Source organism: uncultured Martelella sp., assembly GCF_963677965.2.
GTDB classification, from domain to species: domain Bacteria; phylum Pseudomonadota; class Alphaproteobacteria; order Rhizobiales; family Rhizobiaceae; genus Martelella; species Martelella mangrovi.
This window is the reverse complement of record NZ_CAXXFM010000001.1, coordinates 976426-1205142: the sequence shown is the minus strand read 5'-3', so window position 1 is coordinate 1205142 and position 228717 is coordinate 976426. Positions and strand designations below refer to the sequence as shown.

The 228717-nt window shown below is 61.2% G+C and carries 203 protein-coding genes, 3 tRNA genes and 2 riboswitches (2 of these 208 cut by a window edge); of the genes, 109 read left to right on the top strand and 97 right to left on the bottom strand.

The window, feature by feature from the left end:
• The 5 genes in view from ACHZCU_RS05775 to ACHZCU_RS05755 are tightly spaced (at most 8 nt apart) and all read right to left on the bottom strand, a layout consistent with a single transcriptional unit that may run on beyond the window.
• On the bottom strand, positions 1 to 346 hold the 5' end (the start) of the coding sequence (locus tag ACHZCU_RS05775) for an N-carbamoyl-D-amino-acid hydrolase (RefSeq protein WP_319518022.1). 587 nt of this gene lie to the left of the window's left edge; the window shows 346 of its 933 coding nt (coding positions 1-346); the start codon lies at positions 344 to 346; its stop codon lies off the left edge, out of view.
• Positions 343 to 1419: an ABC transporter ATP-binding protein gene (locus tag ACHZCU_RS05770; RefSeq protein WP_319518021.1), complete on the bottom strand. Its 1077-nt coding sequence runs from the start codon at positions 1417 to 1419 to the stop codon at positions 343 to 345. The genes ACHZCU_RS05775 and ACHZCU_RS05770 overlap by 4 nt, the downstream gene beginning before the upstream one ends.
• Before the next feature lie 8 nt (positions 1420 to 1427).
• The gene (locus ACHZCU_RS05765) at positions 1428 to 2219 is read right to left on the bottom strand and encodes an ABC transporter permease (RefSeq protein WP_106307465.1); all 792 of its coding nucleotides are present in this window, start codon (positions 2217 to 2219) and stop codon (positions 1428 to 1430) included.
• Positions 2216 to 3112, bottom strand: a complete 897-nt coding sequence (locus ACHZCU_RS05760; protein WP_319518020.1) for an ABC transporter permease — start codon at positions 3110 to 3112, stop codon at positions 2216 to 2218. Before ACHZCU_RS05760 ends, ACHZCU_RS05765 begins: the two co-directional genes overlap by 4 nt.
• Positions 3088 to 4125: an ABC transporter substrate-binding protein gene (locus ACHZCU_RS05755; protein WP_319518019.1), complete on the bottom strand. Its 1038-nt coding sequence runs from the start codon at positions 4123 to 4125 to the stop codon at positions 3088 to 3090. Before ACHZCU_RS05755 ends, ACHZCU_RS05760 begins: the two co-directional genes overlap by 25 nt.
• A 430-nt stretch (positions 4126 to 4555) precedes the next feature.
• Between ACHZCU_RS05755 and ACHZCU_RS05750 the strand changes: the two genes are divergently transcribed.
• The 6 genes from ACHZCU_RS05750 to ACHZCU_RS05725 all read left to right on the top strand — a co-directional run bounded on the left by ACHZCU_RS05750 (position 4556) and on the right by ACHZCU_RS05725 (position 11157).
• Positions 4556 to 6079, top strand: coding sequence for an ABC transporter substrate-binding protein (locus ACHZCU_RS05750; RefSeq protein WP_106307459.1), 1524 nt, complete (start codon positions 4556 to 4558; stop codon positions 6077 to 6079).
• Positions 6080 to 6207: 128 nt separating this feature from the next.
• Entirely contained in the window at positions 6208 to 7536 is a 1329-nt protein-coding gene (locus ACHZCU_RS05745; RefSeq protein WP_319518018.1) for a GH1 family beta-glucosidase, read from the top strand.
• 51 nt (positions 7537 to 7587) lie between these two features.
• Complete coding sequence (locus tag ACHZCU_RS05740) at positions 7588 to 8529, top strand: ABC transporter permease (RefSeq protein ID WP_181190772.1); 942 nt, start codon at positions 7588 to 7590, stop codon at positions 8527 to 8529.
• On the top strand, positions 8529 to 9401 hold the full coding sequence (locus ACHZCU_RS05735; protein ID WP_319518017.1) for an ABC transporter permease: 873 nt from the start codon (positions 8529 to 8531) through the stop codon (positions 9399 to 9401). Before ACHZCU_RS05740 ends, ACHZCU_RS05735 begins: the two co-directional genes overlap by 1 nt.
• Positions 9402 to 9404: 3 nt before the next feature.
• Positions 9405 to 10613 carry an amidohydrolase/deacetylase family metallohydrolase gene (locus ACHZCU_RS05730; protein ID WP_319518016.1) on the top strand — a complete coding sequence of 403 codons (1209 nt, stop codon included), beginning with the start codon at positions 9405 to 9407 and terminating at the stop codon, positions 10611 to 10613.
• The gene (locus ACHZCU_RS05725) at positions 10600 to 11157 is read left to right on the top strand and encodes a RidA family protein (protein ID WP_394706028.1); all 558 of its coding nucleotides are present in this window, start codon (positions 10600 to 10602) and stop codon (positions 11155 to 11157) included. Before ACHZCU_RS05730 ends, ACHZCU_RS05725 begins: the two co-directional genes overlap by 14 nt.
• A gap of 3 nt (positions 11158 to 11160) precedes the next feature.
• On the opposite strand, the gene ACHZCU_RS05720 is transcribed toward ACHZCU_RS05725, so the two are convergent.
• Positions 11161 to 11982: an IclR family transcriptional regulator gene (locus tag ACHZCU_RS05720; protein WP_319518014.1), complete on the bottom strand. Its 822-nt coding sequence runs from the start codon at positions 11980 to 11982 to the stop codon at positions 11161 to 11163.
• 91 nt (positions 11983 to 12073) lie between these two features.
• Between ACHZCU_RS05720 and ACHZCU_RS05715 the strand changes: the two genes are divergently transcribed.
• Both ACHZCU_RS05715 and ACHZCU_RS05710 read left to right on the top strand, forming a co-directional pair.
• The gene (locus ACHZCU_RS05715) at positions 12074 to 13270 is read left to right on the top strand and encodes an aminotransferase class V-fold PLP-dependent enzyme (RefSeq protein ID WP_319518013.1); all 1197 of its coding nucleotides are present in this window, start codon (positions 12074 to 12076) and stop codon (positions 13268 to 13270) included.
• A gap of 30 nt (positions 13271 to 13300) precedes the next feature.
• The gene (locus ACHZCU_RS05710; RefSeq protein WP_319518012.1) at positions 13301 to 15136 is read left to right on the top strand and encodes an ABC transporter ATP-binding protein; all 1836 of its coding nucleotides are present in this window, start codon (positions 13301 to 13303) and stop codon (positions 15134 to 15136) included.
• 110 nt (positions 15137 to 15246) lie between these two features.
• On the opposite strand, the gene ACHZCU_RS05705 is transcribed toward ACHZCU_RS05710, so the two are convergent.
• From ACHZCU_RS05705 to ACHZCU_RS05690, 4 genes are all read right to left on the bottom strand, one after another.
• The gene (locus tag ACHZCU_RS05705; RefSeq protein ID WP_319518011.1) at positions 15247 to 17133 is read right to left on the bottom strand and encodes a glycosyltransferase family 2 protein; all 1887 of its coding nucleotides are present in this window, start codon (positions 17131 to 17133) and stop codon (positions 15247 to 15249) included.
• Between the two features lie 173 nt (positions 17134 to 17306).
• Positions 17307 to 17723 carry a tellurite resistance TerB family protein gene (locus tag ACHZCU_RS05700; RefSeq protein ID WP_106307430.1) on the bottom strand — a complete coding sequence of 139 codons (417 nt, stop codon included), beginning with the start codon at positions 17721 to 17723 and terminating at the stop codon, positions 17307 to 17309.
• Between the two features lie 36 nt (positions 17724 to 17759).
• Positions 17760 to 18443, bottom strand: coding sequence for a helix-turn-helix transcriptional regulator (locus ACHZCU_RS05695; protein ID WP_106307427.1), 684 nt, complete (start codon positions 18441 to 18443; stop codon positions 17760 to 17762).
• 103 nt (positions 18444 to 18546) lie between these two features.
• On the bottom strand, positions 18547 to 19194 hold the full coding sequence (locus ACHZCU_RS05690) for a response regulator transcription factor (RefSeq protein WP_319518010.1): 648 nt from the start codon (positions 19192 to 19194) through the stop codon (positions 18547 to 18549).
• Between the two features lie 245 nt (positions 19195 to 19439).
• Between ACHZCU_RS05690 and ACHZCU_RS05685 the strand changes: the two genes are divergently transcribed.
• Together ACHZCU_RS05685 and ACHZCU_RS05680 are read left to right on the top strand one after the other, a co-directional pair.
• Positions 19440 to 19787 carry a DUF952 domain-containing protein gene (locus tag ACHZCU_RS05685; protein ID WP_319518009.1) on the top strand — a complete coding sequence of 116 codons (348 nt, stop codon included), beginning with the start codon at positions 19440 to 19442 and terminating at the stop codon, positions 19785 to 19787.
• Positions 19784 to 20875 (top strand): quinone-dependent dihydroorotate dehydrogenase, encoded by a 1092-nt coding sequence (locus ACHZCU_RS05680; RefSeq protein WP_319518008.1) that lies wholly within the window; start codon positions 19784 to 19786, stop codon positions 20873 to 20875. Before ACHZCU_RS05685 ends, ACHZCU_RS05680 begins: the two co-directional genes overlap by 4 nt.
• Here ACHZCU_RS05680 and ACHZCU_RS05675 read toward each other — a convergent pair.
• Both ACHZCU_RS05675 and ACHZCU_RS05670 read right to left on the bottom strand, forming a co-directional pair.
• Positions 20865 to 21362, bottom strand: a complete 498-nt coding sequence (locus ACHZCU_RS05675) for a CAP domain-containing protein (protein ID WP_319518007.1) — start codon at positions 21360 to 21362, stop codon at positions 20865 to 20867. The genes ACHZCU_RS05680 and ACHZCU_RS05675 overlap by 11 nt on opposite strands.
• Positions 21359 to 21625, bottom strand: a complete 267-nt coding sequence (locus ACHZCU_RS05670; protein WP_106307415.1) for a DUF6460 domain-containing protein — start codon at positions 21623 to 21625, stop codon at positions 21359 to 21361. The genes ACHZCU_RS05675 and ACHZCU_RS05670 overlap by 4 nt, the downstream gene beginning before the upstream one ends.
• A 191-nt stretch (positions 21626 to 21816) precedes the next feature.
• Between ACHZCU_RS05670 and ACHZCU_RS05665 the strand changes: the two genes are divergently transcribed.
• The 4 genes from ACHZCU_RS05665 to pdeM all read left to right on the top strand — a co-directional run bounded on the left by ACHZCU_RS05665 (position 21817) and on the right by pdeM (position 26300).
• On the top strand, positions 21817 to 22122 hold the full coding sequence (locus tag ACHZCU_RS05665; RefSeq protein ID WP_319518006.1) for an XRE family transcriptional regulator: 306 nt from the start codon (positions 21817 to 21819) through the stop codon (positions 22120 to 22122).
• 91 nt (positions 22123 to 22213) lie between these two features.
• Positions 22214 to 22849, top strand: a complete 636-nt coding sequence (locus tag ACHZCU_RS05660) for a YitT family protein (RefSeq protein ID WP_319518005.1) — start codon at positions 22214 to 22216, stop codon at positions 22847 to 22849.
• Positions 22850 to 23049: 200 nt separating this feature from the next.
• On the top strand, positions 23050 to 25590 hold the full coding sequence (locus ACHZCU_RS05655) for a ligase-associated DNA damage response DEXH box helicase (protein WP_319518004.1): 2541 nt from the start codon (positions 23050 to 23052) through the stop codon (positions 25588 to 25590).
• A complete protein-coding gene (pdeM, locus tag ACHZCU_RS05650) occupies positions 25587 to 26300 on the top strand; it encodes a ligase-associated DNA damage response endonuclease PdeM (protein WP_319518003.1) in 714 nt (237 codons plus the stop codon). The genes ACHZCU_RS05655 and pdeM overlap by 4 nt, the downstream gene beginning before the upstream one ends.
• 11 nt (positions 26301 to 26311) lie before the next feature.
• Here pdeM and ACHZCU_RS05645 read toward each other — a convergent pair whose 3' ends face one another.
• The 15 genes from ACHZCU_RS05645 to ffh all read right to left on the bottom strand — a co-directional run bounded on the left by ACHZCU_RS05645 (position 26312) and on the right by ffh (position 42483).
• Positions 26312 to 27100 carry a TIGR02186 family protein gene (locus ACHZCU_RS05645; protein WP_319518002.1) on the bottom strand — a complete coding sequence of 263 codons (789 nt, stop codon included), beginning with the start codon at positions 27098 to 27100 and terminating at the stop codon, positions 26312 to 26314.
• The gene (locus tag ACHZCU_RS05640; protein ID WP_106313185.1) at positions 27097 to 28023 is read right to left on the bottom strand and encodes a sulfite exporter TauE/SafE family protein; all 927 of its coding nucleotides are present in this window, start codon (positions 28021 to 28023) and stop codon (positions 27097 to 27099) included. Before ACHZCU_RS05640 ends, ACHZCU_RS05645 begins: the two co-directional genes overlap by 4 nt.
• A gap of 120 nt (positions 28024 to 28143) precedes the next feature.
• Positions 28144 to 32508, bottom strand: coding sequence for a peptidoglycan-binding protein (locus ACHZCU_RS05635; protein ID WP_319518001.1), 4365 nt, complete (start codon positions 32506 to 32508; stop codon positions 28144 to 28146).
• Between the two features lie 255 nt (positions 32509 to 32763).
• Positions 32764 to 33504: a DUF1223 domain-containing protein gene (locus ACHZCU_RS05630; protein ID WP_394706099.1), complete on the bottom strand. Its 741-nt coding sequence runs from the start codon at positions 33502 to 33504 to the stop codon at positions 32764 to 32766.
• 185 nt (positions 33505 to 33689) lie between these two features.
• On the bottom strand, positions 33690 to 34769 hold the full coding sequence (locus ACHZCU_RS05625; protein WP_319518000.1) for a Gfo/Idh/MocA family oxidoreductase: 1080 nt from the start codon (positions 34767 to 34769) through the stop codon (positions 33690 to 33692).
• A gap of 114 nt (positions 34770 to 34883) precedes the next feature.
• A complete protein-coding gene (gene leuC, locus ACHZCU_RS05620) occupies positions 34884 to 36293 on the bottom strand; it encodes a 3-isopropylmalate dehydratase large subunit (RefSeq protein WP_319517999.1) in 1410 nt (469 codons plus the stop codon).
• 254 nt (positions 36294 to 36547) lie between these two features.
• Entirely contained in the window at positions 36548 to 36769 is a 222-nt protein-coding gene (locus tag ACHZCU_RS05615) for a hypothetical protein (protein ID WP_319517998.1), read from the bottom strand.
• A 175-nt stretch (positions 36770 to 36944) separates the two neighbouring features.
• Positions 36945 to 37406: a 50S ribosomal protein L19 gene (gene rplS / locus ACHZCU_RS05610; RefSeq protein WP_319517997.1), complete on the bottom strand. Its 462-nt coding sequence runs from the start codon at positions 37404 to 37406 to the stop codon at positions 36945 to 36947.
• 171 nt (positions 37407 to 37577) lie between these two features.
• Positions 37578 to 38138 carry a GNAT family protein gene (locus ACHZCU_RS05605; protein WP_319517996.1) on the bottom strand — a complete coding sequence of 187 codons (561 nt, stop codon included), beginning with the start codon at positions 38136 to 38138 and terminating at the stop codon, positions 37578 to 37580.
• Positions 38131 to 38829, bottom strand: coding sequence for a tRNA (guanosine(37)-N1)-methyltransferase TrmD (gene trmD, locus ACHZCU_RS05600; protein ID WP_319517995.1), 699 nt, complete (start codon positions 38827 to 38829; stop codon positions 38131 to 38133). Before trmD ends, ACHZCU_RS05605 begins: the two co-directional genes overlap by 8 nt.
• A gap of 5 nt (positions 38830 to 38834) precedes the next feature.
• A complete protein-coding gene (gene rimM, locus ACHZCU_RS05595; RefSeq protein ID WP_319517994.1) occupies positions 38835 to 39374 on the bottom strand; it encodes a ribosome maturation factor RimM in 540 nt (179 codons plus the stop codon).
• A gap of 19 nt (positions 39375 to 39393) precedes the next feature.
• Positions 39394 to 39975, bottom strand: coding sequence for an NYN domain-containing protein (locus ACHZCU_RS05590; RefSeq protein ID WP_319517993.1), 582 nt, complete (start codon positions 39973 to 39975; stop codon positions 39394 to 39396).
• A gap of 148 nt (positions 39976 to 40123) precedes the next feature.
• On the bottom strand, positions 40124 to 40507 hold the full coding sequence (gene rpsP, locus ACHZCU_RS05585; RefSeq protein ID WP_106308540.1) for a 30S ribosomal protein S16: 384 nt from the start codon (positions 40505 to 40507) through the stop codon (positions 40124 to 40126).
• Between the two features lie 123 nt (positions 40508 to 40630).
• The gene (locus ACHZCU_RS05580) at positions 40631 to 40942 is read right to left on the bottom strand and encodes a chorismate mutase (protein ID WP_106308537.1); all 312 of its coding nucleotides are present in this window, start codon (positions 40940 to 40942) and stop codon (positions 40631 to 40633) included.
• The gene (gene ffh, locus ACHZCU_RS05575) at positions 40939 to 42483 is read right to left on the bottom strand and encodes a signal recognition particle protein (protein ID WP_106308534.1); all 1545 of its coding nucleotides are present in this window, start codon (positions 42481 to 42483) and stop codon (positions 40939 to 40941) included. Before ffh ends, ACHZCU_RS05580 begins: the two co-directional genes overlap by 4 nt.
• 346 nt (positions 42484 to 42829) lie before the next feature.
• On the opposite strand from ffh, the gene ACHZCU_RS05570 reads away from it, so the two are divergent.
• Positions 42830 to 43852 carry an MBL fold metallo-hydrolase gene (locus ACHZCU_RS05570; RefSeq protein WP_319517992.1) on the top strand — a complete coding sequence of 341 codons (1023 nt, stop codon included), beginning with the start codon at positions 42830 to 42832 and terminating at the stop codon, positions 43850 to 43852.
• Positions 43853 to 43870: 18 nt separating this feature from the next.
• Here ACHZCU_RS05570 and ACHZCU_RS05565 read toward each other — a convergent pair whose 3' ends face one another.
• On the bottom strand, positions 43871 to 44770 hold the full coding sequence (locus ACHZCU_RS05565; RefSeq protein WP_106308527.1) for a DMT family transporter: 900 nt from the start codon (positions 44768 to 44770) through the stop codon (positions 43871 to 43873).
• A gap of 386 nt (positions 44771 to 45156) precedes the next feature.
• Between ACHZCU_RS05565 and dapF the strand changes: the two genes are divergently transcribed.
• The 6 genes from dapF (at position 45157) to ACHZCU_RS05535 (ending at position 50689) form a co-directional block, all read left to right on the top strand.
• Positions 45157 to 46032: a diaminopimelate epimerase gene (dapF, locus tag ACHZCU_RS05560; RefSeq protein WP_319517991.1), complete on the top strand. Its 876-nt coding sequence runs from the start codon at positions 45157 to 45159 to the stop codon at positions 46030 to 46032.
• Between the two features lie 70 nt (positions 46033 to 46102).
• Positions 46103 to 46630, top strand: a complete 528-nt coding sequence (locus ACHZCU_RS05555; protein ID WP_319517990.1) for a hypothetical protein — start codon at positions 46103 to 46105, stop codon at positions 46628 to 46630.
• Between the two features lie 10 nt (positions 46631 to 46640).
• A complete protein-coding gene (locus ACHZCU_RS05550; protein ID WP_319517989.1) occupies positions 46641 to 47153 on the top strand; it encodes a hypothetical protein in 513 nt (170 codons plus the stop codon).
• Positions 47154 to 47219: 66 nt separating this feature from the next.
• Positions 47220 to 48488, top strand: a complete 1269-nt coding sequence (gene mtaB, locus ACHZCU_RS05545) for a tRNA (N(6)-L-threonylcarbamoyladenosine(37)-C(2))-methylthiotransferase MtaB (RefSeq protein WP_319517988.1) — start codon at positions 47220 to 47222, stop codon at positions 48486 to 48488.
• 89 nt (positions 48489 to 48577) lie between these two features.
• Complete coding sequence (ftsY, locus tag ACHZCU_RS05540) at positions 48578 to 49939, top strand: signal recognition particle-docking protein FtsY (RefSeq protein ID WP_319517987.1); 1362 nt, start codon at positions 48578 to 48580, stop codon at positions 49937 to 49939.
• Positions 49940 to 50038: 99 nt separating this feature from the next.
• Positions 50039 to 50689, top strand: coding sequence for a septation protein A (locus ACHZCU_RS05535; RefSeq protein WP_319517986.1), 651 nt, complete (start codon positions 50039 to 50041; stop codon positions 50687 to 50689).
• A gap of 111 nt (positions 50690 to 50800) precedes the next feature.
• On the opposite strand, the gene ACHZCU_RS05530 is transcribed toward ACHZCU_RS05535, so the two are convergent.
• From ACHZCU_RS05530 to ccmA, 5 genes are read right to left on the bottom strand one after another with little or no spacing between them, the layout of a single operon-like run.
• Positions 50801 to 51403 carry a DsbE family thiol:disulfide interchange protein gene (locus tag ACHZCU_RS05530; RefSeq protein ID WP_319517985.1) on the bottom strand — a complete coding sequence of 201 codons (603 nt, stop codon included), beginning with the start codon at positions 51401 to 51403 and terminating at the stop codon, positions 50801 to 50803.
• Positions 51400 to 51558 (bottom strand): heme exporter protein CcmD, encoded by a 159-nt coding sequence (gene ccmD / locus ACHZCU_RS05525; RefSeq protein ID WP_319517984.1) that lies wholly within the window; start codon positions 51556 to 51558, stop codon positions 51400 to 51402. Before ccmD ends, ACHZCU_RS05530 begins: the two co-directional genes overlap by 4 nt.
• Positions 51558 to 52343 carry a heme ABC transporter permease gene (locus ACHZCU_RS05520; RefSeq protein WP_319517983.1) on the bottom strand — a complete coding sequence of 262 codons (786 nt, stop codon included), beginning with the start codon at positions 52341 to 52343 and terminating at the stop codon, positions 51558 to 51560. The genes ccmD and ACHZCU_RS05520 overlap by 1 nt, the downstream gene beginning before the upstream one ends.
• A gap of 38 nt (positions 52344 to 52381) precedes the next feature.
• Positions 52382 to 53041, bottom strand: a complete 660-nt coding sequence (gene ccmB / locus ACHZCU_RS05515; RefSeq protein ID WP_319517982.1) for a heme exporter protein CcmB — start codon at positions 53039 to 53041, stop codon at positions 52382 to 52384.
• 3 nt (positions 53042 to 53044) lie between these two features.
• Complete coding sequence (gene ccmA / locus ACHZCU_RS05510; RefSeq protein WP_319519747.1) at positions 53045 to 53704, bottom strand: heme ABC exporter ATP-binding protein CcmA; 660 nt, start codon at positions 53702 to 53704, stop codon at positions 53045 to 53047.
• 285 nt (positions 53705 to 53989) lie between these two features.
• Here ccmA and acnA point away from each other — a divergent pair, with 285 nt between their 5' ends.
• From acnA to fdhD, 4 genes are all read left to right on the top strand, one after another.
• The gene (gene acnA, locus ACHZCU_RS05505; protein ID WP_319517981.1) at positions 53990 to 56683 is read left to right on the top strand and encodes an aconitate hydratase AcnA; all 2694 of its coding nucleotides are present in this window, start codon (positions 53990 to 53992) and stop codon (positions 56681 to 56683) included.
• Positions 56684 to 56942: 259 nt separating this feature from the next.
• Positions 56943 to 57995: a 3-carboxy-cis,cis-muconate cycloisomerase gene (locus ACHZCU_RS05500; protein WP_106308498.1), complete on the top strand. Its 1053-nt coding sequence runs from the start codon at positions 56943 to 56945 to the stop codon at positions 57993 to 57995.
• 178 nt (positions 57996 to 58173) lie between these two features.
• Positions 58174 to 59571 (top strand): PLP-dependent aminotransferase family protein, encoded by a 1398-nt coding sequence (locus ACHZCU_RS05495; protein WP_319517980.1) that lies wholly within the window; start codon positions 58174 to 58176, stop codon positions 59569 to 59571.
• On the top strand, positions 59564 to 60379 hold the full coding sequence (fdhD, locus tag ACHZCU_RS05490; protein ID WP_319517979.1) for a formate dehydrogenase accessory sulfurtransferase FdhD: 816 nt from the start codon (positions 59564 to 59566) through the stop codon (positions 60377 to 60379). Before ACHZCU_RS05495 ends, fdhD begins: the two co-directional genes overlap by 8 nt.
• Positions 60380 to 60645: 266 nt before the next feature.
• Here fdhD and ACHZCU_RS05485 read toward each other — a convergent pair whose 3' ends face one another.
• A complete protein-coding gene (locus ACHZCU_RS05485) occupies positions 60646 to 61746 on the bottom strand; it encodes a glycerol dehydrogenase (protein ID WP_319517978.1) in 1101 nt (366 codons plus the stop codon).
• Positions 61747 to 62066: 320 nt separating this feature from the next.
• Here ACHZCU_RS05485 and ACHZCU_RS05480 point away from each other — a divergent pair, with 320 nt between their 5' ends.
• Together ACHZCU_RS05480 and ACHZCU_RS05475 are read left to right on the top strand one after the other, a co-directional pair.
• Positions 62067 to 62642 (top strand): nucleotidyltransferase family protein, encoded by a 576-nt coding sequence (locus ACHZCU_RS05480; protein WP_319517977.1) that lies wholly within the window; start codon positions 62067 to 62069, stop codon positions 62640 to 62642.
• Positions 62643 to 62776: 134 nt separating this feature from the next.
• Positions 62777 to 63832 carry a lysine-2,3-aminomutase-like protein gene (locus tag ACHZCU_RS05475; protein WP_319517976.1) on the top strand — a complete coding sequence of 352 codons (1056 nt, stop codon included), beginning with the start codon at positions 62777 to 62779 and terminating at the stop codon, positions 63830 to 63832.
• Here the strand turns inward: ACHZCU_RS05475 and ACHZCU_RS05470 are convergent.
• Positions 63814 to 64716 carry a BadF/BadG/BcrA/BcrD ATPase family protein gene (locus tag ACHZCU_RS05470; protein ID WP_319517975.1) on the bottom strand — a complete coding sequence of 301 codons (903 nt, stop codon included), beginning with the start codon at positions 64714 to 64716 and terminating at the stop codon, positions 63814 to 63816. The genes ACHZCU_RS05475 and ACHZCU_RS05470 overlap by 19 nt on opposite strands.
• Positions 64717 to 64726: 10 nt before the next feature.
• Positions 64727 to 65776: a biotin/lipoate A/B protein ligase family protein gene (locus tag ACHZCU_RS05465; protein WP_319517974.1), complete on the bottom strand. Its 1050-nt coding sequence runs from the start codon at positions 65774 to 65776 to the stop codon at positions 64727 to 64729.
• 166 nt (positions 65777 to 65942) lie between these two features.
• On the opposite strand from ACHZCU_RS05465, the gene ACHZCU_RS05460 reads away from it, so the two are divergent.
• Positions 65943 to 67427 (top strand): pyruvate kinase, encoded by a 1485-nt coding sequence (locus ACHZCU_RS05460; protein ID WP_319517973.1) that lies wholly within the window; start codon positions 65943 to 65945, stop codon positions 67425 to 67427.
• Between the two features lie 6 nt (positions 67428 to 67433).
• Here ACHZCU_RS05460 and prpB read toward each other — a convergent pair whose 3' ends face one another.
• The 4 genes from prpB to ACHZCU_RS05440 form a co-directional block, all read right to left on the bottom strand.
• Positions 67434 to 68351, bottom strand: a complete 918-nt coding sequence (gene prpB / locus ACHZCU_RS05455; RefSeq protein ID WP_319517972.1) for a methylisocitrate lyase — start codon at positions 68349 to 68351, stop codon at positions 67434 to 67436.
• Positions 68352 to 68364: 13 nt separating this feature from the next.
• Positions 68365 to 69507 carry a 2-methylcitrate synthase gene (prpC, locus tag ACHZCU_RS05450; protein WP_319517971.1) on the bottom strand — a complete coding sequence of 381 codons (1143 nt, stop codon included), beginning with the start codon at positions 69505 to 69507 and terminating at the stop codon, positions 68365 to 68367.
• 66 nt (positions 69508 to 69573) lie between these two features.
• Positions 69574 to 71085 carry an MmgE/PrpD family protein gene (locus tag ACHZCU_RS05445; protein ID WP_319517970.1) on the bottom strand — a complete coding sequence of 504 codons (1512 nt, stop codon included), beginning with the start codon at positions 71083 to 71085 and terminating at the stop codon, positions 69574 to 69576.
• Between the two features lie 156 nt (positions 71086 to 71241).
• Positions 71242 to 72573, bottom strand: coding sequence for a sugar porter family MFS transporter (locus tag ACHZCU_RS05440; protein WP_319517969.1), 1332 nt, complete (start codon positions 72571 to 72573; stop codon positions 71242 to 71244).
• A gap of 505 nt (positions 72574 to 73078) precedes the next feature.
• Positions 73079 to 73186, top strand: a riboswitch (TPP riboswitch).
• 66 nt (positions 73187 to 73252) lie between these two features.
• Here ACHZCU_RS05440 and ACHZCU_RS05435 point away from each other — a divergent pair.
• The 3 genes from ACHZCU_RS05435 to ACHZCU_RS05425 all read left to right on the top strand — a co-directional run bounded on the left by ACHZCU_RS05435 (position 73253) and on the right by ACHZCU_RS05425 (position 75364).
• Positions 73253 to 74008, top strand: a complete 756-nt coding sequence (locus ACHZCU_RS05435) for an ABC transporter permease (RefSeq protein WP_319517968.1) — start codon at positions 73253 to 73255, stop codon at positions 74006 to 74008.
• Between the two features lie 31 nt (positions 74009 to 74039).
• Positions 74040 to 74981 (top strand): ABC transporter substrate-binding protein, encoded by a 942-nt coding sequence (locus ACHZCU_RS05430; protein WP_319517967.1) that lies wholly within the window; start codon positions 74040 to 74042, stop codon positions 74979 to 74981.
• 176 nt (positions 74982 to 75157) lie between these two features.
• A complete protein-coding gene (locus ACHZCU_RS05425; protein WP_106308458.1) occupies positions 75158 to 75364 on the top strand; it encodes a hypothetical protein in 207 nt (68 codons plus the stop codon).
• A gap of 48 nt (positions 75365 to 75412) precedes the next feature.
• Here ACHZCU_RS05425 and ACHZCU_RS05420 read toward each other — a convergent pair whose 3' ends face one another.
• Positions 75413 to 76783 (bottom strand): aspartate aminotransferase family protein, encoded by a 1371-nt coding sequence (locus tag ACHZCU_RS05420; protein WP_394706025.1) that lies wholly within the window; start codon positions 76781 to 76783, stop codon positions 75413 to 75415.
• Positions 76784 to 77004: 221 nt separating this feature from the next.
• Between ACHZCU_RS05420 and ACHZCU_RS05415 the strand changes: the two genes are divergently transcribed.
• The 3 genes from ACHZCU_RS05415 to ACHZCU_RS05405 are packed head-to-tail and all read left to right on the top strand — an operon-like array spanning position 77005 to position 80013.
• The gene (locus tag ACHZCU_RS05415; RefSeq protein WP_319517965.1) at positions 77005 to 78183 is read left to right on the top strand and encodes a M24 family metallopeptidase; all 1179 of its coding nucleotides are present in this window, start codon (positions 77005 to 77007) and stop codon (positions 78181 to 78183) included.
• Positions 78184 to 78190: 7 nt separating this feature from the next.
• The gene (gene argE, locus ACHZCU_RS05410) at positions 78191 to 79348 is read left to right on the top strand and encodes an acetylornithine deacetylase (protein ID WP_319517964.1); all 1158 of its coding nucleotides are present in this window, start codon (positions 78191 to 78193) and stop codon (positions 79346 to 79348) included.
• Positions 79345 to 80013 carry a GntR family transcriptional regulator gene (locus tag ACHZCU_RS05405; RefSeq protein ID WP_319517963.1) on the top strand — a complete coding sequence of 223 codons (669 nt, stop codon included), beginning with the start codon at positions 79345 to 79347 and terminating at the stop codon, positions 80011 to 80013. Before argE ends, ACHZCU_RS05405 begins: the two co-directional genes overlap by 4 nt.
• A gap of 360 nt (positions 80014 to 80373) precedes the next feature.
• On the opposite strand, the gene dgcA is transcribed toward ACHZCU_RS05405, so the two are convergent.
• From dgcA to ACHZCU_RS05385, 4 genes are all read right to left on the bottom strand, one after another.
• Positions 80374 to 81360, bottom strand: a complete 987-nt coding sequence (gene dgcA, locus ACHZCU_RS05400; protein ID WP_319517962.1) for an N-acetyl-D-Glu racemase DgcA — start codon at positions 81358 to 81360, stop codon at positions 80374 to 80376.
• A complete protein-coding gene (gene dgcN / locus ACHZCU_RS05395) occupies positions 81357 to 82358 on the bottom strand; it encodes an N-acetyltransferase DgcN (protein WP_319517961.1) in 1002 nt (333 codons plus the stop codon). The genes dgcA and dgcN overlap by 4 nt, the downstream gene beginning before the upstream one ends.
• 253 nt (positions 82359 to 82611) lie before the next feature.
• A complete protein-coding gene (locus tag ACHZCU_RS05390) occupies positions 82612 to 84045 on the bottom strand; it encodes a mannose-1-phosphate guanylyltransferase/mannose-6-phosphate isomerase (protein WP_319517960.1) in 1434 nt (477 codons plus the stop codon).
• 51 nt (positions 84046 to 84096) lie between these two features.
• Positions 84097 to 85515, bottom strand: a complete 1419-nt coding sequence (locus ACHZCU_RS05385; RefSeq protein WP_319517959.1) for a phosphomannomutase — start codon at positions 85513 to 85515, stop codon at positions 84097 to 84099.
• Positions 85516 to 85895: 380 nt separating this feature from the next.
• On the opposite strand from ACHZCU_RS05385, the gene ACHZCU_RS05380 reads away from it, so the two are divergent.
• A tRNA-Pro gene (locus ACHZCU_RS05380) sits at positions 85896 to 85972 on the top strand.
• Positions 85973 to 86024: 52 nt separating this feature from the next.
• Here the strand turns inward: ACHZCU_RS05380 and ACHZCU_RS05375 are convergent.
• Together ACHZCU_RS05375 and ACHZCU_RS05370 are read right to left on the bottom strand one after the other, a co-directional pair.
• Complete coding sequence (locus ACHZCU_RS05375; protein WP_319517958.1) at positions 86025 to 86720, bottom strand: ribonuclease HII; 696 nt, start codon at positions 86718 to 86720, stop codon at positions 86025 to 86027.
• Between the two features lie 177 nt (positions 86721 to 86897).
• Positions 86898 to 88031, bottom strand: coding sequence for a PA0069 family radical SAM protein (locus tag ACHZCU_RS05370; protein WP_319519746.1), 1134 nt, complete (start codon positions 88029 to 88031; stop codon positions 86898 to 86900).
• 147 nt (positions 88032 to 88178) lie between these two features.
• On the opposite strand from ACHZCU_RS05370, the gene ACHZCU_RS05365 reads away from it, so the two are divergent.
• On the top strand, positions 88179 to 88697 hold the full coding sequence (locus ACHZCU_RS05365; protein ID WP_106308592.1) for a glycosyltransferase: 519 nt from the start codon (positions 88179 to 88181) through the stop codon (positions 88695 to 88697).
• 15 nt (positions 88698 to 88712) lie between these two features.
• Here the strand turns inward: ACHZCU_RS05365 and moaB are convergent, their stop codons facing one another.
• From moaB to ACHZCU_RS05345, 4 genes are read right to left on the bottom strand one after another with little or no spacing between them, the layout of a single operon-like run.
• Complete coding sequence (gene moaB / locus ACHZCU_RS05360) at positions 88713 to 89243, bottom strand: molybdenum cofactor biosynthesis protein B (protein WP_106308427.1); 531 nt, start codon at positions 89241 to 89243, stop codon at positions 88713 to 88715.
• Positions 89236 to 90159: a 4-(cytidine 5'-diphospho)-2-C-methyl-D-erythritol kinase gene (locus ACHZCU_RS05355; protein WP_319517957.1), complete on the bottom strand. Its 924-nt coding sequence runs from the start codon at positions 90157 to 90159 to the stop codon at positions 89236 to 89238. The genes moaB and ACHZCU_RS05355 overlap by 8 nt, the downstream gene beginning before the upstream one ends.
• Positions 90156 to 91958 (bottom strand): tetratricopeptide repeat protein, encoded by a 1803-nt coding sequence (locus ACHZCU_RS05350; RefSeq protein WP_319517956.1) that lies wholly within the window; start codon positions 91956 to 91958, stop codon positions 90156 to 90158. Before ACHZCU_RS05350 ends, ACHZCU_RS05355 begins: the two co-directional genes overlap by 4 nt.
• A 55-nt stretch (positions 91959 to 92013) precedes the next feature.
• The gene (locus ACHZCU_RS05345) at positions 92014 to 93030 is read right to left on the bottom strand and encodes a polyprenyl synthetase family protein (protein WP_227023703.1); all 1017 of its coding nucleotides are present in this window, start codon (positions 93028 to 93030) and stop codon (positions 92014 to 92016) included.
• A 102-nt stretch (positions 93031 to 93132) separates the two neighbouring features.
• Here ACHZCU_RS05345 and ACHZCU_RS05340 point away from each other — a divergent pair, with 102 nt between their 5' ends.
• The 5 genes from ACHZCU_RS05340 (at position 93133) to putP (ending at position 97147) form a co-directional block, all read left to right on the top strand.
• The gene (locus ACHZCU_RS05340) at positions 93133 to 93363 is read left to right on the top strand and encodes a DUF2007 domain-containing protein (protein ID WP_319517955.1); all 231 of its coding nucleotides are present in this window, start codon (positions 93133 to 93135) and stop codon (positions 93361 to 93363) included.
• Complete coding sequence (locus ACHZCU_RS05335; protein WP_319517954.1) at positions 93360 to 94160, top strand: methyltransferase; 801 nt, start codon at positions 93360 to 93362, stop codon at positions 94158 to 94160. Before ACHZCU_RS05340 ends, ACHZCU_RS05335 begins: the two co-directional genes overlap by 4 nt.
• Before the next feature lie 68 nt (positions 94161 to 94228).
• Positions 94229 to 95095 carry a S49 family peptidase gene (locus ACHZCU_RS05330; protein WP_319517953.1) on the top strand — a complete coding sequence of 289 codons (867 nt, stop codon included), beginning with the start codon at positions 94229 to 94231 and terminating at the stop codon, positions 95093 to 95095.
• A gap of 10 nt (positions 95096 to 95105) precedes the next feature.
• The gene (locus ACHZCU_RS05325) at positions 95106 to 95300 is read left to right on the top strand and encodes a hypothetical protein (protein WP_106308409.1); all 195 of its coding nucleotides are present in this window, start codon (positions 95106 to 95108) and stop codon (positions 95298 to 95300) included.
• Positions 95301 to 95653: 353 nt separating this feature from the next.
• Entirely contained in the window at positions 95654 to 97147 is a 1494-nt protein-coding gene (gene putP, locus ACHZCU_RS05320) for a sodium/proline symporter PutP (RefSeq protein ID WP_319517952.1), read from the top strand.
• 159 nt (positions 97148 to 97306) lie between these two features.
• On the opposite strand, the gene ACHZCU_RS05315 is transcribed toward putP, so the two are convergent.
• From ACHZCU_RS05315 to ACHZCU_RS05300, 4 genes are read right to left on the bottom strand one after another with little or no spacing between them, the layout of a single operon-like run.
• The gene (locus ACHZCU_RS05315; protein ID WP_319517951.1) at positions 97307 to 97579 is read right to left on the bottom strand and encodes a FeoC-like transcriptional regulator; all 273 of its coding nucleotides are present in this window, start codon (positions 97577 to 97579) and stop codon (positions 97307 to 97309) included.
• Between the two features lie 17 nt (positions 97580 to 97596).
• Positions 97597 to 99930, bottom strand: coding sequence for a Fe(2+) transporter permease subunit FeoB (gene feoB, locus ACHZCU_RS05310; protein WP_319517950.1), 2334 nt, complete (start codon positions 99928 to 99930; stop codon positions 97597 to 97599).
• Positions 99927 to 100160: a ferrous iron transport protein A gene (locus ACHZCU_RS05305; RefSeq protein WP_106308397.1), complete on the bottom strand. Its 234-nt coding sequence runs from the start codon at positions 100158 to 100160 to the stop codon at positions 99927 to 99929. Before ACHZCU_RS05305 ends, feoB begins: the two co-directional genes overlap by 4 nt.
• Before the next feature lie 13 nt (positions 100161 to 100173).
• Positions 100174 to 100530, bottom strand: a complete 357-nt coding sequence (locus ACHZCU_RS05300; RefSeq protein ID WP_319517949.1) for a FeoA family protein — start codon at positions 100528 to 100530, stop codon at positions 100174 to 100176.
• A gap of 295 nt (positions 100531 to 100825) precedes the next feature.
• On the opposite strand from ACHZCU_RS05300, the gene ACHZCU_RS05295 reads away from it, so the two are divergent.
• The gene (locus tag ACHZCU_RS05295) at positions 100826 to 101032 is read left to right on the top strand and encodes a hypothetical protein (RefSeq protein WP_319517948.1); all 207 of its coding nucleotides are present in this window, start codon (positions 100826 to 100828) and stop codon (positions 101030 to 101032) included.
• Between the two features lie 279 nt (positions 101033 to 101311).
• Here ACHZCU_RS05295 and ACHZCU_RS05290 read toward each other — a convergent pair whose 3' ends face one another.
• Complete coding sequence (locus ACHZCU_RS05290) at positions 101312 to 102007, bottom strand: TetR/AcrR family transcriptional regulator (protein ID WP_319517947.1); 696 nt, start codon at positions 102005 to 102007, stop codon at positions 101312 to 101314.
• 265 nt (positions 102008 to 102272) lie between these two features.
• Between ACHZCU_RS05290 and ACHZCU_RS05285 the strand changes: the two genes are divergently transcribed.
• From ACHZCU_RS05285 to ACHZCU_RS05275, 3 genes are read left to right on the top strand one after another with little or no spacing between them, the layout of a single operon-like run.
• Complete coding sequence (locus tag ACHZCU_RS05285) at positions 102273 to 104354, top strand: TonB-dependent siderophore receptor (protein WP_319517946.1); 2082 nt, start codon at positions 102273 to 102275, stop codon at positions 104352 to 104354.
• A gap of 5 nt (positions 104355 to 104359) precedes the next feature.
• Positions 104360 to 105487 carry an ABC transporter substrate-binding protein gene (locus tag ACHZCU_RS05280; RefSeq protein ID WP_319517945.1) on the top strand — a complete coding sequence of 376 codons (1128 nt, stop codon included), beginning with the start codon at positions 104360 to 104362 and terminating at the stop codon, positions 105485 to 105487.
• A gap of 3 nt (positions 105488 to 105490) precedes the next feature.
• Positions 105491 to 106618, top strand: coding sequence for a siderophore-interacting protein (locus ACHZCU_RS05275; RefSeq protein ID WP_319517944.1), 1128 nt, complete (start codon positions 105491 to 105493; stop codon positions 106616 to 106618).
• A 25-nt stretch (positions 106619 to 106643) separates the two neighbouring features.
• Here ACHZCU_RS05275 and ACHZCU_RS05270 read toward each other — a convergent pair whose 3' ends face one another.
• The 3 genes from ACHZCU_RS05270 to ACHZCU_RS05260 form a co-directional block, all read right to left on the bottom strand.
• Complete coding sequence (locus ACHZCU_RS05270) at positions 106644 to 107600, bottom strand: cation diffusion facilitator family transporter (protein WP_319517943.1); 957 nt, start codon at positions 107598 to 107600, stop codon at positions 106644 to 106646.
• A gap of 101 nt (positions 107601 to 107701) precedes the next feature.
• Positions 107702 to 108220, bottom strand: coding sequence for a disulfide bond formation protein B (locus tag ACHZCU_RS05265; protein WP_319517942.1), 519 nt, complete (start codon positions 108218 to 108220; stop codon positions 107702 to 107704).
• Positions 108221 to 108229: 9 nt separating this feature from the next.
• Complete coding sequence (locus tag ACHZCU_RS05260; protein WP_319517941.1) at positions 108230 to 108811, bottom strand: YqaA family protein; 582 nt, start codon at positions 108809 to 108811, stop codon at positions 108230 to 108232.
• 192 nt (positions 108812 to 109003) lie between these two features.
• Here ACHZCU_RS05260 and ACHZCU_RS05255 point away from each other — a divergent pair.
• Positions 109004 to 109088: transfer RNA gene (locus ACHZCU_RS05255), tRNA-Leu, on the top strand.
• A 118-nt stretch (positions 109089 to 109206) separates the two neighbouring features.
• Here ACHZCU_RS05255 and ACHZCU_RS05250 read toward each other — a convergent pair.
• The gene (locus ACHZCU_RS05250; protein WP_319517940.1) at positions 109207 to 110238 is read right to left on the bottom strand and encodes a LacI family DNA-binding transcriptional regulator; all 1032 of its coding nucleotides are present in this window, start codon (positions 110236 to 110238) and stop codon (positions 109207 to 109209) included.
• Between the two features lie 142 nt (positions 110239 to 110380).
• Here ACHZCU_RS05250 and ACHZCU_RS05245 point away from each other — a divergent pair, with 142 nt between their 5' ends.
• The 8 genes from ACHZCU_RS05245 to galK all read left to right on the top strand — a co-directional run bounded on the left by ACHZCU_RS05245 (position 110381) and on the right by galK (position 120129).
• Positions 110381 to 111316, top strand: coding sequence for a carbohydrate ABC transporter permease (locus ACHZCU_RS05245; protein ID WP_394706023.1), 936 nt, complete (start codon positions 110381 to 110383; stop codon positions 111314 to 111316).
• A gap of 11 nt (positions 111317 to 111327) precedes the next feature.
• A complete protein-coding gene (locus tag ACHZCU_RS05240; protein WP_106308362.1) occupies positions 111328 to 112203 on the top strand; it encodes a carbohydrate ABC transporter permease in 876 nt (291 codons plus the stop codon).
• A 31-nt stretch (positions 112204 to 112234) separates the two neighbouring features.
• Positions 112235 to 113536, top strand: coding sequence for a sugar ABC transporter substrate-binding protein (locus tag ACHZCU_RS05235; protein WP_319517938.1), 1302 nt, complete (start codon positions 112235 to 112237; stop codon positions 113534 to 113536).
• 148 nt (positions 113537 to 113684) lie between these two features.
• Positions 113685 to 114767, top strand: coding sequence for a sn-glycerol-3-phosphate ABC transporter ATP-binding protein UgpC (locus tag ACHZCU_RS05230; RefSeq protein ID WP_319517937.1), 1083 nt, complete (start codon positions 113685 to 113687; stop codon positions 114765 to 114767).
• Positions 114768 to 114857: 90 nt separating this feature from the next.
• Entirely contained in the window at positions 114858 to 116933 is a 2076-nt protein-coding gene (locus ACHZCU_RS05225; RefSeq protein ID WP_319517936.1) for an alpha-galactosidase, read from the top strand.
• 23 nt (positions 116934 to 116956) lie between these two features.
• A complete protein-coding gene (galE, locus tag ACHZCU_RS05220) occupies positions 116957 to 117958 on the top strand; it encodes a UDP-glucose 4-epimerase GalE (RefSeq protein WP_319517935.1) in 1002 nt (333 codons plus the stop codon).
• 10 nt (positions 117959 to 117968) lie between these two features.
• Entirely contained in the window at positions 117969 to 119042 is a 1074-nt protein-coding gene (locus tag ACHZCU_RS05215) for a UDP-glucose--hexose-1-phosphate uridylyltransferase (RefSeq protein WP_319517934.1), read from the top strand.
• Positions 119029 to 120129 carry a galactokinase gene (gene galK, locus ACHZCU_RS05210; RefSeq protein ID WP_319517933.1) on the top strand — a complete coding sequence of 367 codons (1101 nt, stop codon included), beginning with the start codon at positions 119029 to 119031 and terminating at the stop codon, positions 120127 to 120129. The genes ACHZCU_RS05215 and galK overlap by 14 nt, the downstream gene beginning before the upstream one ends.
• 71 nt (positions 120130 to 120200) lie before the next feature.
• Here galK and ACHZCU_RS05205 read toward each other — a convergent pair whose 3' ends face one another.
• Positions 120201 to 120935, bottom strand: a complete 735-nt coding sequence (locus ACHZCU_RS05205) for a FadR/GntR family transcriptional regulator (RefSeq protein WP_319517932.1) — start codon at positions 120933 to 120935, stop codon at positions 120201 to 120203.
• Between the two features lie 215 nt (positions 120936 to 121150).
• On the opposite strand from ACHZCU_RS05205, the gene ACHZCU_RS05200 reads away from it, so the two are divergent.
• The 10 genes from ACHZCU_RS05200 (at position 121151) to ACHZCU_RS05155 (ending at position 134669) form a co-directional block, all read left to right on the top strand.
• A complete protein-coding gene (locus tag ACHZCU_RS05200) occupies positions 121151 to 122143 on the top strand; it encodes an ABC transporter permease (RefSeq protein ID WP_319517931.1) in 993 nt (330 codons plus the stop codon).
• Positions 122144 to 122271: 128 nt separating this feature from the next.
• Positions 122272 to 123291, top strand: coding sequence for a sugar ABC transporter substrate-binding protein (locus ACHZCU_RS05195; protein ID WP_319517930.1), 1020 nt, complete (start codon positions 122272 to 122274; stop codon positions 123289 to 123291).
• A gap of 75 nt (positions 123292 to 123366) precedes the next feature.
• Positions 123367 to 125487, top strand: coding sequence for an SMP-30/gluconolactonase/LRE family protein (locus ACHZCU_RS05190; RefSeq protein WP_319517929.1), 2121 nt, complete (start codon positions 123367 to 123369; stop codon positions 125485 to 125487).
• Entirely contained in the window at positions 125484 to 126569 is a 1086-nt protein-coding gene (locus tag ACHZCU_RS05185; protein WP_319517928.1) for a strictosidine synthase, read from the top strand. Before ACHZCU_RS05190 ends, ACHZCU_RS05185 begins: the two co-directional genes overlap by 4 nt.
• Positions 126570 to 126573: 4 nt before the next feature.
• The gene (locus ACHZCU_RS05180; RefSeq protein WP_319517927.1) at positions 126574 to 128076 is read left to right on the top strand and encodes a sugar ABC transporter ATP-binding protein; all 1503 of its coding nucleotides are present in this window, start codon (positions 126574 to 126576) and stop codon (positions 128074 to 128076) included.
• Positions 128077 to 128097: 21 nt separating this feature from the next.
• Positions 128098 to 128850 carry an SDR family NAD(P)-dependent oxidoreductase gene (locus ACHZCU_RS05175; protein WP_319517926.1) on the top strand — a complete coding sequence of 251 codons (753 nt, stop codon included), beginning with the start codon at positions 128098 to 128100 and terminating at the stop codon, positions 128848 to 128850.
• Positions 128851 to 128867: 17 nt separating this feature from the next.
• Positions 128868 to 129623 carry an SDR family oxidoreductase gene (locus ACHZCU_RS05170; protein ID WP_319517925.1) on the top strand — a complete coding sequence of 252 codons (756 nt, stop codon included), beginning with the start codon at positions 128868 to 128870 and terminating at the stop codon, positions 129621 to 129623.
• A gap of 53 nt (positions 129624 to 129676) precedes the next feature.
• The gene (locus ACHZCU_RS05165) at positions 129677 to 131866 is read left to right on the top strand and encodes a thiamine pyrophosphate-dependent enzyme (protein WP_319517924.1); all 2190 of its coding nucleotides are present in this window, start codon (positions 129677 to 129679) and stop codon (positions 131864 to 131866) included.
• 18 nt (positions 131867 to 131884) lie between these two features.
• Positions 131885 to 133162, top strand: coding sequence for a pyruvate dehydrogenase complex dihydrolipoamide acetyltransferase (locus tag ACHZCU_RS05160; protein ID WP_319517923.1), 1278 nt, complete (start codon positions 131885 to 131887; stop codon positions 133160 to 133162).
• Positions 133163 to 133214: 52 nt separating this feature from the next.
• Positions 133215 to 134669, top strand: coding sequence for an NAD-dependent succinate-semialdehyde dehydrogenase (locus tag ACHZCU_RS05155; RefSeq protein WP_319517922.1), 1455 nt, complete (start codon positions 133215 to 133217; stop codon positions 134667 to 134669).
• Between the two features lie 279 nt (positions 134670 to 134948).
• Here the strand turns inward: ACHZCU_RS05155 and ACHZCU_RS05150 are convergent.
• Positions 134949 to 135025: transfer RNA gene (locus tag ACHZCU_RS05150), tRNA-Met, on the bottom strand.
• A 341-nt stretch (positions 135026 to 135366) separates the two neighbouring features.
• On the opposite strand from ACHZCU_RS05150, the gene ACHZCU_RS05145 reads away from it, so the two are divergent.
• Positions 135367 to 135807, top strand: coding sequence for a metallopeptidase family protein (locus ACHZCU_RS05145; protein ID WP_106303152.1), 441 nt, complete (start codon positions 135367 to 135369; stop codon positions 135805 to 135807).
• Positions 135808 to 135878: 71 nt separating this feature from the next.
• On the opposite strand, the gene ACHZCU_RS05140 is transcribed toward ACHZCU_RS05145, so the two are convergent.
• Together ACHZCU_RS05140 and pdxY are read right to left on the bottom strand one after the other, a co-directional pair.
• Complete coding sequence (locus tag ACHZCU_RS05140) at positions 135879 to 136523, bottom strand: carbonic anhydrase (RefSeq protein WP_106303149.1); 645 nt, start codon at positions 136521 to 136523, stop codon at positions 135879 to 135881.
• 32 nt (positions 136524 to 136555) lie between these two features.
• Complete coding sequence (gene pdxY, locus ACHZCU_RS05135) at positions 136556 to 137431, bottom strand: pyridoxal kinase PdxY (RefSeq protein ID WP_319517921.1); 876 nt, start codon at positions 137429 to 137431, stop codon at positions 136556 to 136558.
• Between the two features lie 220 nt (positions 137432 to 137651).
• Between pdxY and ACHZCU_RS05130 the strand changes: the two genes are divergently transcribed.
• Both ACHZCU_RS05130 and ACHZCU_RS05125 read left to right on the top strand, forming a co-directional pair.
• The gene (locus ACHZCU_RS05130; RefSeq protein ID WP_319517920.1) at positions 137652 to 142433 is read left to right on the top strand and encodes an NAD-glutamate dehydrogenase; all 4782 of its coding nucleotides are present in this window, start codon (positions 137652 to 137654) and stop codon (positions 142431 to 142433) included.
• Positions 142434 to 142500: 67 nt separating this feature from the next.
• Positions 142501 to 143910, top strand: coding sequence for an MFS transporter (locus tag ACHZCU_RS05125; RefSeq protein ID WP_319517919.1), 1410 nt, complete (start codon positions 142501 to 142503; stop codon positions 143908 to 143910).
• A gap of 6 nt (positions 143911 to 143916) precedes the next feature.
• Here the strand turns inward: ACHZCU_RS05125 and purH are convergent, their stop codons facing one another.
• The 4 genes from purH to htpX all read right to left on the bottom strand — a co-directional run bounded on the left by purH (position 143917) and on the right by htpX (position 149837).
• Entirely contained in the window at positions 143917 to 145533 is a 1617-nt protein-coding gene (gene purH, locus ACHZCU_RS05120; RefSeq protein ID WP_319517918.1) for a bifunctional phosphoribosylaminoimidazolecarboxamide formyltransferase/IMP cyclohydrolase, read from the bottom strand.
• Positions 145534 to 145653: 120 nt separating this feature from the next.
• Positions 145654 to 147378, bottom strand: coding sequence for a heparinase II/III family protein (locus ACHZCU_RS05115; protein ID WP_319517917.1), 1725 nt, complete (start codon positions 147376 to 147378; stop codon positions 145654 to 145656).
• A 135-nt stretch (positions 147379 to 147513) separates the two neighbouring features.
• A complete protein-coding gene (locus ACHZCU_RS05110) occupies positions 147514 to 148875 on the bottom strand; it encodes an RsmB/NOP family class I SAM-dependent RNA methyltransferase (RefSeq protein ID WP_319517916.1) in 1362 nt (453 codons plus the stop codon).
• An 8-nt stretch (positions 148876 to 148883) separates the two neighbouring features.
• Positions 148884 to 149837, bottom strand: coding sequence for a zinc metalloprotease HtpX (gene htpX, locus ACHZCU_RS05105; RefSeq protein WP_319517915.1), 954 nt, complete (start codon positions 149835 to 149837; stop codon positions 148884 to 148886).
• Positions 149838 to 150054: 217 nt separating this feature from the next.
• On the opposite strand from htpX, the gene ACHZCU_RS05100 reads away from it, so the two are divergent.
• Genes ACHZCU_RS05100 through ACHZCU_RS05090 form a run of 3 tightly spaced genes read left to right on the top strand, consistent with a single transcriptional unit; the run spans position 150055 to position 151496 of the window.
• Positions 150055 to 150297: a DUF1674 domain-containing protein gene (locus tag ACHZCU_RS05100; RefSeq protein ID WP_394706098.1), complete on the top strand. Its 243-nt coding sequence runs from the start codon at positions 150055 to 150057 to the stop codon at positions 150295 to 150297.
• Between the two features lie 54 nt (positions 150298 to 150351).
• Positions 150352 to 150810 carry a thermonuclease family protein gene (locus ACHZCU_RS05095; protein WP_319517914.1) on the top strand — a complete coding sequence of 153 codons (459 nt, stop codon included), beginning with the start codon at positions 150352 to 150354 and terminating at the stop codon, positions 150808 to 150810.
• Between the two features lie 50 nt (positions 150811 to 150860).
• The gene (locus tag ACHZCU_RS05090; RefSeq protein WP_319517913.1) at positions 150861 to 151496 is read left to right on the top strand and encodes a phosphoribosyltransferase family protein; all 636 of its coding nucleotides are present in this window, start codon (positions 150861 to 150863) and stop codon (positions 151494 to 151496) included.
• A 337-nt stretch (positions 151497 to 151833) separates the two neighbouring features.
• Here ACHZCU_RS05090 and ACHZCU_RS05085 read toward each other — a convergent pair whose 3' ends face one another.
• From ACHZCU_RS05085 to ACHZCU_RS05070, 4 genes are all read right to left on the bottom strand, one after another.
• Positions 151834 to 153117 (bottom strand): TRAP transporter large permease, encoded by a 1284-nt coding sequence (locus ACHZCU_RS05085; RefSeq protein ID WP_319517912.1) that lies wholly within the window; start codon positions 153115 to 153117, stop codon positions 151834 to 151836.
• 5 nt (positions 153118 to 153122) lie between these two features.
• The gene (locus tag ACHZCU_RS05080) at positions 153123 to 153650 is read right to left on the bottom strand and encodes a TRAP transporter small permease (protein WP_319517911.1); all 528 of its coding nucleotides are present in this window, start codon (positions 153648 to 153650) and stop codon (positions 153123 to 153125) included.
• A gap of 193 nt (positions 153651 to 153843) precedes the next feature.
• Positions 153844 to 154827, bottom strand: coding sequence for a C4-dicarboxylate TRAP transporter substrate-binding protein (locus tag ACHZCU_RS05075; protein WP_319517910.1), 984 nt, complete (start codon positions 154825 to 154827; stop codon positions 153844 to 153846).
• A 13-nt stretch (positions 154828 to 154840) separates the two neighbouring features.
• Positions 154841 to 155560 (bottom strand): GntR family transcriptional regulator, encoded by a 720-nt coding sequence (locus tag ACHZCU_RS05070; protein ID WP_319517909.1) that lies wholly within the window; start codon positions 155558 to 155560, stop codon positions 154841 to 154843.
• 144 nt (positions 155561 to 155704) lie between these two features.
• Between ACHZCU_RS05070 and uxuA (ACHZCU_RS05065) the strand changes: the two genes are divergently transcribed.
• From uxuA (ACHZCU_RS05065) to ribH, 4 genes are all read left to right on the top strand, one after another.
• Complete coding sequence (uxuA, locus tag ACHZCU_RS05065; RefSeq protein WP_319517908.1) at positions 155705 to 156901, top strand: mannonate dehydratase; 1197 nt, start codon at positions 155705 to 155707, stop codon at positions 156899 to 156901.
• Between the two features lie 217 nt (positions 156902 to 157118).
• Positions 157119 to 157284: riboswitch (FMN riboswitch) on the top strand.
• Positions 157285 to 157385: 101 nt separating this feature from the next.
• Positions 157386 to 158417, top strand: coding sequence for a bifunctional diaminohydroxyphosphoribosylaminopyrimidine deaminase/5-amino-6-(5-phosphoribosylamino)uracil reductase RibD (gene ribD, locus ACHZCU_RS05060; RefSeq protein ID WP_319517907.1), 1032 nt, complete (start codon positions 157386 to 157388; stop codon positions 158415 to 158417).
• Positions 158418 to 158422: 5 nt separating this feature from the next.
• On the top strand, positions 158423 to 159628 hold the full coding sequence (ribB, locus tag ACHZCU_RS05055; RefSeq protein ID WP_394706097.1) for a 3,4-dihydroxy-2-butanone-4-phosphate synthase: 1206 nt from the start codon (positions 158423 to 158425) through the stop codon (positions 159626 to 159628).
• 52 nt (positions 159629 to 159680) lie between these two features.
• Positions 159681 to 160121: a 6,7-dimethyl-8-ribityllumazine synthase gene (gene ribH, locus ACHZCU_RS05050; protein ID WP_319517905.1), complete on the top strand. Its 441-nt coding sequence runs from the start codon at positions 159681 to 159683 to the stop codon at positions 160119 to 160121.
• 72 nt (positions 160122 to 160193) lie between these two features.
• Here ribH and ACHZCU_RS05045 read toward each other — a convergent pair whose 3' ends face one another.
• Complete coding sequence (locus tag ACHZCU_RS05045) at positions 160194 to 161315, bottom strand: alpha/beta hydrolase (protein ID WP_319517904.1); 1122 nt, start codon at positions 161313 to 161315, stop codon at positions 160194 to 160196.
• A gap of 232 nt (positions 161316 to 161547) precedes the next feature.
• Between ACHZCU_RS05045 and ACHZCU_RS05040 the strand changes: the two genes are divergently transcribed.
• Positions 161548 to 161997: a cyclophilin-like fold protein gene (locus ACHZCU_RS05040; RefSeq protein WP_319517903.1), complete on the top strand. Its 450-nt coding sequence runs from the start codon at positions 161548 to 161550 to the stop codon at positions 161995 to 161997.
• Positions 161998 to 162103: 106 nt separating this feature from the next.
• Here the strand turns inward: ACHZCU_RS05040 and ACHZCU_RS05035 are convergent, their stop codons facing one another.
• The 5 genes from ACHZCU_RS05035 to ACHZCU_RS05015 form a co-directional block, all read right to left on the bottom strand.
• Complete coding sequence (locus ACHZCU_RS05035) at positions 162104 to 162511, bottom strand: NINE protein (protein WP_319517902.1); 408 nt, start codon at positions 162509 to 162511, stop codon at positions 162104 to 162106.
• 10 nt (positions 162512 to 162521) lie between these two features.
• Entirely contained in the window at positions 162522 to 162857 is a 336-nt protein-coding gene (locus ACHZCU_RS05030) for a TM2 domain-containing protein (RefSeq protein ID WP_106303095.1), read from the bottom strand.
• A gap of 91 nt (positions 162858 to 162948) precedes the next feature.
• Positions 162949 to 166284 (bottom strand): error-prone DNA polymerase, encoded by a 3336-nt coding sequence (locus ACHZCU_RS05025; RefSeq protein WP_319517901.1) that lies wholly within the window; start codon positions 166282 to 166284, stop codon positions 162949 to 162951.
• 7 nt (positions 166285 to 166291) lie between these two features.
• Positions 166292 to 167740, bottom strand: coding sequence for a DNA polymerase Y family protein (locus ACHZCU_RS05020; protein ID WP_319517900.1), 1449 nt, complete (start codon positions 167738 to 167740; stop codon positions 166292 to 166294).
• Complete coding sequence (locus ACHZCU_RS05015) at positions 167688 to 168215, bottom strand: hypothetical protein (RefSeq protein WP_319517899.1); 528 nt, start codon at positions 168213 to 168215, stop codon at positions 167688 to 167690. Before ACHZCU_RS05015 ends, ACHZCU_RS05020 begins: the two co-directional genes overlap by 53 nt.
• Positions 168216 to 168516: 301 nt before the next feature.
• Here ACHZCU_RS05015 and ACHZCU_RS05010 point away from each other — a divergent pair, with 301 nt between their 5' ends.
• The 6 genes from ACHZCU_RS05010 to ACHZCU_RS04985 all read left to right on the top strand — a co-directional run bounded on the left by ACHZCU_RS05010 (position 168517) and on the right by ACHZCU_RS04985 (position 176059).
• Positions 168517 to 169563 carry a LacI family DNA-binding transcriptional regulator gene (locus tag ACHZCU_RS05010; RefSeq protein ID WP_319517898.1) on the top strand — a complete coding sequence of 349 codons (1047 nt, stop codon included), beginning with the start codon at positions 168517 to 168519 and terminating at the stop codon, positions 169561 to 169563.
• A 130-nt stretch (positions 169564 to 169693) separates the two neighbouring features.
• Complete coding sequence (locus ACHZCU_RS05005; RefSeq protein WP_319517897.1) at positions 169694 to 170947, top strand: sugar ABC transporter substrate-binding protein; 1254 nt, start codon at positions 169694 to 169696, stop codon at positions 170945 to 170947.
• 251 nt (positions 170948 to 171198) lie between these two features.
• A complete protein-coding gene (locus tag ACHZCU_RS05000) occupies positions 171199 to 172113 on the top strand; it encodes a carbohydrate ABC transporter permease (RefSeq protein ID WP_394706096.1) in 915 nt (304 codons plus the stop codon).
• Positions 172113 to 173006, top strand: a complete 894-nt coding sequence (locus ACHZCU_RS04995; protein ID WP_106303313.1) for a carbohydrate ABC transporter permease — start codon at positions 172113 to 172115, stop codon at positions 173004 to 173006. The genes ACHZCU_RS05000 and ACHZCU_RS04995 overlap by 1 nt, the downstream gene beginning before the upstream one ends.
• Positions 173007 to 173027: 21 nt before the next feature.
• Positions 173028 to 174956, top strand: a complete 1929-nt coding sequence (locus tag ACHZCU_RS04990; protein WP_319517896.1) for a beta-L-arabinofuranosidase domain-containing protein — start codon at positions 173028 to 173030, stop codon at positions 174954 to 174956.
• A gap of 2 nt (positions 174957 to 174958) precedes the next feature.
• Positions 174959 to 176059 (top strand): sn-glycerol-3-phosphate ABC transporter ATP-binding protein UgpC, encoded by a 1101-nt coding sequence (locus ACHZCU_RS04985; protein WP_319517895.1) that lies wholly within the window; start codon positions 174959 to 174961, stop codon positions 176057 to 176059.
• 322 nt (positions 176060 to 176381) lie between these two features.
• Here the strand turns inward: ACHZCU_RS04985 and yicI are convergent, their stop codons facing one another.
• The 5 genes from yicI to ACHZCU_RS04960 form a co-directional block, all read right to left on the bottom strand.
• On the bottom strand, positions 176382 to 178700 hold the full coding sequence (gene yicI, locus ACHZCU_RS04980; protein WP_319517894.1) for an alpha-xylosidase: 2319 nt from the start codon (positions 178698 to 178700) through the stop codon (positions 176382 to 176384).
• A gap of 73 nt (positions 178701 to 178773) precedes the next feature.
• The gene (locus tag ACHZCU_RS04975) at positions 178774 to 179841 is read right to left on the bottom strand and encodes an ABC transporter ATP-binding protein (protein ID WP_106303068.1); all 1068 of its coding nucleotides are present in this window, start codon (positions 179839 to 179841) and stop codon (positions 178774 to 178776) included.
• Positions 179838 to 180668, bottom strand: a complete 831-nt coding sequence (locus ACHZCU_RS04970) for a carbohydrate ABC transporter permease (protein ID WP_319517893.1) — start codon at positions 180666 to 180668, stop codon at positions 179838 to 179840. Before ACHZCU_RS04970 ends, ACHZCU_RS04975 begins: the two co-directional genes overlap by 4 nt.
• Positions 180665 to 181567 carry a carbohydrate ABC transporter permease gene (locus ACHZCU_RS04965; RefSeq protein WP_106303061.1) on the bottom strand — a complete coding sequence of 301 codons (903 nt, stop codon included), beginning with the start codon at positions 181565 to 181567 and terminating at the stop codon, positions 180665 to 180667. Before ACHZCU_RS04965 ends, ACHZCU_RS04970 begins: the two co-directional genes overlap by 4 nt.
• 97 nt (positions 181568 to 181664) lie before the next feature.
• Positions 181665 to 182891, bottom strand: a complete 1227-nt coding sequence (locus ACHZCU_RS04960) for an ABC transporter substrate-binding protein (RefSeq protein WP_394706021.1) — start codon at positions 182889 to 182891, stop codon at positions 181665 to 181667.
• A gap of 218 nt (positions 182892 to 183109) precedes the next feature.
• Between ACHZCU_RS04960 and ACHZCU_RS04955 the strand changes: the two genes are divergently transcribed.
• On the top strand, positions 183110 to 184153 hold the full coding sequence (locus ACHZCU_RS04955) for a LacI family DNA-binding transcriptional regulator (RefSeq protein WP_319517892.1): 1044 nt from the start codon (positions 183110 to 183112) through the stop codon (positions 184151 to 184153).
• A 144-nt stretch (positions 184154 to 184297) separates the two neighbouring features.
• Positions 184298 to 184951, top strand: coding sequence for an NAD(P)H-binding protein (locus tag ACHZCU_RS04950; protein WP_319517891.1), 654 nt, complete (start codon positions 184298 to 184300; stop codon positions 184949 to 184951).
• A gap of 73 nt (positions 184952 to 185024) precedes the next feature.
• Here the strand turns inward: ACHZCU_RS04950 and ACHZCU_RS04945 are convergent, their stop codons facing one another.
• A complete protein-coding gene (locus ACHZCU_RS04945) occupies positions 185025 to 188405 on the bottom strand; it encodes an acyl-[ACP]--phospholipid O-acyltransferase (RefSeq protein ID WP_319517890.1) in 3381 nt (1126 codons plus the stop codon).
• A 179-nt stretch (positions 188406 to 188584) separates the two neighbouring features.
• Here ACHZCU_RS04945 and ACHZCU_RS04940 point away from each other — a divergent pair, with 179 nt between their 5' ends.
• Genes ACHZCU_RS04940 through ACHZCU_RS04920 form a run of 5 tightly spaced genes read left to right on the top strand, consistent with a single transcriptional unit; the run spans position 188585 to position 194723 of the window.
• The gene (locus ACHZCU_RS04940) at positions 188585 to 189199 is read left to right on the top strand and encodes a WHG domain-containing protein (protein WP_319517889.1); all 615 of its coding nucleotides are present in this window, start codon (positions 188585 to 188587) and stop codon (positions 189197 to 189199) included.
• Positions 189200 to 189248: 49 nt separating this feature from the next.
• Entirely contained in the window at positions 189249 to 189779 is a 531-nt protein-coding gene (locus ACHZCU_RS04935) for a MarR family transcriptional regulator (RefSeq protein ID WP_319517888.1), read from the top strand.
• Positions 189780 to 189815: 36 nt separating this feature from the next.
• Positions 189816 to 190880 carry an HlyD family efflux transporter periplasmic adaptor subunit gene (locus tag ACHZCU_RS04930; protein ID WP_319517887.1) on the top strand — a complete coding sequence of 355 codons (1065 nt, stop codon included), beginning with the start codon at positions 189816 to 189818 and terminating at the stop codon, positions 190878 to 190880.
• Complete coding sequence (gene rbbA / locus ACHZCU_RS04925) at positions 190844 to 193609, top strand: ribosome-associated ATPase/putative transporter RbbA (RefSeq protein ID WP_394706020.1); 2766 nt, start codon at positions 190844 to 190846, stop codon at positions 193607 to 193609. The genes ACHZCU_RS04930 and rbbA overlap by 37 nt, the downstream gene beginning before the upstream one ends.
• Position 193610: 1 nt before the next feature.
• The gene (locus ACHZCU_RS04920) at positions 193611 to 194723 is read left to right on the top strand and encodes an ABC transporter permease (protein WP_319517885.1); all 1113 of its coding nucleotides are present in this window, start codon (positions 193611 to 193613) and stop codon (positions 194721 to 194723) included.
• 81 nt (positions 194724 to 194804) lie between these two features.
• On the opposite strand, the gene ACHZCU_RS04915 is transcribed toward ACHZCU_RS04920, so the two are convergent.
• The 4 genes from ACHZCU_RS04915 to ACHZCU_RS04900 all read right to left on the bottom strand — a co-directional run bounded on the left by ACHZCU_RS04915 (position 194805) and on the right by ACHZCU_RS04900 (position 200639).
• Positions 194805 to 196265 carry a hypothetical protein gene (locus ACHZCU_RS04915; protein WP_319517884.1) on the bottom strand — a complete coding sequence of 487 codons (1461 nt, stop codon included), beginning with the start codon at positions 196263 to 196265 and terminating at the stop codon, positions 194805 to 194807.
• Between the two features lie 98 nt (positions 196266 to 196363).
• Positions 196364 to 198739, bottom strand: a complete 2376-nt coding sequence (locus ACHZCU_RS04910) for a glycoside hydrolase family 31 protein (RefSeq protein ID WP_319517883.1) — start codon at positions 198737 to 198739, stop codon at positions 196364 to 196366.
• Positions 198740 to 198756: 17 nt separating this feature from the next.
• Positions 198757 to 200067, bottom strand: coding sequence for a TRAP transporter large permease (locus ACHZCU_RS04905; protein WP_227023564.1), 1311 nt, complete (start codon positions 200065 to 200067; stop codon positions 198757 to 198759).
• Between the two features lie 14 nt (positions 200068 to 200081).
• On the bottom strand, positions 200082 to 200639 hold the full coding sequence (locus ACHZCU_RS04900) for a TRAP transporter small permease (protein ID WP_181190679.1): 558 nt from the start codon (positions 200637 to 200639) through the stop codon (positions 200082 to 200084).
• 221 nt (positions 200640 to 200860) lie between these two features.
• On the opposite strand from ACHZCU_RS04900, the gene ACHZCU_RS04895 reads away from it, so the two are divergent.
• From ACHZCU_RS04895 to uxuA (ACHZCU_RS04880), 4 genes are all read left to right on the top strand, one after another.
• Positions 200861 to 201853: a TRAP transporter substrate-binding protein gene (locus ACHZCU_RS04895; RefSeq protein WP_319517882.1), complete on the top strand. Its 993-nt coding sequence runs from the start codon at positions 200861 to 200863 to the stop codon at positions 201851 to 201853.
• Positions 201854 to 201930: 77 nt separating this feature from the next.
• Positions 201931 to 203739, top strand: a complete 1809-nt coding sequence (locus ACHZCU_RS04890) for a glycoside hydrolase family 2 TIM barrel-domain containing protein (protein WP_319517881.1) — start codon at positions 201931 to 201933, stop codon at positions 203737 to 203739.
• Complete coding sequence (locus ACHZCU_RS04885) at positions 203724 to 204491, top strand: FCD domain-containing protein (RefSeq protein WP_319517880.1); 768 nt, start codon at positions 203724 to 203726, stop codon at positions 204489 to 204491. Before ACHZCU_RS04890 ends, ACHZCU_RS04885 begins: the two co-directional genes overlap by 16 nt.
• Before the next feature lie 117 nt (positions 204492 to 204608).
• Complete coding sequence (gene uxuA, locus ACHZCU_RS04880; RefSeq protein WP_319517879.1) at positions 204609 to 205766, top strand: mannonate dehydratase; 1158 nt, start codon at positions 204609 to 204611, stop codon at positions 205764 to 205766.
• A gap of 84 nt (positions 205767 to 205850) precedes the next feature.
• On the opposite strand, the gene ACHZCU_RS04875 is transcribed toward uxuA (ACHZCU_RS04880), so the two are convergent.
• The gene (locus ACHZCU_RS04875) at positions 205851 to 206816 is read right to left on the bottom strand and encodes a glutathione S-transferase family protein (RefSeq protein WP_319517878.1); all 966 of its coding nucleotides are present in this window, start codon (positions 206814 to 206816) and stop codon (positions 205851 to 205853) included.
• A 123-nt stretch (positions 206817 to 206939) separates the two neighbouring features.
• Positions 206940 to 207641 (bottom strand): NADPH-dependent F420 reductase, encoded by a 702-nt coding sequence (locus tag ACHZCU_RS04870; RefSeq protein WP_394706095.1) that lies wholly within the window; start codon positions 207639 to 207641, stop codon positions 206940 to 206942.
• A gap of 75 nt (positions 207642 to 207716) precedes the next feature.
• Between ACHZCU_RS04870 and ACHZCU_RS04865 the strand changes: the two genes are divergently transcribed.
• Positions 207717 to 208616, top strand: a complete 900-nt coding sequence (locus ACHZCU_RS04865; protein ID WP_319517877.1) for a LysR family transcriptional regulator — start codon at positions 207717 to 207719, stop codon at positions 208614 to 208616.
• A gap of 21 nt (positions 208617 to 208637) precedes the next feature.
• Here the strand turns inward: ACHZCU_RS04865 and ACHZCU_RS04860 are convergent, their stop codons facing one another.
• Positions 208638 to 210365, bottom strand: coding sequence for a CHASE domain-containing protein (locus tag ACHZCU_RS04860; protein WP_319517876.1), 1728 nt, complete (start codon positions 210363 to 210365; stop codon positions 208638 to 208640).
• Positions 210366 to 210679: 314 nt separating this feature from the next.
• Between ACHZCU_RS04860 and ACHZCU_RS04855 the strand changes: the two genes are divergently transcribed.
• Positions 210680 to 210880: a CsbD family protein gene (locus tag ACHZCU_RS04855; RefSeq protein ID WP_106303008.1), complete on the top strand. Its 201-nt coding sequence runs from the start codon at positions 210680 to 210682 to the stop codon at positions 210878 to 210880.
• Between the two features lie 141 nt (positions 210881 to 211021).
• Here the strand turns inward: ACHZCU_RS04855 and ACHZCU_RS04850 are convergent, their stop codons facing one another.
• Positions 211022 to 211186, bottom strand: a complete 165-nt coding sequence (locus ACHZCU_RS04850; RefSeq protein WP_024710220.1) for a DUF1328 domain-containing protein — start codon at positions 211184 to 211186, stop codon at positions 211022 to 211024.
• A 125-nt stretch (positions 211187 to 211311) separates the two neighbouring features.
• Positions 211312 to 212106 carry a response regulator gene (locus ACHZCU_RS04845; RefSeq protein WP_106303005.1) on the bottom strand — a complete coding sequence of 265 codons (795 nt, stop codon included), beginning with the start codon at positions 212104 to 212106 and terminating at the stop codon, positions 211312 to 211314.
• A 204-nt stretch (positions 212107 to 212310) separates the two neighbouring features.
• On the opposite strand from ACHZCU_RS04845, the gene ACHZCU_RS04840 reads away from it, so the two are divergent.
• The 4 genes from ACHZCU_RS04840 to ACHZCU_RS04825 all read left to right on the top strand — a co-directional run bounded on the left by ACHZCU_RS04840 (position 212311) and on the right by ACHZCU_RS04825 (position 216096).
• On the top strand, positions 212311 to 212469 hold the full coding sequence (locus tag ACHZCU_RS04840; RefSeq protein ID WP_181190682.1) for a NepR family anti-sigma factor: 159 nt from the start codon (positions 212311 to 212313) through the stop codon (positions 212467 to 212469).
• The gene (locus ACHZCU_RS04835) at positions 212466 to 213041 is read left to right on the top strand and encodes an RNA polymerase sigma factor (RefSeq protein WP_106303002.1); all 576 of its coding nucleotides are present in this window, start codon (positions 212466 to 212468) and stop codon (positions 213039 to 213041) included. The genes ACHZCU_RS04840 and ACHZCU_RS04835 overlap by 4 nt, the downstream gene beginning before the upstream one ends.
• Before the next feature lie 244 nt (positions 213042 to 213285).
• Positions 213286 to 214794 carry an HWE histidine kinase domain-containing protein gene (locus ACHZCU_RS04830; RefSeq protein WP_319517875.1) on the top strand — a complete coding sequence of 503 codons (1509 nt, stop codon included), beginning with the start codon at positions 213286 to 213288 and terminating at the stop codon, positions 214792 to 214794.
• 105 nt (positions 214795 to 214899) lie between these two features.
• Positions 214900 to 216096 (top strand): PRC-barrel domain-containing protein, encoded by a 1197-nt coding sequence (locus tag ACHZCU_RS04825; protein WP_319517874.1) that lies wholly within the window; start codon positions 214900 to 214902, stop codon positions 216094 to 216096.
• A 71-nt stretch (positions 216097 to 216167) separates the two neighbouring features.
• Here ACHZCU_RS04825 and ACHZCU_RS04820 read toward each other — a convergent pair whose 3' ends face one another.
• Positions 216168 to 216857, bottom strand: coding sequence for a phosphoribosyltransferase (locus ACHZCU_RS04820; RefSeq protein WP_319517873.1), 690 nt, complete (start codon positions 216855 to 216857; stop codon positions 216168 to 216170).
• A gap of 162 nt (positions 216858 to 217019) precedes the next feature.
• Here ACHZCU_RS04820 and ACHZCU_RS04815 point away from each other — a divergent pair, with 162 nt between their 5' ends.
• From ACHZCU_RS04815 to ACHZCU_RS04785, 7 genes are all read left to right on the top strand, one after another.
• Positions 217020 to 217997 (top strand): magnesium transporter CorA family protein, encoded by a 978-nt coding sequence (locus ACHZCU_RS04815; RefSeq protein WP_319517872.1) that lies wholly within the window; start codon positions 217020 to 217022, stop codon positions 217995 to 217997.
• A 179-nt stretch (positions 217998 to 218176) separates the two neighbouring features.
• Entirely contained in the window at positions 218177 to 218521 is a 345-nt protein-coding gene (locus ACHZCU_RS04810) for an AtpZ/AtpI family protein (RefSeq protein WP_106303292.1), read from the top strand.
• 62 nt (positions 218522 to 218583) lie between these two features.
• Positions 218584 to 219336: a F0F1 ATP synthase subunit A gene (locus tag ACHZCU_RS04805; protein WP_106302987.1), complete on the top strand. Its 753-nt coding sequence runs from the start codon at positions 218584 to 218586 to the stop codon at positions 219334 to 219336.
• Between the two features lie 88 nt (positions 219337 to 219424).
• Positions 219425 to 219652 (top strand): F0F1 ATP synthase subunit C, encoded by a 228-nt coding sequence (locus tag ACHZCU_RS04800; RefSeq protein ID WP_018063478.1) that lies wholly within the window; start codon positions 219425 to 219427, stop codon positions 219650 to 219652.
• 82 nt (positions 219653 to 219734) lie between these two features.
• A complete protein-coding gene (locus ACHZCU_RS04795; protein WP_319517871.1) occupies positions 219735 to 220316 on the top strand; it encodes a F0F1 ATP synthase subunit B in 582 nt (193 codons plus the stop codon).
• Between the two features lie 2 nt (positions 220317 to 220318).
• A complete protein-coding gene (locus ACHZCU_RS04790; RefSeq protein WP_106302981.1) occupies positions 220319 to 220804 on the top strand; it encodes a F0F1 ATP synthase subunit B in 486 nt (161 codons plus the stop codon).
• A 114-nt stretch (positions 220805 to 220918) separates the two neighbouring features.
• Positions 220919 to 221818: a bifunctional methylenetetrahydrofolate dehydrogenase/methenyltetrahydrofolate cyclohydrolase gene (locus ACHZCU_RS04785; RefSeq protein WP_319517870.1), complete on the top strand. Its 900-nt coding sequence runs from the start codon at positions 220919 to 220921 to the stop codon at positions 221816 to 221818.
• Positions 221819 to 221831: 13 nt separating this feature from the next.
• On the opposite strand, the gene ACHZCU_RS04780 is transcribed toward ACHZCU_RS04785, so the two are convergent.
• Positions 221832 to 222074, bottom strand: a complete 243-nt coding sequence (locus tag ACHZCU_RS04780; protein ID WP_106302975.1) for an Lrp/AsnC family transcriptional regulator — start codon at positions 222072 to 222074, stop codon at positions 221832 to 221834.
• A 276-nt stretch (positions 222075 to 222350) separates the two neighbouring features.
• On the opposite strand from ACHZCU_RS04780, the gene ACHZCU_RS04775 reads away from it, so the two are divergent.
• Entirely contained in the window at positions 222351 to 223835 is a 1485-nt protein-coding gene (locus ACHZCU_RS04775; protein WP_319517869.1) for an NAD-dependent succinate-semialdehyde dehydrogenase, read from the top strand.
• A gap of 269 nt (positions 223836 to 224104) precedes the next feature.
• Here ACHZCU_RS04775 and efp read toward each other — a convergent pair whose 3' ends face one another.
• Complete coding sequence (efp, locus tag ACHZCU_RS04770) at positions 224105 to 224674, bottom strand: elongation factor P (protein ID WP_106302970.1); 570 nt, start codon at positions 224672 to 224674, stop codon at positions 224105 to 224107.
• A 141-nt stretch (positions 224675 to 224815) separates the two neighbouring features.
• Here efp and epmA point away from each other — a divergent pair, with 141 nt between their 5' ends.
• Positions 224816 to 225877, top strand: coding sequence for an EF-P lysine aminoacylase EpmA (gene epmA, locus ACHZCU_RS04765; RefSeq protein WP_319517868.1), 1062 nt, complete (start codon positions 224816 to 224818; stop codon positions 225875 to 225877).
• Positions 225878 to 225886: 9 nt separating this feature from the next.
• Here the strand turns inward: epmA and ACHZCU_RS04760 are convergent, their stop codons facing one another.
• Positions 225887 to 226957, bottom strand: a complete 1071-nt coding sequence (locus tag ACHZCU_RS04760) for a glycoside hydrolase family 5 protein (RefSeq protein ID WP_319517867.1) — start codon at positions 226955 to 226957, stop codon at positions 225887 to 225889.
• A gap of 347 nt (positions 226958 to 227304) precedes the next feature.
• Here ACHZCU_RS04760 and purU point away from each other — a divergent pair, with 347 nt between their 5' ends.
• Entirely contained in the window at positions 227305 to 228189 is an 885-nt protein-coding gene (gene purU, locus ACHZCU_RS04755; RefSeq protein ID WP_319517866.1) for a formyltetrahydrofolate deformylase, read from the top strand.
• A 458-nt stretch (positions 228190 to 228647) separates the two neighbouring features.
• On the top strand, positions 228648 to 228717 hold the 5' portion of the coding sequence (locus ACHZCU_RS04750; RefSeq protein WP_319517865.1) for a hypothetical protein. Its footprint extends 143 nt past the window's final position; the window shows 70 of its 213 coding nt (coding positions 1-70); the start codon lies at positions 228648 to 228650; the stop codon falls past the right edge of the window.

Below are 228717 nucleotides of genomic sequence, written 5' to 3'. Positions count from 1 at the left end.
CAACCAGAACGGATGTGTTGTAGCGGTGCTTTACGCCATCCGCGACGGCCAGTTCCGCATAGCCGAGATAAAAGCCGATCTTCAGCCGCTTTGCCGCGTCGAAAAGCTTTTGCGTTTCCGGCCCCGGCATCTCGGTTTCATAGAAAGCGTCGATTTCCGCCGGGTCGGTCATGTGCCAGCGCGGAAAGAATGTCGTCAGCGTCAGCTCGGGAAAAACCACGAGTTCCGCCCCGCGGGAGGATGCCTCGCCTAAAAGTGCGATCAGCCGTTCGATAACGGCCTTGCGCGTGTCCGAACGGGCAATCGGCCCCATCTGTGCGGCGGCGGCGACAAGGGTCCGGCTCATGGCGTTTCCCCGGCATCCTCGAGAATGCAGCAATGGGCGAAATCGAAGGCAAGGCCGACATTCTGCCCGGCATCGATCGGGTTTTGCAGCGGGCCGTTGGCGATCAGCACGCCGGCCGAAGTTTCGATCTTGTACTGATAGGCGCGGCCGAGATAGGAACGCATATGCGTCGTTCCGGCAATGGCATTGGCGCTGCCCGCATCGGTGAGCGTCAGCCCTTCCGGGCGCGCGCCGATGGTGAAGCGCTCGGGCAGCGGCCCGGTCTGGGCCTCGTCGAGGACGATTTCGCCGCCATTTTCCAGCGCCGCCGTCACCTTTGCGCCATCCCTGCGGATCACCCGCATGGCGATCAGATTGTCGAAGCCGACGAAGCGGGCGACGAAGGCGTTGACCGGTCGCGTATAGAGCACTTCCGGCGTATCGAGTTGGACGATGTTGCCTGCATTCATGATCGCCACGCGGTCGGAAATGGAAAATGCCTCTTCCTGATCGTGGGTCACGTAGATGGCGGTGCGGTTGTTGGCCTTCTGCAGCTCGCGGATTTCCACCCGCATGTCGACGCGCAGCTTGGCGTCGAGATTGGAAAGCGGTTCGTCGAACATCAAGAGCGGCGGGTCGACGGCAAGCGCGCGGGCCACGGCAACGCGCTGGCGCTGGCCGCCGGAAAGGGCGGCGGGCAGGCGGTCGGCAAAGCCCGTCAGCCCGACGCGGGCCAGCATGTCGGCAACGCGCCTTTCCCGTTCGGCCGTGGCCACCTTGCGCTGTTTCAGCCCGAAGCCGACATTTTCGGCAACGGAAAGATGCGGGAACAGCGCATAGTTCTGGAACACGATGCCGGCATCGCGCTTGTGCGGCGGCAGGCCGGTGACATCGCGTCCGGCAACCGAAATGCTGCCGCCGGTGGGCTGCAGGAAACCGGCGAGCAGGCGCAGCGTCGTCGTCTTGCCGCAGCCGCTGGAGCCCAGAAGCGAAACCAGTTCGCCCTCGCCAACGGAAAGGTTCAGCCCATGGAGAACCTGCGTCGTGCCGTAATGGGCGGTGACATTGTTCAGAATGACGGCGTTTTCAGCCATTTGAACTCCTATTGAACGGTCTTCGACAGACCGAGACTGCGTTCGATCAGCACCATGACGAGAATGGTGACGCCCATCAGAAGCACGGAAACGGCGCTGACGGTCGGATCGAAAAACTGCTGGACATAGGTGAAGACTTCGATCGGCAACGTGGAAATGCCGGGACCGGTCAGAAACAGCGCCACCGCCATATCATTCAGCGAGGTGATGAAGGCGAGCACCATGCCGGCGATCACGCCGGAGCGGATATTCGGCAGGACAATGGTCCAGAACGCCTTTGCCGGATGCATACCCAGGCTGACGGCGGCTTCCTGAATCGAGAAGTCGAAACCGGCAAGGCTGGCGCCGATGACCCGCACCATATAGGGCAGGCACAGGATCGCATGGCCGAGGATCAGCGACGGCAGGATCGGCAGTTCGAACTGCACGATCAGGGTTTTCAGCAGCGAAAAGCCGAAGACGATTTCCGGAATGAAGAACGGCAGGAAGAACACCGAGCCATACCAGCCGGGAATTTTCATCCGGTAGCGGTTCAGCGCATAGGCGGCTGCCAGTCCGGTGACGAGCGCGATCAGCGTGCCGCCGACGGCCACCTGCATCGAGATGATGAAGGTGTCGAGAAAGCCCGAATGGTTGAACACATTGGCATACCATTTGAGCGTGAAGCCCTGCGGCGGAAACGCCAGGTAGCGGGTATCGCTGACCGATGTGCCGATGACGATAACGATCGGGCCTGCCAGAAACAGGATGACCAGCCAGCCGAAGGCCTTTGAAAGTGGATGAATGCGGCGTCCGGTCATGATGCTGCCCTCCGGGCCGTCATTCTGCCGGCGATGGTGCCGAGCACGACCACGCAGAAGATCGCGGTACCCATCATGATCGCGGCAATGGTGTTGGCCACACCCCAGTCGAACGAGATCATCGCCTTCTGGTAAAGCAGTGTCGCCAGCGTCATCTGCGGCTCGCCGCCCAGCAACGTCGGCGTGACGAAGGTGGCGAGTGACCCGGTAAAGACGAGGATCGAGCCGACGATCATGCCGGGCACGGCCAGCGGCAGGGTGACCTGGAAGAACACCGAAACCGGCGACGCGCCGAGCGAACCGGCGGCAAGGTAGAGATCGTCCTCGATATTCTCGAGAACGCCGACCAGCGACAGGATCATCAGCGGCGTGAACAGATAGGCAAGACCGGCAATCACCGCGCCCTGCGTGAACAGCATTTCAAGCGGTTCGCTGATCAGCCCCGCCTTCATCAAAAGCGTGTTGACGACGCCGTTGCGGCCGAGGATGGCCATGAAGGAGAAGGAGCGCACGACCACGCTGGTCAGCAGCGGAAACACCGACAGGATCAGCAGCACGCGCTTGAGGCCCGGTGACGCATTGGCGATCATGTAGGCGCCGGCGAAGCCGAGGATCAGCGCCGTTACCGTCGACAGAAAGGCGATGCGGAACGAACGGATCATCACCGTGCGGTTATAATCGTCGGCGAAGAAGTCGCGATAATTGGCGAACAGGCCTGCCGGGTTGGAAAAGCTCTCGGCAAGGGTTCCGGCCACCGGGATGACCAGAATGAAAACGAGCACCGCGGTTGCCGGCAGAACCAGCAACCACGGGCCAAGCGCGCTGATGCGCTGTGCGGGGGAAACGCGGGAGGTCAACTTTGCGTCCGTCAGCGTCCGAACACGTCGTTCCATCGGCGTTCCCAGTCGTCATTGACCTTCAGCAGCTTGTCATAGGGCGTCGGCTGCATGCTGAGCACGGCCTTTTCGCCATAGACGAGCTTAGAGGCTTCTTCCGGCGTCAGTTCGACGGTCTTGTTGACCGGGCCGGAGCCGCTGACCAGTTCGACGGCCGCATCCTTCTGGGCCTGCCGGGACAGCGAGAAGTCGATGAAGGCCAGCGCCAGGTCCTTGTGCTTGGCGTTTTTCGGGATGTTGTAGGTGTTCATCATCCGGAAATCGCCTTCCTTCAGCTCGGCCCAGCCGATATTCGGGTTGGCCGACTGGATGGCCGGGAAGGCATAATCCTGCGCCAGGCCGATAAAGGCTTCGCCGGTGGAAAGCAGGTTGGTCAGTTCCGAGCCGGACGAGAAGGTCTTGACGATATTCGGCTTCAGCTCCGCCATCTTGGCAAAGGCCGCATCCGGATCGTCAAAGGCATCCGTGCCGACGCATTTTGCGGCCATCATCACCGTCAGCGGACCGCCGGTGGTGTTGAAGGCGGGCATGGCGATCGAGCCCTCGAAGTCTTCACGCCACAGGTCGCACCACGAGGTGATCGGCGTATCGGTGCGGGTCTTGTCATAGACGATGCCGTAGCGGCCGAATGTATAGGCCGGGCCGTACTCGCCCTGCGGGTGCTGGGCGGCATCGTAGAGTTCATCGAGATTGGAAAGCTTCGAGGAATCGATCTTTTCGAAAGCGCCCTGATCGATGCCGATCTGGGAGAACTTGTCGGTCAAAAGAATGACATCCACACCGCCGCGGATCCGGGCCTTGTTCAGCCGCTCCGGCGCGCCGCCGGTCTCGACCACGATCCTGACGTCATGCTCCTTCTCGAAGGGTTCGAAAATGAAGGGTTCGTAGAAATCGTTGGAATAGCCCCAGTTGGAAACGACGAAGGTTTCCTCGGCATGGACGGAAAGAGCGGGCAGCGAAAACAGGGCGGCAACCGCGCCGGCCCGGAGAAAAGTCTTGATATGCGGCATGCGGGAGGTCCTTCGCTATCTCGAAAGGGAAAACTTTTTTCCAACTAGAGAAATTTTGGGAGTATGTCAATTTATTATGCACTGGTCCTTTTTGCGTAAAGAATAATCTTTGCCCTGGTCGAGGCATGCTCCCGGATGGTCGGTCATGCAGGCGTGGGCGGCATGGTTTTCCATCGTGAAAAACCCTTCTGTATCAAGCCTTATGAGCCGGTAGCGCGTCGGGGAGGCTGTGCTCGAAACCGTGCGCTGGCGCCTGTCCAGAGTCATTTCAAATGGAGCGAGATCGAGCCGTTGCGATCCATTCGGCTGCCTCTAAACGCCGTTCGCGGAAAGTTGAAGCGGGTACTTGACAGCTGCGCCGTTCTGGCCACTAATGTCATAATAATAACTGTTATGCCATTATAACGGAATAAATGAAGGGAACTTCCTCATGATGAAACGACTGCTGCTTGCAGCGACCTGCATGATTCTGCCGCTTGCACCGGCTGCCGCTCTGGCCGACGGCATCATTGATGTTGCGACCATCGGTGAGCCGCCGACACTCGACCCGATGGCCTCGACCGCCGATGTGGTCGGCATGACCACCCAGCACATTTTCGAAACGCTGTTTACCTATGACGATCAGTGGAACGTCGTTCCGCTTCTGGCCGCCACCATGCCGGAGATTTCGGAGGACGGAACGGTCTACGACATCACGCTTCGCGATGATGTGCCGTTCCATGACGGGACGATCATGGATTCCAGCGATGTCGTTGCTGCCATCGAACGCTGGATGGATATCGCCTCGCGCGGCAAACAGGCCGCCCCTTACATCAAGGAAGTGACGGCGACCGGTGACGACAGTGTGCAGATCGTGCTCAACGAGCCCTATGCGCCGCTGATGTCGCTGCTGGCCTTCAACAATTCGGCTGCTGTCATCATGCCGAAGGAAAACCTGGCCGAACCGCTGACGAAATTCATCGGTACCGGCCCCTATATGCTGAAGGAGCATCGCCCCGACCAGTATATCCAGCTTGTGCGCTTCGACGATTACGCGGCCCGTTCGGAAGCTGCCAATGGCTTCAGCGGCAAGCGCGAAGCCGTGCTGGACGAGATCCGGTTTGTTCCGGTTTCCGACCCCAACACGCGTCTTGAAGGCATCGTTTCCGGCCAGTTCGACTTTGCCGAATCGCTGCCGACCGAGAATTTCAGCCGCATTGAGGACTCCGACCAGGCCGTTCCGGTCGTGCTCGATCCTTACGGCGCGCCGGTCTTCGTGATGAACACCAAAGAAGGCATGATGACCAACAAGGGCATCCGCCATGCTGTTCAGGAAGCGCTGAACCCGGAAGACATGCTGCTTGCAGCCTTTGGTGATCCGAAGTTCTTCGCTGTCAACGGTGCGCTTTATCCCGACAATTATGTCTGGCACACCGAAGACGGGATCGAGCGCTATGGCGACGGCGATCCGATGGCCGCCAAGGAGATGCTCGAGGAAGCCGGTTATGATGGCAGCCCGCTGCGCATCCTGACCAGCCGCCAGTACGAGTTCCACTACAAGATGGCGCAGGTCGCTGCCGAATATCTGAAGATGGCGGGTTTCCCGGTCGAGCTGGAAGTCTATGACTGGGCGACGCTGACCCAGCGCCGTGCCGATCCGGCCCTTTGGGATATCTTCATCACCCATGGTCCGTTCCCGGCCGAACCGGCGCTGAACGGCTGGATGTCGGATGACTATCCGGGCTGGTGGGCGTCCGATGCCAAGCATGCTGTAACCGGGCCGTTCCTGGCGGAATCCGATCCGGAAAAACGCAAGGAACTCTTTGCCGAGGTTCAGAAGGCCTTTTACGAAGACGCGCCCGTCTTCAAGGTCGGCGATTTCAACTCGCTGAGCGCCGAAGCGGTGACGCTGGAAGACTTCCAGCCTTCGCCCTGGCCCTATTTCTGGAACGTCAGCACGGAAAACGGCAAATAAGCCGCCTTCCTTCAAGAAAAGAACGGTGTTTCCGGCAATCGCGCCGGGGACACCCCTGCCGATTATGTTGTGTCGCCGGATGCCGCGATGACCGCGCCGCTCCGGTATCCCTTTCCGAAAGCTGACTGATGGCCCGAAACTTTCCACCCGATTTTCTCTGGGGGGCTGCCGCCTCCGCCTATCAGACCGAAGGCGCGACCGAAACCGATGGTCGCGGTCCGAGCGTCTGGGACACTTACGCGAAAGTGCCGGGCAACATCGTCAACGGCGATACCGCCGATATTTCCTGCGATCACTATCACCGCTATCCCGAAGATGTCGCGCTGATGCGTGGGCTTGGCGTCAAGGCCTTCCGGCTGTCGACCGCCTGGCCGCGTATCTTCCCCGAAGGCAAGGGGCAGGTGAACCAGCTTGGCGTCGATTTCTACGACCGGCTGATCGACCTGATGCTGCATGAAGGCATCGAACCCTGGATCTGTCTGCACCACTGGGACATGCCTGTGCCGATCGAGGAAGCCGGCGGCTGGCGTTCGCGCGAGACGGCAAAAATCTTCGGTGATTATGCCGCCGAGGTCATCCGCCGCTTCGGAGACCGGGTGAAGCGCTTCGCGCCGATCAACGAGCCGAACGTCATTCCGTGGGTTGCCTATAATCTCGGTCGCCATGCGCCGGGCAAGCAGAATTACGATGCCTGCCTTCAGGCGATCCACAATCTCAATCTCGCCCACGGCAAGACGGTGTCCGCCGTGCGTGCCGAAGCGCCGGATGCCGAAATCGGCAATATTGTCTCGCTCGGACCCGTCCGCCCGCATTATGACGATGCCGCCCACGAAGAAGCGCGCATTTTCGGTGACTGCATGTGGCGCCGGGTGATGGTCGATCCGCTGTGGCTCGGCACCTATCCCGAACCGATTGCCGAAAAGATCGAACCGCTGATCCAGCCTGGTGACATGGAGGAGATCAGCCAGAAACTCGATTTCTTCGGTCTCAATCATTACAACCCGGTCTTCGTCGCGCCCAATCCGAATGCCACGCTGGGCTATTCCGAGGTCATGCCGCCGTCCGGCATGGGGCCGCTTACCGACGTCAACTGGATCGTCGATCCGGATGCCTTCCTCGAGCAGATCCGCGACACCAGCAATCGTTACGGCAAGCCGGTCATCTATATTACGGAGAATGGCGCGTCCTATCCTGATATGCTGAGATCCGACCGTACGGTGATCGACAATGACCGCATCCGCTATTTCGACAGATATCTTGGCGCGCTGCTTGATGCGATCGATGAAGGCCATGATGTGCGCGGCTATTTCGCCTGGTCGCTGATGGATAATTTCGAATGGGGGCGCGGTTATTCCAAGCGTTTCGGGCTCGTCTATGTCGACTATCCGACGCTGCAGCGCATCCCTAAGGCCTCGTATCACTGGCTGAAAGGCGTGATTGCGAACAATGCCCTTTGAAGACCGTACCGTCCCGGCCCGGCCGGGCTGCCGAAACAGGAAAACGAATTCATGATCCGGTATATTCTCAAACGCCTGTTTGGAATGATCGTCGTGATGTTTCTGGTCGTGACCATCGTGTTCGTCATCGTGCGCGTCACGCCGGGTGACCCGGCCGCCGTGATGCTCGGGCCGGATGCGACACCGCAGGACATTGCCGAACTGCGATCGCGGCTCGGTCTCGACCAGTCGATCCTCCAGCAATATGTCATCTATATCGGGCAGATGCTGCAGGGCAATCTCGGCCGCTCCATCTTCCTCAATATCCCGGTGACCACGGCGCTGGCACAGCGCGCCGAACCGACTTTCTTCCTGACGATGTTCTCGCTTCTGCTTGCCGCGGTCATCGCGCTGCCGGTCGGCATTTATGCCGCCTACCGGCGCGGTTCCTTCGTCGACCAGGCTTCGACCGTCGTGGCGATGACGGCGGCGAGCGTGCCGAGTTTCTGGCTGGGGCTTATTCTCATTCAGGTGTTTGCGGTGCGTTTCGGGGTTTTCCCCGTTTCCGGCTATGGCGGGCCCGGCGCCAGTTTCTGGGACCGGCTGCATCATCTGGTCCTGCCGGCGGTGTCGCTTGGCGTGGTGTCTTCCGCGCTGATCCTGCGGTTTACCCGCGCGGCCATGCTCGATGTCTTCAATGACGATTACATTCGCACCGCCCGCGCCAAGGGACTTGCCGAAGGCCGCGTGGTGCTGAAACACGCACTGAAGAATGCGCTGATCCCGATCCTCACGGTCCTCGGGCTGACGGCGGCCGTGCTGGTTGCCGGTGCGGTGGTGACCGAGACGGTGTTTGCGCTTCCCGGTGTCGGCAGCCTTGTGGTGTCCGCCGTGCTCCGGCGCGACTACCCCGTCATTCAGGGCGCGCTGCTGGTGATCGCCGGGCTTTATGTCCTTATCAATTTTGCAATCGACATGCTTTACCTGCTCGTCGACCCGAGGGTGCGTTACTGATGGCCGATACACAAACCGTCGCAAGCCCCGGCAGTGAACGGGCGAAATTCATCCGGCAGCTTCTGAAACGCAAGAGCGTGGCATTCGGCCTGGCCGTCTTGCTGATATTCGTTGCTCTTGCCACCCTTGCGCCGTGGATCACACCGCATTCCGCCTACAAGCTGTCGATTGCCAACCGGCTGACGCCGCCGGGCGCGGAATACTGGTTCGGCACGGATGAGTTCGGCCGCGATGTCTTCGCCCGCACGCTCTTTGCCGGACGTCTCTCGCTTCTTGTCGGCGCGGCAGTCGTTGCGCTTTCGACCATCATTGGCGTGACGCTGGGCCTGATTGCAGGCTTCTTCAAAAGCCTCGATACCCCGATTGCCCGGTTGATCGACGCCATGATGGCGTTTCCCGATATCCTGCTGGCCATCGCGCTGGTGGCCGCACTCGGCCCCTCGCTGATGACGGTGATTGTTGCGCTCTCGATCGTCTACGCACCGCGGCTTGCCCGCATCGTGCGCGCCTCGACCCTCGTTCTGCGCGAGTTGCCCTTTGTCGAGGCCGCCCGCTCGATGGGTATATCCACCGGCCACATCATGACCCGGCATGTGCTGCGCAATCTGATTTCGCCCATTCTGGTGCAGGCAACCTTTCTGTTCGCCAATGCCATTCTGGCCGAAGCCGGTCTTTCCTTCCTCGGCCTCGGCGTCAGCCCGGAAGTGCCGACCTGGGGCACGATGATTGCCGCCGGCCGTCAATATCTGGGTGCGGCCGACTGGATGACGCTGTTTCCGGGGCTGGCCATCATTCTGGCTGTTCTCTCTCTTCAGATCGTCGGCGACGGCCTGCGCGATATGCTGGACCCCCGCCTGAAAAAGGACCTTTAACAAATGCCGCTTGAAAACACTGGTTCACCCATGCTGATCCGCAATGTCCGCCCGGTTTCCTTCGGGGCCGGTACACCGGACGGCCTGATCGACATTGCCGTCGATGCAGACGGAAAGATCGCTGCCACCGGACCCGGTCTGCCGGTCGGCGAAGGCATGACGGTCATCGATGGCGCGGGCGCGTGGATTTCGCCGGGCTGGACCGATCTTCATGTCCATATCTGGCATGGCGGCACGGATATCTCGATCAGGCCGTCGCAATGCGGCGTCGAGCGCGGTGTGACCACGCTGGTCGATGCCGGCTCTGCAGGCGAGGCCAATTTCCACGGCTTCCGTGAATATATCATCGAACCGTCCGTGGAACGGGTGAAGGCATTCCTCAATCTCGGCTCGATCGGGCTGGTTGCCTGCAACCGGGTGCCGGAACTGCGTGACATCAAGGATGTCGATTTCGACCGTATCTTCCAGTGCTACGAGGAAAACCGCGAGCACATTATCGGCATCAAGGTGCGTGCCAGCCACGTCATTACCGGCTCGTGGGGCATCACGCCCGTCAAGCTCGGCAAGAAGATTGCCAAGATCCTGAAACTGCCGATGATGGTGCATGTCGGCGAGCCGCCCTCGCTTTACGAGGATGTGCTTGAAGCCCTTGGCCCCGGCGACATCATCACCCATTGCTTCAACGGCAAGCTCGGCTCGTCGATCATGGAGGATGAAGACCTCTTTAATCTGGCCGAGCGCTGCGCCGGCGAGGGTATACGGCTCGATATCGGCCATGGCGGCGCATCCTTCTCGTTCAAGGTGGCAGAGGCGGCAATCGAACGCGGCCTGATGCCGTTTTCGATTTCGACCGACCTGCATGGCCATTCGCTGAACGGCGCGGTCTGGGATATGGCGACCACCATGTCGAAACTGCTGTCGGTCGGCATGCCGTTCGACAAGATTGTCGACGCCGTCACCCACGCACCGGCCGCCGTCATCGGCCTGCCGATGGACAACCTGCTGGCGCCCGGCGCCCGCGCCGAGTTCACCATCTTCAACCTGATCGATGAAGAGCTGGACGTGGTCGATTCCAACGGCGATCCGGCGCATATGACGCGCCTGTTCGACCCCGCCTATGCGGTTATCGGCACGAAGGCCGTCAAGGCGTCGCGCCATACGCCCGGTACATGGCGTGCCGGTTACAACGGACAGAATTATGCATTTCGCTGACCGTGAAAGCGGCCAGCCACCACATTTTGAAAGTACAGGAGTTTTCGTGTCCCAGACATCCGCAATCAAGACGGGCGAAGCCGCAACCGTGGCAGAGCGCCTTGCGACACTTGGCATCGAGATCCCGCCCGCGCAGCCGCCGATCGCCAATTTCGCGGCCTTCAAGCAGGAGGGCAATATTCTCTACCTGTCAGGGCAGGGACCGAGCGAGAAGGACGGTTCGCAACATTACGGCAAGGTCGGCGGCGATGTGAGCGTCGAAGATGCCTACAAGCATGCAAGGCTGACGGGGCTGAACCTTCTGGCCGTGATGCAGGATGCACTCGGGGACCTCGACCGCATCAAGCATGTGGTGAAAATCCTCGGCATGGTCAACGCCGCGCCCGATTTCACCCGGCATCCGGCCGTTATCAACGGTTGTTCGGATCTCTTCATCGAAGTGTTCGGCGAGGCCGGCATTCACGCGCGCTCGGCGGTGGGCCTTGGTTCGCTCCCGAACAATATCACCGTTGAAATCGAAGCGATTGTCGCTCTGAAGGACTGAGACCTAGTGTTCGCGCCATCCCATCAACCGCTCGATACGTTCCGCCGAATCGCGGACATAGTCGCCGAAGGGCACATCGCCAGCGGTGGCCTTCTGCTCGGGCAGCACGATGGAGATCGTCGCGGTGCATTCCCCCGCAGCGTTACAGATCGGCGAGGCGATGCAGGCAACGGAATAGTCGGATTCGCCGACCTGAACCGAAAGCCGGTTGTTAAAGGCAATCGCCGCCGCGCTGGACAGTTCTTTCGGGTCGATGGTTGCACGCCCCGTCGGCGAGGCGCGGGCGCCGCGCTTGAACAGCTCGATGCGGTCCTTTTCCGGCATGTGGCCGACCAGAAGCCGGCCGGACGCGGTCCAGTTCAGCGGAATGCGCGAGCCGACGCGCGACATGACCTGGAAATGGCTGGGCCCGTCGGCCATAGCCATGACCAGCATGTGGTGGCCGTCGCGTCCGCAAAGCTGCACGGTCTCGCCCGCACGGCGGCAAAGGTCATGCATTTCCTGGGTGGCCACCCGCATGAAATCGACGGAGCGCGCATAGGCGATGCCGTAATTGTAAAGGCGGGGGCCGAGCCACAGCGTGCCGTCATGGGCGCGGGTCAGCACTTCCTTTTCAACAAGGTCCTCGGTGATCGTGTAGATGGTCGAAAGCGGCGCGCCGATAGCCTTGGCAATGGCGTAACCACCGGCCGGTTCACCGGTTTCATAAAGATGATCGATGATCTGAAGAACACGGTCGATGCCGCTGACACGGGTTCTTTTCTTCTTCTTTTCAGGGGCTTCCGCCGGTTGTTCAACGGCGCCGGTGTCGTTCGTCTCGGTCATGATCGTTCCTCAGTTCGGGGCGATATTGCATTATTACGATACAGTTGTCGAGTTGTGCCCGGCGCATTCGACAGACCCACGGAGACTATCAATGAGTGAAGATATCAGGCAGTCGCTCGGACTGCGGCCCGTCATCAACGTATCCGGCACAATGACCGGCCTTGGCGCGTCCATCGCGGTTCCGGAAGCCGTCGCCGCCGTTCCGAAGATCATGACACAGTTCGTCGAGATGAACGACCTGCAGCGCAAGGCCGGCGAGATCATTGCACGGCTGACCGGCGCGGAAGCCGGCTTCGTCACTGCATCCTGCTCGTCGGGCATCAGCCTTGCGGTTGCCGGCGCGATCACCGGCCCCGATCTTCTCGCCGTCGAGCGCCTGCCGGAAACCACGACTTCGAAAAAGGAAGTCATCGTGCAGGTTGGCCATATCGTCAATTACGGCGCGCCGGTGGATCAGGCCATCCGTCTCGTCGGCGGCACGGTGGTGCCGATCGGTCAGGCCACCTCGACACATCGCTTCCATCTGGAAAACGCGATCACCGAAAATACGGCCGCTGCCGTTTATGTCGTCTCCCATCACGTGGTCGATTACGGCCTGCTGCATCTGAGCGAATTCGTCGAGATCGCCCATGCCCGCGGCGTTCCGGTCATCGTTGATGCGGCTTCGGAATATGACCTCAGGGGCTTTCTGGAAACGGGTGCCGACATGGCGCTTTATTCCGGCCACAAGTTCCTTGGCGGGCCGACCTCGGGCATCGTCGCCGGCCGCAAGGACATGGTCCGCAATGCCTATATCCAGAATTACGGCATCGGCCGCGGCATGAAGGTCGGCAAGGAGAGCATTTTCGGCGTCATGGCCGCGCTTGAAGCCTGGGAAACGCGCGATCACGAGGGCATTCGCGCCCGCGAAAAGAGCTATCTCGACCTCTGGAAGGATACGCTTGACGGTCGTCCGGGCATCAACGCGGTGATCGATCCCGATCCGACCAAGAACCCGCTTGATCGCCTCAAGGTCATGATCAACCCCGCCGAGGCACGGATCACCGCATGGGATCTGGCCGCAGCGCTTGCCGCCGGCGATCCGCCGATCATCGTGCGCGATCACGAGGCCGAACATCAGTATTTCTATCTCGACCCGTGCAACCTGCATCCCGGGCAGGAGCACATCGTGGCGCGCCGTCTCGGCGAGGAACTGGACCGCGCCCAGCGCTCCAACGACATCATCGCCACGCCGATCGAAGACCTGAGCCGTCACCGGTTCGACAGCCTGCTCAAATGGCCTGACTGAGGACCGGAACACGACGAAGGGGACAGCAAAATGACACATCAGCCAAACACGAATGTCAGCCAGACGACGCCGGTTCTGTCGGTACAGAATCTGACCACCGCCTTCTATGCGGAAGGCGACTGGCGCAGCGTCGTCCGCAATGTCTCCTTCGACGTGATGCCGGGGGAAACGCTCGCGATCGTCGGCGAAAGCGGCTCGGGCAAGAGCGTGACGTCGCTTTCGATCATGGGGCTTTTGCCGCGCGACATGTCGCGCGTTGAAGGCCGCATCCTTCTGGATGGTCGCGACCTGCTGCAGGCTTCCGACAGGGATATGCGGGCAACGCGCGGGGCCGATGTCTCGATGATCTTTCAGGAGCCGATGACGAGCCTCAATCCGCTCTTCACCATCGGCGACCAGATTTCCGAGGCGATCCGCTGCCACAGCGATGTGAGCAAAAAGGAAGCCCGCGCCGAAACCATCCGGCTTCTGGAAAAGGTGCGCATTCCGTCTGCCGCATCCCGTTTCGACGAATATCCGCACCGCTTTTCCGGCGGCATGCGCCAGCGCGTGATGATTGCCATGGCGCTTGCCGCCCGCCCGAAACTGCTGATCGCCGATGAACCGACGACGGCGCTCGACGTCACCATTCAGGGCCAGATTCTCGACCTGATCAAGACCCTTCAGGAGGAGGAAGGCACCTCCGTCCTGTTCATCACCCATGATATGGGCGTGGTTGCCGAAATCGCCGACCGCACGGTGGTGATGTTCCGTGGCGAACAGGTGGAAAGCGGCAAGACCAGCGATATCTTCGCCAATAGCCGCGAGCCCTACACCCGCGCCTTGTTGTCGGCCGTGCCGGTGCTTGGCTCGATGTCCGGTACGCAGCTGCCGGAGCGCTTTCCGATTACCGACGTCCGGACCGGCGACATCACGCCTGCGGCAACGTCGAAAGATACGGTTGCGCGCACCGAAAAACCGGTGCTCGAGGCCCGGAACCTCTCCGTGCGGTTCGATATTCATTCCGGCCTGTTCTCGCGGCTTGCCGGCCGGGTTCATGCGGTGGAGAACGTGTCGTTCAAGCTCCATGCCGGTGAAACGCTCTCGCTTGTGGGGGAATCCGGTTGCGGAAAATCCACCACCGGCCGTGCGGTGATGCGTCTGCTGGAGCCGGACAGCGGCGAGGTGCTGGTCGATGGCGAGGATGTGCTTGCCTATGATGCGCGGTCGATGCGCAAGCTGCGCCAGTCGGTGCAGATGATCTTTCAGGACCCGTTTGCAAGCCTCAATCCGCGCATGACGGTCGGTGAGGCGGTTGCCGAACCCTATCTCGAACACAAGCTGGGCACACGGCAGGAAGCCCGCGACATGGTTTCCGACATTCTCGACAAGGTCGGTCTGACGCCGGATATGGCAAAACGCTATCCGCACGAGTTTTCCGGTGGTCAGCGCCAGCGCATCTGTATCGCCCGCGCGCTTGCACTCAATCCGAAGGTGATCATTGCCGATGAAAGCGTGTCGGCGCTCGATGTCTCGATCAAGGCGCAGGTGATCAACCTGATGCTCGACCTGCAGGAGAGCATGAATATCGCCTTCCTGTTCATCTCCCACGACATGGCCGTGGTCGAACGCGTCAGCCATCAGGTGGCGGTGATGTATCTCGGTGAAATCGTCGAGATCGGCCCGCGCGATGCCGTCTTCTCCAACCCGCAGCATCCCTACACGCGCAAGCTGATGCAGGCCGTGCCGATCCCCGATCCCGCCCGTCTCGGCATGAAGCGCGGCGGTCAGGTCGATGATCTGAAAAGCCCGATCCGTCCGCTCGACTATGCGGCGAAAGCGCAGGACTACAACGAGGTTTCGCCCGGCCATTTCTGCCTGAGCTGATGACGGAAAAGCCTGCCGACGAAAGACGGGATGTGTCATAGCGGCAGGCATCCATTGCGCATCGTCGGGGATGGTAACAGGCCGCGCGACCGTCTCTCACCGGACCTGTTTCAGGGCTGGCTCGGTTTATGCGCGGTCTTTCGCCACAGAAACGGTGCATGATAGAGCTCGGCCAGCGCTTTCCAGGCCGCGGCCGAAAGCATCAGCCAGTAAAATGGCAGATAGAGCGCATCGGCGCGCATCTGGCGCGCTTCTGCCGGCCGCATCCGCGACAGGCCAAGGCGCAGAAATACCCAATAGCTTGCCAGAATATTGGCCAGATCCACGCCGGACAGCAATTGATGCAGCGGCGAGGGAGTATGGCCGGGATGAATCATCATGGCGCCTGTCGAAAACAGCGCCACGAACAGGAGCGGATGCAGCAGTGCCGACAGGATTACGCCCGCGCCGTTTGTCAAAAACACCAGACAGCCGAGCGTGCCCAGTTCGCTGAACAGCCGGCCGGGTTCGCGCAGCGCCACCAGAAGCGTCTGCAGCCAGCCCTTGACCCAGCGCGACCGCTGGGCAATCCAAGGGCGAATGGAAACCGGCGCATCCTCCAGCGTCTCGCAGCTGATCACGCCGCAATGATAACCCAGCCGGTGCAGCCTGAGGCCGAGATCGGCATCTTCAGCGACATTATAGGAATCCCAGGCACGGCATTTTCTCAAGACTTCCGTCCGGAAATGGTTCGATGTCCCGCCGAGCGGCAGGGGAAAGCGGTGTCGTGCCAGAAACGGCAATATGCCCCTGAACAGTCCGGCATATTCGCAGGCAAACAGTCCCGAAATCCAGTTCTGGCCGACATTGCCGATTGTCAGCGGCGCCTGCAGGCAGCCGAGCGTGCCGGGTGCGGCGTTGAAGGTGGCCCAGGCCTCGCGCAACTGACCGGGATGCGGGCGGTCCTCGGCATCGTAGATCGTCAGGAAGGTGCCGCGGGCGCCGGAAAGCGCGTAGTTCAGGGCCTTCGGTTTGGTGCGCGGGGCAGCCGGCGGCACGACCACCAGCTCGAAATGCGGCGGCATGGGCGTGGCCCGAATGGCCGCGATGGTTTCGCTGTCATCGGCCTCGCAGACGAGCTTGATATCGAGTTTGGATGTCGGCCAGTCCAGTTTCTTCATATGGCCGACAAGCTGCGGGATCATGTCGGCTTCGCGGTAAAGCGCGATCATGACCGTATAGACCGGCAGGGGCGTATCGCTGTCGATGCTGCCACTGTGCCTGACCGGAAAGGCGGACGCCCTGACGGAAGCCAGGCGGATAAGCAGTGTGAGAGCATAAAGCGTGGTGAAAAGCAGATGGGTCAAAAGCAGCGTTTCAGTCGGAAAAAGGATCAGCCCGGCAAAGAAACTGACCACGCTGCCGCCGAGCAGAAAACCCTGCTTGCCCCAGAAGACGACGCGTGCGGAAAACCGCGGCTCCCAGATCATCAGCCGATGGATGGTTTTTGAAAGGCGTCGTCTGGCCCCCACCTCCCAGACCGTCCTGCGGATGGCGGATGGTACCGTTACCACGACAGCGCGGCGAATGGCCGGGCGGGTCGAAAGGCGCCAGTGCAGTTCGGCAAGGTTTTTCGCGCAGGGCACAATGGCAAATCTGGTGCTGCCGTCCTTGCCCTCGAGCCGCAAACCGCCGGGCTGGACCAGCAGGCGATCGATCCTGGGCCGGTCGGTCACGCAGTTGGTGTCGAGTTCGTCACAAAAGGGCAGCGCCAGATAGTGCGCCAGTCTGCGGTAATAGGTTTCCGGCGAAACCGATCCCTCGGCGAGCAGTTCCTGCTCGATGGTGGTGCCGTTGTCCTGCGCGGCGGCTTCGGCCTTTTCGATCAGCACGTCGTCGAAGCCGAGCCGCCGGAGCATGCGCCGTTCGCCGGCCAGCGGGCTCTTTGCCGCCCCGGATTTAGAGGCAGAAGTCTCCGGGCTTGTGCACCGCATGGCGTACAAGTGCGAAGCCTGCATCAAAGCCTCCTCTCCTCTAGCTATGCGCGAACTTTAGCAAGAGACCATTAAAGGCTTTGTTTTTAAGAATCACAACATGTAATTGTGATTTTTTGCTAATGCAATCATGGATTCACGTAATGTTCCGCGGGTGGAACTGGCCATTGCCCCTGTAGAGCAAGAGCATAACGCGCCTAGAGATTTCGGTAGCGTGCGATTGCACCGCGCTCGATTGCAGCGCAGGTCAGTTTGTCGAGGTGAAGACGGTCACGCAGAAGTTGCAGGAGGCGGATTTCCTCGGGCTTGACCGCCTGATCGACGGCCATGATTTCCACGGCCAGTGCATAGGCCGTATCGTGGAGCCGCGCGGGCAGCGTATCGCGGATGATCTCCAGTGCAATATCCATGCCCTCGCTTCCCGACAGGATCTCGGCACAGGCATGGGAAACGTCGGTCAGCCGGTCTTCGTCAAACCCGTCAAAGACCGGCAGCGAGCGGGTGATGTGGCCGATGCGCGACAGTTCGGCGTCGCTCATCGCGCTGTCGACGGCCGAAGCCATGACCATCACGTAAATCAGGGCATCATAATGAACAAGCGGTGTCCGGGGCATGGGGCATGTCTTTCGATTGAATGCGGGGTTGCGCTGTTACTGGCTCGCCCAGATGATGCGGGCGATCCATTCCACGGCGGAAAGATCGAAGGTGAGGTTATCGTGCGCGGGGTTGATCGACATCAGCTCGATCTGGCGACTGGTGCGGCGCACGAGCACCTTGGCCATCACCTCGCCCTCAAGGGTCTTGACGACCACACGGTCGCCCTTGCGGGTTTCGGCATTGGCCTCGACAATCAGCACATCGCCGTCGCGATAAAGCGGCAGCATGCTTTCGCCCTGCACCTCCAGCGCATAAACGCTCTGGCTGGCGCGCGCGGGGGCGGGGAAATCGACCTCGTCCCAGCCCTGGCCGACGGGAAAGCCGCCATCGTCGAAGAAACCGCCAGTGCCGGCACGGGCAAGGCCGAGCAGCGGTATGGTGGAGGGCTGTGGCGGAAATGCGCCCGTGGGCGGTGCGCCGTTATAGCCGGCATTGCCGCCGCCTTCGTCCTCACCCATAAATGCCGAGAGGTCGGTCCCGGTGGCATCCAGAACCTTGGCGATCGATTCCATCGAAGGCCAGCGTTCGCGCCCGTCCTTGCCCAGACGTTTGGATTTGTTGAAGGCGGTCGGATCGAGACCGGCTTTGCGCGCCAGTCCGGAAGGCGTCAGCTTGTGCCGGGCGGCCAGATCATCGATCGCGTCCCAGATGGCACTGTGGCGAAGCTTTCTGGACATGGTTGTTCACTCCGGCCACGAAGGCGCGTTGATAACGGGCGGACTATATCGCATCGTGCGCTGCGGCGTAAAGCTTGGACAGGAATAAAATCCTCTGTCCCGCTCAGGCGACCATCGCCATATTGACCTTGCCCAGCTGGATCACGGCCTGGGTGCGGCTGTCGACATTGAGCTTCAGCAGGATGGCCGAGACATGGGCCTTGACGGTGGCCTCGGACACGCCGAGCTCATAGGCGATCTGCTTGTTGAGCAGGCCCTCGCACAGCATGCGCAGCACGCGCGATTGCTGCGGCGTCAGCGTCTGCAGCCGCTCCAGCATGTCGGCAATGTCGGGATCGGTTTCCTCGCCGCCCTCGAAATCGTCCGGCGTATAAATTTCGCCGGAAAGCACGGTGCGGATGCCGTTGCGCAATTCGTCGATGCCGACGGATTTGGAAATGAAGCCGGATGCGCCGAGCGCCAGCGTCCGGCGGATCGTGTCATTGTCGTCGCTGGCGGAAATCACCACGATCGGCAGGCTGGAAAATTCCGCCTTGAGCGTGATCAGACCGGACAATCCGCTGACCCCGGGCATGGCAAGGTCGAGCAAAAGCAGATCGGCTTCGGGATTTTCACGGGCGGCCTGCTGAACCCCCTCGAAATCGCCGGCCTCCACCACCGCGTAATAGGTCGCCATGCCGCTGATGGCCTGTTTCAGGGCACTGCGGAACAGGGGGTGATCGTCGGCGATCAGTATTGTCTGTCCGGTCATTCGCTGCCTCCTCCCAAAGGCAATGTCACAACCCTGGCCGTCTGTCACGCGACGGCTGCAACAAAACGTCGTAAATTTTCTCCATGATCGCGTGTTTCAGCCCGAGATCAATAAAAAAAAGCCGATTGGCCGTGAAAACCCCGGATTTGCTGTTGCTTTCGCGTGGCACCCGTCAATTGTCATGGACTTTTCCACGATGCTGGTTCAAACCCGTGCCGAACATATGCCACCGGAAGCTGATGCTCATGCCGCAACCGATATTCAAGATCGTGGCGCGCCTGGAATGGCAGGCCGCACGCTCTGCCGGCGCCTATGAAGGCGCTGCCGTCGATCTTGCCGACGGGTTCATCCATTTTTCGACAGCCGGGCAGGTGGAAGAGACCGCCAGCCGTCATTTCGCCGGCCAGCGCGATCTGCTGCTGGTCGCCGTCGACCCGGACAGGCTGGGTGAGGCGCTCAAATTCGAGCCCTCGCGCGGTAGCGCCCTGTTTCCTCATCTTTATGCGGCCCTTCCCTTTTCCGCGGTGCTCTGGGAAAAAGAGCTTCCCGAAACGGCTGATGGCGGCCATGATTTCACGGGACTTCTGGTATGATCAATCTTTTCAAATGCGGTGCGCGCAATGCGGTGTTCATGCTTGAGCCGGAGGCGGCGCACGGGCTGACGATCAAGGGTATTGCGAGCGGTCTCATGCCGCGCGCGCGCCATGCTGCAGACAGCCGCCTTGCCGTCACCGCCGCCGGGCTCTCCTTTGCAAACCCGCTCGGCGTTGCCGCCGGTCTCGACAAGAACGGCGAGGCGATTGATGGTCTGATGAAGCTGGGTTTCGGCCATGTGGAGGTGGGAACCGTGACGCCGCGCCCGCAGCCCGGCAATCCAAAGCCCCGGCTTTTCAGGCTTGTGCAGGACGAAGCGGTGATCAACCGCATGGGCTTCAACAATGAGGGGCATGCCGCACTCGCCGCCCGGCTGGAAAACCGCAAGCGGCGCGGCATTGTCGGCGTCAATATCGGCGCCAACAAGACTTCGGAAGACCGGATCGCCGACTATGTCGCCGGCATCGAACGGTTTTCGGCGCTGGCCGAGTTTCTGACCATCAACATTTCCTCGCCGAACACGCCGGGCCTCAGGGACTTGCAGGCGCGCGAGCAACTGGCAAGGCTGCTCGACGCGGTCGCCGGAGCCCGGGAAAAGGCTGCGGTCCGTGTGCCGGTTTTCCTGAAGATCGCCCCCGACCTCACCGAGGCCGGGCTTGATGATATCATGATCGAAATCGCAAACAGCACGCTTGACGGCGTGATCGTCTCCAATACCACGCTGTCGCGACAGGGATTGAAGGACAAGACGCTGGCGGATGAAAGTGGCGGCCTTTCCGGGGCGCCGCTGTTCGACCGGTCGACGGCGCTTCTGGCGCGTGTGCGCCAGCGTCTCGGTCCCGACAGGGTGATCATCGGTGTGGGCGGTGTTTCGAGCGGCGCCCGGGCGCTTGAAAAGATCCGCGCCGGCGCCGATCTGGTGCAGATCTATTCCGGCATGGTCTATGAGGGCCCGCAACTGCTGAGCGACAGTTTTGCGGCCATCCTTGCAGCGCTTGAAAATGATGGTCTTTCAACCGTCCGTCAGCTGCGCGACACCGCCGTTGACGCATGGGCCGAAAAGCCGTTCATCGCGCCTACCGGCTGAGACACATCGACCAGAACGGCGTATTGCCGGAATTCGGGCTTGTCGCTTTTGCAACCCCGACATGGGAATAATTTCCCAGCATGTTGTCGAGATGTTTCGGCGAATTTACCCAGGCCTGAAACGCGCGTTCCGGCGTTTTCTGCTGCATGGCGATGTTTTCGGCCGCCGGCAGCGGCAGGTCGTTGCGCTTGAAGCGGTTATATACGCTTTCCGAACCGGTGATGTGGTTCATCCTGTCGGCAAGCGCCATGCGGCTTGCCTGGTCGACGGCCACATTCGTGCAGGCGCGCGAGGGGCTGACCGGTTCGAGCCCGCGGCTTTTTCTGAGTGCATTGACCCAGGGCAGGAAGGTTGAGGTCATGGCCGTGGCATCGACATCGCCGCGTGGCAGGCCGCTGCCGCCGAAAAGACCGATGCTGCAGGCTGAAAGCCCGATTGCGATGGTGGCGAGCGCAAACGCTCGCCGGCCTGTGCTGAATGAGGTCAACGGCGATAACTCAGAATGCGGATGATGATGAAAACAGGGATCACGATGATCGCGCCGAGCACGAAATAATGGCCGATTTCGCCCAGTGCCGCAAAGCCGCGCTGCCAGAGACCGGCAAAGAAATCGATGACGCCGTCCCAGAGATCGAGCGGATGGATGCCGAGCGCCGACAGAATAAAACCGACAATCAGCGAAACCACCAGCAGCCTGACGATCGTGCCGACCACCGTGCCGCCCAGAAACCGGTTCAGTTCATTGCTCATTCCGCTCAATCCTTCTGCTCGGCCGTCATTAAGGTGCCTTTGGGGCAGTTTCAAGGTGGAAAATACCCGATCGAACGGCAAGAGGCACGCTGTAATCCGGTTTGTCCGTGCCGCTTTTTGCGCAGGGAACATCACCGGAGGCTTCCGCGTTTTGGGTAAAGACTTTCGAAGAACGTCATATGGAGGCCGTTATGAATCTGACGCCTGAACTTTGCCATGCAGCGCGTATTCTGGCCCGCATCGACCGTGCAAGGCTTGCCGCAGAAAGTGGTCTTGCCGAAGACCGGATCGCTGCCTTTGAAGAGGGCACCGGCGAACCGGGCGACAGCATGCGCGAAAAGCTGCAGACCACGCTTGAAGCCCTCGGGGTCGTTTTCCTGCCCGAAGAAGCGGAGGGCGGTATCGGCGTGCGCCTGAAGTTTACCGAAAGCGAGACCCGCCGGATTCTCAACTGGGAAGGCGAGGGCGGTCGCGCAAACGAGGATGATGTCGTCTGAGACGTTTGACCAATCGGCGATTATAGGTGATGACGGTATCAGGGGTGTCATCGCGCACCCCTGACTTTCCTCATGACCGGAGCAGACCGTCTTGTCCGAGAACAGCTTTCTGAGAAGCATTCTCAATTCCACATCCGAAAATCACTCACTGCTGGAAGATGCTCAGGGCATCATCGCCGGCGCCATGCTCGCAGCCCTTGGCGTGACGATGCTGAAGGCGGGTGGGCTTCTGACCGGCGGCACGGCGGGGCTTGCCTTCCTCGTCACCTATGCGGGTTTCATGGGGTTTGGCCTTGCCTTCTTTCTGGTCAATCTGCCGTTTTACTATTTCGCATGGCGTCGGCTGGGGCTGAAATTCACCATCAAGACCTTTGTCGCCGTGGGTCTGACCTCGGCGCTTTCCGGCATCGTGCCGCAATTCATTTCCATCGGCGAGACCCACCCTCTGGCGGGCGCGCTTTTCGGCGGCATTCTGGTGGGCGCGGCACTGCTCATCTTCTTCCGTCATGCCGCAAGCCTTGGCGGTTTCGGCATTCTGGCGCTTTATCTGCAGGATCGTTACGGCTGGAAGGCCGGTTATATCCAGCTCGGTCTTGACGGCATGGTGCTGCTTTTGTCCTTCCTTGTCGCTTCGCCCTATATCATCGTCTGCTCGGTCATCGGCGCCGTGGTCATCAACTTCGTTCTGGCCATCAATCACCGCCGCGACCGCTATATCGCGATGTAGAAAAGAATTTTCCTGAAAGTACGGGCTGTTGATAAAATCCGAAAGTCCTTCTTGTGTCATGCTCGGGCTTGACCCGAGCATCCATAAGCCTTTGTTTTTGTGGACCCTCGGGTCAAGCCCGAGGGTGACGCCGAAGAAGATGAAGCGTTTATCAAAAAGCCGGGCTTTCCTTGATGGCATTTTATTGCCATCGTGACCTTATGAACGAAACGGAAACATCGCTGCTGCCGGAACGCTTCCACCGCTGGTTCGCCGCCAAAGGCTGGCAGCCGCGGCCGCATCAGCTGGACCTGCTGCAACGCGCCGGGGCCGGCGAGGACATGCTGTTGATCGCGCCGACCGGTGCCGGCAAGACGCTGGCCGGTTTCCTGCCTTCGCTTGCCGATCTTGACCGTCAGGGGCCGCAAAAGCCGGGCATGCGACCACGCGGGGTGCACACGCTCTATATCTCGCCGCTGAAGGCGCTGGCCGTCGATATCGCCCGCAATCTGGAACAGCCGGTTATCGAAAGCGGCCTGCCGATCACCATGGAAACCCGCACCGGCGATACGCCGCAATCCAAACGCCAGCGCCAGCGGTTGAAGCCGCCGGATATCCTGCTGACGACGCCGGAACAGCTCGCGCTCCTGCTTGCGGGCAAGGATGCCGACCGGTTCTTCGAGGATCTGCGTTTCGTGATCTTCGACGAGTTGCACTCGCTGGTCACCTCCAAGCGCGGCCATCTGCTTTCGCTGGGCCTTGCGCGGCTGAGACGTCTTCGCCCCGAGCTGACCGCCATCGGCCTGTCAGCCACGGTCTCGGACCCGATGGAATTGCAGCGCTGGCTGGTGGCGCAGACCGGCGAAGTGGCGCCGCCCCACGCCGGGCTGATCACGGTCGCCGGCGGTGCGCGGCCGGAAATCACCATCCTCGAAGCCTCGCAGCGCATTCCGTGGTCGGGCCATTCGGCGCGCTATGCCGCGCCCGATATTTACGAAGCGCTGAAACAGCGAAAGATGACGCTGATCTTCGTCAACACCCGCTCGCAGGCGGAAATCGTGTTTCAGGAACTGTGGAGCATCAATGACGACAATTTGCCGATTGCGCTGCATCACGGATCGCTTGATGTCGGCCAGCGCCGCAAGGTGGAGGCCGCGATGGCGGCGGGAAAACTGCGCGCGGTTGTCGCTACCTCGACGCTCGATCTCGGCATCGACTGGGGCGATATCGACCTTGTCATGCATATCGGCGCGCCGAAGGGCGCCAGCCGGCTTGCCCAGCGCATCGGCCGCGCCAATCACCGCATGGATGAACCGAGCCGCGCCATTCTGGTGCCGGCCAACCGGTTCGAGGTGATGGAGTGTCAGGCAGCGCTCGATGCCAATTATGTCGGCGCGCAGGATAGTCCCCCCATCGGCGACGGCGCGCTCGATGTGCTGGCCCAGCATGTGCTCGGCATGGCCTGCGCCGGACCCTTTGATGCCGATCTGCTTTATGAGGAAGTGCGCTCTGCGCTGCCCTATCACGGGCTCCCCCGCGAGACCTTCATGCGCGTGGTCGATTTCGTCGCCACCGGCGGCTATGCGCTGCGCACCTATGAGCGCTATGCAAAAATACGCAAAACCGCCGACGGGCTCTATCGTCTCACCCATCCTGACTTCGCCCGCCAGTACCGGCTGAACCTCGGGACCATTGTCGAAATGCCGATGCTGAAAATCCGGCTGGTGCGGCCGGGAAAACGCGGCGGTCCCTTGCGCGGCGGTGCGGTGCTGGGCGAGGTCGAGGAATATTTCATCGAGATGCTGCGCCCCGGCGACACATTCCTGTTTGCCGGCAAGGTGTTGCGGTTCGAGGGGCTGCGCGAGAACGAGTGCATGGCATCCACCGCCTATGACAGCGATCCGAAAATCCCGGCCTATGCCGGCGGCAAGTTTCCGCTGTCGACCTTTCTGGCCGATGGCGTGCGCGCCATGCTGGATGATGCCGAACGGCGCAAGGTGCTGCCGGCGTCCGTGCGCGAATGGCTGGCCTTGCAGGAACAGCATTCGCACCTGCCGAAACGCGGCGAGCTTCTGGTGGAAACCTTTCCGCTCGAAAACCGCTTCTACATGGTCGCCTATCCCTTCGAGGGCCGGCTTGCGCACCAGACGCTCGGCATGTTGCTGACCCGGCGGCTGGAACGCGCCGGCGCCCAGCCGACCGGCTTCGTCTCGACCGATTATTCACTCGCCGTCTGGGGGCTGAAGGATATCGGCGCCATGCTGGCATCTGGCGAGCTCGACCTGAAGGCGCTGTTCGACGAGGACATGCTGGGCGACGATCTCGAAGCATGGCTCGATGAAAGCTATATGCTCAAACGCACCTTCCGCGCCTGTGCCACCATTGCCGGGCTGATCGAGCGGCGGTTTCCCGGCAAGGAAAAGACCGGGCGTCAGATGACGGTGTCGGCCGACCTTATTTATGACGTTTTGAGAAGCCATGAGCCGGACCATATCCTGCTGCAGGCGACCCGCGCGGATGCGGCCTCCGGCTTGCTGGATATCGCCCGCCTTGGCACAATGCTGCAACGAATCAAGGGCCATCTGACCCATTACCGGCTCACGCGCATCTCGCCGCTCGCCGTGCCGGTTCTGCTGGAAATCGGCCGCGAAAGCGTCAATGGCGGGGCCGGCGATGCGGTGCTGAAGGAGGCTGTCGACGAACTGGCCGCCGCCCTTGAGGCCGCGGAAACCGAAGACGGACGGGAAGAGACCGGCGCATGAGCCTTACGACCGCGACATATGAGAGCGAGCCGCCCGGCAAGACCGCAGACAGTTTTGCCGGTCATGCGGTGACGTTCGACTGTTCCGGCGCGGCCTTTTTCCCCGGCCTTTCGCTGCTCGTCGTCTCCGACCTGCATCTGGAACGCGGCGCGGCCCATGCCCGGCGCGGCTTTTTCCTGCCGCCCTATGACACCGGACGCACGCTTTCAGCGCTTTCGGCGGTCATCGCACGCTACCGGCCTGCCTGTGTCGTTTCGCTCGGCGATAATTTTCATGACCGCACCGGCGCCCGCGAGATGGCGAGAGACCACCGCGAGAGCCTGTCCGCGCTTGCCGAAAGCTGCGACTGGGTCTGGATCAACGGCAATCACGATCCAGACGGTGTAGCCGGATTGCCGGGCCGGGTTTTCGATGAGTGGCGGTTTGAAGGGCTTAATTTCCGTCACGAACCCGCGCAAACGAGTGCGGCGGAAATCTGCGGCCATCTGCACCCCTCCGCAACCCTCCGTCGCCCGGGAAAATCGGTTCGCCGGCCTTGCTTTGCCAGGGATGAAAACCGTCTGATGCTGCCGGCCTTTGCCACTACACGCGGCGGCCTCGACCTTCGCCATGCGGCGTTCCGGGGCCTGTTCGACCGCAATGCGCTGACCGTGCATATGCTCGGCCCGGAGCGGGTCTATGCGCTGCCGTTTGCGGCACTTTCCGGGTAGCGACCGGAACCTCAGTTCTTCCTGAAGATCACGCTGGCAAACCAGCCGGAAAACAGGGCGATGAACACGGCGCTCATGCCGTAAAACAGCGGATAGTCGTGGGCAGCGGTGGTGATCTGGGCTTCAAGCCCGGTCTTGACCACCTGGAGCGGCAGGTTCTGGGTGGCGATCTGGCGACCTTCCTTGAACAGATAGGCCTGAACCGTGTGGGTGCCCTGGGGAATGTTTACCGGTAGGCGCAGGCTTGCGCGGAACAGGCTGTTGGAGACGAATTTCACCCCGTCATATTCAGCATCATAGATCCCGTCGACCGCGTTCAGTCTCAGCATCGCCTCACGGAATGTGGCAACGTCGCTGGCATCGCCGAAATAGCCGACCGGCGCGATGCGCAGATGCGAAACGCCGATGCCCTGCGAATTCAAGGTCTGCGGGGATGTCACGTCCTCAAGCGGCCGCGTGCTCGAGATCGAATAGGAGCGCGGCACATGCTCGAACGAAATCGTCTGGCGGTTGACCCATATCCCGAAGAACCGCTCCTTGCGCCGGACATCGGCCTCTGCCTTCGGGCCTTCGAGGATCACCACGATGTCATAGCGGCCCTTCGACAACAGGATCGGGTCGGCATCGTTGATGGCGCCGAAGACGGTGAGGTCGGCGCCGGAAAAGTCCGAGGTAATGGCGATCTCGTTGGTCGAGGTGCCGATTTCCAGCGTCTCCTGCTGGATCACAGGCGCCTGCTGCGCCGCGGCGATTGCGGGCAGGAAAACGAGGGCCAGGATGGGCAGGAGCCTTTTCATCATTGCGGCGCTCCCTCGAAGACGACGGAGAACAGGTCGGTCGGTGTCACCACCAGACCGAAGGCAAGGCGCACGCCGACGGCCAGGATCAGCAGCGCCAGCAGCGCGCGCAGCTGTTCGCCCTTCAGCTTCTGGCCGACACGCACGCCGTATTGGGCGCCGATCACGCTCGACATCATCAGGATCGTGGCGAGCACGATATCGACCGCATAGTTGGTCACGGCCTGCACCACGGTGGTGTAGGCTGAAACGAAGATGATCTGGAACAGCGATGTACCGACGACGATATTGGTCGGTATGCGCAGAAGATAGATCATCGCCGGCACCATGATGAAGCCGCCGCCGATACCGAGCGAGGAGGTCAGCACACCGATCGAGCCACCGAGAAGAAACACGGGAATGACGCTCAGATAGAGCTTCGATTTCTTGAACCGCATCTTGAACGGCAGGCGGTGGATCCAGTTGTGCTGGCCGGGCTTGCGCAGGGAAACGGCTTTCTGGGAGGCGCTGCGCCGGATGGCGCGAATGCTTTCGGCCAGCATCAGCCCGCCGATCGAACTCAGGAGCACCACATAGAGGATCGAGATCACCAGATCGAGCTGGCCGAGATCGCGCAACAGCGAAAACAGCCAGACACCGATCGTCGCGCCGACAAGACCGCCGGTCAGAAGCACCGTGCCGAGCTTCATGTCGAGCGTGCCGCGCCGGAAATGGGTGAGCGTACCCGAAACGGACGAAGCCACCACCTGGCTTGCCCCGGTGGCAACCGCCACGACCGGCGGAATCTGGTAGAAAATCAGAAGCGGGGTGATCAGAAAGCCGCCGCCGACGCCGAACATGCCCGAGAGAAAACCGACTGCCGCACCCATGCCGAGAATGACAAAGATATTGACCGAAAGTTCAGCAATCGGCAGATAAATCGACACGCGCTTCCCCAATAGCGGCATGGCCGGACGGGTTGCGTCCAGCCTGTTGAAAATGCTTTTTCTTTCTGCGGCCTACCGTCGCAACTGTCAATTCAAACGACCGTAAACCACCAATTCTTCTCAGGCGCTGTTGCTGCTCAGCAATGTCTCGACAAGCGCAGGCGTGATCGCGCCGTCGGCTTTCAGGCCATTCTTGCTCTGGAACGCCTTGATCGCGGCATCGGTTCTGGCGCCGAGAAGCCCGTCTTCGGGGCCGGCGTCATAGCCGCGCTCATTCAGGATCGACTGGATGTCGCGGATGATCGCCTGCTTGTCCGGCGCGCTTGCGGCGGCCTCCTGCGGCAGCCATTCGGCCGGCGGCACCACCTGGTTGGCGGCCGGCAGCGGCGTTTCGGCTTCCCAGTCAGCGGCAAGCTTGCGTCCGCGGTCGAGATCAGCCTTGGAAAGCGCCTCGGTCACCTCGTCACGCCGGTTTGCAGCTTCGGGATCACCGTTGCGTGCAGCAATCGCGAACCATTTATACGACTGTGCGAGGTCGGCATCCACGCCGGCGCCGCGCGCATGCATGATGGCAAGGTTGAACTGGCTGTCGGCAACGCCGTGATCGGCTGCCGCACGGAACCACTTTGCCGCTTCGGCAAAATCGGGCGTGCCGCCGTCGGCGCCATTGGCCAGCATTACTGCAAGATTGTGCATGGCGCTGACATTGCCGGCCCTTGCAGCCTTGCGATAAAGCGTGATCGCCTCTGCTGCGTCACGATCGACGCCGACGCCCTTTTCGTAAAGGCTGCCGAGCTGGAAAGCGGCAGGAGCGGAGCCGCGTTCGGCCGCGGCGTCAAACCAGATGGCCGCTTCGGCGGGGTCGCGCTTGAGACCGAGACCGTCCTGGTAACGCATGCCGATTTCGTAAAGCGCATCCGGATTGCCGTTTCGGGCCGCATCGGCAAGCGCTGCGGGTTTGATCGTCGCGGGGACGTCGATGTCGAGAGGGGCGGGGTCTTTCGGGCGCTGCGCGGCAAGGGCGTCGCGCGCCTGGCTGGCTTCCGGCTGCGATCCGGAATTCAGCCTGGCCAGCGGTGCTTTCGCGCCGGCTGCTTTGTCATTGCCGGAGGCGGCCTTGGGTGATGCGGAGGCCTGTCGTGTCGGCGACGGTTCCGCCAGCATGTCGAGCACATCCTTTGTGGTCACGGATGCGGTTTCTTCCGAAATTTCCGGCGGGCGCGTTGCAGGGGGCGGTTCCGGGGCGGCAACCGGCGTCTGGGCCGGTGCGGGCGCGCTGGCCCGTGCTGGCGTTGCCGGTGCATCCGGTTTGATGCTGCCGGTGACAAGGCTGTTGTCGGTGTCGAACATCTGGAATGCGCGGACAGCGGGCGCTGCAGCAATTTCCCGGGCTTCTGCGGCGAAATTGGTTTTGACGGCAGCCCGGTCAGGCGAGCGCAGCGAAGGCGCTGCGGCGACATTCTGTTTGGCTGTGCTGCCCGATATGGCTTGCTGCGGCGGGGTTGCCGGGGCAGGGGCACGCAGCGACGGCGGGGCCTTGTCGAAGGCCTTGGTGGCCTGAAGTATGGCCTCGCGGTCCTTTCCCGTATCGGAGAGGAACGGATAGGCGATGATCGCCAGCAGGATCGCGCCGGCAGCGAGGTAGACAGGCCGGCGGGAAAAACCGTCCCGAGCCTGTTTTGCGCTGTCCTCATCCTTTTCAGACGGTTTTGCGGGCGAAACGGACGGGGTCATGTCCTCGGCATTTTCAAGCGCGGAACGGGCCGCACGCCGGGCAGCGGCGATCAGGTCGCCCTGCGGGCCGCCGGCGGCAAAGCGCTGGTTGCGCATGCCGGCGGGTTGGCCGGGTTCGCGCTTCTTGTATTCGGTCTTGGCAACAGGCCGGTCGTGCACGGGCAAAACAGGCGTGTTTTGCTTTGGCGCCTGTCCGGCGCGCACACGCGAGAGAATGTCCATGACATCGTCGCTTGCGTCATCGGCCTGCGTGTCGACGGAAGACGCTGCGGAAGGCTGTGGGGCTGCAGCGGGAAACTGCATCTCGAAACGCGGCGGTTCCTGCCGCTCGGCCTCGGTTTCGGCCGCCTTGCTGGCCTCAGCCGTAGCTGCCGAGGGCGCGGGAGCGACGAAAGGGCCGGTCTCCGCGCGCCTCCCTTCGGTCTCTGTGGCGGTTTCGCCGTCTTCGGCATTCAGGGTGTCGAGCCTGTCGGAGATGGTTTTCAGGGTATCGTGCAGACCGGCTGTGCCATCACTATCGCGCCCTGCCTGCTGAAGGTTCTTAAGGTCGGCGGCGAGTGCCTTGAGGACGGCGATATGCTCGTCGGTTTCGCCCTTGCGGCGTTCCTCGAAATTCTTCAGCGCTTCCTCGGCGGCGTGCTGCGCGGCCTCGATGAGGTAATCGTCATTGCTGGCCGTCAGGTTCTCGATACGCGCGCCGATGCGCTCTTCAAGCTCGGCGAAAGGCTGCTTTGGATCCGGCCGGCCGACCAGCGTCGTCAGTTCGGCGATCTGCCGTTCCAGCTTCTGCAGCGCCGGGGCGCTCATGTCGCGCCGGCTTTCCTCGAACCGGTCGGCAAGCGCGGTCAACTGGGCGCTGATCCGCTCATCCGATCCGTTTTGCGCGAGATCGGCAATCCGGCGCGCCAGCCGCTCCTCGGTGCCGGCAAGGTCGAGCGCTTCGATGCGTGCGGCAAGGCGTTTTTCGAATGCTTCGGGATCGATGGCATTGGTGTTGTCGCGCACGGTAGGCGCCGGCATGGCGGCGATCTGCGCGGAAAGCCTGCGCTCCGCACCGGCCATGTCGATGCGCGAAACCGTGTCGTTGATTTTCGATACGGCCGCTTCAAGGGCTTCAGGCCGGAGGCCCGGCTTCTGGTTTTCGATCAGGCCGGAAAGCCGTTTGAGCTCTTCGCGCACGGCAGTGCGGCTGTCATCATCGGCCGTGCTAAGGTCCAGTGCATCCAGTCTGGCGGTAATCCGGCGCTCGCTGCCCTGAAGGTCGATCCCGCCGATGGTCTGGTTGATGCGCCTGACTGCGTCTTCGAGCGCGCGTGGGTCCAGGCTATGACCGTTTCTTTCGACAAGAGCCGAAAGCCTGTCGAACTGCTGCTGCAGGTCGCGCCGGTCCTGTTCGCTGAAACCGCTGGCCGCAGCATTGTCGATTTTGTCGGCGATCCTGCGTTCCGCCCCGGCCATGTCGATGCGCGAAACCGTGTCGCTGATTTTCGATACGGCCGCGTCCAGAGCTTCAGGCCGGAGGCCCGGCTTCTGGTTTTCGATCAGGCCGGAAAGCCGTTTGAGTTCGTCGCGCACGGCGTCGCGGCTGTCATCATCGGCCGTGCTGAGGTCCAGTGCATCCAGTCTGGCGGCAATCCGGCGTTCGCTGCCCTGAAGGTCGATCCGGCCGATTTTGTCGGAGAGCTCGGAAACGGCCTGACCGAGCGTTCTCCTGTCGATGCCGGGCGTGATGTTTTCAACGGCGGCTGTCAGCTTGTCGAGCCGTGCTTCAAGCCTGAGATGTCCGTCGTCGGCACTGTGTTCCTTGAGGCGGCTGGCCATGTCCTCGAGGCTTTCCAGCAGTGTCGTCTGCTTGGTGCCCTGATCGCGCATCTGCCAGTCGATCGCCGCAACCGCGCTGGCGAGTTCGGCAAACCGGTTTTCCAGCCGCTCTACTGTCGGGTCGTGTTGAACTTCGCCCTGTCGGCGGCCGATCAGCTCGATATTGCGGTCGATGTCTTCGATCCGACGCTCGATGGCGCTCATCTGCCCGTCAAGCTTGCGGCCGGAAGCGGGGATCCGGGTGCACAGAACCTCCATCGCCCGGGCCAGTGCCGTGAGACGGTTTTCAATGTCGTTCAGACTGGTATCCGTCTGGCTGCGATCGAGACGCTGCCTGATGTCGTCAAGACCATAGGCAAGCGCCGACAGATCGCCGTCCAGCCTGGCCGGATCGAAAGGGGCCAGATGATGTTCGAGCGTGTCGAAACGGGTCTCGAGGCGGGCCATGCTGTCAGAACTCGCAAGACCGCGTATCAAGGTCTGAAGGTGTTCGAACTCCGCCATCAGCGGATCATCGGTACTGGCGGCCGCGTTGCTCAAAAGCCAGTCGACGCCTTCGGAAATTCTCAAGAGTTCGCTGCGGGTCTGTTCGTCGCTCGCCAGCGTGTCGGTCTGCCGGTCGAGATGGGAGAGCATGTCATAAAGGCCCGCCAGTTCATCACGCAGGCTGTCGGTGAAATCCTCGCGCACGGCGGCCCTGAGGTCCTTGAGCGTCGAACTGATCTCGCGCAGTTCGGCATTCGTGCGCACAAGGTCCGGATTGGTGGAAGGGCGTTCACGGCTGGGGCGCTCGCGGGGCGGCTGCGAAGGGGCAGGCCGGCGGGCGGATGCGCGGTTTGCCATCATGTCGGCAAGGCGGGATTCCAGACCCTCGATGGTCTGGTTGAGCGCGTCCAGGGAAGGTCTTTCTCCCCGTGCGTCCTGTGTCATCCGCGTTTGCGCCATGGTTCGTGCCCGCTCCGGTTCACGGTGCCTGTGGCGTATCAAGCGAAGCTGCCTCCCTCACGCGCGCAGGACCGCATCAACAGTTCTGAACCCCAGCTTTCGCCCAACATGGTAAAGAAGTTGTTAACTCCTGCATGAAACTTCGGACAGGAGAACCGGAAAACCCGCGCTCTTCAGGGATTTTTGTCGTGCAGGAAACGGTTTGAATGCACGCGGTCGCCGCTTTGCGGCGCCGGGCATTCAGGACGGGTGAGCGGTGATCAGGGTTGCGCCGAAGATGGCGCCGGGCTGTCCCTTTTTGCCGGTCGCCTGCAGCAGGATCGCGCAGCCATCGCTTTCACGCGGATCAAGTACGCGCGCCGGCAACGTGATGCGGGCCGGGGCACCATGCCACATGCCGACGGTCTGAACGTCGGTGACGATATTGCGATAGGTGATTGTCCGGCCCTTGTTCTCGCCGTCCTTGATGGCGACCTTGTCCTCATGCTTGAAATAGACAACGAGCACATCGGCCTTGCCGGTGCCCGCGCCGATATCGATCAGCACCTCGTCGCCGTTCATCGTCGTGGAAACGGGGACATTGAGGCCATCGCCATCGGCGGCAAGGGTTTCGAACGTCTGGTTGAGGTCGGCCACGTCGGTGCCGACCATCTGGGCGCGGCCGTTCAGGATCGCCTGTGGCGTGTAGACGCCGCTGCGGCCCATCGCCTCGCCATAGGCATATTGCCGTTCGGTGTTCTGGCGGCTGCTCATCGTGTCGGTCCAGCCGAGATAGTTCCAGTAGTCGACATGGTAGCTGAGAACGACAATGTCACCCTGGTCGGCAATCGCCGCCGCCGCCTTGTCCGCGGGGGGGCAGGAAGAGCAGCCCTGAGAGGTGAAGAGTTCAAGAACGCCGAGCGGATTCCGGATCTCGTCCGCCTGCGCCGTGGACAGGGCAAATGCCGCAAGAAAGGCGGCCGATATGAATGTCTGCTTCAGCACGGCAGCAACTTTCACCAGCTTATAGGGGCTGCGTTGTGTTTTCATCCAACGCCTGAAAAACATGATTGGCAATTTACCCTTTAACGAAATCAACGGGAAGTCACGATGGGGTGAAAAAGAGCCCGTGTCATCACACGAAAATGCGCGGCAATGGTCAACGGCTGAGCGGCAGTCCGCCATCCTCATGCATGCCGGCTCCAGGGTTGTGGTGTAGTGGTCACGGCGGACTGTGCGGCTGCGGCTTCATCCATGATCCGGGCCAGATAGCAATCCTGCGCGGTTTCGGCGAAACTGTAGGAAGAAATGCCGCGTTCCACGAAAACGCGCATGTTTTCAAGGCAGTTCGCAACCGCAATTTCATCATCAAACAGATGCGGTCCCGGGAAAGGATTGCGATAGACCCAGCGACCCGCAGCCACGATCCCGGCGTGATGATAGCCCTCGAAATTGACGAAATGCCCCTTGTCCATGCGCTGAAGCTCAGCCGTCATCGGCGTGCGCTCGTCAATCAGGTAGTCGATGCGTTCCGGTGTGATCTCGCCGCATTCGCCGCGAACCGTCACCCTGGGCGCGCGAATGCGGCTGCGGTGCTGGCCGTTGGCGAAGTCATAGACGCCGACCTTGTCGCCGAAATCGAATGTGGCGATGGTCTGGGCCGCGGCGATCACCTCATAGCGCTCGGGCTGATCGTAGCGCCCCGGCCCCTTGACCACCGGCAGCGTGATGCGGCTGGCGGTGACGGTGGCGTTTTCGAAGCCGATCCCCAGAAGTTTCCGCATCATGCTGATGCTGTGATAGGTCTGCAGGACCGAGACATGGGCATAGCTCGGCGTGCCGATCAGGCCGTCTAGGATCAGGGCCCGCATGGCCGAGAGCACCGGATGCAGGAAATATTGCTCGGCCACCTCGATTTTGGCACCGGCCGTGACCAGCGCGTCCAGTGCGAGCAATTGATCGTGATCGAAGGCTGCCGTTTCGAGGAGAACCGGGACCTGATGCGCGGCAAGTTCGCCAATCCGGTCGACAATATGCTCCGGACGTATGGAGACGACGGCAAATTCGGGTCGGGTGGCGGCAAGCAGGTCATCAATCGAAGCGAAGACCGGCACGCCCCATTCCTGCTCCAGCGCTGTCCGTTCGGCTGCCGGACGGCCGGTGACGATGCCGGTGGCACGAAAATGCGCGGGCAGGGCCTTTGCCACCCTGAGGAAGAATTCAGCCCTCCAGCCGGAACCGATCACTGCAAAAGGTATGGGCGACACGCTGCTTTCCTCCCCGAAATACTGTCTCCGGCATAGACAGTATCCGGTTCGGGTACAAGCCGATATGAAGAAGGCGGCCATTGGCCGCCTTCTTCAACTGCACATAAGAGCAGATTATTTCCAGTTGCGAATATCGACGAACCGGCCTTCGATGGCGGCAGCGGCGGCCATGGCGGGGGAGACCAGATGGGTCCGGCCCTTGTAGCCCTGGCGGCCTTCGAAATTGCGGTTTGAGGTCGAGGCGCAGCGCTCTTCCGGCTTCAGTCGGTCGTCATTCATCGCCAGACACATGGAGCAACCCGGCTCGCGCCATTCGAAACCGGCCTCGATGAAGATCTTGTCGAGGCCCTCGGCTTCCGCCTGTTCCTTCACCAGACCCGAGCCCGGCACGATCATGGCATTGACCCGGTCAGCGACCTTGCGGCCCTTGGCGACGGCTGCGGCTGCCCGCAGATCCTCGATACGACCATTGGTGCATGAACCGATGAAGACGCGGTCGAGTTCGATATCGGTGATCTTCTTTCCCGGTTCGAGACCCATATATTTCAGCGCACGCCATTTGGAGGTGCGCTTGGTCTCATCGGGAATATCATCGGGGTTCGGCACTTCACCGGTCACCGCGATCACGTCTTCCGGCGAAGAACCCCAGGAGACGATCGGCGGCAGGTTGGCGGCATCGAGCGTGACCACACGGTCATATTCCGCGCCCTCGTCCGTCGTCAGCGACTTCCAGTATTCCACCGCCCGGTCCCAGGCCTCGCCCTTCGGCGCGCGCGGGCGCTCCTTGATGTAGGCGAAAGTCTTTTCATCCGGTGCGATCAGGCCGGCGCGGGCGCCGCCTTCGATGGTCATATTGCAGACGGTCATGCGGCCTTCCATGGACAGGTCCCGGATCGCCTCGCCGGCAAATTCGATGACGTGGCCGGTGCCGCCGGCGGTGCCGATTTCGCCGATGATCGCCAGAATGATGTCCTTGGCGGTCACGCCTTCCGGCGCCTTGCCGTCAACGCGCACCAGCATGTTCTTGGCTTTCGACTGGATCAGCGTCTGCGTGGCGAGCACATGCTCGACCTCGGAGGTGCCGATACCATGCGCCAGCGCGCCGAAAGCGCCATGGGTGGAGGTGTGGCTGTCGCCGCAGACGATCGTCATGCCCGGCAGCGTAAAGCCCTGCTCGGGACCGACAATGTGGACGATGCCCTGGCGCTTGTCCTTCTCCGAATAATATTCCACGCCGAAATCGAGTGCATTCTGGGCAAGGGCTGCCACCTGAATGCGGCTTTCCTCGTTCTTGATGCCGTTGACGCGGTCGGGCGTGGTCGGAACGTTGTGGTCGACCACGGCCAGCGTCTTCAGCGGTGCATGCACCGTGCGACCTGCCAGCCTCAGACCTTCGAAGGCCTGCGGGCTGGTAACTTCGTGGACCAGGTGGCGGTCGATGTAGATGAGACAGGTGCCGTCATCCTGGCTGTCCACCAGATGATCGTCCCAGATCTTGTCATAGATTGTGCGAGCCTTGCTCATGATTTCGTAACCCATTTGTCGAGGAACAGGAAAAAGGCGCGGTTGCCCGCAGCCGGCATTGCTTTTTGAAAAGCATCAGCTAAGTCGGGCGTTGAGCGCGCCGGAAATCATCGCAAAGAAGCGGCTCGGCAGGCGCTTTCTGTCCTGCAGCACGAAAGGCCTTAGGGAAACGGCCGCGCTCTTTCTGTCAATGATCCTCATGGGCCGGTCTTTACCAGCTTTCCGGGGTTTCGGCAATCATTTACGAGAATGGTTCAAAACTGGCTTTGCGCCCGGTCCGTATGCGTTCTGAGAAGCATGAAGAACGGGTCGACGCCAGCGCGCTGACTGCCGCTGCTGACGGTGTGGGCGATGACATCATCATCGAGCAGAAGGTGTTCTGCGCCTTTCGCGGTGCCGGCAAGCACAGGTGTGGCAATGGAACCCAGTATCATCGGGTTTCCGGCGCCAGCCACAATGGCGCGGGTTGCATCCATTTTCGCTCCGTGTGACCGCAACCGGCCGAAATGGCGATTGCGGTTCTGCAATTCATGGGAGCATTGAGATAGGAATCGATTCCGGCTTTTTCTTGTTCGCGGCCGCCTTGGAGGCGGCAAAACGCAAAGAAGCCGCCCGGAGGCGGCTTCTCGAAACAGAATAAAGCGAAAAAGCTTATTCGCTCTTGGCTGCTGCGGCAGCTTCCTTCTCGGCCTTGGCAGCGGCGCGGGCTGCTGCGGCCTTTTCGCGGGCTTCGTCGTTCAGACGGCGTGCGCGAACGGAGGTGTCCTCGGCGATACGCGCGGACTTGCCGCGGCGGTCACGCAGGTAGTAGAGCTTCGCGCGGCGAACCTTACCGCGGCGGATCACTTCAACGCCTTCGACCTGGGGCGAATAAATCGGGAATACACGCTCCACGCCTTCACCGTAGGAGATCTTGCGAACGGTGAAGTTTTCGTGGATACCGCCGCCGGAGCGGGCAATGCAGACGCCTTCGAAGGCCTGCACACGGGTGCGGGTGCCTTCCGTCACGCGGACGTTGACCCGGACGGTGTCGCCGGCTTCAAACGGGGGGAGTTCGCGCTGACCCGCAATGCGCGCGGTCTCTTCAGCTTCGAGCTGCTCGATGATGTTCATCGGTCTAACCTCTTGATATCTTGCTTTAACGGCCAGAGCGCCCGACAGTCATCCTTTGGACAAAGCCTCCAGATTCGCCTTCATTCCAAGGCAGGAGCGTTACGCGGTTCTTCATTTGGGCAACCGGAAACACCGGTCAGGGCGGGCCTATAGACGTTTTTTTGGCCTTTGTCACCCCTTATTGCGGGGTTTTACGGCCGCAAACGCATCGGATTGCGCCCATTCGGTCCGCAACAGCCCCATCATCACGGTGTCCCAGCGCTCATTGTCAAAGCGCGCCGAGGAACGGCGTATGCCTTCCTTTGTGAAGCCAAAGGCGAGATAGGCCCGGATTGCCGCGGCGTTGTTGTCGTAGACATTGAGTTCGACCCGCATGATGCCGGGCTCCCTGAAGGCTTCCTCCACCAGAAGGGCAAGCAGCGGCCGGGACAAGCCCTTGCCCCGGAATTCAGGGGCAATGGCGATGCGGCAGAGCCTGGCGACGCCGTTCAGCCGGTCGAAGACGATCTGGCCATGGCCTGCGACGGTGTCGCCGTTTCTGGCTGTAAAGCACACAAGCGCAGGCTTTGAGCCCAGCATGTCGGCAGACCCTTCGCAAAGCTGTTCGTAGCTGAAGGGAAAGGCAAGCTGCGTGCCGCCCCAAAGCGCGGTCGTCCTGGCATCGTCAAACCAGCGCGACACAATGTCGAAATGCTCCGCTGCAAACGGTTCGAGCTGCAATGTCTCACTCATCGTCGCTCTCCTTGCCTGCGACAAGCTCGGGCCGGCGTGCGGCCGTCAGTCGAAGTGCCTGTTCGTGACGCCATTTGTCGATGACCGCATGATTGCCGGAGGTCAGTACGTCGGGGATCGTTTCCCCTTCCCATTCGGCGGGACGGGTATAATGCGGATGTTCCAGAAGCCCGTTTTCGAAGCTTTCATGGGTGCCGGAAAGCGCATTGCCCATCACGCCCGGCAGAACCCGGATGACCGCATCGAGCAGCACCAGCGCGGCAGGCTCGCCGCCGGAGAGGATATAATCGCCGATGGAAACTTCTTCGAGGTCGCGACGGTCGATCACGCGTTGGTCGACACCCTCGAAACGGCCGCAGACGACCACGGCGCCCGGGCCTTCGGCCAGTTCGCGCACGCGCGCCTGAGTTAGCGGTTTTCCCCGCGGGCTCATCAACAGGCGCGGCCGGTCGTCGCCGGCGCTGACGGCATCGATGGCACGGCCCAGAATATCGGCGCGCAGAACCATGCCCGCGCCACCACCGGCCGGGGTGTCATCAACGCTGCGGTGCCGGTCCTCGGCAAAATCACGAATGTTGACGGCATCCAGCGACCATTGCCCGCGTTCGGCCGCCCGGCCGGCAAGCGACGTACCAAGATGGCCGGGAAACATCTCCGGATAAAGAGTGAGGACGGTCGCCTTGAAGGACATCGCGGTTACCGGCCGTCGGGATCGGGAAAGTCCGGGGCGTCATCATCGCCGTCATCGATCAGACCGGCAGCCACCGGATCGATCAGTACCCGGCGGTCAGTGAAATCGATCTCCAGCACGGCGCTTTCGTTGAAGGGGATCAGCACCGGGCGGCGGCCCGGACCTTTCAGCTCGAGCAGGTCGCCGGCGCCGAAATCGAAGATCGCGCTGATGGCGCCGTAGCTGTTGCCTGCGTCGTCGAAAACATCGAGGCCCTCGAGATCGGCGTAGAAATACTCATCATCATCAAGCTCATCATCGGGCAGATTGTCCCGCTCGATGTAGAGATTGAGGCCGCGCAGCGCTTCTGCCGCGGTGCGGTCGTTCACCCCGCGAAAGCGGATGACGATCATGTTGTTCTTGCCGGGCCGGGTTTCGAGAATCTCGAACACACGCCCGTCCTCGGCATGCAGATTGCCGTAATCGCCGACCGTCAGCGGGTTTGTGGTAAAGCAGCGCACGCGCACATCGCCGCGCAGGCCCTGCGCCGCGCCAATGGTTGCCATCAATACCGGATCTTTGAGTTTATTGGGGCCAGCCGACATGTCGCCTAATATCCGAGTGCCATAGAAGCTCGGGCGCAAGTTTGTGATTGTCGAATTCCACAAGCACGACCTGCAAACCTGCGATCCGGGCCAGTTTCATCGCAGGTATACAGTCAGTGTCGCCAGATACAAGGATAATTCTTTCAACGCTTCGCTCATAAGCAAAATTGGCCATGTCCAGACCGATGCGCATATCAACGCCTTTTTGCTCGAAATCGGGTTTGAAATCGTCATCCGACAGTGCAGTATCGCCGATGGGAACGCGCCGCGGTTTGAACCCACGAAATTTGAGTTCGCCCTTTCGCACGGCGAACAGATCCTTCCGAGCCAGTTCCTTCAACCATGAATCCGAGCCGTCAAAGATGATTTCGTCACCGGAAATCGGCTTTCTCGCCTTTCCGTTGTAAGGTGCGCAATCATAGTAAAGCGCACGCAGAAGCGTCTCACCTTCGCCGACACAAATATGAGCGATTTTCTCAATGAAGTCCGGTATATATCGGTGACCTGCAATCCGGGAAACAACCCGCAGATGGCCACCGTCTATCAACACCGCAACCTTCATGCTCTCCTCCCCCTGGAATGCATAAAGCCTCCGCACCGGAATGCGGAGGCTGCATAAAAGCCCGCCTACGGGCGTAGCGGATATGGTTCAAATATAGGCCGTAGCCCGGAAAGGGTCAAGCAAACCGATTCGAACCAATCGCAGGGCCTTATTCCGAAGCTTCGGCAGCGGCTTCTGCGGCAGCGGCTGCTGCTTCTTCAGCCTTCTGCTTCTTTTCGGCAACGCGCTCTTCGGCCTTCTTGCCGGGCTTGGCCTTGTTCGGGTTGTTGCGGGCCTTGCGCTCGGCAATGCCGGCTTCGGCGAGGAAGCGCAGAACACGGTCGGTCGGCTGGGCGCCGGTGCCGAGCCAGTACTTCACGCGCTCTTCGTCGAACACGACGCGCTCTTCCGAATCCTTCGGCAGCATCGGGTTCCAGTGGCCGAGCTTCTCGATGAAGCGGCCGTCACGCGGGGAGCGCTCGTCGGCAGCGACGATGTGGTAGTAGGGGCGCTTCTTGGAACCGCCACGGGCGAGACGAATCTTGATTGCCATTCTGTTTTCTCCTTAAAGGCATTTCTTTGGGCCAAAACCCATTCGTTTCCTTGACCCTGTCTTCTGCGATCAGCGCAAGCCGACACTGGAATGACAGGGCATTTTCGATGGCCGATAACCGGCCTATTTCTCTGCACCACCGTGTTCGGCGGCGATCTGCTCATGATGCCGGATGACTTCCTTGATGATGAAGTTCAGGAAAGTCTCGGCAAAATCGGGGTCGAGATCGGCGTTTTTCGCCAATGTCCTCAACCGCGAAATCTGCTGTTCCTCACGCGCCGGATCGGCCGGCGGAAGGTCGTGTTTGGCCTTCAGGTGCCCGACTGCCTTGGTGCAGCGGAACCGTTCGGCGAGAATATGCACCAGTGCGGCATCGAGGTTGTCGATCGACTGGCGATACTGGGCAAGCTGCTCTTTGATTTCGGCGTCCGTCACTTCTTCTTCCCCTTGCCAAAGCCGCCGCCCAGACCGGGAAGCTTCGGGCCGCCGAGGCCGGGAAGTCCGCCAGGCGGCATGCCGCCCGGACCGCCGAGACCGCCGGCCTGCTTCTGCAATTCGGCCAGCTGGTTGGCGTCGAGCTTGGAAAGGTCGGGCATGCCGCCGCCCATTCCACCCATGCCGCCCGGCATGCCGCCGCCGCCCATCATGTTCATCATCTGCTTCATCTTGCCTTTGCCCTTGCCGCCCATGGCTTTCATCATGTCGGACATCTGGCGATGCATCTTCAGAAGCTTGTTGATATCGGCGGCAGACGTACCGGAACCTGCGGCAATGCGCTTCTTGCGCGAATTCTTCAGAACGTCGGGATGGGCGCGCTCATATTTGGTCATCGAGGAGATGATGGCGAGCTGACGGTTGAAGACGCTGTCGTCCATGCCGGCGGCAGCCATCTTGTCCTTCATGCCGCCCATGCCCGGCATCAGGCCCATAATGCCGCCCATGCCGCCCATGTTCTGCATCTGCTTCAATTGTTCGGCCATGTCGTTGAGGTCGAACTTGCCCTTGGCCATCTTCTGGGCCATGGCCTGGGCTTTTTCGGCGTCGATGGTCTCGGCGGCCTTTTCCACCAGCGAGACGATATCGCCCATGCCGAGGATACGGTCGGCGATGCGCTTGGGATGGAATTCCTCCAGCGCATCCATCTTTTCGCCGGTACCGATCAGCTTGATCGGCTTGCCGGTGACCGCGCGCATGGAAAGGGCAGCACCGCCGCGCCCGTCACCGTCCATACGGGTCAGAACCAGGCCGGTAATGCCGACGCGCTGGTCGAAGTTGCGGGCGAGATTGACGGCATCCTGACCGGTAAGTGAGTCGGCCACCAGCAGGATTTCATGCGGATTGGCCTGCTTGCGGATGTCCGACATCTCGACCATCAGCGGCTCGTCGATATGGGTACGGCCGGCGGTATCGAGAATGACGACGTCATGGCCGCCGAGCTTGGCCGCCTGTACGGCGCGCTTGGCAATGGCGACCGGGTCCTGGCCCTTGATCACCGGCAGCGTATCAACCGAGGTCTGCTCGCCAATCTGCTTCAGCTGCTCCTGGGCGGCCGGACGACGGGTGTCGAGCGAGGCCATCAGCACTTTTCTGCGGTCGCGATTGGTCATCCGCGCCGCGATCTTGCCGGTGGTGGTGGTCTTGCCGGAACCCTGCAGGCCGACCATCATGATGACGACCGGTGCTGGCGCGTTGAGATCGAGCGTGACGCCCTCGGAGCCGAGCATCTCGACCAGTTCGTCATGGACGATCTTGACGACCATCTGGCCGGGCTTGATCGACTTCAGCACTTCCGCGCCGACGGCCTTTTCCCGCACGCGGGCGGTAAAGTCGCGCACCACCTCCAGCGCGACGTCGGCTTCCAGAAGCGCCCGGCGCACTTCGCGCAGCGCAGCCGTCACGTCGGCTTCCGAAAGCGAGCCGCGGCCGGTCAGTCCCTTGAGGACGGAACCAAGGCGGTCCTGGAGGTTTTCAAACATAGCCCAATCCCTTTTCGTTTCGCACACGTCGAAACGTTGGCACCTCTGCCGGCAAATGCAAGACGCAAAGCAAAATTCCATCCGAGGGCGCATCGCGCTGTCGGATGTTGACCTCCGGGCTCTCTTTATACCTTTTCGGGCCCCGGTCGGTGGCTGAACGTCTTCACTGTCAGCAGATTTGTCGGCGATAAACCCCAAGATTGCGGCAAAGTCAAGCCATGGCAGGCGCTTTTGCGCATTTCGGGCCGTGGAACTTTTTCGCCGCTACCGCATATATATCCCCGTAGGCCGGTTGCGACAATCAGTGATGGCCAATAACTCCCGGATCAACCGAAAGGACCCTTTCATGATCCCCACGCGCATGCGGCTGCACAAGAAGAACCGCTATTATGCGGGTCCGGAAAGCGACCATTTCGACGGCACATTGTTCTTCAATCCCGATGGCATGAACCCGCCGGGCCTTGCGGAAGTCGCCAAATGGCAATTCGCGCACAAGCGCACGCCCTGGCCCAAACGGGTGGAATGCCGCTTTGCGCCGCACAAGCCGGACGCGCTTGTCGAGGGCAATGACATGCGGGTGACGATGATCGGCCATGCCAGCCTGCTGATCCAGGTTGCCGGCGTCAATATTCTGACCGATCCGGTGTTTTCCGAACGTGTGAGCCCGTTCAATTCGCTGGGCCCGAAACGGGTCTGCCCGCCCGGTGTTGCCTTTGAGGACCTGCCGAAGATCGATGTGGTGCTGGTCACCCATAACCACTACGACCATCTGAGCCAGACCTGCCTGAAGCGGTTGCAGGCCGAACATGCGCCCCGGATCGTCACCCCGCTCGGCAATGACACGGTGATCCACCGGAAAGTGCCGGATGCCATGATAACCGTGCTCGACTGGGGCCATCAGGCGCAACTGCCCGGCGGCGTGCGGGTTTTTGCGGAGCCCTGCCACCACTGGTCGGCGCGCGGGGTGATGGACCGGCGCATGGCGTTGTGGGCCGCCTTCGTGCTCGAAACCCCGGCCGGGCGAATCTATCACATCGGCGATACCGGTTTTCACGAAGGCCGGAACTACCGTGCCGCCGCGGAAAAATATGGCAGCTTCCGCCTCGCCAACCTGCCGATCGGCGCCTATGAGCCGCGTTTCTTCATGAAAAACGAGCATCAGGACCCGGTCGAAGCGGTGAAGGGGTTTGAGCTTTGCAATGCGGCCTATGCCGCCGGCCACCATTTCGGCACCTTCCAACTGACCGATGAGGGGCGGGACGATCCGGTGAAGCTCCTCAAGGCGGCGCTTGCCGATGCCGGCATTGACGAAGAGCGCTTTCGCCCGCTTGAACCGGGCGAAGCTTTCGACGTGCCGGAAACCGGCTGAGGGGCGCTGTGGTCAGCTCTATCTTCCGGCCAGGGCTGCCTCGGTCGAAGACGCCCCCTGGCGCTGTTTCAGCACATGTTCGCGCCAGATGGTGAACACCCCCGCGCCGACGACGATCAGCGCGCCGACGACCATATGCACGGTCAGCTGCTCCTTGAACAGCAGCACGCCGAAAAGCGAGCCGTAGACAAGCTGCAGATAGGTGATGGTCTGCACGGTGACGGCTTCCGTGACGGCAAGGGCGCGAATCAGCAGGTAGTGTCCGGAGATGCCGGTGGCGCAAAGCGCGATCAGCCAGCCCCAGTCTGCCAGCGGCACATCTTCCCAGAAGAACGGGCCGATAAGGCTGGTCAGCACCATGCCGACGACGCCGGTGTAAAACAGGCTGACTTCGGGTGAATCGTAACGTCCGGCAAGCCGGGTGAAGAGCGAATAGAGCGCGAATGTGAAGCAGCAGCCGACCGGCACCAGCGTCACCAGCGTAAATTCCTCGCCGAAAGGATCGATGACGATCAGCACGCCGCACAGGCCGATGACGATGGCGACCCAGCGACGCCATCCAACGCGTTCGCCGAGAAGCGGCACCGACAATAGCGCCACCACCAGCGGGGCCGACATGAAGATCGCCTGGCTCTGGGCAAGGCCGACAAGGGCAAAGGAGATGATCGAAATCAGGATCTGCGCCACCAGCAGGAAGGAGCGCCAGATCTGCAAGGTGGGATGCTCGGTCGCCACCGCCTTGCGAAAGCCGCCGGGCATTCTTGCCGCCAGAAGGATCACGAACACGCCGAAGGCCCAGTAACGCACCATTGCAATGAAAAGCGGAGAGTATAACGGGCCGAGATGGCGGGTGATCGCATCCTGAATGGCGAAGATCGAGATCGCGCCGAAGGCGAGAACAACACCGGACGCCTTCATGCCGTCGCTCCGTTGCACGACAGGCAAGGAGCGGAAAGGGCGGCGCGCCGGCAAACCGGCAATTCGGTCACCTGCGCAGCAAAAAGAGGAACTAACATCGTTTCAGAACTTTCGAGAAGGTACGGTCCGGTCAGAGGCGGCCGGGCCATTACGGGCAGCAGACTGTTTCAGGAACGCACAGGCGGCCGAAACGTTCACTGCCGGCAGACAGGATTATCCCGACATTACACACGATCAGCACCGACGCAAAGGTCGCGTAGGGCCGGAGGCGTTCCGTTCTCGCTTTTCGGCGTCATTTTTCGCTATCGTTCCGGCCGGCACTGGTGACGCCGCATGGTTTTGCCCATATAAGGCCGCTTGAAGGACTGGTGATGGAGCCTTGTGGCATGGCGGACAGTGACAGCATGGTGCGCATGGAGCGCATGAACGGACTTGGCAACAAGATCCTCGTCATCGATATGCGCGGGCGCGCCGGCAAGGTGACCCCGCAAGCCGCGATCCGCCTTGACGCCCATCCCGACACCGAATTCGACCAGATCATGGCGCTTTACGATCCCCGCGATGATGCGCCGGACGGCTGGATCGATATTCTCAATTCCGACGGCTCGATGGCGCAGGCCTGCGGCAATGGCACGCGTTGCGTGGTCGATTATCTGTCGCGCGAAACCGACAAGCGCCACTTTTCCTTCCGCACCATTGCCGGCGCGCTGTTCGCCGAGCGGTTGTCGGATACGCTGATCTCCGTCGATATGGGCGCGCCGATCTTCGAATGGGAGAAGATCCCGCTTTCAGGCACCGCCGCCGATACCACTCACATTGCCCTGCCGGAGCCGCATGAGGCCGACCCGGCGCTGCAGCGGTTTTCGGCCGCCTCCATGGGCAATCCGCATGCCGTCTTCTTCGTGCCGCGCGATGTCGACAGCTACGATATTCTCGCCTTCGGTCCGCGTTACGAGCGCCACCCGCTGTTTCCCGAACGCGCCAATATTTCGCTTGCCCAGGTCACATCGCCGTCCTCGCTGTCGCTGAAGACCTTCGAGCGCGGCGCCGGGCTGACGCTTGCCTGCGGTTCGGCTGCCTGCGCCGCCGCCGTCTCTGCCGCCCGTACCGGCCGCACCGGCCGCAAGGTCACCGTCTACCTGCCCGCAGGCGCGCTGGAGATCGACTGGCGCGAGGACGATGACCACGTGATCATGACCGGGCCGGCGGAACATGAATGGTCCGGCCGGGTTGATCCGGTGACGGGGGAATGGGAACGATGAAATCCGGCCGCGGAAAAGCGTCTTGCGCGGCACTTTCTGGCTGTGTGTTGACCTTTGCAGGGAGAAACCAGTGGCATCGTCACCGCAAAGCGAAGGTTTGAGCCGAAAGGGCTGGTGGCATCGCCGGGTCGTGACGCCTGCCTGCCGGTTTTATGCCGATCCGCCCGATGCCCTGAACGCGTTCTTCTGGATCGATTTCGTCCTGCCGGCCGGCTTTTACCTTCTGGTCTACAGCACATTGTCTTCCGTCGGCTTTTTTGTGCGGCTCTTTTTAGTGCAGCCCTCCGATCAGAACAGGGTGCTTGTCGTCACCATGGTCGTCAACCTGATACTCAAGCTGCTGCTGTTTATCGGGATTCAGGGCGGCAATCTTTATGCTGCAAGGCATTTCAGCAATTATCGCACGCTGTTTATCGCAATCTTCGTGCTGAATTTCATTGCTCTTCCCACCCGGGCGCCGGCTTTCATCCCTGCGCTTTTCAGCATCGTGCCGGTATGGTCCAACCTTTTGCATGACGGGTTTTTCCTGGCGCGGACCGGCGCGTTTTCCCCTGTGTCCCTGCTGGTGATGGCGTTGACCGGCGGGCCGGTTTTGTGAGGCGATGATTTTGGCAAGCCCTTCGGAACGTCTTGGTGAAGCATTGAAGCGGCGCTATCGTCGGTTTCGTGGCGATCACGCCACGCTGGCCGATGCCCTTGTCGCGGCATTGCGCATGCGCGATCCGGCCCTGAAGGCGTTTTTCTGGATCAATTTCATCCTGCCGGCGGTCTATGTGCTCTATATCAGCCAGCTTGGTTCCTGGAGCCAGTCCGCCGTCATCGCGCCGTTCAGACAGGGGCTCGCAGATGGCACGTTTACATTTCCCGAGCTCTACGCCGATCCCGCACGCGCTTTCATGATCTCCTGGTTCCCGTTGGAGCTGATGCTGCTGTCATTTCTTGTTCTGCAGGTCCTCAATCTGCGCTGCATGAAGCTGTTTCCCGATCGCAAACGGCTGTTCCGGCTTGTCCTTGCGGGCAATTTTCTGGCGCCCCTTGTCGGCAGTATCGGCATTCTCCCGGTGTTGCCGCGCCTTCCCTTCGACCTTGCCACATATGCCGTTCACTTATGGCTCCCGTAACATCAGGGTCTTTCAATTTACGGCCGGTTGCGCCATATAGCGGGCAACCGGACAAGACGACCAGCGATGACCATCAAGACCCTGACATTCGGCTGCAGGCTGAACACCTATGAGAGCGAAGTCATGCTCAAGGCCGCTGAGGAAGCGGGGCTTGGCGATGCCGTTCTGGTGAATACCTGCGCGGTGACCGGCGAGGCCGTGCGCCAGGCGCGGCAGGCAATCCGCAGGGCACGGCGCGAAAACCCCGATGCCCGCATTGTCGTTACCGGCTGCGCGGCGCAGACGGAGCGGCAGACCTTCGCCAATATGGCCGAAGTCGATGCGGTTTTGGGCAATGCCGAAAAGCTGGAAACGGAGAGCTACCGGGCCTTGCCGGATTTCGGCGTTTCGGCGGAAGAAAAGCTGATCGTCAACGACATCATGAGCGTGACCGAAACCGCGCCGCAGATGGTCGAAAGCATTGACGGCCATGTGCGCGCGTTCTTGCAGGTGCAGAACGGCTGCGACCACCGCTGCACCTTCTGCATCATTCCCTATGGCCGCGGCAATTCCCGTTCCGTGCCGATGGGCGCTGTGGTCGAACAGGCCCGCACGCTTGCGGCAAGGGGCTATCGCGAGATGGTGCTGACCGGTGTCGACGCCACATCCTATGGCGCGGACCTTCCCGGCGAACCGACCCTCGGGCTTCTGGCAAAGACGCTCCTGAAACACGTGCCGGAGATTGCACGCCTCAGATTGTCCTCCATCGACAGTATCGAGGTCGACCGCCATCTCCTCGACCTTCTGGCCGACGAGCCGCGTTTCATGCCGCATCTGCATCTCTCGCTCCAGCACGGCGACAACCTGATCCTGAAGCGGATGAAGCGGCGGCATCTGCGCGATGATGCGCTCGCCTTCATCCGGCAGGCCCGCGATCTTCGCCCCGGCATCGCCTTCGGCGCCGATTTCATCGCCGGTTTTCCGACCGAAACGGATGCGCATTTTGAAAACATGGTGCGCTTTGCCGAGGAAGCGGACATCGCCCGGCTTCATGTCTTCCCTTACAGCCCGCGTCCCGGCACACCGGCAGCGCGCATGCCGCAGCTCGACCGGGCCGTGGTGAAGGCGCGGGCAAAACGCCTGCGCGAAACCGGCGAGGCACTCAGAATACGCCATCTCGACCGGATGGTCGGCACCACCCAGACCGTGCTGACGGAACGCGGCGAAAACGGCCATGCGGAAAATTTTGCGCCTGTGGCAACGCCGGGGCTTGAGCCCGGCTTGTTCGTCACCGCCCGCATTACCGGTCACGACGGTTCCCGGCTTGAGGCGGAATTTGCGGGACACGCTGTCTGATATCCGATCTTCGACGTCTGGCGCGTTGACAAGGCGCGGTGACGCACGGGATAAAGAACCGCAAACGGCAAGAACAGGAAATTATTCCCATGGCCCTCGGCTTCATGAAAAACGTCTTCACCTTCGGCAAAAAGGACGCGCCGAAGGATGAGCAGACCGTCCTGCCGGAAGACGAGACCGAGGCGCCCGAAGCCGCAACGCCGGAACCGGAAGCGCCTGCCGAAACCGTCACCGAGGTCGAAAGCGCGGACCCGTGGGACGATGACAGCATTGTCGGCGGTGTTGTCGGTCCATCGCAGAGTGAACCGGAAGAGCCCGCGACCCCGGAAGAGCCTGCCGCCGAAACCCCGACCGCGCCCGAGGCTCCGCCCGCGGTTGAGGAGCCTGCGGTGGACGAACCAGCTGCCGAAGCATTGCCGGAAGCGGAACAACAACCTGACCCTGCCGCACCGAAAAATCGTGGCTTCGAAATCACCAGCGGCGCAAAGCCGGAAGCCGTACCGTCGCAGCCGGCCAAACGGCTCTCCTGGTTCCAGCGGCTGAAGGCCGGTCTGTTTCGCACTTCGCAGCAGCTTTCCGGTCAGATCGCAGCCCTGTTCACCAAGCGCAAGCTCGATGAGGAAGCGCTGGAAGAACTGGAAGACCTGCTGATCCAGGCCGATCTCGGCGTTGAAACCGCCATGCGCATCACCGATACGCTGTCATCGGAACGCTATGGCCGCGATGTGACCGGCACGGATGTCTCCCGGATCATGGCGGGCGAGATCACCAAGGTGCTGGGCCCTGTGGCAAAGCCGCTGGCGCTCGATCTTTCGAAAAAGCCGCATGTCATTCTCGTGGTCGGCGTCAACGGTACCGGCAAGACCACCACCATCGGCAAGCTTGCCGCCAAGCTGACGGGCGCGGGCCTGAAGGTGACGCTGGGGGCCGGCGACACATTCCGCGCCGCTGCCATCGAACAGCTGAAGATCTGGGCCGACCGCACCGGGGCCGATTTCGTCGGCACGAAACTGGGGGCAGATGCCGCCGGCCTTGCCTATGACGCCTTCAAACGCGGTCAGGAAAACGGCTCCGACGTCGTCATCATCGACACGGCGGGCCGGTTGCAGAACAAGGCAGAACTGATGGACGAACTGGCCAAGATCGTTCGCGTGCTCGGCAAGCTCGATCCCGACGCGCCGCATACCGTGTTGCAGACGCTCGATGCCACCACCGGCCAGAACGCCATGAACCAGGTGGAAATCTTCCGCAATATCGCCGGCGTCTCCGGCCTTGTGATGACCAAGCTCGACGGTACGGCGCGCGGCGGCATTCTGGTGGCGATTGCCGCCAAACACAAATTGCCGGTCTATTTCATCGGCGTCGGCGAGGGGATCGACGATCTCGAACCGTTCGAGGCGGAAGAATTTGCCCAGGCGATTGCCGGAACCACGGAAGAAGAACAGGCCTGATGGGCGGTTGCGCCCGTAAAATAGCCGTTATTGGGGTTGAAGGAACGCCGCCCCCATATGATATGAGCCGACGATCCCACGCACAAGAAACGACAGGTCATGAGCGAACCCACCGAAAAACTGACGACCGAACAGAAGGAAGAACCTTTCCTGAAGCTTGTCTTCGAGCTTGGTCCGTTGCTGATCTTCTTCTTTGCCAATCTGCGCGGCGAATGGCTGATGAGGACATTTCCGGTGCTCGCACCCATCGGCTCGCCGCTTCTGGTGGCAACCGCACTGTTCATGGCGGCCACAGTGATTTCGCTGATCGCCTCGCGCATCGTCATGGGCAATATTCCGATCATGCCGCTGGTCTCCGGCGTCGTGGTGATGGTGTTCGGCGCGCTGTCGATCTGGCTGCAGGACGAGACCTTCATCAAGATGAAGCCGACCATCGTCAACGGCTTGTTCGCCGCCGTGCTGCTCGGCGGACTTCTCTTCGGCCGTTCGCTGCTCGGCTATGTGTTTCATTCCGCCTTCAAGCTCGATGACGAGGGCTGGCGCAAGCTGACGCTCAGATGGGGCCTGTTTTTCGTGTTTCTGGCGATCCTGAACGAGGTTGTCTGGCGCAATTTCTCCGCCGATGCCTGGGTCAATTTCAAGGTCTGGGCCACCATGCCGATCACCATTGCCTTCACGCTGGCCCAGATGCCGCTGATCATGCGCCATTCCACCGAACCGCTCGGCGAGGAAAAGAAGGACGAGGGGTAAGCGGGTTTCGGCTTCGCTGTATCTGCGGTCGTTTTGCCGGCACGTTTCCAAACCACCGTCATCCCGGCCTTGAGCCGGGGTGACGGCAGAGCATGTGTTGCGGTCTGTGTCTCAGTTCATCAGCCGCGAGGCCGGGCCGATGGTGCGGTTGATGACCGGCAGGATGTCCTTTGCATAGGATGCGGGGTCGATCGGGCCGACCTTCTTGAAGATGATCGTGCCGTCGGGTCCGACCACGAAGGTTTCGGGCACGCCATAGACGCCCCAGTCGATGACGGCCGCGCCGCGCTTGTCGACTCCGATGGCGGAATAGGGATTGCCGAGTTCGCCAAGAAACCGCAGGGCGTTGTCGGGATTGTCCTTGTAGTTGATGCCGACGACGTTGACGTCGGGGTTTTCGGAAAGCTCCATCAGGAACGGATGCTCCTGCCGGCAGGGCACACACCACGACGCGAACACGTTGACGAGGGTGAACTTGCCCGCGATTTCCGCGCTGGTGAGCGCCGGGCGATTGCTGCCCTCAAGCGGCGGCAGGTTGAGTGCGGGCGCCTGTTTTCCGATCAGCACGGAGGGAATTTCCGAAGGATCGCGGCCAAACAGGATCTGCCAGCCGAAAACGGCGAACAGGGCGGCAACCACGATCAGCGGCAGGGCCGCCATCAGGGTGCGGCGCTTTCCCGAGCCCCGTTTTTCGTCGCCGTCATCGCTCATCATCGTTTTCCCGCGCTGCGCCGTCTGGCGCCGGCCTTTTCGAAGGCGGCAAGTTCGCGTTTGCGGGCGCGTCCATCCAGCATCAGCCAGGCGACGAGGCCGGCAAAGACCAGTGCCGTTGCGCCATAGGCTGCGGAAATGAAGAAGGTGTGGCTCATCATTGCGTCCTCGGCTCGCGCCGTGCGACCGGCGCTTCGGCCCGGCTGGCGGCCACCCGGCGCATGGCGGCAACGCGGCGGCGGTAGATTTCGTTACGCATGGCAACAAGATGCATGGTGAAGAAGGCAAAAGTATAGGCGAGCGCCATGACCGCCAGCGGCCACAGGAAAACCGGATCGATGGTCGGGCCGTCGAGGCGGATCACGCTTGCCGGCTGATGCAGCGTGTTCCACCAGTCGACGGAAAACTTGATGATCGGGATGTTGACGACGCCGACGAGAATCAGGATCGCCGAAAGCCGTGCGGCGCGCTGCGGCTCATCCACCGCCCGGTTGAGCGCGATGATGCCGAGATACATCAGGAACAGGATGAACACCGAGGTCAGCCGCGCATCCCACACCCACCACGCGCCCCACATCGGCTTGCCCCAGAGCGAGCCGGTCAGAAGCGCCAGAAAGGTAAATGCCGCGCCAATGGGGGCTGCGGCCTTGTGGGCGACATCGGCCAGCGGATGACGCCAGACCAGCGTGCCGAGCGCTGCCACCGCCATCACCATGTAGCACATCATCGCAAGCCAGGCCGCCGGCACATGAATATACATGATGCGCACCGTATTGCCCTGCTGGTAATCGGCTTCGGAGGTAAAGGCGAGACAGAGGCCGACGACAAACAGCACCAGCGTGATTGCGATCATGAACGGCAGGATGCGGCCGACAAGGGAAAGAAACCGGGTCGGGTTTGCAAGCCCCGCAATCATGCCCACCTTTGGCTTCATCTCATTCATCGCAGCAATCCATCCCTGTTGCTCCTATCGGGTTTCGCTCAATCGTCACCCTGACGCAAGGCCAGGCTGGCGGCAAGCGGCCCGACAACGGCAAAAAAAAGCGTGAGCGCGACGAGGATCAGGAAAGGCGGCAGAAACGCCTCGATTTCCGAGGTCGCCGCATAGCTGGCCCCCACGCCGAAAATCAGAACGGGGATCGACAGCGGCAGGATCAGGATCGGCACCAGCAGTCCGCCGCGCGGCAGCGAAACCGCGATTGCCGCACCCGCAGCCCCGATAAAGGTGATGGCGGGCGAGCCGGCAAGCAGCGTGACGAAGGATGCGCCAAGGCCGGAAAGGCCGACATTCATCAAAAGGCCCATGACCGGCGAAAGAATGACGAGCGGCAGCACATAGGCGGTCCAGTGCGCCAGGCATTTGACGAGAACGATCAGCGCCAGCGGTTCGTCCTGCATCTTCAGAAGGTCGAGCGAACCGTCATCGCGCTCGCTGCGAAACAGCCGGTCGAGGCCGATCAGCGTCGACAGCAGCACTGCAATCCAGACCATGGCCGGGCCGATTCGCGCGAGCAGCGCCAGGTCCGGACCGACGCCGAAGGGCACGGTTGCAACCACGCAGAGGAAGAACAGCAATCCGACCAGCGCGCCGCCTCCGGCGCGTACGGACAGAACCAGATCGCGAAGGAAAAGCGCGCCCATGGCTTAAAAATCCTCCGCCAGAAACGGGTCGGCGCCGATATGCCGAGGCCCGGAAAATTCAAGCACCTGCTGATTGGCAAGGCCGAGCGGCTCATGGGTTGCGGCAATCACGATGCCGCCTTCGCCGAGATGTGCGTTCATCAGCGTGGTCAGGGTCTTTCTGGCGGCCGAGTCGAGGGCGGCGGTCGGCTCATCCAGCAGCCAGACCGGCCGGTGAGCCACCAGAAGGCGGGCAAAGGCGATTCGCCGTTTCTGGCCGGCCGAGAGATAGCCGAAGGGCAGGTCGAGCGTGCCGGAAAGCCCGATCGCCTCGGCGGCCTCGGCGATATCACGCCCCGTACCACCGGCAAAATCGCCCATCATCTTCTGCCAGAAGGCGAGGTTTTCACGTGCCGTCAGTTCCGGTTTCATGGCGTTCTGGTGGGCGAGATAATGGGCGGCAGGGGCAAGCGGCCGGCCTTCCGCATCATCACTGTCGAAAAACAGCGCCGTGCCGCCGGTCGGCCCGACCAGCCCCAAAAGCGCGCGCAGCGCCGTTGATTTGCCTGCGCCGTTCGCCCCGGTGAAGACTATGCTCTCGCCGGCGCGCAGCGAAACCGCGAGATTACTGAAGATCAGCATGTCGCCCCGGCTTACCGAAAGGCCTGCCGCCTCGATGCGCAATGCCATCATTACCCCTTCGGCGAAGGCCGCCGGACCCCGTAACTTGTCGGTTGATAAAAAAAATTTAAATTTCAACCATTGTTTATCTGGCACCTTTCTTAGAAATTATCTATACAATGCGCAACCACGCCAGCGGCCGGCGTGAAACACATCCTTGTGCCGAACCTGGGGCATTATGTCCCGCGTGCGGACAGCGGAAATGGTCGCACCCGCATCCTGATGTCGTAAGTACATAGGCGTTCGCACGGCTGGTTGAGGCCAATCAGAATGAGCGGGGTTTTATCCGTGGCTAAATCACTCGACAGTTTTGAATGTCGTTCCACACTCGATGTGGACGGAAAAGAGTATGTTTACTTCAGCCTGCCCAAGGCCGAAGCAAACGGGCTTGCAGGCGTTTCGAAGCTTCCTTTCTCCATGAAGGTGCTTCTGGAAAACCTTCTTCGCAACGAAGATGGCCGCTCGGTCACCAAAGACGACATTATCGCTGTCGCCAAGTGGCTCAACGACAAGGGCACCGCGGGTGCTGAAATCGCATATCGTCCGGCCCGCGTGCTGATGCAGGACTTCACCGGCGTTCCCGCCGTTGTCGACCTTGCGGCCATGCGTGACGGCATCGTCAATCTCGGCGGCGACCCGGAAAAGATCAATCCGCTGGTTCCCGTCGACCTCGTCATCGACCACTCGGTCATTGTTGACGAATTCGGCACGCCGCAGGCTTTCGCGCACAATGTCGAATATGAATACAAGCGCAATGGCGAGCGCTACCGCTTCCTGAAATGGGGCCAGCAGGCGTTCAAGAACTTCCGCGTTGTTCCCCCCGGCACCGGCATCTGTCATCAGGTGAACCTCGAATATCTTGGCCAGGCTGTCTGGACCAAGGAAGAAGACGGCTCCGAAATCGCCTATCCCGACACCTGCGTCGGCACCGACAGCCACACCACCATGATCAACGGTCTCGGCGTTCTCGGCTGGGGCGTTGGCGGTATCGAGGCCGAAGCGGCGATGCTCGGCCAGCCGGTCTCCATGCTGCTGCCGGAAGTCATCGGCTTCAAGCTGACCGGCGAGCTGAAGGAAGGTGTCACCGCGACCGACCTCGTGCTCACCGTCGTGCAGATGCTGCGCAAGAAGGGCGTTGTCTCCAAGTTCGTCGAATTCTACGGCCACGGCCTCGATTCGATGACGCTCGCCGACCGCGCCACCATCGGCAATATGGGCCCGGAATACGGCGCCACCTGCGGCTTCTTCCCCGTCGATGGCGAGACGCTGCGCTACCTCGACATGTCGGGCCGCACCAAGGACCGTATCGCGCTGGTTGAAGCCTACACCAAGGCACAGGGCATGTTCCGCGAAGGCGATGGCGACGAGCTTGTTTTCACCGACACGCTGGAACTCGACCTCGGCGATGTCGTGCCGTCGATGGCCGGTCCGAAGCGTCCGGAAGGCCGCATCGCGCTCGAAAACATTGCCTCCGGTTTTTCCGATGCGATGGTCAACATGTACAACAAGGAAGAGGGTGACCTCGGCAAGCGTTACGCCGTCGAGGGCACGGATTACGACCTCGGCCACGGCGATGTCGCCATTGCCGCGATCACGTCGTGCACCAACACCTCCAACCCGTCCGTGCTGATCGCCGCCGGTCTTCTGGCCCGCAACGCCGTTGCCAAGGGTCTGAAGACCAAGCCGTGGGTCAAGACCTCGCTGGCGCCCGGATCCCAGGTCGTTGCCGAATATCTGGAAAAGGCCGGTCTTCAGGACGATCTCGATGCGCTCGGCTTCAACCTTGTCGGTTTCGGCTGCACCACCTGCATCGGCAATTCCGGTCCGCTGCCGGGCCCGGTCTCCAAGACCATCAACGACAAGGGCCTGATTGCCGCCGGCGTTCTCTCCGGTAACCGTAACTTCGAAGGCCGCATTTCGCCGGATGTTCAGGCCAACTACCTGGCCTCTCCGCCGCTGGTCGTTGCCCATGCGCTGGCCGGCACGGTGACCAAGGACCTGACCACCGAGCCGCTCGGCGAGGACAAGGACGGCAACCCGGTCTACCTCAAGGACATCTGGCCGTCGGCCAAGGAAGTCCAGGAGACGATCGAGAAATACGTCACCCGCGAGCTTTACGAAAGCAAATATGCCGACGTGTTCAAGGGCGACGAGAACTGGCAGGCGGTTCAGATTCCCGATGGCCAGACCTATGCTTGGGACGACAACTCGACCTATGTCCAGAACCCGCCCTATTTCGTCGGCATGGGCAAGACGCCAACGGCCGTTTCCGATATCAAGGATGCCCGCATCCTCGGTCTGTTCGGCGACAAAATCACCACCGACCACATTTCTCCGGCCGGTTCGATCAAGGCGCAGTCGCCTGCCGGTGAATATCTGATGGGTCACGATGTGGCGGTTGCCGACTTCAACCAGTACGGCACGCGGCGCGGCAATCACGAAGTGATGATGCGCGGCACCTTCGCCAATATCCGCATCCGCAATCACATGCTCGGCCCGAACGGCAAGGAAGGTGGCTACACCATCCACTATCCGTCCAAGGAAGAGATGTCGATTTTCGACGCGGCGATGGAATACCGCAAGGAAGGCGTTCCGCTGGTCATCTTCGCCGGCGGCGAATACGGCAACGGCTCCTCGCGTGACTGGGCGGCCAAGGGCACCAACCTCTTGGGCGTGCGCGCCGTGATTGCCGAAAGCTACGAGCGTATCCACCGCTCGAACCTGGTCGGCATGGGCGTCATCCCGTTCACCTTCGAAGACGGTGCAAGCTGGGAAAGCCTCGGCCTGAAGGGCGACGAAACCGTCACCATCGAAGGCCTCGCCGATATCAAGCCGCGCGAAAAGAAGGTTGCCAAGGTGACCTTCGCCGACGGTACGGTGAAGGACGTTCCGATCCTGTGCCGCATCGACACGCTCGACGAGCTCACCTACGTCAACAATGGCGGCATCCTGCAGACCGTTCTGCGCGATCTGGCCGCCTGACAAGGCGCGCATCATTGATGTGAAATTTGAAGCCGGGCGGTGAAAATCGCCCGGTTTTTTGTGCCCGGTCCACCTCGGGCGCGGCTGCGATTTTCCTGTTCTTTGACGGGTGGAGACCGGGAAAACCGGGCCGGGCTCTTGCACTCGGCTTTCCATTGTCGCAAGGTGAGGCAGTTCGAGTATGCCGGTTTCCCGGTATTCGTGTCGGCCGGGAGGGGCGATGTCTTCCCGCGCTGTCGGTAGCAAGTGATCACAATCCATGAGTTATTCTGCTTTTGATCATCCTGTGCTTTCGGGTCTGGTTGGCGACGATGAGGTTGCCGCCTTCTTTTCGCTCGATGCCGAAATCAGGGCGATGCTGGCCTTCGAGGCCGCGCTTGCAGAGGCCGAGGCCCGCGCCGGTGTCATTCCAGAAGCGGCGGCCGAGCGCATCGGCGCTGTCTGCGCCACGTTTTCACCCGACATTGCCGCATTGAAGAAGGCGACCGGGCGCGACGGCATCGTGGTGCCGGACCTCGTGCGCCAGTTGCGCGCGGAAGTCGGGCCGGACGCGGCTGATTATGTCCATTTCGGCGCCACCAGTCAGGATGTCATCGATACCTCGCTGATGATGCGGCTTTCGGATGTTTCGACCCTGCTGATCGACCGGCTGGACCATCTGTTCCAGCGCATGGATACGCTCGAATCGCGCTTTGGCCAGAACGCGCTGATGGGGCGCACCCGCATGCAGCCAGCCATGCCGATCACCGTGTCGGATCGCCTGCGTGCCTGGCGCGAGCCGGTGCTTTATCTGCGGCAGTTCCTGCTGCGTGTCGACAGTCAGTTGTTCGCGGTCCAGTTCGGCGGCGCTGTCGGAACCCTGCACCGCCTGCCGGAGCAGGCCGTCGAGGTCAGGGCAATGCTTGCCGATCTTCTCGGCCTGATCGATGCGCCGCAATGGCAGAACCAGCGCAATGTTCTGGCTGAATTCGCTTCGGCCATGTCCCAGATTACCGGCAGCCTCGGCAAGTTCGGCCTCGATATCGCGCTTCTGGCCGAAATGGGCGAGGAAATCGAGCTTTCCGGCGGTGGCGAATCTTCCGATATCGAGGGAAAACGCAATCCGGTAACAGCGGAAGTGCTGGTGTCGCTGTCCCGCTTCAATGCGGCGCAGCTTTCGGCCATGCATCTGGCACTGGTGCATGAACAGGAGCGCTCAGGTGCGGCTTGGACGCTTGAATGGCTGACCCTGCCGCAGATGGTGGCTGCTGCTGCCGCCTCGCTCAAACTGGCCGACTGGCTGTGCACCAAGATCACCCGCCTCGGGACCTGATTCCGGCGTTGATAGTGTCTTGACCAATTGCACTGATTTGAGGGTGCTATGGTCCTTGATCCTTCGGTTGCCACCGGTAAGGACCACACGGGATTCAACGGCTTGTATGAAAACCTGTCCGGCGCGCAAACCGCTGGCAGACTATTGTCAATTGATATGATTTGCCGCACGATGGGACATGACCAAATGGCGTCCCAATCCCAGGCTGATCAAACGACCGGCCTATCTTTCCCTTGCCGAGCAGATCGCCGGCGCCATCCGTGATGGCCTGCTGGTCGACGGCATGCGTTTGCCGCCGCAACGCGAGATGGCGGCCGATCTGAAAATCTCCGTCCAGACCGTCAGCCGTGCCTATGAGGAACTCTCCAGAAGGGGGCTGGTGGTTGGCGAAGTCGGGCGCGGGTCCTATGTCAAATCGGTGTCGACTGCGCCGGAACGCCCGCATCTGAGCGAAGGCGCGTCCGGTGTCGTCGATCTCTCGATCCTGAAACCGGTCTGCGAAAGTCGCAGTCTCGGCCGGTTTCGCAACGCCTTCGCCGAACTTGGCAGTTCCATGCCGCCGGATATGGCCTTTTCGATGATCCCGAATGCGCTGTTCCGGCGCTATCGCATGGCCGGCGTCAACTGGCTTGCGGCCTGCGGGCTGAAAGTGCCGCATCACGGTATCACGGTGACCAATGGGTCCAGCGATGCGATGACGGCAGCCTTCATGAGTGTCGCCCCGCCGGGCGCGGCGCTGGCGGCGGAAGACCTGACCCACCCGATGGTCAGGCCGCTCAGCAGCTATCTCGGCATTGACCTCGAGCCGGTCGCTGTCGATGCCGACGGGCTGTTGCCGTCTGCGCTGGAGGCGCTGGCCGCCCGCAAGCGGCTGCGGGCGATCTTCCTGCAGCCCTCGGCCGCCGGTCCGCGTGGAACGCTGATGAGTGCGCCGCGCAGACGCGCGATTGCGGCGATTGCCCGCAGATATGATCTTGCGATCATCGAAAACGATGTGCTGGGACCGCTGGTGGAAAACCGGCCGCCGCCGGTCGCCGCCTTCGCGCCGGAACGCACGCTTTATATCACCGATCTTTCCAAGAACACGATCCCGGGTCTGAGATGCGGGTTTCTGGTCGCGCCCGACCGGTTCGCGGCCGCCGTTTCCAATCGTTACCTTGCCGCCAACTGGATCGCGACGCCTGTGATGGCGGAAATCGCCAGCCGCTGGATTGTCGACGGCACGGCGATGGAGCTGGTCAACTGGCAGCGCATGGCGTTGAAGCGCCGCCGGGCGATTGCCGAAAAGGAACTTGCGGGTGTTGCCTGCGCCATCACCCCCGGTGCGCTGCATGTCTGGATTCCGCTGCCGGGCGGGATCAACGAGACAGCCTTTGTCGATCGCGCCCGCCACCGCGGCGTGGCGGTTGCCGCGGGCAATTCGTTCCGCTCAGGCCGGGAACCCACCGCGCCTGCCATTCGGGTTGCGCTCGCCGCCTCGTCGGAAATCGAGCTTTCATCATCGCTGGCGCTGATTGCCGCCATGCTGGAAGAAGGGGAGCGCAAGTCGCGCCCGGCGGTGGCCGGCAATGGCTGAGGGGGTGCCGCCAGCCGTGCTTGCGCGCCGGCCGCTGTTTGCCGTCGGCAGCCGGAAGACCGCCGGCAGCCCACCCGCACTTGCCGCCGAAACGGCCGTGGCAATGAGCTATGGCGGTTCGTCCCATGCGGTACTGATGGCCACACCCGCCGACCTTGTCGACTTTGCCTATGGTTTCAGCCTTACAGAGGGCATCATCCGGCATCCGGACGAAATTTTGTCGGTCGAGATCGTTGCCTTCGAGACCGGAATTGACCTGCAGATCGCGCTTGCGGAGGATCGCTCGGCCGAACTGGCGGCAAGACGCCGCTCCATGGCCGGTCCCGTCGGCTGTGGTCTGTGCGGGCTGGAAGGTATCGAAGCCGCCATGCGACCGGTTCCATCGGTCGAAGATGATCGGTTTTCAATGACCGCCGACGACATCGACCGGGCAATGACCGCCCTTTCCGGTCTCCAGCCGCTGTTTGCCGAAACCCGCGCCGTGCACGGTGCGGGCTTTTATCGTCCGGACAAGGGCATGACGGCGGTGCGTGAGGATGTCGGCCGCCATAATGCGCTCGACAAGCTCATCGGCGCGCTGGCCCGTGAGCAGATGGCTGCCCGGCGCGGCGCCTTTGTCGTCACCAGCCGGCTTTCCGTCGAAATGGTGCAGAAGGCGGCGATTGCCGGTGCCCCGGTGCTGATCGCGGTTTCACAGCCGACGGCCCTTGCGGTCGAGACGGCGGAAAAAGCCGGTATCACGCTGGTTGCAAGCGCACGCGGCGACGGATTTTCGGTATTCACCCATGGCGCACGCATCAAGTCTTGACGACCGGGCGTAGAACCCGGCCGTTCAGACTGCTGACAAAGCTCGTCCCTCGTTCTTTCGTCATACCGGCCTTGAGCCGGTATCCAGGGCCGCTTGTTGTGTGCTTTCAGAAAGAGTCTTTGCGCGCAAGGACTTGGCCCTTACTAGATTCCGGCTCAAGGCCGGAATGACGGCGGGGGTGTAGGCGAAGCTGTGATTGCTTACAGGGTTTGTCAAAGAACTTGACGGCCGGGTGTAGAACCCGGCCGTTTTCCGTTTGACGTGTCTTACGCGGCGAGCTGTTTTGCCTTGCGGGCCCGTCCTTCGGCGTCAGCGGCCCTGATGGCGGCAACCACGTCCTTGGGCGTAACCGAACCGGGCACATTGCCCATCGTATCGGCCGGGTCGCAGGCCAGTTTTGCCACTTCGAGCAACTGCTCGTCCGTTGCATCGCCGATGCCGATATCGGCAAGCGTCATCGGCAGGCCGATCGCTTCGCAGAAGCCATAGACGGCATTGACGATTTCGCGCGGGCGTTTGGTCAGCATCAACAGCGACTGGGTGCCGATCGCGACCTTTTCGCCATGCCAGTAGCCGTGCGTACCTTCAAGCGCGGTCAGGCCATTGTGGATCGCATGGGCGCCGGAAAGCCCGCCGCTTTCAAAACCGAGACCGGACAGCAGCGTATTGGCCTCCACGATCCGCTCGAATTCCGGTGTCACGATCTTCTGAGAGGCCGCCGCCTTGGCCGCCGCGCCATCGGCAAGCAGCGTGTCGAAACACATGCGGGCCAGACCATAGGCCGTCATCGAGCCGACGCGGCCGGTCATGTTGGCGCTGCCGGTCTGTTTGCAGTCTTCCGCCTCGAACCAGGTCGAAAGCGCATCGCCCATGCCGGCGACGAAAAGGCGGACCGGCGCGCCGACCACCAGTGTGGTATCGACCAGCACCACATCCGGGTTTTTCGGCAGCACCAGATAGCGTTTGAACGCCCCTTCGGCGGTATAGATCACCGAAAGCGCGCTGCAGGGCGCATCTGTCGAGGCCAGCGTCGGCACGATCACCACCGGCAGGCCGGCGGCGTGGGCGACGGCCTTGGCGGTGTCGAGCGCCTTGCCGCCGCCGATCCCGGCAATGACATTGGCCCCTTCCGCGGCCACGCGCTTGCCAATGCGTTCGATTTCCTCATCCGAGCATTCGCCGTTGAACGCCTCCACGGCGATTTTCGCCTTGTCGTCGGTCTTGACGGTATCGCGCACCAGCGCCATCACGCCCTTGTCGACGATCGCAAATGCGAAATTGCCGAGACGGGCGATTTCCGTAGTGAGCTGGCTGATTGCATCGGACCCCTGGACATAACGTCCGGGAAAAATGGTTGTTGAGATCATTGTGAGCCTCCAATCTTTGCCGCAAAAAAAGCTGCGGGCAGGATGATCGGACGCGCCGACGGGCGCTGCCGGTCACACCTTAATGAAAGGTCCGGAATGCGGCCTTTTCAAGGGGTATGTGCGGGAATTTGTGTTTTTATTTCAATTGCTTTTTGGTCATTTTACAGCGGCGCAAAGCCACCTTGATCGCCGTCATTTTCCCGGCAATGTAAGATCAGGAAAAATCGCTTTCGCAGGACTTGTGCACTTGCAATCGTCAGATTTTATGCCGATTTTTTAAAGGCCGGCTCCGGGGTATCCGGGCCTTTAAGAGGATATCTATGGACGACCACTGTGCGCTGCTTGTGTCCGCCTTGACCGCAAGCCCGCTGATTTCACCCATTCTGGAAAATTTCGACCGTATCGGCCTGCCTGATTGCTGGCTGGTGGCCGGCGCACTGGCGCAGACAGTGTGGAACCGGCGCTTCGGTTACGATCCGGGCCATGGCATCGCCGATATCGACATCGTCTATTTCGATCCTGGCGACCTTTCTGAACGCGGCGAGGCGCGGCAGGCCGCGCGGGTGCGGGCCTTGTTTGAAAGCGTGCCCGCATGGATCGACGTCAAGAATCAGGCGCGTGTTCATCTGTGGTACGCCGAGCGTTTCGGTTACGGGATCGAACCGTATGACAGCGTTTCCGACGCGATCACCACCTTTCCGGCGACGGCCACGTCGATCGGCATCAGGCCGGTTGCCGACGGCTGGCAATGGGATGCGCCCTTCGGCTTTGACGACCTGATGAGCGCCACGGTGCGGCCCAACAAGACACAGGCCTCGCGCGAAGTCTATGAGAATAAGGCGGAGCGCTGGCAGACGCTGTGGCCGGAACTGGATGTCATCGGCTGGGATGACTGAGGTTTCCTCCTCTGCCACGCCTGTCCTGCCTGCGGTTTCCGGCTGAGCATCGCACCCTTTGACTTGACCGGCGGATGGCGTAGAAGGCGGAGCGAAGGCCGGCTGCGGGCCGGAAAGCGGCAGAACGGGCAGAGATGACGAAGAATGGTGCGAAAGCGGTGGTGAATGCGCGCGGGCTGGTGGACCATGCCCTGGTGCGCCCCGAGGAGCATGCGCGTCTTCAGGCCGTGGAGGAGAATTTCCGCATCCGCATTCCCGCCCATGTGCTCGATGCGCTTGAAGGCGCAGAGGCGGGCGATCCGCTGCGCACCCAATATGTGCCCGATGCCCGCGAACTCGACCATCGCAACGACGAAAGCGAAGACCCGATCGGCGATCAGGTGTTCGAGCGCGAAAAGGGTATCACCCATCGCTATCCCGACCGCCTGCTCTTGAAACCCACCCATACATGTCAGGTCTATTGCCGCTTCTGTTTCCGCCGGGAGACGGTCGGCAGCCCCGACGCTGCGCTGGATCGTGCCGAGCTTGAAACCGCACTCGATTATATCCGCGCGCATGAGGAGATCTTCGAAGTCATCCTGTCGGGCGGCGATCCGCTGGTGCTGTCGGACCGGCGGCTTGCGGCGCTGATGGAAGCGCTCGGCGAGGTCGCCCATGTCGGCGTTATCCGTTTTCACACCCGCGCGCCGCTCGTCTCGCCGGAACGGATCACCGACGGGCTGATCACGGCACTGAAACGCGCGCAGAAAACCGTCAACATCGTCATCCACGTCAATCATGCCCGCGAACTGACGGATGCGGTGAAGGCAGGACTGGCGCGGCTGGCCGATAACGGCATCCCGCTTTTTTCTCAGACTGTCCTGCTGAAGGGCGTCAATGATGATGCAGAGACGCTAGCGGCCCTGTTTCGCGCGCTTTTGACCAACCGGGTCAAGCCCTACTATCTGCATCATCTCGATCACGCCAAGGGGGTCAGCCATTTCGCCGTGCCGATTGCGCGCGGTCAGGCGATCATGCGGGCGCTGCGCGGCCGGGTATCGGGGCTTTGCCTGCCGACCTATGTGCTCGATATTCCCGGCGGTCACGGCAAGGTGCCCATCGGACCGGTCTATCTGGACGAAGTGGAACCGGGAGACTATCGGGTCGAGGATTATCAGGGCGAAAGCCACGCTTATACCGACTGGCGCTGAAAGCCGGTGCGGGCCAGTTGCGCCGCGCCTTCTGCCGTATCAAGCGCGGGAAAAAGCGCCGTGCCGGACAGGTTTTCGACAATCGTCCTGCCGATTGCGGGCGAAAGAGTCAGCACGCCGCCGGTAAAGGCCACGGGAAGGTTGCCCGCCCGCGCAATCATAATGTTGCCGAGCCGGGCCAGCTCGCGGCCGGCGTCGTTGAGCAGGCTTTGCGAAAACCGGTCTCCGGCGTCTGCGGCTTTTGCGACGGCCAGAGAAAGCGCACCGATCTTTCCCCGGTCGCCGCCATAGACGAGGCGCTTGATCACCGCCCAGTCATCGCTGCCGACCGCCTCGAAAAGCGTTGTGGCAAGTGGGGCCATATCGCCATAGGTGCCGTCTTCATCCAGCTTGCGGTAGAGCGCGCGCAGGGCGCAAAGCGCAATCCAGCCGCCCGAACCCGCATCGTCGATCATCAGCCCGCGCCCGCCAATGCGAAACCGCGTGCCGGACGCGTTGATATGGGTGGCGATTGCCCCGGTGCCGGCTGAAACCAGATGACCTTCGCCGGGCGCAAACAGCACGCGGGAAGCCAGTTCGATATCGTCAAGCAGGATCAGGCGGTCCGTTGCGATTCCGGTCGACGGGCCGATGATTGCGGAAATCGCGTCAAAAGCGCCCGGATCGTAGCCCGAAAGCCCGATTGCGGCGGCATGGATTGGCCCCGGCAGGCTTGCGCCAATGCGGGCAAATGCCGCTTCAAGCCGCGTTCGATCTTCGGGCGTTCCGAGAAGCGCGCTTGCGCCGGGTGCACTTCCGCGCCGAACCAGCGCCCCCGCCTCATCGACGACGGCAAAGCGGGAAGCCGTGCCGCCGATATCGCATCCGAGGAAGTGGCCGCGCATCGTGCTCGCCTTACGGGATCGAGGCCAGCCATTCGGGCGTTGCGAATTTCTCCGCCGCAAGCGTCTCGGCGGCCTTGTATTCCTCCGGCGTTACCGTGCCTTCCCGGCCGCCGTTCAGCTCCGTGAAGGTGGCCTTCATCCGGTCGATCACCGCGCGGCGGTCCAGACCAGTCTGGCTGCGCACGGGGTCGACGCGTTTGGCAGCACTCTTGGTGCCCTTGTCGGACAGTTTTTCGCGGCCGATCCTCAGCACCTGCATCATCTTCGCGGCATCCATGTCATAGGCCATGGTCACGTGATGCAGTACGGTGCCGCCGCCATAGCGCTTCTGCGCCGCGCCGCCGATCTTGCCCTTTGAGCTCGAAATGTCGTTGAGCGGCTTGTAGAAGGCATCAACGCCCAGATCATTCAGCGCCTTCAGCACCCAGCTGTCGAGAAAGGCGTAACTATCGGCAAAGCTCATGCCGTCGACCAGCTCGCCCGGCGCATAGAGCGAATAGGTGATCGCGGTGCCCGGCTCGACGAACATCGCGCCGCCGCCCGTCACCCGGCGCACGGTCTCGACGCCGAGCCGTTCGGTGGCTTCCAGATCGACCTCGTTTTTCAGCGACTGGAACGAACCGATGATGATCGCCGGCCGCTCCCATTCCCAGAAACGCAGCGTCGGCGCCCGCCGGCCTTCGGCAACGGCGCGGGCCAGAACATCGTCGATGGCCAGATGCATGGTCGGCGTCTCTCCGCCGGTATCGATGATTTCCCATTCGAAATCGCGCCAGGTCTTGGCCGCGCCGAGTGCCCGGCGCACGGCGATCGCGATCGATTCGACGCTGAAGCCGATGAGGGCCGCATCCGGCCGCAGTTTCGCTTTCAGCGCTGCGACCATGGTTTCCGCCGAACTGTCGGCAGGCAGGCCTTCCAGTGCCGCGCAGAGATCGGCAAGCGCCTCGGGCGGTTCGAGGAAGAAATCGCCGGCGATCTGCACATTGGTCAGCTTGTCGTCACGCACTTCGAGATCGGCCACCACCAGCTTGCCGCCGGGCACCTTGTATTCGCCATGCATCTGTTAGAACTCCTGCCTTGCCATTATCGGGTCCGGAAAACCGGTTGTCCCTTCCATAGCCTCGCCGGTCCGGTGCGCGCAAGCGAGGCATTGGCGGGCGGTGTCATGGAAAGGTCGTGAAAATCGGTCTATCTGATATCTGAGGCCGCAACGGGAGGAAGACGCGATGGTTGCCTTCGAGCATTTTGCCGAAATCGATGATGTCTGGGGGCTGACGGAACGGGTGGAAAGCCTTCGCGAACTGGTCACCAACGAGGCGCGCGCCATCCTGCAGGGCTTCGGGCCGGAGGTGGCATCACAGCCGGGCGTCGTCAACCTGGCGCATTATCTCGCGCTGCGCCACCACGATGTGCGCCCGCTCCAGCGTGCACTGATGCGCCATGGCCTGTCCTCGCTCGGGCGGCTGGAAAGCCGCGTCCTGCCCACGCTCGATGCCGTGCTCGTGGCTTTGGCCGCGCGTGCGGGCCGCCCAAGCGCCGTGCCGTTGCCGTCGGTGGAGGATTTTTTTGCCGGCGAAGAACGGCTTGAACAGGCAACCGATCTGATGTTCGGTCCGCCGCCGGTGCATCGGCGCAGCCGCATCATGGTCACGCTGGCCACGCAGGCGGCCGACGATCCCGCATTCGTCGCCGATCTTGTCCGCCGTGGCATGGATATCGCCCGTATCAACTGCGCCCATGACGGGCCGGAGGCCTGGCGGGCGATGGCAAACCATGTGCGCGCGGCAGGCGATGCCGCCGGCCGGCGGATTGCGGTGCTGATGGACATCGCCGGGCCGAAGATCCGCACCGAAAAGGTCGCGCTTGCCGAAAACAAGCTGAAGGCCAATGTCGGCGATCGTATTCGCCTGATTGCTTCGGGTGAGCCGTCTCTTACCGACGATATTCGCTTTTGCGTCAGCGTTTCGTTGCCGGAAATGGTGACCCGGCTCAAGGTTGGCGACCGGGTTTTGTATGATGACGGCAAGCTGCAGACCGTGGTGACGGAGGTCGCCGACGGCATGGCTGTTATCCGGGTCGAGCGGGCAAAGGCCAAGGGCGCACGGCTGAAACCGGAAAAGGGGCTGAACCTGCCCGATACCGCGCTCGGTCTTTCACCGCTGACGGCCAAGGATGAGGGCGACATTTCCACCGTGATCGAATGCGCCGACATGGTCGGTTATTCCTTCGTTTCGCGTCCCGAAGACCTCGATCTGCTGGATCGGGAACTGGGGGCAGGGGGCAATGCCAGTCCGGGGCTTGGCGTTGTGGCCAAGATCGAGCGGCCGGAGGCGGTGAAAAACCTGCCGGCCCTGATTGCGCGCGCCGCAGGCCGTCGCGAATTTGCCGTGATGATCGCCCGCGGCGACCTGGCCGCCGAAATCGGCTTCGAGCGACTGGCGGAAATGCAGGAGGAGATCCTGTGGATCTGCGAGGCGGCCGGCGTGCCGGTGATCTGGGCGACGCAGGTTCTCGAAAATCTGGTCAAGACCGGCGTTCCCTCGCGCGGCGAAATGACCGATGCGGCAATGGGCGTGCGCGCCGAATGCGTGATGCTGAACAAGGGCGATGCCGTCTGCGAGGGCGTTTCCACCCTCGACACGCTGCTCGCCCGCATGGACGAGCACATGTTCAAGAAGACCCCCGAATTAAGGGCGCTGAAGAGCTGGTAGCTCTGTCTATCCCTTGTCCAGCGTCGGCAGAACGGTGGCGACGATCGAGGCGTCGAGGGATTCGTAGGCCGCAAGGTCGATGGTCTCGTAAAGCTCGGCGCGGGTCTGCATGTCGTCCAGCATGGCCTTGGTGGAGCCGGTCTGTTTCAGCGTTGCATAAAGCCGCTCCTGCGCCTTGTTGGCGACCCGGAGCGAAGATACCGGGAAGATCACCATGCGGTAGCCCATCGCTTCGAACTCGGAGGCCGTCATATAGGGCGTGCGGCCGAATTCGGTCATGTTGGCCAGAAGCGGCACGCCCTCCATGCGGGCGGCGAATTCGCGGAACATGTCGACCGTATTCAGCGCTTCGGGGAAAATCGCATCGGCGCCGGCTTCCATGAACAGTTTTGCGCGCGCCACGGCGCCATCAATCCCCTCGCTGGCGGCCGCATCGGTGCGGGCGACGATGTAGAGGTGGCGGCGGGCTTTCGCGGCGGCGGCGATCTTGGCGGCCATGTCATGCGGATCGGCGAGCTTCTTGTCGTTGAGATGGCCGCATTTCTTCGGCAGCAACTGGTCTTCGATGTGCACGCCGGCCGCGCCTGCATCCTCGAAGGTGCGCACCATATGCATCACATTCAGCGCCTCGCCATAACCCGTATCGCCGTCGACCAGCAGCGGCAGGCCGCTGGCGCGGGCAATCTGGCGGATGAAGAAGGCGACCTCGTCGACCGTGATCATGCCGAGATCGGGAAGGCCCATGGAGGCCGTCATCGCCGCGCCGGAAAGGTAGAGCGCATCAAAGCCGGCCTTCTTTGCCTGCAATGCGGCCATGCCGTTGTGCACGCCGGGCATGGTAACGATGCCGCCCGCTTCCACCTGTCGGCGCAGGCGAAGCCCGGCGGGTTCTTGCGGAAGGTCTGCGGAAATCAGATAGGGCATGGGAGATATCCTGTCAGTTGCGGTCTGCCATCGGCACGAAGGGGCGATTGTCGGGGCCGATGTAATTGGCGGCAGGGCGGATGATCTTGCCGTCCTCGCGCTGTTCGATGATATGGGCCGCCCAGCCCGCCATGCGGGCAATCACGAACAGCGGCGTAAACATCGCCGTCGGCACGCCCATCATGTGGTAGGAGACGGCCGAGAACCAGTCGAGATTGGGAAACATGCTGCGCGCATCGGCCATGGTGGTCTCGATCTGGTCGGCGATTTCGAACATCTTCATCGCGCCGGCCTCTTCGGAGAGCTTGTGCGCGACCTCTTTGATCACCTTGTGGCGCGGGTCAGCGACCGTATAGACCGGATGGCCGAAGCCGATGATCACCTGTTTCTGTGCCACCCGCTCGCGGATATCGGCATCGGCCTCTTCCGGCGTGTCGTAGCGTTTCTGGATCTCGAAGGCGAATTCGTTGGCGCCGCCATGTTTCGGCCCGCGCAGCGCGCCGATCGCGCCGCAGACGGCGGAATAGAAATCGGTGCCGGTGCCGGTGATCGAGCGGGCGGTGAAGGTCGAGGCGTTGAATTCGTGCTCGGCATAGAGAATGAGCGAGGTATGCATCGCCCGGACATGGCTTTCGCCGGGCGACTTGCCGTGCAGCAGATGCAGGAAATGCCCGCCGATGGAGCTGTCATCGGTCTCCACATCGATCCGCCTGCCGTTATGGGAGAAGTGATACCAGTAGAGCAGCATCGAGCCGAGCGAGGCGATCAGCCGGTCGGCAATGTCGCGGGCACCCGCCTTGTTGTGGTCGTCAGCCTCCGGCAACACGCAGCCCAGCACCGAAGCGCCGGTGCGCATCACATCCATCGGATGGGTGGCGGCGGGCAGTTCCTCCAGCGCGCCGCGCACGGCTGCCGGCAGGCCGCGAAGTGCGGCAAGCTTTTCCTTGTAGGCGGCAAGGGCGGCCCCGGTCGGCAGCGTGCCATAGATCAGCAGATAGGCGATTTCCTCGAAGTCGCAGGTGTCGGCAATGTCGAGAATATCGTAGCCGCGATAATGCAGGTCGTTGCCGCTCTGGCCGACCGAACACAGCGCGGTATTGCCGGCGACAACGCCCGAAAGCGCCACGGATTTCTTCGGTTTCCTTGCGTCCGTCATGATCTCTCCTCCCGATCACGCGCCGCCCGTCCCGCCCTCCTCAAGGCCAGATAGGCGGCATCTGTCTCATCTCCAGTCGAATATGCCCGTCCTTGCCGGCGCACCCAGCCTGTCCGGCGACACGGTGAAATTCAGCCCGACAAGGTCGTCGGGCGCAAGCGACATCAGCCGCTCGACGGTTGCCAGGAACCGGTCCTGTTCGTCTGCCGCAATCACCCCGTCGGCCAGCATCCGGAACTTTTTCACATAGTCGGGCCGCGCAAACGGGCGGCTTCCCAGCGGATGGGCGTCGGCGACGGCCAGCTGATCCTCGATGATCCGGCCGTCCTCCATGGTGACGATCACATGGCCGCCGAAGGCCTTTTCCGCCGGGTCGTGGCTGTGATAGCGCCGTGTCCATTCCGGGTTTTCCGCCGTGGTGATCTTGTGCCACAGCGCCACGGTCTCGGGCCGTTTGGCGCGCTCCGGCGCATAGGAGCGCTCATGGTGCCAGCCGCCGTCCTCAAGCGCGACGGCGAAGATATACATGATCGAATGGTCGAGCGTTTCGCGGCTGGCGTCCGGGTCCATTTTCTGCGGGTCGTTGGCGCCGGTGCCGATCACATAATGGGTGTGGTGGCTGGTTTCGATCAGGATCGATTTCACCTTTGTGAGATCGCCGATCTTCGGGCCCATGCGGCGGGCAAGGTCGATCAGCGCCTGGCTTTGATATTCGGCCGAATGTTCCTTGGTGTAGGTGTCCATGATGGCACGCTTGGCCTCGCCCTTTTCCGGCAGCGGCACGATATATTCAGCGCCCGGGCCGGAGAGGAGGTAGGCGATAAAGCCGTCCTCGCCCTCCCAGGCCGGAGACGGTGCGCCTTCGCCGCGCATCACCCGGTCGACGGCCTCGACTGCCATCTTGCCAGCAAAGGCCGGGGCATAGGCCTTCCAGCTCGAAATCTCGCCCTTGCGCGATTGCCGCGTCGTGGTCGTCACATGCAGCGCCTGCTGCACGGCCTGATAGATGGTCTCTGTATCGAGCCCGAGCGCGGTGCCGATGCCGGCCGCCGCCGACGGACCCAGATGGGCGATATGGTCGATCTTGTGTTCGTGCAGGCAGATGCCCTTGACCAGATCGACCTGGATTTCATAGCCGGTGGCAATGCCGCGCACCAGGGCCTCGCCGGAAAGCCCGCAATGCTGGGCAACCGCCAGAACCGGGGGAATATTGTCGCCGGGGTGGGAATAGTCGGCGGCCAGAAACGTGTCGTGATAGTCGAGTTCGCGCACGGCCACGCCATTGGCCCAGGCCGCCCATTCCGGCGAAAACCGGGTGTCGGCGGCAAGGCCGAAGATCGTGGCGCCGGGCGAAAACGGATGGGCGGTTGCCTGCGCCCTTGCGCTGACGGCCGGACGGCGGGCGATGGAGGCGGCGGCCACGGCGGCATTGTCGATGATCCGGTTGCCGATCATCTCCACCACATCATCATCAAGCGCCACGGGATCGGCCGCAACGGTTGCGATCTTCCAGGCCAGCTGGTCTTCGCGTTTCAGGTTTTCCGATGATTTGTGGGTGCGCACCGTGTGCTCGTGCATGACATCTCCTCCCGCTTAATGCCACCGCCGTTTTGTTCCAATAGGCGTCAATTGTCCATTGGCGGCAATGCAGCCATTAGTCTTAGGCATTTTGGCGGTCTCACGCAAAACGGCCCGCTTGCGGCGGGCCGTTTATCATCGTGCGGTGCGGGCAGATCAGCCTGCGGCAACGGTGCGTTGCTCGATTTCCTCCAGCGTGACGCCCTTGGTCTCCGGCGCTACCGCAATGGCATAGAAAATGCCGATCACGCAGAAACCGGTGAAGATCGCGAAGGTCCCGACAATGCCGATGCCCGCCAGAAGCTCGGGGAAGAGCAGGGCGACGACGAAGTTGAAGAACCAGTTGGCGACAGAGGCCAGCGCCATGCCGCGCGGACGCAGCCTCAAGGGAAACAGCTCCGCCATGTAAAGCCACGGCAGCGGGCCGAGGCTGACGGCAAAGAAGGCGATGAAGGCGAAGATCCCGATCATTGCCAGATAAGGCGTCGCGGCGATGTTGATCATGGTTGCAACCGTCACCAGCGCCATGGCCGCGGATGTTCCGATAAAGCCCATGATCAGCAATTTGCGCCGTCCCATGGATTCAACGAGATACATGGCGACGACCGTCAGCGCGACATTGACAACGCCGATGCCGACGGTCGCCAGAAGATCGGTCGTGGTGCCGGAAAAGCCGGCATTCTTGAAAATTTCCGGGGCGTAATAAATGATCGCATTGATGCCGGAGAGCTGCTGAAGCACGAACACGATCATCGCGAAACTGGTAATCGGCAGAATGCCCTTTTTCAGAAATGTGCTCCAGGATGGCTTTGCTTCCTCGTCCTTCGCGCTTTCCTTGATTTCGGCGATGATCCCGTCAATCTCGGCGTCGGAGGATTCCGGCTGCAGTTTGGCGATGATGTCGCGTGCCTTGTCGGCGTTGGAATTCAGCGTCAGCCAGCGCGGGGTCTCCGGCGAAAGCAGAATGCCGACGAGGGCAATGATCGACGGGAAAACGCCGACGCCGATCATCCAGCGCCAGTCGCCGGAACCACCGAAGGCTGCATCCGACATGTAGGAGACCATGATGCCGATGGTGATCATCAGCTGGAAGGCGGAGACGATGGTGCCGCGAATGCGCGCCGGCGCCACTTCCGCCAGAAACATCGGGGCCGTCATGGCCGATGCGCCGATGCCGACGCCGATCAGAAGGCGCGCCAGCGTCAGGATGTACTGGTTGAAGGCAAGCGCCGAAATCAGCGAGCCGACCAGAAAGATCACGGCGCCGAGGATCAGCATCGGCTTTCGCCCGTAGCGATCGGTGGTGACCATGGCGACGATCGTGCCGCCAACCGCGCCGAGCGGAACGGCGGATGTGATCACCCCTTCCATGAAGGGCGTGATGGTGAAATCCTGTTTGATGAACGGCAATGCGCCGGAGATCACGCCCTGGTCAAAACCGAAGAGCATGCCGAACAGTGCCGCCACGATGACGATGGCGATAAGCATTGGTTTCCTCCGCATTCCAAAGGCGTTGCCGGGTTTCCGGGACGCCGTTCAGCTTTCTTCCTTCACCGAACCCTTATACCAAGAGTCAATGATTAGAACGCATATGACCGGAGCGATTTTGAAAGCCGGCTAGGCGAAAACCGCAGTCGTAGCCATAGCTACGGCGAGGATTTTCAACGACGCGGGCTTTCAAAAGCGCCCGGCCCTGAAAGGGTGCGGCTGGAATGGCCACCGAGGGCGTCAAAATCCTCGCGCGATGCTTGAGCATCGCTCTGCGGTATTTTCCTACTCGGACGACCATTCCAGCGCGCATCATATGAGTCCTAATCATTAACTCTTGGTATTAGTCTGTTTTTGTGAACGGTAGCTGAAAATTTTGCTTTTCGCCAATCTTTAGGGCAACTTTAGGATGTAATACGTGTAATTAACTCAATTCGGTTGATTTCCTGTCGCCGAAGCATTTGTCGGCGCCCCTTGACCGGGCCGGCCGACGTGGTCATAGATATGCCCATCCGAGGGGTGCGATCTTCGTGGAAGATGCTGAGATGGCGTTTGCCGAACCCTTGAACCTGATCCGGGTCATGCCGGCGTAGGAACGGAGTTTGGTGTTGAGCGACACGCCCAGAATATCAGCCTGTTTTGTTACGTCCGCTGCCCGGCTGTACCGGGGAGAGGGGTGTTGAAGCAGAGCCTTTATGCGGTTTTCCGATTTTGTCTGGTGGTTTGCGCCCTGATCCTGCTCTGGCAGGCGGTGGTCATGGTGTTCGAGCTGCCGCGCTATATCCTGCCCGCCCCGCTTTCCGTCGCGGTCAGGCTGTGGAGCGGACACGCCTATCTGTTTGCCGAAGCGCTGGTCACGCTGCGTGAGATCATCGCAGGCTTTGCCGCCGGTGCGTTGTTCGGCGCCGGTGCGGCCTTTCTGCTTGCGGGCTTTCCCCGTTTCGGCCGGCTGGTCTGGCCTGCGCTGGTGGTGCTGCAATCCTTCCCCGTGTTCGTCATCGCGCCCATGCTGGTGCTCTGGTTCGGCTTCGGCATCGCGTCCAAGGTGGTGATGACGACGATCATCGTGTTCTTTCCGGTCGCCTCCAATTTTGCCGACGGCCTTGCCCGTACCGACAGCGCCATCGTCAAGGCCGCGCATCTCGATGGCGCCGGCCACTGGCAACTTCTCGTCCTCATCAGGCTTCCGCTGGCCATGCCGCAGCTATTCTCCGGCCTGCGCATTGCCGCACCGCTTGCGCCGCTGGGCGCGGTCGTCGGCGAATGGGTTGGCGCTGCCGGCGGTCTCGGCTTCGTCATGGTGCAGGCCAATGCCCGCATGCAGGGCGAGACTGTGTTTGCGGCCATGCTGATCCTGGCGCTGGAAGCCGTTCTGTTTCGAAAGGCGGTGGATCTCGCCGCTCCCTTTTTCACCCGCTGGTCGCCACAGCCATGAGCGGCCGGTCTGTCCTGACAAGGAGGAATGAATGCTCAAGAAACTGACCCTGATTGCCGCGCTGACATTGTTGCCCGGCATGGCCGCTGCCAATGACAAGCTCGATGTCATTCTCGAATGGTATGTGAACCCGGACCACGCGCCGCTGGTGGTCGCCCAGCAGCAGGGCTATTTCGAAGACGAAGAACTGGATGTGACGCTGGTGCCGCCGGCCGATCCGTCCATGGTGCCACGCATGGTTGCCGCCGGGCGCGCCGATATCGGCGTTCACTACCAGCCGAACCTCTATCTCGACCACGCCGCAGGCATCGACATCAAGCGTTTCGGCACGCTGGTGTCCACGCCGCTCAACACGCTGACGGTGATGGCGGATGGTCCGGTGCAGTCGCTTTCCGATCTGAAGGGCAGGAAAATCGGCTTTTCCGTCGCCGGGATCGAGGAGACGGTCGTCTCCGCCATGCTTGAAAGTACCGGCCTGTCGCGGGATGACATCACCCTGGTCAATGTCAATTTCGCGCTCACCCAGTCGCTTCTTTCCGGCCAGGTCGATGCCACGATCGGCGCGTTCCGCAATTTCGAGCTGACCCAGATGGCCATCGAAGGCGAGGAGGGACGAGCCTTTTTCCCGGAAGAAGACGGCGTTCCGGTCTATGACGAGCTGATCTATGTGACCCGCAGCGAACTGCTCGAAGATGACCGCCTGCCGCGTTTTCTCGATGCTGTTGAACGCGCGACAATCTTCATCACCAATCACCCGGACGAGGCCTGGGGCCTGTTCGCCGAGGCCTATCCTGATCTTGATGACGAACTGAACCGTGCAGCCTTTGCCGATACCGTCGCTCGCTTTGCCAAGAGCCCGGCGGCCTTCGATGCCGGTCGCTACCAGCGCTTCGGCGCGTTCATGGCGGCAAACGGCTTGATCGAGGAAGCGCCCGCGGTTTCGGAAATTTCGGTTTCGCTTGCGGGGCGTTAGTGACGCTGGCCTTAAATCGCCACAAAAGCACGATAGAAGATACGAAAATACCGAAAGGCGGCCGGTGGCCGTCTTTCGCGTTTCGGTCTTTTGTGCATTTTGAAAGACGGGCGGCGTCCTGCTGCCCCAAAGAGACCGATCTCGTAAACGCTCGAGCGCCTCAGGGAGATCGGAACATGAAACTAGCCGGCCTTGTGCTGGTGGTGATCGGCCTTGCCACCTTGACCATACGCTTCGGCCTTTATCACTATCGCGATGTTGCGGGCGATATCGAGGGCAGCCTGCTGACCCCGCTTGCCCATGTCATCCTGCTTTTCGGTGCCATGTTTCTGGCATTGCATCTGGTGTTGCGCCTTGTGCAGCACGTCATTGGTCATCACTGAAAAGGCTTGCCCCCGGATGCGCCGGGGACAATCCTTTCCAAACCCTTGTCAGCCGAGAACCGTCGTCACCGCCTTCTTCGTCGCGGCGACGATCTGGTCGGCTTCTTCGCGGGTCAGGCACAGCGGCGGGGCATAGCCCAGAATGTCGCCTTCCGGCATGGCGCGGGCAATCACACCTTCCGACAGCAGGGCGGCGGCCAGCTTGTAGCCGATCTTTTCTTCCGGATCGAAGAAGGTGCGGGTCTCGCGGTCCTTCACGAACTCCACGGCCAGCAGCATGCCTTCGCCGCGCACATCGCCGACATGGGCGTGTTCGCCCAGCGCATCCTGCATGGCGGCGCGGAAATAGGCGCCGGTCTCGCCGGCATTCTTCACCAGGCCCAGTTCGTCGATCAGCTTCAGATTGGCGACGCCCGCCGCCGCGCCGATCGGGTGCGCGGAATAGGTCCAGCCGTGCCCGATCGGGCCGTTTTCATCGGTGCCCTGTTCCAGAACCTTCCACATCTTCTCCGAAACGATGCTGCCGGAAAGCGGCGCATAGGCCGATGTCAGCCCCTTGGCGATGGTGATGAGATCGGGCTTCAGGTTGAAGTGCGCCGAGCCGAACATCGAGCCGAGACGGCCAAAACCGGTAACCACCTCATCGGCGATCAGCAGGATGTCGTGTTTTTCCAGCACGGCGGAAATCGCTTCCCAATAGCCTTCCGGCGGCGGGACAAGGCCGCCGGTGCCCAAAACCGGCTCGCCGATGAAGGCGGCAATCGTATCGGCACCCTCGCGCTCGATGCGGTGTTCGAGTTCGGCGACGCAATAGGCGACGAAATCGGACTCGCTCATCGCCAGGTCCTTGCGGCGGAAATAATAGGGGGCTGTGGTGTGGAACACCTTTTCCAGCGGCAGGTCGAATTTCTTCTGGAAGCCGGGCAGGCCGGTCAGCGAACCGGTCATCAGCCCGGAGCCGTGATAGCCGCGCCAGCGCGAGATGATCTTCTTCTTCTCCGGCCGGCCGAGGATGTTGTTGTAGTACCAGACGAGCTTGATATTGGTCTCGTTGGCATCCGATCCCGACAGGCCGAAATAGACCTTGGACATATGCTCCGGCGCGCGGTCCATCACCATCTTTGCCAGATTGATCGCCGCTTCCGTGCCGTGGCCGGCATAGGCGTGGTAATAGGCGAGTTCCCGCGCCTGATCGGCAATCGCCTCGATGATGCTTTCGCGGCCATAGCCGACATTGACGCAGTAAAGCCCGCCGAATGCGTCGAGCAGCTTCTTGCCGTCACGATCCTCGATGAACACGCCCTTGCCCGTCTTGACGATGCGGCTGGCGCTTTCGCCGCGCGCATGCTGGGCGAGATGGGTCGAGGGGTGGAAGAAATTCTCGCGGTCGAAACGGTCGAGCTGGTCGTTTGTGAGCATCATTGTCCTCGCGGGCCGGATGGTTGAAGCAATGCGTCGTCCGGGCTGTGTTTTGACGTTTGAAACCTGTTGCGCCGGACACGGAAAACGTGTTGTATACAACAGAGCGACAAGGCTTGAAAGTCAACCCGGAAACGGGCTTAAATTTGTCTATTTTCGTTTCTTTTTATGCTTGTTTCCGATCACCTGCGACTGTTGTGCACAAATAAAACGAGGGAACCATGCCAGCGCTGCCTTTCTCCCGATCCGAATATGACCGCCGCCTGGCATTGACCCGAAAGGCGATGGACGCCTGGGGCATTGATGTGCTGGTCGTCACCGCACCCGCCGGCATGAACTGGCTGACCGGCTATGACGGCTGGTCGTTTTATGTCGATCAGGCCGTGCTGGTGACGCGGGAAGGCATGCCGTTCTGGTGGGGCCGGCTGATGGATGCCAACGGCGCGCGGCGCACATCCTATATCGATGAGGATCATATCCTTTATTATGCCGACCGGTTTGTGCAGGCCGCCGATTGCCACCCGATGGACGATCTTGCCGACAAGATCAGGGACCTCGGCCATGGCCGGAACCGCATCGGCGTGGAGATGACCGCCTATTACTATTCCGCAGCCGGGCACAAGGCGCTGGTCGACGGCCTTCCGGATGCGACGATCAAGGACGGTTCCGGCCTTGTCGACTGGCAGCGCGTGGTCAAGTCGGATGAGGAGATCGCCTTCATGCGCAAGGCGGCGAAGATCTCGGACCGGGTGATGTCGCATGCCATGGATATTGCCGAACCGGGCATGAAAAAGAACCGTTTCGTCGGCGAACTGATGAAAACCGCCATCGAAGGCGCCGACGATGCCTGGGGCGATTACCCCGCCATCATGCCGCTTCTACCATCGGGCCGCGACGCCTCCGCCCCGCATCTGACCTGGAACGCCGATGAGTTCCGCATGGGCGAGGCGACGTTTATCGAACAGGCGGGCTGCTATCGCCGCTACCATGCGCCGCTGTCGCGCACCGTCTTTTTCGGCACGCCGCCGGATTACATGAAGGCGGCGGCGGATGCGGCCGTCGCCGGGCTCAATGCGGGGATCGAGGCGGCGCGTGCGGGAAACCGCGCCGGCGATATCGCCGCGGCCATGGAACGGGAGCTCTGGAAGATCGGTATCGAGCGCCCGAACCGTTGCGGCTATGCCACCGGCCTTGCCTATCCGCCGGACTGGGGCGAGCACACCGTCAGCATCCGCACCAGCGACGATACGCTGTTGAAACCGGGCATGACGCTGCATTTCATGCCGGGACTGTGGATGGATGACTGGGGCCTTGAAATCACCGAGACCATTCTCATCCGGGAAGACGGCCCCGCCGGAGCGCTCTGCAATATCGAGCGCAAGCTGTTTGTGAAAGGCTGAAGCGCAGATGTTCGAACTTGCCGCCTGCCGCGATATTCTGGCCGATCTCGTCGCCTTTCCCACGGTTTCGTCTGAAAGCAACCTGCCGGTGATCGCCTATATCGCCGACAGGCTGGCCGATGTCGGCGCGCGGGTGGAAATCTTCACCGACGAGACCGGCACCAAGGCCAATCTGTTCGCCTCGCTCGGACCCGAGATTGCCGGCGGGCTGATGCTTTCCGGCCATACCGATGTGGTGCCGGTCGATGAACATATGTGGATGAGCGATCCCTTTGAGCTGACAGAACGCGATGGCCGGTTTTACGGGCGCGGCGCCTGCGACATGAAAGGCTTCATCGCCTGCTGTCTGGCCCGGCGCGAGGAACTTGCCGCGCTGGCGGAAAAACGGCCGATCCATTTCGCCTTCACCCATGACGAGGAGGTCGGCTGCATCGGTGCAAAGGCGCTGGTGGAACACCTGAAGGACCGCGAAATGCGTCCGGGTCTTGCGATCGTCGGCGAGCCGACGCTGATGCGGGTGATCGAAGGCCACAAGGGGTGCTGCGAATATACCGTGACCTTTACCGGCCGCTCGGGCCATTCCTCCGCACCCGATGCCGGGGTCAACGCCGTGGAATATGCAGCGCGCTATATTGCCCGGCTGATGGAGCTGCGCGACGGGCTGAAACAGCGCACGCCCGTCGGCTCGCGCTATGATCCGCCCTATGCGACGCTCAATGTCGGCGGGCTGGAAGGCGGCATGTCGCATAATGTGATTGCGCCGCGCGCGGTGCTGAAATGGGAGACGCGGCCGGTGGTGGCTGAAGACCTTGGCTATGTGAAACAGGAGATTGCCGAATATTGCCGCACCCGGCTGCTGCCGGAAATGCGCCGGCACACGCCGGAGGCGGGGATCGAGACGGAGGTGATCGGCGAGGCGGCTGCGCTTTTTCCGAAAAACGCCAACAGCGCCCGCGACCTTGCCTTCGCGCTGACCGGGGAAAATCGCGCAGATGTGGTGCCCTTCGGAACGGAAGCCGGTTTTTTTCAGGAAATCGGCATGGATGCCGTGGTCTGCGGGCCGGGCTCGATCGATCAGGCCCACAAGCCCGATGAATTCATCAGCGCCGAACAGCTTTCCCAGTGCCTGACCATGCTCGACCGGCTTGGGGAGCACTGGGCATGAGCGAAGACACGGTGATCGAAGCGCCGACCGGCCGCGACCGGCTGGAGCAGATCCACGATATCATTCGCGAGCGTATCTGCATGCTCGACTATCCGCCCGGCGAAAAGCTTTCGGAAGCTGCACTTGCCGAAGAGTTCGGCATGTCGCGCACGCCCCTGCGGCGGGTTCTGGCGCGGCTGGAAGACGAAGGCCTGCTGCAATCGGTCCATGGCGTCGGCACCATCGTCACCGATGTCGACCTTGACGAACTGGCCCAGGTCTATCGCCTGCGCATGGAGCTGATGGTGCTGGTGACAAGCCTCGACCCGGTGGCACTGACGCCGGAACTGATCGAGGAATTCCGGGTATTGAACGCCCGCGCCGAAGCGCTGCGTCAGGACCCGTCGCCGCGCGCCTTTGCCGCGCTGGACCGCGACATGTTCCTGCAACTTCTGGAACTGACGGAAAACCGGCCGCTGCGGGACGCCAGCGAGCGGCTTTATTTCCGCACTGCCCGCATCTGGCTGCAGGCCATCACCGCATCCGACATCGACCTTGAAAACGAGGCCGAAATCTATTGCCGCGAAACCGCCGATATCCTGACGGCGCTGCGCAGCGACAACCTCGACGCAATCGGCCACATGCGCCGCGCCCACATCTCGATGAGTTTAGCGCGGATGCGTTAAGACGCCGAATGTAGAAGGGAAAGGCTTTTCTTGATAATCCCGCTCTCACATTCCGTCATGCCGGCCTTGAGCCGGCATCCAGAGCCGCATGGCAGAGGAATTTGAATTGATTATCATAACTTTAGTGGATGATGCGGCGATGACCACCATCGCAGTGCCGGGACGCCGCAATTGGCCTGCGACGTTTCCCGCGTGGCCCTGGACCCCGGCTCAAGGCCGGGGTGACGGCGTGTTGGGCAGGAGAGCTGTTTAAACCTGCAGTGCTGTATTGGTTTGGCCGAATAGCCAAAGCTCGCGTAGGCGGGCGGGCTTCCCGCGTTTTACTTTTGCAATGATGGCCGCGAAGGGCTGATGGTCTTTTTACCCCCAGAGCGCCGGGTCGGCCGGATGCATGACGGAACCTTCGAAGGTGATTGCCGGTTCGCGGTCTTTTGCGAGCAGAAGCGGGCCGTCGAGATCGACGAAGGGGGCGCCGTCGGCGACCAGCATGGCCGGGGCCATGGCCAGCGACGTGCCGAGCATGCAGCCGGTCATGATCTGGAAGCCGGCTTCCAGTGCCGCCTTTTTCAAAAGCAGCGCTTCGGTCAGGCCGCCGGTCTTGTCGATCTTGATGTTGATTGCGTCATACTTGCCCTTGAGGCTTTCGAGAGAAGGGCGGGCATGGCAGCTTTCGTCGGCGCAGACCGGCAGCGGCCGGTCGATATGGGCAAGAGCTTCGTCGTCGCCGGCCGGCAGCGGCTGTTCCACCAGCGCCACGCCGAGGCGGACCAGTTCGGGCGCCAGTTGCTGATAGGCCTCGACCGTCCAGCCTTCATTGGCGTCGACGATGATCGTGGCATCCGGCGCGCCGGCGCGCACGGCTTCGATCCGGCCGCGGTCATCATCGGTGCCGAGCTTGACCTTGAGCAGCGGCCGGTGAGCGTTTTCCGCCGCCTGGGCCTGCATCTTTTCCGGCGTGCCGAGCGAGATGGTGTAGGCGGTGGTCAGCGGGCCGGGTTTTGAAAGCCCTGCCAGTTGCCAGATCGGTTTGCCCGTGCGCTTGGCCTCAAGGTCCCAGAAGGCGCAGTCGAGCGCGTTGCGCGCAGCACCGGGCTTCATCCGCGTTTGCAGCGTGGTCCGGTCGAGCCCGCCGGCGACTTCGTCTTTCAGCGCCAGAATATCGGCAATCACGCCATCGACGGTTTCGCCATAGCGGGCATAGGGCACGCATTCGCCGCGTCCGGTATGTTCGCCGTCGGAAAGCGTGACGGTGACGACGCGGATTTCCGTGCGCGAACCGCGCGAAATGGTGAAGCTTCCGGCAACCGGAAATACATCCTCATGTGCGGTGACAATGACGCCGGTCATAGTGCGGCCAGCGCATCGGCGAGCTTTTCAGCGCCGTGACGGAACGGGTCGACCGTCGGCAGGCTCATGCGCGTTTCGGTCTCGCGGCACCAGGCCAGCGCTTCCTCATCCGTCATCGCCGAGGTGTTGGCGGAAATGCCGACCACCTTGCAGTCCGGGTTGACGATGCGGGCAACCTGAAGGGCGAGGTCGCGCAATGCTTCCAGGCTCGGCAGCTGATAGTCCGGCAGGCCGCGCATGTGCGGACGGTCGGGCTCGTGGCAGAGCACCAGCGCATCCGGCTGGCCGCCATGGACGAGCGCCATGGTGACGCCGGAATAGGAGGCGTGGAACAGGCTGCCCTGCCCCTCGATCAGGTCCCAGTGGTCGGCGTCGTTGTCGGGGGTCAGATATTCGACCGAACCGGCCATGAAATCGGCAATCACTGCATCAAGCGGCACGCCGTCGCCGGTGATCAGAATGCCGGTCTGGCCGGTGGCGCGGAAGGTGGCCTTCAGGCCCTTTTCGCGCATCGCCTTTTCGACGCAAAGCGCGGTGTACATCTTGCCCACGGAGCAATCCGTGCCGACGGCGAGCATGCGCTTGCCGGTGCGCTTCTTGCCGTTTGCAATCGGATATTGCACGGCGGGAATGCGGACATCGTGAAGCGTGCGGCCAAGTTCCTTTGCCTTTGCGGCCAGATCGGGCTCGTTGCGCAGCAGGTTGTGCAGGCCGGAGGCCAGATCAAGCCCGGCTTCAAGCGCTTCGATCAGCACGCTTTTCCATGCCGGCGAAATCACGCCGCCGCGATTGGCAACGCCGATGACCAGCGTCTTCACGCCCTTTTCGACCGCTTCGGCAATCGTCAGGTCCGGCAGTTTCATGTCGGCCTTGCAGCCCTCAAGGCGGAACTGCCCGACGGCATAGTCCGGACGCCAGTCCTTTATGCCCTGGGCGACCTTGGCGGCCAGGGCATCCGGGGCATCGCCGAGAAACAGAAGATAAGGGGTTTCGATCATGTGCCGGCCCTTCGAATCTGAGGAAAGATGTCTCACCCGGTTTCGGGTTTGCTGTGGCAACGATATCGCGGGCCGGGTGGGATGGTCAAGGGCGTGCGCATGGACGTTGCGCCTAATTCAGTATTTTACGCTGAAGTTTGCGGTGATGAAGTCTATTGCAATCGTTTGAGCGGAAAATGATCTGTTTTACGCAATAAAGCCCGCACCGACGTGAGCGGCACGGGCTCTTCCTTGTTCGGTAGACGGCGCTTGATCAGCCGCGGCCGAAATCGTCGACGATACGGATGATATCGTCCTCGCCGAGATAGGAGCCGGTCTGCACCTCAATCAGTTCCAGCGTGATCTTGCCGGGGTTGGACAGGCGATGCACGGCGCCGAGCGGGATATAGACCGACTGGTTTTCGGTCAGCATTTTCACATCCTCGTCGACCGTCACCTCGGCTGTGCCCTTGACCACGATCCAGTGTTCGGCGCGGTGGTGGTGCTTTTGCAGCGAAAGCTTCTTGCCCGGCTTGACGAAAATACGCTTGGCCTGGAAGCGCTCGCCCTTGATGATCGAGGTGTAGCCGCCCCACGGACGGTAGGAGGTCGGATGTTCCTCGGCAAGCGCCTTGGTTTCCTTGCTCGCCTTCAGCATCTTGACGATGTTGCCGACATTCTGGCTGTCCTCGAGCTTGCCGACATAGACCGCGTCTTCGGATGCAATCACGGCCATGCCTTCCAGCCCCTGCATGGCGACATGCAGGTCGCGGGAGATGACCAGCGAATTTGTCGTGTCGACCAGCGTGGCGTCCGCGGCGATGACATTGCCGTCAGCGTCCTGTTCGCCGTTTTTCCACACGGCATCCCACGAGCCGAGATCGGACCATGAGAAGGGCGAGGGGATGACGGCCGCCTCGGCGGTCTTTTCCATGACGGCGTAGTCGATGGAAATATCGGGGCATTTCTCGAAGGCTTCCTTGTCGAGGCGGATGAAGTCGAGTTCCAGATCGCTTTCATCCTTCAATACGGCCTGTTCGGCATATTGCATGACCTCGGGGGCATAGGCCTCAAGCTCGCGCACCAGCACCGAGATCGGGAACATGAAGATGCCCGAGTTCCAGGTGTAGTTCCCGGCTGCCAGCATTTCCTCGGCTTTCGCCTGTTCCGGCTTTTCCACGAAACGGGCAACGCTGCGCGCGTCCGTCGGCAGTTCGTCCCCGGCCTCGATATAGCCGTAGCCGGTGGCCGGTTCGGTCGGCTCGATGCCGAAGGTGACCAGCTTGCCGGATTTGGCGGCGGCATAGGCGGTTTCGATGCAGGCGAAATAGTCCGGGCCTGCCTCGATCTCATGGTCGGAGGCAAATACCTGCATGATCGCGTCTTCGCCGAAATTGTTGCGCACCAGCGCGGCGGCGGCGGCAACGGCGGGCGCCGTGTTGCGCGCGATCGGTTCCAGGATGATGCCGGAAAGTTCCATGTCGATCTCGCGCGCCTGCTCGGCGGCGAGGAAGCGGAAATCCTCGTTTGTCAGGATGATCGGCGCCTCATAACGTTCGTCATCGGACACACGTTCGAGCGTCTTCTGATAAAGCGTCTTGGGGCCGAGGAAACGGATGAACTGCTTCGGCGCGGTGGCGCGCGACAGCGGCCAGAGCCGCGTGCCCTTGCCGCCGGCCATGATGACGGGAACGATCTTGCTGGTCATGTTCTGCTACTCCAATAAATGTCTCAAATGGCTTTCGGAAAAAGGTCTAGTTCAGCTGGCTTTGAAGTCCTCTATAAGGGAAAGGCCCTGCCTGAGAAGCCTGCTTGCTGCGTCAGCATCTTTCGCCTCGACATAGCAGCGCATTTCCGGCGCGTTGCCGGACGGGCGAAAATGGATGATGCGGCCGTCTTCAAGCGTTACCCGCAGACCGTCGATATCGCTTCTGTGGGCAACCGTTCCGACCGGCTCGAGGAAGGCGGAGAGGTTTTCGTCGCGTTCGCGCAGATAGGCCATCAGGGCGCCGCTGCGTTCCTGCGAAAAATCCTTGATACGGTCGGCATCGGCCACCGGCAGGCTGTAGGCTTTTGCCAGTTCCGACATCGGCCGCCTGTCCTTGGCGGCAAGATAAAGCGCCGACAGGATCGGCAGGAAGCAGTCGCGGGTCGGCAGCGGGGCAATCGTGTCGTCGGCCGGGCGGAAGGGCGATGCCGTCAGAAGGCCGCCATTGGCCTCGAAGCCCATGACTCCATCCTTGCCGGACTTCAGCGCGTCCATCATGCCGGCGATGACGAAGGGCGATCCGACGCGGGTGCGCACGACTTCGAAATCGCCGTTCTTCTCGATGCCGGAATTGGAGGTCACGGGCGTGACGACCACCTTTGCCTTGAGGAAATTCGCCGTCATCAGGCCAACCAGGTCGCCGCGCAGCGGCGTTCCGGTCTCGTCGGCAACAAGCGGGCGGTCGGCATCGCCATCGGCCGAGATCAGCGCGTCGAGGCCGTGTTCCTTCGCCCAGCCCTTCAGGAGGTCGACGGTCTCGTCGGAAACGGCTTCGGTATCGACCGGAATGAAGGTCTCGGAAAAGCCGAGCGGGACGACATCCGCGCCATAATGCTCCAGAACGGCGATGAACAGGTCCCGGGCGACGGTCGAATGCTGATAGATGCCGATCTTCATGCCGGCAAGGGCATCCTCCGGCAGGATCGAAGTGCAGCGCGCGGTAAACAGGGCCTGCGCCTCGCTGGACATGTCTTCACCTTCGGCGTTTCCGGTGTCGACCGTGCCTTTCAGTTTTTCCGCCCAGGCGGAAATCGCCTGTTCGTCATCCTTGGTGATTTCGCCGTCGGCGCGATAAAACTTGATGCCGTTACGGTCTGCGGGGATGTGCGATCCGGTGATCATGATCGAGGCGGCGTTCTTTTTCTGCCCGAAAAAGGCGAGCGCCGGTGTCGGCAGCGCGCCGCAGTCTATTGGTGTGAAGCCCGATGCGGCGATGGCCCCCATGCAGCTTGCGGCAATGGCCGGGCTTGAGTCGCGAAAATCCTGTCCGACCAGTATCGGAGCGCCCTTTTCGGCCTGTCCGGTGTCCTCCAGATGGCGGCAGAATGCCGCAGAGTAGAGAGAGGAGGGTTCACCGAGAAGGTCTACCGAGAGGCCGCGCAATCCGCTGGTGCCGAATTTTACACTCATTGATACGATCTATCCTTTTTTCTACGCAATGTACCGGCCCAATAAAACCGCCGGCGAACTTTCAAAAAATGCAAAAGCTCCGTCGTAACGCAGCTTATTCTGAAAAGGACCACGCAACAGAGCGTTTCCGCCGTCAATCATGAGCCGTAAAATACTAGGCCATATGACCAACGCACTACGCATCCTGTGGTTCCGTTCATATTCTAGACAAGCAATACCAGCTTTAACAGCCCGATCCTGCTTTTGCTGCGCTGATGAAAACGTCATGGCGCGAACAACCCCAGGAGAGGGTAACGCAGCCACGTGACAAAACCATCAAAAAAGTTTCACAGGACGCTTGCCGAATACCGCATGCTGTTTTATAGAGCAGCCGCTGGTCACGGAGTGTAGCGCAGCCTGGTAGCGCACCTCGTTCGGGACGAGGGGGTCGCAAGTTCGAATCTTGCCACTCCGACCATCATTTTTCCCGATATTTTCCCTTTTCTCCGGTTTGCGTTTGGCGAAGACCTTTACGGCCCGGTCGTCGCGCGTTTGCTGTCATCTTCGCCGTATTGCAGTTCCCTGATCGGCCGGAAGCTCCTGCGATGCAGCGGGCAGGGGCCGGCTTCGCTGAGCGCGCGAAGGTGGCGGGCGGTTCCATATCCGGCATGGGCATCGAAGCCGTAGGCGGGATAGAATGTCGCGGCAAGCGTCATCATCCGGTCTCGCGTCACCTTGGCCACGATCGAAGCGGCGGCGATGGACAGCGACCGGCCGTCGCCCTTGATCACCGGGTCGGCCTTGCAGGCGATGCCCGGCGGGCGATCACGGCCATCCGTCAGAACCAGGGCCGGTGCAACGGGCAGGCTGCAGACCGCACGGCGCATGGCGTCGAGGCTGGCGGCGAGAATGTTGATCCGGTCGATCAGCGCCGGGCCGCTGGAGGCGACAGAGACGATGGCATCCGCCATGATCAGCTCGAACAGTTTCTCGCGCTTTCTGGCGGAAAGCTTCTTGGAATCATTGAGGCCTTCGGGAATGCGATTGGGGTCGAGGATCACCGCAGCGGCGACCACGGGGCCGGCCAGCGGACCGCGCCCGGCCTCGTCGCAACCGGCAACCGGCCAGAGGGCTTTCCGCCTGGCGGTCTGTTCCATCGAAAAATCGGGACCATCCGGCAGCAGATTGAAAAGGGCAGGAGAATCGGCAGGTGTGTTCAATGACATGACGTCATTTGACACCACCCGCCGATCTCCCGCAAGTCTCCTTCCGGTCTGACCCCGAAGGGCGACCGGGTGCGGCGGCAAAGGAGACTTCTTCGGCCCCGGCCCAGGGAACGGCCGGCCGGAAACACAACAGCACTGCACCCCGCCGAAGGTCGCAGGCAGGGCCGTTCGAGCGCATCAGAACAGGTTGAGCTGGGTGCCCGCGCCATCCGGCGGCACGAACAGATCCTCGCGCAGTGCGCCGCCCCGCCGTGCAAGGCCGAGCCGCTTGACGGCAAGCTCGAAACGCCGCGCGATCTGCCAGGCATAGGGGCCGCTGCCTTTCATGCGCTTGCCGAACTCGGCGTCGTAATCCTTGCCGCCGCGCATCGAGCGGATGAGGCTCATCACATGGCGGTAGCGTTCGGGGTGGTGTTCCAGAAGCCAGTCCTTGAACAGCGGCGCCACTTCCAGCGGCAGGCGCAGCAGAATATAGCTTGCTTCGCGCGCGCCGGCGGCCTTGCCGCTGTCGAGGATGCGTTCGATCTCGTGATCGGTCAGCGCCGGCACCACGGGCGCGACGGAGATGCCGACGGGAATGCCGTGTTCGCTCAGTGTACGGATGGTTTCAAGCCGGCGCGGCGGCGTGGCGGCGCGCGGTTCCATTGCGCGCGCAAGCTTGCGGTCGAGCGTGGTCACGGAAACCATCACCTTGACGAGATGTTTCTCTGCCATTGCCGACAGGATATCGAGGTCGCGCAGCACGAGTGCGGACTTCGTGGTGATCGAAACCGGATGATTGGCTTCGGCCAGCACTTCCAGCGTCTGCCGCATGATCCGCCAGGTCTTTTCGACCGGCTGATATGGATCGGTATTGGTGCCGATGGCGATTGTCCTGGCCTTGTATCCGGGCTTTGCCAGTTCACGGGCAAGCTGGCGCGGCGCATCCGGCTTGGCAAACAGCTTCGTCTCGAAATCGAGCCCGGCAGAAAGCCCCATGAAACCGTGAGTCGGGCGGGCAAAACAATAGATGCAGCCGTGTTCGCAGCCGCGATAGGGGTTGATCGAACGCTCGAACGGCACGTCGGGCGAGGTATTGCGGGTGATGATGGTCTTGACCTTTTCCACCTGGACTTCGGTGGCAAGCGTCGGCAGTTCATCATCGATATCCCAGCCGTCATCGAAATGCTCGCGCGTGACCGGTTCGAAACGGCCATCGGGATTGGCGGTTGCAGCCCGGCCGCGCCGCCGGTCACGCACCACCGGCTCGAAGTGGCGTTCGGGCGGCGGCGCGCTGGCAAAATCGGTAATGAAGGCATCATCCATGATCAGACCTCATCGGCTCATTGCGGTGTCCGGCCCCGAAATGCGGGGTCCAACGGCAACACTTCATCATGAATTTATCGCACAAACTAGAACAAAGCAAGAACATTTATGTTCTCCTTTGCAACAGGCCCGTTCCTTTGCCATAAGGAGGTCATGCTCAGCGTCGTTATCGAAACTACAAATCACGAGGCGGAACTCGCCCATACGCTGTCGACGCTGGTTGTCGGCGCGGTCGAGGGGCTTGTCAGCGATGTCATTGTGCTCGACCACGGCTCCGACGACGGCACGGAGCGGGTGGCGGATGCCGCCGGATGCCACTATCTGCGCTCATGGGATCTTGCCGAGGTGATGCGTCAGGCCCGCGGTGACTGGATCCTCGTGCTGGAGCCCGGCGCACGGCCGCTTTCGGGCTGGGTCGAGGCGATCTTCGAACATATGGCGCTGGAAACGCGGCCGGCGCGGTTTTCGCGCTCGCGCCGGCATCGCCGGCCGCTCCGCCAGGTTCTTTTTCAGCGTCGCTGCCCGCTTGAAGTGGGCGTTCTCATGCCGCGCCAGCTGGCCGTCGAAAAGGCTCAGGCATGCGGCAAGTCCCCTCTGGCGCTTGCCCGCAGGCAGATGACGCGCAAACTGTCCTGCGAGATCATTCCGGCCTGGGCTTCGGTCAGGGTCTGAAACGGTCCGTCGGCGTCAGCCGCGTTTGAGGTGCTCGTCGAGCCGCGGCATGATTTCCACGAAGTTGCAGGGTTGCTGGCGGTAGTCGAACTGTTTTTCCAGAATACCGTCCCATGCATCGCGGCAGGCGCCCGGCGAACCGGGCAGCACGAAGACGAAGGTCTGGTTGCTGAGCCCCGCAGTTGCCCGTGACTGCACCGTTGATGTGCCGATCTTTTCGAATGAAATGCGGTGGAAGATGGCGGAAAACCCGTCCATGCGCTTTTCGAACAGCGGTTCGATGGCTTCCGGCGTGACATCGCGTCCGGTAAAGCCCGTGCCGCCGGTGGTCAGCACCACATCGACGGCCGGATCAAGGCACCAGCCTCGCACGACGCTTTCGATTTCGGCGCGGTCGTCACCGACGATCCGGCGGTCCGCGCATGCGTGGCCGGCGGTCTCGATGCGTTGCACAAGCGTGTCGCCGGAACGGTCATCGGCAAGCGTGCGACTGTCGGAAACGGTCAGCACGGCAAAGCGGACGGGAATGAAGGGGCGTTCAGCCATGGTGTTCTTCTCCTGCGGCAACGGTGGCGGTTGCGGTCACGAACCAGTCGGGCCGGGCATGGGAAAGCCGGTCTGCCGCAGCATGCGCGCTTTCACGGTCGCTAAACAGTCCGAAACATGTCGCACCCGAACCCGACATGCGCGAGAGGGAAGCCCCTGACGACGACAATGCGTCCAGCACGGCATCAATGACCGGCGCAATCCGGTTTGCGGGCCGCTGCAGGTCGTTGCGGCTTTGCCGTACGAGGGCGATCCAGTCTCGTTGCTGGTCTTCGGGCTGATCGCCAAGCGCCATTGGCGGGTTGTGGCGGTTTTCGAGCGCCCTGAAAACTGCCGGGGTTGCAATCGGCTGAAGCGGATTTGCAAGTACGAGATCAAGGCGGGGGAAACCCGTCGCCGGCTGGATGGTGTCGCCGATGCCCCGGGCAATCAACGGGTGCGAGGCAAGGCACATCGGCACATCGGCCCCCAGTGAGAGAGCGATCGCGTGAATGCTTTTCTCATCAAGGCCGGGCTGCCAGAGGCGGACAAGCCCGCGGAGCGCCGCAGCGGCATCGGCCGAACCGCCGCCGATGCCGGAGGCGGCCGGCAGGTTTTTCTCAAGATGGATATGAACCGGCGCGCAGGGGCTGCCCGTTTGAGCCGCCGCCGCGCGCAGCCGGTTGCGCGCTTTCAGCACCAGATTGCCGGTTTCCGGATCGTCATGATACGGCAGATCGTCGGCAAAACGCCCCGAGAGCGTGAACGTGTCGCGGTCGCTTGGCGTGAAGGTCAGCCGGTCGCCGATATCGGCAAAGGTCACCAGCGAATCAAGCAGGTGATAACCGTCGCCGCGTTGCCCGGTCACGTGAAGCGCAAGATTGATCTTCGCCGCCGCGAATTCCGCGACCGCATCGCCGGCAGGCGCTGTGGTCACGGTGTCTTGACGGTATCGCCGTCTCCCTCGGGCGACTTGGCCAGCGGATTGGCGGCGTTTTCATCGTTGGCGACAAGGCCGTGGGCGATCTTTTCCCTGATTGCGGGAACCATATCCTCTTCCGGTTCACTCGCAAGCGCCTTGTTCCACTGATAGATCGCTTCGAGCTTGCGGCCCATCTGCCAGTAGGCATCGCCCAGATGGTCGTTGATCGTGGGGTCGCCGGTATCCAGCGACACGGCCCGCTCCAGCTCGCGCATGGCGTCTTCGTAGCGACCGAGCCTGTAATAGGCCCAGCCGAGCGAATCGACGATATAGCCATCATCGGGGCGCTGATCGACGGCCTGATTGATCAGGTCCAGGCCCTTTTCGAGGTTCATGCCCTGATCGATCCAGGAATAGCCGAGATAGTTCAGAACCTGTGGCTGGTTGGGATAAAGCTCAAGCGCGCGCAGGAAATTCGGCTCGGCCTTGTCCCATTCCTTCAGCCGTTCATAGGCAATGCCGCGCCGGTAGAAAACGCTCCAGTCCTCAGGGGCTGCCACCGCGCCGATCCGGTCTGCCGCGCGGTCGAGCACATCGGCCATTTCCGCAAACCGCTTCTCGGCGGACAGAACGCTGGAAAGCGCCAGATAGCCGCGCCGGTCATCGGGCGCGTCTTCGATCAGCGCGTAAAACATGTCGATCGCTTCATCGGTCCGTTCAAGCTCGGCAAGGGCAAGGCCCTGCTGCAGCTCGGCCAGCCGGTACTGGATCGCGTCTTCGGGAATGCGGGAGAAATAGGCCAGCGCCCGTTCCGGTTTGTTATTGGCCGCTGCCACCACGCCGCGCAGGTAAAGCACGTCCGGCTCTTCGGGCGAAAGGGCGTCGGAAAGGGCGAGGTAAAGCGAAACGATATCGTCGGAGGTGCCCTGATTAAGGGCGGCGGCGACTTGGAACAGCACTCCGGCAGCACCGGCAGACGTCGACTGCGGCAACCCCTCGACCGGCGCTCCGGCCTCGATCCGCTCACGGATCGGGTCGAGCACGGCGCTGTTGAGGCCGTAGGTCTCGGCAACCGATACGGTGTCCAGCGCCTTGCGGGTATTGCCGGCCTGCTGTTCGATTGCGGCAAGGCCGATCACCGTTTTCAGCATGGTGTCGGGCGCGGTCATGCCGCCTTCGCGATCAGCGAGCGCGGCGTTGAAATAGGTGCGGGCCCTGGCCGTGTCGCCGGAAAGGGCTGCAATCGCGCCGGCGTTGTAATTCTTGAAGAGGTTGAACCACGGCGGACCCTCGAGCGCGTCGATATCGGCCAGCGCCGCGTCCGGTTCGTCCTTGCCGGTCAGCGCCCAGGCCTTGAGCAGCTCGGCAACCAGTTCGTCCAGCGCAGAGCCGCCGAACGCGTCGAGCCGGGCAAGGGCGTCGTCATAATCCTCGCGGGACATGGCCGTCAGCGCCAGCGACAGATCGCGCAACGGAACAAGCTGCGGCTCATCCGTGGTGTTTTCGGCCTGGGTCGCAGCGCTTTCGAGATCGCCGTTGAAGATCAGGGCGATGAATAGCTGGTTGTTGGTTCCCGTATCATTCGGGCGGTATTGCAGGGCCCTGCGGAAATAGGCGATCGCGCGGTCGAGATCGTTGTCGAAGGCGGCAGACTGGCCCGCCAGAAGAGCGCCGGGGAAGCTTTCCGCCGTCACCGCTTCCATGGCCGCGTCATTGCCGTCATCGGTCTGGGCCAAAGCCGGAAGGGGCAGCATCAGCGTTGCTGCCAGTGCCGCATTCCTCAGAAACCGTGTCATCGGGAGCGTGTTTGTCATCCAGAACCTTTCATCGGCGGATCGGTTTCCCGGACGGGTGGATCCGCCACTGCCGTCAACTGATGCGGGCGATGCAGTAATCGATCACTTCTTCAAGGGCGTGCCTGCCGGCCGACATGGGCAGCGGCGCGAGGGCCGCGCGTGCGGCCTCGCCATAGGCAAGGGCCCGGGCAATGGAATCGGCAAGCGCGTCGTGCCGGGTGATCAGCGTGCGCGCCTTTTCGAGCGCGGCATCGTCATTGACGCCGTCTTCCATCGCCTTGCGCCAGAACGCCTTTTCGATGTCGTTGCCGCGCTGATAGGCGAGGATCACCGGCATGGTGATCTTGCCTTCGCGGAAATCGTCGCCGACATTCTTGCCGAGATCGGCACTGGAGCCGCCATAGTCGAGCACATCGTCGACAAGCTGGAAGGCAAGGCCAAGCGCCATGCCGTAGTCGCGCAGCGCCGTGCGCTCGGCCTCGGATGCGCCGGCGATGATCGGGCCGACTTCGGCGGCAGCGGCAAAAAGTTCGGCCGTCTTGCCGCGAATGACGGCGATGTAATCGGCCTCCGTGGTTTCCATCTTCTTTGCGACGGAAAGCTGCAGCACTTCGCCTTCGGCGATCACGGCGGCGGCGTTGGAAAGCACCTTCAGCGCTTCCATGGAGCCGGTTTCCACCATCATCCGGAAAGCCTGACCCAGCAGGAAATCCCCGACCAGCACACTGGCCTGGTTGCCCCAGATCATCCGTGCGCTCGACTTGCCGCGCCGCATGTCGCTTTCATCAACGACATCGTCATGCAGCAGGGTGGCGGTGTGCATGAATTCGACGCTGGTGGCGAGATAGACGTGATATTCGCCGCGATAGCCGAACATGCCGGCCGCTGCCAGCGTCAGCATCGGGCGAAGGCGTTTTCCGCCCGAGGAAATCAGATGGTTGGCAACTTCCGGTATCATCTCGACATCGGAGCCGGCCTTTGACAGGATAAGCTTGTTGACGCGCTCCATGTCTGCCGCGGTCAGGTCCACGATGGGCTTGACCGAGCCGGATGGTTTGTTCTCTTGTGCTAGCGATGTAACGGCGCTCAAAGCAGCTCGCTCCTGTTGAAACCTGTTTGCCGACAATAGGGAGCGGCGGCAGGAGCGACAAGGGGCAAATTGTTCCTTTTCAATGAAAATCGGGAGTTTCACATGGCCCTTACCAATCTGATGCGGACCAATGACGCCGTGGTTCTGGGCCTCGCCGAGAGCCTTCTGAAAGACGCCGGTATTCACTTTTTCGTGGCCGACCGGTCGATGAGCGTTATGGAAGGCTCGCTCGGGCTGCTGCCGCGCCGGCTGATGGTGGACGCGGACCGTGAGGCCGACGCCCGCGTGATCCTGAGCGAGGCGGGGCTTGGCAAGGAGCTTGAGCCGGAATGAACGCACCGCCGCTGAAAACCGTTGATGCTTTCCATCGTGGCCGCTTCCACCTTGTGCAACCCAGGGGGCGCGGCCACCGGGCTGGCATGGATGCGATGCTGCTGGCCTCGATGGTGGACGGAACCGGACCCTTGAAGGTTGCCGACCTTGGCGCGGGGGCGGGCGCTGCAGGGCTGGCCGTTGCCGCACGGCTGGCCGATGTCACGGTGAGCCTGTTCGAGATTTCACCGGAAATGGCGGATTATGCGCGCCAGACGCTGGCGCTTGCCGAAAATGCGGGACTTGCCGCACGGGCCTGCGTTTACGAGGCCGATGTGACACTGAAGGGGGCTCACCGCAATGCCGCGGGGTTGACCGACGACACCTTCGATCACGTGATCATGAACCCGCCGTTCAACGCGGCCGCTGACCGCCGCACACCCGATGCGCTGAAAGGTGTGGCTCACGCGATGGCGGAAGGGCTTTTTGAAAACTGGATCCGCACGGCCGGGGCCATCCTGAAGCCCGGGGGGCAGATGTCGCTGATTGCCCGGCCGGAATCGATCGGCGCCATTATCGCAGCCTGCGGCAACCGATTCGGCGGCCTCGAGATCACGCCGGTTCATGCCCGCGAGGGCGAGGATGCCTTCCGGATACTGGCGAGTGCGGTCAAGGGCTCGCGCGCGCGGCTTGCGCTGCGGGCGCCGTTGGTCATGCACGGGCCGGATGGTCATGCCTTTCTGCCGCGTGTCGACGATCTGAACAATGGCCGTGCATCCTATCCGCGCAGCGCCGCGGCACGGCCGGCAAATCTTTAGGTCTCGCCCTTGTCTTTGGCGAGGCTGCGCATACATGCTCAGAAACGCTTGATTGAGGTGAGGACAGGATGAAAAAGCTGGTCGCCGGGCTGATCCCGAAGAAGTTCCGCAAGGACAGGACGATCATTCCGGTCGTGAAGCTTTCCGGGGCGATCATGGCCGGCGGTTCGCCGGGGCGGCGCAGCCTCAACCTCGCCTCCGTTTCCGCCGCGCTCGACAAGGCGTTTTCGATGAAGGCAAGCCCGTGTGTGGCGCTCTCGCTCAATTCGCCGGGCGGCTCTCCGGTCCAGTCACGGATGATCTTCCAGCGCATCCGCGCGCTTGCGGAAGAGAAGAACAAGCCGGTGCTGATCTTTGTCGAGGATGTTGCAGCCTCCGGCGGCTACATGATTGCACTTGCCGGTGACGAGATTTTCGTCGATCCGACCTCGATTGTCGGCTCCATCGGCGTTGTCTCCGGCGGTTTCGGCTTTACCGGGCTGATCGAAAAGCTCGGTGTCGAGCGGCGCGTCTATACCGCCGGCGAAAACAAGGTGATGCTCGATCCGTTCCAGCCCGAAAAGGAAAGGGACATCGCCTTCCTGAAAGACCTGCAGGGCGAAATTCACCAGGTCTTCATCCAGATGGTGAAGGAACGGCGCGGCGCCAAGCTGGCGGATAACCCGGACCTGTTCTCCGGCCTGTTCTGGAGCGGGGTTTCCGGTGTCGAACTCGGCCTTGTCGACGGTATCGGCGAAATCCGTTCGACGCTGAAGAGCCGCTATGGCGACAAGGTGGAGCTGAAGCTCGTTTCCGCGCCGACCGGTTTGCTCGGCCGGGCCAAGCCCGGTGTCGCCGCCTCCGGTTTCTCAGGGCCGGAAATGGCATCCGGTTTTGCCGCCGGGCTTGCCGAAACGGCAGAAGAGCGCGCATTATGGGCGCGTTACGGATTGTGAGGAGGCCGGCATGGGACGGTTTATGGTTCTCGCCGCCATCGCAGGCGGCGGCTACATGCTCTACCGCAAGTTCATCAACGACGCGGAAGCCGTGACGGCGCGCGGCGAACAGAAGCGCGCCGAGCAGAAGAACGGTGCCTCCGGTACGCTGGTCAAGGATCCGGCGACCGGGGAATATTACGTCAAGAAGCCGGATACGCCCTGAGGGCAACTGCTGCCCCGCGCCGGTTATCCCGTACAGGCCGACCGCTCACCGCGGCGGTTTCCGCCCGGTCCCGATTGCCACAATTTTGACATTTTTCAGCCGACTTGCCGCCACTTTCATCAAAGTGTTACACTCAAGGTGTGGGCGGCGAAACTGACTCGCGCAAAAGCTGCGATCCGTTCACGCGGAGTTGTTCGACGTGCCTGTTTAGCCGGGTTGTTGTTCCGTCACGGTCGTATCGGCCGTGAAGGGCCTTCCGGAAACGGCAACTCCCCGGAAAACGGAAGGCGCGATGGCAGAAGCTCTCGCGATTTCCTCCCTGAGGAACAAGGTCGCAAACGGAGGGATCTGTCATGAGCTTCGGCGTCACTGTCAGTCTGACACTTTATTTTGTCCTGATGATTGCCATCGGCATTTATGCCTGGCGCAAATCCACGTCCAATTCGGAAGAATATATGCTCGGCGGGCGTCAGCTTTCGCCGGCCGTTGCCGCCCTTTCGGCCGGCGCGTCCGACATGAGCGGCTGGCTGCTGATGGGGCTGCCCGGCGCGCTGTTCGTCTCCGGCCTGACGCAAAGCTGGATCGGCATCGGCCTCGTCGTCGGCGCCTTTCTCAACTGGATCATCGTCGCCCCGCGGCTGCGCGAACAGACCGAGCGCTATGACAACAGCCTGACCATTCCGGAGTTCCTGTCGAAACGCTTTCCGAGCAAGGCGATGGCGCTCAGAAGCGTCTCCGCGATTGTGATCGTTGTCTTCTTCGCCGTCTACACCGGTTCGGGCCTTGTGGCCGGCGGCAAGCTGTTCGACACCGCCTTTCCCGACCTCATCCACATCGGCAACCTTTCCGCCTACCAGACCGGTATCGTCCTGACGATGGGTATCGTGCTGGTCTATACGCTGATCGGCGGCTTTCTCGCCGTCAGCCTCACCGATTTCGTCCAGGGCTGCATCATGATGCTGGCGCTGGTGATCATGCCGCTCGTCGTCGTCTACAAGGCCGGCGGCCTCGGCGTGTCGGAAGCCAGGATGATGAGCGTCGACCCGAACTTCCTGTCGATGTTCCACGGATTGACCGTGATCGGCTTCCTCTCGGCGGTCGCCTGGGGGCTTGGCTATTTCGGCCAGCCGCACATCATCGTCCGTTTCATGGCGGTGCGCTCGGTGGCGGATGTGCCGAAGGCGCGCAATATCGGCATGGCCTGGATGATCATTTCGCTTGCCGGTGCTGTCGGGCTCGGCATTTTCGGCCGCTCCTATGTGGTCGGCAACAATATCGACATTGCCGACCCGGAAACCATCTTCATCATTCTCGCCAACCAGTTGTTCATTCCACTGGTCACCGGTTTTCTGCTGGCGGCCCTGCTGGCGGCGATCATGAGCACGATTTCGAGCCAGCTTCTGGTCGCCTCGTCCTCGCTGACGGAGGATTTCTATCGCCTGTTCCTGCGCCGCCATGCCAGCGAGCGGGAAATGGTCAATATCGGCCGTTTGTTCGTTCTGGTGGTTGCCATCGTTGCCGGCATCATCGGCTGGAACCCGGATTCCAAGGTGCTTGGCCTCGTTTCCAATGCCTGGGCCGGTTTCGGCGCAGCCTTCGGCCCGCTCATCATCCTGTCGCTCACCTGGCGGGGCATGTCCGGCGCCGGTGCCGTTGCTGGCCTCATTGCCGGCGCGGTGACGGTGATCGTCTGGATTGCGCTTGGCTGGAACCAGAGTTTCCTCGGCGGTCCCGGCGTCTACGAGATCATTCCGGGCTTCATCATCGCTTTCATCGCCATCTGGGCAGTGAGCCTGGCAACGCCGACCAAGGACGAGTTCCGTCCGCTCGAACCTGCTGCCGAATAAAACCGGCGACAGGTCTGCCGGGACCCCCTTTCCGCCCGCAGGGCGGGGAGGGACCCGGGCTCAGGATGGTGTTGTCACATCGGTGGATAAGGAAGTGGCCGGGTATGCGCCCGGCCGGCCATCTTCAAAGCCTTGTCGTGTGGTTGCCGCCGGGAGCCTTCAACCGGTCTGCCGGTCCCGTTTCGACCTGCCGATCCATTCATAGATTTCGGCGCTTTTCTGCGCCGATGACGAACAGCCGCAGCCGCAACTGCAGCCATCGCTCGCGCAGGCCGGAGGCGCGTCCGACAACAACCGGACGGAGCCCTTGCGTTCAAGAACGGCCATGATGTCCTCCACCGCTTCAATGTCGGTATCGAAGCGATTGGAAAGCTCCTGAACGGATGCGATCCGGTTTTCAGTCAGGTGATGACGAATATCCGAGAGAAGCATATCTGCGCTCCTTGTTCCTATGCTGCTGCGCTGTGTGAATTGCCCGCAACGGTTGTTTTCGTGCCGGACAGGAGCCGCATTGCCGCGATCACGATGGCGAAAAGGCCAAGGATAACGGCGGTCCATGCGACGGACGCAGCGGGGTGGGCGGCAAATGTGCCCAGCTGATAGACCAGTACGGCGGTTCCGTAGGCAAGGCCGGTGGTCCAGGTGGAAGCGAACAACGTCCATGCGGTGCCGGTTTCGCGCCAGATGGCGGCCGTTGCGGCCACGCAAGGCATGTAGAGCAGGATTGCCAGAAGATAGGCAAATGCCCCGATCCGGCCATCGAAGCGCGCTGCCATGGCGCCGAAGATACCGGTCGAAACGCCCTGTTCTTCTGCTGCGACCGACTGATCGGCGATGTCGCCAACGCCGATGCCGAGGGGATCGGCGAGGCTGGCCGCCGCATCAACCAGATTGGCCGGAATGGTGGCGAACGCTTCGCTGATGCCGGCGGTGACGCTGAACGGTTCTTCCGCTTCGCCACCGACAGCCTCGTCTGCGGCGATCTGGCCGTAAAGCGCGTTCAGCGTGCCGACCACCGCTTCCTTGGCAAAGATGCCGGTGAACAGGCCCACGGTTGCCGGCCAGTTGTCTTCGTGAATGCCCATCGGCTCGACAACGGGCGTAATGCTGCGGCCGATCGCCGAAAGCACCGAGGCATCCGTATCGTCATTGCCGAAGGAGCCGTCGGTGCCCAGCGAGTTCAGGAAACCCAGCACCACGACAACGGCGATGATGACCTTGCCGGCCTTGAACATGAAGGCTTTCAGCCGGTCCCATGTCGTTCTGACAAGGCTTTTGAATGTCGGGATGTGATAGGGCGGCAGCTCCATGATGAAGGGTGAAACCGGACCGCGCAGCAGCGTGTTCTTCAAAAGCAGCCCGGTGGCAACGGCTGCCAGAATGCCGATCAGATAAAGCGCGAAGACGACATTCTGCCCGCCGACGGGAAAGAACGCGGCGGCAAACAGCGCATAGACCGGGAGCCGTGCGCCGCAGGACATGAACGGCGCCATCATCACCGTCATGATCCGGTCGCGGCGATTGTCGAGCGTGCGTGTCGCCATCACGGCCGGCACGGAGCAGCCGAAGCCGAGCACCATCGGAATGAAGGATTTGCCGGGCAGGCCGATGGCGCGCATCGACCGGTCCATGACAAAGGCAGCGCGCGCCATATAGCCGGAGTCTTCCAGAAGCGTCAGGAACAGGAACAGAAAACCGATCACCGGAATGAAGGTCGAGACGGTCTGGATGCCGGCGCCGACGCCTTGCGGCAGGATGGTGATCAGCCAGCCGGGCGCGCCGACAGCGGCCATCGCCTCGCTGGGCCAGTCGACCAGCAGCGTTCCGGTCAGAATGTCGAAGAAATCGATGAAGGCGCTGGCGAAATTGATGGCGAACAGGAACATCACATACATGACCGCCAGGAAGATCGGAATGCCGAGTACCCGGTTCAAAACCACAGCATCGATCCGGTCCGACAGGGTGCGCGAAATCCGGTGCGTGCGTTTGACCGCAGCGCGCGCAAGACCGTTGGCAAAGCCGTAGCGGATATCGGCAAACAGAATGTCGATGTCCTCGTCAAGCGCATCCTCGACGCCTTCGCGCAGGACCGCCGCCTGACGGGTGAGTGCTTCGCCTGCCTTGCTCTCCAGCGCGCTGTCGCCCTCAAGCAGTCTGGCGGCGAGCCAGCGGGCATTGATCGTGCCGTGCTGGGTCAGGGCGGAAAGGTCTTGTGAAAGCGCCGCGATGGCTGCTTCCACTTCCGGCTGATAGGTCAGGTGCGCCGTCGGCAGGCTGGCGGCGTTGGCGACGGCGATGACGGCGTCTTTCAGTGCGACGATCCCCTTGCCGCGCTTGGCGATGATCGGCACCACCGGGCAGCCGAGCATGCCGGACAGCCTCTCGCAATCAATCCTGAGACCGTTTTCGCTGGCCATGTCCATCATGTTGAGCGCGATCACGACCGGTACCTGCATTTCGAGCAGCTGGGCGGTCAGATACAGATTGCGCTCCAGATTGGAGGCGTCGACGATATTGAGAACAAGATCCGCCTCGCCGGAGAGGATGTAGTCGCGGGCAATCGTTTCATCGAGGCCGGCCTCGCTGCCGTCGCCGAGAGAATAGGTGCCGGGCAGGTCAACGACATTCACGGTGGCGCCGTCATGGACGAAGCGGCCTTCCTTGCGGTCGACGGTGACGCCCGGCCAGTTGCCCACCCGCTGGCGCGAACCGGTCAGGGCGTTGAAGAGTGTGGTCTTGCCGCAGTTCGGATTGCCGGCCGTTGCGATGGTGATGGTCGTCATGACGGCACCCTTTCGCCCTGAAATGCCGACAGTTCGTTGCGGCGTAGCGACAGGGCAAAATCGCGGATGCGGATTTCGACAGGGTCGCCGAGCGGCGCAATCCGGGTCACGACAAAATCGGTGCCCGGTATGATGCCCATGGCGAGCAGGCGCTGACGGTCCTGCCGGTTGCCGCGGTGGTACCCGGTCACCCGGATTGTTGCGCCGACTTGCAGGTCTTCGGATGTCATTGTCTGGATCTCCCTATTCGCAAAAATCGCCTGACGGCGCGACGCTGATCTTGGCGGCCATGCCCGCGCCCAATGCGATGCGGGTTTCGCCGAAACCGCCAAGGGCGACCACCAGCGGCCCGCCCTCGGACCGGCAGATGATCCTGAGACGCGTGCCGGGCTGGATGCCGAGTTCGCCAAGGCGTTTGTGGAAACGGTCTCCCGGTTTCAGCGCGACGACACTGAGCCAGACGCCTTCATCGGCAGCGGCGAGGGGAAAGGGCCGCGCCTCGGACTGGCGGGCCGGGCCGTCGCCGGCGGCCGGTTGCTTGAAGCGGGTTTGAAGCCTGCATTCGCTGCGTGATGCAAAACCAAGGGTGATATCGGACATGGCGGCTATCGCAATAAAACGTGACGGAAGTAATCAACTTTCATGTCCGCAATACGCGCCCGCAGGCCGGTTGATGCTTTGACCTGGGTCAATGGAGAATAAAAACCGGCGATGATCTATATTGACGTTTGTCACATTCGAATGGGAAGCACATTTTGGATTTTTATTGGAAATTTGAGAAAAATAGACAAGTATTTACGGTGATTAAGGTCAAGTATTTATTTCGGAATACGTGTTAGACAGAATCTGTGGCGGGCACATTCCCGTGTGTCCGAAGAAGAAGAGGACGAAAGCCATGAGTGACAAAAACGTCTGCCGTGAGTGCGCATTCTACGAAGATCACGTCGCCAATGACGGCTCGGTTACGCAGAATGCCGGTCTCTGTCGTTTCAATCCGCCGGTTTCCCAGCCTGAAAGCAATTCACGCGGGCTGTGGCCTGTTGTCGCTGCCGAAGACTGGTGCGGCCATTTTCATGCACCGGTAACCAGCAAGGCGGCCTGAACGCGACCTGTCGAAAACTGTCGGACGGACAGAAAACGCCGTCTGATGCGCATCGCAAGCATAGGGAAGCCGAGGCCTGATGCCGCCGGCATGTACCGAAGTCGGATGTCCAAAATGTTTTTATCAAAGCCGATGTCCGGCAGCATATCCTGCCGGGCATTTCTTGCTGTTGTCTTCCAGCATGGCCAGACAGACATCGACCTGTTTCGCCGGTGTGGCGAGCCGCGCTGATTGTTGCTTCCGGGGTGCCGGTCCGGCGCCCGAGCGCGCAGAAATGTCCTATGTCGCGTCACGACATCGCGCGGCAGCGCCCTTGAGGAACAGATCCCAGGCGCGGCGGAAATAATCATCCTGTGTGGCCGTTCCATCGAAATCCGACTCACCTAGAAGCTTTGCCATCAGCGGCCTTATCGATGTGGCATAAAGAAGCTGGTTTGCGAGAAATTCGGCATCGCCGGGGCCGAGCGCGCTCTGGTTCTGGGCCTCTTCCACAAGTCCGGTCAGGCGCTGCATAATCGGATCGCCAGTTTCCGGTTTGCGTTCCCCCAAGGCGGCCGGTTCGCTGAGGACCACGCGGTTAAGCGCGACCAGCTGCGGCCGCATATTGGCGGCGAGCATGGCGCGTGCATATTGCCGCAGCCGGTCAAGTGCGGTGCCGTCCTGTCCCAAGGCGGCATCGAGATCGGCCAGAACCTCCGCCTGAAGCCCTGTCACCAGGGTGTTGAACAGGGCCGCCTTGGACGGATAGCGCCGGTAGATCGTATCCTTGCCTGCGTTGCAGCGGCTGGCGACCTGCTCCATCGAGGTGGCGGCAAAGCCCTGTGTGGCGAACAGGTCGGAGGCCGTCTCCAGAATCTGGCGCTCAAGCCGGGCGGTGGCCTCCTTCGAAGGGCGACCGCCGCGGGGGCGTGACGCCGGTGCCGGCTGCCCTTCTGTGTCCTTGCCGTTGCGGCCTTTGTGTTCCTTGGTGTTCATCGCTTTTGTCATCCGAAACCGACTGCGTCATCCGGCGTGGATTCTATCCGCTGCCATAAACCAAACGCAACCGTTCTGTTGCTGTCTTGCAACGGCAAATAATATGAGTAAAAAAGTCATAATTATAACTGGACGGTAACGTCCCGTTTTGTTAGGCGGATGTCACGAAGGAATTTTCGGATAGAGAGGTTACCCGATGAGAATGCCATCCCGGCTTGCCCTGCTTTCAGCCACAACAAGTCTGCTTGCTCTAACAAGTCCGGTTTTGGCGGAGGACGACACGACGCTTCTGGCGCCCGTGTCCGTCGAGACCCAGGCCGACCTACAGGCGGAGTCGGGCGCTTCCGTTTTCGTCCGGGACACATCTGCGGCGATGAAAACCGAAACGCCGGTGATCGAGACGCCGCAATCGGTAACCACGGTGACGCGCAGGCAGATGGACGAGCAGAGCCCGCAGACTGTCAGCCAGGCGCTGCGCTATACCGCCGGTGTGCTCTCCGACCGCGACGCCAATACCCGCTACAGTTCGATCTTCATGCGCGGGTTCGGCGCGTTCGGGACCGCGACAAATTACGTGAGCTACATGGACGGGCTGAAGCTGCCGCGCGGCCAGGCCTTCGCCCAGGTGGCCATAGATCCCTACCTGCTTGACCGCATCGACGTGCTCAAAGGCCCCTCCGGCGTGCTCTACGGCCAGATGAACCCCGGCGGGCTTGTCGATCAGGTCAGTCGGGTTCCGGCGGCCGAGCCCTATAACGAGGTCTTCCTGCAGGGCGGATCGTTCGGCCGGGTCCAGGGCGGCATCACCTCGCGCGGTTCGCTGACCGAAGATGACAGCCTGCTTTACAGCTTCACCGGTATCGGCCGTTCTTCCGGCACCCGTTATGACGATGTCGATGAAGAGGTCTACGGTTTTGCCCCGTCCCTGACCTGGCAGCCCGATCTGGACACGTCGCTGACGATCTCCGGCTATTACCAGAAGACACCGGAAGGCGGCTATTTCAACTCCACCTATCCGACCTTTCTGGCGCCCGAGGAATACCGCTCCTATCTCGACCGGGACATGAATATCGGCGATCCGAATTACGACCATTTTCATCGCGAACAATACGGCATCGGCTACGATTTCGAACATTATTTTACCGAAAGCGTGAAGTTTGAATCCGCGCTGCGTTATTCGGATGTCGATATCGACTTCCGCTCGTTGCAGATGTCGGCGCCGCTGGATGCGAACGGGAATATCCCCCGGCATGCGCTGCAATCCATCGAGCAGGTCGGCGGCCTCTCGACGGATAACCGGCTGACATTCGAATTCGATACCGGTGCCGTCGAGCACACCATGCTGGCCGGTTTCGACTATCAGCATTCCAGCAGTGACTGGCAGTATCGCTATGGCGCTGCACCTTCGCTGAACGTTGTCGATCCGGTTTACGGGGAACCGATTGCGCCGCTGATGACGATCATCGACAGCACGCAGAAGCTTGAGCAGACGGGTATCTACCTGCAGGATCAGATGAGCCTTGGCGGTCTTCATGCAGCCCTCGGCATCCGCCACGACTGGACCGAGCAGAAATCCGACAATCATCTGGCGGGCACCACATCCAGCCAGTCGGATGACGCCACCACCTACAGGGCCGGCCTTCTCTACGCCTTCGATAACGGTATCTCGCCCTATGTCAGCTATTCGACATCTTTCGAGCCGGTTATCGGTGTCGATGCGGCGGGCCAGCCGTTTGTGCCCAGCGAAGCCGAACAGTACGAGATTGGCGTCAAATACGAGCCGACCGGCTGGGATGCGCTGTTTACCGTTTCCGCATTCGATATCACCCAGCAGGATGCGCTGGTGCCGGACGAACTGAACTTCAGCCGTCAGGCCGGTGAAATCCGTTCGCGCGGGCTGGAATTCGAGGCGCGCGGCAATCTGACGGAGGAATTCGAACTGATCGCGGCGCTGACGCTGCTCGACACCGAATATGAAAAGACCGCGATTGCGGCCAATGAGGGCAACCACCCGCAGGCAGTGCCGGATTATTACGGCTCGGTCTGGGCCAATTACACCTTCATGGGCGGGGCTCTGGAAGGTCTTTCCCTTGGCGGCGGGTTGCGCTTTGTCGGCTCGAGCTATGCCGACGATGCCAATACGGTGAAGGTCGATGGCTATACGCTGGTGGACGCGGCCCTGCGCTATGATTTCGGCGCCAGAAACGACAAGCTGAAGGGGCTTGAGGCGACCTTCAACGTCACCAACCTGTTTGACGAAGACTATTATGCAAGCTGCAGCACCGGGTTTTATTGCCAGTATGGCGATGGTCGCCAGTTCCTTGCCGGTCTGAATTACAAGTGGTGACGGCCATGAAGCTGACCAGACGCACATTCTGCGGTGCCCTGCTTGTTGGCGGCGTTGCCGCCAGCCGCACCGGCTGGGCGAACGGACCGCACACCGTGGTCGATATGATCGGGCGGCGGGTTGACCTGCCTGCCGCGCCGAAGCGGATTGTCCTGCTCGAGGCCCGCGATATCGTCACAATGGCGATGCTCGTCGACGATCCGGCCGGGCGCGTGGTCGGCTGGGCGGCGGTGGACCGGATCGACAGCCCCGTGCTTCAGGCAGAGCTGACCGGCGGTCACGAGATCGCGGTGGTCGGCAAGCAAGGACCGGATACGGTCTCGCTGGAAGGCATTGTCGGTCTGGAGCCGGATCTGGTCGTTTCCAACTTCTACATGACGCCGCTCGGCGAGGACGACCTGCTGGTCAGGCGCCTGAGGGACCTCGGCATTCCGGTCATCTTCAGCGATCTTGCCACCAATGCCGCGCCCGGCGATGCGGCACGGCCGGGCCCGCAGGAAACGCTCGAAGCGCAGATGCGTATGTGGGGGGACGTGCTGGATGCCGCCGCCCGCGCCGATGACTATATGGCGTTTTACCATCGTCATCTGAACCGTGTGCGCGATTGCTTGAAGGATGCCGCGCCGGTGACGACCTATCTGGAAATCCAGTCGACGGTGAGTGATTGCTGCTGGGCGGCGGGCACCACGGTTTGGGGCGAACTGCTGGCGCTTGCTGGCGGCGAGACCCTGCCGGGGGTAACCGAGGCCTGGTATCAGAAGCTCCAGCTGGAACATCTTCTGTCGACGCCGTTCGATGTCTACATCGCCTCCGGCGGCGGCTGGGCCGCCGGCGGGCGTCCGGCGATCGGCCCCGGCCTCGATGCGCAAGAGGGACGGGAAGGGCTGACGCGGCTGATCGGCAGAACCGGGTTCAGCGGGCTGGATGCGGTGCGCGAAAACCGGGTCTACGGCATCTGGACCGGGCTGATCGCGTCTCCGCCGCTCAATATCCTGTTCATCGAATGCGCGGCGAAATGGCAGCATCCGGCACTTTGCGCGGCTATCGACCCCGGCGAGACGCTTGCCGAAATCAATAAGCGATTCATGAGCACGCCCATTGACGGGCCGCTCTGGGTCGGGCTGGAGGGCTGAGGCATGGAAGATGAAGCTTCGGGCGCAGCGCGATTTCGGGCATGGGCGGAGATCGATTTTCCGAAGATCGACGCCTATTTTGAATCGATCGTCGAATCCATCGCCACCCATGATATGCAGGTCATCCGAAAGGGGCCTTGCTGTCGGGTGGTGTCGGACTTCGGCATGGCGCGGCTGGAAGCGCTGCCCGGGCAATTGTTGCTGACGGTCGAGACCGATGACAGGGCCGCGCTCAACCGGATGAAATATGCGCTTTACGGCCCGATTTCCTTCATCGCCGCACGGGAAAACCCGGTCATCGTCTGGTCGGGCGACGATACCGGGCTGACGCCGCTTGACGATTTGCGCGTGGTGCAGGTGAAAGAGACTGCTCAGCTCACACCGCATATGCGTCGCATCGTGTTTTCCGGCGCGGATCTTGGCCGTTTCGACCGTATCGACCAGCTTCACTGTCGGCTGATCTTCCAGCCGAAGGGGACGCGTGTTCCCGAATGGCCGGGGCTTGATGCAAACGGCCATATCGTCTGGCCCGAGGGTCGGAAACTGGATACGCGAGTCTACACCATCCGCGCCATCGATGCGGCGAAAGGCGAGGTCACCATCGATTTCGTGCTTCATGCCCATGCCGGACCGGCCACGCGATGGGCCATGGCCGCAGCGCCCGGCGATGTCATCGGCATGGTCGGCCCCGCCGCCAACGGCCTCGAACCGGCGGCGTTTTACGTCTTTGCCGGCGATGAAACGGCGCTTCCCGGGATCGCCCGCATGATGGCGGCGCTCGACAGGTCAGCGACAGGTCATGCTTTCATCGAAGTTGACGGTCCCGATGATATGCAGAAACTCGACTGTCCACCCGGCATCAGCCTCAACTGGCTGTTTCGCCACGGCGCGCCGGCGGGAACGACAACAAAGCTGGAAGAGGCCGTGCGCGCCGTCGCCTGGCCATCCGATCTTTCATCCGCGTTTTTCTGGGGCGGTTGCGAGCACAAGGCCTTTCGCAAGATCCACCGGCTGCTCAGGCATGAACGCGGCCTGCCGCGGGACCGGATGGTGCTTTATTCGCACTGGCACCGGCTCTTGAGCGAAGAACAGATCATCGAAGAGGGCGCATCTGCCTATCTGCCGGATTAGGCGGAGGGCTGATGCTCTCCGGGGCCTAGACGATTTCGGATGGTCGCAGCCGGCAGTTTTCCGCGGTATCGGCTGTTTCCATCTGCAGGGTTGCGTGGCCGATTTCGAACGTGTCGTGAAGCTCGTCAGGCAGGGTGGCCAGCAGGCTTTTGGCATGGCCTTCCGCGCAGACGATATGGGCCGTGAGCGCTGTTTCCGTGGTGCTCAGGGCCCAGATATGGAGATCATGAACCTCCTCGACGCCCTCTGCGCCTTCAATGTGGCGGCGCACCTTGTCGATGTCGATGCCCGCCGGCACGGTGTCCATCGCCAGCCTGACGGAATCGCGCAACAGGCCCCATGTGCCGATCAGGATGACCAGACCGATCACCAGGCTGACGGCCGGGTCGATCCATGTCCAGCCGGTCCATCCGATCACGATGGCCGCGATGATGACGCCGACAGTGACGCCGGCATCGGCCGCCATGTGGAGGTAGGCGCCGCGAATATTGAGGTCCGACTTCCGCCCCGAGGCAAACAGCCAGGCGGTGAAGCCGTTGACCAGAACGCCGGCAAGCGCCACCCAGATGACGACGCCGGTCTCAATCGGTTCAGGTTCGAAGAATCGGCCGATCGCTTCCCAGCTGATGGCGCCGACGGCCACGATCAGAATGATCGCATTGGCAAGCGAGGCGAGGATCGGCGCACGTTTGAAGCCATAGGTGCGGCTGCCGCCAGGCGGCTTGGCCGCCAGCCAGATTGCGCCCCAGGCCAGAACCAGGCCCAGCACATCGGAGAGATTGTGACCGGCATCGGCCAGAAGCGCCAGTGATCCGGTAAAAACGCCGAAAACGGCCTCCAGCACCACATAGATGATGTTGAGGCTGATGCCGATTGCAAAAGCACGGCCGAAATTCTGCGGTGCATGAGAATGGCCATGCCCGCCATGGACATGGCCACCATGATGACTGTGCCCGCCATGGCCGTGATGATGCTCGGACATTTGTGCCTCCACGTTTGAGATGCGCACGAATGTAGAAGCTATAGCGGGATGAGGTTCAAGAGGGCCGGGCACAAAAAATGCGCCCGGTTTGTCGCAGCGCCTTAACGCTTGTTGTTGCCGAGGCCCCAGATCGCGATTGCCGCAATGATGATGCTGACCACCACGTTCCAGCCGGCAAAGGACAGGCCCAGCACCCGCAGGGCGGCTTCATCGCATTTCGGCCCGGTTACGCGGTTGAGATCAGCCAGAAGCGAATTGGCGTCCGTGGTCATGCCGGAAAGCGCGCCGGAGCAATCCGTGGGCCCCGCCCACCAGTGCCATTCGATGCCGGAGTGATAAACGCCCATCACCATGCCCCAGACCATCAATGCGGCGATGATGACAAGCGCGAGCTTGCCGATCACGCGCGGCATGAACCCGAAGCGCCAGGCGAGCAGTCCGACAATGCCGATGGGCACGCCAATATAATAGGGTTTGCGCTCCAGAAGGCAGAGATGGCAGGGGATGTAGCCGCCGAGATGTTCGAAGCCGAGGGCCGAAAGCACCGAGACGGCCATGCCGAGGGTCACCAGAACGAGGCTGATGGCGAGGCGGTTGTCTGTGACGAAACGGGGGAGCATGATGTGCACCTAGAAGACATATTTGACGAGATAGAATCCGCCGAACAGAAGAACGACGAAGACGGTGAAGAGAATACCGAGATATTTCTCGATGAAATCGCGGATCGGCACGCCGTAGCGGTTGAGCAGAAAGGCGATCAGGAAGAAGCGGAACGACCGGCCGATGACGCTGACCAGCAGGAAGATGCCGAAATTCAGCCCCGTCGCGCCGGAAAAGATCGTCAGCACCTTGTAGGGAAACGGCGTGATGGCGGCAAACAGCACGCCCCAGCCGCCCCAGGTATTGTACCACTCGGCGATCTGTTCGAAGGAATGCTCCTTGCCGTAAAAGGCGAGGATCGGCTGGCCGACGGTCTCGAACAGGAACAGGCCGATCAGGTAACCGCCGATGGCGCCGATGATCGAGGCAAGCGTGCAGATGAAGGCGATACGCACCCAGTTGCGCGGTTTGGCGATCACCATCGGGATCATCAGCACGTCCGGCGGAATCGGAAAGAACGAACTCTCTGCAAATGAAACGGCAAACAGCGCACGTTCGGCATGGCGCGTCGCGGCAAGGGAGAGTGTCCAGTTATAAAGGCGGCGCAGCATCTGATGATCCGGAAATGATTGGCCTGAGGGATTTAGAGTATTGCCGGAGGATGGTAAATCCTGCGCTGCTTGTCCATTCTTCACTACACCGTGAGCACGGTTTTTCGCATGATCGGGATCAAAATCCCGGTTGACGCATCGGCCGATCTTCGTATAGTTCGCGCGGTCCGGCCTTCCAGCAAAGGCCGACAGGCCCCTTTGGCGGAACTGGTAGACGCGCCTGACTCAAAATCAGGTTCCGAAAGGAGTGCTGGTTCGATTCCGGCAAGGGGCACCAACTATCTTTGAATTTTCCACATAAAACAGATATTTATGCCGAGTTGACGGTATCTGTCTCTCTGAGGCCCGCTCTTACGGCGTCACGGCCGCGATCAAACACGATGCGGGGGATCCGGTTATCTGCGAACCGGACCGGTGGAGCCTCTTGCGATGAAGCTTGAGGGCATGGCCAGGCGAGTTTCCTCGATTGCCTCGCCGCGCAGACGCCGGACCATCATTTCAGCCGCCATGCGCCCCTGTTTGTCGGCATCGATACCCACTGTCGTCAGCGGTGGCGCAATATAGCCCGAGAAGGGCAGGTCATCATAGCCGACAACGGAGACATCGCCGGGCACGGAAAGCCCCAGGGATGTCAGTGCGCCGATGACGCCAAGCGCGATCGTATCGTTTCCGGCAAAGATTGCTGTTGTGTCGGGCTTTGCCTTCATCAGCGCCAGCGTGGCCGCGTGACCGCTTTCTGCACTGAAATCGCCATGGAAAACGGCATCGTCCTGCAAGGCGATGCCGGCAGCCGAAAGCGCTTCACGCAGTTCACGAAGACGCGAGTCGGTTGCGGCAAAGCCGGGCGGCGAGAACGGGATACAGCCGATATTTCGGTGCCCGAGATCCATGATATGGGATGCCGCTGCGGCCGTGCCTTCCCGGGTCGAGGTGAAGACGCAATGCTCCCGGGGGTGGCCGGTGGAGCCGATGAGGACAACCGGATAATCCTGTTCGATCAGCGCCTTCAGGTCCTCGTCATCGGTGCTGGGGCTGAGGACCAGAAGTCCGTCTATACGGTGTGAGACAACCAGATCCGCGTAGGGATTCTGGTTTTCCTTCCGTTCAAAGGTTTCCAGCAGGAGGCTGTAACCGGCCTCGCGCATCACGCCGGCGATTGCATAGTGCAGCAAGGGGATGAATGCATCCACCTGCAGCGACCGGCCTTCGGTAATCACCAGACCGACGGTGTTGGTGGCGCCTCTGCGCAGCATCAGCGCCGCCGAATTCGGCTTGTAGCCCAGCACGCGGGCGGCATTGCGCACTTTCTGCTTGGTCTCCTCGCTGAGGCTGACGGCTTTCGAATCGTTCAGCACGAGAGAGACCGTCGGGCGGGAAACGCCCGCCAGTTTGGCGACATCGAGACTGGTAACTGATTTTTCTTTCATATCAGCAGGGTAACACACTAACGCGCGTTAGTCATGTATTTATCGTTGACGAGATGAAGAAAAGGGATACTCTAACACGTGTTAGTGTCAAGGCGCCGCGATTTGAGGATACCGGCGTTCAGCAATCAAGGGAGGATGTGCCATGCCCGGACAAACCGCGGCTCAGGGCGGTCCTGATCAAAACAAAAGACTGTTGCCCGGCAGTGTGCTCAGACGCAAAGAGGCATTGACCGGCTATCTGTTCATTCTGCCGGCGCTGATCGGGCTGCTGGTCTTTTTTGCGCTGCCGACCCTGCGCGCGGCCGAGATCAGCCTGACACACTGGAACCTGATGCGTCCGGCGCGCTGGGCCGGTTTCGAGAATTACGCACGCCTGTGGGCGGACGGAAAATTCTGGGAATCGATGCGGATTACGCTGTTCTACGTCATCTACAATATTCCCCTTCAGACCGCGCTTGGCCTTCTGATTGCCGTGCTTGCGGACCGGCTGGCAAAATCGGTCATGCTGCGGGCCGTCATCATCGCGCCCTATCTGATTTCGAATGTGGTGGCCGGTCTGGTCTGGCTCTTGATGCTCGATCCGCTGATCGGCATAACCAATGCGTTTCTCGGCGGTATCGGCATCATGCCGCAGCCCTTCCTGAGTTCGCCCGACCAGGCGCTGATCTCGGTTGCGGGCATTTCCATCTGGCGGCATGTCGGCTTTACCGCGCTGCTGTTTTATGCCGGCCTGCAGTCCATTCCCCGCGATCTTTATGAGGCCGCCCGTCTCGATGGCGCCAGCGAGCAGGCGATGTTCCGCATGATCACGCTGCCGCTGTTGCGCCCGGTCATGGTCTTCGTTCTGGTCACCAGTGTTGTCGGGTCGTTTCAGGTGTTTGACGTGATTGCCGTGACGACGCGCGGCGGGCCGGCCGATTCCACCCGGGCCGTGCTCTGGTACATCTATGAAAATGCCTTCCAGTTCAGCCGGATGGGCTATGCCTCGGCGATGTCGATGGTGCTGTTCGTCATCCTCATTCTTGTGACGCTGCTGCAGATGAAACTGCTGCATGCCGACCGTTCGGATCTGGGTTGAGGAGGATCGTCATGCCACGCACACTCAATATTCAACGGCTTGTCGGTTACGGCGTTCTGGCGGTCTTCTGCTTCGTTTCGCTGCTGCCGGTCTGGATGGCGCTGAAAACCGCAATCACCTTCCCGTCCGATGTCTTTACCTCCGCTGACAGCCTGTGGACCGATCGGATCACATTCGGAAACTTCCTGCGGGTTCTGGGGCTGCCAAGCGATGTGCCGCCGCCGGCCAATACCGGCTCGCCGATCGATTTCATGATCGCGCTCAGAAACAGCGTTGTTTACACCGGTCTTCTGGTGTCCGGGCAGCTGTTCTTTTCCTCGCTTGCGGCCTACGCCTTTGCGCGGCTGAGGTTTCCCGGACGCGATGCGCTGTTCTACAGCTTCATCGCCGCGACCATGATCCCCTCGATCGTGCTGTTCATTCCGAACTTCATCCTGATCCGGCAGCTCGGTCTTCTCAACACCTTTGCGGGCATGGTGGCGCCGAACATTCTGATGCTGCCGTTTGCGGTTTTCTTTTTGCGCCAGTTTTTCCTGTCGACGCCGAAGGAACTGGAAGAAGCCGCGCGGCTCGATGGCCTGAACTGGTTCCGTGTCTACTGGCACATCGCGCTTCCCCTGCAGCGCGGACCCCTGGCAACGCTGGCGATCCTGCTTTCGATCCAGGCCTGGAACGACTTCTTCTGGCCGTTTCTGGTCGGGCAGAAGGAAAATGTGCAGGTCATGGCCGTCGCGCTCGCCAACTATCAAAGCCAGACCGGGCAGGGGCAACCCGACTGGACCGGTCTTATGGCCGCGGTGATGCTTTCGATCATCCCGGTTTTGGTCCTGCTTGTCTTCTTCGGCCGCCGCATCGTCGAGTCCCTGCAGACAAGCGGCATGAAATGATGCTGTTCACTCAACAATGGGAGAGAGAAATATGAAGAAACTGAGCCTTTGCGTCCTGATATCGGCAACGGCGCTGGCCCCGGCCGTCGCGTCTGCCCAGGATACCGTCCGCTACTGGATGTGGGATGGTCAGCAGGCCCCGGTCTATCAGCAGTGCGCCGATGCCTTCGAGGCGGAAAACCCGGATATCAGGATCGAAATCACCCAGACCGGCTGGGACCAGTACTGGACCAACCTGACCACCAGTTTCATTTCCGGCGATGCGCCCGATGTCTTCGTCAACCATCTGATGCGACTGCCGGAATTTGCCGCCAACGACATGATCGTCGATCTGGCGCCGCTGATCGAGGACGCGGATTACGATACCGCCGGCTATCTGCCGGGGCTTCTCGACAACTGGTCGAAGGACGGTGCGGTCTACGGCCTGCCCAAGGACTGGGCCACTGTCGCCGTGGCCTATGATAGGGACAAGCTCGAGGCCGCCGGCATGACGCCGGAGGATCTGGCGGACATGAGCTGGAACCCGGAAGATGGCGGCAGTTTCCAGAATGTGATCGCCCGGCTGACGGTCGACACGAACGGCAAGCATGGCGATGAAGCAGGCTTCGATCCGAATTCCGTCGCCACTTTTGGCTTTGTGCTCAATCCGCTCAGCCCCCAGGGTGAAACCGAATGGGCCTATCTGGCGGCCAGCACCGGCTGGCAGTTCATCGATGAACCCTGGTCCGATCATTACAATTTCGATGATCCCAGACTGACGGAAACGCTGGTGTGGCTGCGCGATCTCGCCCGTGTCCATCACTTCATGCCCACTGTCGAGCAGACCGGGCGTCTTGGCGCCGAAACCCTGATGTTCTCCGACAAGGGGGCGATGACGGTTACCGGCTCGTGGCTGATCGGGCTTTACCACCAGTCGAAGCCGTCGGTTGCCTTTGCGCCGATCCCTGCCGGTCCGGAAGGCCGCAAGACCATGTTCAACGGTCTCGCGGATTCGATCTGGAGTGGAAGCCCGGTTCAGGAATCGGCCTGGAAATGGGTACAGTTTCTCGGCTCCGATGCCTGCCAGTCGATTGTCGCCGGTTCGGCGGTCGTGTTCCCCGCTCAGGAGGACCTGATGGATGCAACGGTTGAGGCCTATGCCGAAAAGGGCATCGATGTCTCGGCCTTCACGGAAGTCGCGACGCCGGAGACCACCTTTGCGCCGCCGATCACCGATTACGGCAACGAGATTGCTTCGATCGTCAAGGCCGCACTTGAACGCGTGATGCTCGGGCAGGGCGATCCGCAGGAGGTGCTGGAACAGGCCAATGACGAGGTCAACTGGCTTTTCTGATTGCCGGAACCCCAATCAGCGCCCGCCATGTCCGCAACATGGCGGGGGTCTTTTCAAAGATGCCGGAACATCCGGCGAGACAGAAATCTCCGTATCTGACCGGCGCAAACCCGATGCGCCGGCAGGCCGGAACCGGGAGGACATCGCGATGTCGAGTCTGGAACTTAAGGATATCAACAAGAGCTATGGCGAAGCCCATATCATCCATGATGTCAGTCTGAAGATCGAAGCAGGCGAGTTCTGCGTCTTCGTCGGTCCGTCGGGCTGTGGCAAGTCGACGCTTCTGCGCATGATTGCCGGCCTTGAGGATATCACCGGCGGCACGCTCGCCATCGGCGACAAGCCGATGAACGATGTCGATCCGGCCAAACGCGGCGTGGCGATGGTGTTCCAAAGCTATGCGCTCTATCCGCATATGTCGGTTCGCGAAAATATGGGTTTTGGTCTCCGGTTCGACAAAACCCCCAAGGATGAGATCACCCGCCGCGTCAATGAGGCGGCCAGGGTGCTTGAACTTGGCGATCTCCTCGACCGCAAGCCGCGCGCGCTTTCCGGCGGTCAGCGGCAGCGTGTCGCGATTGGCCGCGCCATCGTGCGCAAGCCGGATGTGTTTCTGTTCGATGAGCCGCTGTCCAATCTCGATGCCGAATTGCGCGTCAACATGCGTGTTGAAATTGCCCGGCTGCATAAAGAGCTCGGCACGACAATCGTCTATGTGACGCATGATCAGGTCGAAGCCATGACGCTGGCCGACAAGATTGTGGTGCTCAGGGCAGGGCGGATCGAGCAGGCCGGCGCGCCGCTCACGCTCTATGACGATCCCGACAATATCTTCATCGCCGGTTTCATAGGCTCGCCGAAGATGAATTTCCTGTCCGCCGCTGTCGAACAGGTTGAAGGCGATGCAGTGACCATCAGACTTCAAGATGTGAAAGCCGATCCCGTTACGCTTCAGCTTCACGACAATCGCCCGCAGGCCGGTGACAGGGTGACGCTCGGCATCAGGCCGGAGTTTCTGTCGGGCGAAGGCAAGGCTCAACTCCATCTGACAACCGACATCGTCGAAAATCTCGGCGGTGAATCCTACGTCTATGCGCGCGATGACAGCGGAACACGGATCGTCATGAAGCTGGCCGATGCCCGCCGGATACGCCCCGCCGAAGCGATCATCGCCGCCTTCGATCCGGAAAAGGCCTTCCTGTTCGACGCCAATGGTCAGCGGCTGCGCTGACAGCATTTTTCGATATACCGGCAGTGGCGATATCCTCAAACGAAAGTATGTTCGAGACTGACCGGCACCCACCATGACAACAGGTCCGACATGAATACCATCCATTACCGGCTCGACACGCCGGTCCAGACCCTCGTCCTGCGTATCCGCAATCAGGGAATGGCTGAAGCAATATACTGGGGCTCGAACCTGCCGGAGGATGAAGACCTCGGCATGCTTTCATCCGCGCATGATATCGACCTTGGCGGCGGCATGCTGGACGCAACCGTGCCGCTGTCGATCTGCCCCGAGGCTTCCGCGCCGTTTCCCGGGCAGGCGGGGTTGTCGCTGTCCGGTGAGGCCGGCGTGTTGCAGCCGACATTCCGGTTTGAGAGCGCTGACGACAATGACGGGCTGACGCTGCGGTTTTCGGACGAAACGCTCGGTCTTGCCTACTCGGCGCATTTCAAAACCGTCGGAGACGTTATTGTTGCGTCATCCGAGGTGAGATCGCAGACGCCGGTTTGCTGCCATTGGCTTGCCGCGCCGGTTCTGCCTGGCGCACAATCCTCGGAAAAGATAACCGACTGGCACGGCACGTGGCTGCGTGAGTTCCACCGTCAGGAAACGCCGTGGTCGCACGGTATCCGCATGCGTGAAGCGCGCACCGGCCGTTCGGGTCACGAACATCCGCCAATGGCGATGATACCGCTGCGCGGGGCAACCAGAACCGCAGGCGAAGTCCATGCCTTGCAGCTTGCCTGGTCCGGCGGTCACCGGTTTGTGGCCGAACAGTTGCCCGATGGACGGCGGCAGTTGCAGATGGGCCGGGCCTGGGATGCGGACGGGCGCGGAACCCGGTTTTCGTCATCCGATCTCGTCATGGCGGTTTCCACCGAAGGCGAGGCGGGCATTGCCCGCAGTTTTCAGCGCTATATCCGCGATCAGGTCGTGGTCTGGCCCGATCCGGCGCGTTCGCGTCCCGTCCACTACAATTGCTGGGAGGCGATCTATTTCGATCACTCGCTCGAAGGCCTTTCAGAGATTGCCGAGCGCGCCGCCCGCCTTGGCGCGGAACGCTTCGTGCTGGACGATGGCTGGTTCGGCAAACGTGATGATGACACGAGTTCGCTCGGGGACTGGACGATCGACCGGCGCAAATGGCCGGACGGTCTGACGCCGTTGATCGACAAGGTGCATGGCGAGGGCATGAGTTTCGGTCTCTGGGTCGAGCCGGAAATGGTCAATCTCGACAGCGACCTTTACCGCAGCCACCCCGACTGGCTTCTCGGTCCGAAAGATCAGCTGACGGGCCGTTTCCAGCACCTTCTGGACCTCTCACGGCCGGAGGTGCGGGATTATCTTTTCGATGTCCTCGATGCGATCCTGCGCGCGCATGATATCGACTATCTGAAATGGGACCATAACCGGCTGTTGCCGCTTGTCGACGCGGCGCAGACGGACGGCGTCTATGCGCTTCTCGACCGGTTGCGGGCCGCCCATCCGACAGTCGAGATCGAAAGCTGCGCATCAGGCGGCGGGCGTATCGATATCGGCATTCTGGCGCGCACGCACCGGGTCTGGCTTTCGGATTCAAACGATGCCATCGAACGCTTGCGCATGCAGCACGAGGCCGCGCTGCTTCTGCCGCCTGCCGTTACCGGCAGCCATGTCGGCCCGCGCAAGAGCCATTCGTCCGGGCGCATCCTGCCGATGTCGTTCAGGGCCTGGGTCGCCGCCCAGCGGCATATGGGTTTCGAGATGGACCCGCGCGAACTCGATGAGGAAGAAAGCGAAATTCTCACGCGGGTGACACGCTGGTGGAAGCAGACGCGCGACTGGCGGATGGCGGGCGATACGATCCCCCTCGACAGCGATGATGAGGCGGTGATTTCCGAGCTGCAGATCGCTGCCGACGGTAGCCGTTTCGTTGTGTTTGCCGGTCGTCATGCAAGCGCGGCCCAGTCCCTGCCACTGGCGCAGAAACTGGCCGCTCTGGACCCGAACGCACGCTATCGCCTGCATCTGGTCAACCCGGAAGACCGGCCGCCGCAGTCGCGCGGTCATGTCGCGCTCGTGACTGGCGATGTGACCATGTCGGGTGCGGCGCTGATGACCCACGGCATCAATCTTCCGCTTTCCTGGCCCGCCACCATGTGGGTGGTCGAGGGCGAGCGGATCGCCTGAAGCGTGATGAAAGAGGCAAGACAATGAAACGCAATATTCTGGTCTGCGGCGGTGCCGGTTATATCGGCTCGCACATGGTCCGTCTTCTGCAGGACGAAGGCCATGATGTCGTGGTGTTCGACAATCTTTCCCAGGGCTATGCCGAGGCCATTCCCGGCGTCACGCTGGAACGCGGCGACCTTCTCAACCCGGCCGATCTGGCGGATGTGCTTTCCCGCTATTCATTCGATGCGGTTATCCACTTCGCCGCGCTGATCGCTGTCGGTGAATCGGTCGAGCATCCCGAACTTTACTACCGCAACAATGTCACCGGCACGCTCAACCTGCTGGATGCCATGCGCAATGCCGGTGTCGGCAAGCTGGTGTTTTCCTCGACGGCGGCCGTTTTCGGCAATCCGCTGACGGAACTGATCGATGAAAACCACCCGATGGCGCCGCTCAACCCTTACGGCTGGTCAAAGCGCATGGTTGAGCAGGTGCTGTCCGATATGGCGACGGCTTTTGGCCTGCGTTCGGTGTGCCTGCGCTATTTCAACGCTGCCGGCGCGCATCCCGATGGCCGCACCGGCGAGGCGCATGATCCCGAGACCCATCTGATCCCGCAGGTGCTGCTGGCCGCGCTTTCCCTTCGAAACCGGCTGACGGTGTTCGGAGACGATTACGACACCCGCGATGGCACTTGCATCCGCGACTATATCCACGTGCTGGATCTGGCCTCGGCACATCTGAAGGCGCTCGATTTCATGGATGGCAATGAGGGCGCGCATGTCTTCAATCTCGGCAATGGCAACGGCTTCACGACTCTGGAGGTGCTGGAGACGGCAAAACGGGTGACCGGCCGCGACATCCCCTATGAAATCGGCCCGCGCCGGCCCGGTGACGCCGGCATCCTCGTTGCCGACAGCGCGCGTGCCCAAACCGTGCTCGGCTGGGCGCCGCAGTTCGACGCGCTGGAAACGATTATCGAAACCGCCTGGCGGTGGCATCAGGCTCCGCATTACGGCCCTTTCGCAATCAACAAATAGGACGGGTCCCATGACGGACGAAAACACGTCGCAGAGCGCGCCGCACCGGCGCTTCAACCCTTTGAAGAATGAATGGGTACTGGTTTCTCCGCATCGCGGTCGCCGCCCCTGGCAGGGCGGTCAGGAAGAGGCGACCGTGACGGAAAAGCCGTCGCATGATCCCGACTGCTACCTCTGTGCTGGCAATAAACGCAATTCCGGCGCGGTAAACCCGGACTACAAGGGTGTCTACGTTTTCGACAATGATTTTCCGGCCCTTCTGGAAGATACGCCCACCGGGAGACTGAACGGAGATCGCCTGTTTCGCGCCGAAAACGTTCATGGCACCGCGCGGGTCATCTGCTTTTCCGAGCGCCATGACCTGACCTTGCCAGAACTGCCTGTCACCGCGATCAAGGGTGTTGTCGATGCCTGGGCCGGCCAGATTGAAGAACTGGGCGCGCGTTATGACTGGGTCGCCGTCTTCGAGAACAAGGGCGCGGCCATGGGCTGTTCCCAGCCGCATCCGCATGGCCAGGTCTGGGCATCCGATTTCCTGCCCAACGAGGTGGTCAGCGAAGACCGCAATCAGGCTGACCATTTTGCCGTGACCGGTAACGTTCTGCTGCTTGATTACGCGAAAAGCGAAACCAAAAAGTGCGAACGCATCGTCGTTGAAAATGATGACTGGCTGGCGGTTGTGCCGTGGTGGGCCGTCTGGCCGTTCGAAACGCTTGTTCTGCCGAAACGTCATGTCCTGCGCCTGCCGGATCTGAACGCGCGCGAACGTGTGGCGCTGGCCGACATCCTGAAGCGGCTTTGCACGCGTTATGACAATCTGTTCGAAACCGAGTTTCCCTATACGATGGGCTGGCATGGTGCGCCCTTGAGCGCCGGTAATCATCAACACTGGCAGCTGCATTGCCATTTTTATCCGCCGCTGCTGCGCTCCGCCACGGTCCGCAAGTTCATGGTCGGCTATGAAATGCTGGCGGAAGCGCAGCGCGACCTGACGGCTGAAACCGCTGCCGAACGTTTACGCTCGCTTTCCGATATTCACTACAAGGACAGGCTTTTGCGGAGTGCGAACCATGAAGAGCACTGATCCGCGTCAGCTGGCGGCTGCTGCATTTGAGAAGCATTTCGGACGACGACCGGAAACCGCGGCCTTTGCGCCCGGACGCGTCAATCTCCTCGGCGAACATACCGACTATAATGGCGGCTTCGTGCTTCCGATGGCGCTTGAAGGGCTTGGAGTCGGTATTGCTGTCGCTCGCGGCAATACGCCCGGAAAGGTCGAGCTTTTTTCAAGTACGTTTGATGCCGTGCGCACCCGGACCATCGATGAAAGCCGGGCCGGCGACTGGTCCGACTATGTGCTTGGCTGTCTCAAATCGGCATGCGCCGAAGATGTTGCCGCGAGCGGCATCCGGATCGCTCTTGCGACAACCCTGCCGATGGGGGCAGGGCTTTCAAGCTCGGCAGCCCTTGAAGTTGCGACGCTCAAAGCGGTCGCTGAGTTTTTTGGCCGCAAGGCAGACCCGGTGTCTGTCGCGATCGAGGCGCAGGCCGTCGAAAACAAATTCGTCGGCATGCCCTGCGGCATCATGGACCAGTTCGCATCTTCGGTGGGAACGCCGGGAATGGCGTTGTTCCTGAACACCAGAACGCTGGAATACGCTCCCGCACCTTCGATCCCCGGCTATCGTTTCGTGATTGTCGGCTCCGGCGTCAGCCATCAACTGACCGAAGACGGCTATGCAACACGCGTGGCCGAATGCCAGCAGGCCTGCAAACTGCTGGAGGTCGCGATGCTCAGTGATTTGGAGGCGGATGCTCTCGGCGGCAAGCCCGGTCTTCCGGAACTGCTTTACCGCCGGGCTCGTCACATCGTTACGGAAAACCAGCGGGTTCATGACGGTCTTGAAGCGCTTCGCGCCGCAGACGCGGGTGTTTTCGGCCGTTTGATGCTCGACAGCCATATCTCGCAAAAGGACGATTACGAGATCACGGTGGCCGAGACTGATGCCATTGTCGAAACCGCCGTCGCGCTCGGCGCCTGCGGCGCCCGCCAGACCGGCGGCGGTTTTGGCGGCTCCGTGCTGGCACTGGTTGCCGATGGTGATCTGCAGGCCTGGGCCGACAAACTCACGGCCACCCTGCCGCACACCACGATGATTGCCATCGTCTAGGAAATATTGCTGATTTTGTGCCCTGCATCGCGCTTCACAGGCATATCAAAAGCCAATGACGAAAGACCGTGTCAGACCCCGTGGCGACTTGTCCCTCTCAGGCGCAAGCGTTCGGCAGCGTTGCGCAGATGGCGCTCGGCGGCAATGCGGGCCGCGTCCCGGTCCCTGGCTTCGATCGCGGCATAGATCTCATCGTGTTCCTGCTGGACATATTTCGTCAGGCCGGCCCGCGAGCTGTTGGCGCGGGCCTCGCGGATGAGGTGGCGGACCCGGTTTTCCAGAAAAGCATTGAAGGAAACGAAAAACTCGTTGTTGGTCGCAGCCGAGATCGCCGCGTGAAAAGCCAGGTCCTCGTCGACGCCGGCTTCATTGCGTGTGATCGCCGCATTCATCGCGTCAAGCGCATCCTTGATCTGCTGTAATTCCTCTTCCGTCCGCCGCTCGGCGGCAAGGCTGGTTGCCGCGGTCTCATGGGCAATGAGAAATTCAAGCACGCGCTCCAGCTCTTCCAGATCATCGAGATCGGCCGTCGCCAGGCGGAACGTCGCCTCGGGCGGACGGTCCGACACGAAAATGCCGCGTCCCTGATAACTTTCGAGGATGCCGTCCTGTTTCAGGGCGCTGATGGCCTCGCGCACGACGGCACGGCTGACGCCGAATGTTGAGCAAAGCTTTCCTTCCGTCGGCAGACGCTCTCCGGGTCTGAAGACGCCGCGATAAATCTCGTTGCGCAGGATATCGGCAATCTTGTCCGCAAAACTTCTGGGGGGCGCAAAGCGCCGGATCTGTCTGTCTGTCTCTGTCATCGGAAGTGTTTGCCGCCCCTTACTCTGTCACAGGGCGTGATACTACCTTATCCGCTATTTGCGTTCAATCAGATTTTCTGCTTGTCAGACAAGCGGATTAGCTGTATTGACATCAATCAAGACAGATGGCGGTCGGACAGAAGGAGTGTCCGCATCGCGATATCGCTGGAGGCGGTATTGTCTGTCGCCGTGAGGTTCGATGAGGAGGAAAGAGAATGGGGACCAGCCCGTCTCGCGAAAAATTCAAGCTGCAGCTGACGCAGGAAAACATCGTCTTTGCGATCGCAGCGGTCCTGTTTGTCGGATTTTCGCTGCTCCTGCCCGGCTTTTTCAATACCGACAATCTTCTGTCACTGGTCCAGAACGTCTCCATTCTCGGCATTCTCGGCATCGGCATGGGCATCGTCGTCATCGGCCGCGGCATTGACCTGACCATGGTCGCAACCATGGCAATGTCGACAGCCTGGACCGTGGGGCTGATGAACAAGGGCGTCGATTCCCTCACAGCTGTGGCGCTCGGCCTGGCCTTCGCCGCCGTCGTCGGCATCATCCTCGGCATTCTGGTTGCCTATGTCGAAATCCCTGCCATCTTCGCGACCCTGGCCATGGCGATTGTCGTCTACGGTTTCGGCCGCATGGCGCTGGTCGATCTCGACGTTATCTATGTGCCCGAAAGCGAAACCTGGATGCGTGCGCTGTCGAATTCTTTCTTCGGCATCCCGCTTCCCGTCGTCTGGTTTGCGCTTCTGTCGGTCGTTGCCTGGCTGTTTCTGCAGTTCACCCGCTGGGGCCGCTATCTCTTCGCCATGGGCGACAATCGCGCCGGCGCCCGGATCACCGGCATTCCGGTGCGGCCGATGACCGTGCTGCAATATCTGATCTCGTCGATCATCGCCTATGGCGCCGGGATCGTCACCGCCTCGCTTCTGGCCTCCGTCAATATCCGCGTCGCCCAGTCGACAATGGTTTACGACGTTATTCTCGTGGTGGTTCTCGGCGGTATCGGGCTGTCTGGGGGCAAGGGCGGGGTGCGCAACATCATCGTCGGCACGCTGCTGATCGGTATTCTTCTCAACGGCATGACCATTTTGAACATGTCGTTCACCGTACAGAACCTGGTCAAGGGTTCGGTACTGCTGATCGCTATCATCTTCGATAGCATCGCCAATCCCCGCGATGAGCAGACTGCTCAGCAGGGGGATATCTAGAGCGCGTCCAGGAATTGTGGAACCCGGTTTTCCGTCCGGACGCGCGGAAACCAAGTGACAGGGCATTTTTCGTGTTTCCGTTTTCAGCGGAAATGCCCTGGACCCTGACATCATTGGGAGGAACAGTTATGTCAAAACTCTTCGCACGCCTCGCGGCGGCGGCGGTTGTGTTGTGCTCAGCGGCATTCGGCGCACAAGCGGAACAATTCGACGACGGCATCGCACCGTCCTATTTCGAGGCTTTCAAGGACAAGAAAGTCGTCTTCCTGCCGCTGGCGATGAGCTTCGATCTGCCGCAGGTCTGGGCCAAGGGCATGGAAACCCAGGCCAAGCGGCTGGGCTACGACTTCTCCATCCGCGATCCCAACTGGAGCGGGGATGCAGGCGCCCAGGCGCTGACCACCCTGATCAGCGAAAAGCCCGATCTGCTGGTCGTCCAGAATCCCGACATGCAGGTCTATGCCCGCCTTTTGATGCGCGCCCAGAAGGCCGGTATTCCGGTCATTCAGATCAATCTGAAATCGATCACCACCACCGATGCCTATGTCGGCGTGAACTGGTACGAGATCGGCCTGCATCAGGCGAAAATGGCCGTCGACATGTGTTCGCCGAAAAACGGCGGCTCTGGCAAGATCGCGATCATGCAGGGCACGCCGACCAATCCGAACAACGCCATCACCATGACCGCGATCGAGGATGTGCTGGCTGAAAATCCCGATATCAAGGTCGTTTCCAGCCAGTCTGCCGACTGGGATGCCACCAAGGCGCATGCCGTCGCCTCCACCGTCATCAAGCAGAACCCGGATCTCTGTGGCTATGTCGGCCTGTGGGAAGTCATGGATGCCGGCGTTGCCGCAGCCATCCGCGAAGCGGGCAAGACCGACGACATCGCGCTGATCACCAATGGCGGCGGCCAGAAGCCGGCCTGCGACAACATCAAGAACGGCACGTTCAGCGGTTATGTCAGCTATGACGCCTTCGGCCAGGCGCGCGATCTGACCGACGCGATCGCCCAGGTGTTCCAGGTCGGCGCCAAGGCCGGCTCTCAGCCCTATGCGCTTTATACCCCCGTCAAGGATATCTCGCGCGACACCCTCGGCCCCACGTCCTGCTGGACGATGGAAGACGTCGCCGCGGCGCCGTTCTGATCCTCCCGAGCGATGGACGGGCATCCTGCGGGGTGTCCGTCCGGACCAACAGTTTCAAGACGAGGCGTTCTTCGCATGTCCTTCTCAAAATCCTACGCCAAGTGGCGCTACCGGCTGGTGCCCGATCACCTGCTCGGTGAGCTGCTTTCCAAGAGCTGGATCGACAATGCGATCCCGTTCCTCTTCCTCATCGTCGCGGTTTCGATCTTCGGCACGCTGATCCCCGATTTCTTCAGCGCTGCGGGTTTTTCCGATCTGGCGCGGCAGCTGGGAGAGATCGCCTTCGTCACCATGGGGCTGGCGATCGTGATGCTGGCCGGCGGCATCGACCTCAGCGTCGGCTCGATTTTCGCGCTGGCCAATTTCACGGCCCTGACGCTGATCAACTATCTCGAATGGCCGCTTTACATGGCGATCCCGGCGGTCATCGCGACCGGTGCAATCGTCGGTCTGGTCAACGGCATTCTGGTAGGTTTCCTGCGACTGCGGGCGTTTCTGACGACGCTGGCAACGCTGATCATCGTGCGCGCCATCGTCGATCTTTTCGTCCTGGCCTATGCCCGCGATGTCGGCATGGCGATGAACATGTCGGATGCCTGGTTCTTCCTCGGCGAGGGCAATCTGTTCGGCACGCCGTTTGATTTCCTGCTGCTGGTCGGCATTGCGATCATCGCCCATATCATCTTGAGCCGCACCCGCTTCGGCTGGCATATCCTCGCCGTCGGCGGGTCGCGCCGCTCCGCCTTCAATGCCGGTATTTCGGTGCGCCGCACGGTCTGCCTCACCTATGTCATTTCCGGCATGTTCGCCGCGACCGGCGGCCTGTTTTACGCCGCGCGTCTGGGCAGCGTCAGCCCGGAAGCCGGCATGGGGCTGGAGGTCACCGTTCTGACGGCGGCCGTTCTGGGCGGCGTCAGTCTCGGCGGCGGCCGCGGTTCGGTGTTCAAGGCGCTGATCGGCACGGTGATCGTCCTTCTCGTCACCAACAGCCTGATCCGCCTCGATATGGCGAGCGGCGCTTCCCCTCTGGTTCTCGGCCTTCTGCTTCTTCTGGCTGTCGCCGTTGATATCCGCTGGCTGAAGAACCGCAACAAGCTGTTGTCGCGTGTCTACGTCTCCCCGACCTATTTCGAACTGCCGGATGCGCCGGAAACGACGGCGGGCACGGCATCGCCTTATGCCGTCAACGACCGCCTGGGCGATGTGTCCGCGATCGGCCTTGGTGAACTCGACGGGCCGGAAGACATGATCTTCGATTCCCACGGCAATCTTTACACCGGCGGCAGGCAGGGCGACATCGTCCGCTTCTTCCCGCCCGAATATGACCGTTCGGAAGTCTTCGTTCATCTTGGCGGCTTTCCGCTGGGCCTCGCCTTCGATGCCGATGACAACCTGCATGCCTGTGTTGCCGGCATGGGGCTCTACAAGGTCACCCCCGAACGCGAAATCATCCGCCTTTCCGATGAAACCCCGCGTTCGCTGTTCTCCGTCATCGACGATTCCCGCATCCGCATGGCCGACGATCTCGACATCGCCAGCGACGGACGGGTGTATTTCTCCGAAGCCACGATCCGCTACGGCGTTTCGGACTGGGGCGTCGATGCGCTGGAAGGCCGTGGCAATGGCCGCATCATCGCCTATGATCCGAAAACCGGCAGCACCAGCACCGTTTTGAAAGGGCGCGTCTTCCCAAACGGCATCTGCATGGTCGGCGACGGCGAATCCCTGCTTTTCGCCGAGACCTGGGCCTGCCGCGTCAGCCGTTTCTGGTTCGACGGTCCCAGAAAGGGGCAGGTGGAAACGGTGATCGCCGATCTGCCCGGTTATCCCGACAATATCAACCTCGCCTCGGACGGCCGGTTCTGGTGCGCCCTTGCCGGCATGCGTTCGCCCACGTTCGATCTGAGCCTCGGCTTCCCGGCCTTCCGCCGGCGCATGGCGCAGCGCGTGGCGATGGACGAGTGGCTTTATCCCAACCTCAACACCGGCTGTGTGCTGAAATTCTCGCTTGAGGGCGAGGTGACGGAATCGCTCTGGGACTTCAACGGCGAATCCCATCCGCAGATCACCTCGGTGCGCGAACATCGCGGCTACCTCTATCTCGGCGGTATCAACAACAACCGGATCGGCCGCCACAGGCTTCCCGATGCCGACCCGGAATGGACAAGCCAGAAGGCTTACTGGGGGCTGTCATGATCTCATTCGTCAAACGGGCCTACGACAATTTCTTCGGCGCCGGAGACGCCGCGGTCACCGTGCCGCCCATGGATGGCGCGCTGATGCCCAATGATGCGCTCGACAGGGCTGACAGCGTCGCCGATATCACGGCCCCCGATAATCTGGTCTTTCATGACGGCGCATTTCTGTTCTCCTCCGGCGCGGTGCTTTATCGCCTCGCGGCAGAGGGCGGATCGGAACCGGTCGAAACCTTCGGTGGTGAGATACTGGCGCTCGCCAGCGACGGCGCCGGAACATTGGCCGTGGCGGTTTCCGGCGAGGGCATTGCCCTGCGCGGCGGCGCGCTGGACGGTCGCACGGTCGGCGGCGATATCGATGGCCTGACGGCAGTTACCGCTCTTTGCTTCGATGGCGCGTCCACGCTTTATGTCGCCGTGGGCTCGACCATCGATACGGCCGACAACTGGGTGCGCAATCTGATGTCGCTGCGCGCCGACGGGGCCGTCTGGTGCATCGAGGCCGGTGCGGCTGCCCGCAAGATCGCCGGCAATCTTGCCTGGCCGGCCGGGCTCGCCATGCTCGATGACGGGCGGCTGGCCGTGTCGGAAGCATGGCGTCATCGCATCGACGCGCTGACGCCCGATGGCAAGAAACAGACCATTGTCAGCGGTCTGCCGGCCTATCCGGGGCGGCTGACGCATGTCGGCGGCAAGATCTGGCTCTGCCTGTTCGCGCCGCGCCGGCAATTGGTCGAATTCGTCCTGCGCGAGAAGGAATTCCGCACCACCATGATGCGCGAGATTCCACAGGACCTGTGGATGGCGCCGGCGCTGCGCTCGGGCGAAAGCTTCCGCGAACCGCTTCAGGGGGGCGCGGTCAAGCAGCTCGGCGTTCTCAAAGCCTGGGCGCCGACCCGCTCCTACGGCCTGCTGGTCCGCTTTGCCGAAAACTTCACGCCCGAGGCTAGCTACCACAGCCGCGCCGATGGCAGGCGTCACGGCATCACCAGCGTCATCGCGGACGCGGACCGCGTCTTCGTGACCTCGAAGGGGGGAGACGCCGTGCTTGCCCTGTCCACCGACACGAAAGCGGGGAGATAGGATCATGACCGAGACATTGATCGAACTTCAGGGCGCTTCCAAGGAATATCGCGGCGTCCATGCCGTCAGGAATGTCGATTTTGCCCTGCACAAGGGCGAAATTCACGCATTGCTCGGCGAAAACGGCGCCGGCAAGTCGACGCTGAGCAAGATGATCGCCGGCGTCACGCCGCCATCTGCCGGCAAATTGCTGCTGGATGGCAGGGAGGTGCAGCTTGACGGGCCGGCCGACGCCCTGGCCAACGGCATTGCCATGGTGTTCCAGGAAACCAGCCTGGTGCCCTCCATGACGGTCGCCCAAAACCTCTATCTCGGCGATGAGAAAGCGTTCAACCGGCTGCGCAAGCTCTATATCGCGGCCCAGCAGTTCCTGTCTTCGCTGAACTTCAACGTCGACCCATGGGCGACGGTGTCCAGCCTCGGCGCGGCGCAGAAACAGCTTGTCGAAATCGCCCGCGCCGTGCGGCTGAAATCGCGCGTCATCATTTTCGACGAGCCGACCGCGACGCTGACGCCGGAGGAAAAGCACTACTTCTTTTCGCTGGTCGACCGGTTGCGCAAGACCGGCGTCTCGATCCTGTTCATCAGCCATGCGCTGGAAGAGGCGCTGGCGATTTCCGACAGGATCACGATCCTGCGCGACGGTGAGATGGTCGCCTCCGACGTGACGTCGAAATTCGACCGCGACGGCATCATCCGCGCCATGGTCGGCCGCTCGCTTTCCAACGAGCTTTACGGTCGCAAGCGCACCGATGAAGATGTCCGCCAGCCCGGAAAGAAAGTGCTCAGCGTCGAGAATCTCTCCATGGGCTCGATGGTGCACAACACCTCGTTTTCGCTCTATTCGGGGCAGGTGACGGGCTTTTTCGGCCTGATCGGCTCCGGCCGGACGGAAACCGCCAAAATCATCGCCGGCGTCATCAAGCGCAATATCTTCCACGGTGGCGAAGTGCATTTCGGCGATCATTCCGTGCGCTACCGCGAACCGCGCCCGTCGGTGCGCGACGGCATCGTCTACATCACCGAGGACCGCAAGGCCGAAGGTTTCTTCGAGACGATGACGATCTCGCAGAATATCCATATGGGGCTGCTTGCCACCGAGCGCCCGCCGGGCGGCGTTGTTCTCAACAGCGCCGCGCAGGCGGTGACGGAGGAGTGGTCGAAAATCCTGCAGATCCGCGCCATCAACCCCAATGCCCGCATTGTCGAACTGTCCGGCGGCAACCAGCAGAAGGTCGTTATTGCCAAATCGCTGGTGCAGAAGCCGAAACTGGTGATCTTCGACGAGCCGACGCGCGGCGTTGATGTCGGGGCCATCGCGGAAATTCACAAGGTCATCGAGGATCTTGCCGACAGCGGCATCGCGGTGATGGTGATTTCCTCCTACCTGCCTGAAATCATGATCCTTTCCGACCGTATTCTGGTCTGCCGTCTCGGCCGTGTGGTGGAGGAATTCACGCCCGGTTCCGCAACGGAGGAAAAGATCATGTACGCGGCGGTTCACTAGGGCGCCGGGGAGGAGACAGACATGTCCGCAAACAACACGACGTTCGACTTTTCCGACAGGACGCTGGTCCTGTCGGGCGCCAATGGCGGCATCGGCCGCGCCCTTGCCCAAGCCTTTTACGATGCCGGCAGCAATCTGGTTCTGACCGATCTCGATATCGGTGGCCTCGATGACTGGGTTGCGCATTTTGGCAAACCCGACCGGGTCGCGACGCTGCAGGCCAATGCCGCCAGCGCCGACGATGCGGAAGCGACCATTCAACTGGCCGTCGAGCGTTTCGGCGGGATCGATTTTCTCATTCCGTCTGCCGGCATCTACCAGTCGAAACCCTTTGCCGAAATGAGCGATGCGGAATGGCACCGCACGGTTTCGGTCAATCTCGACGGGGTTTTCTATCTCTGCCGCCGGGCGCTGACCGCGCTGCGCGACGACGCCTCGATTGTCACCATCGCCTCGCTGGCGGCCTATCGCGGCGCGTTCTCCAACGCCCATTACGGCGCGACCAAGGGTGCGATGGTCTCGCTCACCCGCGCGCTTTCGCGCGAGCTTGCGCCGAAGGTCAGGGTCAACGGCATCGCGCCGGGCATCATCGAAACGCCGATGGTGGCCGACCTGCTCCAGACCCGCGCGGAGGAAACCTTTGCCCAGACGCCGCTGAAACGCCTCGGCCAGCCATCCGAGATCGCCAGCGTCGCGGCCTTTTTGTGCAGTTCGGCGGCAAGCTTCATCACCGGCGAAACCATTCAGGTCAATGGCGGCATCTACATGGCCTGACGGCCGGAGGACAGACGATGACACAATTGCTGAAGGGCAAGCTGGCCCTTGTAACCGGCGCGGGGCGCGGCCTCGGCGCGGCAATCGCCACCGGCATGGCCGCACAGGGCGCGCGCATGATCCTGACCGACAGGGACGGTGCTGCCGCCGGCATCGAGGCCGGCACGATCCGCGACAGGGGGCTTGAGGCCGAAAGTCATGCGCTCGATATCACCGACCGCGCCGCCGTGAAGGCGTTTGCCGAGGATATCGTCAGCCGTCATGGCAAGCTCGACATTCTGGTCAACAATGCCGGCGTCGCCGGGCGCGCGGCCTTCGACACGCCGGAGGCCGAAACGGTCTGGGACAATATCATGTCCGTCAATCTCGAAGGCACCTTCAACGTGTCCCACGCGCTGGTTCCTGCCTTGAAAGCCGGCAAGGGCTGCATCGTCCACCTTTGCTCCGTCGCGGGCTTTGTCGCGGGCGGTTCCACGGCCGGCTATGTGGTGTCCAAGGGTGCGGTGCGCTCGCTCACCCAGGTCATGGCCCGTGATCTCGCCCCGCACGACATTCGCGTCAATGCCGTCGCGCCCGGCATCATGATGAGCCAGATGGCCGTCGCCCAGCTCAACCGCCCCGGTGGCGCCGACTGGTTCATGAACCGGGTGATGATGAAACGCATCGGCGAAACCCGTGAGGTGGTCGACCCGGTGATTTTCCTCGCGTCATCCATGGCCAGCTACATCACCGGCACGATCCTGCCTGTCGATGGCGGCTTTCTGGCCGCCTGACAATGCCGCAGCATCACTGACAAAACAGATAAAGCCTTCCCCCGGAGACAAGAATGCCCGAACAGATTGACCTCGTCGCGAAAAGCCCCTGGCGCGAAATCAGACCCGTCGCCGCCGATTATGCCGCATTCGATCTGGGCATGGGTGGCTCAATGCTGGCTGAAATGCATCTGATCCGCGCTTTCGAGGAGAAGGTTCTCGATCTGGCGGGCCAGAACCTCGTGCATGGTCCCGCCCATTCGGCCATCGGCCAGGAAGGCGGCGCGGTTGGCTCCGCCATCACGCTGCGCGCCAGCGATCAGGTCAATGGTTCGCACCGCGCCCACCACCAGTTCCTGGCCAAGGCGCTGGTCTATGTCGCACCCGACGGGATCGACCCGACCGCCGAATTCAACAGTGATATCAGGGCTCTGGCCAAACGCACGCTGGCGGAAATCTGCGGCCTGTCGCAGGGGTTCTGCAAGGGGCGCGGCGGCTCGATGCATCTGCGCTGGGCGGAAGCGGGCAATCTCGGCACCAACGCCATTGTCGGCGGCGGCGTTCCCATGGCCGCAGGAGCCGCCTTTGCCCACAAGAAGGCAGGGACGGGCGATGTCGTCTATACCTATTTCGGCGATGGCGCGACCAATATCGGCTCGGTTCTGGAAACCATGAATATCGCCGCGGCGTGGAAACTGCCGATCTGTTTCTTCATCGAAAACAACCGCTACGCCGTGTCGACCCATGTCGATGAAGTAACCGCGGAGCCGCGCCTGTCCTCGCGCGGGCTCGCCTTCGGCATTCCCGCCTTCAAGGTCGACGGCATGGACGCCGTTGCCGTCCAGCTGGCAAGCGAGGCCGCCAACGACATCATGCGCAATGATGGCGGCCCGACCATCATCGAGGCCGATGTCTACCGCTATTTCCACCAGAACGGCCCCCTGCCGGGCAGCGCCTTCGGCTATCGCAGCAAGGCGGAGGAGGCCGAATGGCGCGGCCGCGACCCGCTTAACGGGCTGGCGGCGCAATTGCAGCAGCGCCAGGCCATCGGCGAGGATGCCGTTGCGGCGCTGCGCACGCGTTGCGTCAGCCTGATGGACGAGATTGCCGGCGAGCTGACGGAAACCCATGACGGCAAAAAGCGGATCATTCCGGCGCTCTGGCCGGAGGAAAGCTTCCGCGATTCCGGCCTGCGCGGCGACCTGTCCGAATTCGACGGCGTTCGTTTCGAGGAGCAGGAAAGCTTCTCCGGCGCGATCGATGAGAATGCCCGCTTTGTCGATACGGTCGCCGATGTGATGGCCGCCCGCATGGGCGAGGATGAGCGCATCGTCGTTCTCGGCGAGGATGTTCACCGCCTGAAAGGCGGCACAAACGGGGCGACGCGCGGTCTGTCCGATGCCTTTCCCGAGCGCGTGCTCGGCACGCCGATCAGCGAAAACGCCTTTACCGGCATTGCCGCCGGCATGGCCGCCGACGGGCGCGTGAAACCGGTGATCGAATTCATGTATCCCGATTTCATGTGGGTGGCAGCCGATCAGGTGTTCAACCAGATCGGCAAGGCGCGGCACATGTTCGGCGGCGACAGCGACATGCCGCTGGTGCTGCGCACCAAGGTGGCGATGGGCACCGGCTACGGCTCGCAGCACTCCATGGACCCCGCCGGCATTTTCGCCACCGCGCCCGGCTGGCGCATCGTCGCGCCGTCGACGCCGTTCGACTATGTCGGCCTGATGAACTCCGCGCTGTTGTGCCGCGATCCGGTTCTGGTCATCGAACATGTGGACCTTTACGCCTCCAGGGGCCCGGCGCCCGCCGACGACCTCGATTACTTCATCCCGCTCGGCAAGGCGAAAGTGGTGCGCCAGGGCGAACGGATGACGGTGCTGACCTATCTTTCGATGGTGGAGAAGACCTGGCAGGCCGTGGAAAAACTCGGCGTCGATGCCGAAATCATCGATCTGAGAAGCCTCGACCGGGCCGGGCTGGATTGGGAGACGGTGGAAGCCTCGGTCCGCAAGACCGGCAATGTCCTGATCGTCGAACAGGGCGCGTCCGGCACGTCTTATGGCGGCTGGCTGGCCGATGAACTGCAGCGCCGGTGCTTCGACTGGCTGGACCAGCCGGTCGCCCGCGTCCACGGCGCGGAAGCCTCGCCCTCGATCTCCAAGGTTCTGGAGGCCGCTGCTGCCGCGCGGCCGCAGGACATCGAGGCCGGCCTTGCCGCCGTCATGGCGGCCCAGGGCCTGCCGCTGGCCGGCTGAAGCGGAAGGAAAACCGACATGCCCGTGAATATCGTGTTGCCGGCGCTTTCCGCCGGCATGGAAGATGCCATTGTCGCGCGCTGGCTGAAGGCCGAAGGCGATGCGGTGGAAATTGGCGAACCGATCGCCGAAATCGAAACCGACAAGGCGACGATGGAGCTGGAAGCGGAGGCCGCCGGCACCATTGGCCGGCTGCTGGTGGCCGAGGGCAAGCGCGCCGACGTCAACCAGACCATTGCCGTGCTGCTTGCCGCCGGCGAGGATGCCGGATCCCTGCCGCAGGCGCAAAGCGCGCCTGCAAAACCGGCAACGCCTGCCGTGGATGCAACGCCGTCCGCGCCACAGGCCGCATCACAGTCCGCTGCGCCAGCGCCTCAGCCTGTTGCAACGGCTGTCAGCGAGGGCGCACGCCACAAGGCCTCGCCGTTGGCCCGTCGCCTGGCTGCCGAACGCGGCGTGTCACTCGAGGGTCTTGCCGGAAGCGGGCCGAAAGGCCGGATCGTCCGCATCGATATCGAACGCGCTGCCGTTTCTGCCGCCGAACCGGAAGCCATTGCGGCAGAAACAGCGGAAACCCCGGCTCCTGCCGCCATTCCGCCAGGCATCGGGCCTTACGAGAGCGTGCCCCACAGCACGATGCGGCGCACCATCGCCCGGCGTCTGCTGGAAGCCAAGACCACCGTGCCGCATTTCTATCTGGAGATGAGCTGCAATCTCGACGCGCTCCTCGCCTTGCGGCAGCAGATCAATGAAGGGCGCGAAAAGGCGGAGCGGATTTCGGTCAACGATTTCGTCATCAAGGCGTCCGCCGTCGCCCTTGCCGCCGTGCCCGATGCCAACGTCATCTGGACTGAAGAGGCGATGTTGCGGCTTGCCGATATCGACATCGCCGTGGCCGTCGCAACCGATAACGGCCTGATCACGCCGGTCATCCGCCGTGCTGGCGAAAAAAGCCTTGGAACGATTTCCGCCGAGATGAAAGCCCTTGCTGCAAAAGCGCGCGACGGAAAGCTTCGCCCCGAGGAGTATCAGGGCGGCGGTTTTTCGATCTCCAATCTCGGCATGTATGGCGTCAGTTCCTTCGCCGCCATCATCAATCCGCCGCAAAGCGCGATCCTGGCCGTCGGCGCGGCCGAACGCCGCCCGGTCGAACGCGACGACGGCACGCTCGCTTTCGCCACGATGATGACCTGCACGCTCTCCGTCGACCACCGCTCCGTCGACGGCGCATTGGGCGCGCGGCTTCTCGGCGCGCTGAAGGCCGCCCTTGAGGACCCGCTGCGCCTGCTGGTGTGAGCGGGGTATCATTGCGGCTTCGGCCTGTTGTTTTCAACATTGGAGACTGTCCATGCATCTGAATGATCCGACCCTTTTCCGACAGGCGGCGCTGATCGGCGACGCATGGATTACGGCCGACCCGCAAGACGCGGTCGCGGTGACCAATCCGGCAACCGGCGAAACCATCGGCCATGTGCCGAATCTCGGCGAAGAAGAAACCCGAAGAGCCATTGCGGCGGCCGAGGCGGCGCAGCGCGCATGGGCGGCGCAGACCGCCGGTGATCGAGCGCGCATCCTGCGGCGCTGGTTCGAACTGATCATGGCCAGTCAGGACGATCTCGGCGCGATCCTCACGTTCGAGCAGGGCAAACCGCTGGCCGAGGCCAGGGGCGAGATCGCCTATGGTGCAAGCTTCATCGAATGGTTCGCCGAGGAGGCCCGCAGGCTTTATGGCGACATCATTCCCGGCCACCAGCCGGACAAGCGTATTCTGGTGATGAAACAGCCCATCGGTGTGGTCGCCGCGATCACGCCGTGGAACTTTCCCAATGCGATGATTACCCGCAAGGTCGGCCCGGCGCTGGCGGCGGGATGCGCGGTCGTGCTCAAGCCGGCCTCGCAGACGCCCTTTTCAGCCATAGCGCTTGCCGTTCTCGCCGAACGTGCTGGTCTGCCCGCCGGGCTTTTCAGCGTCATCACCGGTTCTGCCCGCATCATCGGCGCGGAGATGACGGCCAATCCGGCGGTGCGCAAGCTCACCTTCACCGGCTCCACCGAAGTCGGCGCGACGCTTTACCGGCAGTCCGCGCCGACAATCAAGAAACTCGGGCTGGAACTGGGCGGTAACGCGCCCTTCATCGTGTTTGACGACGCCGATATCGATGCGGCCATCGAGGGCGCGCTGATCGCCAAGTTTCGCAATAACGGCCAGACATGCGTGTGCGCCAACCGTATCTATGTGCAGGAGGGCGTCTACGACGCCTTCGCCGGCAAGCTGGCAAAGGCCGTCGGCGACCTTAAAACCGGAAACGGCTTCGACGAGGGCGTTGCGCTCGGGCCGCTGATCGATGTGCCGGCGTTGGAAAAGGTCGAAGAGCATGTCGCCGACGCGCTTGCCAAAGGCGGACGCGTCGTCCAGGGCGGCAAGCGCCATGCGCTCGGCGGCACGTTTTACGAGCCGACCGTGATCACCGGCGTAACCCCCGACATGGCGGTTGCCCGCGAGGAAACCTTCGGCCCGCTCGCCGCGCTGTTCAGCTTCCGCAACGAGGCGGACGTGATCGCCATGGCCAATGATACCGAATTCGGCCTCGCCTCCTATTTCTACGCAAAGGATATGGCGCGCGTCTTCCGCGTGGCGGAGGCATTGGAATACGGCATGGTCGGCGTCAATACCGGCCTCATCTCCACCGCCGAAGCCCCCTTCGGCGGCGTCAAATCCTCCGGCCTCGGCCGCGAGGGCTCCCGCTACGGCCTCGAGGAATTCACCGAAATCAAATATGTCTGCCTCGGCGGCGTGGGCTGATCCGGGTATCTTCGACAAGAACAGCGGTTCACGTCCAGCAACAGTTGCCGGACGCTGGCCTGCTGGCTTTGATCGTGAAGTCACCATCAGTGATGCCTGCAAAACTGCATGGCGTCTCGGATAGGTACGGCCACATCAAGCTGCCAGCCAGACGACAATGTTGATTATGATGGCGTTGGTTGCCGGAAATGCCGGCACGATACCTGCACGCCGACGCGTGCTGCTATACGGCTTCCGCCCCGGTAAAGAGCAATCTTTCGAGAAATTTACAGGGCTAAATGGTAGCGGAGGAGGGATTTGAACCCCCGACACAAGGATTATGATTCCTCTGCTCTAACCTACTGAGCTACTCCGCCAACCAGGGCCTTGCACGGGAAACGCATCTTGCGATGCGGTGTGGAAGACCATGCGCCCGAACCGTTGTGCACCGCGCGGGACGGGGCGTTATTAGGGCCTCGTGCAGGCAGTGTCAAGCAGGTTCGGCGCAATTTTGCGCGGAGTTTCAGGCGGCCCGGGCGCGGCCGGAAACCGGCTGTTTGTCGGCTCTTCGCCACGGCGGGATATGCTTTTTGGGCAGGCGCTGCTTTTCGCGTTGCGCGGCACGGGCAGGTTTGCGCTGTTTCGGCACGGCGCAACGCCATTCTTTTCTCGAAATGCGTGTCAAAAAGGCCTATATGGGCGCGACGAAGGAGCAGAAATGGCGCGTATGAACAAAAGTGAAGACTGGCAGGGCCGCCACGCCCCGAGTCTTGCGGCCATCGAGTCGCTTGCAATCGAGGCCTATGCCAGGCTGCCCGAGCCGTTTCGTGCACTGACCGGTGATCTTGTTGTCGACATCGCAGATTTCCCGAGCGACGATGTGTTCGAGGACATGGCGCTGGAAACGCCCTTCGATCTGCTCGGCCTGTTCGAAGGGCGCGGCATTTCCGAGCGGTTCACCATGGAAACCGGCGAGATGGTCAACCGCATCACCCTCTATCGCCGTCCGATCCTCGACTACTGGGCGGAAAACGAGGAGACGCTCGGCGACATCGTCACCCATGTCCTGATCCATGAGATCGGGCACCATTTCGGCCTGTCGGATGACGATATGCAGCGGATCGAGGAAAGTGCGGACGAAGACGACGTGCGGCGCTGAGACCGCCGGTTCGAAGCCCGAAGACTTGAAAACCCCGCGCGGTGGAACCGGCGGGGTTTTACGTTCCGGGATTACTCGGGGCGGCTGAAATCGCCCGACTTTGCGTCCATTACCCACAATTCGCCGCTGGAAATGTCGAACCAGGCGCCACAGAGCTTCAGCTTGCCCTGTTTTTCCGCCGCCGCGACATTGGGGAAGGAGCGCAGATTGGCGATCGAATTGCGGATCGAGATGCGCTCAAGCGCGGTCTGGCGCTCTCCGTGGGTCATGTTGGAATTCGAATTGATCTGCTCGGCGGCCGGTTTCAGCAATGTGGTCCACTTGCCGATGAAATCGCCGGGAGACAGCGGTTCGGCATCCGGCGAAAGGGCGGCGTGGATGCCCCCGCAGCGCCCGTGGCCGAGCACCACGATGTTCTTCACCTTCAGCCCTTCGACGGCAAATTCAAGCGCGGCGGATGTGCCGTGATATTGCCCGTCCGGCTCATAGGGCGGAACCATATTCGCGACATTGCGGACCACGAACAGCTCACCGGGGCGCGCGTTGAAGATCATTTCGGGCGCTGCGCGGGAATCGCAGCACGCAATCATCATGGTCTGCGGTTTCTGCCCTTCCTGGGCCAGCGTCCGGTAGCGGGCACTTTCCTCGACATAGCGTCCGGACATGAAGCTCTTGTAGCCATCGAGAAGGGATTTGGGAAACGCGTCCATTGTCATTCGTCCTTCATGCTTTTGCGCATCGTCTTTTATCAGCTTCTTTTACGTCGCCGCGCGGGATGCATCAATTGACGCAGACCAACTTTTGCAAAGGGGGCGCTGAAACTTGCGGTATTGCGCTCCAGCCGCAACTCGTCGGCGCCTTCGCGCACGGCGCGGGCGAGGATTTCATAAACTGAAGCCGTCGCCCGCTCCAGTGCCTCGGCAGGGGGGATTGCGGCAAGCCGGGCGGCGAGAAACAGTGCGGAAAACAGGTCGCCCAGCCCGTTCGGCGGGTTTTCAAGCCGGGTGTGCTCGGCAAGAACGGCCTGTCGCTGATCGACATAAAGGGCGGCCACGCCATCGCGGATCATCGCCTCAGCTGAGGTGACCACCACCGCCGATGGCCCCAGAGTGAGTGCTGCATCGATTGCGGCGGCATTGTCGGCAATCTCACGACCCGTCAGCCAGGAAAGCTCGAAGCGGTTGGGCGTGGCGATATCGGCCAGGGGCAGGAGTTGGTCGCGCATGGCGGCAGCGGTCTCCTTCGCCACGTAAAGCCCGTTTTCATCACCGCAAACCGGGTCGCAGAGATAGATCAGATCGGGGTTGTCGGCCTTTAGGGTCCGTACAAGTGTGGCGATGGCTGCAGCCTGTCGCGGATCGGCAAGATAGCCGCTAATGACGGCGTTCACCTCGCCGCGCCAACGGCTTGTCGCAAGGTCGTTCAGCGCTTTGGTGAAGCCGCCGTTATCGAATTTCAGTCGGGTGGACGGGCCGTGGCCGGGATGGTAGGGCATGACGATGGTGGGGACGGACCATATGTTCAGCCCGAGCGTTTCAAGTGCGAAGACAATCGCCCGGTTGCCGACGGCGCCGCGCATCACGTGGCTGGAAATGGCGATGACTGCGCCGGTTTCTGCTGTCATTTCATATCCTGGTGCTGTTTTGGGTTTTGCAACCTGCGCGATAAGAAAAGTGGAAAAACTTTGCCATCGGCCACAATTACGCTCTAAATCGTCTGTTGGAGGACGTTGTCAAGCCAGTGTTGTGACGGCAACGTTATAGGACGGACGGCGCGGAAGACAAAGCGGCAGGGAAAATGCCGCCTCGCGTGCGCCGTCGCGACAAGAACATGCTGGAGGAAACATGGAAAACAAAGCCGACCAGATGCGCAAGAGCCTGATGGAGGCTGCCGAGAAGGCCGCTGTCGCAGCCGATGCGCCTTTTATCAACCCGTTTTCCATGTTCAAGCGGGCCAGTCCCGAAGACCTTGCCCGCTACGATGCGGATATGCTCGCAGCCTCGGCCATCTTTGCCGCGCGCGAGGTTGGCGCGTTCGAAGGCGGTGCGGCGCGGGTGAGCGTCGGCCCCGTTGCCGGCACGGCGCCGCCGGAGATCGCAACGGATGTGATTGCAATTACCGATCGCAACATGCCGTTCATCTATGATTCGGTGATGGCCGAAATCGGCGAATTCACCACCGATATCCTGCTGGCCGTCCATCCGATCCTGATCGCCACGCCCGGCAAGCCCATCGTCGCGTTTTCCGCGGAAACCGAACATGTGCCGGAAGATCGCATCAGCCATGTGCAGGTGCATGTGGCGGCGCTTTCGCCCGATACCCGCGCCCGGCTCAAATCGCGGCTTGAATATGTGCTGGCCCATGTCCGTCTTGCCGTCAACGACTGGCCGGTCATGCTCGAAAAGCTCGAAACCGCCATGGACGAACTCGAGACACGGGTGCCGGAAGCCCTGAAGGCCGCGGGCGAGGAAACCCGGCATTTTCTGGAGTGGCTGCGCGACGGCAATTTCACCTTCCTCGGCATGCGTGAACTGATCTACACCCATGAAGACGGTCCGGGCCGGGTTGAGCGCGTGAAGGGATCCAGCATCGGCATTCTTTCCGATCCCGAGATGCGGGTTCTGCGACGCGGACCGAAGCCGGTGGTCACAACCCCTGAAATTCTCGCCTTCATGGAAGGGCCCGAACTTCTGCTGGTGACCAAGGCCAATACCACCTCGATCGTCCATCGCCGCACCTATATGGATTATATTGGCGTCAAACGGTTCGATGAAAACGGTGAGGTCGTCGGCGAACTGCGCATCGTCGGGCTGTTCACCTTCACAGCCTATACCCAGTCGGCTGCGCGCATTCCGCTTTTGAGGGCGAAACTTGCCGAAGTGTCGCGTCATTTCGGCTTCGAGCCCAAAAGCCATGCCGGACGCATGCTTCAGAATACGCTGGAATCCTATCCGCGCGACGAATTGTTTCAGGTTCCTGTTCCCCTGCTGACGGATTTTGCCGAGCAGATCATGGATGTTGCGGAGCGGCCGCGTATCCGCGTCCTGAGCCGGATCGACGGTTTCGACCGTTTCGTCTCGGTTCTCGTCTATATTCCGCGCAATCTCTATGATTCCCGGTTGCGGGAGAAGGTCGGGAATTATCTCGCCGAGGTCTATCAGGGGCACGTTTCCGCCTATTACCCGTCCTTCCCGGAGGGGCGTTCGGCGCGGGTGCAGATCATCATCGGCCGCCACAGCACGGAAAAAACGCCCGATGTGCCGCAGGCCGAACTGGAAGCGGAAGTCGCTAGGCTGGCTGCCGACTGGGAGGAGCACTTCAATGCGCTTGCCGGTCTGGGCGCGCCGGAGCTGAAGGCCAATGAAGCCTATCACGAGACATTTTCGCCGGAAGATGCCTATGGCGACCTGAAGCTGATTTCGTCGGCTGCCGAAAGCGGCATCCGCATTGCCTTTTACCGTAGTGGCGCGGACGACGACGAATTGCGGCTGAAGATATTCCATGCCGGCGGTCAGCTGGCGCTTTCACGGCGCGTGCCGCTTCTGGAAAATCTCGGCTTTACCGTGATTTCCGAACGCACATTCGAACTTGCCCTGCAAAAGGACGATACGGAGCCGGTCGATGTCATCCTGCACGACATGGAGCTTCTGGTCGACGGTTCGGTGGTCTTCGACCTCGAGGCGGACAGTGCGCGCCTTGAAGAGGCGTTCATCGCGGCGTCTGCCGGCAGCGTCGACAATGACAGTTTCAACCGGCTGGTGCTGCTGGCCGGTCTCAATGTCGATCAGGCCAATGTGCTGCGCGCCTATGCGCATTATCTGCGCCAGGCCGGCCTCAGCTTCACGGCCGGTTATATTGCCCAGTCGCTCTGCCTCTATCCTGTGATTGCGCGTGCGATCTTTCTGATGTTCCGCACGGCTTTCGATCCCGCGCTTTCCGACGAGGAACGTGCCGAGGGGCTGAAGAGCGCGCGCGGAACCATCACCGAGGGGCTGCAGGGCGTGCCGAACCTTGATGATGACCGGATCCTGCGGCTGTTCATCAAGCTTGTGGATGCGACGCTGCGCACCAATTATTTCCAGACCGATGAAAACGGTGCACCGCGCCCGAACCTCGCCTTCAAATTCGCCTCGCGCGCGCTTGCCATCCTGCCCGAACCGCGGCCGTTTCGCGAAATCTTCCTTTATGGGCCCGAGGTGGAGGGCGTGCATCTGCGTTTCGGCAAGGTCGCGCGCGGCGGTCTGCGCTGGTCGGATCGTGGACAGGATTACCGCACGGAAGTGCTCGGCCTGGTCAAGGCGCAGCAGGTCAAGAACGCGGTTATCGTGCCGGTGGGCGCCAAGGGCGGGTTTTATCCGAAGAACCTGCCGGCAGGCGGCAGTCGCGAAGACATCTTCAACGCCGGCCGCGAAGCCTACAAGAGCTATATCCGCACGCTGCTGTCGATCACCGACAATATCGAGGACGGTGAGGTTATTCCGCCGCAGGACACGGTGTGTTCGGATGACGACGATCCCTATTTCGTGGTTGCCGCCGACAAGGGAACGGCGACCTTTTCCGACACCGCCAACGCTTTGGCGCAGGAGGCCGATTTCTGGCTCGATGACGCCTTTGCCTCGGGTGGTTCTGCCGGCTATGACCACAAGAAGATGGGCATTACCGCACGCGGCGCCTGGGAAGCGGTCAAACGGCATTTCCGGGAAATGAACATCGATATCCAGACCACGCCGTTTACCGTTGTCGGCGTCGGCGACATGTCGGGCGATGTGTTCGGCAACGGCATGTTGCTGTCCGAGCAGATCAGGCTGGTGGGTGCCTTCGATCACCGCGATATCTTCATCGACCCGGATCCCGACCCGGTAAAGGGGTTTGCAGAGCGCAAGCGGCTGTTCGACCTGCCGCGTTCAAGCTGGCAGGATTACGATCAAGGCCTGTTGTCGGCAGGCGGCATGATCATTTCGCGCAAGGAAAAGGCGGTCAGGCTGACGCCCGAGGCCGCTGCCGCGATCGATCTTGCCGAAGGAGAATATACCCCCTTCGACATTATCGCCGCGATCCTGAAGGCCCAGGCCGACCTGCTCTGGTTCGGCGGCATTGGCACCTATGTCAAGGCGCGCACCGAAACCAATGCCGAGGTCGGCGACCGCGCCAATGACCCGATCAGGGTCAATGCCGAGCATTTGCGCGTGCGGGTGATCGGCGAGGGCGCCAATCTTGGCGTTACCCAGAAGGGCCGTATCGCCTTTGGCCTCAAGGGCGGCCGCTGCAATTCAGACGCCATCGACAATTCCGCCGGCGTCAATTGCTCCGACGTCGAGGTCAATATCAAGATCGCACTGGCCTCGGCGATGCGCGCCGGCCGGCTTACACGGGAAGACCGCGACGTCCTGCTTGCCGAAATGACCGAGGCGGTGGCCGGCATCGTGCTGGAAAACAATTATCTGCAGACGCTGTCGATCTCACTCAGCAGCGAGGCGGGCCTTCAGAGCATGCTGTCCCTGTCACGGATGATGGAGGTTCTGGAAAAGGATGGCCATCTCGACCGCACCGTCGAAACCCTGCCCGACGACGAGGCGCTGCGTTCGCGCCGGCAGTCCGATCAGGGCCTGACCCGTGCGGAAATCGGCGTGCTGCTTTCCTATGGGAAGATCGTGCTGTTTGATCAGCTGCTTGAAAGCGATCTGCCGGACGACCCCTATATGGAGCCGCTGCTTTACGGCTATTTCCCCGAGCGCATGCGCGATGCCTATGCCGATGATATCGGCGGACATCGCCTGCGGCGCGAGATCATTGCCACGCGGCTGGCAAACGACGTGATCAACCGCGGCGGGCCGGAATTCATCATCAGTGCCTGCGACACCACGGCGGCGACGCCGGCCGAGGTGGTCAAGGCCGCGATCATCGCCCGCGATGGCTTCGGCATGGAAAAACTGTGGCAGTCCGTTCACGCTCTCGATGGCCGGATCGACGGCCGGACGCAAAACGCGATCTACACGCAATTGCGTTATCTGTTCCGCATCCTGACCCATCTTCTGATCCGCAACGGCATTGCCGAAGGCGACATCGCCGATGCGGTCGTGCGGCTGAAACAGGCTCTTGCCACATTCGAGGTCGGCGTCGGCGATCTTCTGCCGGATGCACGGGCCGAATGGTTGTCGGAGCAGGAAGCGGGGTGGAAGGAAGCGAGCGTTCCCGATGCGCTTGCTGCAAGTCTTGCCCGGCATCTCGGCATGATGTTCGTGCCGGAGGCGCTGCAGATTGCAGGCCGCAGCGGCCAGAGCCTGGAACGGGCAGCCCGGGCCTATTTCAGTGTAACCCGGCTTTTCCACGTTTCGCCGCTGCTGACGATCGCCGCGCGCATGGACCCGAATGATTTTTACGATTCGCTGGCTCTGACCCGCTCCATGGACCAGATTTCGGCAAGCCGTCGGGATCTGGCCGCCAATGCGCTCATCGAATGCGGCGATGCGGAAGATGCGGTCGCTGCCTGGCAGGAGGCGCATTCGGCCCGGGTGCTGCAGATTGCCGAGCAACTCGAGCGACTGGTCCGCTCCGGCGATCCATCCATTGCCAAGACCATGGTTGCGGCCGGGTTGCTGAATGATCTGGCCCGCGACATGAACTGACGCCGCCGGCGTTTGACAAAAGTGAAAGAAACCGCAATCTGCATCCGGTCATCAGGGATGGTTGGAATTGTCGCTTCTTCAGGAAAAAGATGCCGGGCCGGTTTCCGGCGCGCCACCGACAGGCGTGTTGGGCTGGATGCTGTTCGACTGGGCGGCGCAGCCGTTCTTCACGGTCATCGTCACCTTCATTTTCGGCCCGTATTTCGTGTCCGAACTGGGCAGCGATCCCGTGCGCGGGCAGACCGCCTGGGCCCATGCGGCGACCCTTGCCGGGCTTCTGGTTGCAATCGCGGCGCCGTTTGCCGGTGCGCTGTCGGATACCGCGGGACGCAACAAGCGTTTCATCGCGGCCATGGCGGTCATTCAGGCGGCAAGCCTTGCATTGCTTTGGTTCGCCGTCCCCGGAACCGGTTATTTCTGGCCGGCGGTACTGATCATTGCTGCAACAGTCATGGCCGAGCTTTCCGTCGTTTTCAACGATGCCATGCTGCCGCATCTCGTCCGGCCCGAGCGGATGAACCGCGTTTCGAACGATGCCTGGGGGCTTGGCTATCTGGGCGGCATGGTCTTCCTGATTGCGGTGGTGGTGTTCCTGTCCGCAGACCCTGAAAGCGGGCTGACGATCCTCGGAAAAGCGCCGCTGTTCGGGTTCGATCCGCTAACGGGTGAAGCGGCAAGGCTGACCGGCCCGCTTGCCGCCTGCTGGTATATTGTTTTCCTGCTGCCCTTCTTCGTCTTTACTCCCGACCGGCCGCCGCTGAAACCGGCCGGCAGGGCGCTCGCGGACGGTTTCGCGGACCTGAAGGCGACCCTGGCGGCGCTGAAAGGGCGGCCTGTCCTGATCCGCTTTCTCATCGCCCGCATGCTCTACATGGACGGCGTCAACGGCATTCTCATTCTCGGTGGGGCGTTTGCCGCGGGCATGTTCGGCTGGTCGACCATGGAGATCGGCATTTTCGGGATTGTTCTGAACGTTGCCGCGATCTTCGGCTGTTTCTTCGCCTCGCGTTTCGGCCGCCAGGCCAATGCGGGCACGGTCGTGCTGATTGCACTTCTGATGCTGGTCACGGCAACGCTCGGGGTGGTTTCGACCACAGGCGAGGCAACGGTTTTCGGATTGCTGAGCTTTGCTCCGTCAACTGGAACAGGTCTGTTTTCTGCCGGGGCCGAAAAGGCGTTTCTGGCCTATGGCGTGTTGATCGGCCTGGCCTTCGGGCCGGTTCAGGCGGGCTCGCGCGCCTTTCTGGCAACGCGGATTGCGCGACAGGAAGCGGGCCGGTTCTTCGGCCTGTTCTCGCTGACCGGCCGGATGACCAGCTTTCTGGCGACGGGCGCCTTCGCGATCCTGACCGACTGGACCGGCTCGCCCAATCTCGGCATGGCAAGCCTGCTGGTTTTTCTTGTCGCAGGTCTCGTACTGTTTGTGCCGCTCATGGGAAGCGGCGACAGGCGGCAGCAATGTGACCGCCGCCTGTGAAACACGCTAGTGGCGGAAGGTACGGGTGCCGGTGAAGACCATGGCCACGCCATTGGCATTGGCCGCGTCGATGACTTCCTGATCGCGGATCGAGCCGCCGGGCTGGATCACCGCCGTGGCCCCTGCGGCAACGGCTGAAAGCAGGCCGTCGGCAAACGGGAAGAAGGCTTCCGAGGCAACGGCGGAACCGCGCGTCATCGGCTCGGGCCAGCCTGCGGCCTTTGCCGCGTCCTCGGCCTTCAATGCGGCGATACGGGCGGAATCGATCCGGCTCATCTGGCCTGCGCCGATGCCGGCCGTCTGGCCGTCCTTGACATAGACGATCGCGTTGGACTTGACGTGCTTGGCAATGGCGAAGGCCATTTTCAGGTCTTCAAGCTCACGTTCGCTCGGCGCGCGCTCGGTCACCACCTTGAGCTCGATTTCGTCGATCATGGCGGTGTCGCGGCCCTGCACCAGAAACCCGCCGGCAACGGTCTTCATGTTGAAGCCCCTGGCGCGCGGGTCGGGCAGCGCGCCGGTGGTCAGAAGGCGCAGGTTCTTCTTGGCGGCGATGATTGCCTTGGCCTCTTCATCGGCATCAGGCGCGATGATGACTTCAGTGAAAAGCTTGACGATCTCGCCGGCCGTCTCGCTGTCCAGCGTCTGGTTCAGGGCAACAATGCCGCCGAAAGCTGACTGGTTGTCGCAGGCAAGTGCGCGGTGATAGGCCTCCACCAGCGTATCGGCGCGCGCCACGCCACAGGGGTTGGCATGCTTGATGATCGCGCAGGCCGGCGCGATTTCCGGCGAGAACTCCGCCACCAGTTCGAAGGCGGCGTCGGTGTCGTTGATATTGTTGTAGGAAAGCTGCTTGCCCTGATGCTGGACGGCATTGGCAACGCCCGGCCGCTTGTCGCCGGTAACATAGAAGGCGGCGGACTGGTGCGGGTTTTCGCCGTAGCGCATTTCCTGCCTGAGCGTGCCGCCAAGGGTCCGGTGGCGCGGGTTTTCGATCTCGAGCGCTTCGGCAAACCAGCCGGAGATCGCCGCATCATAGGCGGCGGTGCGAGCATAGGCGCGGGCGGCAAGGGTCTGGCGCAGCGCATAGGGCAGGGCGCCGTTGCCGGCATCCAGCGCTTCGGTGATCGCGCCATAATCTTCCGGGTCGGTGGCAACGGCGACATAGGCATGGTTCTTGGCCGCCGCGCGGATCATCGCCGGGCCGCCGATATCGATATTTTCCACCGTCGTCGGATAATCGCCGCCGGCCGCGCGCACTTCTTCGAAGGGGTAGAGATTGATGACGGCAAGGTCGATGCCGTCAATGCCGTGTTCGCGCATTGCGGCCTGATGCTCTTCATCATCGCGAATGGCGAGAAGACCGCCATGAACCTTGGGGTGCAGCGTCTTCACGCGGCCGTCCATGATCTCCGGAAAGCCGGTTACCGCCGACACATCGGTAACCTGAAGCCCGGCGTCGGCAAGCGCCTTGTGGGTGCCGCCGGTCGAAAGCAGGCGTATGCCACGGGCGGCAAGCGCGCTGGCAAATTCAACAACGCCGCTCTTGTCGGAAACGGACAGAAGCGCGGTTTTGATTTCGACGAGATCGGGAGCGGGAATTTTTTTCGAGGCGACGGCCATGACGAGGTCCTTCAGACAAGCGCTGTTGCGGCAGGCTGTACACGCAACAGCAAACACATTTTTCTGCAAGGTCGATTGCGGATGGCCCGCTCTAGCACGCCTTCGGCAAATGTGAAACCGTCAGCTCAGGCGGTTCATGCGCCAATGGATATCGGGGTGTTCGCCGACAGTCCAGGCAATCACGATCTGGCGTGAAGCGGTCTGGCCCGCGCTTGCTGCAAAGAACAGGTCGTCCTCGATGGCGGGCGCAAGACCGGGGGCTGAAAACAACCAGCTTTCATTGTCGGGCGCCGTCATGAAAATCGTGTCCTCGTCCTCCTGCATGGTCCAGATCGCCGGGTGCAGGTGAAAGCGGGCAATGGCGATATACCGGTCGTTGTGCGCTGGCATCTGCTCATTCTTACGGCGGAAACCGTCTGTCCCGGTGATCTCTGATCCATCCGGCGACAGGGTGAGTCTTCGCTGGAACATCAGCCCGAAGCGGTTGAGGTAGCCGTCATGCTGCATGACGAGGCAATCGTGACCGTTCTCATCGGTGTCGCGGCTTCTCTCGACGCGGGTTATTCCACCGCAGGCGACCGGGCCGAGGAAACCGGAGCGCGAAAACTGCATGGCCGTACGGTCGTCGATCGTAACGGCCGAATGGGCGGCGGTCATGCGCGCCATGCGGATGACGGCGTCGCTGGCAGCCAGCGGCACGCCGGCATTGACGATGAACCTGTTCTTGCCGGCCGACATTTCGAAAGCGGCAGCTCCCGCATGGGCGGTCTTCGAAAGATGAACCGAAAGCGGCCGTCCTGTATCGGCGATCAGTGTCGTCTTTTCGGCCTGCAGCCGGTCGAACCCGGTATGGGGCAGCGCCCTGAACACCGCGCCGCCGGTTTCGTCATAGCGCAGCAGCGCGGAAAGTGCGGTGCCCGGCACCAGTCCGGTGCCGTTGAAAAGCGCAAGATCGCCGTCGCGGTGGCGGAAGAAGTTGAGTGCGGCATAGGCGCGGTCGATGCTCGGGACCAGCCGTTTCGGCAGTATCTGGTCGAGATTGATGTAGGTCTGGCGCAGCGGCAACAGGCGCAGCAGGATGCTGACCAGCGCATCGGGGCTGCGGGCGATATGGCCTCCATCGGGCAGGATCTGCCGTTCCAGCTCTTCGTCGAGCCGGCGCGCGGCCTCGCGCTTGCGGTGATCGGAAAGGTCAAGGCTGATCGCGGTCATCGCCAGCACGATTGCGGCCTGCAGGCGGGTTTCGTCACGCGGAAGGGCCCGGTAGCGGCCCCTGAGGACCCGTTCATGACGTGCGATCTGGTCGACAAAACGGCGATAGAAACCGGTGTCGGCCCCCTTGAGAACGATTGTGGAGTGCGAAAGCCAGGCGCTCAGCCGCCAGACCGTTGCATCGGTCTGCCACACGGGCCCGCGCACCGCGCGGTGGCGGCGCAGAAAGCTCAGCACCGCGGCGCGGGCAAAGATGTTGGCATCCTCGCTGCGCCGGGTCCTGAGATGCCTGAGCCAGGAAAAACTTGCCAGTTCCCGTTCGAAGGCGAGGCTTGGCATGTCGAATGAGAAGGCCGGCCTGCCACCGGTTTCGAGCACAGCACCTGCAAGCGAGAAGCGGCCTTCCAGCAGGTCTTCCGCCTCCAGCGGATCGGCGATCCTGAGGTCGGTCGGTGCAACGAGAAGACGCGCGGCGCGGCGGCCGGGGGAAAAACGGCACAGCGGCAGCCATGCCGAGAGCACCAGCGCGCGGCCGCGCACAAGCGTTTCCCGGCAGTATAGAGACGCATAACGCCAGATTTCCGAAACCGGAAAGCCCAAAGACGCACCCTGCCTGTTTGTTTCCTCGCGCATTGTCGCTGCGACGGTTCAACTTTCCGGCATAACCGAAGAGGCTGAAGGTCTGCTTAACGCGCAGATATTGTTTTTCTTATATGCGGGAATGCATGATTACGGCGTTTAATTCAAGAACTTGGCGCGAAAATGGTGTCAGAGCTTCCGGATCGCCACTGCATAAAAGCCGTCGAGACCGGTCGCGCCGTCAAGCATGTCGGCAGGCGTGGTCCGGATCGCGCCGTCGGCATTAAGCAGATGACTGATCGGTCCGGTGGTCTCCGGCGGGAATGCCGCGCGTTCGACATCTTCTCTTTCCGCCAGCAACCGGGTCACATTGGCCTCGCCTTCCAGCGGGTCGAGCGAGCAGTTGGAAAAGATCACGATGCCGCCGGGGCGGACCATGGCGAGTGCACGGTTGAGCATGGCATACTGCACATCGGCCAGCTTTTCGATATCGGTGAAATCCTTGGTCCAGAGCACGTCCGGATGGCGGCGGACGGTGCCCGTCGACGAACAGGGCGCATCCACAAGGGCAGCGTCGAAAAGCGTTTCGGGCGCGTATTCCATCATGTCGGCGCAGACGGTCTCCGCCGAAAGCTTCAGGCGTTCGAGGTTCTGCTCAAGGCGTCTGAGCCTGCTTTTCGAGCGTTCCAGCGCGGTCACATTTCCACCCTGAAGAATGAGCTGCGCCGTCTTGCCGCCCGGTGCTGCACACAGGTCGATGACGCGTTTGCCCGTCAGATCGCCGAAAAGCCGTGCCGGAATTGCGGCGGCGGCGTCCTGCACCCACCATTCACCGGCATCAAAGCCCTCCATGCCGGTCACCGCACCGGAGGGTTTGTCGAGGCGGATTGTGCCCGTCGAAAGCACCGTGCCGCCGAGCTTTTCGGCCCAGCCTTCGGCATCGGATTTGACCGAAATATCGATACTGGGTGGGGTCAGCTGCGCCCGGCCGATGGCGAAGGCCTTTTCCGCGCCATAGATTTCAACGAGCCGTTCGCGGAACCAGTCGGGGATCGGTGACAGGTTTTCAAGTTCGGCAAGCGTCTTGTCCTTCCGGCGCGAAAGCCGGCGGAGCACCGCGTTGACGAGGCCGGCAAACCGTTTGTTGCGCGGGTCCGCACCGGCCTGTTCGACCGCGATATCGACAGCGGAATGATCGGGGATATCGAGATAGAGGATCTGTGCGGCGGCAATCGTCAGCACATGGGCCAGCGCGCGCGCACCGGAGGGCAGCGGCCGTTCGAGCAGACGGGCGATGGCGGCATCGAGCATCGGCTTGTGGCGCAGCGAGGTCAGCACCAACGCGCGGCAGAGCGACTGATCCGCTGCCGAAAGGCTGCGATAGGCGCCATTGCCGTGCTCGCTGTCGAGCATGCCGTCAAGCGGCGTCTTGCGGTCGACAACGGCGGCGAGGATTTTCGAGGCGGCGGCGCGTGGGGCATAGCCCGGCTTTTTCTCGGGCGCGGGGCCGGGATTTTGCGAACGGGGCTTTTTTTCACCCGTTCGTTTCATGTCATCATTCAAGACCAGGGACCTTTGAAGGGCGGCGCACCGCCATGGCTGCGGCCGGTATCGGGCACCGAACGCGATCTGCGGGTCGCCTTAGCAGGCCCGGGCGCTGCCGTCGAGGTCGTGCCCATCTGGGCGGCCTGTTGCTGAAGGGCGGCAATGCGGTTTTCCGTATTCGGGTGGGTGGAAAACAGATTGTCCATGTTCTGGCCCGACAGCGGGTTGATGATGAACATGTGCGCCGTGGCCGGATTGCGCTCGGCCCGTTCATTGTGGATGACTTCATTGCCGTGGGCGATCTTGCGCAGTGCGGAGGCGAGCCACAGCGGGTTGCCGCACACCTCGCCGCCGCGCTTGTCGGCCGAATATTCCCGTGTGCGGCTGACGGCCATCTGCACCAGCCCGGCTGCCAGCGGCGCGACGATCATGGCGACAAGCACGCCGACGAAACCGAACGGATTGTTGCGGTTGCCGCCGAAGAAAAAGGCGAAATTGCCGAGCATGGAAATCGCGCCGGCCAGCGTGGCGGTGATGGTCATGGTCAGCGTGTCACGGTGCTGCACATGGGCAAGCTCATGGGCCATGACGCCCGCCAGTTCCTCGCGCGAGAGCATTTTCAGGATGCCCGTCGAGGCGGCAACGGCGGCGTTTTGCGGACTGCGGCCGGTTGCAAACGCGTTCGGCTGCGGGCTGTCGTAGAGGTAGACCTTGGGCATCGGCAGGCCGGCGCGGTGCGCCAGTTCGCGGATGAGGTTGTAATATTCCGGATCGCTTGCAGCATCGACCTCCCGCGCCCCGTACATGCGCAGCACCATCTTGTCCGAATTCCAGTAGGAAAACAGGTTCATGCCCGCGGCGATCATGAGCGCGATCATCATCCCGGCCCGGCCGCCGATCATGAAGCCGATGGCCATGAACAGCGCCGTCATGAGGGCAATCAGCATGGCAGTGCGAACAAGATTCATCTTGATGTCTCCAGAAGCGAATGGGACCTTATACTGGACGCAAAGTCCGATTATATGCTGGACTCGAAATCCGACTATAAGTGGGGCACAGTCGATCATATATCAATATTCCTGCGCCCCGGTTCGCGCAGTATGGCAGAAAGTTTTTGAGATGAGCGAGAAAGACAGGACGGACAAAACCGCCGATAACGAAAGCCGGGAAAGCCAGGCAGACGGCATGCCCTCGGCAGAACAGCTTGCTGCCTTGACCGCAGGTTCGGAACTGCCGGCGACAGACCCGGAGGAAGAGCGGCGCGCAAATCTGCCGGAGGCTGCCAAGCGCGCCCTTGCCGAGGCCGAAGAGCGCCGCAAGGCTGCCGCAGCCGCTGACCGTCCGGCAAACGAGATTGGCGGGCGCGGCGGACTGGACCCGGCCCGCTACGGCGACTGGGAAATCAAGGGCCGTGCCATCGATTTCTGATGTAGGTTATAATTCCTATTGTAATCCTCAATTTTGAGGAATAAATTCCTTTTCATGATTCGCTTTGCCTTGAAACCGTTGTCGGCGGCCCTGTTTGCCTGCCTGCTCTCGCTGCCTGCCGCCCGCGCTGCGGATGTTTACGCGGGGCCGGTGCGTGCGGACGTTGTGCGCGTGATCGACGGTGACACGATCGTCGTTGCGGCGCGGCCGTGGCCGGGGCAGATCGTCGAGACCTCGGTGAGGATACGCGGTGTCGATACGCCGGAGCTCAGGTCGTCCTGCGATGCAGAGCGGCAGGCGGCATCGATTGCCAGGGATTATGTCGTTTCACTCCTCCATGAAGGCGATACCGTGCAACTCAGGCAGATCGCCGGCGACAAGTATTTCGGTCGCGTGGTGGCCGATGTCGCGCTGCCCGATGCCCGCGATCTCAGTCATCTTCTGTTGGCAGGCGGTTTTGCGGTGTCCTATGATGGCGGGCGCAAGCAACCTTTCGTCTGTCCCGCGTCGTAAAGCGCCGGCGATCGTGAGCCGGGGCTTGTGCAGATTCGCAGGAGCTCCCGATGTCTGATCCTTTCCAGCCCGTTGTCACCAGCCAGCACCACACCGTTTCGGTGGATGGATTTCCGGTCGAATTGCCGCTGGTTGCCATAAAGCCGGACCTTGCGATTTCGCTGATGATGGTGATCGATCTCGGGGTCCGTTTCGGGGCGCATTGCGGCGAGAAGCTTGCAGAGGCGCTGGCGCCGCTGAAGCCGGATATCGTGGTTGGCGCGGCCACGCTTGGCATTCCGGTTGCAATCGAGGTTACGCGGGCGCTGGGCCTCGACCGCTACGTGATCCTGCAGAAGTCGCCCAAGGTGCATCTGGGATCGGCGCTCGAGCAGAAAATCACCTCGATCACGTCAAAAGGCGCGCAGCGGCTGCTTCTGGATGCGCGCGCGGTGCCGCTGCTCAAGGGGCGGCGGGTTGTCGTCGTCGACGATGTCGTGGCCTCGGGCTCAAGCCTCAAGGGGTCGGCCGAACTGGTGCGTCAGGCCGGCGGCGAGGTCGTCGGCCTTGGCGTTATCCTGACGGAAGCGCGGGAATGGGAGGGCGTGCTGGGGGATGATGCAGCTCTTGTCCACGCACTCGCCCATATTCCCCAGTTCCGGCCCGCCGATGACAGAACCTGGGTTATCCGGCCGGAGACGGTGTAGGGCCGGGACAAAAAAAGGCCGCACCATTTGCGGTGCGGCCAGAGGCGTTCCTCAAAAGGCGGGTTTGCTAGAGCGTTTCAGACTGAAATGGAAACAGTTCTGTTTGCCCAAACCGGTCATTCCACGCGAAGAAGCCCGCGCGGCATAGCCATAGCTATGGCGAAGGGCTTCGACAAAGTGGAGGGCCGGTTTCGGCAAACCCGAAGGGCGGCATGAATTTGCGCCATTACCGGCGGTCTTCGGCTTGGACATAGCTTCGGCTATGCCCTGCGCCAAAGCCCTTGGTTCTGGCGCAAATTCCTTGCCGCAGAACGCTTCCATTTCAGTCTGAAACGCTCTAACCGCCATACAAGAGGTTCGGGAGGAACAGGACGATACCGGGCACGAACAGCAGCAGGGCGACAAGCGCGAGGATGGCAGCGATGAAGGGCATTGCCTCCTTCACATATTCCTCCACCGGCGTGTCGAGCAGGCTGCAGACCGTGAACATGGCGACCCCGACGGGTGGCGTCATCGAGCCGAAGGTAACGATGGTCATCATCAGGATGCCGAAGTGAACCGGGTCAACGCCCGCCTTGACCACAACCGGAACGAGGATCGGCGTCAGCAGCAGCACCAGGATCGTGCTTTCGAAAAACAGCCCGGCGATGAACAGGCCGATCAGGATCACGGCAACGATCAGCACCGGATTGGCCAGGCTTTCCAGCATGAAACCGGCAACATGCTGCGGCACCTGCAGGAAGATGATGGCAAACCCGATCATGCCCGACATCAGGATGATCAGCATGATCAGGCCGATATCGGAAAGCGCATGGCCGAAGGCGCGCTTGATTGCCTCGAACGTCATGTCGCCATGGGCGAAACGTCCCACCAGGATGGCATAGACGACGGCGAAGGCGCCGACTTCCGAGGGTGTGAACAGGCCGCCGCGGATGGAGCCGATCAGCAGGACGGGGAAGAGCAGCGCCCATTTTGCGCCCCACGCCGCCGAACCGAGTTCACCGGCCGTCGGCTTTTTCATTTCCTTCATGACGTAACCGCGTTTGCGGGCGATCAGCCATGCGGCGACCATCAGGAAGGCCATCATCAGGATGCCGGGAATGATGCCCGCCATGAACAGCCGGCCAATCGAAACCTGACCGACATAACCGTAAAGAATGAGCCCGATCGACGGCGGAATGGTCGATGTGATCAGCGACGACAGGGCGATGACGGCGGCCGAATAGCCCTTGGAATAGCCATTCGAAATCATCTGCGGGCCGAGGACACGGGCTTCCATCGCCGCGTCGGCCACGGCCGAGCCCGAAACGCCGCCCATCAGGGTCGACAGAATGATGGAGACCTGGGCGAGACCGCCGGCCATCCAGCCGACCGCCACCTTGGAAAAGCGGAACAGCCGGTCGGTGATGCCGCTTTCGTTCATCAGATGTCCGGCCAGAACGAAGAAGGGGACGGCCAGAAGCGGAAAGCTCTGCGAGACCGTTGCGATCTTCTGAACGCCGATCGACACCGGCATGACATCGGAGGTCAGGAAAAACGTGAACCCGGAAATGCCGATCGCAAAGGCAATCGGAGCACCGACCAGCATCAGCGCGAAAAATACGATACCGATAAGGGCCATGATGTTTACTCCGCCGCGCTGGTTTCGATGACCGGCTCATCCTCGCTCGGCTTGCGGGCAAAGATGAAGAACTGCTCCTGCTTTGCGTGGCGCCAGGCCTGAACGAGATTGCCGAGGATGGAGACCGACAGCATGACGCAGCCGGCCGGAACCGCGATGGTGACCCAGGCATAGGACAGGCCGGAATCGCCGAACTGACGCTCCTTGTTGAGCATGGTCAGATCGTAACCCTCGACTGCCAGAAGCATCAGGAATCCGATGAAAATGGCAGCCAGCACCGTTTCCAGCCACAGCCGGTAGCGGAAGGGCAGCGGACGCACCAGATAGTCGACCCCCAGATGGCCACGTTCGCGCAGGGCGCGGGCGGCGCCGATGAAACAGAGCCAGATGAACAGAAGCTGTGCCAGGTCGACCGACCAGATCAGCGGATGGCCGAAAAACCGCATGGTGGCGGCGATAAACACAAGCATGGTGATGACGGCGAGCAGGGTTGCGCCTGCCACGTATTCGATCTTAGCGAGGAAACCGGGCATGGTGCCCCCTCCGGATATGTTTGACGAGCATTGCGCCAAAAGCGGGTCGGTAAATGTTCGTCAACGCTGTTTTTGTTCTGCTTCCGGCGCCCGATGTCTCCGAAAACGTCGGAAATCTGTTTGCTTTCGACGGGCCGTGCCATCGCTGACAGCACGGCCCGTCTGATTGGATGCGATATTTCAGCCGCGATCCTTATTCGGCTGCAATCGCCTGAAGCTGGTCGCGCAGGTCGCCATAGCCGAGGTCGTCGTAAACGACGGCGGTTGCTTCGCGGAACGGTGTCACGTCGATTTCGTTGACGGTGACGCCGCTTTCGACCAGCTGTGCCTCGAGGCTTTCAAGCGCGTCCTGCGTGCCATAGGAGGCGATGTCGCCAGCCTTCAGCGCTTCTTCGTGCAGAACGGTCTGCAGGTCTTCGGGAAGCGAGTCGACCCATGCCGCCGAGGTGATCAGGCCGGTGATCAGGTTGATGTGGCCGGTCTTGGTCACATAGGTGATGACCTCATCGAGCTTGGCGCCGACAACGGCGGGAAGCTGGGCTTCGGCGCCGTCGATGACCTTGGAGGACAGGCCGGAATAGACCTCGCCCCAGGGCAGCGGCGTCGGGGTTGCGCCCATGGCCTCGATCGTGCCGGTCCATACCGGTGCGCCCGGCGTGCGCATGCGGATGCCCGAAAGGTCTTCCGGACCGGTGATTTCCACATTGGTCAGAAGGTGGCGTTCACCCTGCCACCAGTTGAAGCTCAGCACATCGAGGCCGGCATCGTCATGCAGCTTTTCGGCCCACTCGTCGAAAAGATCGGACGTGACAACCTTGCGGATGCCCTCATAGCCGTTGGCGAGATAGGGCGCGCCGAGCACGCCGAACTCATTCACGAAAACGGCAAGGCGTCCGCCGTCGACGACAACGGCAACGGGAGCGCCGGCGCGGGCCTGCTCGAGCACGTCCTCATCGGGGCCGAGCTGGGAATTCGGAAACAGCCGCACTTCGAGCGCGCCGTCGGAGGCTTCGGCGACATTGTCGCGGAAAGCTTCGAGACCCTTGTAGAGCGGGTCATTGGTGGCCAGCGCCGTATTGACGTTCAGCGTATAGTCGGCGGCCAGCGCAGAACCGGCGAGAAGGCTGGCGGCAAGGCTGGCCAGTGCAATGCTGCCCAGTTTGGTAAAATGTATCATGTCGTCCTCCCTATCAGACGTTGGAGTTCGGGGCGGCCTGACGCCCCGGAGCTTCGAAAAATTCAGGCTTTTCCTCAAAGATGGCGGGAAGATCGCTCAGGATCTCCTGCAAATGTCCGCGAACGGCACGTTCGGCGGCCTGTGGATCGCCGGCGCCGATGGCGTCGACAATGGCTTTGTGCTGGGCGGTCAGCTTGACCATCGGAAAGCGCAGAAGGCTCAGATAACGCACCCGGTCCATCTGCACCTTCAGGCCCTCTATGAGCGCCCAGGCCCTTGCCTTGCCCGCGGCATCGGCAAGGGTCTTGTGAAACAGTTCGTCGAGCTGGATGAACCGGCTGGCATCCCGGGTTGCCGCTTCGCTCTGTTCCTTAAGCTGCCGCCGCAATTCATCCACCAGTCCGGTATCGGGATCGGCGGCGAGAAGCTTGACGATATCCGCCTCGATTGCCTCACGTACAAAGCGGGCGTCCATGACGGCGGCCTGCGAAATGCGGCGCACGAAAGTGCCGCGTTGCGGGCGGACCTCAAGCAGCCCCTCTTCGGAAAGCTTGATGAAGGCCTCGCGCACGGGCTGGCGGCTGACGGCGAACCGTGCTGCCAGTTCCGATTCCGAAAGCCGGGAACCCGGCGGCAGTTCATTATGGATGATCAGGTCGCGCAGAATGCCGTGCAGCTGCGATCCGACCGGTGCGCCCGGTGCGATGCTGGTGGCTATTGTCTCTGGCAACATGTCTGAACCTCCCGATAAATTTCAGTCTGCACCATACTTCCATACTAGTCAACAATCTAATTTGGTGCTAGTGATTTCGTATGACAGGGCGAACCTTCTCGCTTAGGTTTGCCCGCGATAACGCATATGCTCAGGGAGAGAATGATGAGGCAGACTTGGCGCTGGTTCGGTCCTTTGGACCGGGTATCCGTCGATGACATGCTGCAGGCGGGCGTGGAGGGTGTGGTGACCGCACTTCACCACGTGGCCACAGGCGCGGTCTGGACGCCGGAAGAGATCGCCAAACGGCAGCAGGAGCTGGCGGTCATGGCCGACGGCACCCCTTCGGGTCTTAAATGGGAAGTGGTCGAAAGCCTGCCTGTTTCGGAAGATATCAAGAAGCAGAAGGGCGACTGGCGCGCGCATCTCGAAAACTACAAGGTCAGCCTCGCAAATCTCAGCCGCGCGGGGATCGAAACGATCTGCTACAATTTCATGCCGGTGCTCGACTGGACCCGGACCGATCTCGCCTGGCGCCTGCCGTCGGGTGCAACCTGCATGCGCTTCGACTATGCCGATTTTGCCGCTTTCGATATCCATGTTCTTGAGCGCAAGGGCGCGGCCGAGGATTTTCCCGAAGCAATCCGCGATGAGGCGGCGCGCCGTTTTGCCGATATGGACGATGCGCGCAAGCAGTTGCTTGCCAGAAACATTGTTTTCGGCCTGCCCGGGGCTGCCGAAAGCTTCACGCTGGAAGATGTGCGCCATCATCTTGGCGAATATGCCGCGATGTCGCCGGACGGGCTGCGCGCCAATTTCACCGCCTTTCTCGAGGAGGTTGCGCCCGTTGCCGAAAAGCTCGGTCTCAGGCTTTGCTGCCATCCCGATGATCCACCCTTCGGCCTTCTCGGCCTGCCGCGCGTGATGTCGACGGAAGCCGACTACAAGATGATGATGGACGCAGTCGACACGCCCGCAAACGGGATTACGCTCTGCTCCGGTTCACTCGGCGCGCGCCCGGACAACGACCTGCCGGGCATGATGGAGCGGCTTGGCGATCGCGTGCATTTCCTGCATCTGCGCAACGTTCACCGCGAGACCGGAGACATCAAGGGATCGTTCTACGAGTCGGAACATCTCGGCGGCGATACCGATATGGTAACACTCGTGGCTGCAGCGCTTGCAGAGGAAAAGCGGCGTCGCGAAGCGGGCCGGGCCGACTGGAACATTCCCTTCCGCCCGGATCACGGTCTCGACATTCTCGATGACCAGAACCGCAAGGCTCAGCCGGGTTACCCGGCGATCGGCCGCCTGAAGGGGCTTGCCGAACTGCGCGGCATCGTCGCCGCGCTCAGCCACTGAGGATGACCGCTCCGGCAAGGTGAAGGCTGGCGTCAGCAGGCTTTCGCGCTGCCGGAGCGAACAACTGCGTCGTGTCGACCGTTTGTCTTGCGTCGTGCCGGCGTGTGGCCGCATTGGCGGGCCGGGTTTCGGGCGTGACGGGCTGTTCACAAATTCACGCTTGTCAAATTTAAATCGCATGTCTAAGTTTATTGGCGTCGGCCGGAAGTCCGGTCGGCGACGTTCTCAGGGCGGGGTGCAATTCCCCACCGGCGGTAATTGCTCTTTTCGAGCATCAGCCCGCGAGCGCTTCGATTTCAGGGAAAACTCCTGATAATCGAAGGTCAGCAGATCCGGTGTGATTCCGGAGCCGACGGTTAAAGTCCGGATGGAAGAGAACAGCGTGTGCCAAGGTGCGCATTGTATCCCATATTGTGGGCGCAATGCGTGTTTTTCCCCGCTTTTTGCCCTGCATGGCGTCTTTGTCGAATGATGAGGCGAAAGCATGGGCATATACCCCGCCGCAGAAAATCTGAATGCCGCCGTCGTGACGGCCGCGCTTGCGCGCGCCATTGAGGGTGCCGCGCGGTTTGCCGGCGCAACATCGCCCAATCCGCCCGTTGGCTGCGTGCTGCTTGATGCCGCCGGCGTGGTGCTTGCCGAAGGGTATCACCGCAAGGCCGGAGCCCCGCATGCGGAGGCCGCGGCCATTGCCGAAGCGCGCGCGGCGGGTCTTGTCAGTCGGGTTCACACCGTTGTCGTCACGCTTGAGCCCTGCAATCATCACGGCCGCACGCCGCCCTGTGCCGATGCCATCCTGGCAACACCGGCCCGGCGCGTGGTCATCGGCGCCCCCGATCCCAATCCCGGGGTGACGGGCGGCGGTGCAGCCCGGCTTGCCGCCGCCGGGCTTTCCGTCACCTTTGCCGGTGCGATGGCCGATGAGCGGGCCCGGCAGCTGGCGCTTCTGTCATCCCGGTTGATCGCGCCCTTTGCAAAGCAGACGGTCACGGGGCTGCCCTGGGTCACGGTCAAGCAGGCGGTCGATGCCGATGGCAATATGGTGCCGCCTGCCGGTGCCAAAACCTTTACCTCGCCCGCATCCCTGACGCTTGCCCATCGCCTGCGCCGCCGCGCCGATGCGATCCTGACCGGTTCCGGCACGATCCTTGCCGATCGTCCCGAAATGACGGTGCGGCGGGTTCCCGATTTTGCCGGCAAGCAGCGTGTACTGGCGATCCTCGACCGGCGGGGAAGGGTTCCTGCGGACTATATCGCGGCGGCTGAAGCGCGCGGCTTTTCCGTCGTCATATCCGAAAATCTGACGGACAGTCTGCAGATGCTCGGCGAACGCGGTGTGCTGGAAGTGCTGGTCGAAGCCGGCCCCTCGCTGACCTCCTCGGTGCTGGAAAACGGGCTGTGGGACGAGCATGTCCATATCCGCAAAGGCGACCCCGACCGGGTTCGCATCTTCCGCCGCGCCAACGAATTTGACGACCTGAACGAGGCGATCTTTCCGCCCGGAGAACAAGAATGACCAAGATGGAACGCAATCTGACCGCCTCTTCGGTGGAAAAGGCCCTTGCTGCACTGAAAGCCGGCGGCATGGTGCTGCTGGTCGATGACGAAACCCGCGAGAATGAGGGCGATGTCGTAGTCGCTGCCGATTTCGCCACGCCGGCGGCCGTTAATTTCATGGCGAAACATGCACGCGGGCTGATCTGCCTGACGCTGACGGGCGAACAGGTCGACCGGCTGGGCCTCAAGCCAATGGTGCAAAACAACCGCGCGCGCCACGAAACGGCGTTCACCGTTTCCATCGAGGCGGCGGAAGGCATTTCAACCGGCATTTCGGCGGCCGAGCGCGCCCGCACCATTGCCGCGGCTGCCAACCCTCAGGCCGTGCCGTCCGATATCGTTTCGCCCGGCCATATGTTTCCGCTGCGCGCGGCCGATGGCGGCGTGCTGGTGCGTGACGGCCATACCGAAGGGGCGGTCGATCTGGCGCGCCTTGCCGGGCTCAATCCGGCAGCCGTCATCTGCGAGGTGATGCGCGACGATGGCGAAATGGCGCGTCGGCCCGATCTGGAAACCTTTGCGAAAACCCACGACATGCCGCTCCTGACCATCCGGGAGCTTGCCGAATACCGCATGCGGACCGAAATTCTCGTCGAGGAAGTTGCCCGGGCAGAACTGCCCACGGCCGTCGCAGGTTTCAAGGCGCATGCGTTCAAGAGCCTGATCGACGGAACCGAACATCTGGCGCTGGTGAAAGGGCCGCTCGGCAATGCGCCGCTTGTGCGTGTGCATTCCGAATGCCTGACCGGCGATGTTTTCGGCTCGCTTCGCTGTGACTGCGGCGAGCAATTGCATCAGGCCATGGCGATGATCGGCGAAGAGGGCGGCGTGATCGTCTATCTCAAGGGCCATGAGGGGCGCGGCATCGGCCTTGCCAACAAGATCCGCGCTTACGGCCTGCAGGAAGAAAAGGGGCTCGACACCCATGCGGCCAATCTGGCGCTTGGCCTGCCGGCCGATGCCCGCGACTATCACGCTGCCGTCCATATCCTGAAAAGCCTGGGCATCTCGCGCCTGCGGCTGCTGTCCAACAATCCGGAAAAGCCCGAGGCCCTGGAACGGGCGGGCTTGTCCATCGAGAAACGGGTGCCGCTGATCACGGCAACAAACCCCTTCAACGAAACCTACCTGGCAGCAAAGCGCACAAAATTCGGCCATATCCTGCCGTAAGCGCTGCGCGCCAGCATCACTTCCGACTTTTGATTCTGAAAGGAAATTCTCTGTGTCTCACCGTATCGCCATCGTCATTTCCCGCTTCAACGAAAAGGTCACGAGCGGCCTTCTCAAAGGCGCGCAAGCCGAGCTGTCGGAACGCGGCGCACCGGTTGCCGATGCCGATATCTTCGAGGTTCCGGGGGCTTTCGAGACGCCGCTGGTGGCGAAAAAACTGGCGCTGAGCGGCAAGTTTGACGGCGTTGTCTGCCTCGGCGCGGTGATCAAGGGGGAAACGGCGCATTTCGAATATATTTCGGAAGCTGCCGCCCACGGGCTGATGCAGGTCTCGCTCGAAACCGGCGTGCCTGCCTCTTTCGGCATTCTGACTACCTACACGGCCGAGCAGGCCTTTGCCCGATGCGCGGACGACAGTCACAACAAGGGCCGCGAAGCGGCTGCTGCCTGTGTTGAAGCGTTGGCGGCGCTGGCAAAGGCGGTGGCTGTTTGACGCGGTATTGACCAGAGCACGGTCAAAGGAAAATGCCTGCCGGAGGGGCTCCGGCAGGCATTTTTATTGTGGTTATGCGAGGTGCTGTTCGAAGAAGCCCTGCAGCTTGTCGAAGGGGATGATGTCGGTCTGGTCGTAGAGATCGACGTGGTCGGCACCATCGATGATCATCATTTCCTTCGGTTCGGCCGCCGCCTTGTAGGCGTCCTCGGTGAAATAGCGCGAATGTGCTTCCGAGCCCGCGATGACCAGCATCGGACGCGGCGAGATTTCGTCGACATAGGTCAGAAGCGGCATGTTCATGAAGGACAGCGGATTGGTCACGGTCCAGCCGGCATTGGAGTTGACCGAACGGGGGTGATAGCCGCGATCGGTCTTGTAGTAGCCGTAATACATGCGGATGACCGGATCATCGATGCCGTCGAGGCTGTCAGGCAGGCCGCCGGCCAACGCCGGTTCGCCGCTTTCGGCATCGTCCCAGCGCTGATAGCTCATCTGGCGCAGCCCCTCGGCGCGCTGTTCGTCGGTCAGGGCGTCATAGTACCCCTTCGCCATCACGCGCGACATGTCGTACATGCTTGTGGTGGCGACGGCCTTGACGCGCTTGTCGGCTGCGACAGCGTTCAGCGCCATGCCGCCGAAGCCGCAAATGCCGATAATGCCGATGCGCTCGCGGTCGACATTGTCATTCAGGCCGAGATAATCGATCGCGGCCATGAAATCTTCGGTGTTGATGTCCGGCGAGGCGACGCTGCGCGGCTCGCCGCCGCTTTCACCGACATAGGACGGGTCGAAGGCGACCGTGACGAAGCCGCGTTCGGCCATCGTCTGGGCATAAAGACCGGCAGCCTGTTCCTTGACCGCGCCGAACGGGCCGGCAACGGCGATTGCCGGAAGCTTGCCCGCCGCACGCTCTTTCGGCATGTAGAGGTCGCCGACAAGCGTGATGCCGTAGCGGTTGGTGAAGGTGACCTTTTCGTGGTCAACCTTGTCGCTTTTCGGGAAGGTCTTGTCCCATTCTGTCGTCATTGTCTCGTCCGTTTCTGTTGTTGTGGTCTGGGCGGATGCCGAAGCGGCAACGAGGGACGTTGTTCCGAATGCCACGGCGCCGGCGCCTGCAGCCTTCAAAAGGGTGCGACGGCCGGTATCGGCGATTTCGTTATGCGAGCCTTCCTGGGGAATTTCACGGGTCAAAATGTGTTCTCCTGGCGGGTTTGTTTTCCTTCCCGGCTTATATGGTTCCCGTCGCGGCGCGGATTAGTCGGGCTCTCTTCATTGTGGTGATGAAGGAAATTCATGAATGCCGCTTCACCTGTCTTTGATGCGCCATTTTCAGTATTTCCTGCTAATAGAGCGAGCGGGCCTGACCGGCGCTTTCGCAAATCAACGCAATCCTTGCCTCGACACAAACCAATGGAGCCATGTGATGAAGACACGACCCCGCCTTGTGAACCGCCGCAGCTTTCTTGCCGGAGCGTCCGCGACTGTTCTGCTGCCTTCGATCCTGCGCGCCCAGGACGGTTCGCTGAAGCTGCAATGCCGCTTCGATGATCAGACCGTGACGTATACGCTGTTCGATAATCCGACGGTCCGCGATCTGGTTTCGATGCTGCCGCTGGAACTGACGATCGAGGATTTTTCCAACAATGAGAAGATTGCCCACTTGCCGCGCCGTCTCGATGAAGGCGGCCTTGCGCCATTTTCGGACGAGACGCCGGGCGATCTCTGCTATTTCCTCGGCTGGGGAAATCTGGCCTTCTTTTACGCAGACTACCAGTTTCGCAACGACCTGATCCGGCTCGGTCATATCGATGGGCCGCTCGATCCGCTTACGCATCGCGGAACCTATCCGCTGCGGGTCGCTCTGACCGATTGACAGTGTCAGAGACCGGACGCGTTCCGACCTGACGCGTGCGGCGAAAGTCGCCTTGCGCAAACAGCCGCCTGGGCTGTTTGCGCAAGGCCGGGAACCGGACGGCTTTTCAGCCGGATGGTATGGCGATCAGCCTGCCGGCGCCGTCATGCTGTTTTCCGACGATCAGGCGGAAGAACACGAAAATCGTGTGCACCACATCGGCCAGGAAGCAGAGCCCGGCAATGGCCAGAAACCTGCCATCGGCAGATGCTGCGCCGGCCAGATAGAAGAAAACGGTCGCTGCAAACAGACCGAAATCGATAAAGCCGTGCACGATATTGCCGATGTAGAAATGGTGCACGCCGACAATGCCGAAAACACCGCAAAGCGCGACGGCGGTGCCGTAGCTCTTGCTGCTGATGTTTTCGGGAGCAGCCTGACCACGTGCGGTCACGCTGCCGCAATGCGGGCATTTCGGTGCGGAAAAGGCGATTTTCTCGCCGCACCGGACGCAAAAGCTCCAGCCGTGTTGCATGTCGATCAGCCTAACGGGAGAGCTTCAGGCCCTGCTTGTCGCGGAACGAACCGACGATGATCATGACGAAATCGATGATCGTCCAGATGCCGAGGCCGCCAAAGGTCAGGAGCATCAGGATGCCGGTGCCGATCTTGCCGACATAGAAGCGATGGATGCCGAGGCCTCCGAGGAAGAAGCAAAGCAGGGCTGCCGCGACCATAGTCTTGCTGGAAACCTGCTGGGCAGCAAGCGCATTGGGCGCACCGCATTGCGGGCATGACTGGGCCGTGGTGGCCATCTGGGTGCCGCAGACGTTGCAATAGGCGAGCGTGTTGGCGTTTTCGGCGGTCGTATCCAGGGACATGAATAACCTTTCTCTGTCAATAATAATTGCGCTTTTGCATGATTCGTAACAGCTTGCAATCTATTGATGTCGTTGGGGAATATGACCTGTCTCAATGAAAATCGCGGCTCGGGAACAGCTTCTTGGCCTGTTCGCGCGGGTGGCGGGCGCGGGGCTGGAGCTTGACCCGGCGCGGCGTGGCGTCGGCTTTCGGGTCGTTGACGCCGATGGCGTCGTCCATCGGGTGGCCGAGTTCGGACAGGCGCCAGGAACAATCCTCGATGGTTTCGGCAATGATATGGACGACAACACCTTCGCGCTGCAGTTTGCCCGTCACCTTCAGGAGGCGTCCGCCCATCACCGTGCGGCGGAAACGTTCGTAAACCTTTTTCCAGACCACCACATTGGAAACGCCGGTCTCGTCCTCCAGCGTCAGGAAGATGACGCCGGAGGCGGTACCGGGGCGCTGGCGGGTGATGACGAGGCCTGAGACACTGACGCGGCGCTGGCGGGTTGTGGCAAGGTCGCTGTGAAGCGTCAGCCCCGGCATGTTGGGCCGCAGCAGTTCCATGGGATGGGCGCGCAGGCTCATCCGGGTGGCGACATAATCCTCCACCACCTGCTCTCCAAGGTTCATCACCGGCAGCATCACATTCGGCTCGCTGATATGTTCACCATCGATCGGATCGTTGAAGAGCGGCAGCGGTTTCGGCGCGCGGATCGCTTTTACCCGCCACAGCGCATCGCGGCGGGATAGACCGGCATCGGCGAAGGCATCGGCCTCGGCGAGGCGCTCCAGCACCGCGGGTAAAAGGCCAGCGCGCAGCCACACGTCTTCCGGCGTCTGATAGCCGTTGCCGCGCGCGGTCTCCAGCCATTCGGCATCTTCCTTTTTCAGTCCCTTGATCTGGCGGAAGCCGAGGCGCAGCGCGTGAGCGCCATCGGCGCGGCGCTCCAGCGTGCAGTCCCAGGCACTGTGATTGACGGAGACGGGACGCACCTCCACCTGATGTTCACGGGCATCGCGCACGATCTGGGCCGGCGCGTAAAAGCCCATCGGTTGCGAATTCAAAAGCGCGCAGGCAAAGACCGCCGGATAATGGCATTTCAGCCAGGCCGAGACATAGGTGAGCATGGCAAAGGCGGCCGCATGGCTTTCGGGAAAGCCGTAATCGGCGAAACCCTTGATCTGGGCAAAGCAGCGCTCGGCGAAATCGCGTTCATAGCCATTGTCGAGCATGCCGTTGATGAACTGTGTCTCGAAGACGCCGATCGTGCCCACATGGCGAAAGCTTGCCAGCGAGCGGCGCAGCCGGTCGGCATCTTCGGCAGAGAAACCGGCTGCGACCACGGCAATCATCATCGCCTGTTCCTGAAACAGCGGCACGCCCTTCGTCCTTTTCAGAACGTCGCGCAATTCCGGCTTCGGATAGGTGACCTCCTCATGTCCCTGTCGTCGCCGCAGATAGGGCTGCACCATGCCGCCCTGGATCGGTCCGGGGCGGACAATCGCCACCTCGATCACGAGGTCGTAAAAGGTTTCGGGCTTCATGCGCGGCAGGAAGTTCATCTGGGCGCGGCTTTCCACCTGAAACACGCCGATGGCATCGGCGTTTTGCAGCATGTCATAGGTTGTCGCATCCTCCTGCGGCACCTCGGCAATGGTCAGAGGACGATTGTAATGCGCTTTTAAAAGGTCGAAGCTTTTCTGCAGGCAGGTCAGCATGCCGAGGCTTAAGACATCGACCTTGAGAATGTTCAGTGCATCGATATCGTCCTTGTCCCATTCGATCACGGTGCGGTTTTCCATGGCGGCATTTTCGATGGGACAGAGTTCGTCGAGCCGGTCGCGGGTGATGACGAAGCCGCCGACATGCTGGGAGAGATGGCGGGGAAAACCGATGATCTCGCCAATCAGGCGGATGGTCTGGGCAAGCCTGCGGTCGGAGGCGTCCAGCCCGACCTCGCGCAGGCGCTCCGGCTCCGCGCCCTTGCTGGAAATGCCCCAGATCTGGCCGGAAAGGGCAGCGGTGACATCGCTGGAAAGCCCCATCACCTTGCCCACTTCGCGAATGGCCGCGCGCGAGCGGAAATGAATGACGGTGGCGCACAGTCCGGCATGGTCGCGGCCATATTTGTCGTAAATATACTGGATGACGGTTTCGCGCTTTTCATGCTCGAAATCGACATCGATATCCGGCGGCTCGCCGCGATGGCGGGAGACGAAACGCTCGAACACCATGGAAATCATGTCCGGGCTGACATCGGTGATGCCGAGCGCGAAACAGAGGATGGAATTGGCCGCCGAACCGCGCCCCTGGCACAGAATGCCTGTCTTGCGCGCATACATGACGATGTCGTGCACGGTGAGAAAATAGGCGGCAAAACCGAGTTCATCGACCAGCGCCAGCTCTTTTTCGGCAAGCTGGCGGTGGCGCTCGGGAATGCCCGCCGGGTTGCGGCGTTTCAGCCCTTCCCAGGTGAGCCGGGCAAGACGTGCCTGCGGGGCTTCGCCGCGCGTGATTTCCGCCGGGTAGTTATAGGAAAGCTCGCTCAGGTCGAAAGTCAGCCGCGCGGCGATTTCCATGGTGCGACGGATCGCGGCCGGATGATCGCGGAAGATATGCGCCATTTCATCCGCGCCCTTCAGCCGCCGTTCGGCATTCGGCAAGGCCCGGTGGCCGATTGCATCGATGGTGATGTGGTGGCGCATGCAGGTCAGCACATCGGCAAGCTGGCGGCGGCTGGCATGGTGCATCAGCACGTCGCCGACGGCGACCATCGGCGCGCCGGTCTTGTGCGACAGGGCGGCGACGGCCTTCAGCCATGCCTGGTCGGAACCGTCATAACGCGGGGCAGCCCCGGTAAACACATGGCCGGGAAAGCACCGGGCCGCCTGTGCGATATGGTCTTCGCTCTCCGCTGTCCTGTCCGTGGCGGGCGGCAGTGCGATCAGGATGGAGCCTTCGGCCCCGTTCAGCATGTCGGAAAGATAAAGCAGGCATTCGCCCTTTTGCGTGCGCAGCTTGCCACGGCTCAAAAGCCGCACGAGCTTCTGATAGGCGGGCTTGTCGCGGGGCAGGGCAATGAAATCGACCGGGCTGTCGGAAAGCACCAGACGACAGCCGACAATCAGGCGCGGCAGGCGGAAGGCTTGTGACTGTTGCGGTGCAGGGGGCTGAGGGCTGACCTCGTCCACGGGCACGCGTGAGGACGGGTCGAGGCGTTTTTTGCTGCCCGTTTCGCCCTCTTCCGGGGGCGTTTCCAGCCGGTGGCGGATTTCCTTCAGTTCGCGAAAGCCGCGCACGACACCTGCCAGCGAATTGCGGTCGGTTATCGCAATGGCGGCAAGCCCCAGGGTTGCGGCGCGTGCCACCATTTCCTCCGGGTGCGAGGCGCCGGTGAGGAAGGTAAAATTGGTGGTGACGCAGAGTTCGGCATAATCCATGACGGCCTCACGCAAACAGGCCGTGCACGAACCAGCCGGGGGCCTGCGGCGTGTGATACATCCACAGTCGCAGTCCCTGACGGGTTTCCACCTTCCAGTAATCGCGCAACCCCGAGCGCCAGCTTTCATCCGGCCGCCACCATTCCGGCGCGATCCGCTCCGGGCCGGTTGTGCTCGCCGTTTCAAGGCGCATGCGCCGCCAGGAAAAACGCGAAGGCGGGCGGCGGGCGGGTGCGGCGGTGACCGGTTCGGGTGCAAAAAGCTTCAGCGGGCGGGGGCGGGGGGCATGCCAGTCCATATCGATCCGCCCGGCCGTGGCCGGCAGTTCGGCAAAGCCGCGTTCGGGAATATGGCTTTCCACCGGCTGGAAGCGGAGGATATTGTCGATGCCGATCCTGACGCCGAGACGGGTTATCAGGTCGTCCAGCGCATCTGCCGGGGCGGTGCCGCTGTCGCTCAATTGTTCAGCCGGCAGGTTTTCGACAGAGGTCGCCTCAAGCCGCATCCGCTCGATGCCGAAACCGGCATCGACGGCGGCGACGGACCGTTCGAACAGGCTGAGAATGCGCGCGGCCTCCCGCATTGGCCTGGCCAGCCGCAATTCGCAGGTTTGCGCCGTGGAATCGGCCCGCGTCAGGGTAAGCCGCAAGAGCCGAGCACCGGATTCCCGGGCTTTCAGCTTTTGGCAAAGCCTTTCGACGAGGCGCGACAGTGCGGCCATGACATCGTCCATGAGGCCGATGGGGTCCGGCAGCATTATCCTGACGCCGTAATGCGGCGGCTCGGAAAGCGGAGAGACGGTTTCGCCGCGCTGGCCGGTTGCCTGATCGAGCCGTTCGATCAGCGCCATGTCGAAACGCCGCGCCAGCGTTGCCCGCGGCAGGGCGGTGAGATCGGCAATGGTGTTGAGGCCGAGGCGTTTGAGGGCCGTATCGGTCTTCTCATCGGTTCGCAGGGCGGCGACCGGCAGCGGGCCGAGCGCCTGTGCGGTCTTGCCTGTGCCTGCAATGCCGGGCGCGAAATGGGCAAGCGCCCATGCCGCGCCGCGCGTATCGGCAATGCCGATCTTCACGGAAAGCCGGGTGCGGGCAAGGCGGTCTTTCATATCCTCCAGCATTGCGGCCTCGCCGCCGAAAAGATGGGCTGCGCCGGTAATGTCGAGCACCAGCCCGTCCTCGCCATCAAGCCCGGCATGCGGCGTGTAGCGCGTGGCCCAGCGCGCCAGCATGGTCAGAAATCGCCGGTCGGCGTCAATGTCGGCGGGGCGGGTGACAAGGTCGGGGACATAGGCGCGGGCATCCGCCACGCCCATGCCGCATTCCAGCCCCTGCCGCTCCGCCGCTTCATTCAGCGCATAAAGCCGCTCGTGATTGCTCTGGATGGCGATGATGGCGAACGGACCCTCAACCGGGCGCAGCCTCAGGGCCCGCTCGCTCGGCAATCTCGGAAACCACATGGATACGACGCGCCGTTTCATCCCAGCCTACGGTCCAGTTTTTATTTGTTCCTGTTTTGTTCTTTATAATGGACCAGTCCTGCAGAGTCGAGTCGGAAGCTGAAAAGCGCGGTTTGCAGAGCCAGCGCGTGGTCGCCGCCTGATTGCCCATGCCCTCGGGAAACAGTGACAGACCGATGGTCCTTCCGGTTTCTGCCGCAAGCTGCAAACGGCGGCCGGGTGTGAGCTCGACCTGTCTGTCGAGTTCCATGACGACCAGCCGGACCGCGCCCGAGCGCAGGCCCTCCTCGGCGCAGGCAAGTGTTTCGGTCTGGTCTTTCGTCCGGGCAATGATGAGGTCTTTGGGGTCGAAAAAAGCGGCGGTGCCGACGGGGTTGAGCGTCTCGGAAAACCATTCCGGCTTCACCCACAGCACCGGGCCGCCTGTCTGCCCGGCCAGGCTTGCCGCAAAAAACGCAGCGCCGGCGCCGGACACATCATGCGCCCGGCCGGCTTTCAACGGAAAAAGGCTTTCAAGGTCATCCTGCATGGAGGGATGATATAGTGATTATCAGGAGAATGAAAAGGGAACAAATGCGCGCACACGTTGGAAGATTTCACCGTGGAACAGACGTGCGATATCCATATCACGGCGGCTGAAAAAGTAAGCAAATATTTACAATAACGTCTCTTGACAGCAATCGGTGAATATGAAAACCTGATTGCGCAAACGATAAACCAACGATGAGCAAACGATTGCTCAAGCGTTTCGGGTGGTTTGCGCCGGGAGGAATATTTTGGCGGACAGGGTGTCGAAACTGCAATCGGCAAGCGCTTACCAGCGCAGCACGATCCGCGATGTCGCGGCGAAGGCGAATGTCAGCGTGACGACCGCCTCGCGGGCGCTCAATGGCACCGGCCGGATGTCTGACGAAACCCGAAAACGGGTGCGTGCCGCCGCCGCTGAACTCGATTATCGGCCGAATTCCATTGCGCGCGGTCTGGTGCAGCAGCGCTCCTTCACGCTCGGCCTTCTGACCAACGATATGTATGGCCGTTTCACGCTGCCGGTCGCAGCCGGCCTTTCGGCCGCCATGGCGGATCGCGGAGTCTCTGTTTTTCTGAGTGCCGGCGAATATGAGCCGGACAGCCTCAAGCTGACCCTCGGCGCCATGGAGGAAAAGCGCGTCGACGGTCTGGTGATCACCGGCAAGCGCATCGATCGCGGCCTGCCGATCGACCTGCCACCGCTTGGCATGCCGGTGGTCTATGTCTATGCGGCAGCGCCCGAAGGCGCGGTCAGTTTCGTGCCGGACGACACCAATGCGGCCAGGGACGCGGTCCGGCATCTCGTGAGCCTCGGGCGCAAAAAGATCGCGCATATTACCGGTCCGCGGGCTTTCAAGGCGGCGAGCCTGCGCGAAGCCGGGTGGCGTTCGGCGCTTGCCGAGGTCGGGCTGGAGCCCTTCGGCGAAGCGATGTTTTCCACATGGACGGAGGCGCACGGCTACGCGGCGGCGCATGCGCTGATTGCTGCGGGGGAGCGTCCGGATGCGATTTTCTGCGGCAATGACCAGATTGCCCGCGGCGTGATCGATGCCTTTGCGCTGATGGGGATCAGCGTGCCCGATGACATTGCCATTGTCGGTTTCGATAACTGGGAGGTCTTCGCCGCTGCCACGCGCCCGCCGCTGACGACGGTGGATATGGGGCTTCCGGGCCTTGGACGAAGCGCCGGTCTGGCGCTTCTCGACATGATTGACGGCGAGCCCGTCGCGCCGGGCATCCGCGAGACGCCCTGCACGCTCGTCGTCAGAGAATCCTGCGGTGCAAAACCCGACTGAGCTTTGCGCCGGGAAACCGCCCCGCCAGTGTGAGACGCCGGTTTCAGGGGAGGGAATTGCGCAATTTGCGCAAACGTTGGCTCAAGCTGTTTTGAGCGGCAGCATGATTTTTAAACGGGAGGTAATGGAAATGAATATCAGGACTTTTCTAGGCGGTGTGGCGATCGCCGCAATCGCATTGCCGGGGCTTGCCCAGGCGGAAACATTCTCGCTCTGGGTCCGCTCCGACGGCTCGGAATTCATGCCGAAACTGGTCGATGCCTTTAATGCAAAAGGCGAGGACAAGGCCGAACTGCAGATCGTGCCAGTGAATGAGCTGGTGCAGAAATATGCGATTGCGGCCGCCGGCGGCTCCGAGCCGGACGCGCTTTCGCTCGACCTGATCTACACGCCGTCCTTTGCCCAGGCAGGGCAGTTGAAGGACATGACGGAATTCGCCAAGTCCTTGCCCTATTACGACCATCTGTCGAAGGCGCATCTGACGGTCGGTACCTATGACGGCAAGATTTACGGCATGCCGTTCTCTGCCGATGCCTCGGTGTTGGTCTGGAACAAGAACCTGTTTGAGGAAGCAGGGCTTGATCCCGACAAGGCGCCGACAAACTGGGCGGAGGTCCGTGAGGATGCCGAGGCGGTCTCAGCGCTTGGCGATGAAACTTACGGCTTTTATTTCTCCGGCAATTGCGGCGGCTGCAACATCTTCACCTTCATGCCGCTCGTCTGGGCTTCCGGCGGCGTGCTGTTCGAGGATGAAGGCGCGAAGGCAACGGTGACGACGCCGCAGATGAAGGATGCGATCGAGTTTTACCGCGGCATGGTCGAGGACGGGCTGGTGCCGGCAGGTTCCCAGACCGATTCCGGCTCGAACTTCTTTGCAGCCTTTGCTGGCGGCAATATCGGCCTCACCCCGTCTGGCTCGTTCGCCATCGGCGCGCTCAACAACCAGTATCCCGACCTTGAATACGGCGTGACCTATTTGCCGGGCAAGGATGGCGACTGGTCGTCCTTTGCAGGCGGCGACAATATTGTCGTTTCCGCCAAGACCGAAGATGAGAAGATGCCGGCCATCCAGGCCTTCATCGAATTCGCCTACTCGCCCGAGGGGCAGAAGATCCTGGCGCAGAACGGCTCGCTGCCGGTGCGTGACGATGTTGCCGAGCAGGCGCTGGAAGGACTCGATGCCCGCTACATGATCGCGGCCGAAGCCATGGCCAAGGGCAAGACGCCCTACAGCCCGGTCTTCAACGACCTGATCAACTCGCTGAACGGCCCCTGGATCACCATGCTGAACCGCGCCTTCTTCGCCGACAGCGAAGACGAGGTTGATGACGCCATGGCCGAAGCGCAGGACGAAATGCAGTCGATCATCGACTCGTCCCGGTAAGCGCAGACCTTTTGGGAAAAGCACAACCGCCGGCCCTCGGGGGCCGGTTGGAATGACTGCTGACTAACCGCACTTTCCTCACGTGTCACCCTCGGGCTTGACCCGAGGGTCCATGGCAAGACGCCTCATGGATGCTCGGGTCGAGCCCGAGCATGACACGGACAGAGACGTGGGGCCTGTCAACGAACCACCGGCCTTCAGGGCCGGTGGCCACCCTTTTAATGCGAAAGGACTTTGCCATGTCTGACGGGATAGTGGCCGGCGCGGGCGCACCTTTGCCGAAACGGCGAAGGCGGCGGCGGTCTTCACAATGGACAGGCCTGATCTATGTTCTCCCCGCGCTGGCGCTTGTCACCGTGTTCTTCATCGTTCCGCTCGGCATGACGGTATGGATGTCGCTGCACAAATGGCCGCTGATGGGCCTGCCGCGCTATATCGGTCTGGACAATTACGAGCGGCTGCTGTTCGACAAGAGCTTCTGGTCGTCGCTGTGGTTCACCATCCAGTATACGGTTGTGGTCACCATTGGGCTTCTCGGCTTTGCCATGATCCTGGCGCTGATCGTGCAGGGGCAGGGACGCGCGGTTTCGACGTATCGGACCATCTACTTCCTGCCTGTGGTGACCGGTTTTGCCTCTGCCGCGCTGTTGTGGGTGTGGCTTTCGAATGTCGATACAGGCCTGTTCTCGCCGCTGGCGCAGGATGTCGGACTGACCAAGGGGCGGGTCAATATTCTCGCCAGTTACACGCCGGCCTTCTGGTCGGTCATCGTCATGGTCGTCTGGAAAATGGCCGGTTTCTACATGGTCATCCTGATGAGCGGCCTGCAGGCAATTCCGGCGGATTATCAGGAGGCCGCGCGCATCGACGGCGCCAAATGGCTGCAGCGGTTCCGCTACATCACCATGCCGCTGATCCGCAAACCTTTCGCGCTGGCGCTGATCCTGTGCGTCTCGGGCTCGATGCTGGCCTTCGACCAGTTCTACATCATCTTGAGCGGCGGGCCGCAGAACAAGACCGTCACGGCCGTCTACAAGATCTTCAATGAAAGCTTCGTCTCCTTCCGCCTGGGCTATGGCGCGGCACTGTCGATGGTGCTGCTGCTCATCCTGCTCGTTCTCAGCGTGTTGCAGCTGACCATGCTTGGCGATCGAAAGGACAAATGATGTCAACGGCCGTTTCCACTTCACAGCCGGCAACCGCAGCGCCTGCCACCCGTCGCGGCCGGTTTCGCTATCACCGCGTCCTGTTTCATGTAACGGCGGCGCTTGTGGCAGCGCTTTTTCTGGCGCCGCTGGTCTGGGTCATTCTGGCCAGTTTCCGCACACCGGCGGAATCGACCCAGCCGCCCCTGCCGCCGTGGCCGACCGAGGGCTTCAGCATTTCCAGCTATGAACGGCTGGAAAATTTCGGTCAGTCGGTGCTGCACTATTCCGGCAATTCGCTGTTTGTCGCCGTCGGCACATCGGCGCTCACCATCGTCGTGGCCATTCTCGCCGGCTACGGTTTTTCGCGCTATCGTTTTCCGCTGAAGGGGTTTGCCTTCGTACTGATCCTGTCGACGATGATGATCCCGTTCCAGTCGATCCTCACCCCGCTGTTTCTGCTGCTGGCGAAGATGGGGCTTCAGAACACGCTGATCGGCCTCGTCTTCATCTATTCCACGCTGCAGCTTCCGTTTTCGGTTTTCATGATGCGCAACGCTTTCGATGCGGTGCCGAAGGAAATCGAGGAGGCGGCCCGCATGGATGGCGTCAAGGGCGTGCGCATGCTGGTTCAGGTGATGGGACCGCTGGTGCTGCCGGGCGTGGTGACCGTCGGTCTGTTTGCCTTCCTCAATGCCTGGAACGAATTCCTCGCAGCCCTTGTGCTTTTGACCGACCAGTCGAAATTCACGCTTCCCGTTTTGATGACCGCCGTGCGCTATGGCCGCTACGGCTCGGTTGACTGGGGCGCGGTGCAGGCGGGCGTCACGCTGATGATGATCCCCTGCATGATCCTCTTCCTCATTCTCCAGCGCTCTTACATTCGCGGCCTGACGGCCGGAGCGGTGAAATAAGCTTTCCGAAAGGACAACAAGATGAACAAGCCTCTCAATGCTGGCGATGCCCTTCAGCCGAAATCGAAATTCCGTCCGCTTTCCGTCAATCAGGTCGAGGTCGGCGGCTTTTTCGGCCCGCGCGTCGATGTGATCGCGACCACCACCGCCAAACTTCTGTTTGACCGCTGCATCGAAGCGCGGATGCTGGAACAGGTCGACCCGGACCTGCCCAATCCCGGCGTTGTCATCCCCTTCGACCACGGCAACACCGTCACCACCCAGATGTTCTGGGATTCCGATTTCGGCAAGAGCATCGAAACGGCGGCCTATGCGCTGAACCGCAAGCGCGATGAAGAACTCGAAGCCCGCGTCGATGACGTGATCGACGCCTATGGAAGGCTTCAGGCCGAGGACGGCTATCTCAATTCCTGGTATCAGCGCATTCAGCCGGGTCAGCGCTGGACCAATCTGCGCGACCGTCATGAGCTCTATAATGCCGGCCACTTGATCGAGGGCGCGGTTGCCTATTACCACGCCACCGGCAAGCGCCGCTTCCTCGATATCATGTGCCGTTACGCTGATTGTATCGACCGGACATTCGGGCCTGATGGCGACAAGAAACGCGGCTATCCGGGCCACCCGGAACTGGAGCTGGCGCTGGTCAAGCTCGGCCGCGTAACCGGTGAACAGCGCTATCTCGATCTGGCGAAATTCTTCGTCGACGAGCGCGGGAAAAAGCCGAATTATTTCGATCAGGAGGCGGTCGCCCGCGGCGACAAGCCGGAGGATTTCCATTTCTCCACGCTCGAATATTGCCAGGCGCACAAGCCGGTGCGCGAGCAGCGCGAAGTGGTCGGCCATGCCGTGCGCGCGGCCTATCTTTATGCCGGGATGGCGGATGTCGCGACCGAGTTTTCCGATGACAGCCTCAATCCGGCGCTGGAGGCGCTGTGGTCGCACCTGACCGACAAGAACCTCTATGTCACCGGCGGCTTCGGCCCTTCGAAGGACAATGAGGGGCTGACCTTCGATTACGACCTGCCCAATGCAAGCGCCTATGCGGAAACCTGCGCCTCCGTCGCGCTCGTCTTCTGGGCAAGCCGCATGCTGGGGCGCGAGCCCGATGCGCGGTTTACCGATGTGATGGAACGGGCGCTCTATAATGGTGCGCTGTCGGGGATTTCGCAGGATGGCACGCATTTCTTCTACGACAATCCGCTGGAAAGCCACGGCAACCACCACCGCTGGCGCTGGCACCGTTGCCCGTGCTGCCCGCCCAACATCTCCCGGCTGATCGCCTCGATCGGCACTTATTTCTACGGCGTGGCGGAAGATGAACTGGCGCTGCATCTTTACTGCGAGAACGCGGCCGAAATCGAGGTTGCCGGCACGAAGCTCGGCATCAGGCAGGAAACGCGTTACCCGGAAGATGGCCGGATCGCCGTCACGCTTCAGCCGGAAACGCCTGTCCAATTCACGCTTGCGCTGCGCGTTCCCGGATGGGCCAGGGGCTTCTCGCTGGAAATCAATGGCGAGGCGTCAAAGATCACGCCGGACAAGGGCTATCTCAGGATCCGCCGTCAATGGCAGGCCGGTGACAGGATTGCGCTGGACCTCAAGATGGAGCCGGAAATGCTCTACGCCAATCCGAAGATTGCGCCGGATCAGGGGCGAATGGCGCTTTTGCGCGGTCCCTTCGTCTACTGCGTCGAGGAAACGGACAATGCCGCACCGCTCAATGCCTATGTCATCAAGGATGGCACGCCGGTGACGCTGGACCGTGCCGAAGGGCTTGATGGCGCCGTTGCCCTGAACGTCGATGCAACGGTCGAAAGCCAGCCGACCGACGCGCTTTATTCCGGTACGCCGCCGCAGCGCGCGGCAGCGAGCCTGAAAGCCATACCCTATTATCTCTGGGACAATCGCGCGCCGGGCGAGATGCTGGTCTGGCTGCGCAGGGAGGCGTGACAATGAGCGAACAACTGGCAACGTTGACACCACAACGCAATCCATCCGGACTGTCGCTCAGACGGGTCTCCAAAGCCTTCGGCGCCGTTCAGGTCATCCATGATGTCGATCTGGAGATCGAAGGCGGGGAATTTGTCGTCTTCGTCGGCCCGTCTGGCTGTGGCAAGTCGACCCTGCTCCGGCTGATTGCGGGTCTGGAGGAAGTGACCAGCGGCGATGTCATGATTGCCGGTACGGATGTGACGGATGAGGACCCGTCCGACCGCGGCATCGCCATGGTGTTCCAGACCTATGCGCTCTATCCGCATATGAGCGTGGAACAGAATATGGGTTTCGGCCTCAAGGTCGCCGGACGCTCTAAGGCCGAGGTCGAGAGCAAGGTGCGGCATGCTGCCGAAATCCTGAAGCTGACGGATTATCTTGACCGCCGCCCCGGCCAGCTTTCCGGCGGCCAGCGACAGCGCGTCGCCATCGGCCGCGCCATTGTGCGCGACCCGGAAATCTTCCTGTTCGACGAGCCGCTCTCCAATCTCGATGCCGAACTCAGGGTCGGCATGCGCATCGAAATCGCCCGGCTGCACCGCGAGCTCGGCAATACCATGATTTACGTGACCCACGACCAGACCGAGGCGATGACGCTCGCCGACAAGATCGTTGTGCTGCGCGATGGCTATATCGAGCAGGTCGGTTCGCCGGCGGCACTCTATGACGATCCCGACAACGTCTTCGTCGGCGGGTTTATCGGCTCGCCGAAAATGAATTTCCTGTCGGGCCTGATCCGGGGAGAGCATATCGAGATCGCGGGCGCGAAACTGCCTTGCCCGCCGCTTGAGGCAAAGCCTGCGGACGGGACGCGTGTTTCGGTCGGCATCCGGCCGGAGCACTGGCAGCTTGCGGCCGATGGCCAAACGGGCGTGCCGTTCAAGGTCGACTTTTCCGAATTCCTCGGCGGTGCGAGCTATCTCTACGGCTCAATCGGCGAGGTCATCTGCACGGTCGAGGTCGAACGCAGTGCGATCGTGAAAGCGGGCAGTACCCTGCAGCTCACCGTGGATGCCGACAGGATTTACGTGTTCGGCGAGGATGAAAAACGGATCCGGTAACGGGGCTGAACAACGCCAATGCGTCAACACGAAAGAAGCCCCCGGGGAAAACCACGGGGGCTTCAGTTTATTGACAAAGGTACCCACCGGCACTTCCGTCATACCGGCCTTGAGCCGGTATCCAGGGCCGCTTGTTTTGCGCTCCCAGAAAGAGTCTTTGCATACAAGGAGTTTCACCGCCCTGGACCCCGGATCGAGTCCGGGGTGACGGACAGAGGTTAAGCGAACTCCGAGTGTCTGCAACAAGGGTTTGTCAACAGTCTGAAGCCCCCGGGGGTAAACCGCGGGGGCTTTGATTATGCTGGAGGAACGCCGGCCGACCTTAGAGGGTGACCGTAACGTTGCCGGTGCCTTCGAGGATAACGCCTTCGGCGGTTTCCGTGATGCTGGCTCCGCCGGTTTCAGTGACCGAAGCAATCCCCTGCAGGCGCAGACGCCACGGACGGGCGGCGTCTTCTGCCGCGATCGCCAGTGCGTCGCCGTTGCGGGAAACGGCAAGTTCCTGCGCCTTCACGCCCTTGTCGGCGAAGATCGTGGCTTTCGCCGTCTTGCCGTCTTCCAGCGCGTAAAGCGCAAACAGGGCGCCGTCTGCATAGTCATAGTCCGGCTTGTCGTCGACTGCGCCCCAGACGATCAGGCTGGAGGGGCGGACATAAAGCGGCAGGCTCATGAAGTCGTGGTTTTCCACGCGCCAGCTTCCGCCTTCAACCTCTTCACCTGTCAGAAGGTGCGTCCAGCGGCCCTTCGGCAGATAGATTTCGGCATCGCCGGATTTGTCGAGAACCGGGACCACCAGAAGCTTGTCGCCGAGCATGTACTGCCGGTCGAGAACATCGCAGGCGCGGTCCTCGGGGAATTCCAGCATCATGGCGCGCATCACCGGAAGGCCGGTTTGCGGCGCTTCGCAGGCGGCCGCGTAGATCGTCGGCATCAGCTTCATCTTCAGCTTGGTGAAGAAACGCAGAACATCGACGGCTTCCTCGTCATAGAGCCACGGCACGCGGTAGGATTTGGAGCCGTGCAGGCGCGAATGGCTGGACAGCAGACCGAAGGCGCACCAGCGCTTGTAGACATCGGCTTCCGCCGTTGCCTCGAACCCGCCGATATCGTGGCTCCAGAAGCCGAAGCCGGAAAGGCCGAGCGACAACCCGCCGCGCAGCGATTCAGCCATGGAGATATAGTCGGAGTAGCAGTCTCCGCCCCAGTGAACCGGGAACTGCTGGCCGCCGGTGGTGGCGGAGCGGGCAAACAGCACCGCCTCGTCCTCGCCCTTCGTCTCCTGCAGGGCCTCGTAGACGACCTTGTTGTAGAGGAAGGTGTAGTAGTTGTGCATGGTCTCCGGGTCGGAGCCATCGTGATAGGCAACATCGACGGGAATGCGTTCGCCGAAATCGGTCTTGAAGCAATCGACGCCCTGACCGACCAGATCCTTCAGGTAGCCGGCGTACCAGTCGCAGGCATCCGGGTTGGTGAAATCGACCACGGCCTGACCGGGCTGCCAGCGGTCCCACTGCCAGACCGAGCCATCTTCCCGCTTGATCAGGTAGCCGTTTTCCTTGCCCTCGTCGAAGAGTTTCGATTCCTGGGCAATATAGGGGTTGATCCACACGCAGATGTTGAGGCCGCGTTCCTTGTAGCGGGCAAGCATGGCTTCCGGATCGGGGAAGGTTTCCGGGTCCCACTCGAAATCGCACCAGTGCAGGCCGCGCATCCAGAAGCAGTCGAAATGGAAGACATGCAGCGGAATATCGCGTTCGGCCATGCCGTCGAGGAAGCTGGTGACGGTCGCTTCGTCATATTGGGTGGTGAACGAGGTTGTCAGCCACAGGCCAAAGGACCAGCGCGCCGGCAGCGCGGGGCGACCGGTGAGCTTGGTGTAGCGGTCGATGACGCCCTTCGGGTCCGGGCCGTCGATGAGGTAATATTCGAGGCTTTCACCGGGAACGGAAAACAGCGCCTTGGAGACCTTTTCGGAGCCGATTTCGAACTCGACCCGGCCCGGATTGTTGACGAACACGCCCCAGCCGCGATTGGTCAGGAAGAAGGGAATGTTCTTGTAGGCCTGGTCGGTGTTGGCGCCGCCGTCGCGGTTCCAGATATCGACCATCTGGCCGTTCTTCACGAAGTCGGTGAAGCGTTCGCCGAGACCGTAAACCTTGGTGCCGACGCCGAGGCTGAGGCGCTCGAACATATGGGTGCGGTCATTGTCGTCATGGTCGGTGACATGACCGCCGGCCTTGTAGTCGGAGCCGGTGATCGGCTTGCCGTCGCGCAGGAATTCGAGGTTCCAGCGTCCCTTGAGGCCAACGCGTGCGGTCAAGTTGCCGCTTTTCAGCGTGGCGAAGTCTTCAGTGATCTCGATTTCCGGCGCGAAGCCTTCGTCCGGATAGAGGTCGAAATGAGGACCATTGTCGAGAACACCGCGGAAGTGCTCGCTCTTCACGCCGATCATGCCTTCCATCGGCGCGGACAAGGTCAGGATGATCAGCCGTGCATTGATCTGGCTGGAACGGTCATTCATCGGCCAGGTCATGGCGCGCACAATGAGCTTGCCGTCTTTTACACGGGCATCGAAAGCCTCAAGCGGCTGATTGAGGTCGAGATTTTCACGTGCTTGCCAGTTGCCGTCTAGGATTTTCATTGCATCAAGTCCTTTGAATTCTGGGGTGCAGCGATGGCGGGGAGGCGCCATCGCTGCCCGCGAAAGCCTTCGGTCAAAGCCGGATGCCGGTTTCGCGGTCGAAAATGTGGATGTGTTCGGGGGCAATGCGCATGTTCAGCGGCTCGCCGGGCGTGACTGCGGCGCGGTCGTTGATGACAACGGCAATCTCCGGGTCGCTGGCGGTGAACAGATAGGTCGTCGCCCCCGTCGCTTCGGCGATCCTGAGCGGCAGGCTGAACTGGGCTTCGTCCTTCGAAACCAGCATCAGATGTTCGGGGCGAAGCCCGACCGTGACCTTGCGGCCTGCCTCCAGCCGGCCCGGATAGGGCAGAACATCGCCCTCGCCGAGTTCGAGCTTGAGGCTCTGGCCGTCTTCGCCGACCGTTGCCGGCAGGAAATTCATCGCCGGCGAACCGATGAAGCCGGCGACAAACTGGTTGGCGGGGCTGTCGTAAAGTTCGAGCGGTGCGCCTTCCTGTTCGATTTCGCCGGCACGCATCAGCACCACCCGGTCGGCCATGGTCATGGCTTCGATCTGGTCATGGGTGACGTAGACGGAGGTTGCCTCGAGCCTGTCGTGAAGCGTGCGGATTTCCTTGCGCATATGCACACGCAGCGCCGCATCGAGGTTGGAAAGCGGTTCGTCGAAGAGGAAGGCTTTCGGATCGCGGATGATGGCGCGGCTCATGGCAACACGCTGGCGCTGGCCACCGGAAAGTTCACGCGGATAGCGCGTCAGAAGCTGCGAAAGACCGGTGGTCTCGGCCACTTCGCGGGCCTTTTCCTGGGCAGCCTTCTTCTTCATGCCATGGGTGCGCAGGCTGTAGGTCAGGTTTTCCTCGACCGTCATATGCGGATAAAGCGCATAGGACTGGAACACCATGGCGATGTCGCGGCGGCGCGGCGGCATGTCGTTCATGCGTTCACCGGCGATCTTGACATCGCCGCCCGAGATTTTCTCCAGCCCTGCCAGCGTGCGCAGCAGCGTGGACTTGCCGCAGCCCGACGGGCCGACAAGCGCGACGAATTCGCCCTTTTCGATGGTCAGGTTGACGTTTTTCAGGGCGTGGTAGCGGCCGTAATACTTCTCGACCGCGTTGAATTCGATCTGGGTTGTCATTTCAAAGCTCCCGAGGTCAGGCCGGAGACAATCTTGCGCTGCAGAAGAACAAAGGCGGCGAGAATGGGGGTTACGTAGATCGAGGCGTAAGCCATGATCTTGTCCCACTCGACCGTGTTCGGCCCCATGAAGGTGTTGAGACCGACGCTAGCCGGCTGATAGATGGCATCGGCAATGAAGGTCTTGGAATAGACGAATTCACCGAAGGCCTGCATGTAGATCAGGATCGCGCTGACGAGGATGCCGTTGCGGGCCAGCGGCAGCACGATGTGGAAGAAGGCGCCGATACGGGAATTGCCGTCGACAAGCGCTGCCTCTTCCAGCTCCATCGGCACGCTCATGAAGGTTGCGCGCACCAACACCACAAAGAACGGCATGCTCTTGGCGGTGATGCCGAGAATGGTGGCGAAGCGCGGATATTCAAGAATGCCGAGTTGCGAGAAGCCGACAAAGATCGGGGTGACCATCAGCGAGGGCGGCAGAACCTGCAGCATCAGGATCAGGAACAGACCGATATCGACCCAGACGCTACGGTAGCGTGCCAGAACATAGGCGCAGCCCGAACCCATGATCGCAATCAGGATCACCGAGCCGGTGGCGATATAGAACGAATTCCACAGGAAGCGCCCCATGCCGCGGCTGACCCAGACGTCGACAAAATTGGTCCACTGGGCGTGGGTCGGAATGAAGATCGGCGGCGAGGCAAAGGCTTCCGATGTTGTCTTGATGGAGGTGACATACATCCAGTAGAGCGGAAACAGATAGATCGCGGCGAAAATGACGGCGATCAGGACGAGCGCGATATTGCGTGTGCTTTGACGGGTCATCCTCGTACCTCCGAGCGGGTCGAGCGGACGTAGTAGGCCGCGGCGACAATCACGACGAAGATCATCATGACGGAAACGGTTGCGCCGCCTGCGAAGTCGAATTCCTGGAAGGACAATTGCCATGCCCAGTACTGGGCGACATTCGACGCGTTGTTCGGACCGCCATTGGTGATCGAAGCGAACAGGTCGAACTGTTGCAGGGTAAAGATCAGGCCGAGCGACAGCAGCGCACCAATCGTCGAGCGCATCATCGGCACGGTGATCGTATAGAAGCGGCGGAAGGGGCCGGCGCCGTCAAGCGCTGCGGCTTCGTAAAGATCCTTGGGAATGGCGGCAAGTCCGACAGACAGAAGGATCATGTTGAACGACGTGCCCAGCCAGATATTGGCGATAACGACGCTCCACAGCGCGAATTCGGGGTTGGAGCGCCAGAAGATCGCCTGATCGAGAAAGCCGAGCTGGATCAGGAAATAGTTGATGACGCCGAAGTCGCCGGAAAGAAGCCAGTTCCAGATGGCGCCGGCAACCAGACCCGGCATCACCCAGGACACCAGGAACAGGCCGCGCAGATAGGTCGAGCCGGGAAAACGCTGCTGGAAGAACAATGCCAATGCGAGGCCGAGCGTAAACTGCCCGACAATCGAACCGACAACGAAGATGAGGGTGTTGCCGAAAATCGGCCAGGTCTGCGGATCGGACAGGATCCGGCGGTAGTTGTCGAACCCGACGAAGGGGCGGATGATCTGTCCGAGGCTGAACATGTCAACCTCCTGGAAACTCATCACGACATTGTACAGGATCGCGGCACCGGAGATCGCAATCAGAAAGGCAAGCGGTATGCCGATCAGAATGAGGTCGAAGCCGCGCCCGTCCCATAAGGTGGAAAGCCGGTTGCGCATGACGTTGAAACTCCTTGGGGCCGCCGGTATAGCTTCGCCGCACCCGCACCTCAAATGAGGTGCGGGTCGGACTTTGCGTGACGGTCACGCCTTGGGATTAGTTGGTGACTTTGTCGATTTTTGCCTGAGCGGCATCAAGCGCCTGCTGCGGCGTCTGGGAACCGGTCAAAGCAGCCTGAAGCGCATCCTGAACAGCCTTGGAAATTGCAGGCCATTCCGGCGACGGACCACGCGGCTGGGCATATTTCAGCTGTTCCTGGAACGTTGACAGAGCCTGGTCGAGTTCTTCATTGCCGGTGGAAGGGATCTCAACATTGTCTTCCGGGGGCAACTGACCGAAGCGCTGGAACATTTCCGGGTCCTTGGAGGCGATATATTCCAGAACCTTGAAGGTTTCTTCCGGGTGTTCGGTCGACTTGAACAGAACCCAGTTGTAATCGCCCATGGCCGATGAACGCGGCGCACCTTCTTCGGGAACGGGCAGCAGTGCGACGTTCCAGTTGAAATCGGCTTCGCGCACCATGCGGTCAAGCTCCCAGGGGCCTGAAATCGCCATCGCGGCATTGCCGCTGATGAAGGTCGATGTCGAGACCCACTGGCTGCGGCTGATCGTGTCCGGTGAGGCCAGTCCCTCATCGAGGAACTTCTTCCACAGCGTCAGGGCTTCGACCGCGCCGGGGCCGTTGACGTCATCCCAGCTGCCACCGGCCATCTGGACCCATGGCAGGAACTGGAACGTGCCTTCTTCATTGGCCTGCGCGGAGAATGCGAGGCCGTAGACGCCCGCGTCCTTGTCCGTCAGCGCCTGTGCGTCCTGATAGAGCTCATCCCAGGTCTGCGGCGGCTCATCAATGCCGGCAGCCTCGAACATGTCTTCATTGTAGAACAGGGCGATGGTGTTCGTTGATTTCGGAACGCCGTAAAGCTTGCCGTCCCAGGTCGCCGATTCAACCGGGCCGGGATAGTAATCATCAATGTTGATGACGTCGGAATTCTCGACCATCTCGGTGAGGTCCATCAGTGCGCCCTTGGACGCCATCATGGCGTTGAACGGCACATCGACGGCATAGATGTCAGGCGCCTTGCCGACGGCATAAGCGCGCATCACGTCGCTCAGAAGATCGGAGAACTGGAGCTGGCGGTATTCAACGTGGATTTCGTCCTGGCTTTCGTTGAATTCATCGATCAGCTGCGGTGCAGGCTGGTCCGGACGGTCAACCGCCCAAAGCTGAATGTTGACCGGATCCTGAGCAAGTGCCGGCAGCGCAAGCGACAGGCTTACCGCAGCGACAGATGCATAGGCGATTGTACGTATATTTTTCACAAGTACCTCCCGAAAAACCTCAATTCAAAAAAACAAAGGCGGTTGTCTGGCGTGTGTTCAGGCTTTTCCTCCCAGCCTTGTTTCGACATGTCCGGCCGGCTGAAAAAGCCTTTCGGAAGCGGAAAACGCTCGAAACACGCGTCGTAAACGTTTACGATAATAGACCTCGTCTGCGTGAAGTGTCAATAGAGGTACGTTCATCAAGGGGGCAAAATCGAATGAAGGGTATCCGTCAGCTCGCCGAGCATCTGCAGATTTCAACGGGTACGGTGTCGCGAGCACTGAACGGGAAAAGCGATGTCAATGCGGAAACGCGGCGCCGTGTTCTGGCTGCGGCGGAAGATCTGGGCTATGTTCCCAATCAGGCCGGTCGCAGCCTCAGGCAGGGCGCGAGCAAGACCATCGGCCTCGTGCTCAATCACGGTTCGTCCGTGGGTGCGGGCAACGAGAACTTTTTCCCGTTGGTCATTGCCGGTCTTCAGAACGTTCTTTCCCGCCACGGACTTGACCTGGTCCTGCTCCTCTGTCCGCGGGAGGAAAATTACGATGCTTTTCTGAGGCGCATGGTGGCGCGACGCCTCGTCGATGCGATGATCATTACCGCGACCCGGGTCAAGGATCCGCGTTTTGCCTTTCTGACGACGGCAGGCATGCCTTTCGTGTCCCTCGGACGCAGCGATTCGGCGTTGCCCGGCAACAACTGGGTGGACCTTGATTTCGAAGGCATTGCCGAACGTGCGGTCTTGCGCCTTTTCGAGCGCGGCCACCGGCGCATCGCCATCGCGGCGCCGGCCTCGGATGTCAATCTCGGCAAGCTGTTTCTGGAGGGGTACCGCGCCGGCCTTGCCAAATGCGGCCTGCAGGAGGAGCCGGATTATATCTTCTACGAGCAGGCGCTGGAGGAGGGCGGTTATCGCGTCGGCGAAAAGCTGCTTGCCAGCAAGAAACGGCCGACAGCGATCGTCCTCAATGCCGAACTGATGTCGGTCGGGCTCTATCGCCGGCTTGGCGAGGCCGGTTTGGTGCCGGGTCGCGATCTTGCCGTGATCGCCGAACGCGAAAGTCCCGTCGGCCGGTTTCTGCTGCCGAGGCTGACCTGCTTCCGTCTCGATCTCGATGCGCTCGGCCGCATGCTCGCGGAGATGCTGCTGTCCAACCTGCCGGCCTTTGCCGAAGGCTATCAGGATGTTCCCAAGAACAGGATATGGCCGCTCGAACTGGTTGAAGGCGAAAGTGATCCGCCGCTTGCCTCGCCGGACTGACGGCTGTCTGCCTTTCCGATATGCGCCTTGTGGCCCGGTTAACGCCGGCGGTTCTGCGATGTGGTTGATTTCAGCATTGCCGCTTACGACATAAGAAGCCGAGTGATCAGGATTTAAAGCAAACCACACGCAGGATTCGATATCATGAAAATACTCGTGATCGGCGCGACCGGCGGCATTGGGCACCGGCTTCTTCCCTTACTTGTTGAAAACGGACATTCGGTTGTCGGCCTTCACCGCAAGGCCGAGCAGGCCGCTGCAATCACGGCGGCAGGGGCGACGCCGGTTTCCGGCGATATCATGGAGATGGACGAGGACGATTTTGTCCGCGTCGCCGAGGGCTGCGATGCGATCGTGTTTTCGGCGGGCGCGGCGGGAAGCGGGCTCGACCGCACCACGACGATTGACGGCGATGCGCCGATCAAGCTGGTGGCTGCGGCCCGCAGGCTGGGGATTTCCCGGTTCTACCTCGTTTCCGCCTTTCCCGAAGCCGGGCGGTCGCGTGACCGCAACGACCGCTTCGAGCATTACATGCGCGAGAAGAAACGCGCCGATGTGGCGGTTGCGTCCTCGGACCTCGACTGGGTTATCCTGCGCCCCGGCACGCTGGTGCATGAAGACGGTGACGGCAGGGTCAGTCTTGGCCCGGCCGTGCCTTATGGCAATGTTGCCCGCGGCAATGTTGCGCGCGTGCTCGCAAGCCTGATCGAGCATCCCGAAATTCGCCGCGAGTTCCTGGAGCTGACCGATGGCGATACCCCGGTCGATACGGCCGTTGCCAGCCTGAAGCGTCGCTGAGCGGCGCGCCGATACCAGAGCAGATACCATAGACGAGGGCGCGCCGCGATGTCCCGGAGGATGCCGTGCTTTGCTACGCTTCACCGCGGACCTGACGTTCGGCGGCGACCAGATCGATCTTGCCGGAGCCGGTGACCGGCACGGTGCCGATGCGCAGTTCTGCCGGTATCATCAGGTCGGCAAGCCCCTGTGCGCGGGCGTGGCGGGCGAAGTCCTCACGCGTGGCGCCCGACGCATCGGTGAGCAGAACCAGCCGTTCGCCCTTCTTCGGATCGGCAACGGCGATCACGACGCTGAGATTGTCCGGCCACAGCGAACCGGCCGCCGCCTCGACGGCTGCCAGCGAGATCATTTCCCCGCCGATCTTGGCGAAGCGTTTGGCGCGGCCACGGATGGTGATGAAGCCGTCCTCATCGATCGTGACGATATCGCCCGTGTCGTGCCAGCCGCCTTCCGGCACGTCGATCCTGCCCGGATTTTCGGCACGCAGATAACCGGCCATGACATTGTCGCCACGCACGAACAGGCGTCCGCCTTCGTCGATGCCGGGCACCGGATCGAGCCGATATTCCATGCCCGGCATGATCTTTCCGACGGTTCCGCCCTTGTTGTACATCGGCGTATTGATGGCGATAACGGGCGCGGCCTCGGTGACGCCGTAGCCTTCCAGAATACGCACGCCGAATTTTTCCATATAAAGCGTGCGGGTCGACGGCCTGACGGGTTCGGCGCCGGCAAAACAATAGCGGATCGAGCGCATGTCATAGGGATGGGCGGTGCGGGCATAGCCGTTGAGGAAGGTATCCGTTCCGAAAATGATGGTCGCATTGGAGCTGTAGATCAGTTCCGGAACGATGCGGTAATGCAGCGGCGAGGGATAGAGATAGATGGGCACGCCCGATGTCAGCGGCAGGAACGTGCCTGCCGTCAGGCCGAATGCGTGGAAGGCGGGCAGGATGTTGAACACCTTGTCGCCCGGCGTGAAATCGATGCGCGAAGCCGCCTGTGCCGCGTTGGCCAGGATGTTGCGATTGGTCAACACCACGCCCTTGGGCGTGCCTTCCGAGCCGGAGGTGAACAGAATAACCGCAGGGTCATCCGGCTTGCGCCGGACCAGCGGCCTTGCCCGGCGAAGGCGGCCGGCAAGCTTGTCGCGGGCGCCAAGTGTGGCGCGCAGATCATCCAGATAGATGATCGTCACCTGTTCCTCCAAAGCCGCAATGACGCTTTCAAGCCGTCCCTGTTCGACAAAGGCCCGTAAGGTCAGCACCACGCGCAGGTCGGCGGCCTTGCAGGCGGAGACCAGATTGGACGCGCCGGCGGTGAAGTTCAGCATGGCAGGCACTTTTCCGGCGGAAATCAGCCCGAGCGTGGTGGCGACGGTGCCATTGGCATTGGGCAGCAGCACGCCGATATTGCTGTCATCTGCAAACATGTCCCGGAATTTGCCGCCAAGCACGGCTGCCGCGGTCAGGAGCCGGCCATAGGACATTTTTCCGGTGATCGGGTCCTCGATCGCCTGTTTGCCGAAACCGCGCTCTTTTGCTGTTTCGATCACGCGATCCATCAGGGTCGATGATGTCGATGTGGTCTCAAACAGCATCTGCGACATGATCTGGTAAAGTGCTGCGCCGGCTGCCATGCGGCGTTTGCGGCCAAACAGGTTGTCACCGACTGAAAGTCGCACCGGCTCCAGAATGGTGACCTTCACCTTGGGAAACAGGCGACGGCGGACATTGCGGCCGGTCAGGCGCGAAAAATAGCTCTTTTCCAGCCCGTCGATGCGGACCGGAACCACCATGGAGCCGGTCTTGTCGGCCACCATGGCCGCGCCGTCATACACCTTCATCAGGCTGCCGGTGACCGTCAGACGGCCTTCGGGAAAGATCACCAGCGGATTGCCGTCGTTGACGGAACGGATCAGCGTGCGGGTCGCCATCGGCCGCGACGGGTCGAGCGGCATGAAATTGCACATTTTCAGGAAGGGGCGGATCCACCAGATCCGCGCGGTCTTGTAGTCGACCGCAAACACCGGATCGCGGTCCAGCAGCGTCAGCGCCAGCGGCCCGTCGAGCAGCGATACGTGGTTGAGCGCCAGAATGGGATTGGCCCCGGCCTTGTCGAGGTTTTCAAGCCCCTTCACCTCAAGGCGAAGGAAGGCGCGAAACAGGATCGAGACGAAATCGCGAAACGCATTGGTCGGCAGGGTTCGCAGCATCAGCCAGGCCGCAACGCCGTTGAGGGCCGCAAGGCCGACAAGCAGGACGGGAATTGCAACGCCTGCCGCCTGAAGTGCTGCGACAAGCGCGCCGCCAACCGTGGTGAAGGCCGCCGTCAGCACATTGGTGGCGCCGATGACCCGGGCGCGATGGTCTTCATGCGACCATGCCTGAAGTGCTGCAAAGGTGGGGACCACCAGAAAGGCCCCAGCAGTGGCCATGCCGGCAAGGTCGACTGCAATGACGAGATTGACCGGGTGGGCAAAAAAGCCGGCAAGCGTGGCCGATGGTGGCAATGTGCCCGCACTCGCGATATTCCAGGCCAGATGCAGGCCGAAAAGCGCAACCAGTGCCGTGCCGAAAGGCGCGGGCAGCAAGACGATGCGGCCCGAAGACATCCATGCGGCCATTGCCGACCCGATGCCGATGGAAACGGCGAAGACGGCGAGATAGGCGGTAATCGCAATCTGGTCGCCGCCGAGCGTGTTCTTGACGACGGGCGGCAGCAGCGAAAGAATGACGGCGCCGACAAACCAGAACCAGGACGCCATCAGTGCGGCGCGCCAGATCCGGCTATCCGCCTTCAGCTCTCCGACAAGCCGCCAGCTTACCCGGAATATATTCCTGTCCAGCGCCAGATCCGGCGCTTTGGCCCCGGTTTTCGGGATGAAACGGCTGGCCAGCCAGCAACCGACGGCCAGCGTCATCATCATCGGGGCGAAAAGCCAGAGACGGACACCGTCGGCGGCCGCGATGCCGGCAATGATGGTGCCGCCCAGGATCGCGATGAAGGTCGCCCCCTCGATCCAGGCATTGGCGCGCGGCAGGGCGCTTTTTTCCAGATGATCCGGCAGGATGCCGTATTTCACCGGCCCGAACAGCGCCGAGACAATGCCGAACAGGACCAGTGCCAGCATCAGCACCGCAACGGAGGAAAGGGCAAGGCCGGCAACAGCGACGGCCGCCGCGCCGATTTCGGCCAGCTTCAGCCGTTCGGCCATCACCGCCTTGTCGAAGCGGTCGGCCATTTCGCCGCCGGTGGCCGAAAGCGCCAGAAACGGCAGAACGAACAGCGCGCCTGCCAGCGAAATCAGCGGCGCTGCGGCTTCTTCGGTCAACTTGAACAGCACGAAAAGCACGAGGGTGTTTTTCAGGAAGTTATCGTTGAACGCCGACAGAAACTGCGTCCAGAACAGCGGCGCAAACCGCCGCGATGTCATCAGATGATCCGTCATGGTTCCTCTTTCGAAATGGCGGTGCGATGAATGGCCGCTCCCGGTGTTTACGGCTTTGGCTGCCGGCTTGAACATCGTCACAGGTCATTGTATGAACATTGTTCAGGAATCTGTATATGAAATTTATGAACATTGTTCAAGATAAAAATGAACATTGTTCTTTTTTGGAGATCGGGGCGATGGCCGGAAAGCGGGAAGCCAAACGCGATGCACTCAAATCGGCGCTGATCGCGGCAACGCGGTCGCTGATTGCCGAGGGCGGGCTGAAGGGATTGCGTGCCCGCGACATCGCCGCGAAGACGGGATGCGCGCTCGGCAGCCTCTACACGATTTTCGATGATATCGACACGCTGATCCTGCACGTCAATTTCCAGACATTGCAGGCAATCGAGGCGGAGATGGATACGGCTCTTGCAGGTGTGGCCGATGACCGCGCCTTCGAGGCGCTCGGGCTGGCCTATCTGCGCTTTGTCGCCGCAAACCGCAATCTCTGGGCCGCTTTGTTCGAGCATCACATGCCGGCAGGCGCAACGGTTCCGGTCTGGCTGGACGAGGAAGTCGCCGCGCTGATGGCAAAGATTGCCGCGCCGCTTGCCCGGCTGATGCCCGATGCCAGCCCGGAAGAGATCACCGATCGCGCCCGCACCTTTTTCGGCGCGGTTCACGGCGTTATCGCCATCAGCGTTGAAAACCGGTTCGTCGGTGTGCCGATGGAAACGCTCGAACGCGAAATTGTCGCACTGACCGGCATTCTGACGCATGGTCAGGCGCAGGGGCCGCGCATGGGTTCGTGACGGTCGTATTTAGCTTCACTGTCAAGATACTTTATGATTAAATAAAATTATGAAGAGTTTCGATGACAGGAATGCCGGCGTCCGCGAAACCGGAATTGCGCTTCTGGGCCTGATCCAGCAGATCGAGATTTGCTATGCCCGCTCGGCGAGTTCGAGCGGAATGCATGCCACGGATTTCAGGGCGGTTTGCGTGCTGAGCGATGCCGGAAAACCGATGAGCCCGAAGGATCTGTCGGGTTTTCTGGGGCTGACATCCGGTGCGGTTTCGGCCTTGCTGACCCGGCTGGAAAACGGCGGTTTCATTGCCAGGGTGCCCAATCCCGCAGACCGGCGCGGCGTTCTGGTGACGCTGAATGAAGCCGCTGTTGCCGAACCGCTCAGGCTCTATCGTATCCTGCATGAGCGTCATACCGAGGCTACGAAAGGCCTGAGCGACAGAGAGCTTGAGGCCATTCGGCAATATCTGCGGAAAATTCAAGATGCAACAGCGCAATTCTGCGGGGCGGAAATCGCATCCGTGCCTGCTTCCGGGACACCGCCAGCCGATGAACTGAAACTTCAGTCCGGTTCGGAGGACTGATACGAGACTGGCGCCGGGCGCTGTGTGGGGAGTGAGATGAAGACACGTCTGAAATGGTTCGTTGTTGCAATATTGATGGCCGGCGGCGCCGGCTGGTTTATCTGGCAGCAGGCCAGTACGAGTGACATGCCGGAGGGCATTGCCCGCGGCAACGGACGTCTGGAAGCCGTTGACATCGATGTCGCCGCCAAGACCGGCGGCCGCATCGAAGCCGTTTTCCCACGGGAAGGCGATTTTGTCGTGGCAGGCGAGACCCTGGCCCGGATGGATACCGCCGAGTTGGAAGCGCAGAAAGCCGAAGCGCAGGCGCAGCAGCGCCGCGCGGAAATCGCGATTGAAACCGCCGAAAGCATCGTCGAACAGCGCAATGCGGAACTGGATGCCGCGCAGGCGAATGTCGATGTCCGGCAGGCCGAGCTGGATGCCGCCGCCGCACGGCTTGAGCGCTCGGAGCAGCTTGCCGCGCGCGAAACGATTTCCCGGCAGGTTCTTGATGATGACCGTTCCGCCGAGCGCCGCGCCAATGCGGCGCTTGCCTCTGCGCGGGCATCGGTTGCCGCTGCAAAAGCGGCCATCACCTCGGCCCGGGCGCAGGTGGTCGATGCCCAGGCTGCGGTGACGGCGGCCAAAGCCTCGGTGGCGCGCATCGACGTGCAGATTGCCGATGCCACCCTCGTGGCCCCACGCGACGGGCGGGTTCAGTACCGGCTGGCCGAGCCCGGAGAGGTCATCGGATCGGGCGGCCGCGTCATCAACATGATCGACGTGTCGGACGTCTATATGAATATATTCCTGCCGACGGCAGAAGCAGGCCGCGTGGCGCTTGGCTCCGAAGTGCGCCTCATCATGGATGCCGCGCCTGATATTGTCATTCCGGCGACCGTCTCGTTCGTTTCCGACACCGCCCAGTTCACCCCGCGAACGGTGGAAACCGAGGAGGAGCGACTGAAACTGGCCTTCCGTGTCAGGGCGCGGATCGCGCCTGAATTGCTGGAACAATATATGACGCAGGTGAAAACCGGCCTGCCCGGCATGGCCTATGTCAAGCTCGCCCCCGATGCCGAATGGCCGGACTTCCTGCAGCAGAACCTGATCCAATGACTGATACCGATCCGGTCGTAACAGTTGAGGACGTGAGCCTGTCCTATCGCAGGGTTCAGGCGCTGGACGATGTTTCGCTTGCTGTTCCGGCGGGAAAAATGGTCGGCCTGATCGGCCCCGATGGTGTCGGCAAGTCTTCTCTTCTGGCGCTGATCTCCGGAGCGCGGGCATTGCAGGCGGGCGGGCTGCATGTTCTGGGCGGCGATATGCGCTCGGCCGGCCACCGTCAGGCCGTCTGCCCGCGCATTGCCTATATGCCGCAGGGGCTGGGGAAAAATCTCTACCACACGCTGTCGGTCTTCGAGAATGTCGATTTCTTCGGCCGCCTTTTCGGCCACGCGCGTGCCGAACGCGAGGCGCGTATCGCGCAACTGCTCACCGCAACCGGGCTGGAAGCCTTCCGCGACCGCCCGGCGGGCAATCTCTCCGGCGGCATGAAACAGAAACTGGGCCTGTGCTGCGCGCTGATCCACGATCCCGACCTTCTGATCCTCGATGAGCCGACCACCGGTGTCGATCCGCTTTCGCGCCGCCAGTTCTGGGAGCTGATCGATCATATTCGCGCCGGTCGGCCGGGCATGAGCGTCATCGTCGCGACCGCTTATATGGAGGAAGCGACCCGTTTTGACTGGCTGGTGGCGATGAATGCGGGCCGTGTGCTTGCCACCGGCTCGCCCGCCGATCTGATGACGCAGACGGGTACGCGCGACCTCGACAAAGCCTTTATCGCGCTCCTGCCCGAGGAAAATCGCCGGGGCCATGAAGGCGTGACGATACCGCCGATGGCCGAACATGACGGCGGCGATTTCGCCATAGAAGCCGAAGGCCTGACCAAGCGTTTCGGGGATTTTACGGCTGTTGACCATGTCAGCTTCCAGATCGCCAAGGGTGAGATTTTCGGATTTCTCGGGTCCAATGGCTGCGGCAAGACCACGACGATGAAAATGCTGACCGGCCTTCTTCCGGTCAGCGAAGGCACAGCAAAACTGTTCGGTTCGCCGGTCGATCCCCATGATCTCGCTGTCCGCCGGCGTATCGGTTATATGAGCCAGTCGTTTTCGCTCTACAGCGAGCTGACGGTCGCGCAGAACCTCGACATGCATGCGCGGCTTTTCAGGCTGGATGCGGCGTTAATACCCGCCCGTATTGCCGAAATGGCCGACCGCTTCGAACTGTCGGGCGTGATGGACGCCCGGCCCGACGCGCTTCCTCTCGGCATCCGCCAGCGCCTGTCTCTTGCTGTCGCGATGATCCATGCACCAGATATTCTGATTCTCGACGAACCGACATCCGGGGTCGACCCGGTGGCCCGCGATGTGTTCTGGCGCCATCTTGCGGAACTGTCGCGCGGCGAGGGCGTGACGATCTTCGTGTCGACGCATTTCATGAACGAGGCGGCGCTTTGCGACCGGATTTCGCTGATGCATGCCGGTCAGGTGCTGGTTTCGGACCGGCCGGACGATATCATCAGCGCCAGCGGGGCGGCATCGCTGGAAGAAGCATTCATCAGCTATCTCGAAGAGGCGACCGGAGAAGACGTTTCCGTCGCCGAAGAAACCCCGGTTGAAGCGCAGCCGGAGGCCGCCACGGCCAGGGCGCCCCGGTTCGACCCGCGCCGCATGTTCAGCTATGCGATGCGCGAATCCCTGGAATTGCGGCGCGACCCGATCCGCAGCGCGCTGGCGATCCTCGGATCGCTGATCCTGATGCTGGTGATCGGCTATGGCATCAACATGGATGTCGAGGATCTGACCTTCGCCGTTCTCGACTATGACGATTCCTCCATCAGCCGCGACTTTACCGACCAGATTGCCGGATCGCGCTATTTCATCGAACAGGAGCCGCTGACGGACTATGCGCAGATGGATCACCGGATGCGCGCGGGCGGTCTGGACCTTGCGCTGGAAATTCCGCCGGGTTTCGGCCGCGATCTGATGCGCGGCGGGCCCGTTGGGATCGGAGGCTGGTTTGACGGTTCGAACCCGACGCGCGCCGAGACGGTCAGGGGCTATGTGCAGGGCATGTATCAGAGCTGGCTGACCGACCGGATGCGCAGCGAGTTCGGCGCCGACGCCGTGGCCGGGGACTTCGCCCTGCAATTGCGCTATCGCTATAACCCCGACGTCAAGAGCCTTGTCGCCATGGTGCCTGCCGTCATTCCTCTGCTGTTGCTGCTGATCCCGGCAATGCTTTCGACGCTGTCGGTGGTGCGTGAACGGGAACTGGGGTCGATCACCAATCTTTATGTGACGCCGGTGACCCGGCTGGAATTCCTGCTTGGAAAGCTGATCCCCTATACGGTGATCGCCATCCTCAATTTCGCACTGCTGACGGCGATGGCGATCCTGCTGTTCAGGGTGCCGTTTACCGGAGACCGCGTTTTCTTCTTTGCCGCCGGTGTTCTTTACGTGTCGGCGGCGACCGCCATGGGGCTGGTGATCTCGGCATTCGTGAAAAGCCAGCTTGCCGCCATTTTTGCGACGGCGCTTGGAACGCTGCTGCCGGCCGTGCAGTTTTCGGGCATGATTTCACCCGTTTCGTCGCTCACCGGCATCAGTTCCGTGATTTCGAAAATATATCCGACGACGCATTTCATGACGATTTCCCGCGGCGCCTTTTCCAAGGGGCTTGGATTTGCCGAGCTTTCGGGAACGCTGATGCCGCTGGCGCTGTCGATCCCCGTCCTGATCGGCATTGGCGTGCTGCTGATGCGAAAGCAGGAGAAATAGGATGGATTTCGGCAATGTGCTGCAACTGGGCATCAAGGAAATCCGCGGGCTTCTGCGCGATCCGATCATGATGTTTCTGATCCTGTTTTCCTTCACCTTTCAGATTCAGTCGTCGGCACAGATGGAAAGCGAAGTGCTGAACCACGCACCGATCGCCATTGTCGATGAAGACGGCTCGCCGCTGTCGACGCGGATCATTCATGCCTTTCAGCCGCCCTATTTTTCCGAGCCTTCGATTATCGGGTGGGATGAAATGGACCGGCGCATGGATGAGGGGCTGGACACCTTCGCTCTCGATATTCCGCCGAATTTCCAGAGCGATGTTCTGGCGGGCAAGCGCCCGGAAATTCAGCTCAATGTCGATGCCACGCAGATGACCCAGGCCTTTTCCGGCGCGGGCTATGTGCAGACCATCGTTTCCGACGAGGTGGCGGCGTTTGTCGATCCCGGCGGGAGCGGCCAGCCTCCGCCGGCTGAACTGGTGCTGCGCGCGCGGTTCAATCCGGTTCTCAACAGCGGCTGGTTTCAGGCCGTGATGGGTGTTTCCAACAGCGTGACGCTGCTGGCGCTGATCCTGCCCGGCGCCGCGCTGATCCGTGAGCGCGAGCACGGCACGATCGAGCATCTTCTGGTCATGCCGGTGACGGCACTGGAAATCATGGTCAGCAAATTATGGTCGATGAGCCTTGTGGTGCTGCTCGGCACGCTCTTTGCCACCGTGGTTATGTGCGGCTGGGTGCTGGGCATCCCGCTTCAGGGATCGCTGACGCTGTTTCTGGTCGGCACGGCCCTGCATTTGTTTGCCACCGCATCGCTCGGGATATTGCTGGCGACGTTTGCAAAAACGATGCCGCAATTCGGGATCATGATGATCCTAGTGTTGCTGCCGCTTCAGATCCTTTCAGGCTCCCAGACCCCCCGTGAATCGATGCCGGACATCGTGCAGAACATCATGCTGGCTGCGCCCAACACGCACTACGTCATCCTTGCGCAGTCGATCCTGTTTCGCGGCGCGGGGCTGGATGTGGTCTGGCCGCAAATGCTGTGGCTTGCGGCCATCGCGGCCATTCTGTTTGCCATCTCCCTGCGCTATTTCCGCCGGTTTCTCCAATAGTATCAGAGGCCGGTAATCAGAGCGCAGATGTTGCGCACCGGGATGGCCACGGCGCGCAACAAAGGTCTTGCAAACCCGGTCTCAGGACAGTTCGGCCACCATTCTGCGTGCGCCTTTTTCAACAAGGCCCTGAAGGTTTTCCGAAAGGCTGGCCTTGAAGGCGGCGTCTTGTGCGAGCGCGGCGGGGAAGATGCCGGAACCGGCAACGACGCGTTCCACGCGTTCGGCAGCGGTGCCGCCATTGGCAAGCGTCTTCAGCTTGTCCGCCAGCGGGTCGCGGACGTCGATGGCGTCTCCGTTTTCGTCGGTGCCCGAAACATAGCGGATCCAGCCTGCGACCAGCAGTGTCAGCCGCGGGCAGGGGGTGCCGTTCTTCAGGTGATGGGCGATCGACTGGAGGGCGCGTTGCGGCAGTTTCTGGCTGCCGTCCATGGCGATCTGCCATGTGCGGTGACGGATCGCGGGATTCTGGAAGCGGGCAATCAGCGCATCGGCGTAGTCATCGAGGTCGATACCTTCGGGGGCTTCGAGGGTCGGGATCTGTTCCTTGCCCATCAGATCGCGGGCGGCCTTGCGATAGGCCTCGTCTTCCATGGTCTCGGCAATGGTTTCATAGCCGCCGAGATAGCCGAGATAGGCGAGGAATGAGTGCGAGCCGTTCAGCATTCTGAGCTTCATGTTCTCGTAAGGCACGACGTCATTGGTGAAGGTGGCGCCGGCGCGGTCCCAGTCCGGCCGACCGGCGACGAAATCATCCTCGATCACCCATTGGCGGAAGGGTTCGCAGACGATGCCGGCAGGGTCTTCCGTGCCGATCCGTTCGGCAAGCAGACGATAGCTTTCCTCGGTCATGGCCGGAACGATGCGGTCGACCATGGTCGAGGGGAAACGGCCATTCTCCTCGATCCAGTCGGCCAGCGCCTTGTCGCGGGCGCGGGCAAAATCGATGACGGCGCGGCGCGCCAGATGGCCGTTTGAGGGCAGGTTGTCACAGGAGAGAACCGTAAAGGGCGGCAGCCCCGCCTTTCTGCGGGCCTCCAGGGCAGCCACCAGGATGCCGACAACCGATCGCGGCTGATCCGGGTTTGCAAGGTCGGCTTTCACGTCCGGATTGTCGAAATCGAGGCCGCCATCGGCGCCGAGCGTATAGCCCTTTTCCGTCACCGTGATGGAAACCAGCGCGATGTTTTCGTCGGCAATGGCGTTGACGATGCCTTGCGGCCCGCGGTCTTCCATATGGCGGTGATCGACGACAGCACCGGAAATCCGGGCTTTCTGCCCGTCGGCGGCATTTTCGACGACACTGTAGAGATAGTCGCGTTCGGCAAGCGCTCTCAGCGGTGCGGACGGGCCCCTGAGTTCGATTTCGCGATAACCCCAATTGCCGCCGGCGCGCAGAACGTCGTCGGTATACACGGCCTGATGGGCGCGGTGAAACGCGCCGAAACCGATATGGCACATGCGCGCTTCGACCTTGGAGCGGTCGTAATCCGGGCGCAGAACATCGGCGGCAGCGTTATCGAGGAGAGGGTTGGAGGACATGGCGGTTCCTTCCGTAAAACGGCGCGTGCGGGCTGGCACGTTCGCCGATGGGGCTTGTGAAGAAAAAGGGGAGAGCCGAAGCTCTCCCAAAAAGTCGGTCAGCGGCCGACAGTCTTGCCGTTGGCGTCGGCCATGCCATTGACGGCAATTTTTCGGCTTTCACCTTCAGGCAGGAGGATCCGGACATTTTCGTAGGCCGGTGTGTAGCGGCCTTCGCGCTGCCAGTTCAGCGTCAGGCCGGTCTCGTCGCCGGAAAGCGCATAGCGCGTCACGGCATGGGCGGATGGATCGCGCCAGTGCACGGTGTCGCCATCATCCTCATATTCCACGCGCGTCGCCTCGAAATCGCCGGGGACCGGGAAGACCGCGAGCGTGCGGGCCTTGTCGGCCCCGGCATTGGCGCGGTTTGCGCCGTCGGAAAGCGGGATCACCGCACCGGCGCGGACAAACAGGGGCATGCTGGCAAGGTCCACCGGCAGCGTCACTTCCGTGCCGGGGGCGTGATATTCGCCGGACCAGAAATTCCACCAGCCGGTTTCATTCTCCGGCAGGTAGACCGTTCGCGCGGTCGCGCCGCTATCGACCACATTGGCGACCAGAAGATCGCGGCCCAGCATGAAGTCGTCGGTTTCCTCAAACGTGCGGGCGTCATGCGGATGATCGAGGAAGGTCGGGCGCAGCATCGGCTCGTCGGCCGTGGTGGCAAGCCATGTCAGCGTGTAGAGGTAGGGCGTCAGCCGGTAGCGCAGCTTCAGCGCGTCGCGGATCAGCGGCAGAACCTCCGGATACATCCAGGCTTCATTCGCCGTGCCGTCATCATTCCATGAGTGGATGGTGAAGCGCGGGTGGAAAATGCCGTTCTGGACCCAGCGTACGAACAGTTCCGGCTCCGGTTTCGGGCCGGAAAAGCCGCCGACATCGTGGCCGACATTGTAAATGCCCGACAGCGACATGGAGAGGCCCATGCGGATGTTGTAGCGCACGGTTTCCCAGCGGGTGTAGTTGTCGCCCGACCAGGTCTGGACATAGCGCTGGATGCCGGGGCACCCGGCGCGCGAGATCAGATATTGCCGGTGATCGGGATCGAAAGCCTCCTGCGCTTCCTTCGAGGCGCGGCTCATCAGCAGCGAATGCAAGGGGCGGATCAGCGCGACGGGGATTTCGTTGCCGAAACCGTTGCAGCGGGCTTCATCGTCCCAGATTTCGTATTCATTGTTGTCGTTCCAGGTGCAGGCGATGCCTTTTTTCAGCAACTGCTCCGTCACGCCCTTCTGCCACCAGGCGACGGAGGCCGGGTTGGTGAAATCGAGATGGGCGCCGCTGTCATCCCAGTAGACCGCGTCCGCATAGGAATTGGTCTCGCTGTCGGTGACGAACAGGCCGGCATCGAGCGCTTCGTTGAAACGAGGATGGTCCTGCAGCAGCGCCGGTTTGATGTTGGCGATCAGCGTCAGCCCGGCATCGGCGAACTTTTTCGACATGCCTTCGACGTCCGGGAATTTTTCGTCATTCCAGTTGAAGACGTAACGCTTCGCGCCGATCGAGGTATAGCCGGACGACATCTGGAAACTGTCGCAGGGAATATGGTGTTCCGACAGTTTCGACAGAAAGCCTTCGAGTTCTTCCTGCGCATTCGGCCGGTCGGTATAGGCCATCGTGGAGCCGGAGTAGCCGAGCGCCCAGCGCGGCATGAAGGCGGTTCCGCCGGTCAGGCGCGTGTGGCCCTTCACCAGATCCAGCATCTGCGGTGCCCAGGCGAAGTAATAATCGAGATCGCCGTCGAGCGCGCGATAGGCGCGGAAGGGCTTGTGATAATTGTCGAACTCGTTGCCGAGGTCGAACCAGCACGAGGCCAGATTGTCGTAAAATACCGAGAAAGCGCCAGCCTCCGGCGTCACCGTGAAGGTGACGGGCAGGTGCTTGTAGAGTGGATCGGTGGTCTTGGCATTATAGCCCATGGCGTCGAGATTGCGCATCTCGTAGCGGCGGCCGGAGCGTTCGAGATCGCCCGCCTTTTCGCCGAGGCCGTAGACCTTCTCACCCGGTTTTCTCAGCAGGAAATGGCTGTTGCGGTGGTCGCGAATACCGAGCATGTAGGCGCCGGTGGGCCGTTCTTCGGCCACGAGTTTCCAGCTGCCATCGGCCTGCTTTGCTTCCCAGCGCATGGTCAGCGGGTTTTCGATGGTGAGCCGGAGGCTTGCCGTCTCGATCACCAGCGTTTCGCCTTCGGTGCAGGTGAAGTCCGGCAGGGAGAAACCGGAAACATCGTCGCGAGGCCGGCCTTCGAAGGGAACGTCTTCGGTCGGGGCGATCGACCATGTGCGGTCCAGCCGCCATGTGCCGGCCTTCTTCAGTGAGACCCGGAACAGGGCCTCTTCGAGAACGGTGATCCGAAGCGAATGGGAGCCGTCGACGGTGAGCGTGACGCCATTGGCGTCACGCGCGTCAAGCGCCCAGGATTTGAGGGTACGCATAGTCTTTTCCCGTTATGTTAGCCGCCATAACCCAGAAGCATGCGGGGCAGGGCAAGGCTGATTGCAGGGACATAGGTGACGAGCAGCAGGACCGCAATCAGGGTCAGGAAGAAGGGGATCAGAGGCTTGATCACCTTCGGGATTGTGGTTCCGCCAACCGAGCAGCCGATGAAGAGGGCCGAGCCGACAGGCGGGGTGCAGATGCCGACGCACAGGTTGAGCGTCATCATCACGCCGAACTGAACCGGGTCCATGCCAAGCTGCTGAACCACAGGCATCAGGATCGGGGTGAAGATCAACAGCGCCGGGGTCATGTCCATGAAGGTGCCGACAACCAGGAGAACGAGGTTCAGGATCAGCAGGATCATGATCGGGTTATCCGACAGGCCGAGCATGAAGTCGGAGATCATGTTCGGGATGTTGCCGAAGGCCATGGCGCGCGACATCGCAATCGAGCAGCCGATCATCAGGAGAACGACGGCAGTGGTGATCGCCGATTCAAGGATGATCGAGGGGAGCTGCTTGAGTGAGGTTTCACGATACCAGACAAAGGCGAGCAGCATGGTGTAGACGACAGCAATCGCCGAGGCTTCCGTTGCCGTGAAGACACCGAGGATAATACCGCCCATGACGACGACGATCAGGCCCAGGGGCAGGATGGCGTCGAGCCCCTTCTTGACGAATTCGATGACGCTCGGGCGCGGCTGGGTCGGGTAACCGCGCTTCTTGGCGATGACGCCGGCGACGATCATGATGCCGAGGCCCATCAGGATGCCGGGCACATAGCCGGCAACGAACAGTGCCGCGACCGAGGTGCCGCCCGAAATCAGCGAATAGACGATGAAGGTCGAGCTCGGCGGGATCAGAAGGCCGGTGGTGCAGGAGGAGATGTTGACGGCGGCCGAATAGGCCGGGTCATAGCCTTCCTTCTTTTCAAGCGGCGCCATGACACCGCCGACAGCAGCGGCCGAGGCGACGGCAGAGCCTGAAAGCGCGCCGAACATCATGTTGGCGAGCACGTTTACATGGGCCAGCGAGCCGGGAAGCGCGAACCCCAGGACCTTGGCAAAATCGATCAATCGCCGGGCGATGCCGCCGCGGTTCATGATGTTGCCCGCCAGGATGAAGAAGGGGATCGCCAGAAGGGTGAATGAGTCGAGGCCCGAAGACATCTGCTGGGCGACGATGAAGAACGACTGGTCGATGCCGACGAAGAGCGCGAAGGTGAGGACGGCCGAAACGCCGATTGAAAAGGCGATCGGAACGCCGAGAACCATCAGCAGGATGAAGCTGCCGAACAGAACCAGTGGAGCGTAAGACATAAGCATGAAAAAAATCTCCCTTAGTCCAGAGGTCCGCCGGCTTCGGCGGGCGGGGCTTCAACGGGCGTCATGCCATGGAAAAGGCGGACGGCCATCTGAATGCAGTAGATGAGAATGAAGGCGCCGGAGGCCGGAATGGCGAAGTAGACATAGCCCATGGGCATTTGCAGGGCCGGCGAAACCTGGCCGTTTGCAAGCGTGCGGGCCACCAGCGCGCTGCCGCCATTGATCATCACGGCGATTGCGAAAAAGGCGATGACCGCAACAACGGCCAGCTGCGCAAGCTGCTTGCGCCAGCCCTTCAGCGCCGGCGCCAGGATTTCGATGGCGAGGTGGCGGCCCTTGCCAAAGGTATAGGCGCCGCCGATCAGCGCCATCCAGATGAACAGAAAGCGTGCGATTTCGTCAGTGTAGATCGAAGGTGCGCGCAGGATGTAGCGGCTCATCACCTGCCACACCACACAAATGACCATGCCGGAGAAGCCGGCGACGATGATGACGCGCAAAATGGCGTCGATCACGTTGGCAAGGCCGTCGGTCAGACGGCTGATCGTGTCGGGTTTTCCTGTTTCGGACATCCGACCCTCCCTTGAGCGAGTTCTTTTATGCAGCCTTTCGGGCGATGCCTTCGGGCCGATGACCGGACCATGGACCAAAACAAAAAATTGGTCAACCAATTTATCTATTTTGGTTGACATCAATATTTATTTGGTCAACCATGACGGCATCCGCTGCGAAAAGGCACTCAGTGGCGGCCCAATTAACCTCTCCTCAAACGATCGGGTGCCGGGAGGAAGATATGAAGATCTTTTCCAAAATCGCTTTGATGACGGGCGTTGCTGCCGTCGCCTTTGCTGCAACGGCCGAAGCGCGCACGCTTCGCCTCAACCACAACAACCCGCCGGACCATCCGCTGCACATCTCCATGGAATTCATGGGCGAGCGCCTGTCGGAACTGACGGATGGCGCCTGGGATATCCAGGTTTTCCCCAATGGCCAGCTTGGCAACCAGCGCGAATCGATGGAACTGGTCCAGAGCTGCGTGCTCGATATGGCCAAGAGCAACGCCAGCGAACTGGAGGCTTTCGAGCCGACCTATTCGGCGTTGAACCTGCCTTACCTGTTTCTCAGCGAAGACCATCAGTTTGACGTTCTGACCGGTGATATCGGCCAGGAAATCCTTGATGCCTCCCATGACAAGGGTTTTCAGGGTGTCGCATTCCTGCTCGAAGGCGCTCGCTCCTTCTACGGTAACAAGCCGATCAACACGCCGGCAGACCTTCAGGGCATGAAGGTTCGCGTTCAGCCGAGCCCGTCGGCGATCCGCATGGTTGAGCTGCTTGGCGGCAGCCCGACGCCGCTCGCCTATGGCGAACTCTACAGCGCCCTGCAGCAGGGTGTCGTCGATGCCGCGGAAAACAACCCGACCGCGCTTACCACCGTGCGTCACGGTGAAGTGGCCGACTACTTCTCCCTCGACGAACACACCATGATCCCCTCCGTCGTGGTGATTTCGAACTGCGCCTGGGACTCCATGTCCGATGAGGACAAGGCCGCTTTCCAGCAGGCCGCTCAGGAAGCCATGAAGTTCCACCGCGGACAGTGGGATGAGATCGTTTCCAAGACCATGGGCGAAATCGAGGAAATGGGCGTCACGGTCAATACCGTCGACAAGGCCCCCTTCATTGAAGCGGTTCAGCCGATGTATGAGGAAGTCAAGGGCAGTTCCCCGGCTGTTGCCGACCTGGTCGACCGCATCCAGGCCGCCGGTGCAGACTACAGCGACAACTAAGTCGCGAGACAAATTGGTCGGCCGCTTTGGGCGGCCGGCCAACTGAGACAATGTGACAGGTTCGGCGGAGGTTCATCATGCTTGAGCGATCGGTATTGGCGGAAAATGCGCTGCAGGCGCTGCATGACGAGGACTATGATCGTCCTTTCAATACGCAGAACCTCAACCACACGACCATGATTTTCATGGGCGGACGCGAACAGGTTTCACTGGACGGCGACTGGAATTTCTGTGTCGATCTGCTCGATACCGGCCTGCGCCAGAAGTGGTTCGCCATGGAGCCGGCCGAACCGCGCGACCGGGAAGAACCCTGGGATTACGACCCCTATATGGGCGAGACCGTGCCCGTGCCCTCCTGCTGGCAGATGCTGAAGGAGAAGTGGTATTTCTTCGAAGGCAGCGCCTGGTATACGCGCCCCGTCGATTTCTCGCCCAAACCCGGCAAGCGCACCTTCCTGCGCGTCGGCGCGGCGCAATATGACTGCAAGGTTTTCCTGAACGGCGAATTCGTCGGCAACCATTATGGCGGCTCGACGCCGTTCTTTGCCGAACTGACCGACCGCCTGAAGGATGGCCGCAACTGGCTGATGCTGTGCGTCAACAATGCGCGCACCCTTGATCGCGTACCGATGCGCAACACCGACTGGTTCAATTATGGCGGTGTTTATCGCGAGGTCTCGTTGGTCGAGACGCCGGAAAGCCTGATCCGCGATTTCTTCATCCATCTCAAGCCCGACAGCCATTTTGCCTGTCTGACGGCGCGCGTCGTGGCCGAGGGCGCCGAAACGGCGGAAATTTCGATCCCCGAACTCGGCATTCGCGAGACGGTGCAGCTTGTCGACGGCAAGGGCAGCATCGATATCGCCGCCGGTCCGCTGCTGTGGCGGCCCGATCGGCCGAAGCTTTACGATGTCCATGTCAGCGCCGGTGATGACCGCGTGTCGGATCGCGTCGGCTTCCGCACGATCGAGCGCAAGGGCCGGGAGCTTTACCTGAACGGACGTCCGCTGTGGCTGCGCGGCATTTCGGTGCATGAGGACGACGACAAGCGCGGCAAGGTCATCACCGAGGACGATCTGCGTCAACGTTACGCCGATGCCAAGGAGATGGGCTGCAATTTTGTGCGGCTTGCGCATTATCCCCATCACGAACGCGCCGTCGAACTGGCCGATGAGGTCGGTCTGCTCGTCTGGGCGGAAATCCCGGTCTACTGGGCCATCGATTTCGCCAATCCGGCCACCGAACGGGATGCGCAGAACCAGTTGCTCGAACTGATCCGCCGCGACCGTAACCGGGCATGTGTGGCGATCTGGTCAGTCGGCAATGAAAATGCCGATACCGACGCCCGGCTTGCCTTCATGAAGGGCCTTGCCGAAACCGCGCGCGCGGAAGACCCGACGCGACTGATCGCAGCCGCCTGCCTTGTGAACCACACCAAGCTGAAGATCGAGGACCGGCTTGCCGCCTATCTCGATATCATCGGGATCAACGAATATTACGGCTGGTATGACGAGGACTTTTCCGAACTGCCGAAGATCCTCGCCAACTCCCAGCCGGACCGCCCCGTGGTCATTTCGGAAACCGGCGCGGATGCCGACATCACCGAGCAGGGGCCGAAGGATGGCCTGTTCTCGGAGGATTACCAGGCAAGCGTCTACGAAAAGCAGATCGCTACGCTGAAGGACCTCGATTTCGTCAAGGGCATGTCGCCCTGGATCCTCTATGATTTCAGGACGGAACGCCGGCAGGGGATATTCCAGCGTGGTTTTAACCGTAAGGGGCTTATCGCCGCAGATAAGGTAACCAGAAAGAAATCCTTCGCTATACTGCGATCATTCTATCATATGGTTGCCGCAGGGGAGGTTGAAGAATGGGAGAGATCGTAAAGCGCCGCTATCAGGAGGTCGCTGACGAAATCCGTGGCCTGATTGCGCGCTCGGACTACAAGCCCGGCGATCGCCTCAAGACCGAGCGCCAGATGGCCGAGGAGCTTGGGGTCAGCCGCTCGCTGGTGCGTGAGGCCGTCATTACGCTTGAGCTTGAAGGTCTGGTCGATGTGCGCAAGGGATCGGGCATTTATCTTGCCGTCCCGCAGGAGGCCGTGGAGCCGGATGAGCCGCGCATCGAGGACCTGCCCGATGATTTCGGCCCGTTCGAACTGCTGCAGGCCCGCCAGCTTCTGGAATCGACGATTGCCGCCTTTGCCGCCGAAATGGTCTCCATGGCGGATATCCGCAGGATGCGCGAGGCGCTCGACATGGAGCGCGAGGCCATCGAAAAGGGAACCGACGACGGCTATGAGGCCGACGAGTTGTTTCACCGGCTGATTGCGGTCGCCACGCAGAATGCCGTGCTGGTCGATCTGCTGGATGAGTTGTGGGGCAAGCGCAAGAAAAGCCGGATGTGGGCACAGCTTCACACCCGCGTTTTCGATACGGATTACCGCCGCCGCTGGCTGCAGGATCATCAGGAGATATTGCAGGCCCTGCAGATGAAGGACCCGGCCCGCGCCCGGCAGGCCATGTGGACGCATCTTCAGAATGTGCGCGAGACCCTGATGGAGCTTTCGGATGTCGATGATCCGGCCTTTGACGGCTATGTCTTCGGCTCGCATGAACTGGGGCGGATCGTGGGATAGGCAACGGGCAAACGGCAAGATCGCCAAACCCGGTTTTCAGTCAGGAGCGGACCCCTTCCGGCGCTTCGAGCGCGCGCTGCTCCCGACTGTTTCAGAGAATAATGACAGGAGAATACCATGAAGGAAAGCTGGCGCTGGTTCGGACCCAATGATCCGATTTCACTTGCAGAGGTGCGCCAGACCGGCGCGACCGATATCGTGACCGCGCTTCACGAATTGCCGAACGGCGTGCTGTGGGAACGCGAGGCGATTGCCGCCCGGCGTGACCTGATCGCGAAGGCCGGCCTGACATGGTCGGTGGTCGAGAGCATTCCTGTCCATGAAAAGATCAAGACCGCCGAGCCCGGCTGGGAAGAACTGGCCGAAACCTGGGGCCGTTCCGCACAGAACCTGGCGCGCGAAGGCGTCAAGACGATCTGCTACAATTTCATGCCGGTACTCGACTGGACGCGCACGGACCTCACCTATCCGCTGGAAGACGGCGCGCTGGCGCTCCGCTTCGATTATCTGCTCTATGTCGTGTTCGACCTTTTCATCCTGCAGCGCAAAGGAGCGGAAGCTGATTATCCGGCAGACGTCGTCGAAAAGGCCGAAGCCCGCTTCAAGACATTGAGCGAAGATGCAATTGCCAAGCTCATCAGCACCGTGCTGGCCGGTCTGCCCGGCGCCGAGGAAAGCTATACGCTTGAAGATTTCCGGGGGCAGCTCGCCCGTTATGACGCGATCGATGCCGCAGCCCTTGCAGAACAGCTTTCGCGTTTTCTGGAAATCGTGGTGCCGATGGTGGAAGAAGCCGGCGGCGTCATGGCGATCCATCCCGATGACCCGCCGCGTCCGCTGTTCGGTCTGCCGCGCGTGGTCTCGACGGTTGAGGATATGGACCGGATTGCTGCCCGCGTGCCGAGCCTTGCCAATGGCTTCACCTTCTGCACCGGTTCCTACGGTATCCGGCCCGAAAACGATCTGCCTGCAATGCTGAAAAAGCATGGAGACCGGGTGCACTTCCTGCACCTGCGTGCGACCAAGCGTGAAGAAGATGGCATGAGCTTCCACGAAGCCCCGCATCTGGAAGGTGATGTCGATATGGTGGCGGTCGTCCGGGCGGCACTTGAGGTCGAAAAGGCCAGAGGCGTCCAGCTTCCCTTCCGTCCCGACCACGGTCACGCCATCCTCGACGACCAGTCGCGCAAGACCAATCCGGGCTATCCGCTGATTGGCCGCCTGCGCGGCCTGTCGGAAGTCCGCGGCATCGCTCGAGCGCTTGCCGAAGTATAAGAGACCTCCTGTCCGGTGCGGACCTGCAAGGCGTAGTCTGCCTTGCAGGTCCGGATTGCAGGGAAAGTGAAGGTGTCAGCCTGTTTACCCAACCGCCTTCAGCAAGGCTTCGACATGTGCCGGGCCGACCGGGCGTATGCGTGTCGGGTTGAGCGCCTTGATCGAATAATAGCCACGGGTGATGTGGTCCATATTCACCGTTTCGCGGACGCCGGGCAGGCGGAGCACCTTTTCCATATAGGCTGAGAGCCTGGGATAGTCGGCAATCTGCCGGCGGTTGGTCTTGAAGATGCCGTGATAGGCCGCATCGAAACGGATCAGCGTTACGAACAGGCGGATATCGGTTTCGGTCAGCTGATCGCCGAACAGAAACGCGCCGTCCAGACGTTCTTCCAGTTCTCCCAGCATCGAGAAGACACCGGCGACGGCTTCGTCATAGGCTTCCTGCGTGGAGGCGAAGCCCGCCTTGTAGACGCCGTTGTTGAGAAGGTCGTAGATGCGCGGGTTCAACGCATCGATCTCTTCCCGCAGGGCTTCCGGGTAAAAATCATAGTCGGACGGCACCAGATGTTCGAACGCGGTGTTGAACATGCGCACGATATCCGCGCTTTCATTATTCACCATCACATTGCGCTTCATGTCCCAGAGGGCGGGAACCGTTGCGCGGCCGGTAAAATGCGGGTCGGCGCGGGTGTAGAGCTCATGGATATAGCGCGAACCGAAAAGCGGGTCCTCGTCAGCCCCCGGATAACCGCCGAACTGCCAGCCCTGATCCGACATGACAGGGTTGACCACGGTGATCGGGATCAGGTCGGAAAGCCCTTTGAGCTTGCGGGCAATCAGCGTGCGCGAAGCCCAGGGGCAGATATAGGCGACATAGAGCCGGTAGCGCCCGGCCTCGGCCTCAAACCCGCCCTCGCCGGTCGGGCCGGGCGCGCCATCCGGCGTGATCCAGTTGCGGAAGGATGATGTCTGGCGCACGAAGCGGCCCTTTTCATCCTTCTTCTGCACGGGCTGCCAGTCGGCGCTCCATTTTCCGTCTACAAGCATGGGTTCTCTCCTTGATGCGCGCCGTCATGGGTCCCGTTTGAAACCATGACGGCGGCTGTTTTACCTAAGATAGCACGGCGGCATCAGAGCAAAGGTGCCGCAGCCGCGCAGAGCCGACGCGTATCAGCGGGTCAGCCAGAAGGGTGCAATCTGCGTGCCCTGACCGAGCATGTAGCCGAACTGGATGTTCATGAAACCGAGCGGTTCCAGATAGCGGGCATTGGCAAGACCGCCGGCATTGCGGGCATCAAAGCCGGCTTCACCGGAAACCGAGATGACGGTCTGCTTGGCTTCATCGTCATCGGAGGCAACGAAGGTCTGCACCGGCGTGCCATTGAAGCTCAGGCCCTCAGCATAAAGGTCGGCAAAGACGGTGTTGAACGCCTTGACCACGCGGGCGCCGGGAAGCGCCCTGGCAATTTCCTCTGCTGCCGAATTCTCACCGGAGACGACCAGGCCGGAAAAGTCGCCCTTGATCGGGTTGGTCAGGTCGACCACGATCTTGCCTGCAAAATCTGCCTGATCGGCCAGACCGGCAATAGCGCCGTAAGGCAGGGCCAGGATCACGATGTCCGCCTGTGCGACGGCGGCGGAAATGCCGGCGGCCTGAACGGAGAGACCGTCTTCGGCAAGTTTGGCTGCCGCTGCTTCACCGCCATTACGGTCGGCGACGACAACGCCGTGCTGTGTCTTTGCAAAAGTGCGGGCGAGGCCAGAGCCGATATTGCCGGTACCGAGAATTGCAATGTTCATTTTCATCTCCTTGGCGCTTTCCTGAAGCGCGTTGTCCGTGGGCGTTTGCGCCCTGCGTTGTTCGATGACCAGAAGATGCGCCTTGCTTACAATCTTTAAAAGGGCGAATATGAAGAATGATATTCCTCGTATTGTTCGGAATAAAATATGGATCTGATCGACGGTTTTCGGGTTTTCGTTGCCGCAGTGGAAAGCGGCTCCTTTGCCGCAGCGGGCGAGCGGCTTGGCATTTCGGGAAAGCTGGCCTCGAAATATCTGGGTGAACTGGAAGATCGGCTCGGCGTTCGCCTGCTTCAGCGCACCACCCGCCGCCTGGGCATGACGGTGGCCGGTGAAAACCTCTACGGCCGCCTGCCGCACTGGCTGGATGAACTGGATGAAATCCGCAGCGACCTGAAGGAGAGCGGCTCCGGCCTTTCGGGAACGCTCAGGGTTTCCGCGCCGCTGACCTTCGGCGAACTTCTCGTTCAGCAGATGCTACGCCGGTTTCAGGAGCATCACCCCGACCTGATCGTCGACCTGCGCCTGTCGGACAGTTACGTGGATCTGGCTGCCGAAGGCATTGATACGGCCATCCGCATCGGCAATCTGGCAAATTCCGCGCTGATCGCCCGCAAGCTCGGAGAAACGGCGATGGTGATGGTGGCAACGCCGGCCTATCTGGAGCGCTGCGGCAACCCGCAACGCCCTGAAGACCTTCAACAGCACGAATGCATCCGCGATACCAATCTGAGGACCCCAGGCGGCGGCTGGCCGCTGGTGGACAATGATGAACCTGTCCGCATTCCGGTTCACGGGCATTATCTTGTCAATTCCGCGCGGGTCGCCCGTGATATCTGCCTTGAGGGGCAGGGCATCGCTCTTTGTCCCGATTATGTTGTGGGAGACGACATTGCGTCAGGCCAACTGGTGCAGGTGCTCAAGCCTCACCAACCTGCGCCGCTCGATATTCACGCGGTCTATCTTGAAGGCAGGCGCATGCCGCGCCGGCTGCGCGCCTTCCTTGACTTCCTGAAAACGGAGCCGCTGCGTTTTACCAAGGTCTGAGCCAGCAGACGAAGGCGGGGCTTACCCGTTATACACGGTTCCGTCCTTTGCGCGCCGTCTGCGCCGCCAGCGTGTGCGCCGGGTCTGGGGGTCGGCGGGGTTCGGGACCTTGATTTCGACGGTGAGACCGTTTTCGCGATAGTGCCGCTCGATGGTTCCCTGCAGCTCCCCGATGATGTTGGCATCGATCAGCCGTGTTCCAAAACCCTTGCGTTCGGGTTTGGAAACCGGGGCGGGGCCATGCTCCCGCCAGAAAAGCCTGAGTTTACGCTGCGAACCTGTGCCGTCGTAAAACCATGAAACATCAAGGCTTCCGCCATTGTCCGCCATGCCGCCATATTTCAGCGCATTGGTCGCCAGTTCGTGGAAGGTCAGGCTGAAGGCCTGGGTGGCTTTTTCTTCAAGTTCGACGGCGGGACCCGAAACCTGGTAATGGGTGTCGGCATCACCGAAGACCTGATCGAGTTCCTTCGAAAGCAGTTCCCGAAGGTCGGCCCGCTGCCAGCGTGAGCGGGTCAGTACGTCCTGTGCCGTCGACATCGCCTGAAGGCGGGCAGCGTATGATTCCATGAACTGGTCGAGGGTGTCGGCGTGGTGAGCGGTCTGCCGGGCGATCGCGAGCATGCGGGCAATCGAGTTCTTGATCCTGTGCTTCATCTCCTGAAGCATCAGTTCGCGTTCCTGAAGCGATTTCTGGGTGACGCGCTGGACTTCCCTTGCGGCTGCAAGCGCCTTGATCTGCCACTGTGCGGCAAGAGACAGCGCCACGGCGAGAAGCAGGGCGACGGAGCCGACGACAAAGGGCGTGATATCGAAGGCGGCCTTTTTGAAGGCGGCGCTCGGCGTCATCTTCATAACCCAGGTGCGTCCGGCGATATCGACTTCGCTGGTGATCGCCAGGGTGTTGTCTGCCAGCTCTCTGTCAAAACTTGACGACTTGAACAGCAGCGTATCGGGGGCATCCTGGTCATAGGCTTCGATCGCGACGGGCGATGCCGGCTCATCGTCCATGACGGCGGCGTAAAGGTCCCCGGCGCGGAACGGAGCGTAGATGAAACCGGAAAGCGGCAGGTTGCCTTCGGCATCATTGGGCCCGCCGTCGATCTTGAATGGCAGATAAAGCAGAAACCCGGTCTGCTTTTGCGAGGTGATTTCCTGAACGAGTTGAACGGGTCCACTGGCGCGCGGCGTATCATTGGCAAAGGCAACGGCCATGGCCTCGCGGCGGGCCGGGTCGCTGTACATGTCGTAGCCGATGGCCGCCCGGTTGCGTTCGTCTTCCGGCTCGAGAAGCACGATGGCTGCGCGGAAATCCTGATCGGTTTCCGGCCAGATCTCGATGTTTTCGCCATAAAACCGGGCGATCATGTTCTCGGCATTGGCTTCGTTGCCGGTATAGATCATGCGGGCAAAGCCGATGCCCTGGATCCCGTCATAACGGCCCTCGGTATCCAGCCCGTCGACATAGGTGCGGAAGGCATCGCGATCCACCATGCCGTCAGTTGCCTCGAAAAAGGCCTTGGTGGCTTCCAGCAGCGACATGTGCTGATGGAAACGGCTGACGATCCGGTCGACTGCGTCTCCGGCGACGATTTCGAATTTGGCGCGGCGTTCCACTTCGGAGGCACGGTAGATCGAAAACGACATGCCGAGGCCAATGATCGTTACGACCAGAAAGACCAGAGCCGGCAAAAAGCGGGTCAGCAGGGGAAACCAGTTTGCCCTAACGTTATCGAGAACCTTTCGCATATTTTCGCGGACGCCCAATCTGCAGGCTTGAAAGCCTATTCTGTTTCATTCCATGGGTGGAAATGAGGTGTTTGGTTTTCGGTGATGATCAAGCAGGCTAAACGTTTTGCGCGCAGTTGTCTGGCACCGTGGATGTGTCAGCGCTTACCGGAAGACAAAGCGCTACCGTGTACATTCCTTTTTTTCGATATATTGTCAATCAACCTTTCGCCTCATCAATACAAGCGGTTGAACTGACCGGTCTTACGGAACCACAGCGTTGTCCCGTGCGTTCTATCCACTCAATGACAAAGCAAGCTGAAAGGAGCGAGCTTATGAACTGGGATCGTATTGAAGGCAACTGGAAACAGTTTACGGGAGAAGCACAGGCCCAGTGGGGCAAGCTGACCAATGACGACCTGGATGTCGTTGCCGGTAAACGCGAAAAACTCATCGGCAAGATCCAGGAGCGCTACGGCAAGGAACGTGATGAAGCCGAGCGCGATGTCGACAGCTGGATGTCCCGCATGAACTGATCGCCAAAGCGCGATGTGTGAAAGAGCAGCGGTGAAAAGCCGCTGCTTTTTTATGGATTGCAGACTGATGCTGCTGTTGAAGCAACAAAAAAAACGGCCCCGAAGATGAGGCCGTTTTTTTGTTTTCCGATATCCGTGTTGTTACCTGCTGCGCGCAAAGTTGACGATGACGGCAACGGCGAAGAACAGCAGGAACAGGAAGAAAAGGATCTGGGCAATACCCGCGGATGCACCGGCAATACCGCCGAAGCCGAGGGCGGCGGCAACAAGGGCTATGACCAGAAAAACAGCAGCATAGTAAAGCATGATACGCTCCTTTGTTTCGTGAAAGTAGAACGCCTCACCGTGGGCCGGGTTCCGAGACAAAACAAAAAAGGCGGCCGGAGCCGCCTTTCATGGGAACGTGTGGTTTTCCGGTTGGAAACCGGTCTTCAGGCCGCTTCTTCGTGCGTTTCCTGGAAGAACAGGGCCTGACTGATCAGCGCCTTGACCATGTCCGGATTGAACGGCTTGGTGACGAGGAATGTCGGCTCGGGACGTTCGCCGGTCAAAAGACGTTCGGGAAAGGCGGTGATGAAGATCACCGGAATGGAATCATGTTCCAGAATGTCGTTCACCGCATCGATGCCCGAACTGCCGTCTGCCAGCTGAATATCGGCCAGAACCATGCGGGGCTTGGAGCTGTTGTAAAGCGCGACGGCTTCCTTGTGGGTGCGCGCGATCCCCGTCACCCGGTGACCAAGGCTCTCGACCATCTGTTCGATATCCATGGCGATCAGCGGTTCATCCTCGATGATCATGATATCGGTGGCAACCTGACGGGAGATTTCCGACGAGGCTTCATCGATCAGGCCCGGCACGACATCGGGATCGACTTCCAGAATTGCAGCCGTTTCCTCATGCGAGAAATTTTCCAGCGAGATCAGCAGGAAGGCCTGTCGCGGCTTGGCCGGCAGCGCCATCAGATTGGCGGCGGCGCGCTTTTCCCAGGAGTAGGGCGAGTCGATATTTTCGATCTCGATTGTCGTGGAACCGAAAAGGCGTGAAAAGAGTTTATAAAGTGCAACTTTGTCATCTCCGTCCTCTGGGAAGAGAGAGACGTCCTCGATCAGCGTTTCGAGTACGGCGGCAACATAGGCATCGCCAGAAGTTTGCGATCCGGTCACGGCGCGGGCATAGCGTCTGAGGTATGGCAAATGGGCAGCGATACGGGTTGAAAGCGACATAATTATTCAGTCTCCTGCCTCGGTAGGTCTGTTTGGGAAGGCTCAAAGAGCACTTTCAGTTAACTGCAATGCGCGGGCGTAAAAAAAGTTCCGGCATCGGCGGAACTTTTTCTGAGAGCCGGCGTTTTCGATCAGAACACGCAATTGAGTACTAACGGGATAAAACTGGTGAAAAGCAACAGCAGCCTGGGAAAGGGGCAGGCCATGCCTGGCACGGCCAAAAGCCCGGAAGAGGCAATCAGCCGACGCCTCAAGGCGCTCTATCATGCCGTCGAGCAGGAAGAAATTCCGGATCGTTTTCTTGATTTGCTCGAACGCCTTGATGCGGCCGAGTCCGAATCGACGCGCAGCGCGAAAGGATGACAGCCTTGGTCAGGGATGACGATACGAGCTTCAAGCGCGATATGCTGAAAACCGTGCCGAGCCTGCGCGCCTTTGCGGTGTCGCTGAGCGGGCATCAGGATCTCGCCGATGATCTGGTGCAGGATACGATCATGAAGGCCTGGGCCAAGCAAGACAGCTTTGCCGAGGGCACGAATATCAAGGCGTGGCTGTTCACGATCCTGCGTAATGAATTCTATAGCCAGATGCGCAAGAGCGGTCGCGAAATACAGGATTCCGACAACGTCTTTACCGAACGCCTGTCGACCCATCCGGCCCAGTATGGCGCGATGGACCTGCGCGATTTCCGCAAGGCGCTGAACCGTTTGCCCGATGATCAGCGCGAGGCGATCATTCTGGTCGGGGCTTCCGGCTTTTCCTATGAAGAGGCCGCTGAAATCTGCGAATGCGCCATCGGCACGATCAAGAGCCGGATTGCGCGGGCGCGCGGCAAGCTTCAGGAGCTTCTCGATATCGATGGAGAACTCGACTTCGGGCCGGATGCCAATTCCGCCTCGGTGGTCGGCAGTGCATTCGTGTCGCGGCCGGCATGAGGACATGCGGAACGGTCACTGACCTGTCCATTGATTGATAAATTCGGGGTGCTGCGGTCATCGTGTTCGCAGCGCCCCATTTGCGTATGCCCGAACGGATTTGATTAAATTCAGTTTGCGAGGGAACCTAAGCCAGGATCGGGCGTTCATGAGGGTGACCGGTTTTCTTTGGTCGTCACGGTGATCCGACATTCGGCGGGAGAGTGCGCTCTTTCCGCCATGAAAATAAAGAGCTTTTGAACCAGTGGAACATTTGCCCACCGACATTGTCGACGCGATCAAGGATCAGGACCGACTCAACACGCTTTCGCAGACAATCATGCGCGCCGCCGAAACCGATGAGGACTTCGTCGCCATTGTCGAGGCGGCGGCATTGCGTTTTTCATGCCCCGCAGCCCTTATCCTGATTGCCGATTATGACGAAAATTGGGTGCAGGCGGTTCATGGCATGGCGCCCGAGGTGGTCCCGACGCGCTCGGGCCTTTTCGTTTATCCGCTGGTGCTGAAAACGGATCCGGCTCTGATCCTTAACGATCCGGCCGAGCAGAGCCATCTCACACCGTCCGTTCCCTCGTTTGAAGGCAAGCCTGTCAGGTTTTTTGCAGGTGCACCGATCAAGGTTCACGGCGTCAATGCCGGTTCGCTCTGCGTGATCGATAGCAAGAACCATCACGATATTTCCTCTGAAGATGCCGCGGCATTGCGTCGGCTCGCCAATCTGGCCGGCTCGCTTTATGAGCTGAAGGATGCCGCGCGCGGCAAGGTCTCGGCGGACCTTGCGCTGTCACGTGCCCAGAAGCGCCACTCCATGGCATTGCGGGCCGGCAATATCGCTGCCTGGAGCTGGGACCGGAAAAGCAACACGGTGGAGTGTGATAACGTGTTGCGTGAAATGCTCGGTCTGCCGGTCGGGGAGGTGTTGACTTGGCGCCGCGTTCTGCGCGCCATTGCGCCGGAAACGCGCATTCCGCTGTTGCGCCGGTTCAGGGCGGCGCTTGAGCGCGGAGAGGAATATCAGTGCGAATTCAAGGCTGCAAACACGGGAAAATGGCTGCTGTCGTTGGGCGGCGCTTACGAGAGCGTGCTTTCTCCGGAGGAGAGCGGGTCGGTCTTCGGTGTCGTGGTGGATATCTCCGTCACCAAGGAATCCGAGCAGAAGACGCGACTTCTCCTGCGCGAACTCAATCATCGGGTCAAGAACACGCTGGCGATCGTCCAGTCGATTGCCGGGCAGACATTGCGCAGATCGCGCACGTCGGCTGAATTCAACATGGCGTTTTCCGGCCGGCTGCAGGCGCTTTCGGCAGCCCATACGCTGCTTTCGGATGAGCAGTGGGGTGCCATCGCGCTCGACCGCCTGATGCGCTCACAGATCGCGCCCTATATCGACAGCGGCAGCCGCCAGGTCGATATTCATGGAAGCGCTGTCTATCTCGATCCCGATGAAGCGCTGGCGCTCGGCCTTGTGATCCATGAGCTGGCGAGCAATGCCGCCAAGTTCGGCGCGCTTTCAACGCGGGTCGGCGTTGTCGATATCACCGTCGCCTGCAGCACGGACGGCAATGGCACGCCGCATCTTGAACTCGACTGGGTGGAGGTCGGGGGGCCGCCGGTTATGCCGCCGGAGCAGCGTGGTTTCGGCAGCGTGCTGATCGAGCGCAGCCTCGACAAGATTATCGGCAGCAATGTCGATGTCGATTTTGCCGATACCGGTTTGAGGGTTCACATCAGAATGCCGCTGCGCTTTTGCTGAACCGGTCTGAAAAAGACGTTCCGCTCGACAGCCTCTGAAGCATGCCGTTCCCGTCCTGACACATCAGGGCGGGTTTGTTTTTTTCGTCGTGCCGGCGAAAAAAAAGTGATCGGTGCAGGAACAAGATTCCAGCCGGTACGTTTTGTTGGTGTGATGCAGGTGAGAAGAAAAACGATAAAATATAGTAATAAACAAAGCCTGCGACGAAACACCCAAGAAGAGAGGAGTATTAACATGCTTCGCAAGATTCTTTCGACTACGGCAATTGTTGCGATTGTTTCCACTGGCGCGGCTTACGCGCAGGATTCTGCCAATACCGATACGATGAACAGTGAACCTGCGGCGACCTCCGGCATGGATGCCGGTATGGAAACCGGCGCGACGCCGGTATTCCCCGAGCGCCAGGCTGCTGCGGAAGACGCCAAGGGCTTCTTCGGCGCGACCGACCAGCAGGTGCTGGCAAGTTCGCTTCTCGGCTGGCCCGTTTACGGGCAGAATGCCGGTGAACAGGAGCGCGAGCAGGTCGGCGATATCAACGATATCGTGATGGACTCCGACGGCAGTGCGACTGCTGCCGTGATCGGCGTTGGCGGTTTTCTCGGAATTGGTGAGAAAGAAGTTGCCGTTTCATTCGACCGTCTGAGCTGGCAGCAGGGTGAGCAGGGCAACTGGCTGACCATCGATGCCACGAGCGAGGAGCTCGAAAACGCTCCGGCCTTCGAATATGATGATGCGAACCTGATTGAGGGCGGCACGGCCGCTGTTCAGCAGGAAGCGGATCAGCTGAAGACGGCAACCGGTGACGCTGCCAATAATGTCGCCAACGAAACGCAGGATCTGGCCAACACGGCGGGTAATGCCATGAACGAGGCCGGTGAGGCGGCAGGCAACGCCATGGATGAAATGGTTGCTGGCGTGGACAGCATGGGTGACGACGCCGCTGAAAACATGAATGCGGAAAACCCGATGCTGGAAGGCATGTCGGAAGTCGACATGGCCTCGGTTTCCTTCGATCAGCTTGAGGGCGCATCCGTCCTGAGTTCCGAAGGTGACAGCGTTGGTGAAGTGTCGAATGTCATGACCCATGGCGATCAGAGCCAGAATATTCTGATTGTCGATGTCGGTGGTTTTCTGGGGCTCGGTGAAAAACCGGTTGCAATTTCTGCCGATGCGGTCACGATCATGAGTGACGGGGACGTCTACATCGTAGAGACCCGTTTTGATCGGGAAACGCTGGAAAATCAGCCGGAGTTTTCCGAGGAAGCGTTGAATGAAAACCCTGATGCAGTTCTTCTGAACTGATAAAGGAAGCAGTTCGTTGCGGAAGCCCGTGGTCTTCGGACCACGGGTTTTTTCTGTCTTCAGGGCGGGTGTCAGCCGGCAGGCCTTTCATGCCATTTGCCGCCTTCACCGCGTTGCAGTTCGGGTGTTGAAAAACAGGCCTCTATGGTTTCGGCCAGTGCGGGGTCGTAATCTTGAAGCATCTTGCGGTGTTTGTGCGTCTGCAGCATGGCCGCGCCGATCGCCACAGGGCGGATACCGCATTTTTCAAGCAGAGACAGCCCGGCAAGGATCGACCGACCGGACGAGATCACGTCGTCGATGAGCGCCACGCGCTTTCCCGAAAGAAGCGGCAGCATGCGCGGATCGATGAACAGCCGCTTGTCCTGGTCGGGCGTGGTGACCGAGCTGACCGGCATTGAAAGGGCGTCCTCGTACCAGAATTTTCGGGAATTTCCGAGCGGCACGAAGCGCTCATGTCCCAGCGCTCTTGCCACGCTTGCAGCCAGTGTCAGCCCGAGTGTTGGCAGGCCGACGACAATATCCGGTTTCGCCTGCGCCAGGCGTGCGGCCAGATCGACGGCAAGTGCCTCGGCCACTGCGAACGACGCCTGGTTGATGATCAGCGAGGCAAGGCCCCGCTCGCCGCCGTCCAGCGTCCGGATCGGCAGCAACAGTTGGCGGCCGTCTGCAAGCGTTGCCGGGTAGGCCTTTGTCAGCGGCGCATGCGCGTCGATTGAGTGCGGCGGCAGAAAGTCCTGCCAGAAGTCATGAGGTTGCATGAGGGCGATGTCCATGTTGCGGCGAACGGGCGATGCGGGCGACAGCGTTTAGGGCGCTTTATGCATGTCACGGGGTGTATAAGCGTGAAAAACACACTTGCCCTGCCTTTTATGCTTGGGTAGCCAATAGAGGCAAGTGTGCGGGGAAAGGACGGGGTTCGAATGATCCATCTCTACAAGGCAGGCGGCGTCAAGACGGCCTTGCCGTCAGGTGACGCATCCGAACCCCTTGGTGACGATGTCGTCTGGATCGACATGCTCGATCCGACCGAGGCGGATATGCGCCAAATGGAAACGCTTCTGGGGGTGATGCTCCCGACCCGCGAGACCCTGAAGAATATCGAGCCTTCGAGCCGCTATTACACCGAGGGAAACGCCGTCTATATGACGGCGTCGATCGTGATGAATGTGGATTTCGGCCTTGCCCAGCTCACCGATGTCGGCTTCATCCTCGCCGAAGGCCGGCTGATCACCATCCGCCATGCCGAGCCGAAACCGTTTTTCCTGTTTGCCGCCGACATGAAGCGTCTCGATCTCGGTCCCGGGCAGGGCGTGCGTGTGCTGGCCAATCTCCTCGATACGATCGTTGATCGCACCGCGGAAATTCTGGAGCTTGCGGTGGCCAGGATCGACAACATATCAATTGCCGTTTTCGGGGAGGGCGCGCGCGGACGCCGCCGCCCGCCTGCCGAACTCGAGGAACGGCTGATCGAGATTTCGGCCTGTCACCGGCTGGTGAGCAAGACCCGCGACAGCCTGATCACGCTGGCGCGTCTGTCAACCTATGTGCAGGCGCTCGAACAGGTGCACGGCGACAAACCCGCCAAGGATGTGTGTCGTATCGTCGCCCACGATATCCAGTCGCTCGCCGAGCATGCCAGTTTCGTCTCCTCGAACATCTCTTTCCTGCTTGATTCTTCGCTTGGCCTCGTCAATCTCGAACAAAACAACATCATGAAGCTGTTTTCGGTGGTTTCCGTGGTGTTCGCGCCGCCGATGCTGATTGCCGGTATTTACGGCATGAACTTCGATCGCATGCCCGATCTGCACTGGACCTATGGTTACCCGGCGTCCCTTGCCGCCATGCTGTTGACGGGCGTGCTCGCCATCTACTGGTTGCGTTCGCGCGGCTGGTTCTAGACGATGTCACGAACAATTTTCGTCGTCCGATTGCCGTTCTCCTGCAGCTTGACTAGCATAAGGAGGAAAACTATGGTGCGCGCGACTTGACCGGGGGGTCCCAAAGGCTTTATCGCATTGCTGAAATGTCCACGTATGGTCGGTAACGGCCATGGCGGATTTTTGAGAAAGCGGAAAGTATGGCAGAGGACGGGCAGGAGGACTTGGAAGAGCGCCGCAAGCGGCTTGCCAGTGAACTTGGCGCGCGGCGGAAGAGCCAGGACGGAGAGAGCCGGAAGGCGGCAGGATCGTCTGCCAATGACCGGCGTGAAATGTCGAAGGGGCTGAAGCTTTCGAGCGAATTCATGGCCGCCATCTTCGTTGGTTTCATGCTCGGCTATCTCCTCGACAAGTTCGCCGGGACCAGCCCCTGGGGCATGATCGGCTTTCTTCTCCTCGGATTTGGTGCCGGGGTATTGAATGTATTGCGCTCCGTCGGTTATGTGGCTGAGCCGGAAGACCGTCTGAAGAAGGACGGGAAGTAAATTTGGTTCTGCGCGCATGACCTTAGGGTTGGCCGCGCGCAAGGTGAGAAGAGAGAGCTCAGGTGTCAAACGATCCGACCCATCAGTTTCAGATCCACAGTATCGTTCCGATCAATGTCGGCGGACTGGACTTTTCCTTCACCAACGCATCGCTGTTCATGGCGATTACGGTCGGTGCCGCAGCCGGCTTCATGTTTCTGGCAACATCGAAACGCGGTCTGATCCCGTCGCGCACACAGTCGATCGCGGAACTGCTCTATGAGTTTGTCGCTTCGATGCTGCGGGAGGGCGCGGGGACAAAGGGCATGGTGTTCTTCCCCTTCGTGTTGACGCTGTTCCTGTTCCTGCTGACAGCCAATCTGATTGGCATGTTCCCCTATTTCTTCTCGGTGACGAGCCAAATCGTCGTCACCTTCGCGCTGGCAATCATGGTCATGTGTGTCGTCGTCGGTTATGGCGTCTACAAGCACGGCTTCGGCTTCTTCAAGGTTTTCGTGCCGTCGGGCGTTCCCGCGGCGCTCTTGCCGCTGGTGACGCTGATCGAGATTGTTTCGTTTCTCTCGCGTCCCATCAGCCTGTCGGTTCGTTTGTTTGCCAACATGCTGGCCGGTCACATCACGCTCAAGGTTTTCGCCGGCTTCGTCGTTTCGCTCAGCGCGATCGGCACGATCGGAACCGGCGGCGCGATCCTGCCTCTGGCCATGACCGTCGCTCTGACGGCGCTGGAATTCCTGGTCGCCTTCCTGCAGGCCTATGTGTTTGCAGTCCTGACCTGCATGTATCTCAATGATGCCGTCAACGCAGGCGAACACTAGGGAATAAACTCTGTCGGTTCCCGCTGGACAGCAGGGGCCGGCATCGCTATTAAGCCGCAACAACCCATTCTTTCGAAGGAGTTCTTTTATGGAAGCGGAAGCAGCAAAGTTCATTGGTGCCGGTATTGCATGCCTCGGCATGGGCGCAACCTCCATGGGTCTGGGCCGTATCTTCGGTGACTACCTCACCGGCGCACTGCGCAACCCCTCTGCAGCTGACAGCCAGTTCGGCCGTCTGGTCTTCGGCTTTGCCGTGACCGAAGCGCTCGGCATCTTCTCGCTGCTCGTCGCTCTTCTCCTGCTCTTCGCCGTTTAAGTTTTAAGCGGTCTGACGTTTAGGTCACGGCGTCCGTTTTCGGCGCCGTGTCCACTGTTGTCGAAGACCTTTGGAGGCGAGCATGATTGTGACACCGGCTCTGGCGCAGACCTCGGAAGGCGCAGAAGCGCATACCGAGACGACGCTGGCCGAAATAGAGCATCACGAAGAACAGGTGTTCCCGCCATTTGATTTTGCGACCTTCCCGTCGCAGATCCTGTGGCTGGCCATCACGTTCGGACTCTTCTATCTGATGATGAAGAGGATGATCATTCCGCGCGTCGGCTCCATTCTGGAAGACCGGCATGACCGGATTGCTCAGGATCTCGACGAGGCCGAAAGGCTGCGTAACGAGGCCGATGCCGCGATTGCCGCTTATGAAAAGGAACTGGCCCGGGCGCGCGATGAAGCGCGGTCGATATCGGCGGCTGCCGCCGACAAGGCCCGTGCCGAGGCCGAGGCCGAACGGGCCCAGGTCGAAGGCGAGCTTGGCAAGAAACTGACCGAGGCCAATGCCCGGATCGAAAAGGTTCGCTCTGAAGCGTTGCAGGAAGTCGGCTCCATTGCCGAAGAGACTGCCGCCCAGATCGTGACCCAGCTGATCGGCGGGCGCGTGGCCAAGGGCGATGTCGAAGCGGCCGTTTCATCGGTCAAGGAGGGCTGATCATGTCACTTGATGCGACATTTTATGCCTTTGTAGGCCTGGTTCTGTTCTTCATCGTCGTGGCCTATTTCAAGGTTCCCGGAATTCTGCTGCGCTCGCTTGATTCGCGTGCGGACGAAATTCGCGATGAACTGGCCGAAGCTAAGCGCCTGCGCGAAGAGGCCCAGCATGTGCTGGCCGATTACCAGCGCAAGCGTCGCGAAGCCGAAGACGAAGCCAAGGATATCGTTGCCGCTGCCGAGCGCGAGGCGCAGGCGATCAAGGAAGAGGCGCACCGCAAGACGCAGGAATATGTCGAGCGTCGCACGGCCTTTTCCGAGCAGAAGATTCGCCAGGCCGAGCAGGATGCCATCGAGGCGGTGCGCAGCGCTGCCGTTGATGTCGCCGTGGATGCGGCGCGCATTGTTCTGGAAAAGAAAGCAACCCCGGCAGTTCAGTCGAAGCTGTTTTCCAAATCGGTTGATTCGGTCAAAAAGCGTCTCAACTGAGTGGACCGGCAGGTCGTGCTTTTCAGAATATTTCGGCAAGCGCTCCGGCGCTTGCCGTTTTTCGTTTCCGGCGCCTGAACAGGGCGACAGCAGAAAGATTTCGGGAGTTTCTAAATGGCAGAACGCATTGACGGCAAGGCAATTGCCGCCGGGGTCATCGAGAAAATCAAGACGGCCACGGCAGAGCTCAATACCGCAAAAGGTGTCGTCCCCGGCCTGGCGGTCGTGATCGTGGGCGACGATGCCGCAAGCCACACTTATGTGGCCGCCAAGGGCAAGCGCGCCAAGGAATGCGGCTTTCATTCCGTTCAGGTGACGCTCGATGCCGACACCAGCCAGGCCGATCTGGAAAAGGTCGTTGGCGAGCTGAATGCCGATCCGGCCATTCACGGCGTTCTGGTTCAGCTGCCGCTGCCCGCTCATCTTGACGAATTTCCGGTCATCCAGATGATCCGCCCGGAGAAGGATGTCGACGGGCTTTCGATCGTCAATGCGGGCAAGCTTGCTGTCGGCGACCTGAAAACCGGCCTGATCTCCTGTACGCCGGCCGGCGCGATGATCCTCGTCCGCTCGATCCACGGCGACGATCTTTCCGGGTTGAACGCTGTCGTCGTCGGCCGTTCCAATCTGTTCGGAAAACCCATGGGCCGGTTGCTTCTGCAAGCCAACGCCACGGTCACCATGGCCCATTCGCGCACCGCTGATCTCGCGTCGGTGTGCCGCAATGCCGATATTCTGGTCGCAGCCACCGGCCGGGCGGAGATGGTCAAGGCCGACTGGGTGAAACCGGGTGCTACCGTGATCGATGTCGGGATTACCCGTGTTCCCGCACCCGAGCGCGGCGAAGGCAGAACCCGGCTTTTGGGCGACGTTGATTTTGCCTCCTGCGAACCCGTGGCCGGGGCGATTACGCCTGTGCCCGGCGGTGTCGGGCCGATGACGATCACCATGCTGATGGCCAATACGCTGATCGCCGCCTATCGTGCGGCCGGCCTCGAGGCGCCGCGTTTTTGACGGCGGTGCCTTGCTAGCTGAAGGCCTTGAAGGTGACGAGGGTGAAGGTGTCTTTCACCCCGTCGATCGTCTGCAGACGGCTGGTGACGAAATGGCCGATATCGGTTTCGGCCGGCAGGTAGAATTTCGCCAGAAGGTCGTAATGTCCCGAGGTCGAATAGATTTCCGAGGTTTCCTCAAGCGTGCGCACCACGACATCTGCGACATCATAGGCCTGTCCGGGGTGGCATTTGAACTGCACGAAAATGGTCTGCATGGTTTATCCTGACGCGCTCATGGGGGCGGAGCCTGCGGTCCGCGCCGATTGATATGGATTCCACCTATCGGAAAACCGGGACCATCGCAAATCATGCCATTTTCCGACTTGCCTGAAATGCCACGGTGATCTCAAATCTCCACCTTGATATGCTGTTGAGGTGTTTCACCTGCATATCTCAAGTGGAGGGCAGGCTTCGGTGCGCTTTTGCGGATCGCTGCGGAACAAAGCCTGCCGGGCATGGCGTTAAGGATAAAGACAAGAGGGAGACCAATCATGGCCATTACCGATAAACTCGCAGATCATCTCAAGGACAAGACGCTGGCCGGAACGGGAGCCTTCGTTGCGGGGGCGTGGCGTGAACGATCTGCCGACGGCAAGACCTTCGATGTCACCAATCCCGCCAACGGCGCAGTGATTGCGACACTGCCGAATTGCGGCCGGGCGGAGGTCGATCAGGCTATTGCGGCCGCCCACGAAGCACAGAAATCCTGGGCGAAAAAGACGGCCAAGGAACGCGCCTCCATCCTGCGCGCGCTCTATGACCTGATGGTGGAGAATGCCGACGACCTTGCCACCATCCTCACCATGGAAATGGGCAAGCCCTGGGCAGAGGCGCGCGGCGAGATCCTCTACGGCGCGTCCTTCGTCGAATGGTTTGGCGAAGAGGCCAAGCGTATGTATGGCGACATGATCCCCGGCCACCAGACCGACAAGCGCATCATGGTCATTCGCCAGCCTGTCGGCGTGGTCGGCGCCATCACGCCCTGGAACTTTCCCAATGCCATGCTTGCCCGCAAGATGGCCCCGGCGCTTGCTTCCGGCTGTGCGATGGTGTGCAAACCGGCACAGATGACGCCGCTTTCCGCGCTCGCCATCGCCTGCCTTGCAGAAAGAGCCGGATTGCCCGCGGGGCTTTTATCGGTTGTCACCGCAACCAGTTCCTCGATGGTCGGCAAGGCGTTCAGCGAGGATGACCGTGTCCGCAAGATCACCTTTACCGGATCGACCGAGGTCGGCCGTATCCTGATGCGGCAGGGGGCTGACCAGATCAAGAAGATGAGTCTGGAACTTGGCGGCAACGCGCCGTTCATGGTGTTTGACGACGCCGATCTGGATGCCGCGGTTGAAGGCGCGATTGCATCCAAATACCGCAATGCCGGCCAGACATGCGTGTGCGCCAACCGGCTTTATGTTCAGTCCGGCGTCTATGACGAATTCGCCGAAAAGCTTGCCCGCCGGGTCTCGGAACTGACGGTCGGGGACGGCATGGCCGAGGGCACGGATATCGGCCCGCTGGTTGATGAAGCGGCGGTCGAAAAGGTGAAAGACCACATTGAGGATGCCGTCTCGAAGGGCGCTGAAATCAGGCTTGGCGGCAAAAACCACGAGAAGGGTGGTCTGTTTTTCCAGCCGACCGTGCTGACGGGCGTCACACCGGAGATGAAGTGTGCGCGTGAGGAGACCTTCGGGCCTGTCGCGCCGCTGTTTCGCTTTGAAAGCGAGGAAGATGTGATCGCGATGGCCAACGATACCGAATTCGGCCTTGCCTCCTATTTCTTCTCCCGCGATCTGGCGAAGGTTTTCCGGGTCGCCGAGGCGCTGGAATATGGCATTGTCGGCGTCAATACCGGTCTGATTTCGACCGAAGTGGCACCCTTCGGCGGCATCAAACAGTCGGGAACCGGCCGCGAGGGCTCGAAATACGGCCTCGAGGATTATACCGAGCTGAAATATATCTGCCTCGGCGGTATCGAATAGGTGCTGGACGAAAAAGGGCGGACCGTCAGGGCGTTGACAAAGCTCGTCCCGTATTTCTTTCGTCATACCGGCCTTGAGCCGGTATCCAGGGCCGCTTGCTCTGCGCTTTCAGAAAGAGTCTTTGCGCGCAAGGACTTGCGCTTACTGGACCCCGGATCAAGTCCGGGGTGACGGCGGGGGATGGGCAAAGCTGTGATCGCTTACAGGGTTGTCAACAAAAAAAGGCGGACCGTAAGGCCCGCCTTTTTGATGTCCGCAATGGCGGAAAATCAGTCCTTGGCGCGTTCGACGTAGGAGCCGTCCTCGGTCAGGATCACGACGCGGGTACCGGCATTGATATGCGGGGGCACCATGGTTCGCACGCCGTTCGACAGCATGGCCGGCTTGTAGGATGAGGAGGCCGTCTGGCCTTTGACCACGGGTTCCGTCTCGGTAATTTCGAGCGTGACGTGGCGCGGCAGTTCCAGCGAGATGGCGATCCCCTCATGAATGGAGAGGATGACATTCATGCCTTCGGAAAGGTAGTTGGCGGCGTCACCGACGTCCTCGGCGCTCATCGTCAGCTGATCGTAGGATTCCGGGTTCATGAAGTGGAACCCTTCGCCGTCGCTGTAGAGGAAGGTATGGTCGGTATCCTCAACGAAGGCCCGCTCGACCTGCTCCGTTGTTTTCCACCGTTCCGAAACCTTGGTGCCATCGGCAATGCGGCGCATGTCGACCTGGGTGACGGGCGTGCCCTTGCCGGGGTGAAAATTCTGGGCGGTAAGAACGACATAGAGCTTGCCGTCGACATCGACGACATTGCCCTTGCGCAGCGATGAGGCAATGACCTTGACCATGAGACTTCCTTGCTTTGGCGGCCGGGACTATCTATAGACCGCGCATTCCCTTGAATTCGTGAGAGCGGGACTAACGTAAAATCGCCCCGAATTCCAGTGCCAAACGCCTGATTGGGCGCAAGCTGACGCAAAGGCGGAAAAATGCCGGACAAAAACGACCCCGCCGGAATATCGCAGTGGTGGCGCGCCGACCGGCATCAGGACCGCCGGCCGGCGCTGATGGCGCGCAACCGGATCATGACAGCGATGCGCAACTGGTTTGCCGGCGAGGACTTTGTCGAGGCCGACCTGCCGGCGCTGCAGGTCTCACCGGGAAACGAAACCCATCTGCACGGCTTTTCAACGGCAATGATCGGCAATGACGGCGACGCGCAGACCATGTATCTGCACACCTCGCCGGAATTTACCGCCAAGAAATTGCTGGCGGCCGGCGAAGAACGGCTGGTAAGCTTTTCCCATGTCTACCGCAATCGAGAGCGCGGGCCGCTGCATCATCCCGAATTCACCATGGTGGAGTGGTATCGTGCCCGGGAACCCTATCACCGGCTGTTTGCCGATTGTGCGGCGCTTCTGTCGCTTGCGGCCGAAGCGGTCGGGACGGACCGTTTTGCCCGAGGCGAAAGCACCTGCGATCCCTTCGCCGAAATCGAACGTCTGAGTGTTGCCGCGGCTTTCGAGCGTTATGCGGGAATTGACCTTCTTTCAACCATCGGGCCGGATGGTGAGACCGAACGTGACGGGCTGGCCGCGCAGATGAAAGGGCAGGGGCTGCAATACAGCGACGACGACACCTGGTCGGATCTGTTCTCGCGTGTGCTGGTGGAAAAAATCGAAGCCAATCTCGGCCATGGCCGGGCCACGTTTCTGGATTGCTATCCGGCCCCCGAGGCAGCTCTTGCCCGCAGAAGCGGGGCGGACCCGCGGACAGCCGAACGGTTTGAGCTTTATGTCTGTGGCGTTGAGCTTGCCAATGGCTTCGGCGAACTGACCGATGCCGCAGAGCAGCGGGTGCGTTTCGAGGCCGATATGGCGGAAAAACAGCGCATCTACGGCGAAACCTATCCGATTGACGAGGATTTCCTGAAAGCGCTTCAGCATATGCCGCCGGCAAGCGGCATCGCTCTGGGTTTTGACAGGCTGGTCATGCTGGCGACCGGCGCGCGCCGTATCGAGGATGTGCTCTGGGCGCCGGTTGCTGGCTGAAAGACCCCGTCAACGGCCATTGCAGGCGTTACGGGAAAGGTCGTTATTGGCAAGGATCGGCTGCAGGGTGCGCAGTTGCGCGCCGCCGCCTTTTCTGAGGTCCGGCTGAATGATCATCGGCGCATTCTTGGGCCACCAGTCGCCACTGGCCCAGTAGGCCCAGCCGATCCAGGCCTTCTGGTCGTTCTGGATGATGTCGGCCATCTGTTTCAGACCCCGGAGGCAGTTGAACTGGTCCGAGGTGCCGAACTCGCCGAGGAAGCCCTGATAGTCATTGGCATTCAGCCAGTCCGTAAAGCTCCTGACCGCGTCGACAGCGCCCTTGATATGGCTGCAGTCGTCGGCCTTTCCTGAATAGTCGGCATCGGCATACTGGTGCACTTCGAAGGCGAAATTGTCCTGCGGGTCGACAACGCCGGTCATGACGGACGCGTTCGAGGGGCCGTAAAAGTTCTGGTCCCAGCTGTGGGCGCCGGTCCAGGCGGTGCCCGGCACGAAAATCAGGTTTCCTGCGCCGATATTGCGGATTGCGGCAATCGCGGCATTGGCGGCGGTGAGCCATTCCGGGGCTTCGATGTCGTGCGGCTCGTTCATCAGCCCGAAGATGATATCGTCGTCATTGGCGAAGACCGCGGAAAGCCGCTTCCAGAAATCGGCAAAGGCATCGACCGGCACATCGGGGCTTCCGATGACCTTTCCGTGATACCGCGCATAGTTATGCGGGTCGAGAATGACGACCATATTATTGTCGCGGGCGTCTTCGACGGTTTCCTGTATGCGCGACAGTTCGGTCGAATCGAGAACCCCGTTCAGTGAGGGCTGAAGCCGTTCCCAGAGGAATGGCAGGCGGATCGCGTTGAACTTGTCGGAGGCAAGGGAATCGATGGTATCCTTCGACAGGTAGATATAGCCCTGCCCATAGGGCTGGCCCGGCTGGCCGAATTCCGCGCCGGCAACATTGATGCCGTGGAGCGTCATTTCACAGCCCTGCGCAGCTGCTGCCGTCGACGACAGCACCATGGAAAGGGACGCGGTTGCAAGCGCGGCAACATGAAACGGCCTCTTCAGTCTCGCAGACAATGACCGGTCCCGCGAATATCCCCTAGAACGACGCATATACTATGACTCCATTCCGCCGGCGGGTGGCTCGGCCCCATCATGACAGGTGATAATTATTGAAACTATAGCGCGGCGGAACCCTTTCAAGTCAAGTCAGACGTTTGACGATGTCATGGCATCGGTCGTTTACAGACAGACGCCGGAGCGCTTATGGCGGCAATGCGCATCTTTAGGTCGTGGATGTTACAGCGCCGCGACGCGCTGCATAGTCAGATGCGCTTCGAGCAGTTGAAAGCGCGTCCGCTAGCCTCTATGACCGGTCGGCTGCTTGAAAAGGGCAACCAGCGCTCAACGAACGGGAAAAGACCATGAAAGACTTCGTGCTTACGGTGACATGTCCTTCCACGCGCGGGATCGTTGCGGCGATTTCCAGCTATCTGGCGGAGCAAGGCTGTAATATCATCGACAGTTCCCAGTTCGATGACCTGGAGACTGGCCGCTTCTTCATTCGCATCAGCTTCATTCCCGAGACGGGGGCAAAGCTGGATGCGCTGCGTGAAGGTTTCGACGCGATCGCCGCGCCCTTCGACATGGACTACAAGTTCCATGACGGTTCCTACAGGCTGAAGACGGTGATCATGGTTTCCCGTTTCGGTCATTGCCTGAACGACCTGCTTTATCGCTGGCGTATCGGCGCGCTTCCGATCGATATCGTCGGCGTGGTCTCGAACCATCTCGATTACCAGAAGCTTGTCGTCAATCACGACATCCCATTCTATCATATCCCGGTGACGAAAGAGACGAAGCCTGCCGCCGAGGCGCGTCTTGCCGAACTGATCGACCAGACGGATGCGGAGCTGGTGGTGCTGGCGCGCTACATGCAGGTGCTTTCCGATGCGCTTTGCCGCAAGATGATGGGGCAGGTCATCAACATTCACCACTCCTTCCTGCCGAGTTTCAAGGGCGCCAACCCCTACAAGCAGGCCTATCAGCGCGGCGTCAAACTGATCGGGGCAACGGCCCATTATGTCACGCCGGACCTCGATGAAGGGCCGATCATCGAGCAGGAGACGGTGCGCATCACCCATTCGCAAAGCCCGGATGACTATGTCGCCCTCGGACGCGATGTGGAGGCGCTGGTTCTGGCCCGCGCCATTCATGCCCATATTCACCACCGCGTCTTCATCAATGGCAACCGTACGGTTGTCTTCCCGCCCTCTGCCGGGTCCTACGCTTCCGAACGCATGGGGTGATCCCGGATATTTTTTGCATCTGGTTACATCCACGGATTGTATTTTTGAGGGGCGGCCATATTTGTTGGCGGCCCCTCTTGTCTGTCGGAATTGTTTTTCTATCTAGTGTGTGGAGGACCCGCGCCCGCGGGGACGTGTGAACCGGCCGGAAAATTAAGTTTTCTTCATTGGGCGTGTTTTGACATGTTTTTGAAGAATTTCGTCGGTATACACAAAATGCAACCTGGGTATTGATTCGGGATTTCGTGTAAAACGGGTCCATAGCCATGGTGCCCAACCCTTGGCAATGTGGGAGACGTTCAATGTCTTTTGAGACGCTGAAAACAAAAGTCCTGACGGAAGCCGGCCGCATGTATTGCATGCTGCGTTGCTGTCGCGCGGGCGATATGGTCACCGCGACCACACACATGGGTTGAAACAAATTGGCCGGTCGTGTTTTCTGACCGGAGTTGGTTATCATGAAAAAGCAGATGGTTGAATTCGGCGGCCAGCCGGTGGGGATCGTTGTTCCCGAAAACGGACGGCTCA

Excerpts from the sequence above, each read along its gene's own strand:
- ACHZCU_RS05700 (WP_106307430.1), bottom strand. The coding sequence starts at position 17,723 with ATGCCCCGGACACCGCTTGTTCATTATGATGCCCTGATTTACGTGATG.
- ACHZCU_RS04845 (WP_106303005.1), bottom strand. The coding sequence starts at position 212,106 with ATGTCGCTTTCAACCCGTATCGCTGCCCATTTGCCATACCTCAGACGC.
- ACHZCU_RS05685 (WP_319518009.1), top strand. The coding sequence starts at position 19,440 with ATGCCGCAACCGATATTCAAGATCGTGGCGCGCCTGGAATGGCAGGCC.
- ACHZCU_RS04810 (WP_106303292.1), top strand. The coding sequence starts at position 218,177 with ATGGCAGAGGACGGGCAGGAGGACTTGGAAGAGCGCCGCAAGCGGCTT.
- ACHZCU_RS05770 (WP_319518021.1), bottom strand. The coding sequence starts at position 1,419 with ATGGCTGAAAACGCCGTCATTCTGAACAATGTCACCGCCCATTACGGC.
- ACHZCU_RS05690 (WP_319518010.1), bottom strand. The coding sequence starts at position 19,194 with ATGACCGGACAGACAATACTGATCGCCGACGATCACCCCCTGTTCCGC.
- ACHZCU_RS05315 (WP_319517951.1), bottom strand. The coding sequence starts at position 97,579 with ATGCTTCTCTCGGATATTCGTCATCACCTGACTGAAAACCGGATCGCA.
- ACHZCU_RS05005 (WP_319517897.1), top strand. The coding sequence starts at position 169,694 with ATGAATATCAGGACTTTTCTAGGCGGTGTGGCGATCGCCGCAATCGCA.
- ACHZCU_RS05185 (WP_319517928.1), top strand. The coding sequence starts at position 125,484 with ATGATCTCATTCGTCAAACGGGCCTACGACAATTTCTTCGGCGCCGGA.
- ftsY (WP_319517987.1), top strand. The coding sequence starts at position 48,578 with ATGGCCCTCGGCTTCATGAAAAACGTCTTCACCTTCGGCAAAAAGGAC.
- ACHZCU_RS05330 (WP_319517953.1), top strand. The coding sequence starts at position 94,229 with ATGAAAAAGCTGGTCGCCGGGCTGATCCCGAAGAAGTTCCGCAAGGAC.
- ACHZCU_RS04945 (WP_319517890.1), bottom strand. The coding sequence starts at position 188,405 with ATGACGGATCATCTGATGACATCGCGGCGGTTTGCGCCGCTGTTCTGG.
- ACHZCU_RS04920 (WP_319517885.1), top strand. The coding sequence starts at position 193,611 with ATGGATTTCGGCAATGTGCTGCAACTGGGCATCAAGGAAATCCGCGGG.
- ACHZCU_RS05260 (WP_319517941.1), bottom strand. The coding sequence starts at position 108,811 with ATGCTGCGCCGCCTTTATAACTGGACACTCTCCCTTGCCGCGACGCGC.
- ACHZCU_RS05080 (WP_319517911.1), bottom strand. The coding sequence starts at position 153,650 with ATGCCCGGTTTCCTCGCTAAGATCGAATACGTGGCAGGCGCAACCCTG.
- ACHZCU_RS05290 (WP_319517947.1), bottom strand. The coding sequence starts at position 102,007 with ATGAACACCAAGGAACACAAAGGCCGCAACGGCAAGGACACAGAAGGG.
- ACHZCU_RS05615 (WP_319517998.1), bottom strand. The coding sequence starts at position 36,769 with ATGGATGCAACCCGCGCCATTGTGGCTGGCGCCGGAAACCCGATGATA.
- ACHZCU_RS05230 (WP_319517937.1), top strand. The coding sequence starts at position 113,685 with ATGTCGAGTCTGGAACTTAAGGATATCAACAAGAGCTATGGCGAAGCC.
- ccmB (WP_319517982.1), bottom strand. The coding sequence starts at position 53,041 with ATGGGCGCGCTTTTCCTTCGCGATCTGGTTCTGTCCGTACGCGCCGGA.
- ACHZCU_RS05240 (WP_106308362.1), top strand. The coding sequence starts at position 111,328 with ATGCCACGCACACTCAATATTCAACGGCTTGTCGGTTACGGCGTTCTG.
- ACHZCU_RS05755 (WP_319518019.1), bottom strand. The coding sequence starts at position 4,125 with ATGCCGCATATCAAGACTTTTCTCCGGGCCGGCGCGGTTGCCGCCCTG.
- ACHZCU_RS05025 (WP_319517901.1), bottom strand. The coding sequence starts at position 166,284 with ATGGATTATGCCGAACTCTGCGTCACCACCAATTTTACCTTCCTCACC.
- ACHZCU_RS04910 (WP_319517883.1), bottom strand. The coding sequence starts at position 198,739 with ATGCGTACCCTCAAATCCTGGGCGCTTGACGCGCGTGACGCCAATGGC.
- dgcA (WP_319517962.1), bottom strand. The coding sequence starts at position 81,360 with ATGACCGGCGTCATTGTCACCGCACATGAGGATGTATTTCCGGTTGCC.
- ACHZCU_RS05375 (WP_319517958.1), bottom strand. The coding sequence starts at position 86,720 with ATGTCATTGAACACACCTGCCGATTCTCCTGCCCTTTTCAATCTGCTG.
- ACHZCU_RS04795 (WP_319517871.1), top strand. The coding sequence starts at position 219,735 with ATGATTGTGACACCGGCTCTGGCGCAGACCTCGGAAGGCGCAGAAGCG.
- ACHZCU_RS05365 (WP_106308592.1), top strand. The coding sequence starts at position 88,179 with ATGCTCAGCGTCGTTATCGAAACTACAAATCACGAGGCGGAACTCGCC.
- ACHZCU_RS04950 (WP_319517891.1), top strand. The coding sequence starts at position 184,298 with ATGAAAATACTCGTGATCGGCGCGACCGGCGGCATTGGGCACCGGCTT.
- ACHZCU_RS05070 (WP_319517909.1), bottom strand. The coding sequence starts at position 155,560 with ATGTTGCCAGAGACAATAGCCACCAGCATCGCACCGGGCGCACCGGTC.
- ACHZCU_RS04970 (WP_319517893.1), bottom strand. The coding sequence starts at position 180,668 with ATGACCCGTCAAAGCACACGCAATATCGCGCTCGTCCTGATCGCCGTC.
- ACHZCU_RS04785 (WP_319517870.1), top strand. The coding sequence starts at position 220,919 with ATGGCAGAACGCATTGACGGCAAGGCAATTGCCGCCGGGGTCATCGAG.
- ACHZCU_RS05275 (WP_319517944.1), top strand. The coding sequence starts at position 105,491 with ATGGAAGATGAAGCTTCGGGCGCAGCGCGATTTCGGGCATGGGCGGAG.
- galE (WP_319517935.1), top strand. The coding sequence starts at position 116,957 with ATGAAACGCAATATTCTGGTCTGCGGCGGTGCCGGTTATATCGGCTCG.
- ACHZCU_RS04955 (WP_319517892.1), top strand. The coding sequence starts at position 183,110 with ATGAAGGGTATCCGTCAGCTCGCCGAGCATCTGCAGATTTCAACGGGT.
- ACHZCU_RS04815 (WP_319517872.1), top strand. The coding sequence starts at position 217,020 with ATGATCCATCTCTACAAGGCAGGCGGCGTCAAGACGGCCTTGCCGTCA.
- ACHZCU_RS04940 (WP_319517889.1), top strand. The coding sequence starts at position 188,585 with ATGGCCGGAAAGCGGGAAGCCAAACGCGATGCACTCAAATCGGCGCTG.
- ACHZCU_RS04905 (WP_227023564.1), bottom strand. The coding sequence starts at position 200,067 with ATGCTTATGTCTTACGCTCCACTGGTTCTGTTCGGCAGCTTCATCCTG.
- ACHZCU_RS05040 (WP_319517903.1), top strand. The coding sequence starts at position 161,548 with ATGAAGACACGACCCCGCCTTGTGAACCGCCGCAGCTTTCTTGCCGGA.
- uxuA (WP_319517908.1), top strand. The coding sequence starts at position 155,705 with ATGAGGCAGACTTGGCGCTGGTTCGGTCCTTTGGACCGGGTATCCGTC.
- pdxY (WP_319517921.1), bottom strand. The coding sequence starts at position 137,431 with ATGACAGCAGAAACCGGCGCAGTCATCGCCATTTCCAGCCACGTGATG.
- ACHZCU_RS05765 (WP_106307465.1), bottom strand. The coding sequence starts at position 2,219 with ATGACCGGACGCCGCATTCATCCACTTTCAAAGGCCTTCGGCTGGCTG.
- ACHZCU_RS05190 (WP_319517929.1), top strand. The coding sequence starts at position 123,367 with ATGTCCTTCTCAAAATCCTACGCCAAGTGGCGCTACCGGCTGGTGCCC.
- ACHZCU_RS05165 (WP_319517924.1), top strand. The coding sequence starts at position 129,677 with ATGCCCGAACAGATTGACCTCGTCGCGAAAAGCCCCTGGCGCGAAATC.
- ACHZCU_RS05095 (WP_319517914.1), top strand. The coding sequence starts at position 150,352 with ATGATTCGCTTTGCCTTGAAACCGTTGTCGGCGGCCCTGTTTGCCTGC.
- ACHZCU_RS04915 (WP_319517884.1), bottom strand. The coding sequence starts at position 196,265 with ATGTCCTCCAACCCTCTCCTCGATAACGCTGCCGCCGATGTTCTGCGC.
- ACHZCU_RS04895 (WP_319517882.1), top strand. The coding sequence starts at position 200,861 with ATGAAGATCTTTTCCAAAATCGCTTTGATGACGGGCGTTGCTGCCGTC.
- ACHZCU_RS05180 (WP_319517927.1), top strand. The coding sequence starts at position 126,574 with ATGACCGAGACATTGATCGAACTTCAGGGCGCTTCCAAGGAATATCGC.
- ACHZCU_RS04875 (WP_319517878.1), bottom strand. The coding sequence starts at position 206,816 with ATGCTTGTAGACGGAAAATGGAGCGCCGACTGGCAGCCCGTGCAGAAG.
- ACHZCU_RS05480 (WP_319517977.1), top strand. The coding sequence starts at position 62,067 with ATGGACGACCACTGTGCGCTGCTTGTGTCCGCCTTGACCGCAAGCCCG.
- ACHZCU_RS04885 (WP_319517880.1), top strand. The coding sequence starts at position 203,724 with ATGGGAGAGATCGTAAAGCGCCGCTATCAGGAGGTCGCTGACGAAATC.
- ACHZCU_RS04855 (WP_106303008.1), top strand. The coding sequence starts at position 210,680 with ATGAACTGGGATCGTATTGAAGGCAACTGGAAACAGTTTACGGGAGAA.
- purU (WP_319517866.1), top strand. The coding sequence starts at position 227,305 with ATGAAAGACTTCGTGCTTACGGTGACATGTCCTTCCACGCGCGGGATC.
- ACHZCU_RS05295 (WP_319517948.1), top strand. The coding sequence starts at position 100,826 with ATGAGTGACAAAAACGTCTGCCGTGAGTGCGCATTCTACGAAGATCAC.
- rplS (WP_319517997.1), bottom strand. The coding sequence starts at position 37,406 with ATGAACATCATCGAGCAGCTCGAAGCTGAAGAGACCGCGCGCATTGCG.
- rbbA (WP_394706020.1), top strand. The coding sequence starts at position 190,844 with ATGGCCGGACTTCCTGCAGCAGAACCTGATCCAATGACTGATACCGAT.
- ACHZCU_RS05565 (WP_106308527.1), bottom strand. The coding sequence starts at position 44,770 with ATGAAGGCGTCCGGTGTTGTTCTCGCCTTCGGCGCGATCTCGATCTTC.
- ACHZCU_RS05485 (WP_319517978.1), bottom strand. The coding sequence starts at position 61,746 with ATGATCTCAACAACCATTTTTCCCGGACGTTATGTCCAGGGGTCCGAT.
- ACHZCU_RS05100 (WP_394706098.1), top strand. The coding sequence starts at position 150,055 with ATGCCCTCGGCAGAACAGCTTGCTGCCTTGACCGCAGGTTCGGAACTG.
- feoB (WP_319517950.1), bottom strand. The coding sequence starts at position 99,930 with ATGACGACCATCACCATCGCAACGGCCGGCAATCCGAACTGCGGCAAG.
- ACHZCU_RS05430 (WP_319517967.1), top strand. The coding sequence starts at position 74,040 with ATGCTCAAGAAACTGACCCTGATTGCCGCGCTGACATTGTTGCCCGGC.
- ACHZCU_RS05225 (WP_319517936.1), top strand. The coding sequence starts at position 114,858 with ATGAATACCATCCATTACCGGCTCGACACGCCGGTCCAGACCCTCGTC.
- ACHZCU_RS05530 (WP_319517985.1), bottom strand. The coding sequence starts at position 51,403 with ATGATGAGCGATGACGGCGACGAAAAACGGGGCTCGGGAAAGCGCCGC.
- ACHZCU_RS05655 (WP_319518004.1), top strand. The coding sequence starts at position 23,050 with ATGAACGAAACGGAAACATCGCTGCTGCCGGAACGCTTCCACCGCTGG.
- ACHZCU_RS04965 (WP_106303061.1), bottom strand. The coding sequence starts at position 181,567 with ATGCGCAACCGGCTTTCCACCTTATGGGACGGGCGCGGCTTCGACCTC.
- ACHZCU_RS05205 (WP_319517932.1), bottom strand. The coding sequence starts at position 120,935 with ATGACAGAGACAGACAGACAGATCCGGCGCTTTGCGCCCCCCAGAAGT.
- ACHZCU_RS05030 (WP_106303095.1), bottom strand. The coding sequence starts at position 162,857 with ATGTCCCTGGATACGACCGCCGAAAACGCCAACACGCTCGCCTATTGC.
- prpC (WP_319517971.1), bottom strand. The coding sequence starts at position 69,507 with ATGACGGACGCAAGGAAACCGAAGAAATCCGTGGCGCTTTCGGGCGTT.
- ACHZCU_RS05605 (WP_319517996.1), bottom strand. The coding sequence starts at position 38,138 with ATGAGTGAGACATTGCAGCTCGAACCGTTTGCAGCGGAGCATTTCGAC.
- ACHZCU_RS05705 (WP_319518011.1), bottom strand. The coding sequence starts at position 17,133 with ATGCAGGCTTCGCACTTGTACGCCATGCGGTGCACAAGCCCGGAGACT.
- yicI (WP_319517894.1), bottom strand. The coding sequence starts at position 178,700 with ATGAAAATCCTAGACGGCAACTGGCAAGCACGTGAAAATCTCGACCTC.
- ACHZCU_RS05420 (WP_394706025.1), bottom strand. The coding sequence starts at position 76,783 with ATGCTCACAAACGACCAGCTCGACCGTTTCGACCGCGAGAATTTCTTC.
- ACHZCU_RS05390 (WP_319517960.1), bottom strand. The coding sequence starts at position 84,045 with ATGACCAGCAAGATCGTTCCCGTCATCATGGCCGGCGGCAAGGGCACG.
- ACHZCU_RS05440 (WP_319517969.1), bottom strand. The coding sequence starts at position 72,573 with ATGCTTATCGCCATCGTCATCGTGGCGGCACTGTTCGGCATGCTCTTC.
- ACHZCU_RS05425 (WP_106308458.1), top strand. The coding sequence starts at position 75,158 with ATGAAACTAGCCGGCCTTGTGCTGGTGGTGATCGGCCTTGCCACCTTG.
- ACHZCU_RS05085 (WP_319517912.1), bottom strand. The coding sequence starts at position 153,117 with ATGGCCCTTATCGGTATCGTATTTTTCGCGCTGATGCTGGTCGGTGCT.
- ACHZCU_RS05465 (WP_319517974.1), bottom strand. The coding sequence starts at position 65,776 with ATGCATGGCGAATACAAGGTGCCCGGCGGCAAGCTGGTGGTGGCCGAT.
- ACHZCU_RS05750 (WP_106307459.1), top strand. The coding sequence starts at position 4,556 with ATGATGAAACGACTGCTGCTTGCAGCGACCTGCATGATTCTGCCGCTT.
- ribD (WP_319517907.1), top strand. The coding sequence starts at position 157,386 with ATGGGCATATACCCCGCCGCAGAAAATCTGAATGCCGCCGTCGTGACG.
- purH (WP_319517918.1), bottom strand. The coding sequence starts at position 145,533 with ATGGCCGTCGCCTCGAAAAAAATTCCCGCTCCCGATCTCGTCGAAATC.
- ACHZCU_RS04930 (WP_319517887.1), top strand. The coding sequence starts at position 189,816 with ATGAAGACACGTCTGAAATGGTTCGTTGTTGCAATATTGATGGCCGGC.
- ACHZCU_RS05715 (WP_319518013.1), top strand. The coding sequence starts at position 12,074 with ATGAGTGAAGATATCAGGCAGTCGCTCGGACTGCGGCCCGTCATCAAC.
- argE (WP_319517964.1), top strand. The coding sequence starts at position 78,191 with ATGTTCGAACTTGCCGCCTGCCGCGATATTCTGGCCGATCTCGTCGCC.
- ACHZCU_RS05245 (WP_394706023.1), top strand. The coding sequence starts at position 110,381 with ATGCCCGGACAAACCGCGGCTCAGGGCGGTCCTGATCAAAACAAAAGA.
- ACHZCU_RS05645 (WP_319518002.1), bottom strand. The coding sequence starts at position 27,100 with ATGATGAAAAGGCTCCTGCCCATCCTGGCCCTCGTTTTCCTGCCCGCA.
- ccmD (WP_319517984.1), bottom strand. The coding sequence starts at position 51,558 with ATGAGCCACACCTTCTTCATTTCCGCAGCCTATGGCGCAACGGCACTG.
- moaB (WP_106308427.1), bottom strand. The coding sequence starts at position 89,243 with ATGGCTGAACGCCCCTTCATTCCCGTCCGCTTTGCCGTGCTGACCGTT.
- leuC (WP_319517999.1), bottom strand. The coding sequence starts at position 36,293 with ATGAGCAAGGCTCGCACAATCTATGACAAGATCTGGGACGATCATCTG.
- ACHZCU_RS05475 (WP_319517976.1), top strand. The coding sequence starts at position 62,777 with ATGACGAAGAATGGTGCGAAAGCGGTGGTGAATGCGCGCGGGCTGGTG.
- ACHZCU_RS05300 (WP_319517949.1), bottom strand. The coding sequence starts at position 100,530 with ATGTCCGATATCACCCTTGGTTTTGCATCACGCAGCGAATGCAGGCTT.
- ACHZCU_RS04800 (WP_018063478.1), top strand. The coding sequence starts at position 219,425 with ATGGAAGCGGAAGCAGCAAAGTTCATTGGTGCCGGTATTGCATGCCTC.
- ACHZCU_RS04900 (WP_181190679.1), bottom strand. The coding sequence starts at position 200,639 with ATGTCCGAAACAGGAAAACCCGACACGATCAGCCGTCTGACCGACGGC.
- ACHZCU_RS05110 (WP_319517916.1), bottom strand. The coding sequence starts at position 148,875 with ATGAAACGAACGGGTGAAAAAAAGCCCCGTTCGCAAAATCCCGGCCCC.
- ACHZCU_RS05635 (WP_319518001.1), bottom strand. The coding sequence starts at position 32,508 with ATGACACAGGACGCACGGGGAGAAAGACCTTCCCTGGACGCGCTCAAC.
- ACHZCU_RS04985 (WP_319517895.1), top strand. The coding sequence starts at position 174,959 with ATGAGCGAACAACTGGCAACGTTGACACCACAACGCAATCCATCCGGA.
- ACHZCU_RS05745 (WP_319518018.1), top strand. The coding sequence starts at position 6,208 with ATGGCCCGAAACTTTCCACCCGATTTTCTCTGGGGGGCTGCCGCCTCC.
- ACHZCU_RS05195 (WP_319517930.1), top strand. The coding sequence starts at position 122,272 with ATGTCAAAACTCTTCGCACGCCTCGCGGCGGCGGCGGTTGTGTTGTGC.
- ACHZCU_RS04935 (WP_319517888.1), top strand. The coding sequence starts at position 189,249 with ATGAAGAGTTTCGATGACAGGAATGCCGGCGTCCGCGAAACCGGAATT.
- ACHZCU_RS05725 (WP_394706028.1), top strand. The coding sequence starts at position 10,600 with ATGCATTTCGCTGACCGTGAAAGCGGCCAGCCACCACATTTTGAAAGT.
- ACHZCU_RS04995 (WP_106303313.1), top strand. The coding sequence starts at position 172,113 with ATGTCAACGGCCGTTTCCACTTCACAGCCGGCAACCGCAGCGCCTGCC.
- ACHZCU_RS05520 (WP_319517983.1), bottom strand. The coding sequence starts at position 52,343 with ATGAATGAGATGAAGCCAAAGGTGGGCATGATTGCGGGGCTTGCAAAC.
- ACHZCU_RS05665 (WP_319518006.1), top strand. The coding sequence starts at position 21,817 with ATGAATCTGACGCCTGAACTTTGCCATGCAGCGCGTATTCTGGCCCGC.
- ACHZCU_RS05215 (WP_319517934.1), top strand. The coding sequence starts at position 117,969 with ATGACGGACGAAAACACGTCGCAGAGCGCGCCGCACCGGCGCTTCAAC.
- ACHZCU_RS05730 (WP_319518016.1), top strand. The coding sequence starts at position 9,405 with ATGCCGCTTGAAAACACTGGTTCACCCATGCTGATCCGCAATGTCCGC.
- ACHZCU_RS05265 (WP_319517942.1), bottom strand. The coding sequence starts at position 108,220 with ATGCTCCCCCGTTTCGTCACAGACAACCGCCTCGCCATCAGCCTCGTT.
- ACHZCU_RS05035 (WP_319517902.1), bottom strand. The coding sequence starts at position 162,511 with ATGCAACACGGCTGGAGCTTTTGCGTCCGGTGCGGCGAGAAAATCGCC.
- ACHZCU_RS05305 (WP_106308397.1), bottom strand. The coding sequence starts at position 100,160 with ATGACATCCGAAGACCTGCAAGTCGGCGCAACAATCCGGGTGACCGGG.
- ACHZCU_RS05270 (WP_319517943.1), bottom strand. The coding sequence starts at position 107,600 with ATGTCCGAGCATCATCACGGCCATGGCGGGCACAGTCATCATGGTGGC.
- ACHZCU_RS05090 (WP_319517913.1), top strand. The coding sequence starts at position 150,861 with ATGTCTGATCCTTTCCAGCCCGTTGTCACCAGCCAGCACCACACCGTT.
- fdhD (WP_319517979.1), top strand. The coding sequence starts at position 59,564 with ATGGCTGAGGGGGTGCCGCCAGCCGTGCTTGCGCGCCGGCCGCTGTTT.
- rimM (WP_319517994.1), bottom strand. The coding sequence starts at position 39,374 with ATGGCAACCATTGGCGCGGCGCAGGGCCTGCGCGGCGATGTGCGCGTG.
- ACHZCU_RS05695 (WP_106307427.1), bottom strand. The coding sequence starts at position 18,443 with ATGTCCAGAAAGCTTCGCCACAGTGCCATCTGGGACGCGATCGATGAT.
- ffh (WP_106308534.1), bottom strand. The coding sequence starts at position 42,483 with ATGTTTGAAAACCTCCAGGACCGCCTTGGTTCCGTCCTCAAGGGACTG.
- ACHZCU_RS05340 (WP_319517955.1), top strand. The coding sequence starts at position 93,133 with ATGGCCCTTACCAATCTGATGCGGACCAATGACGCCGTGGTTCTGGGC.
- ACHZCU_RS05460 (WP_319517973.1), top strand. The coding sequence starts at position 65,943 with ATGGTTGCCTTCGAGCATTTTGCCGAAATCGATGATGTCTGGGGGCTG.
- ACHZCU_RS05535 (WP_319517986.1), top strand. The coding sequence starts at position 50,039 with ATGAGCGAACCCACCGAAAAACTGACGACCGAACAGAAGGAAGAACCT.
- ACHZCU_RS05175 (WP_319517926.1), top strand. The coding sequence starts at position 128,098 with ATGTCCGCAAACAACACGACGTTCGACTTTTCCGACAGGACGCTGGTC.
- ACHZCU_RS05325 (WP_106308409.1), top strand. The coding sequence starts at position 95,106 with ATGGGACGGTTTATGGTTCTCGCCGCCATCGCAGGCGGCGGCTACATG.
- trmD (WP_319517995.1), bottom strand. The coding sequence starts at position 38,829 with ATGTCCTTCAAGGCGACCGTCCTCACTCTTTATCCGGAGATGTTTCCC.
- ACHZCU_RS05415 (WP_319517965.1), top strand. The coding sequence starts at position 77,005 with ATGCCAGCGCTGCCTTTCTCCCGATCCGAATATGACCGCCGCCTGGCA.
- dgcN (WP_319517961.1), bottom strand. The coding sequence starts at position 82,358 with ATGATCGAAACCCCTTATCTTCTGTTTCTCGGCGATGCCCCGGATGCC.
- prpB (WP_319517972.1), bottom strand. The coding sequence starts at position 68,351 with ATGCCCTATCTGATTTCCGCAGACCTTCCGCAAGAACCCGCCGGGCTT.
- ACHZCU_RS05130 (WP_319517920.1), top strand. The coding sequence starts at position 137,652 with ATGGAAAACAAAGCCGACCAGATGCGCAAGAGCCTGATGGAGGCTGCC.
- ACHZCU_RS04840 (WP_181190682.1), top strand. The coding sequence starts at position 212,311 with ATGCCTGGCACGGCCAAAAGCCCGGAAGAGGCAATCAGCCGACGCCTC.
- ACHZCU_RS04835 (WP_106303002.1), top strand. The coding sequence starts at position 212,466 with ATGACAGCCTTGGTCAGGGATGACGATACGAGCTTCAAGCGCGATATG.
- ACHZCU_RS05350 (WP_319517956.1), bottom strand. The coding sequence starts at position 91,958 with ATGACAAACACGCTCCCGATGACACGGTTTCTGAGGAATGCGGCACTG.
- ACHZCU_RS04990 (WP_319517896.1), top strand. The coding sequence starts at position 173,028 with ATGAACAAGCCTCTCAATGCTGGCGATGCCCTTCAGCCGAAATCGAAA.
- ACHZCU_RS05470 (WP_319517975.1), bottom strand. The coding sequence starts at position 64,716 with ATGCGCGGCCACTTCCTCGGATGCGATATCGGCGGCACGGCTTCCCGC.
- ACHZCU_RS05740 (WP_181190772.1), top strand. The coding sequence starts at position 7,588 with ATGATCCGGTATATTCTCAAACGCCTGTTTGGAATGATCGTCGTGATG.
- ACHZCU_RS05570 (WP_319517992.1), top strand. The coding sequence starts at position 42,830 with ATGATCCCCACGCGCATGCGGCTGCACAAGAAGAACCGCTATTATGCG.
- putP (WP_319517952.1), top strand. The coding sequence starts at position 95,654 with ATGAGCTTCGGCGTCACTGTCAGTCTGACACTTTATTTTGTCCTGATG.
- ACHZCU_RS05680 (WP_319518008.1), top strand. The coding sequence starts at position 19,784 with ATGATCAATCTTTTCAAATGCGGTGCGCGCAATGCGGTGTTCATGCTT.
- ACHZCU_RS04975 (WP_106303068.1), bottom strand. The coding sequence starts at position 179,841 with ATGACAACCCAGATCGAATTCAACGCGGTCGAGAAGTATTACGGCCGC.
- ACHZCU_RS05280 (WP_319517945.1), top strand. The coding sequence starts at position 104,360 with ATGAAGCTGACCAGACGCACATTCTGCGGTGCCCTGCTTGTTGGCGGC.
- ribB (WP_394706097.1), top strand. The coding sequence starts at position 158,423 with ATGGAACGCAATCTGACCGCCTCTTCGGTGGAAAAGGCCCTTGCTGCA.
- ACHZCU_RS05160 (WP_319517923.1), top strand. The coding sequence starts at position 131,885 with ATGCCCGTGAATATCGTGTTGCCGGCGCTTTCCGCCGGCATGGAAGAT.
- ACHZCU_RS04865 (WP_319517877.1), top strand. The coding sequence starts at position 207,717 with ATGGATCTGATCGACGGTTTTCGGGTTTTCGTTGCCGCAGTGGAAAGC.
- ACHZCU_RS05200 (WP_319517931.1), top strand. The coding sequence starts at position 121,151 with ATGGGGACCAGCCCGTCTCGCGAAAAATTCAAGCTGCAGCTGACGCAG.
- galK (WP_319517933.1), top strand. The coding sequence starts at position 119,029 with ATGAAGAGCACTGATCCGCGTCAGCTGGCGGCTGCTGCATTTGAGAAG.
- ACHZCU_RS05385 (WP_319517959.1), bottom strand. The coding sequence starts at position 85,515 with ATGAGTGTAAAATTCGGCACCAGCGGATTGCGCGGCCTCTCGGTAGAC.
- ACHZCU_RS05495 (WP_319517980.1), top strand. The coding sequence starts at position 58,174 with ATGACCAAATGGCGTCCCAATCCCAGGCTGATCAAACGACCGGCCTAT.
- ACHZCU_RS05140 (WP_106303149.1), bottom strand. The coding sequence starts at position 136,523 with ATGACAATGGACGCGTTTCCCAAATCCCTTCTCGATGGCTACAAGAGC.
- ACHZCU_RS05235 (WP_319517938.1), top strand. The coding sequence starts at position 112,235 with ATGAAGAAACTGAGCCTTTGCGTCCTGATATCGGCAACGGCGCTGGCC.
- ACHZCU_RS05020 (WP_319517900.1), bottom strand. The coding sequence starts at position 167,740 with ATGTGGTTTCCGAGATTGCCGAGCGAGCGGGCCCTGAGGCTGCGCCCG.
- ACHZCU_RS04780 (WP_106302975.1), bottom strand. The coding sequence starts at position 222,074 with ATGCAGACCATTTTCGTGCAGTTCAAATGCCACCCCGGACAGGCCTAT.
- epmA (WP_319517868.1), top strand. The coding sequence starts at position 224,816 with ATGCCGGACAAAAACGACCCCGCCGGAATATCGCAGTGGTGGCGCGCC.
- ACHZCU_RS05335 (WP_319517954.1), top strand. The coding sequence starts at position 93,360 with ATGAACGCACCGCCGCTGAAAACCGTTGATGCTTTCCATCGTGGCCGC.
- ACHZCU_RS05170 (WP_319517925.1), top strand. The coding sequence starts at position 128,868 with ATGACACAATTGCTGAAGGGCAAGCTGGCCCTTGTAACCGGCGCGGGG.
- ACHZCU_RS05670 (WP_106307415.1), bottom strand. The coding sequence starts at position 21,625 with ATGAGCAATGAACTGAACCGGTTTCTGGGCGGCACGGTGGTCGGCACG.
- pdeM (WP_319518003.1), top strand. The coding sequence starts at position 25,587 with ATGAGCCTTACGACCGCGACATATGAGAGCGAGCCGCCCGGCAAGACC.
- ACHZCU_RS05760 (WP_319518020.1), bottom strand. The coding sequence starts at position 3,112 with ATGGAACGACGTGTTCGGACGCTGACGGACGCAAAGTTGACCTCCCGC.
- ACHZCU_RS05735 (WP_319518017.1), top strand. The coding sequence starts at position 8,529 with ATGGCCGATACACAAACCGTCGCAAGCCCCGGCAGTGAACGGGCGAAA.
- ACHZCU_RS05720 (WP_319518014.1), bottom strand. The coding sequence starts at position 11,982 with ATGACCGAGACGAACGACACCGGCGCCGTTGAACAACCGGCGGAAGCC.
- ACHZCU_RS05710 (WP_319518012.1), top strand. The coding sequence starts at position 13,301 with ATGACACATCAGCCAAACACGAATGTCAGCCAGACGACGCCGGTTCTG.
- ACHZCU_RS04890 (WP_319517881.1), top strand. The coding sequence starts at position 201,931 with ATGCTTGAGCGATCGGTATTGGCGGAAAATGCGCTGCAGGCGCTGCAT.
- ACHZCU_RS04820 (WP_319517873.1), bottom strand. The coding sequence starts at position 216,857 with ATGCAACCTCATGACTTCTGGCAGGACTTTCTGCCGCCGCACTCAATC.
- ACHZCU_RS04850 (WP_024710220.1), bottom strand. The coding sequence starts at position 211,186 with ATGCTTTACTATGCTGCTGTTTTTCTGGTCATAGCCCTTGTTGCCGCC.
- ACHZCU_RS05075 (WP_319517910.1), bottom strand. The coding sequence starts at position 154,827 with ATGATACATTTTACCAAACTGGGCAGCATTGCACTGGCCAGCCTTGCC.
- ACHZCU_RS05405 (WP_319517963.1), top strand. The coding sequence starts at position 79,345 with ATGAGCGAAGACACGGTGATCGAAGCGCCGACCGGCCGCGACCGGCTG.
- ACHZCU_RS04860 (WP_319517876.1), bottom strand. The coding sequence starts at position 210,365 with ATGCGAAAGGTTCTCGATAACGTTAGGGCAAACTGGTTTCCCCTGCTG.
- htpX (WP_319517915.1), bottom strand. The coding sequence starts at position 149,837 with ATGAATCTTGTTCGCACTGCCATGCTGATTGCCCTCATGACGGCGCTG.
- ACHZCU_RS05250 (WP_319517940.1), bottom strand. The coding sequence starts at position 110,238 with ATGAAAGAAAAATCAGTTACCAGTCTCGATGTCGCCAAACTGGCGGGC.
- uxuA (WP_319517879.1), top strand. The coding sequence starts at position 204,609 with ATGAAGGAAAGCTGGCGCTGGTTCGGACCCAATGATCCGATTTCACTT.
- efp (WP_106302970.1), bottom strand. The coding sequence starts at position 224,674 with ATGGTCAAGGTCATTGCCTCATCGCTGCGCAAGGGCAATGTCGTCGAT.
- ACHZCU_RS04790 (WP_106302981.1), top strand. The coding sequence starts at position 220,319 with ATGTCACTTGATGCGACATTTTATGCCTTTGTAGGCCTGGTTCTGTTC.
- ACHZCU_RS05500 (WP_106308498.1), top strand. The coding sequence starts at position 56,943 with ATGAGTTATTCTGCTTTTGATCATCCTGTGCTTTCGGGTCTGGTTGGC.
- ACHZCU_RS05445 (WP_319517970.1), bottom strand. The coding sequence starts at position 71,085 with ATGCACGAGCACACGGTGCGCACCCACAAATCATCGGAAAACCTGAAA.
- ACHZCU_RS05590 (WP_319517993.1), bottom strand. The coding sequence starts at position 39,975 with ATGAAGGTTGCGGTGTTGATAGACGGTGGCCATCTGCGGGTTGTTTCC.
- ACHZCU_RS05155 (WP_319517922.1), top strand. The coding sequence starts at position 133,215 with ATGCATCTGAATGATCCGACCCTTTTCCGACAGGCGGCGCTGATCGGC.
- mtaB (WP_319517988.1), top strand. The coding sequence starts at position 47,220 with ATGACCATCAAGACCCTGACATTCGGCTGCAGGCTGAACACCTATGAG.
- rpsP (WP_106308540.1), bottom strand. The coding sequence starts at position 40,507 with ATGGCAATCAAGATTCGTCTCGCCCGTGGCGGTTCCAAGAAGCGCCCC.
- dapF (WP_319517991.1), top strand. The coding sequence starts at position 45,157 with ATGGCGGACAGTGACAGCATGGTGCGCATGGAGCGCATGAACGGACTT.
- ACHZCU_RS05115 (WP_319517917.1), bottom strand. The coding sequence starts at position 147,378 with ATGCGCGAGGAAACAAACAGGCAGGGTGCGTCTTTGGGCTTTCCGGTT.
- ACHZCU_RS05145 (WP_106303152.1), top strand. The coding sequence starts at position 135,367 with ATGGCGCGTATGAACAAAAGTGAAGACTGGCAGGGCCGCCACGCCCCG.
- ACHZCU_RS04775 (WP_319517869.1), top strand. The coding sequence starts at position 222,351 with ATGGCCATTACCGATAAACTCGCAGATCATCTCAAGGACAAGACGCTG.